Source organism: Rhodococcus sp. 1163, from assembly GCF_002091985.1.
Lineage (GTDB): Bacteria > Actinomycetota > Actinomycetes > Mycobacteriales > Mycobacteriaceae > Rhodococcoides.
In genome coordinates this window covers 1-230,686 of sequence record NZ_MKKX01000038.1, presented here as the reverse complement: position 1 = coordinate 230,686, position 230,686 = coordinate 1, and the positions used below count along the sequence as shown (strand labels likewise).

The 230,686-nt window shown below is 62.3% G+C and carries 214 protein-coding genes, 2 tRNA genes, 4 pseudogenes and 1 riboswitch (1 of these 221 cut by a window edge); of the genes and pseudogenes, 73 read left to right on the top strand and 147 right to left on the bottom strand.

Annotation, left to right across the window (positions count from 1 at the left end; genetic code table 11):
• Nucleotides 1-473, bottom strand: partial view of a 4-hydroxy-tetrahydrodipicolinate synthase gene (gene dapA / locus BJD99_RS18780; RefSeq protein ID WP_084348960.1) — the 5' portion only. 436 nt of this gene lie to the left of the window's left edge; the window shows 473 of its 909 coding nt (coding positions 1-473); the start codon lies at nucleotides 471-473; its stop codon lies off the left edge, out of view.
• 34 nt (nucleotides 474-507) lie between these two features.
• Nucleotides 508-1,260, bottom strand: coding sequence for an FAD-dependent thymidylate synthase (thyX, locus tag BJD99_RS18775; protein ID WP_084348682.1), 753 nt, complete (start codon nucleotides 1,258-1,260; stop codon nucleotides 508-510).
• A 99-nt stretch (nucleotides 1,261-1,359) separates the two neighbouring features.
• On the opposite strand from thyX, the gene BJD99_RS18770 reads away from it, so the two are divergent.
• The gene (locus BJD99_RS18770; RefSeq protein WP_084348681.1) at nucleotides 1,360-1,833 is read left to right on the top strand and encodes a hypothetical protein; all 474 of its coding nucleotides are present in this window, start codon (nucleotides 1,360-1,362) and stop codon (nucleotides 1,831-1,833) included.
• 2 nt (nucleotides 1,834-1,835) lie between these two features.
• Here the strand turns inward: BJD99_RS18770 and zwf are convergent, their stop codons facing one another.
• The 3 genes and pseudogenes from zwf to BJD99_RS21550 all read right to left on the bottom strand — a co-directional run bounded on the left by zwf (nucleotide 1,836) and on the right by BJD99_RS21550 (nucleotide 5,517).
• A complete protein-coding gene (gene zwf / locus BJD99_RS18765) occupies nucleotides 1,836-3,290 on the bottom strand; it encodes a glucose-6-phosphate dehydrogenase (protein WP_084348959.1) in 1,455 nt (484 codons plus the stop codon).
• Between the two features lie 53 nt (nucleotides 3,291-3,343).
• On the bottom strand, nucleotides 3,344-4,564 hold the full coding sequence (locus tag BJD99_RS18760) for a winged helix-turn-helix domain-containing protein (protein ID WP_084348680.1): 1,221 nt from the start codon (nucleotides 4,562-4,564) through the stop codon (nucleotides 3,344-3,346).
• 36 nt (nucleotides 4,565-4,600) lie between these two features.
• A pseudogene (locus tag BJD99_RS21550) lies at nucleotides 4,601-5,517 on the bottom strand (alpha/beta hydrolase).
• Between the two features lie 128 nt (nucleotides 5,518-5,645).
• Here BJD99_RS21550 and BJD99_RS18750 point away from each other — a divergent pair.
• The gene (locus BJD99_RS18750) at nucleotides 5,646-7,487 is read left to right on the top strand and encodes an HNH endonuclease signature motif containing protein (protein WP_247596128.1); all 1,842 of its coding nucleotides are present in this window, start codon (nucleotides 5,646-5,648) and stop codon (nucleotides 7,485-7,487) included.
• 12 nt (nucleotides 7,488-7,499) lie between these two features.
• Here the strand turns inward: BJD99_RS18750 and BJD99_RS18745 are convergent, their stop codons facing one another.
• From BJD99_RS18745 to dapB, 3 genes are read right to left on the bottom strand one after another with little or no spacing between them, the layout of a single operon-like run.
• The gene (locus BJD99_RS18745) at nucleotides 7,500-7,952 is read right to left on the bottom strand and encodes a flavodoxin family protein (RefSeq protein WP_084348679.1); all 453 of its coding nucleotides are present in this window, start codon (nucleotides 7,950-7,952) and stop codon (nucleotides 7,500-7,502) included.
• Nucleotides 7,949-8,416, bottom strand: a complete 468-nt coding sequence (locus BJD99_RS18740) for a tetratricopeptide repeat protein (protein ID WP_084348678.1) — start codon at nucleotides 8,414-8,416, stop codon at nucleotides 7,949-7,951. Before BJD99_RS18740 ends, BJD99_RS18745 begins: the two co-directional genes overlap by 4 nt.
• Before the next feature lie 10 nt (nucleotides 8,417-8,426).
• Nucleotides 8,427-9,185: a 4-hydroxy-tetrahydrodipicolinate reductase gene (gene dapB, locus BJD99_RS18735; RefSeq protein WP_084348957.1), complete on the bottom strand. Its 759-nt coding sequence runs from the start codon at nucleotides 9,183-9,185 to the stop codon at nucleotides 8,427-8,429.
• Between the two features lie 156 nt (nucleotides 9,186-9,341).
• Here dapB and BJD99_RS18730 point away from each other — a divergent pair, with 156 nt between their 5' ends.
• Complete coding sequence (locus tag BJD99_RS18730; protein WP_084348677.1) at nucleotides 9,342-10,133, top strand: ABC transporter ATP-binding protein; 792 nt, start codon at nucleotides 9,342-9,344, stop codon at nucleotides 10,131-10,133.
• Here BJD99_RS18730 and BJD99_RS18725 read toward each other — a convergent pair.
• Together BJD99_RS18725 and BJD99_RS18720 are read right to left on the bottom strand one after the other, a co-directional pair.
• Nucleotides 10,114-11,226: a zinc-binding dehydrogenase gene (locus BJD99_RS18725; RefSeq protein WP_084348676.1), complete on the bottom strand. Its 1,113-nt coding sequence runs from the start codon at nucleotides 11,224-11,226 to the stop codon at nucleotides 10,114-10,116. The genes BJD99_RS18730 and BJD99_RS18725 overlap by 20 nt on opposite strands.
• 25 nt (nucleotides 11,227-11,251) lie before the next feature.
• Complete coding sequence (locus tag BJD99_RS18720) at nucleotides 11,252-13,930, bottom strand: glucosidase (protein WP_084348675.1); 2,679 nt, start codon at nucleotides 13,928-13,930, stop codon at nucleotides 11,252-11,254.
• Nucleotides 13,931-14,034: 104 nt separating this feature from the next.
• Between BJD99_RS18720 and BJD99_RS18715 the strand changes: the two genes are divergently transcribed.
• Nucleotides 14,035-14,580, top strand: coding sequence for a dihydrofolate reductase family protein (locus tag BJD99_RS18715; RefSeq protein WP_084348674.1), 546 nt, complete (start codon nucleotides 14,035-14,037; stop codon nucleotides 14,578-14,580).
• Nucleotides 14,581-14,583: 3 nt separating this feature from the next.
• Here the strand turns inward: BJD99_RS18715 and BJD99_RS18710 are convergent, their stop codons facing one another.
• A complete protein-coding gene (locus BJD99_RS18710) occupies nucleotides 14,584-14,769 on the bottom strand; it encodes a hypothetical protein (protein ID WP_084348673.1) in 186 nt (61 codons plus the stop codon).
• A 157-nt stretch (nucleotides 14,770-14,926) separates the two neighbouring features.
• Between BJD99_RS18710 and BJD99_RS18705 the strand changes: the two genes are divergently transcribed.
• The 18 genes from BJD99_RS18705 to BJD99_RS18620 all read left to right on the top strand — a co-directional run bounded on the left by BJD99_RS18705 (nucleotide 14,927) and on the right by BJD99_RS18620 (nucleotide 32,932).
• Nucleotides 14,927-15,346, top strand: coding sequence for a response regulator transcription factor (locus BJD99_RS18705; RefSeq protein WP_084348672.1), 420 nt, complete (start codon nucleotides 14,927-14,929; stop codon nucleotides 15,344-15,346).
• Between the two features lie 124 nt (nucleotides 15,347-15,470).
• Nucleotides 15,471-15,830 (top strand): NADH-quinone oxidoreductase subunit A, encoded by a 360-nt coding sequence (locus BJD99_RS18700; RefSeq protein ID WP_084348671.1) that lies wholly within the window; start codon nucleotides 15,471-15,473, stop codon nucleotides 15,828-15,830.
• Between the two features lie 61 nt (nucleotides 15,831-15,891).
• Nucleotides 15,892-16,446 carry an NADH-quinone oxidoreductase subunit B family protein gene (locus BJD99_RS18695; protein WP_084348670.1) on the top strand — a complete coding sequence of 185 codons (555 nt, stop codon included), beginning with the start codon at nucleotides 15,892-15,894 and terminating at the stop codon, nucleotides 16,444-16,446.
• 17 nt (nucleotides 16,447-16,463) lie between these two features.
• Nucleotides 16,464-17,096 (top strand): NADH-quinone oxidoreductase subunit C, encoded by a 633-nt coding sequence (locus BJD99_RS18690; protein ID WP_256895951.1) that lies wholly within the window; start codon nucleotides 16,464-16,466, stop codon nucleotides 17,094-17,096.
• Nucleotides 17,096-18,397, top strand: coding sequence for an NADH dehydrogenase (quinone) subunit D (nuoD, locus tag BJD99_RS18685; RefSeq protein ID WP_084348668.1), 1,302 nt, complete (start codon nucleotides 17,096-17,098; stop codon nucleotides 18,395-18,397). Before BJD99_RS18690 ends, nuoD begins: the two co-directional genes overlap by 1 nt.
• A complete protein-coding gene (gene nuoE / locus BJD99_RS18680) occupies nucleotides 18,394-19,221 on the top strand; it encodes an NADH-quinone oxidoreductase subunit NuoE (protein ID WP_084348667.1) in 828 nt (275 codons plus the stop codon). The genes nuoD and nuoE overlap by 4 nt, the downstream gene beginning before the upstream one ends.
• A 1-nt stretch (nucleotide 19,222) precedes the next feature.
• Nucleotides 19,223-20,521 carry an NADH-quinone oxidoreductase subunit NuoF gene (nuoF, locus tag BJD99_RS18675; RefSeq protein WP_179142410.1) on the top strand — a complete coding sequence of 433 codons (1,299 nt, stop codon included), beginning with the start codon at nucleotides 19,223-19,225 and terminating at the stop codon, nucleotides 20,519-20,521.
• A complete protein-coding gene (locus tag BJD99_RS18670; protein WP_084348665.1) occupies nucleotides 20,518-22,908 on the top strand; it encodes an NADH-quinone oxidoreductase subunit G in 2,391 nt (796 codons plus the stop codon). Before nuoF ends, BJD99_RS18670 begins: the two co-directional genes overlap by 4 nt.
• Nucleotides 22,909-24,162, top strand: a complete 1,254-nt coding sequence (gene nuoH, locus BJD99_RS18665) for an NADH-quinone oxidoreductase subunit NuoH (protein WP_084348664.1) — start codon at nucleotides 22,909-22,911, stop codon at nucleotides 24,160-24,162.
• Nucleotides 24,155-24,658: an NADH-quinone oxidoreductase subunit NuoI gene (nuoI, locus tag BJD99_RS18660; RefSeq protein ID WP_084348663.1), complete on the top strand. Its 504-nt coding sequence runs from the start codon at nucleotides 24,155-24,157 to the stop codon at nucleotides 24,656-24,658. The genes nuoH and nuoI overlap by 8 nt, the downstream gene beginning before the upstream one ends.
• Complete coding sequence (locus tag BJD99_RS18655; RefSeq protein ID WP_084348662.1) at nucleotides 24,655-25,374, top strand: NADH-quinone oxidoreductase subunit J; 720 nt, start codon at nucleotides 24,655-24,657, stop codon at nucleotides 25,372-25,374. The genes nuoI and BJD99_RS18655 overlap by 4 nt, the downstream gene beginning before the upstream one ends.
• A complete protein-coding gene (nuoK, locus tag BJD99_RS18650) occupies nucleotides 25,371-25,670 on the top strand; it encodes an NADH-quinone oxidoreductase subunit NuoK (protein ID WP_084348661.1) in 300 nt (99 codons plus the stop codon). The genes BJD99_RS18655 and nuoK overlap by 4 nt, the downstream gene beginning before the upstream one ends.
• 1 nt (nucleotide 25,671) lies before the next feature.
• On the top strand, nucleotides 25,672-27,543 hold the full coding sequence (nuoL, locus tag BJD99_RS18645) for an NADH-quinone oxidoreductase subunit L (protein WP_084348660.1): 1,872 nt from the start codon (nucleotides 25,672-25,674) through the stop codon (nucleotides 27,541-27,543).
• Nucleotides 27,540-29,105: an NADH-quinone oxidoreductase subunit M gene (locus BJD99_RS18640; protein WP_084348956.1), complete on the top strand. Its 1,566-nt coding sequence runs from the start codon at nucleotides 27,540-27,542 to the stop codon at nucleotides 29,103-29,105. Before nuoL ends, BJD99_RS18640 begins: the two co-directional genes overlap by 4 nt.
• Complete coding sequence (nuoN, locus tag BJD99_RS18635) at nucleotides 29,102-30,709, top strand: NADH-quinone oxidoreductase subunit NuoN (RefSeq protein WP_084348659.1); 1,608 nt, start codon at nucleotides 29,102-29,104, stop codon at nucleotides 30,707-30,709. The genes BJD99_RS18640 and nuoN overlap by 4 nt, the downstream gene beginning before the upstream one ends.
• 39 nt (nucleotides 30,710-30,748) lie before the next feature.
• Nucleotides 30,749-31,711 (top strand): endonuclease/exonuclease/phosphatase family protein, encoded by a 963-nt coding sequence (locus BJD99_RS18630; RefSeq protein WP_084348658.1) that lies wholly within the window; start codon nucleotides 30,749-30,751, stop codon nucleotides 31,709-31,711.
• A 64-nt stretch (nucleotides 31,712-31,775) separates the two neighbouring features.
• Nucleotides 31,776-31,973 carry a hypothetical protein gene (locus BJD99_RS18625; protein ID WP_084348657.1) on the top strand — a complete coding sequence of 66 codons (198 nt, stop codon included), beginning with the start codon at nucleotides 31,776-31,778 and terminating at the stop codon, nucleotides 31,971-31,973.
• A gap of 215 nt (nucleotides 31,974-32,188) precedes the next feature.
• Nucleotides 32,189-32,932: a polyprenol monophosphomannose synthase gene (locus tag BJD99_RS18620; protein WP_084348955.1), complete on the top strand. Its 744-nt coding sequence runs from the start codon at nucleotides 32,189-32,191 to the stop codon at nucleotides 32,930-32,932.
• Here the strand turns inward: BJD99_RS18620 and BJD99_RS18615 are convergent.
• From BJD99_RS18615 to BJD99_RS18590, 6 genes are all read right to left on the bottom strand, one after another.
• On the bottom strand, nucleotides 32,906-33,391 hold the full coding sequence (locus BJD99_RS18615) for a hypothetical protein (protein ID WP_084348656.1): 486 nt from the start codon (nucleotides 33,389-33,391) through the stop codon (nucleotides 32,906-32,908). The two genes, BJD99_RS18620 and BJD99_RS18615, sit on opposite strands and share 27 nt — an antisense overlap.
• A 100-nt stretch (nucleotides 33,392-33,491) precedes the next feature.
• The gene (locus BJD99_RS18610; protein ID WP_084348954.1) at nucleotides 33,492-34,163 is read right to left on the bottom strand and encodes a 1-acyl-sn-glycerol-3-phosphate acyltransferase; all 672 of its coding nucleotides are present in this window, start codon (nucleotides 34,161-34,163) and stop codon (nucleotides 33,492-33,494) included.
• A gap of 101 nt (nucleotides 34,164-34,264) precedes the next feature.
• Nucleotides 34,265-35,665, bottom strand: coding sequence for a pitrilysin family protein (locus tag BJD99_RS18605; protein WP_179142409.1), 1,401 nt, complete (start codon nucleotides 35,663-35,665; stop codon nucleotides 34,265-34,267).
• The gene (locus BJD99_RS18600) at nucleotides 35,619-37,871 is read right to left on the bottom strand and encodes a polyribonucleotide nucleotidyltransferase (RefSeq protein WP_084348952.1); all 2,253 of its coding nucleotides are present in this window, start codon (nucleotides 37,869-37,871) and stop codon (nucleotides 35,619-35,621) included. The genes BJD99_RS18605 and BJD99_RS18600 overlap by 47 nt, the downstream gene beginning before the upstream one ends.
• Before the next feature lie 355 nt (nucleotides 37,872-38,226).
• A complete protein-coding gene (rpsO, locus tag BJD99_RS18595) occupies nucleotides 38,227-38,496 on the bottom strand; it encodes a 30S ribosomal protein S15 (RefSeq protein WP_084348655.1) in 270 nt (89 codons plus the stop codon).
• Between the two features lie 115 nt (nucleotides 38,497-38,611).
• Complete coding sequence (locus BJD99_RS18590) at nucleotides 38,612-39,583, bottom strand: bifunctional riboflavin kinase/FAD synthetase (protein ID WP_084348654.1); 972 nt, start codon at nucleotides 39,581-39,583, stop codon at nucleotides 38,612-38,614.
• Between the two features lie 142 nt (nucleotides 39,584-39,725).
• Here BJD99_RS18590 and BJD99_RS18585 point away from each other — a divergent pair, with 142 nt between their 5' ends.
• The 4 genes from BJD99_RS18585 to BJD99_RS18570 all read left to right on the top strand — a co-directional run bounded on the left by BJD99_RS18585 (nucleotide 39,726) and on the right by BJD99_RS18570 (nucleotide 43,098).
• On the top strand, nucleotides 39,726-40,652 hold the full coding sequence (locus BJD99_RS18585) for a metal ABC transporter substrate-binding protein (RefSeq protein ID WP_084348653.1): 927 nt from the start codon (nucleotides 39,726-39,728) through the stop codon (nucleotides 40,650-40,652).
• The gene (locus tag BJD99_RS18580) at nucleotides 40,649-41,413 is read left to right on the top strand and encodes a metal ABC transporter ATP-binding protein (RefSeq protein ID WP_084348652.1); all 765 of its coding nucleotides are present in this window, start codon (nucleotides 40,649-40,651) and stop codon (nucleotides 41,411-41,413) included. The genes BJD99_RS18585 and BJD99_RS18580 overlap by 4 nt, the downstream gene beginning before the upstream one ends.
• Before the next feature lie 2 nt (nucleotides 41,414-41,415).
• Nucleotides 41,416-42,294: a metal ABC transporter permease gene (locus BJD99_RS18575; protein WP_084348651.1), complete on the top strand. Its 879-nt coding sequence runs from the start codon at nucleotides 41,416-41,418 to the stop codon at nucleotides 42,292-42,294.
• Between the two features lie 126 nt (nucleotides 42,295-42,420).
• Nucleotides 42,421-43,098 (top strand): metal-dependent transcriptional regulator, encoded by a 678-nt coding sequence (locus BJD99_RS18570; RefSeq protein ID WP_179142438.1) that lies wholly within the window; start codon nucleotides 42,421-42,423, stop codon nucleotides 43,096-43,098.
• Here the strand turns inward: BJD99_RS18570 and truB are convergent.
• Genes truB through BJD99_RS18555 form a run of 3 tightly spaced genes read right to left on the bottom strand, consistent with a single transcriptional unit; the run spans nucleotide 43,095 to nucleotide 45,652 of the window.
• Complete coding sequence (truB, locus tag BJD99_RS18565; protein ID WP_084348650.1) at nucleotides 43,095-44,021, bottom strand: tRNA pseudouridine(55) synthase TruB; 927 nt, start codon at nucleotides 44,019-44,021, stop codon at nucleotides 43,095-43,097. The genes BJD99_RS18570 and truB overlap by 4 nt on opposite strands.
• A gap of 42 nt (nucleotides 44,022-44,063) precedes the next feature.
• The gene (gene npt / locus BJD99_RS18560) at nucleotides 44,064-44,732 is read right to left on the bottom strand and encodes a 4'-phosphopantetheinyl transferase Npt (protein ID WP_084348649.1); all 669 of its coding nucleotides are present in this window, start codon (nucleotides 44,730-44,732) and stop codon (nucleotides 44,064-44,066) included.
• Nucleotides 44,729-45,652 (bottom strand): metallophosphoesterase, encoded by a 924-nt coding sequence (locus tag BJD99_RS18555; protein ID WP_084348648.1) that lies wholly within the window; start codon nucleotides 45,650-45,652, stop codon nucleotides 44,729-44,731. The genes npt and BJD99_RS18555 overlap by 4 nt, the downstream gene beginning before the upstream one ends.
• Before the next feature lie 128 nt (nucleotides 45,653-45,780).
• Here BJD99_RS18555 and BJD99_RS18550 point away from each other — a divergent pair, with 128 nt between their 5' ends.
• The 4 genes from BJD99_RS18550 to BJD99_RS18535 are packed head-to-tail and all read left to right on the top strand — an operon-like array spanning nucleotide 45,781 to nucleotide 48,336.
• Nucleotides 45,781-45,975 (top strand): hypothetical protein, encoded by a 195-nt coding sequence (locus BJD99_RS18550; protein ID WP_084348647.1) that lies wholly within the window; start codon nucleotides 45,781-45,783, stop codon nucleotides 45,973-45,975.
• Nucleotides 45,976-46,019: 44 nt separating this feature from the next.
• Entirely contained in the window at nucleotides 46,020-46,430 is a 411-nt protein-coding gene (locus BJD99_RS18545) for a molybdopterin-binding protein (protein WP_084348646.1), read from the top strand.
• Complete coding sequence (locus tag BJD99_RS18540; protein ID WP_084348645.1) at nucleotides 46,427-47,272, top strand: ABC transporter permease; 846 nt, start codon at nucleotides 46,427-46,429, stop codon at nucleotides 47,270-47,272. Before BJD99_RS18545 ends, BJD99_RS18540 begins: the two co-directional genes overlap by 4 nt.
• Nucleotides 47,269-48,336: a sulfate/molybdate ABC transporter ATP-binding protein gene (locus BJD99_RS18535; protein WP_084348644.1), complete on the top strand. Its 1,068-nt coding sequence runs from the start codon at nucleotides 47,269-47,271 to the stop codon at nucleotides 48,334-48,336. Before BJD99_RS18540 ends, BJD99_RS18535 begins: the two co-directional genes overlap by 4 nt.
• On the opposite strand, the gene BJD99_RS18530 is transcribed toward BJD99_RS18535, so the two are convergent.
• From BJD99_RS18530 to rimP, 8 genes are all read right to left on the bottom strand, one after another.
• Nucleotides 48,318-49,640 carry an MATE family efflux transporter gene (locus tag BJD99_RS18530; RefSeq protein ID WP_306294121.1) on the bottom strand — a complete coding sequence of 441 codons (1,323 nt, stop codon included), beginning with the start codon at nucleotides 49,638-49,640 and terminating at the stop codon, nucleotides 48,318-48,320. The two genes, BJD99_RS18535 and BJD99_RS18530, sit on opposite strands and share 19 nt — an antisense overlap.
• 27 nt (nucleotides 49,641-49,667) lie before the next feature.
• Nucleotides 49,668-50,663 carry a bifunctional oligoribonuclease/PAP phosphatase NrnA gene (locus BJD99_RS18525; RefSeq protein WP_084348642.1) on the bottom strand — a complete coding sequence of 332 codons (996 nt, stop codon included), beginning with the start codon at nucleotides 50,661-50,663 and terminating at the stop codon, nucleotides 49,668-49,670.
• 5 nt (nucleotides 50,664-50,668) lie between these two features.
• Nucleotides 50,669-51,136 (bottom strand): 30S ribosome-binding factor RbfA, encoded by a 468-nt coding sequence (gene rbfA, locus BJD99_RS18520; protein ID WP_084348641.1) that lies wholly within the window; start codon nucleotides 51,134-51,136, stop codon nucleotides 50,669-50,671.
• 29 nt (nucleotides 51,137-51,165) lie between these two features.
• The gene (locus BJD99_RS18515; protein WP_084348950.1) at nucleotides 51,166-51,456 is read right to left on the bottom strand and encodes a DUF503 domain-containing protein; all 291 of its coding nucleotides are present in this window, start codon (nucleotides 51,454-51,456) and stop codon (nucleotides 51,166-51,168) included.
• A 125-nt stretch (nucleotides 51,457-51,581) separates the two neighbouring features.
• Complete coding sequence (gene infB / locus BJD99_RS18510; RefSeq protein ID WP_084348640.1) at nucleotides 51,582-54,500, bottom strand: translation initiation factor IF-2; 2,919 nt, start codon at nucleotides 54,498-54,500, stop codon at nucleotides 51,582-51,584.
• 97 nt (nucleotides 54,501-54,597) lie between these two features.
• The gene (locus tag BJD99_RS18505; protein WP_179142408.1) at nucleotides 54,598-54,960 is read right to left on the bottom strand and encodes a YlxR family protein; all 363 of its coding nucleotides are present in this window, start codon (nucleotides 54,958-54,960) and stop codon (nucleotides 54,598-54,600) included.
• 44 nt (nucleotides 54,961-55,004) lie between these two features.
• Nucleotides 55,005-56,015: a transcription termination factor NusA gene (nusA, locus tag BJD99_RS18500; RefSeq protein ID WP_084348639.1), complete on the bottom strand. Its 1,011-nt coding sequence runs from the start codon at nucleotides 56,013-56,015 to the stop codon at nucleotides 55,005-55,007.
• Nucleotides 56,012-56,587 (bottom strand): ribosome maturation factor RimP, encoded by a 576-nt coding sequence (gene rimP, locus BJD99_RS18495; RefSeq protein ID WP_084348638.1) that lies wholly within the window; start codon nucleotides 56,585-56,587, stop codon nucleotides 56,012-56,014. The genes nusA and rimP overlap by 4 nt, the downstream gene beginning before the upstream one ends.
• A gap of 101 nt (nucleotides 56,588-56,688) precedes the next feature.
• On the opposite strand from rimP, the gene BJD99_RS18490 reads away from it, so the two are divergent.
• The gene (locus BJD99_RS18490) at nucleotides 56,689-57,243 is read left to right on the top strand and encodes a hypothetical protein (protein WP_256895914.1); all 555 of its coding nucleotides are present in this window, start codon (nucleotides 56,689-56,691) and stop codon (nucleotides 57,241-57,243) included.
• A complete protein-coding gene (locus tag BJD99_RS18485) occupies nucleotides 57,240-57,680 on the top strand; it encodes a ferritin-like domain-containing protein (protein WP_084348637.1) in 441 nt (146 codons plus the stop codon). Before BJD99_RS18490 ends, BJD99_RS18485 begins: the two co-directional genes overlap by 4 nt.
• 21 nt (nucleotides 57,681-57,701) lie before the next feature.
• Here the strand turns inward: BJD99_RS18485 and BJD99_RS18480 are convergent, their stop codons facing one another.
• The gene (locus BJD99_RS18480) at nucleotides 57,702-59,423 is read right to left on the bottom strand and encodes an acyl-CoA dehydrogenase family protein (RefSeq protein WP_084348636.1); all 1,722 of its coding nucleotides are present in this window, start codon (nucleotides 59,421-59,423) and stop codon (nucleotides 57,702-57,704) included.
• A 72-nt stretch (nucleotides 59,424-59,495) separates the two neighbouring features.
• Nucleotides 59,496-61,247 (bottom strand): proline--tRNA ligase, encoded by a 1,752-nt coding sequence (locus BJD99_RS18475; protein ID WP_084348635.1) that lies wholly within the window; start codon nucleotides 61,245-61,247, stop codon nucleotides 59,496-59,498.
• 48 nt (nucleotides 61,248-61,295) lie between these two features.
• Here BJD99_RS18475 and yaaA point away from each other — a divergent pair, with 48 nt between their 5' ends.
• The 3 genes from yaaA to mgtE all read left to right on the top strand — a co-directional run bounded on the left by yaaA (nucleotide 61,296) and on the right by mgtE (nucleotide 64,710).
• Nucleotides 61,296-62,039 (top strand): peroxide stress protein YaaA, encoded by a 744-nt coding sequence (gene yaaA, locus BJD99_RS18470; protein WP_084348634.1) that lies wholly within the window; start codon nucleotides 61,296-61,298, stop codon nucleotides 62,037-62,039.
• Nucleotides 62,036-63,259: a DUF2786 domain-containing protein gene (locus tag BJD99_RS18465; protein ID WP_084348633.1), complete on the top strand. Its 1,224-nt coding sequence runs from the start codon at nucleotides 62,036-62,038 to the stop codon at nucleotides 63,257-63,259. The genes yaaA and BJD99_RS18465 overlap by 4 nt, the downstream gene beginning before the upstream one ends.
• A gap of 104 nt (nucleotides 63,260-63,363) precedes the next feature.
• Nucleotides 63,364-64,710, top strand: coding sequence for a magnesium transporter (gene mgtE, locus BJD99_RS18460; RefSeq protein WP_256895913.1), 1,347 nt, complete (start codon nucleotides 63,364-63,366; stop codon nucleotides 64,708-64,710).
• Between the two features lie 20 nt (nucleotides 64,711-64,730).
• Here the strand turns inward: mgtE and BJD99_RS18455 are convergent, their stop codons facing one another.
• The 11 genes from BJD99_RS18455 to mqo form a co-directional block, all read right to left on the bottom strand.
• On the bottom strand, nucleotides 64,731-66,233 hold the full coding sequence (locus tag BJD99_RS18455) for an MFS transporter (protein ID WP_084348631.1): 1,503 nt from the start codon (nucleotides 66,231-66,233) through the stop codon (nucleotides 64,731-64,733).
• A gap of 11 nt (nucleotides 66,234-66,244) precedes the next feature.
• Nucleotides 66,245-67,462: a uroporphyrinogen-III C-methyltransferase gene (gene cobA / locus BJD99_RS18450; RefSeq protein WP_373270561.1), complete on the bottom strand. Its 1,218-nt coding sequence runs from the start codon at nucleotides 67,460-67,462 to the stop codon at nucleotides 66,245-66,247.
• An 11-nt stretch (nucleotides 67,463-67,473) separates the two neighbouring features.
• Nucleotides 67,474-69,156, bottom strand: coding sequence for an ABC-F family ATP-binding cassette domain-containing protein (locus BJD99_RS18445; protein WP_084348629.1), 1,683 nt, complete (start codon nucleotides 69,154-69,156; stop codon nucleotides 67,474-67,476).
• Nucleotides 69,157-69,172: 16 nt separating this feature from the next.
• Nucleotides 69,173-70,840 (bottom strand): alkaline phosphatase D family protein, encoded by a 1,668-nt coding sequence (locus tag BJD99_RS18440; protein WP_084348628.1) that lies wholly within the window; start codon nucleotides 70,838-70,840, stop codon nucleotides 69,173-69,175.
• A gap of 80 nt (nucleotides 70,841-70,920) precedes the next feature.
• Nucleotides 70,921-71,787 carry an LLM class F420-dependent oxidoreductase gene (locus tag BJD99_RS18435; protein ID WP_084348627.1) on the bottom strand — a complete coding sequence of 289 codons (867 nt, stop codon included), beginning with the start codon at nucleotides 71,785-71,787 and terminating at the stop codon, nucleotides 70,921-70,923.
• A 39-nt stretch (nucleotides 71,788-71,826) separates the two neighbouring features.
• The gene (locus tag BJD99_RS18430) at nucleotides 71,827-72,228 is read right to left on the bottom strand and encodes a cobalamin biosynthesis protein (protein WP_143542229.1); all 402 of its coding nucleotides are present in this window, start codon (nucleotides 72,226-72,228) and stop codon (nucleotides 71,827-71,829) included.
• A complete protein-coding gene (locus BJD99_RS18425; protein ID WP_179142407.1) occupies nucleotides 72,221-73,627 on the bottom strand; it encodes a cobyrinate a,c-diamide synthase in 1,407 nt (468 codons plus the stop codon). The genes BJD99_RS18430 and BJD99_RS18425 overlap by 8 nt, the downstream gene beginning before the upstream one ends.
• Entirely contained in the window at nucleotides 73,621-74,241 is a 621-nt protein-coding gene (gene cobO, locus BJD99_RS18420; RefSeq protein ID WP_084348624.1) for a cob(I)yrinic acid a,c-diamide adenosyltransferase, read from the bottom strand. The genes BJD99_RS18425 and cobO overlap by 7 nt, the downstream gene beginning before the upstream one ends.
• Nucleotides 74,242-74,252: 11 nt before the next feature.
• The gene (locus tag BJD99_RS18415) at nucleotides 74,253-76,217 is read right to left on the bottom strand and encodes a magnesium chelatase subunit D family protein (protein WP_084348623.1); all 1,965 of its coding nucleotides are present in this window, start codon (nucleotides 76,215-76,217) and stop codon (nucleotides 74,253-74,255) included.
• 64 nt (nucleotides 76,218-76,281) lie between these two features.
• Nucleotides 76,282-76,429, bottom strand: a riboswitch (cobalamin riboswitch).
• Nucleotides 76,411-76,914 carry a GNAT family N-acetyltransferase gene (locus tag BJD99_RS18410; RefSeq protein WP_179142406.1) on the bottom strand — a complete coding sequence of 168 codons (504 nt, stop codon included), beginning with the start codon at nucleotides 76,912-76,914 and terminating at the stop codon, nucleotides 76,411-76,413. Its footprint overlaps the riboswitch before it by 19 nt.
• Before the next feature lie 13 nt (nucleotides 76,915-76,927).
• The gene (mqo, locus tag BJD99_RS18405) at nucleotides 76,928-78,463 is read right to left on the bottom strand and encodes a malate dehydrogenase (quinone) (protein ID WP_084348622.1); all 1,536 of its coding nucleotides are present in this window, start codon (nucleotides 78,461-78,463) and stop codon (nucleotides 76,928-76,930) included.
• A 162-nt stretch (nucleotides 78,464-78,625) separates the two neighbouring features.
• On the opposite strand from mqo, the gene BJD99_RS18400 reads away from it, so the two are divergent.
• Both BJD99_RS18400 and mtr read left to right on the top strand, forming a co-directional pair.
• Entirely contained in the window at nucleotides 78,626-79,666 is a 1,041-nt protein-coding gene (locus tag BJD99_RS18400; protein WP_084348621.1) for an alpha/beta hydrolase, read from the top strand.
• Entirely contained in the window at nucleotides 79,663-81,060 is a 1,398-nt protein-coding gene (gene mtr / locus BJD99_RS18395; RefSeq protein ID WP_084348620.1) for a mycothione reductase, read from the top strand. The genes BJD99_RS18400 and mtr overlap by 4 nt, the downstream gene beginning before the upstream one ends.
• Before the next feature lie 18 nt (nucleotides 81,061-81,078).
• On the opposite strand, the gene BJD99_RS18390 is transcribed toward mtr, so the two are convergent.
• Genes BJD99_RS18390 through map form a run of 3 tightly spaced genes read right to left on the bottom strand, consistent with a single transcriptional unit; the run spans nucleotide 81,079 to nucleotide 84,108 of the window.
• The gene (locus BJD99_RS18390; protein ID WP_084348619.1) at nucleotides 81,079-81,645 is read right to left on the bottom strand and encodes an alpha/beta fold hydrolase; all 567 of its coding nucleotides are present in this window, start codon (nucleotides 81,643-81,645) and stop codon (nucleotides 81,079-81,081) included.
• Nucleotides 81,646-81,685: 40 nt separating this feature from the next.
• Nucleotides 81,686-83,218, bottom strand: a complete 1,533-nt coding sequence (locus tag BJD99_RS18385; RefSeq protein ID WP_084348947.1) for a cobyric acid synthase — start codon at nucleotides 83,216-83,218, stop codon at nucleotides 81,686-81,688.
• A gap of 14 nt (nucleotides 83,219-83,232) precedes the next feature.
• On the bottom strand, nucleotides 83,233-84,108 hold the full coding sequence (gene map / locus BJD99_RS18380) for a type I methionyl aminopeptidase (protein ID WP_084348618.1): 876 nt from the start codon (nucleotides 84,106-84,108) through the stop codon (nucleotides 83,233-83,235).
• 141 nt (nucleotides 84,109-84,249) lie between these two features.
• Between map and BJD99_RS18375 the strand changes: the two genes are divergently transcribed.
• A complete protein-coding gene (locus tag BJD99_RS18375; RefSeq protein WP_084348617.1) occupies nucleotides 84,250-85,119 on the top strand; it encodes a LuxR C-terminal-related transcriptional regulator in 870 nt (289 codons plus the stop codon).
• Here BJD99_RS18375 and BJD99_RS18370 read toward each other — a convergent pair.
• The 5 genes from BJD99_RS18370 to dxr all read right to left on the bottom strand — a co-directional run bounded on the left by BJD99_RS18370 (nucleotide 85,116) and on the right by dxr (nucleotide 91,494).
• Entirely contained in the window at nucleotides 85,116-86,927 is a 1,812-nt protein-coding gene (locus BJD99_RS18370; RefSeq protein WP_084348616.1) for a penicillin-binding transpeptidase domain-containing protein, read from the bottom strand. The two genes, BJD99_RS18375 and BJD99_RS18370, sit on opposite strands and share 4 nt — an antisense overlap.
• 51 nt (nucleotides 86,928-86,978) lie before the next feature.
• Entirely contained in the window at nucleotides 86,979-87,815 is an 837-nt protein-coding gene (locus BJD99_RS18365; protein WP_084348615.1) for a GNAT family N-acetyltransferase, read from the bottom strand.
• Nucleotides 87,816-87,892: 77 nt separating this feature from the next.
• On the bottom strand, nucleotides 87,893-89,032 hold the full coding sequence (gene ispG, locus BJD99_RS18360) for a flavodoxin-dependent (E)-4-hydroxy-3-methylbut-2-enyl-diphosphate synthase (RefSeq protein WP_084348946.1): 1,140 nt from the start codon (nucleotides 89,030-89,032) through the stop codon (nucleotides 87,893-87,895).
• Nucleotides 89,033-89,094: 62 nt separating this feature from the next.
• Nucleotides 89,095-90,309 (bottom strand): RIP metalloprotease, encoded by a 1,215-nt coding sequence (locus BJD99_RS18355; RefSeq protein WP_084348614.1) that lies wholly within the window; start codon nucleotides 90,307-90,309, stop codon nucleotides 89,095-89,097.
• Between the two features lie 6 nt (nucleotides 90,310-90,315).
• A complete protein-coding gene (gene dxr / locus BJD99_RS18350; protein WP_306294120.1) occupies nucleotides 90,316-91,494 on the bottom strand; it encodes a 1-deoxy-D-xylulose-5-phosphate reductoisomerase in 1,179 nt (392 codons plus the stop codon).
• 69 nt (nucleotides 91,495-91,563) lie between these two features.
• Here dxr and BJD99_RS18345 point away from each other — a divergent pair, with 69 nt between their 5' ends.
• Nucleotides 91,564-92,052: a DUF1990 family protein gene (locus BJD99_RS18345; protein WP_084348945.1), complete on the top strand. Its 489-nt coding sequence runs from the start codon at nucleotides 91,564-91,566 to the stop codon at nucleotides 92,050-92,052.
• A gap of 120 nt (nucleotides 92,053-92,172) precedes the next feature.
• Entirely contained in the window at nucleotides 92,173-92,442 is a 270-nt protein-coding gene (locus tag BJD99_RS18340; protein WP_084348612.1) for a DUF2631 domain-containing protein, read from the top strand.
• A gap of 65 nt (nucleotides 92,443-92,507) precedes the next feature.
• On the opposite strand, the gene rlmN is transcribed toward BJD99_RS18340, so the two are convergent.
• The gene (rlmN, locus tag BJD99_RS18335) at nucleotides 92,508-93,659 is read right to left on the bottom strand and encodes a 23S rRNA (adenine(2503)-C(2))-methyltransferase RlmN (protein WP_084348611.1); all 1,152 of its coding nucleotides are present in this window, start codon (nucleotides 93,657-93,659) and stop codon (nucleotides 92,508-92,510) included.
• A gap of 307 nt (nucleotides 93,660-93,966) precedes the next feature.
• Here rlmN and BJD99_RS18330 point away from each other — a divergent pair, with 307 nt between their 5' ends.
• A complete protein-coding gene (locus BJD99_RS18330) occupies nucleotides 93,967-94,818 on the top strand; it encodes a CoA ester lyase (protein WP_084348610.1) in 852 nt (283 codons plus the stop codon).
• Here BJD99_RS18330 and BJD99_RS18325 read toward each other — a convergent pair.
• The 6 genes from BJD99_RS18325 to rpsB form a co-directional block, all read right to left on the bottom strand.
• Nucleotides 94,815-95,531: a class I SAM-dependent methyltransferase gene (locus BJD99_RS18325; protein WP_084348609.1), complete on the bottom strand. Its 717-nt coding sequence runs from the start codon at nucleotides 95,529-95,531 to the stop codon at nucleotides 94,815-94,817. The genes BJD99_RS18330 and BJD99_RS18325 overlap by 4 nt on opposite strands.
• Nucleotides 95,532-95,560: 29 nt before the next feature.
• Nucleotides 95,561-96,520 (bottom strand): phosphatidate cytidylyltransferase, encoded by a 960-nt coding sequence (locus BJD99_RS18320; RefSeq protein WP_084348608.1) that lies wholly within the window; start codon nucleotides 96,518-96,520, stop codon nucleotides 95,561-95,563.
• Between the two features lie 24 nt (nucleotides 96,521-96,544).
• Nucleotides 96,545-97,102, bottom strand: a complete 558-nt coding sequence (gene frr / locus BJD99_RS18315) for a ribosome recycling factor (RefSeq protein ID WP_084348607.1) — start codon at nucleotides 97,100-97,102, stop codon at nucleotides 96,545-96,547.
• Between the two features lie 61 nt (nucleotides 97,103-97,163).
• Entirely contained in the window at nucleotides 97,164-97,892 is a 729-nt protein-coding gene (gene pyrH, locus BJD99_RS18310) for a UMP kinase (protein WP_084348606.1), read from the bottom strand.
• Nucleotides 97,893-98,105: 213 nt separating this feature from the next.
• A complete protein-coding gene (gene tsf / locus BJD99_RS18305) occupies nucleotides 98,106-98,930 on the bottom strand; it encodes a translation elongation factor Ts (RefSeq protein ID WP_084348605.1) in 825 nt (274 codons plus the stop codon).
• A 108-nt stretch (nucleotides 98,931-99,038) separates the two neighbouring features.
• Nucleotides 99,039-99,938: a 30S ribosomal protein S2 gene (gene rpsB / locus BJD99_RS18300; RefSeq protein ID WP_084348944.1), complete on the bottom strand. Its 900-nt coding sequence runs from the start codon at nucleotides 99,936-99,938 to the stop codon at nucleotides 99,039-99,041.
• A gap of 334 nt (nucleotides 99,939-100,272) precedes the next feature.
• Here rpsB and BJD99_RS18295 point away from each other — a divergent pair, with 334 nt between their 5' ends.
• Nucleotides 100,273-100,785 carry a M23 family metallopeptidase gene (locus BJD99_RS18295; protein WP_084348604.1) on the top strand — a complete coding sequence of 171 codons (513 nt, stop codon included), beginning with the start codon at nucleotides 100,273-100,275 and terminating at the stop codon, nucleotides 100,783-100,785.
• Between the two features lie 82 nt (nucleotides 100,786-100,867).
• Here BJD99_RS18295 and BJD99_RS18290 read toward each other — a convergent pair whose 3' ends face one another.
• From BJD99_RS18290 to BJD99_RS18230, 14 genes are all read right to left on the bottom strand, one after another.
• Nucleotides 100,868-102,034, bottom strand: coding sequence for a MinD/ParA family protein (locus BJD99_RS18290; protein ID WP_373270560.1), 1,167 nt, complete (start codon nucleotides 102,032-102,034; stop codon nucleotides 100,868-100,870).
• Nucleotides 102,035-102,414: 380 nt separating this feature from the next.
• Complete coding sequence (locus BJD99_RS18285) at nucleotides 102,415-103,344, bottom strand: tyrosine recombinase XerC (protein WP_084348602.1); 930 nt, start codon at nucleotides 103,342-103,344, stop codon at nucleotides 102,415-102,417.
• A 97-nt stretch (nucleotides 103,345-103,441) separates the two neighbouring features.
• Nucleotides 103,442-104,212 (bottom strand): siderophore-interacting protein, encoded by a 771-nt coding sequence (locus BJD99_RS18280; protein ID WP_084348601.1) that lies wholly within the window; start codon nucleotides 104,210-104,212, stop codon nucleotides 103,442-103,444.
• Nucleotides 104,213-104,306: 94 nt separating this feature from the next.
• A complete protein-coding gene (gene dprA / locus BJD99_RS18275) occupies nucleotides 104,307-105,431 on the bottom strand; it encodes a DNA-processing protein DprA (protein WP_084348600.1) in 1,125 nt (374 codons plus the stop codon).
• Complete coding sequence (locus BJD99_RS18270) at nucleotides 105,428-106,936, bottom strand: YifB family Mg chelatase-like AAA ATPase (RefSeq protein ID WP_084348599.1); 1,509 nt, start codon at nucleotides 106,934-106,936, stop codon at nucleotides 105,428-105,430. Before BJD99_RS18270 ends, dprA begins: the two co-directional genes overlap by 4 nt.
• Nucleotides 106,936-107,289, bottom strand: coding sequence for a YraN family protein (locus BJD99_RS18265; RefSeq protein ID WP_084348943.1), 354 nt, complete (start codon nucleotides 107,287-107,289; stop codon nucleotides 106,936-106,938). The genes BJD99_RS18270 and BJD99_RS18265 overlap by 1 nt, the downstream gene beginning before the upstream one ends.
• Nucleotides 107,290-107,596: 307 nt before the next feature.
• Entirely contained in the window at nucleotides 107,597-107,935 is a 339-nt protein-coding gene (locus BJD99_RS18260) for an Lsr2 family protein (RefSeq protein ID WP_084348598.1), read from the bottom strand.
• 242 nt (nucleotides 107,936-108,177) lie between these two features.
• Nucleotides 108,178-108,336, bottom strand: coding sequence for a hypothetical protein (locus BJD99_RS21060; protein ID WP_168708264.1), 159 nt, complete (start codon nucleotides 108,334-108,336; stop codon nucleotides 108,178-108,180).
• A gap of 10 nt (nucleotides 108,337-108,346) precedes the next feature.
• Complete coding sequence (locus tag BJD99_RS18255) at nucleotides 108,347-108,652, bottom strand: DUF2469 domain-containing protein (protein ID WP_084348597.1); 306 nt, start codon at nucleotides 108,650-108,652, stop codon at nucleotides 108,347-108,349.
• 40 nt (nucleotides 108,653-108,692) lie between these two features.
• The gene (locus BJD99_RS18250) at nucleotides 108,693-109,433 is read right to left on the bottom strand and encodes a ribonuclease HII (protein ID WP_084348596.1); all 741 of its coding nucleotides are present in this window, start codon (nucleotides 109,431-109,433) and stop codon (nucleotides 108,693-108,695) included.
• A 14-nt stretch (nucleotides 109,434-109,447) separates the two neighbouring features.
• Nucleotides 109,448-110,230, bottom strand: coding sequence for a signal peptidase I (lepB, locus tag BJD99_RS18245; RefSeq protein WP_084348595.1), 783 nt, complete (start codon nucleotides 110,228-110,230; stop codon nucleotides 109,448-109,450).
• Nucleotides 110,231-110,403: 173 nt separating this feature from the next.
• On the bottom strand, nucleotides 110,404-110,745 hold the full coding sequence (rplS, locus tag BJD99_RS18240; protein WP_084348942.1) for a 50S ribosomal protein L19: 342 nt from the start codon (nucleotides 110,743-110,745) through the stop codon (nucleotides 110,404-110,406).
• 151 nt (nucleotides 110,746-110,896) lie between these two features.
• Entirely contained in the window at nucleotides 110,897-111,742 is an 846-nt protein-coding gene (locus tag BJD99_RS18235; RefSeq protein ID WP_179142405.1) for a hypothetical protein, read from the bottom strand.
• Nucleotides 111,743-111,822: 80 nt separating this feature from the next.
• Nucleotides 111,823-114,201: a Tex family protein gene (locus BJD99_RS18230; RefSeq protein WP_179142404.1), complete on the bottom strand. Its 2,379-nt coding sequence runs from the start codon at nucleotides 114,199-114,201 to the stop codon at nucleotides 111,823-111,825.
• Nucleotides 114,202-114,265: 64 nt separating this feature from the next.
• Between BJD99_RS18230 and BJD99_RS18225 the strand changes: the two genes are divergently transcribed.
• Complete coding sequence (locus tag BJD99_RS18225) at nucleotides 114,266-115,225, top strand: serine hydrolase (protein ID WP_084348594.1); 960 nt, start codon at nucleotides 114,266-114,268, stop codon at nucleotides 115,223-115,225.
• Between the two features lie 22 nt (nucleotides 115,226-115,247).
• Here BJD99_RS18225 and trmD read toward each other — a convergent pair whose 3' ends face one another.
• The 25 genes and pseudogenes from trmD to BJD99_RS18100 form a co-directional block, all read right to left on the bottom strand.
• Entirely contained in the window at nucleotides 115,248-115,928 is a 681-nt protein-coding gene (trmD, locus tag BJD99_RS18220; protein WP_084348593.1) for a tRNA (guanosine(37)-N1)-methyltransferase TrmD, read from the bottom strand.
• A gap of 4 nt (nucleotides 115,929-115,932) precedes the next feature.
• Nucleotides 115,933-116,466, bottom strand: a complete 534-nt coding sequence (gene rimM, locus BJD99_RS18215) for a ribosome maturation factor RimM (RefSeq protein WP_084348592.1) — start codon at nucleotides 116,464-116,466, stop codon at nucleotides 115,933-115,935.
• Nucleotides 116,467-116,477: 11 nt separating this feature from the next.
• Nucleotides 116,478-116,720, bottom strand: coding sequence for an RNA-binding protein (locus BJD99_RS18210; RefSeq protein ID WP_003939023.1), 243 nt, complete (start codon nucleotides 116,718-116,720; stop codon nucleotides 116,478-116,480).
• Nucleotides 116,717-117,208 carry a 30S ribosomal protein S16 gene (gene rpsP, locus BJD99_RS18205; RefSeq protein WP_084348591.1) on the bottom strand — a complete coding sequence of 164 codons (492 nt, stop codon included), beginning with the start codon at nucleotides 117,206-117,208 and terminating at the stop codon, nucleotides 116,717-116,719. The genes BJD99_RS18210 and rpsP overlap by 4 nt, the downstream gene beginning before the upstream one ends.
• Before the next feature lie 128 nt (nucleotides 117,209-117,336).
• A complete protein-coding gene (locus tag BJD99_RS18200; RefSeq protein ID WP_084348590.1) occupies nucleotides 117,337-118,167 on the bottom strand; it encodes a CPBP family intramembrane glutamic endopeptidase in 831 nt (276 codons plus the stop codon).
• A complete protein-coding gene (locus BJD99_RS18195; protein ID WP_084348589.1) occupies nucleotides 118,164-119,246 on the bottom strand; it encodes an amidohydrolase family protein in 1,083 nt (360 codons plus the stop codon). The genes BJD99_RS18200 and BJD99_RS18195 overlap by 4 nt, the downstream gene beginning before the upstream one ends.
• Before the next feature lie 6 nt (nucleotides 119,247-119,252).
• Complete coding sequence (gene ffh / locus BJD99_RS18190; protein ID WP_084348939.1) at nucleotides 119,253-120,809, bottom strand: signal recognition particle protein; 1,557 nt, start codon at nucleotides 120,807-120,809, stop codon at nucleotides 119,253-119,255.
• Between the two features lie 136 nt (nucleotides 120,810-120,945).
• Nucleotides 120,946-121,761, bottom strand: a complete 816-nt coding sequence (locus BJD99_RS18185) for a M23 family metallopeptidase (protein WP_084348588.1) — start codon at nucleotides 121,759-121,761, stop codon at nucleotides 120,946-120,948.
• Between the two features lie 183 nt (nucleotides 121,762-121,944).
• The gene (locus BJD99_RS18180; RefSeq protein WP_084348938.1) at nucleotides 121,945-124,521 is read right to left on the bottom strand and encodes a [protein-PII] uridylyltransferase; all 2,577 of its coding nucleotides are present in this window, start codon (nucleotides 124,519-124,521) and stop codon (nucleotides 121,945-121,947) included.
• Nucleotides 124,511-124,849, bottom strand: coding sequence for a P-II family nitrogen regulator (locus BJD99_RS18175; RefSeq protein WP_019664269.1), 339 nt, complete (start codon nucleotides 124,847-124,849; stop codon nucleotides 124,511-124,513). Before BJD99_RS18175 ends, BJD99_RS18180 begins: the two co-directional genes overlap by 11 nt.
• A 74-nt stretch (nucleotides 124,850-124,923) precedes the next feature.
• Nucleotides 124,924-126,183: an ammonium transporter gene (locus tag BJD99_RS18170; RefSeq protein ID WP_179142436.1), complete on the bottom strand. Its 1,260-nt coding sequence runs from the start codon at nucleotides 126,181-126,183 to the stop codon at nucleotides 124,924-124,926.
• Between the two features lie 282 nt (nucleotides 126,184-126,465).
• A complete protein-coding gene (gene ftsY, locus BJD99_RS18165) occupies nucleotides 126,466-127,884 on the bottom strand; it encodes a signal recognition particle-docking protein FtsY (protein ID WP_084348586.1) in 1,419 nt (472 codons plus the stop codon).
• 232 nt (nucleotides 127,885-128,116) lie between these two features.
• Nucleotides 128,117-131,689 (bottom strand): annotated as a pseudogene (smc, locus tag BJD99_RS18160) (chromosome segregation protein SMC); the annotation flags it as partial.
• A gap of 76 nt (nucleotides 131,690-131,765) precedes the next feature.
• On the bottom strand, nucleotides 131,766-132,050 hold the full coding sequence (locus BJD99_RS18155) for an acylphosphatase (protein WP_084348584.1): 285 nt from the start codon (nucleotides 132,048-132,050) through the stop codon (nucleotides 131,766-131,768).
• A gap of 76 nt (nucleotides 132,051-132,126) precedes the next feature.
• Nucleotides 132,127-132,555 (bottom strand): OsmC family protein, encoded by a 429-nt coding sequence (locus BJD99_RS18150; protein WP_084348583.1) that lies wholly within the window; start codon nucleotides 132,553-132,555, stop codon nucleotides 132,127-132,129.
• Between the two features lie 38 nt (nucleotides 132,556-132,593).
• On the bottom strand, nucleotides 132,594-133,460 hold the full coding sequence (gene mutM / locus BJD99_RS18145; RefSeq protein ID WP_084348582.1) for a bifunctional DNA-formamidopyrimidine glycosylase/DNA-(apurinic or apyrimidinic site) lyase: 867 nt from the start codon (nucleotides 133,458-133,460) through the stop codon (nucleotides 132,594-132,596).
• Between the two features lie 10 nt (nucleotides 133,461-133,470).
• A complete protein-coding gene (rnc, locus tag BJD99_RS18140; protein WP_084348581.1) occupies nucleotides 133,471-134,313 on the bottom strand; it encodes a ribonuclease III in 843 nt (280 codons plus the stop codon).
• Nucleotides 134,314-134,323: 10 nt separating this feature from the next.
• Nucleotides 134,324-134,506: a 50S ribosomal protein L32 gene (rpmF, locus tag BJD99_RS18135; protein ID WP_084348580.1), complete on the bottom strand. Its 183-nt coding sequence runs from the start codon at nucleotides 134,504-134,506 to the stop codon at nucleotides 134,324-134,326.
• A 2-nt stretch (nucleotides 134,507-134,508) separates the two neighbouring features.
• Nucleotides 134,509-135,117, bottom strand: a complete 609-nt coding sequence (locus BJD99_RS18130) for a DUF177 domain-containing protein (protein WP_373270559.1) — start codon at nucleotides 135,115-135,117, stop codon at nucleotides 134,509-134,511.
• Between the two features lie 144 nt (nucleotides 135,118-135,261).
• Complete coding sequence (locus BJD99_RS18125; RefSeq protein ID WP_084348579.1) at nucleotides 135,262-136,029, bottom strand: DivIVA domain-containing protein; 768 nt, start codon at nucleotides 136,027-136,029, stop codon at nucleotides 135,262-135,264.
• Between the two features lie 109 nt (nucleotides 136,030-136,138).
• Nucleotides 136,139-136,627, bottom strand: a complete 489-nt coding sequence (gene coaD, locus BJD99_RS18120) for a pantetheine-phosphate adenylyltransferase (RefSeq protein WP_084348578.1) — start codon at nucleotides 136,625-136,627, stop codon at nucleotides 136,139-136,141.
• Between the two features lie 13 nt (nucleotides 136,628-136,640).
• Nucleotides 136,641-137,198 carry a 16S rRNA (guanine(966)-N(2))-methyltransferase RsmD gene (rsmD, locus tag BJD99_RS18115; RefSeq protein ID WP_084348577.1) on the bottom strand — a complete coding sequence of 186 codons (558 nt, stop codon included), beginning with the start codon at nucleotides 137,196-137,198 and terminating at the stop codon, nucleotides 136,641-136,643.
• Nucleotides 137,199-137,270: 72 nt separating this feature from the next.
• On the bottom strand, nucleotides 137,271-140,681 hold the full coding sequence (locus BJD99_RS18110; protein WP_084348576.1) for a pyruvate carboxylase: 3,411 nt from the start codon (nucleotides 140,679-140,681) through the stop codon (nucleotides 137,271-137,273).
• Nucleotides 140,682-140,771: 90 nt separating this feature from the next.
• The gene (recG, locus tag BJD99_RS18105; protein WP_084348575.1) at nucleotides 140,772-143,051 is read right to left on the bottom strand and encodes an ATP-dependent DNA helicase RecG; all 2,280 of its coding nucleotides are present in this window, start codon (nucleotides 143,049-143,051) and stop codon (nucleotides 140,772-140,774) included.
• A gap of 48 nt (nucleotides 143,052-143,099) precedes the next feature.
• Entirely contained in the window at nucleotides 143,100-144,761 is a 1,662-nt protein-coding gene (locus BJD99_RS18100) for a DAK2 domain-containing protein (protein ID WP_084348936.1), read from the bottom strand.
• A 347-nt stretch (nucleotides 144,762-145,108) separates the two neighbouring features.
• On the opposite strand from BJD99_RS18100, the gene rpmB reads away from it, so the two are divergent.
• Together rpmB and BJD99_RS18090 are read left to right on the top strand one after the other, a co-directional pair.
• Nucleotides 145,109-145,300 (top strand): 50S ribosomal protein L28, encoded by a 192-nt coding sequence (gene rpmB / locus BJD99_RS18095; RefSeq protein ID WP_084348574.1) that lies wholly within the window; start codon nucleotides 145,109-145,111, stop codon nucleotides 145,298-145,300.
• Nucleotides 145,301-145,428: 128 nt separating this feature from the next.
• A complete protein-coding gene (locus BJD99_RS18090) occupies nucleotides 145,429-146,250 on the top strand; it encodes an enoyl-CoA hydratase-related protein (RefSeq protein ID WP_084348573.1) in 822 nt (273 codons plus the stop codon).
• An 11-nt stretch (nucleotides 146,251-146,261) separates the two neighbouring features.
• Here BJD99_RS18090 and BJD99_RS18085 read toward each other — a convergent pair whose 3' ends face one another.
• The 3 genes from BJD99_RS18085 to BJD99_RS18075 all read right to left on the bottom strand — a co-directional run bounded on the left by BJD99_RS18085 (nucleotide 146,262) and on the right by BJD99_RS18075 (nucleotide 148,480).
• A complete protein-coding gene (locus BJD99_RS18085) occupies nucleotides 146,262-146,954 on the bottom strand; it encodes a uracil-DNA glycosylase (protein WP_084348572.1) in 693 nt (230 codons plus the stop codon).
• Nucleotides 146,951-147,475, bottom strand: coding sequence for a gamma carbonic anhydrase family protein (locus BJD99_RS18080; RefSeq protein WP_084348571.1), 525 nt, complete (start codon nucleotides 147,473-147,475; stop codon nucleotides 146,951-146,953). Before BJD99_RS18080 ends, BJD99_RS18085 begins: the two co-directional genes overlap by 4 nt.
• Before the next feature lie 78 nt (nucleotides 147,476-147,553).
• Nucleotides 147,554-148,480, bottom strand: coding sequence for a thiamine-phosphate kinase (locus BJD99_RS18075; protein WP_373270568.1), 927 nt, complete (start codon nucleotides 148,478-148,480; stop codon nucleotides 147,554-147,556).
• Between the two features lie 244 nt (nucleotides 148,481-148,724).
• Here BJD99_RS18075 and BJD99_RS18070 point away from each other — a divergent pair, with 244 nt between their 5' ends.
• Complete coding sequence (locus BJD99_RS18070) at nucleotides 148,725-149,324, top strand: DUF3515 domain-containing protein (RefSeq protein ID WP_373270558.1); 600 nt, start codon at nucleotides 148,725-148,727, stop codon at nucleotides 149,322-149,324.
• A gap of 9 nt (nucleotides 149,325-149,333) precedes the next feature.
• On the opposite strand, the gene BJD99_RS18065 is transcribed toward BJD99_RS18070, so the two are convergent.
• Both BJD99_RS18065 and BJD99_RS18060 read right to left on the bottom strand, forming a co-directional pair.
• Nucleotides 149,334-150,440, bottom strand: a complete 1,107-nt coding sequence (locus tag BJD99_RS18065) for a D-alanine--D-alanine ligase family protein (RefSeq protein WP_084348568.1) — start codon at nucleotides 150,438-150,440, stop codon at nucleotides 149,334-149,336.
• 52 nt (nucleotides 150,441-150,492) lie between these two features.
• The gene (locus BJD99_RS18060) at nucleotides 150,493-151,491 is read right to left on the bottom strand and encodes an NAD(P)H-dependent glycerol-3-phosphate dehydrogenase (RefSeq protein WP_084348567.1); all 999 of its coding nucleotides are present in this window, start codon (nucleotides 151,489-151,491) and stop codon (nucleotides 150,493-150,495) included.
• Nucleotides 151,492-151,613: 122 nt separating this feature from the next.
• Between BJD99_RS18060 and cofC the strand changes: the two genes are divergently transcribed.
• Genes cofC through BJD99_RS18045 form a run of 3 tightly spaced genes read left to right on the top strand, consistent with a single transcriptional unit; the run spans nucleotide 151,614 to nucleotide 155,497 of the window.
• Nucleotides 151,614-152,264, top strand: a complete 651-nt coding sequence (gene cofC, locus BJD99_RS18055) for a 2-phospho-L-lactate guanylyltransferase (RefSeq protein ID WP_256895912.1) — start codon at nucleotides 151,614-151,616, stop codon at nucleotides 152,262-152,264.
• A 60-nt stretch (nucleotides 152,265-152,324) separates the two neighbouring features.
• Nucleotides 152,325-154,562: an RNA degradosome polyphosphate kinase gene (locus BJD99_RS18050; RefSeq protein ID WP_084348566.1), complete on the top strand. Its 2,238-nt coding sequence runs from the start codon at nucleotides 152,325-152,327 to the stop codon at nucleotides 154,560-154,562.
• Nucleotides 154,562-155,497 (top strand): bifunctional NUDIX hydrolase/histidine phosphatase family protein, encoded by a 936-nt coding sequence (locus tag BJD99_RS18045; RefSeq protein WP_084348565.1) that lies wholly within the window; start codon nucleotides 154,562-154,564, stop codon nucleotides 155,495-155,497. Before BJD99_RS18050 ends, BJD99_RS18045 begins: the two co-directional genes overlap by 1 nt.
• A 91-nt stretch (nucleotides 155,498-155,588) precedes the next feature.
• Here BJD99_RS18045 and BJD99_RS18040 read toward each other — a convergent pair whose 3' ends face one another.
• The 3 genes from BJD99_RS18040 to leuC all read right to left on the bottom strand — a co-directional run bounded on the left by BJD99_RS18040 (nucleotide 155,589) and on the right by leuC (nucleotide 158,534).
• Nucleotides 155,589-156,293, bottom strand: coding sequence for an HU family DNA-binding protein (locus BJD99_RS18040; protein WP_084348564.1), 705 nt, complete (start codon nucleotides 156,291-156,293; stop codon nucleotides 155,589-155,591).
• Nucleotides 156,294-156,441: 148 nt separating this feature from the next.
• A complete protein-coding gene (gene leuD / locus BJD99_RS18035; RefSeq protein WP_084348563.1) occupies nucleotides 156,442-157,059 on the bottom strand; it encodes a 3-isopropylmalate dehydratase small subunit in 618 nt (205 codons plus the stop codon).
• Between the two features lie 50 nt (nucleotides 157,060-157,109).
• The gene (gene leuC, locus BJD99_RS18030) at nucleotides 157,110-158,534 is read right to left on the bottom strand and encodes a 3-isopropylmalate dehydratase large subunit (RefSeq protein ID WP_084348934.1); all 1,425 of its coding nucleotides are present in this window, start codon (nucleotides 158,532-158,534) and stop codon (nucleotides 157,110-157,112) included.
• Nucleotides 158,535-158,686: 152 nt separating this feature from the next.
• Here leuC and BJD99_RS18025 point away from each other — a divergent pair, with 152 nt between their 5' ends.
• From BJD99_RS18025 to BJD99_RS21055, 3 genes are all read left to right on the top strand, one after another.
• Nucleotides 158,687-159,388: an IclR family transcriptional regulator gene (locus BJD99_RS18025; RefSeq protein ID WP_084348562.1), complete on the top strand. Its 702-nt coding sequence runs from the start codon at nucleotides 158,687-158,689 to the stop codon at nucleotides 159,386-159,388.
• Nucleotides 159,389-159,446: 58 nt separating this feature from the next.
• Nucleotides 159,447-159,944, top strand: coding sequence for a PPOX class F420-dependent oxidoreductase (locus BJD99_RS18020; protein ID WP_084348933.1), 498 nt, complete (start codon nucleotides 159,447-159,449; stop codon nucleotides 159,942-159,944).
• 84 nt (nucleotides 159,945-160,028) lie between these two features.
• Nucleotides 160,029-160,196, top strand: a complete 168-nt coding sequence (locus BJD99_RS21055) for a DUF5302 domain-containing protein (protein ID WP_168708266.1) — start codon at nucleotides 160,029-160,031, stop codon at nucleotides 160,194-160,196.
• A 77-nt stretch (nucleotides 160,197-160,273) separates the two neighbouring features.
• Here the strand turns inward: BJD99_RS21055 and BJD99_RS18010 are convergent.
• Together BJD99_RS18010 and BJD99_RS18005 are read right to left on the bottom strand one after the other, a co-directional pair.
• Nucleotides 160,274-160,346: transfer RNA gene (locus BJD99_RS18010), tRNA-Glu, on the bottom strand.
• Between the two features lie 123 nt (nucleotides 160,347-160,469).
• Nucleotides 160,470-160,541, bottom strand: a tRNA-Gln gene (locus BJD99_RS18005).
• Between the two features lie 195 nt (nucleotides 160,542-160,736).
• On the opposite strand from BJD99_RS18005, the gene BJD99_RS18000 reads away from it, so the two are divergent.
• On the top strand, nucleotides 160,737-162,278 hold the full coding sequence (locus BJD99_RS18000) for a bifunctional 3'-5' exonuclease/DNA polymerase (RefSeq protein WP_084348560.1): 1,542 nt from the start codon (nucleotides 160,737-160,739) through the stop codon (nucleotides 162,276-162,278).
• Here BJD99_RS18000 and BJD99_RS17995 read toward each other — a convergent pair.
• From BJD99_RS17995 to BJD99_RS17985, 3 genes are read right to left on the bottom strand one after another with little or no spacing between them, the layout of a single operon-like run.
• Complete coding sequence (locus tag BJD99_RS17995; RefSeq protein ID WP_179142401.1) at nucleotides 162,257-163,249, bottom strand: YihY/virulence factor BrkB family protein; 993 nt, start codon at nucleotides 163,247-163,249, stop codon at nucleotides 162,257-162,259. The genes BJD99_RS18000 and BJD99_RS17995 overlap by 22 nt on opposite strands.
• A gap of 16 nt (nucleotides 163,250-163,265) precedes the next feature.
• Entirely contained in the window at nucleotides 163,266-164,738 is a 1,473-nt protein-coding gene (gene gltX, locus BJD99_RS17990; RefSeq protein WP_084348558.1) for a glutamate--tRNA ligase, read from the bottom strand.
• Between the two features lie 36 nt (nucleotides 164,739-164,774).
• Complete coding sequence (locus tag BJD99_RS17985) at nucleotides 164,775-165,548, bottom strand: fumarylacetoacetate hydrolase family protein (protein WP_084348557.1); 774 nt, start codon at nucleotides 165,546-165,548, stop codon at nucleotides 164,775-164,777.
• 133 nt (nucleotides 165,549-165,681) lie between these two features.
• On the opposite strand from BJD99_RS17985, the gene BJD99_RS17980 reads away from it, so the two are divergent.
• Nucleotides 165,682-166,878, top strand: coding sequence for an MFS transporter (locus tag BJD99_RS17980; RefSeq protein ID WP_084348556.1), 1,197 nt, complete (start codon nucleotides 165,682-165,684; stop codon nucleotides 166,876-166,878).
• A 77-nt stretch (nucleotides 166,879-166,955) separates the two neighbouring features.
• Here the strand turns inward: BJD99_RS17980 and BJD99_RS17975 are convergent, their stop codons facing one another.
• The 5 genes from BJD99_RS17975 to BJD99_RS17955 all read right to left on the bottom strand — a co-directional run bounded on the left by BJD99_RS17975 (nucleotide 166,956) and on the right by BJD99_RS17955 (nucleotide 173,320).
• Nucleotides 166,956-167,966, bottom strand: a complete 1,011-nt coding sequence (locus BJD99_RS17975; RefSeq protein ID WP_084348555.1) for a 3-isopropylmalate dehydrogenase — start codon at nucleotides 167,964-167,966, stop codon at nucleotides 166,956-166,958.
• Nucleotides 167,967-168,009: 43 nt separating this feature from the next.
• Complete coding sequence (serA, locus tag BJD99_RS17970; protein WP_084348554.1) at nucleotides 168,010-169,605, bottom strand: phosphoglycerate dehydrogenase; 1,596 nt, start codon at nucleotides 169,603-169,605, stop codon at nucleotides 168,010-168,012.
• A gap of 201 nt (nucleotides 169,606-169,806) precedes the next feature.
• A complete protein-coding gene (ilvC, locus tag BJD99_RS17965; RefSeq protein ID WP_179142434.1) occupies nucleotides 169,807-170,808 on the bottom strand; it encodes a ketol-acid reductoisomerase in 1,002 nt (333 codons plus the stop codon).
• Between the two features lie 62 nt (nucleotides 170,809-170,870).
• On the bottom strand, nucleotides 170,871-171,374 hold the full coding sequence (gene ilvN, locus BJD99_RS17960; RefSeq protein ID WP_084348552.1) for an acetolactate synthase small subunit: 504 nt from the start codon (nucleotides 171,372-171,374) through the stop codon (nucleotides 170,871-170,873).
• Nucleotides 171,371-173,320: an acetolactate synthase large subunit gene (locus BJD99_RS17955; RefSeq protein WP_084348551.1), complete on the bottom strand. Its 1,950-nt coding sequence runs from the start codon at nucleotides 173,318-173,320 to the stop codon at nucleotides 171,371-171,373. Before BJD99_RS17955 ends, ilvN begins: the two co-directional genes overlap by 4 nt.
• Nucleotides 173,321-173,575: 255 nt before the next feature.
• Here BJD99_RS17955 and BJD99_RS17950 point away from each other — a divergent pair, with 255 nt between their 5' ends.
• Nucleotides 173,576-174,079, top strand: a complete 504-nt coding sequence (locus BJD99_RS17950) for a PH domain-containing protein (protein WP_084348550.1) — start codon at nucleotides 173,576-173,578, stop codon at nucleotides 174,077-174,079.
• A gap of 56 nt (nucleotides 174,080-174,135) precedes the next feature.
• On the top strand, nucleotides 174,136-175,977 hold the full coding sequence (gene ilvD, locus BJD99_RS17945; RefSeq protein ID WP_084348549.1) for a dihydroxy-acid dehydratase: 1,842 nt from the start codon (nucleotides 174,136-174,138) through the stop codon (nucleotides 175,975-175,977).
• A gap of 66 nt (nucleotides 175,978-176,043) precedes the next feature.
• Here ilvD and BJD99_RS17940 read toward each other — a convergent pair whose 3' ends face one another.
• A complete protein-coding gene (locus BJD99_RS17940; protein ID WP_084348548.1) occupies nucleotides 176,044-176,997 on the bottom strand; it encodes a DoxX family protein in 954 nt (317 codons plus the stop codon).
• Between the two features lie 112 nt (nucleotides 176,998-177,109).
• On the opposite strand from BJD99_RS17940, the gene BJD99_RS17935 reads away from it, so the two are divergent.
• The 3 genes and pseudogenes from BJD99_RS17935 to BJD99_RS17925 all read left to right on the top strand — a co-directional run bounded on the left by BJD99_RS17935 (nucleotide 177,110) and on the right by BJD99_RS17925 (nucleotide 179,363).
• Nucleotides 177,110-178,234: a sorbosone dehydrogenase family protein gene (locus tag BJD99_RS17935; RefSeq protein ID WP_084348932.1), complete on the top strand. Its 1,125-nt coding sequence runs from the start codon at nucleotides 177,110-177,112 to the stop codon at nucleotides 178,232-178,234.
• Between the two features lie 153 nt (nucleotides 178,235-178,387).
• Nucleotides 178,388-179,134 (top strand): annotated as a pseudogene (locus tag BJD99_RS17930) (3-ketosteroid-9-alpha-hydroxylase); the annotation flags it as partial.
• A 4-nt stretch (nucleotides 179,135-179,138) separates the two neighbouring features.
• Entirely contained in the window at nucleotides 179,139-179,363 is a 225-nt protein-coding gene (locus BJD99_RS17925) for a hypothetical protein (protein ID WP_084348546.1), read from the top strand.
• Between the two features lie 108 nt (nucleotides 179,364-179,471).
• On the opposite strand, the gene BJD99_RS17920 is transcribed toward BJD99_RS17925, so the two are convergent.
• On the bottom strand, nucleotides 179,472-180,242 hold the full coding sequence (locus BJD99_RS17920) for an IclR family transcriptional regulator (RefSeq protein WP_084348545.1): 771 nt from the start codon (nucleotides 180,240-180,242) through the stop codon (nucleotides 179,472-179,474).
• A gap of 153 nt (nucleotides 180,243-180,395) precedes the next feature.
• On the opposite strand from BJD99_RS17920, the gene BJD99_RS17915 reads away from it, so the two are divergent.
• Both BJD99_RS17915 and BJD99_RS17910 read left to right on the top strand, forming a co-directional pair.
• Nucleotides 180,396-180,776, top strand: a complete 381-nt coding sequence (locus tag BJD99_RS17915; RefSeq protein WP_084348544.1) for an SDR family NAD(P)-dependent oxidoreductase — start codon at nucleotides 180,396-180,398, stop codon at nucleotides 180,774-180,776.
• Between the two features lie 569 nt (nucleotides 180,777-181,345).
• Nucleotides 181,346-182,164, top strand: coding sequence for a hypothetical protein (locus BJD99_RS17910; RefSeq protein WP_084348543.1), 819 nt, complete (start codon nucleotides 181,346-181,348; stop codon nucleotides 182,162-182,164).
• A 50-nt stretch (nucleotides 182,165-182,214) separates the two neighbouring features.
• Here BJD99_RS17910 and BJD99_RS17905 read toward each other — a convergent pair whose 3' ends face one another.
• The 6 genes from BJD99_RS17905 to BJD99_RS17880 form a co-directional block, all read right to left on the bottom strand.
• The gene (locus BJD99_RS17905) at nucleotides 182,215-182,991 is read right to left on the bottom strand and encodes a hypothetical protein (RefSeq protein ID WP_084348542.1); all 777 of its coding nucleotides are present in this window, start codon (nucleotides 182,989-182,991) and stop codon (nucleotides 182,215-182,217) included.
• A gap of 47 nt (nucleotides 182,992-183,038) precedes the next feature.
• The gene (locus tag BJD99_RS17900; RefSeq protein WP_176224748.1) at nucleotides 183,039-183,827 is read right to left on the bottom strand and encodes a NucA/NucB deoxyribonuclease domain-containing protein; all 789 of its coding nucleotides are present in this window, start codon (nucleotides 183,825-183,827) and stop codon (nucleotides 183,039-183,041) included.
• A gap of 608 nt (nucleotides 183,828-184,435) precedes the next feature.
• Nucleotides 184,436-185,470 carry a GAF domain-containing protein gene (locus tag BJD99_RS21545; RefSeq protein ID WP_373270567.1) on the bottom strand — a complete coding sequence of 345 codons (1,035 nt, stop codon included), beginning with the start codon at nucleotides 185,468-185,470 and terminating at the stop codon, nucleotides 184,436-184,438.
• Between the two features lie 200 nt (nucleotides 185,471-185,670).
• Nucleotides 185,671-186,078 carry a DUF6262 family protein gene (locus tag BJD99_RS17890; protein WP_084348539.1) on the bottom strand — a complete coding sequence of 136 codons (408 nt, stop codon included), beginning with the start codon at nucleotides 186,076-186,078 and terminating at the stop codon, nucleotides 185,671-185,673.
• On the bottom strand, nucleotides 186,075-188,324 hold the full coding sequence (locus tag BJD99_RS17885) for a tyrosine-type recombinase/integrase (RefSeq protein ID WP_179142398.1): 2,250 nt from the start codon (nucleotides 188,322-188,324) through the stop codon (nucleotides 186,075-186,077). Before BJD99_RS17885 ends, BJD99_RS17890 begins: the two co-directional genes overlap by 4 nt.
• On the bottom strand, nucleotides 188,321-189,535 hold the full coding sequence (locus tag BJD99_RS17880) for a tyrosine-type recombinase/integrase (RefSeq protein WP_084348931.1): 1,215 nt from the start codon (nucleotides 189,533-189,535) through the stop codon (nucleotides 188,321-188,323). The genes BJD99_RS17885 and BJD99_RS17880 overlap by 4 nt, the downstream gene beginning before the upstream one ends.
• 110 nt (nucleotides 189,536-189,645) lie before the next feature.
• On the opposite strand from BJD99_RS17880, the pseudogene BJD99_RS17875 reads away from it, so the two are divergent.
• The 4 genes and pseudogenes from BJD99_RS17875 to BJD99_RS17865 form a co-directional block, all read left to right on the top strand.
• Nucleotides 189,646-190,119 (top strand): annotated as a pseudogene (locus BJD99_RS17875) (SDR family NAD(P)-dependent oxidoreductase); the annotation flags it as partial.
• 27 nt (nucleotides 190,120-190,146) lie between these two features.
• The gene (locus tag BJD99_RS17870; RefSeq protein WP_084348537.1) at nucleotides 190,147-191,058 is read left to right on the top strand and encodes an NAD(P)-dependent oxidoreductase; all 912 of its coding nucleotides are present in this window, start codon (nucleotides 190,147-190,149) and stop codon (nucleotides 191,056-191,058) included.
• Nucleotides 191,059-191,393: 335 nt separating this feature from the next.
• Nucleotides 191,394-191,525, top strand: a complete 132-nt coding sequence (locus BJD99_RS21355; protein WP_256895910.1) for a hypothetical protein — start codon at nucleotides 191,394-191,396, stop codon at nucleotides 191,523-191,525.
• 248 nt (nucleotides 191,526-191,773) lie between these two features.
• Nucleotides 191,774-192,271, top strand: coding sequence for a hypothetical protein (locus BJD99_RS17865; RefSeq protein ID WP_143542226.1), 498 nt, complete (start codon nucleotides 191,774-191,776; stop codon nucleotides 192,269-192,271).
• Nucleotides 192,272-192,338: 67 nt separating this feature from the next.
• On the opposite strand, the gene BJD99_RS17860 is transcribed toward BJD99_RS17865, so the two are convergent.
• The 5 genes from BJD99_RS17860 to BJD99_RS17840 form a co-directional block, all read right to left on the bottom strand.
• Complete coding sequence (locus BJD99_RS17860) at nucleotides 192,339-193,553, bottom strand: cation:proton antiporter (protein WP_084348535.1); 1,215 nt, start codon at nucleotides 193,551-193,553, stop codon at nucleotides 192,339-192,341.
• Nucleotides 193,554-193,567: 14 nt separating this feature from the next.
• Nucleotides 193,568-195,073, bottom strand: a complete 1,506-nt coding sequence (gene gatB / locus BJD99_RS17855; protein WP_084348534.1) for an Asp-tRNA(Asn)/Glu-tRNA(Gln) amidotransferase subunit GatB — start codon at nucleotides 195,071-195,073, stop codon at nucleotides 193,568-193,570.
• Nucleotides 195,074-195,166: 93 nt separating this feature from the next.
• The gene (locus tag BJD99_RS17850) at nucleotides 195,167-196,198 is read right to left on the bottom strand and encodes an ATP-dependent 6-phosphofructokinase (protein ID WP_084348930.1); all 1,032 of its coding nucleotides are present in this window, start codon (nucleotides 196,196-196,198) and stop codon (nucleotides 195,167-195,169) included.
• Between the two features lie 83 nt (nucleotides 196,199-196,281).
• Nucleotides 196,282-196,944, bottom strand: coding sequence for a response regulator transcription factor (locus BJD99_RS17845; RefSeq protein ID WP_084348533.1), 663 nt, complete (start codon nucleotides 196,942-196,944; stop codon nucleotides 196,282-196,284).
• Nucleotides 196,945-196,954: 10 nt separating this feature from the next.
• Complete coding sequence (locus tag BJD99_RS17840) at nucleotides 196,955-198,115, bottom strand: sensor histidine kinase (RefSeq protein ID WP_256895946.1); 1,161 nt, start codon at nucleotides 198,113-198,115, stop codon at nucleotides 196,955-196,957.
• Between the two features lie 245 nt (nucleotides 198,116-198,360).
• On the opposite strand from BJD99_RS17840, the gene BJD99_RS17830 reads away from it, so the two are divergent.
• Together BJD99_RS17830 and BJD99_RS17825 are read left to right on the top strand one after the other, a co-directional pair.
• Nucleotides 198,361-199,041, top strand: a complete 681-nt coding sequence (locus BJD99_RS17830; RefSeq protein ID WP_143542225.1) for a phospholipase A2 — start codon at nucleotides 198,361-198,363, stop codon at nucleotides 199,039-199,041.
• Nucleotides 199,038-200,435 carry an alpha/beta-hydrolase family protein gene (locus BJD99_RS17825; protein WP_084348530.1) on the top strand — a complete coding sequence of 466 codons (1,398 nt, stop codon included), beginning with the start codon at nucleotides 199,038-199,040 and terminating at the stop codon, nucleotides 200,433-200,435. Before BJD99_RS17830 ends, BJD99_RS17825 begins: the two co-directional genes overlap by 4 nt.
• Here the strand turns inward: BJD99_RS17825 and BJD99_RS17820 are convergent.
• Genes BJD99_RS17820 through gatC form a run of 3 tightly spaced genes read right to left on the bottom strand, consistent with a single transcriptional unit; the run spans nucleotide 200,432 to nucleotide 203,413 of the window.
• Nucleotides 200,432-201,637: an alpha/beta hydrolase family protein gene (locus BJD99_RS17820; RefSeq protein ID WP_256895907.1), complete on the bottom strand. Its 1,206-nt coding sequence runs from the start codon at nucleotides 201,635-201,637 to the stop codon at nucleotides 200,432-200,434. The genes BJD99_RS17825 and BJD99_RS17820 overlap by 4 nt on opposite strands.
• Before the next feature lie 7 nt (nucleotides 201,638-201,644).
• Nucleotides 201,645-203,117 (bottom strand): Asp-tRNA(Asn)/Glu-tRNA(Gln) amidotransferase subunit GatA, encoded by a 1,473-nt coding sequence (gene gatA / locus BJD99_RS17815; protein WP_084348529.1) that lies wholly within the window; start codon nucleotides 203,115-203,117, stop codon nucleotides 201,645-201,647.
• Nucleotides 203,114-203,413: an Asp-tRNA(Asn)/Glu-tRNA(Gln) amidotransferase subunit GatC gene (gatC, locus tag BJD99_RS17810; protein ID WP_084348927.1), complete on the bottom strand. Its 300-nt coding sequence runs from the start codon at nucleotides 203,411-203,413 to the stop codon at nucleotides 203,114-203,116. Before gatC ends, gatA begins: the two co-directional genes overlap by 4 nt.
• 285 nt (nucleotides 203,414-203,698) lie before the next feature.
• On the opposite strand from gatC, the gene BJD99_RS17805 reads away from it, so the two are divergent.
• Nucleotides 203,699-204,349 (top strand): amino acid-binding protein, encoded by a 651-nt coding sequence (locus tag BJD99_RS17805; RefSeq protein WP_084348528.1) that lies wholly within the window; start codon nucleotides 203,699-203,701, stop codon nucleotides 204,347-204,349.
• A gap of 10 nt (nucleotides 204,350-204,359) precedes the next feature.
• Here the strand turns inward: BJD99_RS17805 and ligA are convergent, their stop codons facing one another.
• The 8 genes from ligA to BJD99_RS17765 all read right to left on the bottom strand — a co-directional run bounded on the left by ligA (nucleotide 204,360) and on the right by BJD99_RS17765 (nucleotide 213,633).
• Nucleotides 204,360-206,459: an NAD-dependent DNA ligase LigA gene (gene ligA / locus BJD99_RS17800; RefSeq protein ID WP_256895945.1), complete on the bottom strand. Its 2,100-nt coding sequence runs from the start codon at nucleotides 206,457-206,459 to the stop codon at nucleotides 204,360-204,362.
• A 102-nt stretch (nucleotides 206,460-206,561) separates the two neighbouring features.
• A complete protein-coding gene (locus BJD99_RS17795) occupies nucleotides 206,562-207,581 on the bottom strand; it encodes a methionine synthase (protein ID WP_084348526.1) in 1,020 nt (339 codons plus the stop codon).
• On the bottom strand, nucleotides 207,578-208,669 hold the full coding sequence (gene mnmA, locus BJD99_RS17790) for a tRNA 2-thiouridine(34) synthase MnmA (RefSeq protein ID WP_084348525.1): 1,092 nt from the start codon (nucleotides 208,667-208,669) through the stop codon (nucleotides 207,578-207,580). Before mnmA ends, BJD99_RS17795 begins: the two co-directional genes overlap by 4 nt.
• Nucleotides 208,669-209,907, bottom strand: a complete 1,239-nt coding sequence (locus BJD99_RS17785) for a cysteine desulfurase family protein (RefSeq protein WP_084348524.1) — start codon at nucleotides 209,905-209,907, stop codon at nucleotides 208,669-208,671. Before BJD99_RS17785 ends, mnmA begins: the two co-directional genes overlap by 1 nt.
• Nucleotides 209,908-209,972: 65 nt before the next feature.
• Nucleotides 209,973-210,854, bottom strand: a complete 882-nt coding sequence (locus BJD99_RS17780; RefSeq protein WP_256895906.1) for a 1-acyl-sn-glycerol-3-phosphate acyltransferase — start codon at nucleotides 210,852-210,854, stop codon at nucleotides 209,973-209,975.
• The gene (locus tag BJD99_RS17775; protein WP_143542224.1) at nucleotides 210,851-211,672 is read right to left on the bottom strand and encodes a GNAT family N-acetyltransferase; all 822 of its coding nucleotides are present in this window, start codon (nucleotides 211,670-211,672) and stop codon (nucleotides 210,851-210,853) included. The genes BJD99_RS17780 and BJD99_RS17775 overlap by 4 nt, the downstream gene beginning before the upstream one ends.
• A gap of 160 nt (nucleotides 211,673-211,832) precedes the next feature.
• Nucleotides 211,833-212,789, bottom strand: coding sequence for an electron transfer flavoprotein subunit alpha/FixB family protein (locus BJD99_RS17770; RefSeq protein WP_084348523.1), 957 nt, complete (start codon nucleotides 212,787-212,789; stop codon nucleotides 211,833-211,835).
• 43 nt (nucleotides 212,790-212,832) lie between these two features.
• The gene (locus BJD99_RS17765) at nucleotides 212,833-213,633 is read right to left on the bottom strand and encodes an electron transfer flavoprotein subunit beta/FixA family protein (RefSeq protein ID WP_084348522.1); all 801 of its coding nucleotides are present in this window, start codon (nucleotides 213,631-213,633) and stop codon (nucleotides 212,833-212,835) included.
• Nucleotides 213,634-213,915: 282 nt separating this feature from the next.
• On the opposite strand from BJD99_RS17765, the gene BJD99_RS17760 reads away from it, so the two are divergent.
• From BJD99_RS17760 to BJD99_RS17750, 3 genes are read left to right on the top strand one after another with little or no spacing between them, the layout of a single operon-like run.
• Nucleotides 213,916-214,707 carry a methyltransferase domain-containing protein gene (locus BJD99_RS17760; RefSeq protein ID WP_143542239.1) on the top strand — a complete coding sequence of 264 codons (792 nt, stop codon included), beginning with the start codon at nucleotides 213,916-213,918 and terminating at the stop codon, nucleotides 214,705-214,707.
• A gap of 11 nt (nucleotides 214,708-214,718) precedes the next feature.
• Complete coding sequence (locus BJD99_RS17755) at nucleotides 214,719-216,218, top strand: glycoside hydrolase family 57 protein (RefSeq protein WP_084348521.1); 1,500 nt, start codon at nucleotides 214,719-214,721, stop codon at nucleotides 216,216-216,218.
• Between the two features lie 47 nt (nucleotides 216,219-216,265).
• Nucleotides 216,266-217,513: a glycosyltransferase family 4 protein gene (locus BJD99_RS17750; protein WP_084348520.1), complete on the top strand. Its 1,248-nt coding sequence runs from the start codon at nucleotides 216,266-216,268 to the stop codon at nucleotides 217,511-217,513.
• On the opposite strand, the gene BJD99_RS17745 is transcribed toward BJD99_RS17750, so the two are convergent.
• Nucleotides 217,496-218,272, bottom strand: a complete 777-nt coding sequence (locus BJD99_RS17745) for an acyltransferase (protein ID WP_084348519.1) — start codon at nucleotides 218,270-218,272, stop codon at nucleotides 217,496-217,498. The genes BJD99_RS17750 and BJD99_RS17745 overlap by 18 nt on opposite strands.
• Nucleotides 218,273-218,278: 6 nt before the next feature.
• A complete protein-coding gene (locus BJD99_RS17740; RefSeq protein WP_084348518.1) occupies nucleotides 218,279-218,458 on the bottom strand; it encodes a hypothetical protein in 180 nt (59 codons plus the stop codon).
• A gap of 32 nt (nucleotides 218,459-218,490) precedes the next feature.
• Here BJD99_RS17740 and BJD99_RS17735 point away from each other — a divergent pair, with 32 nt between their 5' ends.
• A complete protein-coding gene (locus BJD99_RS17735; RefSeq protein WP_256895905.1) occupies nucleotides 218,491-219,801 on the top strand; it encodes a PQQ-binding-like beta-propeller repeat protein in 1,311 nt (436 codons plus the stop codon).
• Here BJD99_RS17735 and BJD99_RS17730 read toward each other — a convergent pair.
• From BJD99_RS17730 to BJD99_RS17710, 5 genes are read right to left on the bottom strand one after another with little or no spacing between them, the layout of a single operon-like run.
• The gene (locus tag BJD99_RS17730) at nucleotides 219,785-220,972 is read right to left on the bottom strand and encodes an SAM-dependent methyltransferase (protein ID WP_084348517.1); all 1,188 of its coding nucleotides are present in this window, start codon (nucleotides 220,970-220,972) and stop codon (nucleotides 219,785-219,787) included. The two genes, BJD99_RS17735 and BJD99_RS17730, sit on opposite strands and share 17 nt — an antisense overlap.
• A 25-nt stretch (nucleotides 220,973-220,997) precedes the next feature.
• Entirely contained in the window at nucleotides 220,998-222,044 is a 1,047-nt protein-coding gene (locus BJD99_RS17725) for a class I SAM-dependent methyltransferase (protein WP_084348516.1), read from the bottom strand.
• Between the two features lie 55 nt (nucleotides 222,045-222,099).
• Nucleotides 222,100-222,879: an enoyl-CoA hydratase/isomerase family protein gene (locus BJD99_RS17720; protein WP_084348515.1), complete on the bottom strand. Its 780-nt coding sequence runs from the start codon at nucleotides 222,877-222,879 to the stop codon at nucleotides 222,100-222,102.
• Between the two features lie 60 nt (nucleotides 222,880-222,939).
• Nucleotides 222,940-223,761: an NUDIX hydrolase gene (locus BJD99_RS17715; protein ID WP_179142397.1), complete on the bottom strand. Its 822-nt coding sequence runs from the start codon at nucleotides 223,759-223,761 to the stop codon at nucleotides 222,940-222,942.
• A 35-nt stretch (nucleotides 223,762-223,796) separates the two neighbouring features.
• Nucleotides 223,797-224,618, bottom strand: coding sequence for an ABC transporter ATP-binding protein (locus BJD99_RS17710; RefSeq protein ID WP_084348513.1), 822 nt, complete (start codon nucleotides 224,616-224,618; stop codon nucleotides 223,797-223,799).
• Between the two features lie 51 nt (nucleotides 224,619-224,669).
• On the opposite strand from BJD99_RS17710, the gene glgX reads away from it, so the two are divergent.
• Nucleotides 224,670-226,808: a glycogen debranching protein GlgX gene (glgX, locus tag BJD99_RS17705; RefSeq protein ID WP_084348922.1), complete on the top strand. Its 2,139-nt coding sequence runs from the start codon at nucleotides 224,670-224,672 to the stop codon at nucleotides 226,806-226,808.
• 669 nt (nucleotides 226,809-227,477) lie between these two features.
• On the opposite strand, the gene BJD99_RS17695 is transcribed toward glgX, so the two are convergent.
• From BJD99_RS17695 to BJD99_RS17685, 3 genes are all read right to left on the bottom strand, one after another.
• A complete protein-coding gene (locus tag BJD99_RS17695; protein WP_084348512.1) occupies nucleotides 227,478-228,254 on the bottom strand; it encodes a peptidyl-tRNA hydrolase in 777 nt (258 codons plus the stop codon).
• A complete protein-coding gene (gene serB / locus BJD99_RS17690) occupies nucleotides 228,251-229,477 on the bottom strand; it encodes a phosphoserine phosphatase SerB (RefSeq protein ID WP_084348921.1) in 1,227 nt (408 codons plus the stop codon). Before serB ends, BJD99_RS17695 begins: the two co-directional genes overlap by 4 nt.
• A gap of 126 nt (nucleotides 229,478-229,603) precedes the next feature.
• Nucleotides 229,604-230,686, bottom strand: a 1,083-nt coding sequence (locus tag BJD99_RS17685; protein ID WP_179142396.1) for a cbb3-type cytochrome c oxidase subunit I, incomplete at its 5' end; no start/stop codon positions are given.

Genomic DNA, 230,686 nt, shown 5'->3' with positions numbered 1-230,686 from the left:
TCGGTCTCGATCGGGACGACCGAGCGCGGCGGAATGTCGTACAACATGACAGGCAGATCGGTTGCGTCGGCAACGGCGGTGAAATGCGCATACAGACCGGCCTGCGGTGGACGGGAGTAGTACGGCGTCACGACCAGAAGCCCGTGTGCGCCTGCCCGCGCGGCGTCACGAGCGAGTTCGACACTGTGTGCTGTGTCGTTGCTGCCCGCACCGGCAATGATCCGCGCGCGATGTCCGACAGCTGCGATGACCGCCCGCATCAACTCGAGCTTCTCGTTCTCGGTGGTGGTCGGTGACTCTCCGGTCGTTCCAGCCAGAACCAGGCCGTCGTTTCCCTGCTCCACCAGGTGATGAGCGAGACGCACTCCCGAATCTATGTCCAACTTCCCGTCGGCAGTGAATGGCGTCACCATAGCGGTGAGCACCGTGCCGAACGGTGGCTGGATGGGAGGAGCGGCGTCACCGTATGTCATGGTCAGCAAGGTTACCCGGTGCTACCGGCGGTCCTCACAACTCGGTCACGAATGGACTGTGCGCCACCTCGGAACCATCGGCCAACGCCGATATCTCGAAATCGCCGAAGACATCCGGTGCTACCTCTGCCAACTGACGCAGACATTCCACGGCGAGTCGCCGGATTTCGACATCCGCGTGCTCGGAAGCTCGCATCGAGACGAAGTGACGCCACGCCCGGTAGTTGCCGGTGACGAGCAGGCGTGTCTCGGTCGCGTTCGGCAACACCGACCGGGCAGCCTGACGAGCTTGCTTACCCCGCAACGCCGAGTTGGTGACGCCTTCGAGCTTGTGGTCGAGAGCATCCAGCAGTTCGACGTAGGCGGCCCGACTGGCGTCGGTAGCTCGTTCGAAGAGTGCCTCCAGATGCGGGTCACCCTCGATAGCAGGGGGAATGATGACCTTGGCGTCGTTCTCGGGGACGAATCGCTGCGAGAGCTGCGAGTACGAGAAATGCCGGTGTCGGATCAGCTCGTGGGTGCACGACCGAGAGATGCCGGTGATGTAGAAGCTGACGCTCGCATGTTCGAGCACCGACAGGTGCCCGACATCGAGAAGGTGCCGCAGATACGACGCATTGGTCGCAGTCCGCGGATTGGGCTTGGACCAACTCTGATAGCAGGCGCGACCAGCGAACTCGACCAGGGCCTGTCCGCCATCGGCATCGGTCTCCCATGGGATGTCGGGTGGCCCCGAGAATTCGGTCTTGGCAACCAATTGCACGTTCAGTGACACCGTATTCGGCACCGCAGTTCCTCCACTCGAGCTGGCCCGTCCGTCGGTGCAGCCTATCCATGTACACCGTGACACCTTGCGTGACGTCACTAATGGCGTCACACTGACGTCATGGAACTGAACAAGCACACCGCCTCGCTGCGCGCCGATCTACTCGCTGCCGCTGCGCTGGGTGACGAACACACGAGACAGACTGCGGAAGCACTCGGCTCAGCCGCCGAAGCGTCGGCCAAACTCATGCTGATGAGCGCGCTGTCGGAATTCGCCGGCGAACTGAACGAGCAACTCGGCGACCGCTCGGTCCACGTCCGCCTCGACGGCGGCGACGTCTTCGGCGAGATCCGAATGTCTCCTACGGCCGCTGAGTCAGCATCATCGGATAGTGGCACCTCGTCCGAGAACTATCCGACGATGGACGAGGTCACCGGCGAAATGCGTCGAGTGACCCTTCGCATGGTCGAACACATGAAGGAGCGCGCCGAGGAAGCAGCCTCCACCAATGGGGTGTCGCTCAATTCATGGCTCTCACAAGCAGTCCAAGGGGCACTGCGCGATCAGATACGCAAGGACCGCAGCGGCTTCTGACGTCACTTCTTCTCGCGCCACGCACGTTCGAACGGCAACCGCCACGCGTGCGGGGCGACGAGTTGATGAATGGCATTGGGCCCCCACGAGCCAGGTGAATACAGCCGTACTGGCGGCGGATCGGCAAGGAGAGGCGCCGACACCTCCCACAGTCGCTCGATACCCTCTGCCGTCGTGAAGAGTGTGTGGTCTCCGTGCATGGCGTCGAGAATCAAGCGCTCGTACGCTTCGAGGACGTCGCCGACCCGTTCGGTGTCCTGGATGGAAAACTGCATGGACAATTTATCGAGCCGCATCCCTGGGCCCGGCCGTTTGCCGTAGAACGACAGCGACACCTTCGACGCGTCTGCTAGGTCGAACGTCAGGTGGTCCGGCCCCTGCGCGCCGACGCCCGATCCTGCCGGGAACATCGATTTGGGTGGCTCACGGAAAGCAATCGAAATGATCCGTTGTCCTTCGGCCAACCGCTTACCGGTCCGTAGGTAGAACGGAACCCCTGCCCACCGCCAGTTGTCGATTTCGCATTGGAGTGCGACGAACGTGTCGGTGTCGGAATCGTCAGCCACCCCGGACTCCGACCGATAGCCGGAATATTGTCCGCGCACAACCTTTTTCGGGTCCAGAGGGATCATCGAGCGGAAGACCTTGTTCTTCTCCTCGCCGATCGCACCGGGTTCGAGGGCGGTCGGTGGCTCCATCGCCATGAACGCGAGAACTTGAAACAGGTGGGTGACCACCATGTCCTTGAAAGCTCCGGTGGATTCGTAGAAGTTCGCGCGACCGTCCAGTCCCAACTTCTCGGGAATGTCGATCTGAATGTGGTCGATGAAGTTTCGGTTCCAGATCGGCTCGAACAGGCCGTTGGCGAATCGGAAAGCAAGGATGTTCTGTGCAGGCTCTTTTCCGAGGAAGTGATCTATCCGGAAGATCTGATCTTCCTCGAACGTCTCGTGCAGTGTGGCGTTGAGGGCTATCGCACTGTCGAGGTCGGTACCGAACGGCTTCTCCATGATGATGCGCGATCGTTCGACCAGGTCGGCGGCACCGAGCATCTCGACTACGGCAAGAGCTGCTTTCGGCGGCACACTGAGGTAGTGCAGGCGTCTGGTTCCCGGACCCAACTCCATCTCGGCGTGCGCAACAGCGTCGGCGAGCGCGGCAGGCCCGGCTTTCTGCGATACATAGGTCAGCTTGCGTGCGAACTCGCTCCAATGCTCGTCGGAGACCGTGCGGGTGGAGAATTCGACGACCGATTCCAGGGCCATCTGACGAAACTCGTCACTTGTCATCTCTTCCAGCGAAGTTCCAACGACACGTATTCGCGGAGCGAGGTCCGACAATGCCAGGTGCATCATCCCCGATAGAAGTTTGCGGCGTGCCAGGTCACCTGTTGCTCCGAAGAGCACCACGACCTGTGGGGGCAGTTCACTGTCGGAGACGGACACTCGTGAAGTCACACTTGCGATGTTCGCACCATCGAGTACATCCCGCTGCCCGAACAGACGATTGGTCACACGGCGCGTGCGAGGGCGGGCGCGAGGTCGCCGCGTTCACCGACCACGATGGTGTCGAGCCCCAGCCAGTCCGCCATTTCCCGCAGGGCCTGCGCCAGCGCAACGGCGATGGGACCGACGGCGCGTTCACCTTCGACGAACGCGCCGAGCACCTGCAGTTCCGAACGCGCCCGGTCACCCTTGAGATCGAGCCGCGCGACCAACTCCTCCCCCATCAGAAACGGGAAGACGTAGTAACCGTGCACCCGCTTGTGTTGTGGGGTGTAGATCTCGATGCGATAGCGAAAACCGAAGATGCGCTCGACGCGCGGACGGTAGAAGATCATCGGGTCGAATGGACACAGCAGCGCACTCCCCCGGACGGACCGGGGTACACGAGCATCGACATGCAGATACGCGGGCACGTCCCAACCGCGTACTTCGACGGGTTCGAGGACCCCGTCCTCCACCAGTTCGGCGACAGCGGCTTTCGATTGTTTCTGCGAAAGTCTGTAGTAGTCACGAAGATCGGGTTCGCTTGCGATACCGAGCGCCACCGCAGACTTGTTGACCAATTCCCTCACTGCATCGGCCTCGTTCACCGTGCGAGAGAGGATACCGGGCGGAATCACCCGCTCCGTCAGGTCGTAATGCCGAACGAAACCGGATCGAGTGGCAACCGAAACCATGCCCGCCGCGAACAATTGCTCGCACATGACCTTGACGTCACTGCGGTCCCACCACGGGCCCTTGCGTCCAGGACGTTCGACCTCGAGCGCACGCTCGATGTCACCGGCACTCGACGGCCCGAAATCTCCGATGACAGCAAGAACATCGTCGGCGAGCGACGGGTTCCGCTCCAGAACTTTGGCAGCTCCTCCCCAACGCCCTTGCTCGTACAACTTTGTGCGCCAACCCATCAGCGGCCAATCCTCGACCGGTATCAGCGCGGCTTCGTGCCCCCAATACTCGACAAGCTTCCGAGGGCGTCGCGCAGTATCGGTCCACGCAGCCTGATCGATCACAGTTCGGTCGTATTTGCCGATTCGACTGAACACCGGCGCATAGTGGGCGCGCACGAGCACCGACACCGAGTCGATCTGGAGCAACTGCGTTTGTGCAATCACCTTGTGCACTGCGCGGGTGGACGCCAGCCCCTCTTTCACAACACGCGCAGACGCCAACCCCTGCGCGGCCAGGGCGGTGCGGCGTGCCATCGATGCACTCATCTCACGCATGACGTCACTGTGCCACGAGGGTCCGACGACTCTTCGCTACGGAGCCCAACCGTGGGAGCGGGCGATGTCCTCCATCGTGGACGCCAGCTGAGACAATCCAGGTTCCTCGATCGGAAAGTGACCGCACCCGTCCAGCATTATTAGCGATGTAGGCGCGGCGATCCTGTCAAGAAATCGAATGCTCAATTCCACCGGGGTCCACGTGTCTTCTGCAGGATGCGTCAAGGTCACCTTCGGGCCTTGATATTGCTCGGGGGCCACGTGTTCGAATGACATGAAACTGCTGAGAAATCCGAGCGGTAGGGACACTCCACCGCCGAGTGGATCGGTCGCGCATGCCTGCGACAGCTCTCGATTTGCACTCATGTTATCGATATCCATCAACCACCGCACCGGCACACGGACGCTGCCGAGCACCGCCGCCGCTGCCTTCAGCAGTCGCGGGGCTATTGGGCCGAGAACACCGAAACGTGCAGCGGCTGAGCGAGCATCGGCATCCGATGGATCCAGAAGACAAGTAGCAATGACGTCGGCAACCTGACCGGTTCGAGCAGCAACTTCATACGCCAATATTCCGCCCATGCTTGCACCGAACAGAACTAAGGGACGCGGATCGCCACGCCGCTCCGCTCCGCTACTACAAGATCGCACAGCATCTCGACCCAGTCCTCGTATCTCACCGCCCCTCCGTTCGCCACAACGGTCCTGCCGTACAGCGGCATATCGGGAAACAACACATCGGCTCCACGCGTCGCAGCGAATGCCGCGAATGGCCACAGTGCGCCTGAATGCCCACCTGCACCATGAATCGCCAGAACTTTGACAGCCGCATCGCTGTTGCGCGCCCGGGCAATATGAACTGAGGTGTCACGCCACTGCCAGGTCGTCGAGACCGGTTGGAGGAAAGTTTGGTACCCAGCAGGAAGGAACCGCGCATATGCGTCTGACGTCATGGGAGCGAGACTAGACAGAGATCACCGTCGCTGCCGAGCCGAGACGTGAAGAAGATTCCGCCTTGGCAAGTGGGCGTGTGGCTGTGGACCGTCAAAACGTGTCGGTAGGGGGGCTTACACTCGCAAGTATGTTCGAATCGGGGGATTTCGGAGCTGGCATCATCGACGGCAACAGCTGTGTGGCAGGGCTGCTCGCTGTTGCCGGCCGAGATCGCCATCAAGAGAATTTGTGCCGAGTTCGTGTGGTGGAATCGGTCTGCAACGTCGTAGAGATCCGCCTCGCCGATGCCGATGACCGCGGCGGCGATCCCTCCGACGCGTTGCGCGATGCGGTGTGCGAGGCAGCAGGAGCACTACGCATGTCGTGGCGCCAGATCCGGGCGTTCACCGACACCGGCTTCGAATTGGACCGATTGCCTTTGACCGCCATTCGATTCAGTTGCGGAATGCTCGACTGGTCCCACGTCACGGTAATGACCTCGGTTCTCGGTTATGCCAGTGATGAGACGATCAAGGCCATCGAGTCCGATGCCGTTGCTGCAGCCGCACGCCTCAACGCACCGTCACTCCGCAAAAAGCTGTGGCGACTGTGGATGACGCACAACCCCGACGAGGCCGCGGTAGCTCGGGCACTGTCCGCTCGCACCGGCAGAGAGGTGTCGGTCCGGCAGGAAGGAGATGGAACAGCGATTTTGCACGCGCAGTTGACCGACCTCGAAGGTGCCGAAGCCGACGCGCTGATCGAGGAGATCGCCGGGACCGTGTGCAAGTCCGATCCGAGGTCGCTACGACAACTGCGTGTCGACGGACTGTTGGCCCTTCTACACAGCGAAGAAGCTCTCGAATGCCACTGTGACCGCGGTGAACAGTGCCCGGTGTTCGGCATCACCGACGCACCGCCTCCGCGACGTGGACATCTCGTCCAGATCCTTGTCGATGTGCAAACCCTGTTGGGTCTGACCTCGAGCCCGGCTGTCCTGGCGGATGGGACACCCCTCGACGCAGACCTAGCCCGGCTGGTCGCCAAGGATGCTCAGTGGCAAGCGCTGTTGACCGAACTCATAACCGTCATGACGTCCTCGGGTGTCACTATTCCATCCAGCGTCACAGCACCACCCAGCACCACTGCAGCAGCCAGCGTCACTCCCCCAGGTGGTGGGGATATTCGACACCCTGCTGCTCTGTTATCGAATTCGACTGTCGGTCAACCCCTCTCGGAGCATCTGATCGGACGCGGTCGGGTGCGCCGAGGTGGCATTGTCCCCCGCACATTTCCCCGAACGTTCGGCCCTGCACGATCGGAAATCAGCGAATCGGTCCGAGCAAAGTTCTCCGCCGAACTACTCGCCACCATCGAGAACGACCCGACACAGGCCGCGGGAATGTTTCCCGACGGACACGGTGGTCTTACGTGCCCACCGCCGGGCGCGCTGACGTACAAGCCCTCGACCGAGACCGCAGCACGTGTACGGATGAGCCACCGGACGTGCACCTTCGAACACTGCGATGTCTCCTCCACGAAGTGCGAACTCGACCACATCGTCCCGTTCGACCACAACAACCCCGAGCGCGGGGGGTGGACTATCGAGACGAACCTGCACCCCGTCTGCACCCGCCACCACCAGGCCAAGACATCGCGCAGCTGGACCGTCGCCCTCCTGCAGGGCTGCGCGATCCTGTGGACGAGCCGCTCCGGATACCGGCGGATCTCGCTCCCGGATCCGGGAGGGCTGGGCTTACCCAGAGCCCGCCGACGCGGAAAACGAGGTTCGGAACCCGAGCCCGATCCGGTCACGGTGACCTGGTGGGAAAAGAACCAATCGCCCGGCACGCAACCACCTACGACCAAGGACCTCCGAGACGCCGCGACCGATGTTGCACGGGCGCGAATCCAAAATCTGCGACGCCGATTCCGCGAACACAGCGCAGTCGTTCGACTACGCGAACGCGCCGAACCCCCACCGTTCTGAAGACACAGCGGTTCAGCTCATGAGAGTTGCTGCCAACGTGCCGCCGAGTTCGTAGCAAGAATCCTTGGCGGCCTTGTCCGCGGTCGTCAGTTCCAGTGCAGCGGACACATTTTCCAGCGCCCACCCGGTGGCGATCTTCGCTATCGCCGATACTGCGCCGACGGTGTCGTTGTTGCCGTGAACCCACATGCCGTACGGGCGGGACGCGACTGCGTCAAGACACGGATAGTAGGTGGTGTCGAAGAAATGCTTGAGAGCACCGCTCATATAGCCGAAATTCGCCGGTGTTCCGAACAGATATCCGTCGGCGCCCAGGACATCGGAGATCGTCGCACCCAGCGCGGGAACGCTCCGAACGGTCACGCCGTCGATGTCGGGATCATTCGCACCCGCCAGCACCGCTTCGAGAAGCTCACGCGTCGCCGGCGACGGTGTGTGGTGGACGACGAGCAGAGTGGCGGTCATCGGTCCGCGGATTCCTGCCGTTCGAGTTCTACTGCCCGCTTCATCGTCTCGCGGGCTCTGCCTCGGTCACCTGCATAGTCGTAGGCTCGCGCCAATCGGTAGGAGTTGCGCCAATTGTCCGGATCTTTCTCCCACTCACCCTTGATCTGTTGGAAGAGTTCGTCGGCCGCGTCGCGGGCGATCCGACCCGACGGCATCGTCGGCAGATCGGAGACGTCCAGTTCGAGGTTCTCCTCGCGCATCCGGCTGGCCAGATGCTGATGATCGAACCCTGCTTTGAGGGTGGCGCCGACAATCCACACCCCGAGGATGGGCAACAGAATGACGCCTATTCCGAGACCGATGTTGACCGGGCCGCCGGTCTGAATCAGCGACAGTCCCCGACTTCCGAGAAGGTAGAAATAGAAGCCCAGAACCAGCACCATGACGCCGATGATGAGTACAACTTTGGTGGCCTTGTTCATCGCAACCTCGCTACAGATCCAAGAAGGGGTCGAGTCCGACCGTCAACCCGGGTCGTCCGGAAATTTCACGCACACCGAGTAGAACCCCGGGCGCGAAGGACGAGCGATCCATCGAGTCGTGCCGGATGGTGAGCGTCTCCCCCTGCGTTCCCAGCAGAACTTCCTGGTGGGCAATCAGTCCGGCGAGCCGAACGGAGTGGATGCGAACGCCGTCGACTTCAGCGCCTCGGGCACCGTCCAACTCCGTGGTCGTGGCATCCGGACTCGGGCCTACGCCGGCCTTCTTCCTGGCGTCGGCGATGACCTGGGCCGTGCGGTACGCGGTACCGGACGGCGCGTCGGCCTTGTTCGGGTGATGTAGTTCGATTACCTCGACCGACTCGAAGAATCGTGCGGCTTGCTCGGCGAAGCGCATCGTCAGTACGGCGCCGATAGCGAAGTTCGGCGCGATCAGGACACCGGTCCGGGGCGAGTTCGCCAGCCATGACCGGACGGTGTCGAGGCGTCCCTCGTCGAAGCCCGTAGTTCCGACGACGGCATGAATACCGTTCTTCACGAGGAACTTCAGGTTGTCCATCACCACGTCCGGATGCGTGAAGTCGACGACGACCTCGGTGGCTGCGTCGACGAAGGTCGAAATCGGGTCGCCGTGATCGACCGTGGCAACCAATTCGAGCCCGTCTGCAGCCGTGACGGCGTCACAGATGGCTTGCCCCACCTTGCCGCGGGCCCCGAGGACGCCGACTCGAATAGGCGCTTGTGCACTCACGACTGTTTCCACTCTCTTTCGCTGACACTGCTTTCGCTGACACTGACGGCTTCGGCAAGCCTACTGACTTGCGAGGTACCCGTACTACGCCGGTTGGAAATCGGAAGTCGTCGGGCAGGCCGCAAACCGGACTCGGTGTCAAGATACTGTCGACCGGTGAATACGGAAAGTGTCGTGCGCGCCCACAACGTCGACCTGGTCAGAGGCGGACGACATCTACTGCGCGGCGCATCGGTGCAGGTCGAGCAGGGGCAGCACTGGGTGCTGCTGGGTGCCAACGGAGCAGGTAAGAGCACGTTGCTGAGCCTGCTCGGCGCGTTCGTGCACCCAACCAATGGCACCGTGCATGTCCTCGGTCACCAACTGGGCCGTGTCGACATGCGCGAGCTGCGCACCCACATCGGTCACGTCGATCCTCGACTGCGTATCGAAGCTCCTTTGACGCTGTTCGAGACCGTGCTCACCGGGCTCACCAACACTCCTGATCTGATTCCGCGATGGTCGGCCACTTCCGAGCAGAAAGACCGGGCCCGATCGCTCATCGCCTCCCTCGGTATCGAGGATCGCAGCGACTCGCCTTGGCGCACCCTTTCGCAGGGTGAACGTGGCCGCGCGCTGATCGCGCGGGCACTCCTGTCCGACCCTGCGCTTCTGCTTCTGGACGAACCCGCCACCGGACTCGACCTCGCTGCTCGCGAGCAACTTCTCTCCGCACTCGACAATCTCCGCACAGAGCACGAATCATTGTCGAGCATCCTCGTGACGCATCATCTGGAGGAAATTCCTACATCCACGACGCATGCCGTACTCATCCGCGACGGCATGATCATGGTCGACGGCCTCGTCGAAGACGTACTCACGACCGAGAACATCAGCGCATGCTTCGACCATCCAATCGAAATCGGACGCCGCAACGACCGCTGGGTCGCTACTGCTCGTCGAACGTGATGACCTGACGGATCGCTCTGCCGTCGGCGAGTTCGTCCATGCCGTAGTTGATGTCCTCGAGCCGGATTCGCGAGGAGATCAGCTTCTCGACAGGTAGCCGGCCCTCGCGCCAGAGCTGCGCATACTTCGGAATGTCACGCTCTGGCACTGCAGAACCGAGATAGCTGCCGATGATCGTGCGCGCTTCGGCGACGAGTCCGAGAGGCGATATCGAGGACCTGGCGTCGGGAGCGGGAAGGCCGACGGTGACGGTCCTGCCGCCGGGTGCCGTCGCGGCGACGGCCGCTTCGAAGGCGCGCGCGTTTCCTGCAGCCTCGATCACGATGTCTGCTTTGATACCCAGCTCATGAAGCTCGGCAGGCGAATACGTCCGAGTCGCACCGAGTTCGCGAGCGGTTGCCAGCTTCTCAGCCACTGCATCGACGCCGATGACCTCACCGGCGCCCACGGATACAGCCGTCAGTACAGCGGCCATTCCGACGCCACCGAGACCGACCACCATGATGGACTGGCCAGGTTTGGGCGCACCGGCGTTGAGAACTGCGCCACCGCCGGTCAAGACTGCACATCCGAGCACCGCCGCGATGTCGGCCGGAATATCGTCGTCGACGGCTACAACCGATTTCCGGCTCACTACCGCGTGTGTTGCGAATCCGGAGACCCCGAGGTGATGTTTGATTTCCTGGCCCGCGCGCGCCAATTTGCCACCGCCACCGAGTAGTTCACCGGCATTGTTCGCCGCACTGCCTGGCACGCAAGGCATCTGTCCGTCGGTCCGGCAGCCGGCACATTCTCCGCATCGAGGTAAGAAGGTCATCACCACGCGGGTGCCGAGTGCGATGTCCTCGACCCCGGACCCGAACGCCTCGACGCGACCGGCTGCCTCGTGTCCGAGCAACATCGGAACTGGTCGTACGCGATTGCCGTCGACCACGGACAGATCGGAATGACACAGGCCGGCCGCCTCGATTCGGACGAGCAATTCGCCCTCGCCGGGCGGATCGAGATCGAGTTCCGAGATCGTGATCGGCCGAGATTGGGCGAACGGCCGAGACCGTCCGATTTCCTCGAGCACTGCGCCGCGAATCTTCATTTCCCCACTCTAGGACGCGCTGCCACTACAACGGCAGACGCGGCCTCAGCAGATGCGCCACCAGTCCCGTCCATCCGGTTTGGTGGGATGCTCCCAGGCCTTCCCCGGTGTCACCGTCGAAATACTCGTTGAAGGTGGGGTGCACGCTCCACAACGGGTCCTCGCTCGCCTCGATTCGCGCGCCATCCGCGGGACGCTTGCCGTTCACGGGCCGAAACAGCGACGCCAACCCGCTGTCGATCAAATCTGCTGCCTGCGTCAAGGTGCGGTGATTGCCGGACCCGGTGGGAATCTCGATGGTGAACGATTCGCCGTAGTGACGTCCGTATGCGCGCAACTTATCGGCCAACAACACGTTGACCGGGAACCAGATCGGGCCACGCCAGTTCGAGTTGCCACCGAACATGCCGGTGCGTGATTCGCCGGGTTCGTACTCGATGGACAGACTGCGGCCGTCGACATCGAACGTGACACCGTCCCGGTACGACGCCGACAGCGACCTGATTCCGTACTGCGACAGGAACTCTTCCGAATCGAACATCCTGGCCAGCACACGCTTGAGTCGTTCCGGTTCGACGAGGGTCAGCAGCACTCGAATTTCGTCGCCGTCCTTCCGCGCAAGCAGCGGACTGACCATGTCAGGTCGACGATGCTGCACCCACCGCAGCCGTGCGGTCAGATCAGGGCATTCCTTCTCGACCCACGACGGAATCTCGGTAGCACCGAGAATCGGGAGCAGGCCGACCATCGAACGTACCCGCATCGGTACCGCGTCGCCCTCTGGCGGAACGAGAACGTCGTAGAAGAACCCGTCCTCTTCGTGCCATAGTGAAATATGTTGCGATCCAAATGATTTGACAGCTTTCGCGATCGACAGAAAGTGCGAGAAGAACTTCGTCGCGACGTCGTCCCAGGCATTGTCGTGACGCGCGAGCTCGAGCGAAATCTTGAACATCTGTTGGCAGTAGAACGCCATCCAACTCGTGGCGTCGGATTGTTCGAGCCGAAATCCAGGAGGCAAGGGCGCAGAGCGGTTGAACAAGCCGATATTGTCCATTCCGAGGAAGCCACCCTCGAAGATGTTCGAACCCGCCGAGTCCTTTCGATTCACCCACCACGAGAAATTCAACAGCAGCTTGGTGAATACACGCACCAGAAATTCTCGGTCGCGGTAGCCGTCGATGCGGTAGACGTGCCACGCCGCCCACGCATGGACAGGTGGATTGACGTCACCGAACTCCCACTCGTAAGCGGGAAGCTGACCGTTGGGATGCATCGCCCACTCCCGGCACATCAACACCAGCTGCTCTTTCGCGAAATCCGGATCGACGTGTGCGAGCGGAATGGTATGAAATGCCAAGTCCCAAGCGGCAAACCACGGATACTCCCATTCGTCGGGCATCGAGATCACGTCCGCGAGAGCTAGATGACGCCAGTGGGTGTTGCGCGCCGTCGCATCGAGCCGTGACGACGGTGCGGGCTCCCCCACCGGGTCGCCTTCGAGCCATTGCTCGACGTCGTAACGGTAGAGCTGTTTCGTCCACAACAGCCCCGCGTACGCACGCCGAGCAATATGGCGATCGTTGGAGTCCAGATCGGATCCGACCACGACGCCATAGAAGTCGTCGGCTTCCGAACGTCGGTCGGCGACAATGGCGTCGAATCCACGTCCGAAGGTCTGCGCGTCCGGCTCGGTGTGGGACAGTCGCAGCTTGACCTCGACGGTAGCGCCGGGTGCGATGTCGTCGAATCGAAACCAGAACGCCGACTTCGTACCCGTCCGTTCAGGATTTACCGCGCCGGTGTCTCCCTCGACGACGCGTCGGCCGATTCCGTCCTTGCAATACGCGCTGACATTCTCCTGACCCCAGAGCTGCGCCGAGTTCGTTTCGTTGTCGCAGAAGAGGACCTCGGGTTCTCCTTCGGCGCTCAGATAGTACTTTCCGAGAAAGCCATGTTCGGCCGCTACTGCGCGCACCCGCCCGGACTGCAATTCGAGAGCAGTCACTTCCGAAAGCGAGCCCCCACGGTCGTCGCGACCCCACGCCCAGGTGTTGCGCAACCAGAGATGCGGCAGCAGATCCACCGACGCGGCCTCTGGGCCATGATTGGTGATCGAGATGACGATGGCGATGTCGTCCGGGGCGGCCTTGGCGTAGGTGACCTGCACGTCGAAGAATCGGTTCTCGTCGAGAATTCCGGTATCGGAGAGTTCGTACTCCCGCTCGTCTCGTCCTCGTTGCGCGTTCTCCTCACGAAGCTGCCGATACGGGTACTCGGCGTGCGGATAGCGGTAGAGCCATTGCATCCAGCTGTGGCTGGGTGTGCCGTCGACGACCCACCAGTACTCCTTGACGTCCTCGCCGTGGTTGCCTTCACCGTTGGTGAGACCGAAGAGTCGTTCCTTGAGGACGGGGTCCTTGCGATTCCACAGCGCGAAAGCGAAGTTGAGAAACCCGAAACGATCGCAGATGCCACCCAATCCGTCTTCTCCCCACCGATAGGCCCGTGCATGCGCCTGGTCGAAGGGAAAGGACTGCCAGGCGTCCCCATCGGTCGAGTAGTCCTCACGGACCGTGCCCCACTGGCGGCCGGCAAGATAAGGACCCCACTGACGCCATGGCCCGGACACACCGGGCGACTCGGCGAGCCGCGAATGCTCTGCGGTCCTCGGCTTGGGCGGTGGTTCGGTGGCATCGGTCACGGCACCAGTCTGCTACCTCGAAGTCACGCTCGCGCACCGATGAGTTTCACCGAGCCCACAGGTCGAACGAGAAGAGCCCGGACAACCACGAAAAGAGAGCACCCATGCGCATGCTGACAGCAGGTCTGTTTCATTCTGTCGACGGAGTGGTCGAGTCCCCCGATCAATGGCAGTTCGATAGTTTCGACGAAGAAATGGGAGGTTTGCTGGGGGCGATGATCGAACGAGTGGACACCGTGATTCTCGGACGAGTCGGCTACGAGCAGTGGTCGGGTTCTTGGCCGACCGCAGGGGACGAGGACGGCTTCGGAGGCTTCATCAACTCGGTCCCCAAGCATGTCGCTTCCAGGACGCTCACCGGTCCGCTCGACTGGAAGAATGCCTCACTCATCGACGGGGATCTCGATGACTTCGTGCGCGATCTGAAGGCATCGGAAGGAGGAGAGATCGCCGTGGTCGGCGGCATTTCGATCGTGCGCCACCTGTTCTTCGCTGGACTCCTCGACTCCCTGACGTTGATGACGCACCCCGTGATCGCCGGTTCGGGTCGAAAGATGTTCGAACCCGGTGACCCGCTCACCAAGCTCGAGTTGCGGAGCTTGCGCAGGACATCCAAGGGCAACGCGATTCTGGAGTATGCGAGAGCCTGATCCTCAGGCCCGACAGACTCTCAGCAGTGCAGCGACATCCGTGCGATCGAGGCCCTTGGGGGGTGGATCCTGCAGGAGAATCTCTCGCAATCGGGCCATGAAGCTCTGCCGACTCACACCGAACTCGGTCAGCACGTCCTCGGTCGGACCGAAGACGTGCGGAGATTGTGGAACGTGCTGATCCTGCATCGAAGTTCCTTTCGGCCGCCTGTCGCTCAGTGGCGACTCTGTTCGACGGTCTATCCCTCGACAAGCGAGGAACGTTACACTTCCATCCCAAGTGGAACGCTGTCGGAACCGTGAATCGCCCACGGCTCCTGCGTGCCCGGTCGTAGCATCAGATCCCGTGACCCCTGCTCTCCGCATTCTCGTGTACAGCAGCAACTCCGACACGCGCACGTATGTGACGACGGCTATCGGCACACACCCGAAAGCGACGCTCGGAGCCTTCGACTATCTCGAAGTCGCATCGGCCCCGATGGTGATCCACTATCTGGACGCCGGGGGCATCGACCTCGCCATCCTCGACGGGGAGTCAGCGCCGGCCGGGGGAATGGGAGTGGCGAAGCAACTGCGGGACGAGCTCGCGCACTGTCCACCGTTGGTGGTTCTGACCGGCCGACCGGACGACAGATGGTTGGCAGATTGGTCCGGTGCCGACGCCGCAGTGTCACATCCACTGGACCCGTTCGTCTTGACGGAAACGGTCGTGAAACTACTCGAAAACCTACCGAAAGTGCCACCGTCCCAAACTTTTCCCGCGTAGTGGACCCGACACCCTTTCCGCACAGTCCGAAACCGAGACACGTCGGGGCATCACACCGGTAGGCTGTGTTTCAGCTCACATTCCTACAGGCTGCCCACAAGGCATGCACGGAGGCGCGAACAGCATGAACGAGTACATTCCCATCCTTGTCCTCGGCGCTGTCGCCGTCGCCTTCGCTCTCGTCTCCGTCGTCATCGCCGCGGTAGTCGGCCCGAAGCGGTACAACAGGGCGAAGATGGATGCCTACGAATGCGGTATCGAGCCGACAGCGCAACCGATGGGCGCAGGTCGCTACCCCGTCAAGTTCTATCTGACAGCAATGCTGTTCATCATTTTCGACATCGAAATCGTCTTTCTCTATCCCTGGGCCGTGCATTTCGACGCACTCGGCGTATTCGGGCTTGCCGCAATGGGACTGTTCGTCGTCAGCGCTGCAGTCGCCTACGCCTACGAATGGCGTCGCGGCGGGCTCAGCTGGGATTAGGTTCGCCACTTTCAGAAACGTTTCGCCACTTTCAGAAACCTTTGGATCGGAAGGGTCAGATATGGGTCTCGAAGAGAAGCTACCGAGTGGCTTCCTGCTGAGTACGGTCGAAGGCCTCGCCGGATACGTCAGGAAAGGCTCACTCTGGCCCGCGACATTCGGTCTCGCCTGCTGCGCAATCGAAATGATGGCCACCAGTTCCGGCCGATTCGATATCGCCCGATTCGGTATGGAGGCATTTCGTGCCTCCCCGCGGCAGGCAGACCTGATGATCGTCGCCGGCCGCGTCAGCCAGAAGATGGCGCCCGTGCTGCGGCAGATCTACGATCAGATGGCTGAGCCGAAATGGGTTCTGGCCATGGGAGTATGCGCGTCCTCGGGCGGGATGTTCAACAACTACGCGATCGTCCAAGGCGTCGACCATGTGGTTCCGGTGGACATCTACCTGCCCGGGTGCCCACCCAGACCGGAAATGTTGCTCGATGCAATCCTCGAACTGCACAAGAAAATACAGGAGATGCCGCTCGGGGTGAACCGCGAAACGGTCGCCCGCGCAGCGGAAGCCGCCGCATTGGCGTCGACACCTACTTTCGAACTCAAGGGGTTGCTGCGGTGACGTCCGATCGACGTGGAATGTTCGGGGCGAAGGGTACCGGTGACACATCCGGGTATGGGAGGTTGGTGCCGCCTACGCTGCTGCGGGAGAGCACATCCCGTCCCTACGGCGGGTATTTCGATGCGATTGCCGATGAATTGGAGCGCGCACTCCCCCGGCTGGACACGACGTTCGACGAAGCAGTGGAAGCGGTCGTGGTCTTCCGCGGCCAGCTCACCCTGCACATTCGACGCGAACACCTTCTCGCGGTGGCGACCACCCTTCGGAACGAGCCGGAACTTCGATTCGAACTGTGCCTGGGCGTCAGTGGCGTCCACTATCCCCAGCAGGTCGACCGAGAACTGCACGCGGTATTTCCGCTGATGTCGATAACCCACAATCGTCGAATTCGACTCGAAGTAACGGTCTCGGATGTCGATCCGCACCTGCCGTCGCTGGTCGAGATCTATCCGACCGACGACTGGCACGAACGCGAAACCTACGACTTCTTCGGAATCGAATTCGACGGTCACCCTTCGTTGACTCGAATTCAGATGCCCGACGACTGGGAAGGCCATCCGCAACGCAAGGACTATCCACTCGGAGGAATCCCGGTCGAGTACAAGGGTGCGAACATTCCTCCGCCGGACCAACGACGGGGGTACAAGTGATGAGCGAACGATCGTTGACCGTCTCTGGGCAGGACTGGGACGACATAGTCGCTGCTGCAGCAGAATCGGCCGCAGGCGCCTCCGAGGAACGCATCGTCGTCAACATGGGGCCACAGCACCCCTCGACGCACGGGGTGCTTCGCTTGATTCTCGAGATCGAAGCCGAAACCGTGACCGAAGCGCGATGCGGAATCGGCTACCTGCACACCGGAATCGAAAAGAATCTCGAATTTCGAAATTGGACGCAGGGCGTCACCTTCGTGACCAGGATGGACTATTTGTCCCCCTTCTTCAACGAAACTGCGTACTGTCTCGGTGTCGAAAAGCTTCTCGATATCACCGAGGAAATACCCGAACGTGCGACCGTCGTCCGGGTTCTGTTGATGGAACTCAATCGCATCTCTTCTCACCTCGTCGCTCTGGCCACTGGCGGAATGGAATTGGGTGCAGTTACGGCGATGCTGTTCGGGTTTCGTGAGCGCGAGTTGATTCTCGACGTATTCGAGATGATCACCGGATTGCGGATGAACCACGCGTTCATTCGACCCGGTGGACTCGCCCAGGATCTACCCGAAGACGCGGTGGCGAAAGTGCGAGAGTTGCTGAAAACTCTGCCTGTTCGCCTCCGTGACATGTCGAATCTGCTCAACGAGAATTCGATCTGGAAGGCCAGGACCAAAGGGATCGGTTATCTCGACCTGACGGGCTGTATGGCTCTCGGAATCACCGGTCCGATGCTTCGCTCCACCGGCCTCCCTCATGACCTCCGCGTCTCCGAACCCTATTGCGGATATGAGAACTACGAATTCGAGGTGTGCACGGACACCGGTTGCGATGCCTACGGTCGATACCTCGTGCGTATCGACGAGATGAAGGAATCGCTCAAGATTGCCGAACAGTGCCTCGACCGGCTTCGACCAGGGCCGATCATGGTGGATGACAAGAAAATAGCGTGGCCTGCCGATCTTTCCGTCGGACCGGACGGCCTAGGCAATTCTGCCGAACACGTCCGCGAGATCATGGATACCTCGATGGAATCGTTGATCCACCATTTCAAACTCGTCACCGAGGGCTTTCGGGTCCCACCGGGTCAGGTGTATGTCGCAGTCGAATCGCCGCGCGGTGAGCTCGGCGTCCACATGGTCAGCGACGGTGGTACGAGACCGTTTCGGGTGCACTACCGAGATCCGTCCTTCACCAACCTGCAAGCGGTTGCAGCCACCTGCGAGGGCGGCATGGTCGCCGATGTCATCGCTGCTGTGGCAAGTATCGACCCGGTGATGGGGGGTGTGGACCGATGAGCGAACCCGTCTACGTGCAACTGACCACCCGCGCGGCCCAGTACCCACCGGACACAGCGGCTCGGTTGTCGCTGGATGCGGACAGGATCGTCGCGAGGTACACCCCGCCCGGGGATGTCGACCCGGAGATGGCCCGGTCGGCACTTCTTCCGCTTCTGCATCTGGTCCAGGCCGAGGACGGGTACGTCACTCCGACGGGTATCGAGTTCTGCGCACATCGGCTTGGCCTGACCGGCGCCGAAGTCACCGCAGTAGCGACTTTCTACTCCATGTATCGGCGCGAACCGACCGGTGACTATCTGGTGGGAGTGTGTACCAACACGTTGTGCGCGGTGATGGGCGGCGATGCCATCCTCGAAGCTCTGGAGGACCACCCCGGAGGCGTCGACGACCCCATCACGTTGACTCACATAGAATGCAACGCTGCCTGCGACTACGCACCGGTAGTGATGGTCAACTGGGAATTCTTCGACAATCAGACTCCCGAATCTGCGCGCACCCTTCTCGACGACTTGCGTTCGGGCCGCGAGGTCGTTCCGAGCCGAGGTGCATCGCTCTGCACGTTCCGGGAGACCGAGCGAATCCTTGCGGGTTTTCCCGACGAACGCCCCGGTGCAGTAGAGGCCGGTGGTACTGCGGGCGGCCCGACCCTCGCCGGCCTGCGGGTCGCACGCGCACTGTCGATGACCGCCCCGACGGCGCACGAACCCTCGGACGAGGGTGCGGCGCCCCTCGGGTCGACGGATGCTGCCGCAGCGGAAACGACCAAGAACAAGCCCGCGCCTGCACCTGGCGAATCAGTACCTCCCGAGAAGGGAAAGTGACGTGCCTCTCACTCCGGTTCTGAGCGACTACTGGGACGATCAGCAATCGTGGACCCTGGAAACTTATCTGCGCCACGGCGGCTACGAGGGTCTGCGTAGAGCGCTGTCGATGCCCGAGGACGACGTCATCGCCACGGTCAAGGATTCCGGTCTTCGAGGTCGCGGCGGTGCAGGCTTTCCGACGGGAATGAAGTGGAGTTTCATACCGCAGGAGGACGGTAAGGCGCACTACCTGGTGGTCAACGCGGACGAGTCGGAGCCCGGGACTTGTAAGGACATGCCGCTGCTCTTGGCGACACCGCAGGTGTTGCTCGAGGGAATCGTCATCGCTTCCTACGCAATTCGGGCGCATCGTGCGTACATCTACGTTCGCGGCGAGGTGGTTCCGGTACTGCGGAGACTGCATGCCGCCGTTGCCGAGGCCTACGCGGCGGGATATCTGGGACGCGACATCTTGGGAAGCGGTTTCGATCTCGAGGTGATCGTGCACGCCGGCGCCGGCGCCTATATCTGCGGCGAGGAGACTGCTCAATTGGATTCGCTCGAAGGCAAACGCGGGCAGCCGCGCCTCCGACCACCGTTTCCTGCCGTCGCCGGTCTCTACGCGCGTCCGACTGTGGTGAACAACGTCGAGTCGATCGCCAGCGTTCCCGCCGTCCTACGCAACGGCGTCGACTGGTTTAGGTCGATGGGGACCGAAAAGTCGCCGGGTTTCACCCTGTACTCGTTGTCGGGCCACGTCACCCAACCCGGCCAGTACGAGGCTCCGCTCGGAATCACCTTGCGCGAGTTGCTCGGTTACGCGGGCGGAGTCCGCGCGGGGCACACGCTGAAGTTCTGGACACCGGGTGGGTCCTCGACACCGATATTCACCGACGAACACCTCGACGTCGCCTTGGACTACGAAGGTGTGGGCGCCGCCGGTTCGATGCTCGGAACCAAAGCGCTGCAGATCTTCGACGAAACCACCTGTGTGGTCCGAGCGGTGAGACGATGGACGGAGTTCTATGCGCACGAGTCCTGCGGCAAGTGCACGCCATGCAGGGAGGGCACCTACTGGCTGGTCGGGATCTACGCGCGGCTCGAGACCGGGCAGGGCACACTCGCCGACCTCGACACCCTGCTCGACGTCTCCGACAGCATCCTCGGCAAGGCGTTCTGCGCGCTCGGCGACGGCGCAGTCAGTCCGATCACGTCCTCGCTGAAGTACTTTCGCGACGAATACCTCGAACACCTGGGTAAGCCGTGCCCGTTCGACCCACATCGTTCGACCCTGATGGCGGGAGCGCTCACCTCATGACCACCGCAACGGAGACTGTGACGGTCAGCATCGACGGTATCGAGGTCCGTGTGCCTGCAGGCACGTTGGTCATTCGAGCTGCTGAACTGAGCGGAATCCAGATCCCCCGATTTTGCGATCACCCGCTGCTCGAGCCGGTAGGCGCGTGCCGTCAGTGTCTCGTCGAGGTGGAAGGTCAACGTAAGTTGCTCACCTCGTGCACCACCACGGTGACCGAGGGCATGGTGATCCATACCCAGCAGAGCTCTCCCGTAGCAGCCAAGGCGCAGCGAGGTGTCATGGAGCTACTGCTCATCAACCACCCGCTCGATTGCCCGGTCTGCGACAAGGGCGGTGAGTGTCCGCTACAGAACCAGGCGATGTCCGCCGGCCGTTCCGAGTCCAGATTCATCGAGGTCAAACGCACTTTCCAGAAGCCGATACCGCTGTCCTCGCAAGTGCTGCTCGATCGTGAACGGTGTGTGCTGTGCGCACGGTGTACTCGCTTCTCTCAGCAGATAGCCGGGGACCCCTTCATCGAGTTACTCGAGCGCGGCGCGCTGGAACAGGTCGGAATCTACGAGAACGAACCGTTCGAATCCTATTTTTCGGGCAACACCGTTCAGGTGTGTCCCGTCGGTGCGCTCACCGGCGCTGCATATCGCTTCCGAGCACGCCCCTACGACCTGGTCTCCACGCCCAGCACCTGCGAGCATTGCGCGAGCGGGTGCGCCCAGCGCACCGACCACCGTCGCGGAAAAGTGCTGCGCCGCTTGGCCGGTGACGATCCGGCAGTGAACGAGGAATGGAACTGCGACAAGGGCCGCTGGGCATTCGCGTACGCAACCGAACGCGACCGACTCACCACTCCCCTGGTTCGAGATATCAACGGCGCGTTGGAACCGGCGTCGTGGTCGGAGGCTCTGGCAGTGGCTGCTCGTGGCCTGGCCACGGCCGGACGTGACGTAGGAGTTCTCGTCGGCGGTAGGGTGACCCACGAAGACGCGTACGCATACTCGAAGTTCACTCGAATCGTGCTGGACAACAACAACATCGACTTCCGAGCGCGGGCCCATTCGGTGGAGGAAAGCGAATTCCTTGCTGCATGCGTCGCCGGGCAGTCGTTGGCGGTGACGTACGAAAACCTCGAGCATGCGCCCGCAGTTCTCCTGCTCGCATTCGAGCCGGAAGAGGAATCACCGATCGTATTCCTGCGTTTGCGCAAAGCCGTGCGAACCCGTGGCCAACAAGTGGTCTCGATCGCGCCGTATGCGTCCGCAGGCGTGAAAAAGCTTGGCGCCCAGCTATTACAGTGCGTTCCGGCCGACGAGGTCGGGGTACTCGAGGCACTGTCGAACAGCAAAGAGGGCGACCTCTTCCGTCAGGCCGGCGCAGTCGTGATCGTCGGCGAACGACTCGCGAGTACACCCGGCGGACTGTCGGCAGCTCTCCGTTTCGCGGAGTCGACGGGCGCGAAACTGGCCTGGATTCCCCGTCGAGCGGGTGATCGCGGCGCTGTCGAGGCCGGCGCGCTGCCGAATATGTTGCCGGGCGGGCGACCAGTGATCGATCAGGCGGCTCGGGCAGAGATGGCCGACATGTGGGGTGCGAGCGGGCTACCCGCTGCCGTCGGACTCGGCTCGAGCGAGCTACTCGACGCAGTATCCACTCGGTCCCTTCGTGCGCTCGTGATCGGCGGCGTCGAACTGGCAGATCTGCCCGACCCTGCCGCAGCTGCCGTAGCGGTCGACAATGCGTCGTTCGTCGTCAGTCTCGAAATTCGAGCCAGCGACGTCACCGAGCGGGCCGATGTCGTATTCCCCGTCGCGACGGTGGCAGAGAAGGCCGGGACATTCCTCGATTGGGAGGGACGGGCACGGCCGTTCGAGGCGGCACTGACCGACGTTCGGGCTCTGCCGGACAGTCGGGTTCTCCATGCTCTGGCCGCCGAAATGGGAATCGACCTCGGCACCCCCGATGTCGCGACCATCAGAGCCGAGATTGCGGCCTTGTCGACGTGGAAGGGTGAGCCGGCGTCGCCGCCGGACCATCATGCCGCTCTCGATGAGCCCCGTATTGCGGGCATCGGCGAAGCGGTCCTGACGACCTGGCGGATGCTCCTCGATTCGGGACGAATGCAGGACGGGGAACCGCACCTGGCCGGTACCGCACGTCGACCCGTCGTGCGGCTTTCGGTCGGGACTGCGCGGGAGATTTCGGTCGTCGACGGCGATCTCGTCACAGTCCGATCGGGGAGGGGCACGGTGACACTTCCGTTGACGATCACCGATATGCCCGATCGGGTGGTGTGGGTCCCGATGCGTTCTGCCGGATCCCACGTGTACACCCAGTTGGGATCCGGCACCGGAACCGTCGTGCGTATCGAAGCAGCGAACGAGGTGATGTAGGTGATTCCCGGAATCGGACTCGACCCCTGGTGGCTCGTGATCGCCAAAGCGTTGGCCATCTTCGTCTTCCTCATCCTGACACCGTTGATGGCAATTCTCATCGAACGGAAGGTGATGGCGCGCATGCAGATGCGCGTCGGACCGAACCGGGTCGGACCTGGCGGCATACTGCAGAGTTTGGCCGACGGCGTGAAGCTGGCCCTCAAGGAAGGGATCGTCCCCAAGGGCGTCGACAAACCGATCTACCTGCTGGCGCCGGTCATTGCCGCCGTCCCGGCATTCATGGCATTCGCGGTCATACCGTTCGGCCCCGAAGTCTCGATCTTCGGCCGCACAACACCGCTCCAGCTCACCGACCTACCCGTCGGGGTGCTGTACATCCTGGCTGTCACGTCGGTGGGTGTGTACGGAATCGTGCTGGCCGGATGGTCGTCCGGCTCCACGTACCCTCTCCTCGGCGGACTTCGGTCCACCGCTCAGGTCATTTCGTACGAGATTGCGATGGGGTTGTCTTTCACCGCCGTGTTCCTCCATGCGGGCACCATGTCGACGTCGGGAATCGTGGCAGCACAATCGAACACGTGGTACATCTTCCTGCTGTTCCCATCGTTTCTCATCTATCTGACATCGATGGTCGGCGAAACCAACCGTGCCCCTTTCGATCTTCCCGAAGCCGAAGGTGAGCTGGTGGGCGGCTTCCACACCGAATACTCCTCGCTCAACTTCGCGATGTTCATGCTCGCCGAATACGTCAACATGGTCACTGTGTCGGCTCTCGCGACGACCTTGTTCCTCGGCGGTTGGCATGCACCCTTCCCCCTGAACCTGTGGGACGGCGCGAATTCCGGTTGGTGGCCCGTGCTGTGGTTCACCCTCAAGGTGTGGGGATTCCTGTTCTTGTTCATCTGGCTCCGCGCGACCCTTCCGCGACTTCGATACGACCAGTTCATGAATCTCGGTTGGAAGGTCCTGATTCCGGTGTCCCTGGTATGGATCATGCTCGTCGCGACGGTCCGCGCTTTGCGAATCGAAGGCTACCGATCGTGGACGGTCGCATTGTTCGTCGCAGGCGCAGTAGTTGCCGCCCTCGCCGTCGTCGCTCTTGTGCGGCGGCGGCGACGCAAGCCGTCACCGCCGCCACCGACCGAGGCCGCTAGTCCTCCACCGTTCGATCCGATGGCCGGCGGCTTCCCGGTACCACCGATGCCAGGACAGCATCTTCCGACCGATGACAAGGAGCGAAGCGATGCCTGAATTTCTAGGTCCCGTAGCCGGATTCGGCGTGACGTTTGCGACGATGTTCAAAAAGCCGGTCACCGAGTTCTACCCGGAGGAAAAGGTTCCGACCGCGCGTCGCTACCACGGTCGGCATCAACTCAATCGGTACGCCGACGGGCTCGAGAAGTGCATCGGTTGCGAACTGTGTGCCTGGGCGTGCCCGGCCGATGCGATCTACGTCGAAGGCGCCGACAACACCGAGGAGGAGCGATTCTCTCCTGGTGAGCGGTACGGCCAGGTGTATCAAATCAACTATCTGCGCTGCATCGGATGCGGGTTGTGCATCGAAGCGTGTCCGACGAGGGCATTGACGATGACCAACGAATACGAACTCGCGGACGACAACAGAGCGGATCTGATCTACGAGAAGGACCGCCTGTTGGCACCATTGGAGCCTGGGATGGAACCGGCCCCTCACCCTATGGCCGACAATGCAACGGCCGCGGACTACTACCGCGGCACGATCCAGTGACCACATCGACCGCCGAGGCCGTCCAATTCTGGCTGCTCGGTGGGCTTGCCATTCTCGGGGCACTCGCGATGGTGTGCGCCTCCAAAGCAGTGTATTCGGCTCTTTTTCTGGCCGTGACGATGATCATCCTTGCCATCTTCTATATCGCTCAGGGAGCGCTCTTCCTCGGTGTCGTCCAAATAGTCGTCTACACCGGCGCAGTGATGATGCTGTTCTTGTTCGTCCTGATGCTCGTCGGTGTCGATTCCGCAGACTCGTTGGTCGAGACATTGACCGGGCAGCGCCCTGCCGCCATCGCGGCGGGAATCGGGTTCGGCCTCGTACTGATCGGCGCTATCGGCAACGCATCGGTGGAGTCGGGCAGACCCGACTTTCTCGGACTCGACGAAGCGAATTCGGGTGGCAATGTCGAGGGCCTGGCCGAGCTCATCTTCATCCGCTACCTCTGGGCTTTCGAATTGACTGGCGCACTACTGATCATCGCGACGGTCGGTGCAATGGTGCTGGCCCATCGAGAGCACTTTCACCCCCGCAAGGGCCAACGGGCGTTGTCCGAGCAGCGATTCCGCGACGGCACACACGTCACGCCCATGCCCAGCCCCGGCGTGTATGCCAGGCACAATGCCGTCGATTGGCCGGCGCGGTTGCCGGACGGATCACCGTCGGAGCTCTCGATCAACCCGATGCACCGTGGACACCGAGGTGAGGCGCCATGAATCCGGAGAACTATCTGTACCTCGCCGTGTTGCTCTTCACGATCGGCGCTGCGGGAGTACTGCTTCGGCGCAACGCAATCGTGGTCTTCATGTGTATCGAGTTGATGCTCAACGCTGCCAATCTCGCGTTCGTGACCTTCGCCCGCATGCACGGCAATCTCGACGGTCAGGTGTTCGCGTTCTTCACCATGGTCGTTGCCGCTGCAGAAGTCGTCGTGGGGCTCGCGATCATCATGACGATTTTTCGTACTCGCCGATCTGCCTCTGTCGACGACGCGAATCTGCTGAAGTACTGATATGTGGCTACTACCGACCCTCCCGTTACTGGGCGCGGCCATCCTGCTGCTGTGCGGGCGGCGCGCAGACCGATGGGGACATATCTTCGGCACGGCCGTGGCGTCGGCGTCGTTCGTCGTCGGGGTCATCTTCTTCGTGGAGATGCTCGGCCGAAGCGCCGAGGACCGCGCCGTGAGCCAGACCTTGTTCAGGTGGATTCCCGTTGCCGACCTGCAGGTCGATTTCGGTCTGCAACTCGATCAGTTGTCGATGTGTTTCGTATTGCTCATCACGGGGGTGGGTTCACTCATCCATATCTACGCGATCGGTTACATGCGCGAAGACCCCGATCGTCGACGATTCTTCGCATACCTCAATCTCTTCCTGGCCGCGATGCTCTTGCTCGTCATGGCCGACAACTTCCTCGGCTTGTACGTCGGGTGGGAGGGTGTGGGCCTCGCGTCGTATCTACTCATCGGATTCTGGCAGTACAAGCCCTCGGCTGCAGCAGCAGCGAAAAAGGCGTTCGTCGTCAATCGCGTCGGTGACATCGGATTGATGATCGCGTTGATGATCATGTTCTCCACGTTCGGTGGCGTGTCCTTTTCCGAGGTCCTGACGGGGACAGATGCGGCGAGCGAGTCGACGCTGACCGCACTCGGTTTGGTACTGCTCCTTGCGGCGTGTGGAAAGTCGGCCCAGGTGCCGCTTCAATCCTGGCTCGGCGACGCCATGGAAGGGCCGACCCCGGTGTCGGCACTCATCCACGCGGCCACGATGGTGACAGCAGGTGTGTACCTGATCATTCGGTCGGGGCCGATCTTCACCGCAGCCCCGACCGCTCAGACCGCGGTCGTCATCGTAGGCGCGGTGACGCTTGTGTTCGGTGCGATCATCGGGTGCGCCAAGGACGACATCAAGAAGGCGTTGGCCGCATCGACGATGAGCCAGATCGGGTACATGGTGCTCGCCGCCGGACTCGGCCCGGCCGGATACACGTTCGCGATCATGCTCCTACTGGCACACGGTTTCTTCAAGGCCGGTCTCTTCCTCGGTGCCGGGTCCGTCATGCACGGTATGAACGACGAGGTCGACATGCGCCGATACGGGGCGCTGCGGAAGTCGATGCCGATCACCTTCGTGACGTTCGGCCTCGGCTACCTCGCCATCATCGGTGTTCCACCTTTCTCCGGCTTCTTCGCCAAGGACAAGATCATCGAGGTCGCCTTCGGTGCGGGTGGTGCGGCCGGCGTCGTGCTCGGCGTCGTCACCCTGTTCGGAGCTGGTCTGACGGCGTTCTACATGACGCGGGTGATGCTGATGACTTTCTTCGGCACTGCGCGGTGGTCCCCCGACGCACACCCGCACGAGTCGCCTTCGGTGATGACCGGTCCGATGGTCGTTCTCGCGATAGGGTCGGTCGGCGCGGGGGCGCTGTTGACCCTCGGAGGATCGTTGACGTCATGGTTGGAGCCGGTCTTCGGCGAAGTCGAAGAGTCACACACACTTCCGGCCTGGCTGGTGACGTCCATGGCGCTTGCTGTCGTCGCGGTCGGAGTACTCGTGGCGTACGTCCGCTATGCACGATCGCCGATACCGACCACAGCGCCTGAATCGGTCTCGATGGTGACGACGGCGGCACGACGGGATCTGTACGGCGACGCCTTCAACGAGGCCGCTCTGATGCGTCCCGGCCAGAGGATCACCCAGGCCACGAAGGTATTCGACGACACCGCAATCGACGGCGCCACCGTCGCTCTCGGGTCCATCATCGGAGCGGTATCGACCCGAATCCGCCGCGTGCAAACCGGTTTCGTACGTACCTACGCGCTCACGATGTTGCTCGGCACGGCTGTGTTTCTCGCGATGATGGTGGCGGTGATGGTGTGGTGAATTCCTTTCCTTGGTTGACGACATTGTGGGTGTTGCCGATCATCGGTGCGGCAGCTGCGCTTGCCATGCCGAAAGCACGGGCAGGGTGGGCGAAAGTAGTGGCGCTCGTGGCGTCGCTGCTCACACTCTTCGTCGCCGTAGTCGTGGCGGTTCGGTTCGAGCCTGGAGGCGCAAGGTACCAGTTCGTCGAATCCCATTCGTGGATCGAGGCATTCGGTGCCCGCTACGAGCTGGGGGTCGATGGTATTGCCGTGGTGCTGATCCTCCTGACCGCTGTTCTGCTGCCACTGCTTCTGGTTGCCGGGTGGAACGACCCACGGATCGGACGGTCGGCACACCTTTACGTTGCGCTGATTCTCGCTGTCGAATCGATGGTGTTGATGTCGTTCAGTGCCCTCGACATTTTGCTGTTCTACGTATTCTTCGAGGCGATGCTCATTCCGATGTACTTCCTCATCGGTGGGTTCGGCGGCAAGCACCGAGCATCCGCAGCAGTGAAATTCCTGTTGTACAACCTCCTGGGTGGACTCGTCATGCTCGCGGCCGTCGTCGGGTTGTACGTCGGTACAGGCACATTCGGCTTTCGAGAGATAGCTGCTTCCGCGGCAGCCGGCGATCTCGGAATGTCGCCTGGACTGCTCAATGCACTGTTCCTCGGCTTCATGTTCGCCTTCGCTGTGAAAGCCCCACTGTGGCCGTTCCATTCGTGGCTGCCGGGAGCCGCAGTCGAATCGACACCTGCAACGGCGGTGTTGATGATGGCCGTCGTGGACAAAGTCGGAACATTCGGCATGCTCCGATACTGTCTACAACTCTTTCCCGATGCGTCGACGTATTTCGCACCGTTCGTCGTGACGCTGGCAGTGATCGGAATCGTCTACGGCGCAATCCTTGCCATCGCTTCGACGGATGTCATGCGGTTGATCGCCTACACCTCGATCTCGCACTTCGGCTTCATCATCCTCGGGATCTTCGCTATGACCAGTCAGGGCCAGACCGGTTCGACGCTCTACATGGTCAATCACGGAATCTCCACGGCCGCATTGTTCCTCGTCGCCGGATTTCTGGTGTCGCGACGCGGCACTCGCGCGATCGACAGCTACGGCGGAATCCAGAAAGTCGCACCCGTCCTCGCCGGCACCTTTCTCATTGCCGGTCTGGCGACTCTTTCGCTCCCCGGGCTGGCGCCCTTCGTCAGCGAATTCCTGGTACTGATCGGAACGTTCACCCGCTACCAGGTTGCGGCAGTCGTCGCGACGTCAGCGCTCGTTCTGTCTGCCGTCTACATTCTGTGGCTCTATCAACGGGTCATGACCGGTCCACTCGAAAAGAAGAACGCCGATGTGCACGACCTGGTTCCACGCGAGCTGGCCGTGATGGTGCCCTTGATAACGCTTCTGATCGTGTTGGGGCTGTACCCGAAACCGATCCTCGACATAATCTCGCCCGCGGTAGCGACGACGGTGACCTCGGTCGAGTCCGACGATCTCACCGCTGACGGACAGGGTCTCACCGCTGACCAACAGGGTTTCATCGCTGACGAACAGGCAGGAATCAGATGACCGGTGACGCAGTTGTGGTGGCCCCGAGTATCGAATACAGCCAGCTTGCGCCGATGCTCATCATCTTCGGTGTCGCGGTTCTCGGAGTCCTCGTGGAAGCATTTCTTCCCAGGTCCGCCCGATATCCGGCGCATGTCGCGCTCGCTATCGGTGGTATCGGCGCGGCTCTGGTAGCGGTTGTCGTGCTTGCGTTGTCCTTGGACGGAAGCGATTCCGCCGGCAGCCTTGCCATGATGGGTTCGGTAGTCATCGACCGCCCGGCATTGTTCTTGCAGGGAACCCTGCTGTTGATCGCGATCCCTTCGGTATTACTGATCGCCGAGCGAAGGGTCGAACCGAGCCTGGGCACCGCGCCCAAGAATGCGCCACCACGTGCGGATTCCTTTGCGCCACAAGCCTCGACTGTTCCAGGGTCACTTGCCGAGCGCCAAGCAACGCAAGCCGGCGTCGCCCAGACCGAAGTGTTCCCGCTGACGATGTTCGCGTTGGGGGGCATGCTACTGTTCCCAGCTTCGAACGATCTGTTGACCATGTTCGTTGCCCTCGAGGTCTTGTCGCTTCCGCTCTATCTTCTCTGCGGCCTCGCCCGGCGAAGGCGTTTACTGTCACAGGAAGCGGCCTTGAAGTACTTTCTTCTGGGCGCATTCTCTTCGGCCTTCTTCCTGTTCGGATCGGCGTTGCTGTACGGGTACGCAGGCTCCGTCACACTGGGTGATATCGGTGATGCTGTATCCGCAGGCACCGGGAACGACGCCCTGGCGGTACTCGGTACCGCACTGGTGGGGGTCGGTCTCCTGTTCAAGATCGGTGCGATTCCTTTTCATTCGTGGATCCCCGACGTCTATCAGGGCGCGCCGACGCCGATCACTGCATTCATGGCGGCAGCGACGAAGGTCGCCGCGTTCGGCGCTATGACCAGAGTCTTCTACGTAGCGCTACCGGATCTCCGTTCCGAGTGGCGACCCGCGCTATGGGCTGTGGCAATCGCAACGATGCTGATCGGTGCCATCCTGGCGGTGACACAGACCGACATCAAACGCATGCTTGCGTATTCGTCGATTACGCACGCCGGCTTCATTCTGACCGGACTCGTCGCCGTCGACGCCGCCGGACTGTCCTCGACGCTGTTCTACCTGTTCGTCTACGGATTCAGCACTGTCGCGGCATTTGCAGTGGTCACGGTTGTTCGTGACGAGTCCGGTGAGGTCGGCGACATCTCACGCTGGGCGGGCTTGGGCAAACAGTCACCGTTGCTCGCCGGTGTCTTCGCACTGTTGTTACTTGCGTTCGCCGGCATTCCATTGACCAGTGGATTTTTCGGAAAGTTCGCTGTCTTTCAGGCAGCTGCGCAGGGTGGCGCAGCGCCACTCGTCGTGGTTGGGGTCGTGAGCAGCGCCATTGCTGCGGTGTTCTATATCCGGGTGATCGTGCTGATGTTCTTCTCCGAGCCGGATTCCACCGATAGCAGCCGAGCGACTGTAGTGACTCCGAGTGTTGCTACCACCTTGACGATCGGAATCGGTGTGGGCGCCACTGTCGTCTTCGGTATTCTTCCCGGCCCGCTGCTCGACCTGGCAGACCGAGCAGCGGTCTTCCTGAGCTAGGGCGGTGTACGCGCACACGGTGCGGTTAGGATCCGCACAATGCGGACAATAGTTACAAGATTGGTGGCAGGGCTCTGCCTGTCGATCTCGGTGTTGGGGTTACTTGCCTACTTTTCACGGGTCGACAACCGATATGTCGTGGCCCTCGCATCGTTCACACCATTCCTTCTCTCCGTGTCGGTGATCGGCGCTGTGGTTGCCGCATTCGGACGACGATGGATCCTCTTCGCAGCGTCGGCGGCTGCTCTCGCGACGGGAGTCGCGCTTTTCGCTCCCTTGTACGTCCCCGGTTCGACCGCCGCAGCATCGGAGGATTCCACTGGCCCGGCACTGCGAGTCATGCAGTCGAACCTCATGCTCGGGCTGGCCGATCCCGATCAGATCGTCCGTGAAGTGATCGATCGTGATATCGACATCCTTACCGTCCAAGAACTCACGAGCAACGCCCTGAGTGGCCTCGACGCCGCGGGTCTGGAAGATCTGCTGCCCTACAAGTTCACCCGACCCACCCCCGAAGGTGGAGGCGGCGCCGGCATCTACAGCCGCTTCCCACTCGAGAACGAACGAGAACTACCTACATTCCTGCTGTGGAACCTGTCCACCGACATCGACGTCGGCACCGGCCCACCCATCCGGGTGTACTCGGTGCACCCGGTACCGCCATACCCGTCCCCCACACCGGTATGGGCCTCGGAAATGCAACTGCTGAAGCAAGAGGTGACGGCGTCCGCGGAGCTACCGCGAGTGATAGTGAGCGGCGACTTCAACTCGACCTGGTCGCACAGCAGGTTTCGAGACATCGTAGATGTGGGCTACACCGACGCAGCAGAAAGCACCGGCGGCGGTGTGATCCCTACGTATCCCACAGACAAGGCCTACCCTGCACTCGTCGGAATCGATCACATCCTCAGCCGCGGCATGCAGGCGACATCTCTCGAACGGATCACTGTCGACGGCACCGACCATCACGGAATCGTCGCCGAACTGAAAACGACCGGTTAGCCCCGACCCCTGAAGAAGCACTTGCGATTGTTGTCGACGGCACCGTTGAGTGCATGATGAACCCATGAGTTCGAATGATCTCTTCGGAGGACCCAAACGGCTGCTGATCGTCGTCGCAGTGGTTGTCGCGGTGACAGTTCTCGCTGCGATCGTCACCTTGATCGTGCGGCAGATACTCGGCCCACCCGAAGGGCCTTCCCCATACGACACCCCCGAATCTATGTCGTATGTACTGCAGATCACCTCACCTTCCCCGCTGTGACCTGAGCCGGTGAAAACTGCACCGCCAACTTTCTTGATACGTCCGATTCGACCGGGGAGTACGAGGCAGCGACGCGATAGCTAGCGAATGGCAGTCCGCGAGGGTGAAAGAGATCGACACCGACTACGCCGCTCCTGCTCTCCGATCCGGCGTGTTCACCGACGTTGGACGACTGTGATTTGGTTCTTGCTACCCCGATCACGGATCATACGAGCGTGACTTATCCAAGCGTCGCCCCGAAGACAACCGTTGTCGTACCCACGTACAACGAGCGCGAGAACCTTCCCAAGCTGGTGGGACTGCTCGCGGATCTGGGCATAGAGAATCTGCACGTTCTCGTCGTGGACGACAACTCACCGGATGGGACCGGCAAGGTTGCCGACGAACTGGCCGAGAACGGCCCGCTCCCCCTTGCTGTTCTGCATCGCACCGAGAAGAACGGGCTCGGCCGCGCCTACGTCGCAGGTATGTCCAAAGCGTTGGACGACGGGGCGGACATCGTCATACAGATGGATGCCGATCTGTCCCATCCGACCGAAGTGATACCGGCAATGATCGAGACACTGACCACCACAGACGCTGCGGTGGTGCTCGGGTCGCGATATGTGCCAGGCGGTGAAGTGGCGAGCGACTGGCCCTGGCACCGGAAGGCTCTCTCGGCTTGGGCGAACTTCTACGTCAACACAATTCTGCGCCTGAAAGTCAAAGACGCGACGGCAGGCTTCAAGGCTTGGCATGCGAAGACACTTCGGGCAATCGACGTCTCCTCGGTCGAAAGCAACGGTTATGCCTTCCAGGTGGAGATGAACTACCGCACCGTCCGACGCGGACTGAAAATCGCCGAGGTGCCGATCAAGTTCGAGGAGCGCAGCGACGGCGAATCGAAGATGAGCCTGGCAGTACAACTCGAATCGGCACTGGTGCCGTGGAAGCTACTCGCCGGCCGGGCACGCCGCTGACGTAAGCCCAGCAAGTCCGACCAGTGCGCAGGCATTGTCGCGGCTGAGCTTCCACACCCCGTTCTCGGCCACGAAGATCATCGTCGTCGGGTTCGGCTGGCCACCGATAGTCAATGTTGCCCCAGCATTGAGTGTTCCATCGCCTAGATCGTCGACGCCGGTAATTTCTACGGTTGCATCGTTCGTGACTGCTGCAGAGACGACTTGGTCGATCAATGAGGGATCCTCTTCCGCACCCTGAATGAAGACAGCCTTCTCTGCCGATGGAACCGCTGGATCGAAGCCCCGCTTCAGTTCCTCGTTCAGATCTGCCGCCGACGGAACCGGCGGATACGCGGACGCTGTGGGAATGACCACGGATGGAGCCGAAGGGCTCTTGTCGTCACCGCCATCACTACATCCGCAGACGAGAGCGGTCACGGCTGCAACAAGAACGAAAGGCCCAATGGTGAGTTTCATTCACCGAAACTAGCGCAGCAATGGTCGAATGTACTGATAGGCAGCATGATTCACAGAGTCGTCACCGAGGATTCTCACCAGCGTCTTACATACTGTTCGATCAGGTAGCCTTCGCGGCGGCAGCGTAGATGTCCACGTACTCCTGCCCGGACATCTTCATGAGCGAGTACATGACCTCGTCTGTCGCGGATCGAACTACCGCTCGATGTGTTGCATGCTCGCTGTACCGCGAGAAATCCAACGGTTCGCCGAACCGCACGACAATCTTCGATGGGTGCCACCGCCTTGTTCCGACCGGATTGAACTTCTCGGTTCCGAACATCACGACAGGAATCACGGGCGCACCGAGCTCGAGGGCAACCCGCGCCATTCCAGTCTTGCCCTTGTACAGCCGGCCGTCCGGCGAGCGGGTCCCCTCGGGATAGATGGCCCAGATGCCGTTGTCGGACAATATCTTCCGCGCGGCTTCGAGTGCAGGCTCTCCCGCACCGCTCCCCGACCGATCGATGGGAACCTGTCCGGCGCTGGTATAGAACCAGCGAATGAGGCGACCCTTGATCCCATGACCCGAGAAGTATTCACTCTTGGCGACGAATTTGATCCGACGAGGCACGACGAGAACCAGAAAGAACGAATCCACCACGGTGAGGTGATTCCCGGCCAGAATCACCGGACCAGTGGAAGGTAGGTTGTGGCCGCCCTCGATCCGAGGTCGCCCGAGGACCCTCAATACCGGCCCGATCAGAACGTACTTGAAGATCCAATACCACACGAGATCCACTCACCTTCCGTCGGGCAGGTCCCTGGCCAGGGGAATTGATGCAGTCGCCGCCGTTTTCTACTGTGACATCGTCTCTCGGCGGCGACTACACCTCAACGTACGAGTGACTTGACCGAGGCCGGTAGTTGGCGAACGCTCTTGTACGGTCCGACGACGGCTGCCCCGAACGGCCTCGACAGAAGCACCCGAGCAACCTCGCGAACCTCGTCGTTGGTGACCTGATCGATCCGTGCGAGTGTGTCGGTGATGTCGTGATGGTTGCCGTAGTTGAGTTCGCTTCGTCCGATGCGGTTCATTCGCGATCCAGAATCTTCCAGTCCTAAAACCAAACCGCCACGCAAAGAGCCTTTCGCCCTGGCGCACTCGTCGTCACTGATTCCGTCGGAGGCAACGCTTGCGAGGACTTCACGCACAACCGTCGTCACTTCCGCAAGATTCTCCGGTTGGCATCCCGCATATACCGAGAACGCGCCCGAGTCCGAGAAAGTATCGACCGAGGAGTACACCGAATACGCCAACCCTCGTTCCTCGCGAATCTCCTGAAACAAACGCGAGGACAAACCGCCGCCGACAGCGGTGTTCAGGACCGACAGTGCCCACCGATGACCCTCGTGTCGACCGAACGCCCGAACTCCGAGCGACAGGTGCGCTTGCTCACTGTCCCGAGCGATGAATCTCAATTCGGGCCGAGTACGCAACCGCATTCCGCCTTCACGCCGAGGCACCGAGGTGACTCCCGACTCGAGGTGCCCGGCGAATGCGCGCTTGGCCATGGCGACGGTTCGGCGATGATCGACATTTCCCGCCACCGCGACGACCATGCGCTCCGGTGTGTAACGACGCGTATGAAACGACCGCAGCTGAGATCTAGTCATCGCCTCGATCGACTCGACGGTTCCGATCACCGGTCGCCCGACGGGATGATCGCCGAACATGGCTTCGAGGAACAGATCTCCCAGCAGGTCTTCGGGATCGTCGTCGCGCATCGATATCTCCTCGAGCACCACTTGACGCTCCACATCGACATCGGCTGTGCGACAACGCCCCCGCAGGACCACGTCGCTGACCAAGTCGATGGCCATGCCGAGGTCCTCATCGAGCACGTGCGCATAGAAGCACGTACTTTCCTTCGAGGTGAACGCGTTGAGTTCGCCGCCCACGCCATCCATCACTTGAGCGATCTCGAGTGCTGATCGTGTGGGCGTCGACTTGAACAACAGGTGTTCGAGAAAGTGCGCTGCACCGGCAACGCTGGGCTGTTCGTCGCGCGAACCGACACCGACCCAGACACCGACGGACGCCGAACGTACGCCGGGAACGAATTCGGTGACTACGCGAAGACCACCGGGCAGCGTTGTTCGCCGAACGCCCTGCGACTGCTCGGTGTGATCCGAAACGGCCGAACGGTACGTCCCGAGGGGACGTACCGTTCGGTCCTGAGTCTTCTTACTCAGCGGGTGGCTCCGTCGGGACGTCGACTGCCACAGCGGCATTGTCGTCCTCGACCGGCACGAGGCTGATCTTGCCGCGGTTGTCGATGTCGGCGATCTCGACGCGAAGCTTCGACCCGACGCTGACGACATCTTCGACCTTGTTGATCCGCTTGCCGCTACCCAGCTTGGAGATGTGAACCAGGCCGTCGCGACCCGGGAGCAACGAGACGAATGCACCGAAAGCTGTTGTCTTGACAACAGTTCCGAGGAAACGCTCGCCGACCTTCGGCAGCTGCGGATTGGCAATGGCGTTGATCATATCGATCGCAGCCTGCGCGGACGGGCCGTCCGCTGCACCGACGTAGACAGTGCCGTCATCTTCGATGGAGATGTTGGCACCGGTCTGCTCGGTGATCGAGTTGATCATCTTGCCCTTGGGTCCGATGACCTCGCCGATCTTGTCGACGGGGACCTTGATCGCCGTGACACGAGGCGCGAAGGGACTCATCTCGTCGGGGGTGTCGATGGCTTCCGCCATGACCTCGAGGATCGTCGTACGAGCATCCTTGGCCTGCGACAGTGCGCCGGCGAGGACCTTCGACGGAATCCCGTCGAGCTTCGTGTCGAGCTGGAGCGCCGTGACGAAGTCCTTGGTTCCGGCGACCTTGAAGTCCATGTCGCCGAAAGCATCTTCGGCACCGAGGATGTCGGTGAGCGCAACGTAGCGAGTCTCTCCGTCGACCTCGTCGGATACGAGACCCATGGCGATACCGGCAACCGGTGCACGCAACGGCACACCGGCGTTGAGCAGCGACAGAGTCGCGGCACATACCGAGCCCATCGACGTCGAGCCGTTGGAGCTCAGTGCCTCGGATACCTGACGGATTGCATACGGGAACTCTGCCTGGCTCGGGAGCACCGGCAACAGTGCACGCTCGGCGAGCGCTCCGTGTCCGATCTCGCGACGCTTCGGCGAACCGACGCGTCCCGTTTCACCGGTCGAGTACGGCGGGAAGTTGTAATGATGCATGTAACGCTTGCTGGTCTCGGGCCCGAGGGAGTCGATCTGCTGGGCCATCTTGACCATGTCCAGCGTCGTGATGCCCAAGATCTGGGTCTCGCCACGCTCGAACAGTGCGCTGCCGTGTGTGCGCGGAACGATCGCGACCTCTGCCGACAACGAACGGATGTCGGTGACACCGCGGCCGTCGATACGGAAGTGATCGGTCAGGATCCGCTGGCGGACAGACTTCTTGGTGAGGGCGCGGAACGCGGCGCCGATCTCCTTCTCGCGGCCTTCGAACTTGTCGGAAACCTGCGCGAGGATCTGAGCCTTGACCTCGTCGAGCTTGGCCTCACGCTCAGCCTTGCCTGCGATGGTCAATGCCTCGTTCAGCGGAATCTTCGCAGCGGACTCGACGGCCTCGAAGACGTCCGACTGGTACGGCGGGAACACCGGGTAGTCGCCGGTCGGCTTGGAAGCATTGGCTGCCAGTTCCTGCTGCGCGGTGCACAGAGCAGCGATGAACGGCTTGGATGCTTCGATGCCCTCGGCAACGACTGCCTCGTTGGGGGCGGTGGCGCCACCTTCGATGAGTTCGATGACGTTCTCGGTTGCTTCTGCCTCGACCATCATGATCGCAACATCGGCGTCAGCACCCGAGCCCGAGACGATGCGGCCGGCGACGACCATGTTGAACACGGCCTTCTCGAGCTGCTCGTTGGTGGGGAATGCAACCCACTGCTTCCCGATCAGAGCGACGCGGACGCCACCGATCGGGCCGGAGAACGGCAGGCCGGCGATCTGTGTGGACGCAGACGCAGCGTTGATCGCGACGACGTCGTAGAGGTCCGCGGGATTGAGGCTCAGGACCGTGATGACGACCTGGATCTCGTTGCGGAGTCCGTCGACGAACGTCGGACGCAGTGGGCGGTCGATGAGGCGGCAGGTCAGGATCGCGTCCGTCGACGGGCGACCTTCGCGCCGGAAGAACGATCCGGGAATGCGTCCTGCTGCGTACATGCGCTCTTCGACATCCACCGTCAGTGGGAAGAAGTCGAATCCTTCGCGGGGGTGCTTGCCTGCCGTGGTGGCCGACAGCAACATCGTGTCTTCGTCGAGGTACGCCGCGACAGCGCCTGCTGCCTGCTGCGCGAGCCGACCGGTCTCGAATCGGATCGTTCGCTTGCCGAATGTACCGTTGTCGATGATGGCGGTAGCTTCGAAGATGCCTTCTTCGGCATCCAACGTTGTGGTTTCGGTCATTCTTTTCTTCTCGTCCTCTCGTCTTTGCCGTGTCCACTGAACCTTCTGTCGGCTCCTCGGGAACCTCGTGTTCCTTCGAACTCCGACAGCGGTGCGAGCGGAGGCGGCCATCGATCGAAGCCGGCCGGACACTTGCCCGACAGGCCACTACCGAAGACCGACGCCACGTCGTCTCAGGCACACACGGCGGTATGCGAATACCCATGCACTCGCAGTGTTGCTGGTCTATCTGTACTTCGGGTCATACAACTTCGGGTCATACACAGATAGCCAACGAGGACAGTCTAAGCACTGCCTCGTTGGCTTCTGCACTATTGCGGTGACCGCGCACTCGAGCGGGCACGTCGACGTCGAACTAGCGACGCAGACCCAAACGCTCGATCAGCGAGCGGTAACGGGTGACGTCCACCTTGGCGATGTACTTGAGCAGGCGACGACGACGTCCGACCAGCAGCAACAGGCCGCGGCGGGAGTGGTGGTCATGCTTGTGCATCTTCAGGTGCTCGGTGAGATCGACGATGCGCTTGGTGAGCATCGCGACCTGAGCCTCGGGTGAACCCGTATCGGTCGGGTGCAAGCCGTACTCGCCGAGAACGGTCTTCTTCTGTTCGGTGGTCAATGCCACTGGTACTACTCCTGATCACTGACGTCCGCGTGAAAGGGAATTCGAGTGATCTCGCATGCGAGATACCGAATCGGGTGCAGCCACCACGGACCGCAGCATGCACCAACGTAGAAGACTACCAGGACTGCAGTTGCGACAGAATCGACCGGGCCCGATCGGAGTCTCGTCCCATTTCCGCGATCAAATCGTCGACCGAATCGAACTTCTCCATCCCTCGGAGTCTTTCGACGAAATCCACTGCCACATGCTGGCCGTACAGGTCCGCGTTGCTGTCGAGAACGAAGGCTTCCACGGTGCGCGTCCGCCCCGAGAACGTGGGGTTGGTCCCGACGGACACCGCTGCCGGTTGCCGTTTGCCCGGCGTCACGGTCCCGATCATCTCGCCAGGACCGAGGACGGTGAACCAGGCTGCGTACACGCCATCGGCGGGAATCGCCGAATGCATGGGGGGTGCCACGTTCGCGGTTGGGTAGCCCAGCTGGCGACCTCTGCCGTCGCCGTGCACGACGACACCTTCCACCCGATGCGAACGACCGAGTGCCAGCGCAGCCGCAGCGACATCGCCGGCATCGACGCACGAGCGAATGTAGGTGGACGAGAACGTGACCGCATGCTCTGCGAGAAGGCTGACGCCGTCGACCGCGAAACCGAATCGCTCGCCGACTGCACGAAGCAGATCCACATTGCCCAACGCCTTCTTGCCGAACGTGAAGTTGTCCCCCACGACCACCTCGGCGACGTGAAGTCGCTCGACCAGAATCTCGTGGACGTAGCGCTCCGGGGTGAGCTTCATCAGCTCGGGCGTGAACGGCATGACGAAAAACACGTCGACACCGAGTTCCTCGGCCAGCTCTGCCCGTCGGGTAAGCGTCGTCAGTTGCGCCGGATGCGTTCCAGGCCGGACCACTTCCATGGGGTGCGGATCGAATGTCATGAGCACACTGGGAATGCCGCGCTCCCGCGCAGACTTCACCGCACGGCTGATCAATTGCGCGTGCCCCCTGTGCACGCCATCGAAAACTCCGATCGTGAGAACACAACGGCCCCAGTCGGCAGGTACATCGTCGAGACCTCGCCATCTCTGCACGAGGGGAAGCCTACGGGCCGTCGAGTTCGGGGTCACTTCCGGATCGGTGTGTCGCTCGACTCAGGTGTAGACAAATGTCTCGGGGTTCTGTCAATATTTCGGTGTGCCGAACTTATTTCTTCGCCATGGAAGATTTTCGACGATGTCCGCGTTGAGCCTTGTCACGGCCGTGTTCATGTCGGTCGGCGCGCTCGCAGGGTGCGCTAGAACTGTCGGTGACGAGAACTCTGCCATCACAGAGGACACCCGACCGTTGGTCCTCACGACATTCACCGTTCTCGCCGACATGGCGCGCAACGTGGCAGGCGAGCATCTCCTCATCGAGTCGATCACCAAGGTGGGCGCGGAAATTCACGGTTACGAACCGACCCCCGGCGATCTCCGTACCGCCGAACAAGCCGAACTGATCCTCGACAATGGTCTGGGACTCGAAGCGTGGTTCGAGAAGTTCATCGAGCGCGTCCCCGCCCCACATGCCGTGGTGAGCGACGGCGTGGAACCTGTCTACATCCGTGCCGATGCCTATGCGGGGAAGTCCAATCCACACGCGTGGATGTCACCGAAGGTCGCGGAGGTCTATGTCGACAACATCGCGTCCGCATTCGAAGATCTCGATCCACTGCACGCCGCGGACTATCGCGCCAACGCCGAGTCCTACAAAGCTCAGCTTCGAAAGGTCGGCGACCGACTCCGGGCCGACCTCGACACACTGCCCCCCAACGAACGAGCAGTGGTCTCGTGCGAGGGCGCATTCAGCTACCTTGCACGCGACTTCGACCTCCAAGAGGCATATCTATGGCCGGTCAATGCCGAACAGGAAGGCACCCCGAAGCAGGTCGTCGCCACCATCGACTTCGTTCGAGACAACGACGTACCGGCGGTGTTCTGCGAATCGACGGTGTCCGACAAAGCTCAGCGACAGGTCGCCGAGGACACCGGTGCGCGCTTCGGCGGCACCCTCTTCGTCGATTCGCTGAGCGAGGAGGGCGGACCCGTTCCCACCTATCTGGACCTACTGACCTACGACGCCCGCACCATCACCGATGCGCTATTGGGGACACGACGATGAACACGAAGCCTGCCGCACTGACAGTCACCGGGGTCGGCGTCCGATATCGAGACATCACCGCACTTGTCGACGCATCCTTGACGCTCGAGGCCGGTCGCGTCTGCGGCCTAGTGGGGATGAACGGGTCGGGAAAGTCGACACTGTTCAAGGCCATCATGGGTGTAGTTCGACCGGACACCGGCACCATCTCCATCTTCGGCGGAGCCCCTGCCGACGCCCGCAAGGCCGGCACGGTCAGCTACGTACCGCAGAGCGAGACAGTGGACTGGTCCTTCCCGATCAGCGTCCGCGACGTCGTCATGATGGGCCGCTACGGGAAACAGAACTGGATGCGAAACCCGCGCAGACGCGATCGCTCGGCGGTGGAGAACGCAATCGATCGAGTCGACCTGACCGAACTCGCCGACCGCCAGATCGGACAGCTGTCGGGTGGCCAGCGCAAACGGGCCTTCGTTGCCAGAGCCATCGCCCAGGAAGCCTCGCTGCTGCTCCTCGACGAGCCTTTCGCCGGGGTCGACAAGCGAACCGAAGCCACGATCACCCGATTGCTGCGTGAGCTCACCGCGGCAGGCGCTTCGGTACTCGTATCCACGCACGATCTCCACGCGCTGCCGGACCTGTGCGACGAGGCGGTCCTGCTGCAGCAACGAGTGTTGATGCACGGAAGACCGGAGGAGGTGTTGAAACCGGAGAACCTCGCATTGGCCTTCGGTGTCGATCCACTTTCACGCACTACCTCCCACACCTCGGACGTGAGCTGACCATGGACCTCGTCGACTTCTTCGTCGAACCTTTGCAGTACACATTCATGCAACGCGCCATGCTCGTGACGGTCACCGCGTCCATCGTCTGTGCCGTACTCAGTTGCTGGTTGGTCCTCATCGGCTGGTCGTTGATGGGCGACGCGGTCTCGCACGCGGTACTGCCTGGCGTCGCGCTCTCGTATCTGCTCGGCGCCCCCTTCGCGATCGGGGCACTGCTGTTCGCGCTAGTCGCCGTCGGCGCTATCGGGCTCGTCCGCAACACCACTCTGGTCAAGGAAGACGCGGCCATCGGCGTCGTATTCACGACGTTGTTCGCGCTCGGAGTCGTGCTGATCTCGAAGTTCCCGAGCCAGATCGACCTGAACCACATCCTCTTCGGCAATCTCCTCGGAGTATCGCAATCGGACATGCTGCAAGTGTTCATCCTCGGCGGTCTCGCGCTGCTGGTGATGGTCCTCAAGCGTCGCGACTTCACGCTGTTCGCCTTCGATCGCACGCAAGCGCGTGCGGTAGGTATCTCGCCCACGGTCATCTCGGCGACGATGCTGACATTGCTCGCGTTGACGACGGTGGTCGCACTCCAAGCAGTCGGCGTCATTCTCGTCGTCGCGATGCTGATCACGCCAGGAGCGACGGCCTATCTGTTGACCAATCGTTTCCGGCGGATGCTCGTTCTCGCCCCGAGCATCGCCGTCGGCTGCGCGATAGTCGGCATCTATGTGAGCTTCTATCTCGACGTGTCCTCGGGCGGCACGGTTGTGTTGTCGCAGGGCTTCGTGTTCATCCTCGCCTATCTGTTCAGCCCGTCGCAGGGGTTGATCACCCGCTATTTCCGACGCTCCGACGACGTGGCGGCGCGCCAACCGGCGGGAAGCTAAACTCGTCGCGTGGTGGAGCAAACGGTCAGTCCGGACACCGGCGGCAAAAACACTGCAGGTAACAAAATTACTGCAGGTAACAAGGCTGCAGGTAACAAGGCTGCAGCAGTCAACCTCGCGGAAGAATTGCAGCTGTCGGCTGTCGCGCAGGACTATCTCAAAGTGATCTGGACCGCCGGCGAGTGGACCGAAGACGCTGTCAGTACCAAGATGCTCTCCGAACGCATCGGCGTCTCCGCTTCGACGGTGTCCGAGGCGATTCGCAAGCTGGCCGATCAAGGCATGGTCGACCACGCTCGTTACGGGGCTATCTCTCTCACCGCCAGAGGACGCACCGCGGCCATTGCCATGGTTCGACGGCACCGACTGATCGAGACCTACCTCGTGCAAGAACTCGGCTACGGCTGGGACGAAGTGCACGACGAGGCAGAAATACTCGAACATGCGGTCTCGGACCTGATGATGTCGCGAATCGACGCGAAACTCGGCTTCCCGGAACGTGATCCACACGGCGACCCGATTCCGTCGGTGGACGGCGAAATCGCGTCACCTGAAGCCACCCGCCTGAGCGACTACGCAGACGGCCAACGCGGGCTGGTCGCCCGGATTTCCGATGCCGATCCGGCGATGCTGCGCTACTTCGACTCGGTGGGCATCACGCTCGATCTGCCGATCGCCGTCCTCGAACGACGCGACTACGCAGGAACGGTGGAAATCGAATTGGACCATCACGGTGCCGACAAGGGCGTCATCGATCTCGGTCAACGCGCAGCCGAAGCGATCTGGATGATCCCGACCCGCTAGTGACCGCGCAAGGTTGCGGGGCGAACGACCAGCACCGAGCTTGCACGCTTGCCCTTTTCTTGCAGCAGGGCGATGGTGTGCCCCGATGGATCGATCGCTGCATACACGCCATCTATCCCCACTGGATCCAACCATCTCCCCTGGCTGACCGATTCCGCTTCCTCGGCGTCGAGTTGCCGGTGCGGAAAAGCTGTGCGCGCGGCCTCGTCGATGTCGAGGCTGACTCCAGGGTTCTCCGCGAGCTCCTCGAGCGTGCGAGCATGCTCGAGCGTGAACGGTCCCACTCGCGTGCGCCGCAGCACGGTCAGATGGCCGCCGACACCGAGAGCGGCACCGAGGTCACGCGCGAGCGCGCGAATGTAGGTTCCCGAAGAGCATTCGACGTCGACATCGAGATCGACGAAACCGGTATCGGGTACGTCTCGCCGGGCAAGTAGGTCGAATTTCGTCACGCTGACCTTTCGAGCAGGCAGGGTGAACTCCTCACCTGCACGTATCAGCTTGTGGGCGCGTTGCCCGTCGACCTTGATCGCACTGACGCTCGCCGGAATCTGCTCGATGTCCCCGGATAGAAGTGCGATCTGCTCTCGAAGCGCCGAATCGCTCACCGAGTGCGCCGACGCATCCGCGATGGTCTCACCCTCGGCATCGTCGGTGGTGGTGCTGCGCCCGAGTCGGATCGTTGCCGTGTAGGCCTTGGTGGTCAACGCGAGAAGCCCCAGCATCTTCGTGGCGCGTTCGATCCCGAGGACGAGCACACCGGTTGCCATCGGGTCCAGCGTGCCCGCGTGCCCCACCTTCCGAGTGTGCAGAAGTTTGCGACAGGAGGCGACTACGTCATGGCTGGTGACCCCTGGCCCCTTGTCCACGATCAACAACCCGGCACCGACGAGACCGGAGGACAACTTTCCGCGTGAAGACACGAGAGTTCATTGTGCCAGGCGGCTTCTGCTCCGGGTGGATCGCTACGTCACTGCGATCGCGGTGACGATCAGACCGTCGGCGACGAGCCATCTGCCGTCGAACGATGTCAGTGGCGGGCCGTCGATGGTTTCACCGGACACGAGGAGGCGCGAGTGGAAGGTTCCGGAGACGTCGCCGCCGGAACCGGTGCGCTCGAACGTGATGTGCGCATCCTCGAAACCCAACCATCGACCGGTCAAAGGTTCCCACGCCTTGTACGTCGCTTCCTTGGCGCAGAACAGCAAACGATCCCAGTGCACCTCCGTATCACCGGACGCGGTGCGTAGCCATGTTCGTTCGGCCTCGAGACTGACGGCATCGAGAACTCCGTCGGGTAGTGCATCGTGTGGTTCGGCATCGATTCCGACGGAACGAACCTGCATCGAATACCCCACGACTGCACCGCGATATCCGTCGCAATGCGTCAGGCTCCCGACCACTCCCCTCGGCCATTGCGGTGCGCCCGAACTTCCTCGCATGATCGGCGCTGGATCCACACCCAGCTTGCCCATCGCCAGGCGGGCGCAGTGGCGCGCAGAGCTGAACTCACGCTTGCGCTTGTCCACGGCCTTGGCGACCAGGTGAGCTTCGAGCGGATGCGGCTCCAACCCCGGCGGGTCGGCGAACAACTCGGCGGCGACGACGCCATTGGGAAGGATCGACTCGATCACTGCTCAGACCTCATCTTCTCGACTTCGGCTTCCATCTCGGGTGTCACCTTGAAGTGTCCGCCCCACTTGTTCAAAGTTCCCTCGGGATACTCCGGCACGGGAAGTATCTGTCTGAGCACGTTGTCGGGCAGCCCGCGACGCTGCCATTCGCGTGGATATCCAACCGAGACTTCCTCGAATCGCACCCCGTCGTAGTACGTCGTGCGAGGGATGTGGAGGTGTCCGTACACCGCACACAGGGCGTTGTAGCGGGTGTGCCAGTCGGCGGTCAGAGTGGAACCGCACCACAGCGCGAACTCCGGATAGAAAAGCACCTCGGTGGGCTGTCGCACCAACGGAAAATGGTTGATCAACACCGTGGGGATCGACGGATCGAGCGCGTCGAGTCTGATCCTGGTGCTCTCGATGCGGGCTCGACACCATGCGTCTCGGCTGGCGTAGGGCTCGTACGAGAGCAAGAACTCGTCGGTTGCGACGACATTCTTTTCTCGCGCGATCGCAAGCCCGTGTTCCTTGTCCACGGCCCCACGAGGGAGAAACGAGTAGTCGTACAGCAAGAACATCGGCACCAATCTCGCCGGTCCGCCTTCGCCCTCCCACAACAAATAGGGATCCTCGGGCGTGACGACGTCGATCTCACGGCACAGATTCACCAGGTACTCGTAGCGCGCGGCACCGTGAATCTGCACTGGATCTTTGACCGTCGTCCACAACTCGTGGTTGCCGGGTACCCAGATGACCTTGGCGAATCGACTTCGGAGCAACTCGAGTGCCCACTTGATGTCGTCGGTTTTCTCCGAAACGTCTCCCGCGACGATCAACCAATCTTCCGGTGATTCGGGGTGAATATCCTCGGTGACCGGACGATTTCCTCGGTGACCGATGTGGATGTCACTCACTGCCCAGAGCTTTGCTGTCACAGGCCGTGTTCCTTCCCGATGAATGGTCTTCTGATCTGGTTGTCGATTCGGTCGACACCAACACCCCATCTTCCCTTCGGATTCCCGAGCGGTATCGAACAGGGTGCCGGATGAGACACTGTCGACCTATGAACAACTTTTCCGCATCCGAGAAATCCGGCCTCACAGCAGGACTGGTCCTCACTGTCATGGCCTCCGTTCTGGCGGGGATCGCCTCGGACAACTTCGTCTCCGGTTTTGTGATCACCGCAATCGTGTGCGCGATCGCACTGCTTGCGGCAACGTTCCTCGCTCGCTTCGTCAATACCCGTCGACGTCGATAGCTCGCCTCGATCCTTTACGCGCCTGCTGCTCTAGAGTTCTGTTCATGCCGCATTCACGGATTCGAATCAAAGACGCGGCCGCGCTCCTCGGCGTCAGCGACGACACCGTGCGTAGATGGATCGACAGCGGAACACTTCTCGCATACAAGGACAACTCTGGTCGAAAAGTAGTCGACGGTGCAGCCTTGGCAGCATTCGCCCGCGAGCAGGCAACGCCTCCCCCGGATCCGACGGGCTCGGGAAGTTCGGCCCGCAATCGATTGGTCGGGCTGGTGACCGCCGTGACGTCCGACACCGTGATGAGCGAGGTCGAGATGCAATGCGGACCGTTCACCGTCGTCTCGCTCATGAGCACCGAATCGGTCCGCACCCTGGGCCTCGAGCCGGGCAGAATCGCTGTGGCCGTGGTCAAGGCGACAACGGTCATCGTCGAAGCAGGACTCGAAGAACAATGAGCGCGACTATCGAGGTGAAACCGACTCGCTCTGGAAGAGGAATACGCGGCGGCAACGAGGTCCGAGTCGGTCTACCCAGGTGGATCTTCGTACCCGCAGCGTTGGGTGCGCTGTTCGTCGTCACCCCGTTGCTGGCCATTCTGTTGAAGATCGATTGGCCGAACTTCATCTCCCTCGTCTCCTCGGAGTCATCGCGAACGGCATTACTTCTCAGTCTCCGGACGGCAGCTACGAGCACCGCCGTGTGCATCGTCATCGGTATACCGATGGCACTGGTGTTGGCCCGATCGAAGTTTCCTGGTCAGTCCATTCTCCGAGCGTTGGTGCTGCTTCCACTCGTCCTTCCACCCGTCGTCGGCGGAATTGCATTGCTGTACACCTTCGGTCGACTCGGCCTACTCGGCGAGCAACTGGAGGCGTGGGGCATCGGCATCGCATTCTCGACGACGGCGGTGGTGCTGGCCCAGACGTTCGTCTCGCTCCCCTTTCTGGTCGTCAGCCTCGAGGGAGCACTGCGCAGCACGGGACGTGGATACGAGACGGTCGCCGCCACCTTGGGGGCTCGTCCGACGACGGTGCTGCGAAGGGTGACGCTCCCGCTGGTACTGCCGGGTCTGGTGTCGGGTGCCGTTCTTGCATTCGCCCGCGCCCTCGGCGAATTCGGTGCGACGTTGACGTTCGCGGGCTCGCTCGAGGGAGTCACGCGAACCTTGCCATTGGAGATCTACCTGCAGCGTGAAACCGATCCCGACGCCGCCGTGGCGCTGTCGCTCCTCCTGATCGTGGTGGCGGCAGTAATCGTCGTCGCCGCCCGTGGGCGCCGGTTGGCCGGGGCGCTGTGAGCTCCATTCGCCTCGTCGCCGAGGTCGACGACCGCAACCTCGACTTCACCCTCGATGTCGAGGACGGCGAGGTCATCGCGATTCTCGGACCGAACGGGGCCGGAAAGTCCTCTTTGCTCTCGCTCGTGGCAGGTCTGCTCCGGCCCGACTCCGGACGGATCACCATCGGTGACGACGTAGTGACCGACACCGCCGAACGCACATTCGTTCCAGCGCATGCGCGTGGCGTGGCCACGCTGTCACAGAACGCCCTCCTGTTTCCTCATCTCGACGCCGAGGCCAACGTTGCGTTTTCGCCCCGCAGTCGGGGGGTCGGTCGTCGCAAAGGAAGAGAGATTGCACGAACCTGGCTCGACGCAGTCGATGCACTCGATCTTGCGGACCGACGGCCGTCGCAACTCTCGGGTGGGCAAGCACAACGCATCGCTCTCGCGCGCGCACTCGCAGCGCAGCCACGAGTACTACTCCTCGACGAGCCGATGGCCGCATTGGACATAGCCACCGCACCCGTGCTGCGCCGACTGCTTCGAACCGTCCTGCGAGAGCAACGACGCACCGCACTCATCGTCACTCACGACCTCCTCGATGCGCTCGCATTGGCCGACACGATTGTCGTCGTGCAGGCCGGCCGAATCGTCGAGCGTGGACCGACCACAGACATTCTCACCGCACCTCGCAGCGAATTCGCCGCTCGGATCGCCGGGGTCAACTTGGTTCTCGGCGCTGCTGATTCTTCAGGTTCGTCGATTACCGCGCAGGGCCTGACGGTTCACGGACACAGTAAGACGCCATCGGGTGCCGAGGCAGTGGCTGTCTTCAGCCCGTCCGCAGTGGCAGTGCATCTCACCGAACCGCATGCTAGCCCTCGCAACGTACTCCCCGTCACGATCGCCGCAATGGACGTACACGGCGCAACGGTTCGTGTTCGGGGTACCCACGGCCGCCAGAGTCTCGTCGCGGACGTCACAGCGGCGGCGGTCTCGGAATTGGATCTATCACCGGGCATGGAGGTCTACTTCGTCGTCAAGAGCCAGGAAGTTGCTATTCATCCGGCGTCGCGTTGAATGTCGGCGCCCGCGAGCGCCCACCGACCCGAGAGTGTCCGCAGCACCACCGCGATCGCCCGCAGCGACACGAAAACTCCGAGACCGACCCAGATTCCGGTCAATCCCCAGTCCAGCGCCAGCGACAACCAGATGAAGGGCAGAAACCCCAGCAGGGCGCATACCAGTGTGGCGGTCCGCAGGAAGGCTGCGTCGCCGCTACCCAACAGAACTCCGTCGAGGGCGAACACGATTCCGGCGATCGGAATGATGGCCACGAATATCCACCAAATCGAGTGCATCTGATCCACCACGGCTGGGTCTGTGGTGAACAGCTCGGGAATCACCGGCATACCGGCCGCGAACACCGCCGCCAGGACGATCGCAAATATGGTGGACCACGCGGTCAATCGCCAACCCAGCTTGGTGGCGCCACGGACGTCGCCTTTGCCCAGAGCAGCACCGACGAGTGTTTGAGCCGCGATGGCCAAAGAATCGAGAGTCAACGACACGAGATTCCACAGCAGCAGAACAACCTGATTGGCAGCGACAGCAGCGGCTCCGAACCGGGATGCCACTGCCGCAGCCGACAAGAAGCACGCTTGGAACGCCAGGCTACGCAGGACAAGATCGCGACCGAGAATCAACTGCACTCGCATCACCGACCACCTGGGCCGAAGCGGAACTCCTGCACGCGAAATCGCGGCGATGAACAGACACCCTGCGATCGACTGGCCCACCAGATTCGCTACCGCCGACCCGAGAAGTTCCAGTCGCGGAAACCCGAGCAGACCGTGTACCAACATCGGGCACAGCACGCCCGAGACCAACAGCCCGAAAACTACGAAACGAAGCGGCCTCCTGGTGTTCTGAACACCTCTCATCCACCCGTTGCCCGCCAGCGAAATCAGGATGAAAGGAACACCGATGACAGCGACCCGGAACCACGCGGTAGCTTCCTCGGCGATCTCACCGCCGCCGCCGATGACAGAGAGAATCGGAGCTGCCAGCAACTGCATCACGGCAACGATCGCCACACCCAGCGCAACGGCGAGCCACGTCGCCTGGACGCCCTCACCGACCGCATCCTTCTCGCGTCCTGCACCGTGCATTCGAGCGGCACGCGCAGTTGTGCCGTACGACAGGAACGTCAGCTGCGTGCTGACCTGAGTCAGAACCAGACCGCCGACGGCCAGTCCAGCGAGCGGAAGTGCACCCAGCCTGCCCACCACTGCCGCGTCGAAAAGCAAGTACAGCGGCTCAGCGGCAAGGACACCGAGTGCGGGGAGGGCCAAACCGAGAATTCTGCGTGGAGATGCCTCCACTGGCGCAGTAGATTCAACCAAGATCGATCAACCGAGTGCGGCGATCAGGGACGCGACGACGTCGGACTTGGAACCAGTAGCGGTATAGCCCGACGCTTTACGATGACCTCCCCCACCGAGAGACGTTGCCACAAGGGAAACGTCGACCTGTGTCTTCGCGCGCAACGACACCGTCCAGTCATCACCACTCTGCTGTTTGAAAACCGCCGCTACCTCGGCTTCGCTCGCGGTGCGGACGATGTCTATGACACTCTCGATCTCTTCCGAGCGAAGGCCCGCGGAGTCTTCGCGCAGAATCGCGGTGTAGACGAGCCCCCGTCCGCCCGCCGCGTCCGAGACCAGCTCTGCCGCTCCGAGAACCGATCCCAGCATCGGCAACCACGCGAACGGATGCGTATCGAGCAACTTCTGCGTCAGCGCAGCGCCGTCGATACCGGTCGCAAGAAGGCGTTCGGCAAGGGTATGAGAACCAGGCTGCACCCACCGAAACGACCCGGTGTCGGTGACGAGTCCGGCAAACAGGCATTCGGCCAGATCCCGATCGATGTCGACATTCCATGCGTCGAACAGTCGAGCTATCACCTCAGTGGTCGACACTGCATTCTCGTCGACCACGTTCCAGGTGCCGAACCGAGTATTGGACCGATGATGATCGATGACGAGAGTGGCATGTGCAGCATCGATTCGGTCGGACAGCGCCCCGAGGCGACCCTTGCTCCCGGCATCGACAGTGACCACGAGATCGACGTCGACCCGGACGTCGCCGGCCGGAACCAAAAGCTCGCGGCCCGGTAGCGCGTCCATCGACCCCGGCAGCTCGGCAGGCGCCGCAAACGACACCTGCACGTCCACTCCGCGACGCGCCAGAACCAAACCCAACGCGAGACCGCTACCGATGGTGTCGGCATCCGGATGGATGTGACACAGCACGGTGACGGATTCGGCTGCCTCCAACAGATCTATCGCATGAGCGAATTCGTCCTGCCCCTCGGCCTCAGGCCGGGCCCCCGGAGTCGTCGTCACCTCTATCAGTCCACGTCGGTCGACTCGGAACCGTCGACCGTCTCCCGCGGCGCCTTGTACGGATCTGCCTCACCGGCAGGCTTGGCCGATGCTGCCGCTCTGGCGACTTCGCTGTCGGCGAGGCGTGCGCGCTCGAGGAGACCTTCCATGTGCCGAGCAGTGTCCGGAACGGTATCGGTCACGAACGTCAACGACGGCGTGAAGCGAACACCGGTCCCTGCACCGACTTTCGACCGAAGTACACCTTTGGCCTTCTCCAACCCCGCAGATGCAGCCTGCAGATCCGGGGCAGTATCCAAGTCTTCGCCCATCACCGTGTAATACACGGTTGCGTCGTGCAGATCCGCTGTCACCTTGCAGTCGGTGACGGTCACGAACGCCAGACGGGGATCTTTGATCTCATGATCGATCGCCGTGGCGACGATGGCGGCAATTCGCTTGGCGAGCTTGCGAGCTCTCGCTGGATCCACCATGTCAATCACGCTCCTCATATGGTTCCGAGTCAGTCCTCGGGACCGAAAATTCTTCTTCTGACCGCCAACAATTCCAGATCTTGCCGCTCCGCGATATGCCGTTCGCATTCGTCGAGCTTGTCGTGCAATCCGTCGATATCCGAACCGGCAGCTGCAATTCCGAACAACGACCGGCGAAAACGCCCTAGCTCACCCGTCTCCTCAGCCGAAACCCCGAAGCGGTGTAACTCCGTGAGAACAGGATCGACCTTCGAACGCTTCTCAGCGAGCGAACGAACGTCGCCCAATAACACGTCCAACTCGAGCGCCCCCAGATACACGCGGCCATCCTTACTCAGGTTCGAGCGAAGAGCCGGCGGCGGTACTGACATACCGCCGCCGGCCCCTCGATCTAGTGCAGTGTTACTCCCCAATGCTCCACTACGGCACTACTGCTGCGAATCGACTAGTCGCGAGCCTTTTCACGGAGCTCGTACGCCTCGACGACATCGCCCACCTTGATGTCCGAGTACGTCACCGTAAGACCGCATTCGTAGCCCTCGCGCACCTCGACCACGTCCTCCTTTTCCCGCCGGAGCGAGGAAATGGTGACGGTCTCGGCAACCACCTTGTTGTCACGCAGCAGTCGTGCTTTCGCATTGCGACGGATGGTACCCGAGGTGACGAGACAACCGGCAATACTTCCGACCTTCGAAGAACGGAACATTGCACGAATCTCGGCTTGGCCGAGCGCAACCTCTTCGTAGACCGGCTTGAGCATGCCCTTGAGCGCGCTTTCGATCTCGTCGATGGCCTGGTAGATCACCGAGTAGTACCGGATGTCGACGCCTTCACGGTTGGCCAGCTCGGTGGCCTTGCCCTCCGCTCGAACGTTGAATCCGATGATGATCGCGTTCGATGCCGACGCCAGGTTGACGTTGGTCTCCGTGACGCCGCCGACGCCGCGGTCGATGACGCGCAGTTCGACCTCGTCGTCGATCTGAATACCGACCAGTGCCTCTTCGAGCGCCTCGACGGTTCCCGAGTTGTCACCCTTGAGGATCAAGTTCAGCTGGGAAGTCTCCCTCAACGCTGCATCGAGATCGTCCAGGCTGATGCGCTTACGAGACTTCGCGGCGAGCGCATTGCGCTTGCGAGCGTTGCGTCGATCGGCGATCTGACGGGCAATGCGATCCTCGTCGACGACCAACAGGTTGTCGCCTGCGCCGGGCACCGACGTGAAGCCGATGACCTGTACCGGACGGGACGGCAGTGCTTCGATGACATCTTCGCCGTGCTCGTCGACCATTCGACGGACGCGACCGTAGGCGTCACCGGCGACGATCGAGTCACCGACACGCAAGGTTCCGCGGGCGATGAGCACGGTGGCAACCGGTCCACGACCACGGTCGAGGTGCGCCTCGATGGCGACACCCTGAGCGTCCATGTCCGGGTTGGCACGCAGATCCAGTGAGGCATCTGCTGTCAGCAACACAGCTTCGAGAAGTGCGTCGATGTTGGTGCCCTGCTTCGCCGAAATCTCGACGAACATCGTGTCGCCGCCGTATTCCTCGGCCACAAGCCCGTACTCGGTCAGCTGCTGCCGGATCTTGTCCGGGTTCGCGCCTTCCTTGTCGATCTTGTTGATCGCCACCACGATCGGGACATCTGCAGCTTGCGCGTGGTTGATCGCTTCGACCGTCTGCGGCATGACACCGTCGTCGGCTGCAACAACCAGGATCGCGAGGTCGGTTGCCTTGGCACCACGAGCACGCATGGCCGTGAAGGCCTCGTGACCCGGTGTATCGATGAAGGTGACCAGACGCTCGTTGCCTTCGAGTTCGGTAAGCACCTGGTAAGCACCGATGTGCTGGGTGATGCCACCGGACTCGCCTTCGCGGACCGTGGTGTTTCGGATCGAGTCCAGCAGTCGCGTCTTGCCGTGGTCGACGTGACCCATGACCGTGACGACGGGAGGCCGCTGTTCCAAGTCCTCTTCACCGCCGGCGTCCTCGCCATAGGTGAGGTCGAACGCGTTGAGCAGTTCGCGATCTTCGTCCTCGGGGCTGACGACCTGAACGACGTAGTTCATCTCGCCGCCGAGCAGTTCGAGGGTTTCGTCGTTCACGGACTGAGTGGCAGTGACCATCTCGCCGAGGTTGAACAATGCCTGTACGAGTGCTGCTGGGTTCGCATCGATCTTGTCTGCGAAATCCGACAGCGACGCGCCGCGGGCGAGACGGATGGTCTCACCGTTGCCGCGTGGCAACCTGACGCCACCGACAGCGGGTGCCTGCATGCTCTCGTACTCGGCGCGTTTTGCCCGCTTCGACTTGCGGCCACGACGAACTGCTCCGCCGGGACGACCGAAAGCACCTGCAGCTGCGCCGCGCTGACCTGGACGGCCACCGCCGCCGGGACGACCGCGGAAGCCACCTGCGGGAGCACCACCAGCGGGAGCTCCACCTGGAGCACCCGGTGCGCCGCCACCGCGGTAACCGCCGGCGCCTGCGCCACCGGGACGACCACCTGGAGCACCACCGGGACGGCCGCCGGGGCGACCTGCCGCTGGGCTCGGACGTGCCGAACGGGTCGGCATTGCGCCGGGGTTGGGACGAGGGGGCATAGAACCCGGGCTCGGACGAGGCCCGCCGGGGCCTGCTGGGCGAGGTGCGCCCTGACCAGCGGCCGGACGTGCACCACCCGCTGCTGCCGGACGAGGTCCACCCTGACCCGGAGCGGGTCGACTGCTACCACCCGGGCGTGGTGCGCCCGGCGCGGGGCGCGGGGCAGGACGCTCGGCGGGAGCGGACGAATACGGGTTGTTACCGACACGCGGAGCCTTGGGGCCCGGCTTGGGGCCGGGTGCGCCTGGCTTGGGACCTGCCGGGGCAGACGCCGCTGCGGCCTCTGGAGCTACGACGGCCGATGCTGCGGGAGCTTGTTCTGCCGGAGCAGCGGGCGCCGGGACGGATGGTGCCGGAGCGGCGGGTGCGGGCGCCGGAGTCGAGGCCGGCGCTACGGGAGCCTCGGCTGCGACTGGAGCCACTGGTTCCTGCGCCACGGGAGCAGCAGGAGTCGGGCGCGGGGTCGGTTTCGGTCCCGGACGGGGTCCGCCGGGCTTGGCGCCCGAAGCAGGCTTCGGTGCGCTGCCAGAAACCGGTGCGCTGCCACTGGCCTGTTCGCCATTGGAAGCACCGGTGGCCGGAGCGGAATCCGGCTTGCCGGCCGGGAAGGATTCACGGACACGACGCGCTACTGGCGCCTCTACCGTGGATGATGCGGATTTGACGAACTCGCCTTGCTCTTTGAGCCGTGCGAGTAGTTCTTTACTGGTGACACCGAGTTCTTTAGCCAACTCGTGTACGCGGGCCTTACCTGGCACTGCTCTCCTCACTGAGAGGCCGAGCGAGGATTGGTGCCCGCACGACCTCGGGTTATCTCCGATGGACGTTCATCGTTGGTGCTTCACGGTGTGCTCATCAGTGCTGTTGCCTGTTCTTCTCGAGGGGTGAATCTCTGTCGTCGACTCCTTCGAGAAAGGAGACGACCGCTGACGAGTCGATAGATCCCGACACGCGTAGCGCTCTACCGAATGCACGGCGCCGCTCTGCATTCTCCAGACATCTCGGGTCGAGATGCAACCATGCACCTCTACCGGGAAGCCGGTGGTCGACATCGGGCACGATCGCCGATCCCGAAGAATCTCGATCGCGAACCACAACTCTCAGCAGACCGGCGGCCGGAGCTCGCTCCTTGCACCCGACACATGTTCTCACCGGCTGACGAACTGCCGCCGAACCGATGCTCTCATGACTCAGGGCAGAGAGTTCATTCCGAACCATCGACCACTCTACCGCTGTATTGCCTCGAACTCCGCATTCCACCCTTACGCGCTGGTGGACTCGGGTGCCGTGGCCGCGTCGCTGCGGATATCGATGCGCCAGCCAGTCAGCCTAGCTGCCAGCCGGGCGTTCTGTCCCTCTTTGCCGATGGCGAGCGACAGCTGATATTCCGGCACGACCACACGTGCGGCACGAGCCTCGGCATCCACGACCGTGACCGACACAACCTTCGACGGAGACAGCGCATTCCCGACGAAGGTAGCGGGATCCTCGTCGAAGTCGATGATGTCGATCTTCTCGCCGGCCAGTTCGCTCATCACGTTGCGCACACGCTGACCTATCGGCCCGATGCATGCGCCCTTGGCGTTGAGACCCGACACCGTGGACTTGACCGCGATCTTCGACCGGTGACCGGACTCGCGCGCAACGGCGACGATCTCGACCGACCCGTCGGCGATCTCCGGCACCTCGAGTGCGAACAGCTTGCGTACGAGGTTGGGGTGGGTACGCGAGAGGGTGATCTGCGGTCCGCGCTGGCCCCGGGCGACTCCGACTACGTAGCACTTGATTCGCTCGCCGTGCTCGTAACTCTCACCCGGCACCTGCTCGGCAGGCGGCAGCACGCCGTCTGCGCCGTTCGCATCGCTGCCGATCCTCACGATGACCGTGCCCTTGGCATTTGCTCTGGTATCCCGCTGAATGACCCCGCCCACGATCTCACCCTCGTGCGTCGCATACTCGCCGTACGAGCGCTCGTGCTCGGCATCACGCAGACGCTGCAGGATCACCTGCCGGGCGGTTGTCGCAGCAATTCGGCCGAACCCTCGAGGGGTGTCGTCCCACTCCGAAATGGTGTTGCCGTCACCGTCGATCTCTTTTGCCATCACACGCACCGAACCGGTCTTACGGTTGACGTCGATCCACGCGTGGGGCTGATGGCCCTCGGTGTGCCGGTAAGCGGTCAACAGGGCGGACTGAATCGTCGAGATGACAGTCTCGATCGACACTCCCTTGTCCGCTTCGATGGCGCGCAACGCCGCGATGTCGATATTCACTTGTCGGACCCTTCTTCCGGTGTTTCCACGTTCACTATCTCGTCGTTGTCAGCAGGAGCAGGCCTACCGTCGACAACGCCGCCCGTCAGCTCCATCTCGTCTGCCTTCGGCTTCGAGAATTCTACTTGCACAACAGCCTTCACAACGTCATCGAGTTCCACCACTCGGGTCGCGAGAACACCCTTGTCACGAGTGACCACCGTGAGCGATCGGCCATCGAGGTGACCGACACGTGCGTCGAACTTTTCGTCGTCGAGCTTGAATCGGACCATCCGCCCGCGTGCGCGCCGCCAATGGCGATCCTCGGTAAGCGGACGATCGACTCCAGGAGTGGTTACCTCGAGGGTGTAAGGAGCATCACCGAAGTCCGACACCGCGTCGAATATGTCGGAGATCTCACGGCTGAGCGACGGCAACGTGTCGAGGTCGATGCCTTCTTCGCGATCGACCATGATGCGTACGGCACTGTGCTTACCTGCCGAGACCACGTTGACATCTTCCAAATCGAACCCACGGCTGGTCACCAGGTCGGACAGGAGTGCGATGACCCTCTCCTTGGACGGAACAGGCATCGTTGCGAAAACTCCTCGTTCAGTTGTGGTCGGACCCGACCAGAAGTGTGATCGAATCCGTAAGTGGCGAACGCACAGCCTAACGCCAACGGGAAGCGTTCGTGACCAGCCTGGGTGCACAAGATGCAGAATGCACCTGGCACGATGTTCCCGTGTCGACGTTCGCTCTCCCCCGCACCCTCAGCCGCCGTGGCGCCCTGCGCTTGACCGGTGGCGCCGCTCTCACCGCAGTCGGGCTCGCCACAACTGCCGGATGTTCGTCCGACACAGCCCCTGGGCCGCAACTCGACACCCTCACCGGCCACCTCCGGCTTGCGCGTCGCGACGCGGCCGCCGCAGGCGCCCTGATCGCGTTGAGCCCGACGCTGGCCGGGCCCCTCAGTGTGGTGCAGACCGAACGAACGGCACACGCCGACGCCCTGGCCGCAGAGATCGACCGCGTCGCAGGTCACACCGAGGAGGAGAGCGCAGCTACCTCGACCACAGCGACACCGGTTGCGGTGCCGCCGCCGACCATGGAGGAACTCAAGGCCGATCTCAGTGAATCTCAGCGTGGTGCCGCGGACTCGGCGAAAAGCGAATCCGGTTATCGCGCAGGCCTGTTGGGATCGATCAGCGCCGCCTGCGCCGTCGAACTGGCGGTGGTGTTGCCATGAGCGATCTCGGCATCGAACAACAAGCACTCGTCGACGCGTTGAACGCCGAGTACGCCGCGATCTTTGCGTACGGCGTCGTCGGCGCATTCTCGAATCCGGCTCGTGGGGGCCTCATCGCCGCGGACGCTGCAGCGCACCGCGCACGTCGAGACGCAACCCTCGATGCGTTGCGCGCCGCGAGCGTGACCCCGCCGCTTGCCGGCCCGGCATATTCCATCCCGTTTCCGGTCGGCGATCCCGTCACGTCGGCGCAGCTTGCCGCCCAGGCAGAGATCGACACCTCGATCGCGTGGAGGTCGGTCATCGAGCGCAGCGAGTCCGGCCCCACGCGGGAGACCGGAGTCACTGCGCTCACAGAAGCCGCGTTACGACTGGCGAACTGGCGTAAAATCCTTGGTGTAGCTCCGCCGACCGTCCCGTTCCCAGGTCAACCGTGAACGACCGCCGACTCCGCTGAGTCAGGCCCTCATCTCGTATGCGCCGTCGTAGGACACTACTTCGGACCACACTGCGTCGAAGCGATCGAGATCGGCAACCGGCTTGCGGATCGCCGCAAGTGCCCACGCCTGCTGCGCCTCGGTAGAGGACGGCTTTCCGTGCAGAGCAACTGCGTAACCGGAGAAGTCACGAATCTGAAAGTCGAAGATCTGATCGAGCAACTCGGTGGAGACCTTCTCGGCCGATTCCAGAATCAGCTGACCGTAGACGACCAACGAGAACAGGTGCCCTACGTTGAGTAGGAAGTCCAGATCCTTCTGCTGTGCTTCATCCGGTGCGGTGTCGGTCAGGAACGTCTTGAAGGCCGAAGCCTGCTCGTAGAACCGCGCGACGTTGGGAACATGCGAAAACTTTTCGTACGTCGACTCCCAGTCGTGGAATCGCACTTTCCCCGCTCCGCGTGCGGGGCCCTGAGCGAAGAAGAACGCGTCGTCGGAAGCGTCGTCACGTGTCACGACGTCGGGGTAGTCCATCGGGGCGAACATGTACGCCGGCATGAACTTGAGCATGAGGGCGACGTTGACGTGCACTGTGCCTTCGAGCTTGGGCAGGGTTCCGATCATCTGCGCGGCCTCACGAAAGTACGTGTTCTTCTCGTACCCCTTCGCTGCGATCACATCGTGCAGCAACCGAACCACGGTCTCGCCTTCGGAGGTCACCTTGGCCTTGGTCATCGGATTGAACAGCAGGTAGCGCCGATCCTCGAGGCTTGCGGACCTGAAGTAGTCGACTGCCCGCCCACTGAAGAGCTTCATCGCGATCAGTCGCGAATAGGCGTCGACGAAACTTGCACGCACATGCGGAAATTCGGTGACCCGGTTGCCATAGAGAATCCTGTTGTGCGCGTGCGTGATCGACTCGTAGAACGCATGCTCGGTGATTCCGATCGAACCCGTGCAGAGGTTGAACTTACCGACGTTGACGGTGTTGAGTGCGGCGGAAAACGCGTCTGCACCAGTGTGCAGAATGTCCTCGGCTCGGACCGGGTAGTCCTCGAGGGTGAACGTACTGACGAACATCTGGCCGTGAATCACGTTGTCACGTAGCACATATCGGGGATGACTACTGTCGGCGACGAAGAACACGTAGGCATCCGTCCCATCGCGGTCGGTGCGGCGACCGAACACCGAGACCATGCCCGCGACGTTGCCGTTGCCGATGTAGTACTTCTCCCCCGACGCCAGAAACTCGACGCCCTCTTCCTCGGACGGCCGGAGCAACATATCCGTCGAGTAGACGTCGGCACCATGGGCGCGCTCGGACAGCCCGAACGCCATCACGGACCCGCCGTTCAGCGCCCGCGCTGCACGGCGCTTGGCCTCCTCGTTCTCGCTCATCCAGATCGGCCCGAGTCCGAGTACGGTGACCTGCCAGGCGTACCAGTAGGACAGTCCGTAAAAGCCGAGGATCTCGCTCAGAGCAGCATTGCGGGACGCATCCCAGCGCTTGTCGGCGTCGCCATCGGCATAGGCTGCCGGTGTCGAAAACGTCGCGAACAGCTTCTCCTTGGCAACGAAGTCGAGAAAGTCGCTGGTCCAGACTGCTTCGAGGTCGTCGGCGAGCAATCTGGCCTTGCCTCGATCCTCGAACCAGTCGATCAGCGATCGCAACTGGCGCCGCGTTTCGTCGTCGAACTGGGTCGGATCGTACGTCGCGGGATCGAACAACGTGAGGTGGGCCATGTTGTCACCTTTCCTAGTCGGCTGCCCCGAAGCTACCAGTGGGTAACCGACCCGAACCGCCGAACCACGCGATCACACTTTCCCACGTACCGTTTCGACGATGTCGGCGACAGCGGTCTCGGTATCGAGGTCACGGCTCTCACCGGTGAAGCGGTCACGGAGTTCGACCTTGCCCTCGGCCCATCCCCTACCGACGACGACGACGACCGGCACTCCGATGAGTTCGGAGTCCTTGAACTTGACGCCCGGCGACGCCTTCCGATCGTCGAACAGCACGTCGAGACCCTGCGAGTCGAGTGCTGCCGCAATGGACTCGGCGCCGGCACGTGCAGCTTCGTCTTTGTTGGCGATGACCAGGTGTACATCTGCAGGCGATACTTCACTCGGCCAACGCAGACCCTTGTCGTCGTGCATCTGCTCGGCGACGACGGCGACCAGGCGAGAGACACCGACGCCGTACGAACCCTGCACGAGGCGCACGGGTTTTCCGCTTTCACCGAGCACGTCGACACTGAACGCGTCCGTGTACTTGTAACCGAGTTGGAAGATGTGACCGATCTCGATACCGCGCGCGCTGACGAGCGCGCCGCGACCGTCCGGGGAGAGATCGCCGTCCCGTACCTGGGCAGCTTCGATGGTGCCATCAGGAGTGAAATCGCGGCCGGCTACCAGGTTCACCACATGCTTGCCGGTGACGTCTGCTCCGGTGATCCACGACGTCCCCTCGACGACACGAGGGTCGACGAGGTAGCGAACTCCGTTGGCCTGCAGCGCACGTGGTCCGATGTAGCCCTTCACCAGGAACGGGTAGGCCTCGAAGTCGGCGTCGGTGAGCAGCGCGAATTCGGCCGGCTCGAGAGACGCTTCGAGGCGCTTCTCGTCGACCTCACGGTCGCCGGGCAGACCTACAGCGAGCAACTCCCACTCCCCGTCTGCGTTGCGCACCTTGAGCAGAAGGTTCTTCAACGTGTCCGCGGCGGTGACGGTGCGGCCCAGGTCGATCGAATTGGCCCACTCGACCAACGTGGCAATGGTGGGTGTGTCGCCCGTCTCGTGATCGACGGCAGCAGGCTGCCCCTCGATCGGCAACGACGGCGGCGCGGGAGTCGTGACGGCTTCGACGTTCGCCGCGTATCCCGATTCGATGCACCGCACGTAGGTGTCCTCCCCGATGTCGCTCTCGGCAAGGAATTCCTCGGACGCACTTCCACCCATCGCGCCGGACGTCGCCGCCACGATGACGTACTTGACCCCGAGCCGAGCAAAGATCTTCTGGTAGGCCTCACGGTGTGCCGCATAGGACCGCTTCAGCCCGTCCTCGTCCATGTCGAACGAGTAGGAGTCCTTCATGACGAACTCGCGTCCGCGCAGAATGCCCGCGCGCGGGCGTTCCTCGTCGCGATACTTGGTCTGGATCTGATAGAGCGTGACCGGCAGGTCCTTGTACGAGTTGTACTCACCCTTCACCGTCAGTGCGAACAGTTCCTCGTGGGTGGGACCGAGCAACATGTCGTTGCCCTTGCGGTCCTTCAGCTTGAACAGCGCGTCGCCGTAATCGGTCCATCGATTGGTGGTCTCGTACGGCTCGCGGGGCAGCAACGCCGGTAGCGAGATCTCCTGCGCACCGATCGCGTTCATCTCTTCACGAACGACTCGTTCGATCTGGCGCAGCACTCTCAGGCCGAGCGGCAGCCAGGAGTACACACCCGGCGCGATACGACGAACGTAACCCGCACGAACCAACAGCTTGTGGCTGTCGACTTCGGCGTCGGCGGGGTCGTCACGAAGAGTGCGGAGGAAGAGCTGCGAAAGACGGGTGATCACGGGGTACAAGCGTAGTCGGTGCTCTGCGGGTGGGTAACGTTGCTCCCCGTGCTGATTCTGCTGCCCCCATCCGAGACGAAGTCGGGCGGCGGCGACGGCTCTCCCCTGGATCTGGAAGTTCTGTCCCTCCCCGAGCTCAATCCCCTCCGACACAAGCTGGCGGACGCGCTCGTGGAGCTGGCCGGCGATCGCGAGGCATCGGCGACCGCGCTGGGTCTCGGACCGACCCAGACCGAAGAAGTCGAACGCAACGCCGCCCTGTGGAGTTCACCCACGACACCCGCGCTGAGCCGCTACACCGGGGTTCTCTACGACGCTCTCGACGCGCGTTCGTTCACGAAGGCCGGTCGAGCACGGGCGGCGGCGAGGTTATGGATCGGATCTGCATTGTTCGGAGCAGTACGTGCATACGATCCGATTCCGTACTACCGGCTGTCCGGTGGATCGACGATCCCTGGCTTCGGCACCCTACGTTCGCATTGGAAGCCCGAGTTGGCGGACGCCGTGGCTGCGCAGTCCGATGAACTGGTCGTCGACCTGCGCTCGGGGACGTACCAGCAACTCGGCCCGGTCCCCGGCGCCGTCACGGCAACGGTGCTGACCGAGAAACCCGATGGCAGCAGATCGGTCGTGAGCCACTTCAACAAGCATCACAAGGGCGTGCTGGCGCGTGCGCTGACCCTGACGACCGCCGAGCCGAAGGACGTGCGTGCGGTGGCCCGAGTCGCATCGCGAGCCGGCTTGAGCGTGGAAGTCGCCTCGGCGACCGAACTGATCGTCCTCACCAAGTGAACCCGGTCCCGGATCTACTCCGGCAAGGCGCCGACGTGTCCTATGGCAAGAGTCGGGATCTGCGGCGCGTGGACGAAGTCGTCGATCGGCTGATCGCGTTGGAAGACCACGACGCCTCGGCACTGGCATCGTTGGCGCTGACGAACATGATCGAGACGATGTACGAGGCGGGCTGGCAACCGTTCGACCTTCTGCATATCGTCAAGCGTCAGCAGACGCTCGCGGTAACCTCGCTCGCCGCTGCGGTCCTGCTTCATCAATCGGATCTGACGAGCGCACACGAACGGGCGCCCGAGAACTGGGTCGACCAGCTCTCCGACATCTGTGCCGCATACCCGAAAGCTGCAGGGCCACTGACAGCCTCACCGAATTTTCTTGCTGCACTGCTGAAGTCGAGTGGCAAAACGGATTACATCGCCTCCAACGATCAGTGGATTGCGGTACTTGCGTTGCTGGGCCAATGGCAGACGCTTCCGCGGTGGCCCCGGATCGGACCCTTTCCGTCGCAGTGGCCGGTTCGGCGGGCCGGCCGAACTGCGAAGTCCGGGCCGGTGAGCGGATCTCCGAACACCAAGATGCTCGGTAAGATTCGTGGCCTGCTCGCCAAGGCCGACGCTACCGATTTCGAGGAAGAGGCGGAGACACTCACCGCCAAGGCGCAGGAGTTGATGACCAGATATTCCATCGATTCGCTGTTGCTGACCGAAGGAAATGTCGATGTGATCAGCAGACGTCTGCATGTCGACAACCCCCACGCTCCGCCCAAAGCCCAACTGCTGCATGCGGTGAGCACGGTCAACCGAGTCAAGAGTATCTGGGATCCGGAGTACGCGATCGCAACGCTCGTCGGTTCACCCGTCGACATCGAGCAGACGGAGATCATGTTCACCTCGTTGCTGATCCAGGCGACGCGCTCACTGTCGCACTCCCCCACAGCCAAGCGACGTAAGGGTTCTGCTTCGGCGGCATTCGGCAAGGCGTTCCTCTATGCGTACGCAGTCAGGATCGGCGAACGGCTCGGCGAGGCCGATGCCCACGCGGTGGAGGAAGCGTCGGAACAGTCCGGCAACCTACTACCGATGTTGGCGGCTCAGACCGTAGCTGTGGAGCAAGAATTCGACCGACTCTTCCCACGAGTGCGGACCATGCGGGGTCCGAGGTTGGATGCCGAAGGATGGGAATCGGGGCACGCGGCAGCGGACGACGCGAAACTGTCGTAGCGGCCCGATGTTTCATCTCACGAGTCTCGTGGAAAAACCGGTTGTGCCGAGCAGCGTGTACCGCCTCGGCTCGGTTGGCAGGTTCCGGCAGGCAGAATGGCCTGGTGCTCTCGAACTTCGACCATACGATCAACCGCGCATCCGAACTGCTTCGACACAAGGATCTTGCCGGGATGTCCGCACTGGTGTCGGGGTTGTCGCCTTCGGATGCCACACGAATACTCGAACGAGCAGATCCAGCCGAACGAGCAGTGCTGTATCGATTGCTTCCGAAGGATCTGGCGCTCGACGTATTCGACCGATTCGATGCCTCGGTTCGCGGAGAGCTCTTCGGCGGTCTACGCGAAAACGATGTGATCACCCTGTTCGAGGAACTCGGCCCCGAGAACCGAGTCGAACTGGTCGACGAACTGCCATCCAATGTCGCACGAAGACTCATGCAAGGGTTGTCTGCCGGCGAACGAGACTTGACCGCACCCATGCTCGGGTACGCGAAGGGCTCAACCGGCAGGCGGATGAGTCCGGAATACATCCGCGTTCACGCAACGACCACCGCTGGTGAAGCGCTGGCGCAGGTTCGAGAAACCGGATCCGAAGCCGAGTCGGTGTATCTGCTACCGATCACCGACGGGAGTCGACGTCTCATCGGTGTCGTCACCCTGGCCGATATTGCCACCGCCGATCCGGCAGATCGAGTCCAGGATCTCGCGTCGGCGCAGCCCGTGGTCACTGCCGATGTGCCCGCGGAGGACGCCGCGCGCATGTGCCTGGAGTATCGGAGCCCGGCTGTCGTCGTGGTCGATTCCGAAAATCGACTGATCGGGATTCTCACCATCGAGCAGGCAGCTCGCGTCATCGAAGAGGCAGAGGACGAGGATGCCGCGAGGGCAGGCGGATCCGAACCACTCCGCAGGCCGTATCTCGGTACGCCGGTCATGTCGATCGTGCGATCTCGCATTGTCTGGCTGTTGGTTCTCGCACTGTCGGCAATCCTGACCGTACAAGTACTCGAGGTGTTCGAGGATGCGCTGGCCGCGGTGGTGACCTTGGCCTTGTTCATTCCGCTGTTGACGGGTACCGGCGGCAACACCGGGGCGCAGGCGGCAACGACGGTGACACGCTCACTGGCCGTCGGCGATGTGCGCCCACGTGACATTGCCGCAGTGCTGTTTCGGGAGGTACGCGTGGGCGCCACGATGGGAGGAATGCTCGGGTTGCTCGGATTCACCATCGCGGGGCTGGTCTACGACTGGAATCTGGGGTTCGTCATCGGGTCGACCCTGTTTGCGATCTGCACACTTGCTGCGACCGTCGGCGGTGCGATGCCGCTGCTCGCGAAGAAGATCGGCGTCGATCCAGCGGTCTTCTCGACGCCGTTCATTTCGACGTTCTGCGACTCCACCGGACTCGTCATCTACTTTCTCATCGCCAAGAGCGTTCTCGGCGTCTGACCGTGGACCGCCTTTGACCGCTACGTTGCGAGCACGTCTTCCTGCGCAGCCTGGGCCTGAGCGACCTGCTGCGGGGTGAACTTGATGAAGAACGCGGCGAGTCCGGCGACCACTGCAGCGACTGCGCAGCAGAACAGGGCGAACATGTAGCCGGAGCTCAGTGCAGTGAGTTGGTTCTCGTTCATCAGAGTTGCGGGGCCGGTGGTTCCACCGAGTGAGATCGTTCGCGAGGTGGCCAAAGCACCCACCACTGCCAGCGCAACGGGACCACCCAAGGTCTGAGCCACCAGAGCGATTGCTGTCAGTGGGCCGATCTCGGTTGCTCGGACGCCGGCGATGGCACACAGCGGCAGCGGTATCGACGCCATACCGACGCCGAAGCCGATCCCGATGACCGGGAAGAAGATGCCAGGGAAGTACGACGAGTCCGCGTTCATCGTCGCGACCGAGAACAACAACCAACCCACCATGATGGCGCTGCCGGACATGACCAACCATCGCGGCTGTATTCGAACTACGAGCTTCGAGGTGATGAACGCTGCAGCACCCAAGCCGAATGCGAACGGAACGAACGCCAGACCCGCATTGAGTGGGCTGTAGCCGAGGATGTCCTGCACGAACAGCGCAACGAACGCGGCGAGGCAGAACATCACTCCGCCTGCGAAGAAGATCGCGACGAACGTGGCCACGCGGTTCTTGTTCGCGAACAGAGAAAACGGCAACAGCGGATTTTCGGCCCTTCGCTCGACAGCAAGGAACAGTCCGAGCAGTATCAGGCCGCCGAGCAGCGAGCCGATGACGAGCGGGCTCGACCACCCCAGTTCGGTTCCCTCGCTCAAGGCGAGCACGACACCTGTACAGCCGAGTGTGCCGAGGATAGCGCCGGGGAAATCGAGGGCAAGCCGTACGCCCGCAGTTTCCTTCAGCGACACCATGGCCAGAATTGCGATGGCGATGCCGATGGGCACGTTGATGAGAAAGATCCAACGCCACGAAACCTGGGTCAAGGCACCGCCGATGATGAGGCCTGCGATGGATCCGACGCCTGTCATCGCCGCATAGATCGCAATTGCCTGATTCCGAACCGGTCCGGGCGCAAAGGTCGTCGCGACCAAGGCGAACGCCGTCGGCGACGCTACCGCCGCTCCAACGCCCTGAAGGGCACGCGCAGCCACCAACGTCGCCTCGTTGATGGCCAACCCACAGAGCAGAGATGCCACGGTGAACAGTACGACGCCACCGAGGAACATCTTTTTTCGTCCGAACGCATCACCGAGCCTTCCACCGAGAAGCATCAGTCCGCCGAAGGCCAATGCGTACGAGGTGAGAACCCAGTTGCGGCCGGCGTCGCTCAAACCCAGATCCGCCTGCAGCGGCGCCAACGCCAGGTTTGCCACCGTCCCGTCGAGAACCACCATCAACTGAAGGCCGCTGAGCACGATGATTGCCAGGCCGAAAGCCCTGGTCGTCACCGGGTACACGATGTCCGTCGTGGGCGCTGCGGGCTGCGATTGGTCAGACACGGAAGTCAACGTTACCGAGGGTCCACGGAGAAACCCGCAACGGTTCCAATTACGACGATTGCCGGTGGGCGAATTCCCTCTTCTTTCACGCGCAGGCCCACCGTGGCGAGATCGGCTCTGACCTCACGCTGAGTACGCATCGTCCCCTCCTGCACCACCAACACCGGCGTCGAGGCGGGCCGTCCACCTTCGATGAGCACCGCGGCAAATTTGTCGATGCGTTCGACCGCCATCAGGAGCACGATGGTGCCCTTCAAGCGTGCGAGCGCGCCCCAATCGACCAGTGAGTCGGGATGTTCCGGGGCGAGGTGGCCGCTCACGACCACGAATTCGTGGGTGACGCCTCGGTGCGTCACTGGAACTCCTGCCGCCGACGGCACCGAAATCGCACTCGTGATGCCGGGGACCACCGTCACCGGTATCCCGGCCTCGGCGAGAGCCTCGAGTTCTTCGTATCCACGACCGAACACGTACGGGTCGCCGCCCTTGAGGCGGACGACGAACTTGCCGGCCCTGGCTCCGTCGATCAATGCTTGATTGATCGCCTCCTGTGCCATTGCGCGGCCGTACGGAATCTTCGACGCATCGATGACTTCGACGTGTGGGCCTAGTTCGGCGAGCAGCTCCGGTGGCGCCAGACGATCGGCGACGACGACGTCGGCGTACGCCAGGAGTCGGCGGCCGCGGACGGTGATCAGATCCGGATCTCCCGGGCCGCCGCCGACGAGGGCCACCCCGCTCAGCGGGGCGTGCGCCGAATCGGTGATGAGGCCCGACTGGAGAGCTTCGAGAACAGCATTGCGCACCGCTGCCGAGCGCCGGTGCTCACCGCCCGCCAAAACGCCGAGAGTGAGTCCGTCGTAGTCCGCAGATGCTGGGGTGACCGCAGTTCCGTCACGAGCGATGTCGGCGCGAACGCAGAAAATTCTCGACTTCTCGGCCTCGGCCACGATCGCGGCATTCGTCTCGGCCTCGTCGGTGCAGGCAATGGCGTACCAGGCATCGTCGATGTCACCGGCGGCGAAGTCACGCAGCTCCATCGTCACCTGACCAGCAGTTGCCATCGCTTCGACGGCCGGAGTCGCAACCCGGGTGATGACGTGCACTTCGGCGCCGGAAGAGATCAACAGGGGCAGTCGCCGCTGCGCGACGGTCCCGCCGCCGACCACAACGACGCGTTTGCCTGACAGATTCAGGCCGACGAGGTAAGGAGAATCAGTCGCATCCACGAGTGCAAACGCTACCGCGCCCGCGCGACTCGGGTTTCGTCCCATACTGGCTCGTTGGATTCGTAGACGTTGCCGTCGGATCCGAAGACCAAGAACCGCTCGAAGCTGCGGGCGAACCAACGGTCGTGGGTGACCGCGATGACGGTCCCCTCGAATGCCGCGATGGCGTCTTGGAGGGAGTCCGCCGACATCAGGTCGAGGTTGTCGGTGGGCTCGTCGAGAAGCAAGAGCGTCGCACCGGACAACTCGAGCAGCAGAATCTGAACGCGCGCTTGTTGGCCACCAGACAGGTTGTCGTAGAGCTGTTCGGCAGCGCGGGCGAGTCCGTAGCGATCGAGTGCCCGACTCGCCGCCTCGCGGCCCATGCCGTCACGGTGCTCGTTGCCCAGGTGCAGGATGTCGAGCAAGGTGTTGCCGTTCAGGTCGGGCCGGGTGTGGGTCTGAGCGAACAACCCGGGGCGCACGCGAGCTCCCAGTACTGCTGTGCCGGTGTGCGGGACTGGATCGAGGACGAGTTCGGTGACCGGCTCGTGCTCCCGTTCGGGATCGGTGCCGCCCGCGGCCAGTAACCGGAGGAAGTGTGACTTGCCCGATCCGTTGGACCCGAGGACCGCGACTCGGTCACCGAACCAGACTTCGGCGTCGAACGGTTTCATGAGCGAGGTCAGCTCCAGATCGGTACATACCAGCGCGCGTTTCGCCGTTCGGCCGCCGTGCAGTCGTACTGTGACCTTCTGCTTGACCGGCACTGCCTCCGGTGGTCCGACGTCTTCGAACCGCGCAAGCCGCGTCTGTGCAGCGTGATAGCGAGCAGCAATGCCGTCGTTGAACTTCGCCTTCTCCCGAAGCCGCAGGACGAGCGCACGGAGTTTGACGCGCTCTTCGTCCCAACGACGACGAAGCTCGTCGAGTCGGGCATTTCGATCCTCGCGAGCGTCGTAATACGTCTCGAACCCGGCACCGTGCACCCACGAGGTCGCGCCGTTGATTCCCGGCTCGAGCGTAATGATTCGGGTCGCGGCGTTGGCGATGAGCTCACGATCGTGGCTGATGAAGAGGACCGACTTGTCGGACTCGCGAATCGTCTTCTCCAGCCACCTTTTGCCCGGTACGTCCAGATAGTTGTCCGGTTCGTCGAGCAGCAGCAGCTGATCCGGTCCCCCGAACAGGGCTTCCAGAACGAGGCGCTTCTGTTCGCCGCCACTGAGAGTCGAAGCCGCACGCCACTTCGCCCGGTCGAACGACATCCCGAGCGCAGCCATTGTCGCTTTGTCCCAGAACGGCTCCAGGTCGTACCCGCCGACGTCACCCCAATCCGACAGCGCGTTCGCGTATTTGAGTTGAGTCTTCTCGTTGTCGACGTCGATCATCGCGTTCTCGGCATCATCGAGTGCTTTCGCTGCGGCACGTACCCCCGGCTGTGAAACGGACAACAGTAGGTCCTGCACAGTCGAGTCGTCGCGCAACTGCCCGACGAACTGGCGCATCACTCCGAGCGATCCCGAGCTGGCGACGTTTCCGTCATCTGGTGCGAGGTCGCCGGCCACGATCCGTGTCAGCGTGGTTTTTCCGGTGCCGTTCGGACCGATGAGAGCGGCCTTCGCGCCGTCTCCGACTCGAAACCCGACCCCGCTGAGCAGTTGTCTGCCGTCGGGAAGAAAGTAGTCGATGTCGGTGAGTTCGAGGTGAGCCACGGAGACAAATTCTATGTCACGGCGCCAATACGATCTTTGCAGTCGTCGTCAGGATCTGCTTTCGGGCCGAATCGAGCTGCGCATGCTCGACGCGGAGCCGCGCTGAGTCTCCTTCCGTGGTGAGCAACATGACGCCGTTGTCGAACCATGGGCCTGCCTCGGCTTCCCAGTGGACGTCGTCCGGCCCCACGTGGGCAGCGCGGGCGAGTTTCTCCATCAGGGTTGCAACTGGCCGTTTGATTGCCAACCGGTTGACCGCCCGAATCGGCAGATTCAACGGGTTCCGAAACGGCGACATCGTGAGTTGGTAGGTGGCCGGGATTCCCTTTCCCCCGACACCGAAGTCTGCATTCGCTACATAGGAGCAGTGCACGTCACCCGACAACCACAGGATGCTGGCCGGTGGATTTTTCGACCTGGACAGCTCGCGCGTCAGAGTTGCCATATCCGAGAACGACTTTCCGAATGCTGCCCAGTGTTCGAGATCGAGCGCGATACGCAGTTTCTCTGCCACGCGGGCCGCCTTCTTGCCCCAACTCCCCTGCGCTACAGCCTCGTTCCATTGTTCCAGGTGATGCAACGCGGGCAACATCAAGAACGGCAGGGAAGATCCGAAGAGGAGGTGTTTGGGTGAGCCCTCCAGAGCGCGCTCTCGGACCCAGGCCCATTCCGCGTCGTCCACCATTGCCCGATCGTTCGGGTCGAGATTGCGCGAACAACGAGAATCGATCATGAGCAGTCGAGTGTCACCGAAGTCGCGATAGAAGCTCCACCTGCCAGCCGCCGGATCCCGATCGACCAATAATGAGAAGTCCGCAAGAAGGCGTTCACGCGCCGTGTCGTCGGCGGCTGTGCGGACCGCCTCGTACAACTCGTCGCGAGCGAGCTCTTCGGGTGAAAGATTACCCAGATGCTGATAAACCCAGTACGAGGAGAAGGCGCCGACCACGCGATCGTTCCACCACGGCCGGGTCTCTATGTCCTTTCGCCAGGACGCGGACGAGTTCCAGTCGTCGCGCAGATCGTGGTCGTCGAGAATCATGCACGACGGGACGCTGGCCAACAACGTGCGCACCGGCTCGGCACCCCACGATTCGTGGTAGAGCCAGGAGTACTCCTCGAAGTCGCAGATCTCGTTCTCGGCGTCGGTACCCCGTGCACTGCCGGGCCCTTGCCCGCCTTCCCGTCGCGCGTGGAGTCTTTCCAAGATTTCGGGTGACGGGTCGTCTGCGTACACCTGGTCACCGAGTAACAGCAGCGCTTGCGGCCATTCCGACGGATCTTGGGTGGACATTCGATTGCCCAGACCGGCAAGTGCGTCGGCACCGATTCGTCGGAGTGAGTCTTCACCGTAGTTGTCACCTCGCCGGCATGATCCGAATGCGAAGGTCACGGGGCCGACAGGATCTCCGGTGTGAACAGCCGAGGTCGCGCCAGGTTCGGGCCAGATCCTCGTGTCGTCGAATGTCACGTCGTAGGTGATCGCGGTGTTCGCCGGCAGACCCGTCAGTGCGACCAATGCGTAGTGGTGTCCGTGCAGGCCCCAGGTGTGCGCTTCTCCCACCACGCCGACGGCGGTACGCACAGCCACCGTTCCGGGCACATCGAATTCGAACCAGAACGTCGCCGAGTCGACGCCGACGTAACGGACGAGTGGGCCGAGTACGAGCGAAGAGGACTTCATTGTGCCTACAGTGCCTGTACTCGGACGCAGACGCCACCGTTGCCGGTCATCACGGGCGTCTCAGCTGCTCACGGGGCTTCTCAACTGCCGGCGAATGACAATCGACCGGTCAACTTCACAGCGAGACGCTCGAGATATGCGAGGACCTCGGGTTCGGATCTGTCGGGCATTCCGTAGACCACTTCACTCACGCCCATTTCTTCCCATCTCGCCAGCTTCTCTGCATCGGGCTTGAAGTCGAGCACGACGATGTGTGGCGCACCGTCCCTACCGCCGTCGCGCCACAACTGCTGGAGTCGAACGACCCGCGACTCGATGTCCTGCTCGCCCGGTGTGGTGATCCAACCGTCCGCCGATCGAACTATCCAGGCAAAATTTTTGTCTGTACCCGCAGCACCGACGAGCGTCGGGATATGGCGTCCCGCAGCAGGTTTCGGCCACGCCCAGCTGGGACCGAACTCGACGAACTCACCCGAGAACTCCGCCTGTTCCTGTGACCACAGTGCACGCATCGCCTCCAGGTATTCACGGAGCATGGTCCGTCTCCTGGCCGGAGGTACTCCATGATCGACCAATTCGTCGACGTTCCAACCGAACCCGACTCCCAAAACCACACGACCATTACTGAGGTGGTCGAGTGAGGCAATGGTTTTGGCGAGCGTAATCGGATCGTGCTCCACCGGTATCGCGACTGCGGTGCCCAATGCGATTCGTTTCGTCACCGCGGACGCTGCGGCCAGCGCCACCCACGGATCGAGAGTTCGGGAGTATCGATCGTCCGGTAACGAAGAATCACCCGTCTGCGGATGAGCCGCTTCACGCTTGACGGGGATGTGCGTGTGCTCCGGTACGTAGAACGAGTCGAATCCCAATCGCTCGCCCGCTGCTGCCGCTGCCGCAGGCGTTATTCCACGATCGGAGGTGAACAGAACGAGACCGAAGCGCATGCAACATTAGAACGTGTTGCAGTCGGGCGCGCAAGGCTTCTATTCCGCGGGCACCGGTGCTATCGCCACCGCAATGGTCACCGGACCCACCTTCGTCTTGCCCAGAATCAGCGTGCCTCCGCCGCTCCCCAATACTGCTGCGGCCTCTGCCACGCTCGGAGTCCCGACGGCGTCGTCGACCAGTAAGGACGGGGCCGGCACGACGACGCAGGCCAATTGGGCAGCCGTCCACTTGCTCAGCGGCACTGAAAGCGAACGAGCAAAAGACTCCACCGCGGAATGCTTTCGATCCAGGGTCGCAACTGCGACCACGGTCCAGTGCGGCCTGGCGACCGAAGCGAACCCGGCCGCGATATCGGAGTCCGTCGCAGCCGCCGTCGCGCCCACTCCTACGACGATCGATTCAGCGTGGTCAGGTTCAGCGCGGTCAGGTTCAGACATCGACAGGCGCGAACCGGTCACACGCCTCGACGAATTTCAGAACCGACCGAGGGCTGCCTGCCGCGTGCGTATGCAAGTACGAAGCATGGACACGGCCGTGGACGAACCCCTCCCGGACGATGCGTTTGCCGGCAGCTGCGCTCGGGTTCTGCCAACCCCATGCCGGTGCGAGTTCGGCGGCGAAGTCGACGAGCGCAGTGCGGTGAAACTCGTGGCCCGTCACCCGAGTCCCCGCCTCGAACAACACCGAATCACCCAGTGCGACCGCATCGCGATAGCCGAGTGTCAGCTTCGATCCGAATTGCGCTTCCGCGTCGATGACACCGGCCATCGCGTGGCCGTCGAGGGATCGCGCCAGGTACAGCAGACCGGCGCATTCTGCGTGGATCGGCAATCCGGCTGCCGAGGCCCTGCGGATATCTGACAGCAGAGGCTCATTCGACGCCAACTGCTCGGCATGTTCCTCCGGAAACCCGCCCGGCAGAACGACACCCGCCGTGCGCTCGGGCAATCCGTCGGTGAGGGGATCGAACACCACCACCTCAGCGCCCGCAGCGCGCAGCAGTTCCACATGCTCGGCGTAACCGAATGTGAAGGCGGGACCCCCGGCCACGGCGACGACTGCCCCCGCGCCGCTCGGCTCACCCACTTCGTCGTTCGGGTTCCAGGCGGTACCGGTGACCGACGACCTCGCCAGCGCTCGGACGGCCGCAAGGTCGACGTGACGTGTCACCAGTTCGGCCATTGCGTCCACTGCCGCGCCGGCTCGGCTCCCGTGTTCGAGTGCCGTGATCAGTCCCAGGTGCCGCGAGGGGACCGCCAGTTCCGACATCCGCGGTAACGACCCGAGAACGGGGACACCGACACGCTCACAGGCCTGACGCAGAACCTCTTCGTGCCTCGGGCTACCGACCCGATTCAATATGACGCCACCGATCCGCACCGACGGGTCGAACGTCGAGAACCCGTGCAGTACAGCGGCAAGACTCTGACTGTGGCCGCGAGCGTCGACGACGAGAACGACCGGTGCGCCGAGCATCGCGGCCACCGCTGCCGTCGATCCCTCCGCGGAGGCCTGTCCGGCCCCCGTCATGTCGATCTTGCCGTCGAAGAGCCCCATGACTCCCTCGACGATCGCGATGTCGCATCCGGCACTGCCATGTAGGAAGAGCGGGCCTATGCGCTCTCGCCCCACCATCACTGCATCGAGGTTGCGGCCCGGCAACCCCGTTGCGAGAGAGTGGTATCCAGGATCGATATAGTCCGGTCCCACCTTGAACGGCGCTACCCGGTCCCCCATGGCGCGGAGAGCAGCCATCATCCCGGTGGCTACCGTCGTTTTTCCGCTCCCCGATGCGGGCGCAGCGATGACGACGGCGGGAGCGGGACGGCTCACCATTCGATACCGCGCTGACCCTTTCGGCCCGCATCCATCGGATGTTTGACCTTGGTCATTTCGGTGACGAGATCGGCGGCATCTATCAGCGCCTGCGGTGCGTCACGTCCGGTGACGACGACGTGTTGATTACCCGGCCGGTTCACGAGCACCTCGACCACCTCGTCGATATTCACCCACCCCCACTTGAGTGGGTAGGTGAATTCGTCCAACACGTAGAAGCGGTGCGTCTCCTCGCTCAATCTTCGAGAGATTTCGGCCCAGCCTTCAGCAGCTGCGGCGGCGTGGTCGACGTCCGAACCCTTCTTGCGCGTCCAGGACCACCCCTCGCCCATCTTGTGCCACTCGACGGCCCCGCCGGTGCCCTGAGTCTCGTGCAGTTCGCCGAGTAGTTTGAATGTCGATTCCTCGCCGACCTTCCATTTCGCACTCTTCACGAACTGGAACACTCCGACGTCGAATCCTTGATTCCACGCCCGCAGTGCCATCCCGAAGGCCGCCGTAGACTTGCCCTTGCCCGGCCCGGTGTGCACTGCGAGAAGTGCTTGATTGCGGCGCTGACGCGTAGTCAGGCCGTCGTCGGGAACGGTTCCCGCAAGTGGTACTCCCTGTGGCATTGCTCGTCCTCTCAGGCCGCTGCGCGAACGACGGCGGCCACATGCTCTGCCGAAAGGTCGGCAAGCCGCACGTAGCCACCCTGTAGATGCCGGGCGAAATCGGCGGCCAGTCCGAGACGGACCATGCCCGATTCGCAGTCCACGACAACCGACGCAGTCCCGTCGGCTGCCAGACGCGACGCAGCGATACGTGCGCGCCCGACCGGATCGACACCGCCCGTCGCTCGCCCATCGGTCATCGCGACGACGAGCGCACGGCGCAGCGGATCTCTGACCTTCTCTCGAAGGACGACCTCACGTGCCCGCAGGAAGCCCTGTGCCAGTGGCGATTTCCCACCGGTCTTCATTCTGCGCAAGCGGGTGACAGCGACGTCGACGCTCGACGTCGGCGGGAGAACCAACTCGGCCTCGCGCCCTCGAACAGTGATGACCGCAACCTTGTCGCGCCGTTGGTATGCATCGCGCAGTAGCGACAGCACTGCTCCCGTCACGGCGGACAACCGATCACGTGCAGCCATCGATCCGGATGCGTCGACAACGAACACGATGAGGTTGCCTTCGCGACCTTCACGAATCGCCCCGCGTAGGTCCGCGGGCTCGAGTCGGAACTTTCCGGATGTTCGTCCGCGCGCGACTTGATCCTCGGCCGCGGCGAACAATGTCCCGATGAGGTGAAGTCCCTTGCCGCGCTCGGTGGTCGGGCGCACCACCCGCCCCTGCGCAGCACGCGACCGGGAGCGACGGCCGGGCGCTCCCTCGCCGACACCGGGAACTTCCATCAACCGCGCGCGAAACTGCGATCCGGGAGCTGCTGCATCACGGTCACGAGATCCGTTGCCGGACGGTGGATCCGACTGGTCCGGTCTGGGTGCACCACCGCCGTCGTCATCCGGATCAGGTCCTGAATCCGTAGGTTCGGGATCCGTAGGTTCGGGATCGGTAGGTTCGGGATCGGTCGGTTCGGGATCGGTCGGTTCGTCGGACTTCTGGCCGGATTCCGGCTTCGCGGAGTCGGCCTGTTCTGCGGCCTCGCGCATGGCATCGTCGAGTGCACTCTCGTCGATCCCCGGCTCGTCGAACGGGTCACGCCTGCGGCGATGCGGCAATGCCAATTCCGCAGCGACCCGCACGTCGGACTCCTCGACCTTCGGCGAGCCTCGCCATGCCGCGTGCGCCGAAGCGGTCCTTGCGACTACGAGGTCCGCTCGCATCCCGTCGACGTCGAACGACGCACACAATGCCGCAATTCGACGAAGTTCGGTGTCGTCGAGTTCCACTTGATCCAATACGAGTCGAGCCGCGACGATATGTGCGGCGATGTCCGCGTCCTCGTCGGCATAGCGTGCAGCAAACGTAAAGGGGTCGCGCTCGTAGTTCAGACGCCTTCGCACGACGTCCATTCGGATGTCCACGTCGCGAGAGGCAGTGACCTCCACGGCGAGCCCGAAGCGATCCAACAGCTGTGGTCTAAGCTCGCCCTCTTCGGGATTCATCGTTCCCACGAGGACGAACTGCGCGGGATGCGAATGTGAAACCCCGTCGCGTTCGATGTGGACACGCCCCATCGCAGCGGCGTCGAGCAGAACATCGACCAGGTGATCATGCAGAAGGTTCACCTCGTCCACGTACAGCACTCCCCGATGGGCTGCGGCCAACAATCCCGGCTGGAATGCACGTTCGCCGTCTCGCAGCACCTTCTCGAGATCGAGCGAACCGACCACGCGGTCCTCGGTCGCGCCGACCGGAAGCTCTACCAACCGGGCTGGTCGGCTCTCGCCATCGTCCTCGATGTTCGGAAGCAGCGTCGCGAGTGCGCGTACGACAGTGGACTTCGCCGTCCCCTTCTCACCGCGGACGAGGACACCACCGATTCCTGGGTGCACCGCACACAGGATCAATGACAATCGAAGCTGGTCTTGGCCGACTATCGCGCTGAACGGATAACCGGGTTCTGAAGATCCAACGGCCTGCTGCACTTTCGATCCCCTTCATTCCTCGGTTTCCGCGCCGAGGACTTTCGATGCCCACCGAAGAAGTGGACAAAGTAATTTCGATGCTGTGCGGTGATCTGGCTTACGAGGCTGCCGACAATCGGCCTACTCGTACACAGTGGCGGGACCGCGCCTGAATCACACAGGACTTCCCCGCATCAGCTCCGTTGATCGAACCCTACCGTCGTTCGACCTTACTGCCGCCCGACGCCTCTCCCCACGGGGTTCCGCCGCCCCGACGCATGGGCGTGTGCGGAATCCCGTCTTCGAGAACTTCCTCACCATCGGGAAGAAAGCCGTGTTTCGCGTACATGTCCACCAGGTAGCTCTGTGCGTTGATACGACAAGGAGAGGACCCGACCTCGGCAAGGGCAGCACGCAAGATACGCGTGGTGTGCCCCTGCCCCCGCGCCGAGCGCTGCGTGCACAGACGGCCGATGCGGAAGGCCTTCTCGCCGTTGTCGTGCTCCTCGAGCAGACGCAGCGTGCACACCACTTCGCCGTCACGTTCGAGCCAGAAGTGCCTCGTCTCGGTGAGCAGATCTCGACCGTCGAGTTCGGGGTAGGCACACGCCTGCTCGACGACGAAAACCTCGACACGCAGCTTCAGCAGGTCGTACAGGGTCTTGTTGGACAGGTCCAATGCCCAGGAGCGCTTGAGGGCAGCAGCTTGCGTTGTCATAGGCCTGTTGCTATCACACGCCGGTGTGCTGTGCGAGTTGGGACGACTCGTCCAGCTCGAGCGCACGCGAGGTCCAGTCGAATATTTCGCGGAACAGCGAACGATCCTCTGCCAATTTGACCCCGAGCGAAGGCACCATTTCCTTGAGCTTGGGCTGCCACGCCTCGTAGCGGTCGCCGAAGCAACGCTGCAACACATCGAGCATCGCCGGTACCGCGGTGGAAGCACCCGGCGACGCACCGAGCAGGCCCGCGATCGTTCCGTCTGCAGCGTTGATCACCGCAGTGCCGAATTCGAGAACTCCGCCGCGGCCCTTCTTTCGAATCACCTGGACTCGCTGCCCGGCGGTGACGATCTCCCAGTCCTTGTCGAGAACCTTGGGTGCGAATTCACGAAGCGTGTCCACGCGATCGGCCTGCGACTGCGACAGTTCGCTCAGCAGGTACTTCACGAGTCCGAGCTCGGTGACGCCCACGCCGAGCATCGACATCAAGTTCCCCGGCTTGACCGACGAAGGAAGATCGGTCAACTTTCCTTCCTTGAGGAACTTCGGCGACCATCCTGCGTACGGACCGAAGAGCAAACCGGGCTTCCCGCCGATGACACGTGTGTCGAGGTGGGGCACCGACATCGGGGGCGCACCTACCGACGCCTTGCCATACACCTTGGCCGAGTGCTGATCGATGAGCTCGGGGTTGGTGCAGCGCAGCCATTCACCGCTGACCGGGAACCCTCCGAAGCCCTTGATCTCGCTGATGCCCGATTTCTGGAGCAGATGCAAAGCACCGCCACCCGCGCCGACGAACACGAACTTGGCGTTGACCGTCTTCTTGGAACCGGTGCGAAGGTTTGCCACCTTGACGTCCCACGTTCCGTCCGACTGCTTCGAGATGTTGCGCACGTCGTTTCCGAAGTGCACGGTGGCGCCGGCGCCGGAGAGGTAGTTCAGAAGTTGGCGGGTGAGCGCGCCGAAGTCGACGTCCGTTCCGTTGTCGCTCCAGTTGAGGGCGACGGGATCGGAGAAGTCGCGGCCCGCGCCCATGAGGGGAAGTCGACGCGTGAACTCGTCCGGACTGTCGATGTACTCCATACCTTCGAACAGCGGATTCGAAGCCAGGGCGTCGTATCGAGCCTTCAGGTACTTGGTGTTGTCCTTACCATGCACGAAGCTCACGTGCGGGATCGGATTGATGAAGTTCTTCGCGTCGCTCAGAATGCCCGTTTCCAGGCTGTGCGCCCAGAACTGACGGGAAACCTGGAACTGCTCGTTGACGTTGAGCGCCTTGGCGATGTCGACGGAACCGTCTTTGTTCTGCGGCGTGTAATTGAGCTCACACAGCGCGGAATGGCCGGTGCCGGCGTTGTTCCATGCGTCACTGCTTTCGGCGGCAGCGGCGTCGAGACGCTCGTACACATCGATCGACCAATCGGGCTCCAACTGTCGAAGCAGTGCCCCGAGAGTTGCGCTCATGATTCCGGCGCCGACGAGGACCACATCGGTTTTCACTCGCTTGACCTGCTCTTGATTGGAGCGCTGTTCATTTGACACTGGAGATTCGACTTCCTTGTTCGTGAGTACTCGCGTGAGGAAACTCTGCTCAGGTGGCGGCTACATTACCCGGCCGTAGATACCCGACTCGAAGCGCTTTCAAGCTCTTCTTCGATTGTGCTCTCGAAGTGCACTTTGCACCTGCTACTACAGTTGTGATCTGTGACTACCTGGGTACCCGATGTCCTCGGCGACGGCTACGAGCAGACGACCATTCCCCTCGGCGCAGATCCGGATGGTGAAGGCCAGGTCGAGGCGACTCTCGTTCGGTACCAACCGGCAGATACACCGTCTTTCGACCGGGCGGTGATCTACGTTCACGGCTTCACCGACTACTTCTTCCAACAGCATCTGGCAGAACATTTCGCAGCCAAAGGCTATGCGTTCTACGCGCTGGACCTGCGTAAGTGCGGAAGGTCTCTGCGTGAAGGCCAGACACCGCACTTCGTGACCGATCTGGCGTTCTACGACGACGAGTTGAACGAAGCGCTCTCGCTGGTTCGCCGGGAGCCGAGCGGTAAGTCGGTGTTGCTCCTCGCTCATTCCACGGGCGGGCTGATTCTTCCGCTGTGGCTCGATCGCCTCAACCGTCAGGACGGCGGCACTACCGGACTCGGCATCGACGGTGTCATCCTGAACAGTCCTTGGTTCGACCTGCAGGGCCCCGCAGCGGTTCGTAGCGTCGGCACCACCGCGATCGGCGTCATCGGCAAGGTCAAGGCCAAGACGGCGTTGCCAGGGATGGGTCTGGACACCTATGGTCTCTCGCTTGCTGCGTCCGAGCACGGCGAGTGGGACTACAACCTCGACTGGAAGCCGCTGTCCGGCTTCCCCATCACCTTCGGTTGGATCCGCGCGATCCGACATGGACATGCAAAGCTGCATCGAGGTCTCGACATCGGTATTCCTTCGCTGATTCTGCGGTCCAAAGTGACGCACTTCTCCCGTAAGTACAGTTCCGCGATCGACGCTGCCGATGCGGTGCTCGATGTTCGTCAAATCGCGCGCTGGGCAGGCTGCCTGGGCGATCGTACGACGATCGTTCCCATCGAGGGCGCCCGCCACGACGTCTTTCTCTCACAGGACGTACCGCGGGCACGGGCATTCGACGAGGTCGACGAGTGGCTCGAGTGGTTACATCGAAGTGAGCACATCGAACGAGATTCCGGCCGAAACCACAACGAACTAGGGACCATTTCGTGAGCAGTCAAACAAGCGGTCGTCATTTCGACATCGCGATCATCGGATCAGGTTCGGGCAACTCCATCGCGAACGAGCAGTTCTCGGACAAGACGGTGGCAATTTTCGAAGAGCATTCACCGTTCGGGGGCACCTGTCTCAACGTCGGTTGCATTCCCACGAAGATGTTCGTCTACGCCGCCGAGGTCGCGAGGACGATCCGCGAATCGTCGCGCTACGGAATCGACTCCTCGATCGAGCGAGTCCGCTGGTCCGATATCGTGAGCCGAGTATTCGGCCGTATCGATCCCATCTCAGCGGGCGGCAAGCACTACCGCGAGAGCGGCAGCCCCAACGTCACCCTGTTTTCGAGCCACGCGTCGTTCGTCGGTCCCCGGACCATCGACACCGGCGCCGGTGAGGTGATCACCGCTGACCAGGTCGTCATCGCAGCCGGATCCAGACCGGTGATTCCTCGACAGATACTCGACAGCGGTGTGCCGTTTCATACCAACGACGACCTCATGAGATTGCCCGAACTGCCCGAACATCTCGTCATCCTTGGATCCGGCTACATAGCAGCAGAGTTTGCGCATGTATTCGGCGCGCTCGGATCGAAGGTATCGATCGTCGCACGCAAGAGCACGCTGCTCCGCGGTCTCGACAGTGACATTTCGGCTCGCTTCACCGAACTTGCACAGAAAAACTGGGACGTCCACCTCGAGTGCGGGGAGGCGAACGCGATCTCCGAAGGCACCAGCGTCGGTCTCGAACTCGGTGACGGTACCCGGATCCTCGGTGACGCACTCCTCGTCGCTGTCGGACGCCGGCCCAACGGTGATCGCCTCTACGCCGACAAGGCCGGAGTCGAACTCGACGCGGAAGGTCGCATTCGAGTAGACGAATACGGTCGTACGAGCGCCGAGGGAGTCTTTGCACTCGGTGATGTGTCGTCGCCGTTCCAACTCAAGCACGTGGCCAACCACGAAGCGCGAGTAGTGCAGCACAACTTGTCGAACAATGCTTGGCAGGATACGACGAATCTGTGGAAGTACGATCACCGCTTCGTGCCGGCGGCCGTGTTCACCCACCCCCAGATCGCCGAGGTCGGACTCACCGAGGCACAGGCCCGCAGCGCAGGCCTCGACATCACGGTCAAGATCCAGAACTACGGCGACGTCGCGTACGGCTGGGCAATGGAGGACCAAGACGGCTTCTGCAAAATCATTGCGGAAAAGAAGACCGGTCGCATCTTGGGAGCCCACGTCATCGGCGCTCAGGCACCGACGGTCATACAACCGCTCATCCAGGCCATGAGCTTCGGAACCTCCGCCCTCGACATGGCCCGCGGGCAGTACTGGATTCACCCCGGCCTGCCCGAAGTGGTCGAGAACGCACTGCTCGGTCTCGACGTGTAACTGCGAGAGTGCTCCGCATCACCAAGGGTTGGTGCGGAGCGCGATCTCGGTAGCAAGTTCGGCTGTTGCATCGCTCGGGATGTTGTCCACGCCGTCGAGTTGAACGACCCGGAAGTCCGAATAGACCAGCCGCCCGCTACCGTCCGCACTCGCTCGTTTCAGCGAACTGCCGATCACGATCGTGGTCGGCAGTTCGACGGGCGAGCAGTCAGAAGCGAGGATGTCCCCATCCTGATCTGCGACGGCCGGATGACCGCGGTCGCATGCGACAAGGCTCGCGAATCGACCGAACGTTCGGGCTGCCAGTGTCCATGCCAGCTCAGCGCCTTCGCGATTGCCGACGAGGTGCACCCAGGGCAACGACAGTTCGTCGAGGATTGCCACCATGGAATCGCCGTCGAGTCCTCGCACATCCTCCACTGCAACGGTTTTCAGGTCCGAATTGTGCAACCGCTCGGATACGCCGTCGAATACGTCGGGGCTATCCCCCAGACCCGGAAGCAACAGCACGACATGTCTGGATTCCGGTCCGGCGATACGCACCGTGCGAGTCCCGCCGCCCGTCGATACCTGCTTGTACTCCATGGGATATCACGCTACTGCACTCCTCGTAGGGCTCGACCCGCTACTGCGCGTCGACGCCGCCTTCGATCACTGCCAGCACGGCGTCGACGTCGACGTTGTTCTCGACCAGATCCGCCAACAGGTCGAGTTGCTCCTCACGCAACCCGACCACCGAGGTGTCCGGTGCTACGACAAAATCATTGCGTCCAGCACGAGCGGCTGCCCATCGGAGGAATTCTCTACGGAAACAATCGGATTCGAGTACACCGTGCCAATGCGTACCCATCACTGCCTCCCGCACACTCCCCTCCGGCCGGCCGTCACGATATCGAAACAGTGGCGTATCGCCGCTGTGCACGACGCGTCCGTGATGAATCTCGTAACCCGTGACATCACCGACGCCGAAAAACGGTGATTCCCCGCCCACGCCCGCAAGAACCTTGTCGGCCTCGAACTCGATATCGAGATCGAGCAATCCAAGTCCCGAAGCCCGAACATCCGCGGATTCGATTCCGTCCGTGATCGTTCGACCGAGCATCTGATACCCACCGCAAATTCCGAGAACCGGGCGCCGAGCCTCCACCCGGTCCTGGATGGCTTCGGCCAGACCAGTTTTCCGCAACCAATGCAAATCCGACAGTGTCGCTTTGCTGCCGGGAACGATGACCAGATCGGCGTCGGTCAATCGAGACGGCTCGGTCACCCAATTGACCGAAACCCCCGGCTCACACGCGAGGGCCTCGACATCGGTCGTGTTGGAGATTCGAGGCAACCGCACCGCAGCGACACGCAACCACTGCGACCCCGCAGGCGGACGTGGCCTGCCCACCGGAGCGTCCGCGACGACACCGAGCGAATCCTCGGCATCCATCCATAGATCGTCGGCGTACGGAACCACCCCATACGTGGGCCTACCCGTCAAAGCTTCGAGCTGGACGAGTCCAGGAGCCAGCAACGACGGATCGCCGCGAAACTTGTTGATCACGAAGCCTGCAATCAACGCCTGATCAGCCTCATCGAGTATCGCCACCGTGCCGTAGAGGTGGGCCAACACTCCCCCACGGTCGATATCCCCCACCACGATGACCGGAAGCCTTGCAGCCGTGGCCAACCCCATATTCGCAAGATCCGTCTCACGCAGATTGATCTCCGCCGGTGATCCAGCCCCCTCACAGATCACGAAATCGAAATCCCTGCGAAGCGAATCCAACTCGGCGGCGACGACAGTACGAAGCGACTGACGATGCTCGACGTAACTCGACGCCGACACATTCGCGACAGCTCGACCCCGAACCACCAACTGCGACGTCCGATCACTCCCCGGCTTCAGCAACACCGGATTGAAACGCACACTCGGCTCCAGACCACAGGCCCGCGCCTGAAACGCCTGCGCCCGCCCGATCTCACCACCATCGAGCGTCACCACCGAATTGTTCGACATGTTCTGGGCCTTGAACGGTGCAACCGACATACCTCTGCGTGCCAACAAACGACACAGACCGGCCACCAGAACACTCTTACCCGCATCCGACGTCGTCCCAGCCACCAACAACGCGCCCCCGCGCCCCGAACCACTCACGGCCCGTCGGTTCATTCCGCAGGCTCCACTCACGGCAACGTGAGGATCTCACTACCGGTCTCGGTGACCACCAGGGTGTGCTCGAACTGCGCAGTCCACTTCCGGTCGTGGGTGACCACCGTCCAGCCGTCGTCCCACATCTCGGCGTTGATTCCGCCGAGATTGATCATCGGCTCGATGGTGAAGGTCATCCCGGGCTCGATGATCGTCTCGACCGAAGGCTGGTCGTAGTGCAGAACGACGAGACCGCTGTGAAACGTGGTGCCGATGCCGTGGCCGGTGAAGTCCTCCACGACGCCGTATCCGAAACGATGCGCGTACGACTCGATGACTCGGCCGATCACATTGAGCGCCCGACCCGGCTTGACTGCCTTGATGGCCCGCATCGTCGCCTCATGAGTGCGCTCCACCAGCAGGCGTGCCTCCTCCGACACGTCGCCAGCGAGGAAGGTCGCGTTGGTATCGCCGTGCACTCCGTCGATGTATGCCGTGACGTCGATGTTCACGATGTCGCCATCCTGAATCACCGTCGAGTCCGGGATGCCGTGGCAGATGACCTCGTTGAGAGAGGTGCAGCACGACTTGGGAAAACCCTTGTAACCCAACGTCGACGGGTAGGCACCGTGGTCGATCATGTACTCGTGAGCGATCCGGTCGAGTTCGTCGGTCGTGACCCCGGGCGCAACCGCCTTGCCCGCCTCCTGCAGTGCTCGCGCAGCGATCTTGCTGGCGACACGCATCTTTTCGATGACCTCGGGCGTCTGAACCCAAGGCTCGTTTCCCTCGTTCGCCGTCGGCTTCCAGGCGTACTCGGGGCGTTCGATCGAATTCGGCACGGGCAGTGTGGGCGACACGACGCCTGGCACGAGTGGCTGACGGGGCTTGCTCTCGGCTGTCACAGACATGACTCCAGCGTATGCGCTGTGCATCGGTGTATGCGTAGTCGGTCCCCGGACCGACCGCGCATGTACCGACGTCGATGCGCCATCTATGATTCAGATCACTGAAGTTCGGAAAATGAACTGACGTTTGCGAAAGAGGTGACCATGCCGACCACCGACGTGTTGCGCCCGCGAGACGGTGATGCGCTTCGCGCGGAACTGCGGCAGATCGTGGCATCGTCCGGAGTGCCGGTTGTCTTCGGCGGTGAAGTATCCGCCGGCAACACCTTGTACCTGAGCGAATTCCACGGCACCCGCACAAAGGGACTGGACGGACTGTTGATCCCGAGTAGATCCGGCCTCGGCGGCCGCGTCCTCGACCAGCAACAACCTGCGGCGGTCAGCGACTACGGAAGCTCGCTATACATCACGCACGACTACGACCGACCCGTTCTCGGCGAGGGCCTGCGCTCGATCCTCGCTGTTCCGGTCGTCGTCGCAGGCGCCTCACGCGCGGTGATGTACGCGGCTGTCCGCGAGCGCGGCCCCATCGGCGACCGAATTGCCGAGATGATGGTGAAGGCGTCTCGACGGCTGAGTCACGAGATCGCCATTCGAGACGAGGTGGACATGCGCCTCAGATTGCTCGATTCCAGCACCGGCACCGAAGCCGGTTTCGCCGGGCACGCGGCGGCCACCGCGGAATTGCGCGACATCTACGCCGAACTGAGGACACTCGCGAGTACGACGTCCGATGCCTCCACGCGGGCCGAGCTGAGAATGCTGTCGGACCGAATGTCGGCGTCTCTTCTATCGGCGGACCGGCAGCCCGACACCGAGGTCCGACTCTCGGTTCGCGAGATCGACGTCCTGGCTCAGATCGCCCTCGGATGTACCAATGCCGAAGCAGCGCAACGCTTGTCACTCGGTCAGGAGACAGTCAAGTCGTACCTGCGCACCGCCATGAACAAGACGGGCGCCAAGACGAGGTACGAAGCAGTGGTCACCGCGCGGCGTCGCGGGCTACTGCCCTAGTAGTCCAGGGGCAACTGCTCGAACATTTCCCTGGTGACCGCCACCGCGTTGTCGGAGCTTCCGCCGCGAACGACGAGCGTCGCGAATGCCAGATCGCCGCGGTAGCCGACGAACCACGCATGCGAACCGCCCTCGACCTCGGCCTCCCCCGTCTTGCCGTACACCTCGCCCTGATCGGCGATCCGCTCGGCGGTACCGCTGGTGACGACCGAGCGCATCATTCCTCGAAGCCCGTCGACCATCAGCGGCGAGATCGGTGGATGGTCACCCTCGATCCGAGTTTCCCGTCCCACGATCAGATTCGGTTCCGGTGTCGATCCGTGTGCCACGGTGGCAGCCGCAAGCGCCATTCCGAACGTCGAGACCACGACCTTGCCTTGCCCGAATCCGTCCTCGGTCCGCTGGACCAAGTCTTCGGCCGGTGGCACCGACCCGGAATCGGTGGGCAATCCCACGACGTCGTAGTCCGGACCGACCCCGAACTGCGAGGCTGCCACGGTGAGCGCATCCGGTTGCATCTCGCTGGCGAGCTTGGCGAAGGACGTATTGCAGGAGCGAGTGAACGCGGTTCCCATCGATACGTTCCCGAGCGAAAATTCGTTGTAGTTCGGGATGCTGCGTTCACCGATCACGATGCGCCCCGGGCACGGCACCGTCGTGTCCGGCGTCGCGAGTCCCGACGATATGGCTGCGCCGGCCGTGATGATCTTGAAGGTAGACCCGGGCGGGTACAGCCCGGCGGATGCAACAGGACCGTCGCGATCGGCTTCCTTGTTCTGGGCAACTGCAAGAATCGCACCCGTGGACGGCTGAATTACCACCATCATGGCTTGCTCGATCCGCGCGTTCACCGCATTCTGTGCTGCCACCTGAATGTTGCGATCGAGGCTGATGGACACCGAGGGCGCGGGCTGTGAAGCAGTGTCGGTCAGTACATCGACGTCGACCCCGTTCCGGTTCACCGTGACCACGCTCCACCCGGCTTTACCGTCGACCTCGTCGATGACGGTTTTCTTCACCTGAGAGATCAAATCGGGGGCGAACGTCGGATCGGTCGTGAGCAGATCGGACTCGCCGGAGACGGTCACTCCCGGCAGTGCAGCCAGCGACGCCGCGACGGGCTCGTAGTCCTCGGCGCGGAGCAGGGCAACTGGATAGTCACCCTTGGTCGATGTCGCCGACTCGACGATGCTTTGCGCCGAGATATCCGAATCGAACGGCGCGAGAATGGATGCCAGTCCGGTCGCAGACGAGACGATGTTGCCGGATTCTTCAGCGTTCACCTTGACGCGGTGCACCACACCGGGCACCAGGACGTCCGACCCCGACCGCTCGTTGACGCGTGCCCGCGGTGGCGACGTCGAGCGCAATTCCATGGTCTGGGTGTCACCGAGACCAGGGTGAATATCGGTCGACGTCCACCGCACTCCCCAGTTGCCGTCGGCACGGCCCATTTGCAGTTCTCCGTCGTAGGACCAGACTCGGCCCTTGGGAAGGTGCCACTGGTAGGTGTAGCCGACCAGCGCAGTGTCACCATCGACGCGCACCGATGTTGTTCGGGCCTCCATGGATTCCGCTTGCAGGTTCTGCCAGGTATCGGCCAGCGCTGCTGCCGCCGATTCGGGAATATCGGTCTTCGCCGAGGCTGCCTCGATGTCGTTCGAGGCGAAGGCCGAGAGAAATTCCTGAGCTGCAGGTTCGGGACCATCCGGCGCGGGGGTACACCCGACGGCAGTGCCGACGACGAAGACACATACCAGCGCTGCCACCGCGGGTCGTCGAACGCGCCGCATATCCGAGAACCTCATCGCGCTCATCGTAGTTCGGCGACAGTGCACGCGAGCGCAGCGAATCGCGGTCTAGTCCAGAAGGACTGTGGTGAACGTGGCGACCTGCTCGAGGCCGATACGGCTGTACGCGCGGCGCGCAGGCCAATTGAAGCTGTTGACGTACAGGCTGGCGATACGACCGCTCCGCACCACGGAGTCGACGACGGTAGCTGTACCCGCCGATCCGAGACCCTGTCCACGGTAGAGCGGGTGAACCCACACACCTTGAATCTGGCCGACCGATGCGGACTGTGATCCGACTTCGGCCTTGTAGATGACTTGTCCGTCCTCGAATCGCGCCCATGCCCGGCCAGCGGCGATGAGACTGGCGATCCGACGGCGGTAACCCCTTCCGCCGTCGTTTGCCTGTGGATCGACACCGACTTCCTCGATGAACATGGCTACGGCGGCACTGAGGTAGACGTCGAGCTCGTCGGCGTGCACGAGTCTGACCAGAGGGTCGGGAGGAAATACCGAATACGTCGATGTCGCCAACAGTGGTTGCTCGCTGCGCAGCTCGCGCGGCGCACCCCAATCGGGTTCGAGCATCTCCCACAACGGCAATGTCAGTTCGGCGCGGCCGACAAGCGAAGAACACATCCGCGGACCACGACAAGCGCGGTCGGCGAACGAGCGGAGATCATCGACCGAACCGAGGAGCGGAACGAGGTTGGCACCGTAGAAGCACAAGGACTCGTCCGGGCCACCTCGGCTCCACATCTCGCCGTGGAACGACCGAGGGTCGAGCCCCGAATCCTGCACTCGAGCCGCGATCATGCACGAGGCAACCGGGTCGGCGTCGAGGACACGGAGAACATGCGCCGTGTCCTTCCCGCTCAGCGGCTTCGCGCCCAAGAGCTTGAGCACCTACGCCACCTCCTCGACCAACACATCCACTGACATCGAAGACCAGATTGCCAGACTTACGGGCGCAAGTGTGCCAATCAGCTGACGGTCACAACCGGCGCACCGGCCTCAGCGTCCGTATCATCGCCGAATTCCTCGGCGATTCGCATTGCTTCCTCGATCAAGGTCTCGACGATCTGTGCTTCGGGGACCGTCTTGATGACCTTCCCCTTGACGAAGATCTGTCCTTTGCCGTTGCCCGACGCGACTCCGATGTCTGCATCGCGAGCCTCGCCCGGTCCGTTGACGACGCATCCCATGACCGCTACGCGCAGCGGGATGTCCATGCCCTCGAGGCCTGCGGTCACCTGGTCTGCGAGTGAGTAGACATCGACCTGCGCGCGCCCACAGGACGGGCACGAGACGATCTCCAGCTTGCGTGGGCGAAGGTTGAGCGACTGAAGTATCTGGTTGCCGACCTTGATCTCCTCGGCCGGCGGTGCCGACAGTGACACGCGAATGGTGTCCCCGATCCCCCGCGCGAGAAGAGACCCGAACGCCACCGCTGACTTGATCGTCCCCTGGAATGCGGGTCCGGCCTCCGTGACTCCGAGGTGCAGCGGATAGTCGCATTGCGCCGCAAGTTGCTCGTAGGCAGCGACCATGATGACGGGGTCGTTGTGCTTGACCGAGATCTTGATGTCTCCGAAGCCGTGCTCCTCGAACAGTCCTGCTTCCCACAGCGCCGATTCCACGAGCGCTTCGGGTGTGGCCTTGCCGTACTTGTCCATCATCCGTTTGTCGAGCGAACCAGCATTGACGCCGATCCGGATGGGGATGTTGGCCTCGCGGGCCGCCTTCGCGACCTCTTTGACACGCCCGTCGAATTCCTTGATGTTGCCAGGATTGACTCGGACGGCCGCGCACCCGGCATCGATCGCCGCGAAGATGTACTTGGGCTGGAAGTGGATATCGGCAATGACCGGTATCTGGCTCTTCCTGGCAATGATGGATAGCGCGTCGGCGTCCTCTTGTGTGGGGCATGCCACCCGCACGATGTCGCATCCCGACGCCGTCAACTCTGCGATCTGCTGCAGTGTCGCGTTGATGTCGTGGGTCTTGGTGGTGGTCATCGACTGCACCGAGATCGGGTGGTCGCTGCCGACACCGACGGTGCCGACCTGCAGTTGACGAGTCTTACGTCGAGGAGCGAGTACGGGAACCGGCGGCGCCGGCATTCCCAATCCGACTGACACAGTCACTTCGTTGCCTTCTTCCCTAGCTATGAGCACGAGTGTATCTAGAACAATCGGATCGGGTTCACGATGTCCGCTGTGAGAGTGAGCAACATGTACGCACCACCGATCACGATCACCACATACGTGACGGGCATCAACTTCATGTAGTCGACGGGTCCACCGTCTGCCAGACCACGACGCTTGCGGAAGAAATTGCGGATCCGCTCGTAGATGGTGACGGCCATGTGTCCGCCGTCGAGGGGAAGCAGCGGCAGCAGGTTGAAAATGCCGAGGAAGAAGTTCAGGCTCGCGAGCAGCAGGACGAATACCGGCCACAACGACCTCTCCACCAGTTGCCCGCCGATCACGCTGGCACCGACCACGCTGATCGGTGTTTCCGGGTCTCTTTCCCCTCCGGTGACCGAGGTCCACAAGTCCGCGACCTTGCTCGGCATCTGCACCAGCCGATGTGCGGTTTCGACGAACATGTCGCCGGTGAACGCGAACGATGCAGGTATCGCCGCGAGCGGGTTGTACTGGGTCGGATAGAAATACGCGAGCTGAATGCCCACCGCACCCACGGTTGTCGACTTACGCCCGGTCTCGGTGCCGTCGCGTACCCAACGCTGGACCTGCTGGATCGATACGGGGAAGGTCAGCTCACGCCCGTCACGTTCGACCACGAAGTCTGCGGTTCCGGACAGTGGCTGGGTGGCCGCGACAACATCGGCGAAGTCTGCAGTAGGAGTGCCGTTCACCGAGACGATGACGTCCCCCTCACGGATACCCGCGGAATAGGCCGGACTGGGTCCACTGCATTCCGGGTAAGTGAGATCTTCGTTCTGTGTCGCTGTCACACAGGGCATCTCGCCCACCATCGCGTTGCTCGGCTGATTGAGATTCGGCAGTCCCCAGCCCACAGCGAGCGTGAAGATGAGTAAGAAACCGAGAACGAAGTTCATCGCTATTCCGCCGAGCATGACGACGAGACGCTTCCACGTCTTCTGTCGATACATCGCACGCTCGATTTCGTCGGGCGCAAGCTCGTCGATCGCGGTCATCCCGGCGATGTCGCAGAACCCACCTGCCGGTATCGCCTTGAGTCCGTACTCCGTCTCACCGCGCCGAAAAGAGAACACCTTCGGACCGAAGCCGATGAAAAAGCGTCGAACCTTCATGCCCGTGGCGCGGGCGGTCAACATGTGACCTGCCTCGTGCAGGGCGATGGATACCGTGATTCCCAGGGCGAACAGAATGACGCCGAATGCGAACACCATCTTCGATCAATCCTTCTGTTTCAAAAGTGCGCGGGCGTGACGACGAGCCCAGGAATCGGCTTCGAGTACCTCGTCCACGGTAGTGGGAGTGGCAGTCCACTCGCCGCTGCCGGCCCCGAGGACCTCCCTGACGGTGTCGACGATCCGGGGGAATTCGATACGGCCTGCGAGGAACGCCTCGGCCGCGACCTCGTTCGCGGCGTTGTAGACCGCCGTCATGCAACCCCCGAGAATTCCCGCCTCACGCGCCAGTTGGACAGCCGGAAACACTCGATCGTCGAGCGGTTCGAAATCCCAGGAGAACGCGGTCGTGAAATCGAGGGGTCGGGCAGCATTCGCGACCCGGTTCGGCCATCCCAATGCGAGCGCGATGGGAAGACGCATATCGGGCGGACTGGCCTGCGCGATGGTCGATCCATCGAAGAAGGTGACCATCGAATGCACGATCGATTGCCGATGAACCGTGACATCGATCCGCTCGTACGGGATACCGAACAGCAGATGGGTTTCGATCAGTTCGAGCCCTTTGTTCACCATCGTCGCGGAGTTCAGCGTGTTCATCTGTCCCATCGACCAGGTCGGATGCGCCGCTGCCTGCTCAGGAGTGACAGTTTTCAACTCCTCCTCCGACCAACCGCGAAACGGGCCACCCGACGCTGTCAACACCAGGCGCTCCACCTCCTCGGCTCGGCCACTTCGAAGACACTGTGCAAGAGCAGAATGTTCGGAGTCCACTGGCACGATCTGCCCGGGAGCAGCAGCCCTGAGGACGAGCTCCCCGCCCGCGACCAAGGATTCCTTGTTCGCCAGGGCCAGCGTTGCTCCGGATTTCAACGCCGCGAGTGTCGGCTCGAGCCCACGCGAGCCGACCAAAGCGTTCAACACGACGTCGGCCTCGACCGACTCGACGAGTTCGGTGACGGCCCGATCGCCGGTCAGGACGTTCGCCAGTTCCACTTCGGCACCCGTATTCGGGTCTGCGACCGCGACGGACGAGACCCCGGTATTGCGGATCTGACGTCCGAGCAGGTCGATATTGCGACCGCCCGCAGCGAGCCCGACCACCTCGAACAATTCGGGATTGGCAGCGATCACCTCGAGGGCTTGAGTTCCGATGGAACCGGTGCTGCCCAGGAGCAACACCCGGACAGGACGCGATACTGGAGGTGTTCGATGCTCGGGCACTCGTTCATTGTTCCTGATCGACTCTGAGAGTCACCTGTGCGGCCGCCATCCGTGGCACGCTGGGCTCTCATGGAGCTCACCTATCCCGAGATCGGCGGCACCAAGGGCCCGTTGCCCGCCGGCTACCACCACCTCGATCGTCGAGTGCACATCGGCACCGGACGCGATGCATTCGAAACAGCAGCCGACGCGCTGTCGGGATGGCAGATGCATCGAAAGTCGGGACTCGGTGTCGACGCATCGACCCCGACAGCCGAGGTGGACACCGTCGTAGTGCTGAGGCTGGGTCCGATTCGGATTCCCTGCCGCGTCGTGTACCTCATCGACTCGCCCGATCGACGGGGGTTCGCGTACGGCACCTTGACTGGACACCCAGAGCAGGGCGAGGAGTGTTTCGCTGTCGAATTCGATCCGACGAACGGCGATGTCTTCGCGCACATCCGCGCGTTCTCACGACCCGGTCGCTGGTTCACTGCACTCGGCGGGCCTGTCGGAAGATGGGTCCAAAGACTCTTCACCGACAGGTATCTGGCCGCTTTGCGTGCTTACGCGGTGTGACTTCGCGCCGTCGTCCGCTACTTGCGCCCCTACTCGCTACTACTGCCGGTCGTATGCCAAACTGAGTGCGCACACGCATGCCGGACTTTCGGCTGCACCCTGACCCGAGAGGATCGACCGGTGGCACAAACCGAACTGGACCCCGCTTCGTACGACCCGGTCGAGTACACCCACGAGGACATAGCAGAGGTACCTTCGGCCGATTGGGGCTGGAGCGGTGAGTCGAACAAGGCGATGCGGATCGCCGCTATCGCCGTCGCGGTCTTCCTGCTGCTCATGATCCACGGAAACCACACAGGCGGAATCGAAGACCTGTACCTCATCGGCTTCGCCATTGCGCTCGTCGGCATCGTGGTTCGCGACATCATCGTCCGCCGGAAGCCTCGATAGCACGCAGAACCAAAAGAACCCGATAGCTGCACGGAGCAGATATCGGGTTCTTTTTGCGCTGTTCGTCAGTTCTCAGCGGCGAGCTGACCGCAAGCGGCAGCGATTTCCTGACCGCGAGTATCACGAACGGTGCACGAAACACCCTGTGCAATAACCCTTCTCACAAATTCACGTTCGACAGGCTTCGGGCTGGCGTCCCACTCGCTTCCCGGGGTCGGGTTGAGCGGAATGAGGTTGACATGCACTCTCGAACCGAGCGCCTTGTGCAACTTCTTACCCAGCAGGTCCGCACGCCACGGCTGATCGTTCACATCTCTGATCATCGCGTACTCGATCGACACTCGACGGCCTGTCTGATCTGCGTAGTATCTCGCCGCCGACAGCACCTCGGCCACCGACCACCGGTTGTTCACCGGCACCAAGGTGTCGCGCAACTCGTCGTCCGGAGTATGCAGCGATACTGCAAGCGTGACGGACAAGCCCTCGTCGGCGAGTTTGCGGATAGCAGGGGCCAAACCCACGGTCGATACGGTCACCGACCGCTGCGACAGTCCGAGTCCATCGGGTGCCGGCGAGACGATCTTGCGCACAGCGGAGACGACACGCTTGTAGTTGGCCAAAGGCTCACCCATGCCCATGAACACAACGTTCGACAGGCGTCCCTCGCCTCCTGGCACGACGCCGTCGCGTAGATCCGCTGCCGCCGATCGAACCTGGTCGACGATCTCGGCAGTGGAAAGGTTGCGATCCAGTCCCCCCTGCCCGGTGGCGCAGAATGGGCAGGCCATCCCGCAGCCGGCCTGACTCGAGATACACAGAGTCGCCCGATCCGGATACCGCATCAGAACGCTTTCCAGCAGCGTGCCGTCGTTGGCCTTCCACAGCGTCTTTCGGGTGTCGCCATCATCACACGACAAGTGCTTGATTGCCGTGAGCAGCGGCGGGAACAGGTCCGCTCCGACCTTTTCCCGGATCGCTTCAGGAAGGTCGGTCATTTTGGTCGTATCCGCTTCGAGCCTGCCGTAGTAGTGGCGCGCAAGTTGGTCGGCACGAAAGGCAGGAAGCCCCAGATCCTTGACTGCCGATTTCAGTCCTTCGCGATCCAGGTCGGCGAGGTGTCGTGACGGCATCCCGCGACGGCGATCCGCGAACACCAACGGCAGTGTCGGCCTCGTTCGCGGGCGGGCGCTCTCGGCTGTGGATTCGTCGGCGGTCATAGCAGAATCACTCATAATAAATCCAGTGTCCCACTACTGGGCACTTCTCTCCTATTCAGCGCGCAATTTCCAGCCCCACGGCGAGGGGTAGCCGAACGGCGTCGTTCTGCTCCGAATCTTCCCTCGCGAGGGCTTCGATCATCGCTCTCGTACGAAGGGTTCGCATCCTCCAGGTCAGGCGAGCCGCCAAACGCAAGTAAACTAACCCGCGGTGAACAGAATGCACAGAAGAATGGCAACGCCGTACTGAATCGATAATGTCGGTCGTGCCCGATCTCACCGCAAGGAGCCCGACGTGACCACTTTCATGGAGACCCCAGTGACATTTGGCGTAGCACCGGAGCGAGCACGCTCGTGGTTGCTGGTACCCGCTACCCAGCCCGAAGCATTCGCGACCGCAGCCGCATCGGAAGTGGACGCGGTAATCCTCGACATCGAGGACGCTGTGGCACCGCATGCAAAGCCTGCGGCACGCGGCGCCGTCGTCGCGTGGCTCGAAGCGGGCAACTCGGCATGGGTCCGCATCAACGATGCGACGACGCCGTACTGGGCCGACGACCTCGAAGCGCTCTCCGGCCTTCGCGGCCTGGCAGGCATCATGCTCGCGAAAACCGAGAGCGGCGGCCAGGTCGATGCCACAGCGGCACGAGTGACAGCTGGGACACGCATTCTCGCTCTGGTCGAGTCCGCAGTCGGCCTCGAGGCGACACCGGAGATCGCTCGCGCGGACTCCACCTTCCGGTTGGCTTTCGGCAGCGGCGACTTCCGTCGAGACACCGGGATGAGCGACGAACCACTCGCCATGGCGTACCCACGCTCACGGCTGGTGGTGTCGAGTCGCGCTGCACGCCTTCCCGGACCCATCGACGGCCCGACTCTGACCGCCAACGACAGCATCCTGGCGCGCGATTCGGCCCTTACCGTCTCGATGGGCATGACCGGAAAACTGTGTATGCATGCGGAACAGGCTCCCGTCGTCAACCGTGTACTCGCTCCAGCCCCAGGAGATGTCACCTGGGCCGACGAGGTCATCGACACACTGGGCGTCGATGGCGTGCACGTGAAGGACGGCAGCGACCTGCCACGACTCGCCAAGGCAATCAAAATTCGCGAAGCGGCTGGAATATTCGGCATCACGGCCGAGAACAACCCCGCTTAGATTCGTTCGAGTCCAACGGGCTTGCGTCGCGAGTGAACTCGATATCGCACATCGACACCCAGGCCGGGGATGCTCCGTGCAGCCCTGGCCGCTGTGCGCGCCGTGAATTCGATACCCAGAACCGCATCCAGGGTCGCTCTATCGGCGAACTCCCAGCGCGTATCGACCCGGGTCAGATCGAAACCCTGGGCTGCAAAGAACGATTCGACGGCCGCACAGTCGTATTTCGGTAGGTCCGCCCGCATCCAGTCACCGTAGGGCGATGCCCCGACGTCGAGGTCCACCACGACGAGCGTTCCACCCGGCCTGAGCACACGCATCGCTTCCGATACACCGCGGCCGCATCCTGGCCCGAAGAAATACGCTGTCCGCGCGTGCACGATATCCACCGAGGCGTCGTCGAGCGGCAACGCCTCGGCGCTGCCCGACACGACCTCGACGTTCTCGAGCCCGACAACTCGGGTCCTCGCCGCGTCCACTAGAGGGCCATGCGGCTCGACACCCACGACTCGGTGAGCCCGCGAGGCGAACAGCGGCAGATGGAAGCCGGTGCCACATCCCACATCGACGATGGTCCGGCCGTCCCAGGGCGCGATCCTTTGCAGTTCTGCAGGTATACGCCCGTCGACGTCCTGTGCACGATTCTCCGACTCGTAAACCTCGGGCCAATGCCAGATGTTAGGACTCGGAATCGAACGAAACGGCGGCGACATCGTCGGTATGTCAGAGAAGGGTCGGTATCTCAGAGAAGGACTGTGAAGATCAACCACGCGACGAACGCCGACGGCAGGAGCGAGTCGAGGCGATCCATGATGCCGCCGTGGCCCGGCAACAAGGTCCCCATGTCCTTGATCCGAAGATCGCGCTTGACCTGAGATTCGATGAGGTCGCCCAGCGTGCCGGTCACAACGAGGACGACGCCGAGCAGAACACCGATCATCGAGTTCGCATCGAGAATGAGTGTGACAGTGAGCAGGCTGCCGATGACACAGAAAAGGAGCGACCCAGCGAGTCCTTCCCACGACTTCTTAGGACTGATCGCAGGCGCCATCGGATGCTTACCGAACAGCACCCCGGCGACGTAACCGCCGACATCCGAACACACGACGGCGATGAGAAACACCAGAACGCGGCCTGCTCCGTCCTCCTGCAGAACCATCAGAACCGCGAAGGATGCCAGCAGGGGCAGCCAACATGCCACCAGGATGGTGACCGCAAGTTCGCGGAGATAGTTTTTCGGTGCCGAACCGAGGCCCTGCTGTAACAGCAGCCAGACCATGCACACCAGAACAGTGCCTGCGGTAGCGCTCAGCACTCCGGTGGTTCCCCATGGCCAGCCGAGCCAGATTATCGCTTGACCGCCCACGATCAACGGAATCCGCGGAACGAGCACTCCGGCTTCACGAAGGCGCCTGGCCACCTCATAGGTAGCGATGGCGAGCGCGACCGCAACAACGCCGATCCAGACCAGCGGCGCGAACACCATGATCAGAATCAGCGAAATACCCAAGCCACCGCCCACCGCAATTGCCGCCGGCAGATTGCGACCCGCTTTGCCCGTCGCTTTCGGCACCGGATCCCCTATCGACTTCGGCTCGACGTGGGTAGCGTCGACCGACTCCCCTGGCGTCGAGGGGTCGGGTACGGCAGAGCCCAGTGGCCGTTCCGATCCCACCACGACGCCATCTCCTTGCTTCATCATCTATGTCCGATTCTTTCGGGAGAATCAGACCTCCATCAAGTCCGCTTCTTTACGCTTGACCAATTCGTCGATCGACACGGTGTACTTCGAGGTGGTCTTGTCGAGCTCGTTCTCGGCCCGTAGGACCTCGTCTTCGCCCGCCTCGCCATCTTTCTGAATACGCTTGAGCTCTTCCATCGTCTTTCGACGCACGTTGCGGATCGCCACCTTGGCGTCTTCGCCCTTGCCCTTGGCCTGCTTGGCGAACTCGCGGCGGCGCTCCTCCGTCAGCTGAGGAATGCTGATACGAATGAGGTTGCCATCGTTCGTCGGGTTCACACCGAGATCGGAGTTGCGAATCGCAGTCTCGATCGGCCCGAGCTGTGCAGGCTCGTACGGCTTGATCACTACCATCCGGGCCTCGGGGACACTGATACTCGCCAGCTGGGTGATCGGCGTCGGGGAACCGTAGTACTCGATCACAATACGGTTGAACATGCCTGGATTGGCCCTGCCGGTTCGGATGGACGACAGGTCGTCGCGTGCAACGGTGACCGCCTTCTCCATCCTTTCCTCGGCATCGAAAAGCGCTTCGTCTATCACGGCTTGACCTCCATCGTCTTTGCTGATGATCCAGCATGTTCGAGTACGTGATCGGAAACGATCACGATGTGACCAGTGTCCCGATCTTCTCACCCGCGACAGCGCGGGCAATATTCCCCTGGATGAGCAGGTTGAACACCATGATCGGCATTTGATTGTCCATGCAGAGACTGAAGGCGGTGGCGTCGGCGACCTGTAAGCCCTTCTCGATGACCTCACGATGTGTGATCGATTCGAACATCGTTGCGTCCGGGTCGAGCCTCGGGTCGGCCGAGTAGACGCCGTCGACGGCCTTCGCCATCAGAAGCACCTCTGCCCCGATCTCGAGAGCACGCTGCGCAGCCGTCGTGTCGGTCGAAAAATACGGCATACCCATTCCGGCACCGAAGATGACGACTCGGCCCTTCTCCAGATGGCGACGCGCGCGAAGCGGCAGATAAGGCTCGGCGACCTGCCCCATCGTTATCGCGGTCTGCACACGGGTGGCCACACCCTGCTTTTCCAGAAAGTCCTGCAGAGCAAGACAGTTCATCACAGTTCCGAGCATGCCCATGTAGTCGGAGCGGGAACGGTCCATCCCCCGCTGCTGCAGTTCGGCACCCCGAAAAAAGTTGCCTCCGCCGATGACGACAGCAACCTGAACTCCGGTGGCTACGACCTCGGCAATCTGCTCGGCAACGTTGGTGACGACGTCAGGGTCGAGACCTACTTGGCCTCCTCCGAACATCTCTCCACCCAGTTTGAGCATCACTCGCTTGAATCCGGGCCTGTCGGTGGCGGGATCGGTCATAACTCTCCTCGGTTCTCGCCGGTCGATTGCGCACGGTGAATCAAGGGCACTCCAAAGGCACCCACTACCCATATCCTGCCTTATCGAAGCCGCCACGGACTAAACACCCGCCTGACGCGACACATCCTGGCGTGGCAGCAAACAAAAAGTTGCCGTCCGCTCGACCGGAGTCGAGCGAACGGCAACCTCAAAAAATTTGCTCGGTATCCGCGATCAGCTTGCGCCGACCTCGAACCGTGCGAAACGCGTGATCTTGACGCCGGCATCGTCGAGGATCGCCTTCACGGACTTCTTGGAATCCTGAACCGAGGACTGCTCGGTGAGCACGACATCCTTGAAGAATCCGTTGACACGGCCTTCGATGATCTTCGGGAGTGCCTGCTCTGGCTTACCCTCTTCGCGAGCGGTTTCCTCGGCGATACGACGCTCGGAAGCGACGATGTCCTCAGGAACCTCGTCGCGCGTGACGTACTTGGCCTTGAGCGCGGCAACCTGCATCGCAGCACTGCGAGCAGCCTCAGCAGCAGCCTCGCCCTCACCTGTGTATTCGACGATCACGCCGACAGCCGGCGGCAGATCCGCGCTGCGCTTGTGCAGGTAGATCGCAACCGGGCCCTCGAACGAAGCGACTCGTCGGAGTTCGAGCTTCTCGCCGATCTTGGCCGACAGCTCGCCCAGCGCCGCGTCCACGGTCTTTCCGTCGAGGTTCAGTGCCTTCAAGGCCTCGACGTCGGCGGGCTTGCCTTCGGCGGCAACAGCGGCGACGGAGTTCGCGAACGTCTGGAACTCTTCGTTCTTGGCGACGAAGTCGGTCTCGGAGTTGATCTCGAGTAGCACGCCGCCCTTGGCGACCACGAGACCTTCGGCGGTGGACCGCTCGGCACGCTTGCCGACGTCCTTGGCGCCCTTGATGCGTAGTTGCTCGACAGCCTTGTCGAAGTCTCCCTCGGCCTCGGCTAGAGCGTTCTTGCAGTCCATCATTCCGGAGCCGGTGAGCTCACGGAGCCGCTTGACGTCAGCGGCGGTGTAGTTCGCCATGTTGAGCGAGCCTCCTCGAATGCTGTGGGTGGGCAGAGCATAAAAGTTCTCGAATACTGCAGAAAAGGTCCTGATAGGCGTGGTTCACGCCTATCAGGACCCCATCGATCAAGCCTGCGTTGCCGGTGCTTCTGCGGCAGGCGCATCAGCGGCGGGTGCTTCCGCGGCAGGCGCCTCAGCATCGGCAACGGGTGCCTCTGCTGCAGCTTCCTGCGTCTCAGCCGCTGCGGGCGATGCCTGTGCAAGCTGCTCGAGCTCCCACTCTGCAAGTGGCTCGCCTGCGCCGACCTCGGGCTTCGCGTCGGTAGCAGTGTTGAGACCCGCACGAGCCTGTACACCCTCGGCCACTGCAGATGCAACGACCTTGGTCAGCAGTGCTGCGGAGCGGATTGCATCATCGTTGCCCGGGATCGGGTAGTCGACGACGTCAGGGTCGCAGTTGGTGTCCAGGATCGCGATGACCGGGATCTTCAGCTTGCGAGCCTCGCCGACGGCGATGTGCTCTTTGTTGGTGTCGACGATCCAGATGGCCGAGGGAACCTTGGCCATGTCACGGATTCCGCCGAGGGTGCGGTCCAGCTTGGTCATCTCACGCGTCAGCATGAGGATTTCCTTCTTGGTGCGTCCCTCGAAGCCACCGGTCTGCTCCATTGCCTCGAGCTCCTTGAGGCGGATGAGACGCTTGTGGACCGTCTGGAAGTTGGTGAGCATGCCACCGAGCCAGCGCTGATTCACGTAGGGCATTCCCACGCGAGTTGCCTCAGCGGCGATGGACTCCTGAGCCTGCTTCTTGGTGCCGACGAACAGAACCGTGCCACCGTGGGCGACGGTTTCCTTGACGAACTCGTAGGCCTGATCGATGAAGGTCAGAGTCTGCTGCAAGTCGATGATGTAGATGCCGTTGCGGTCGGTGAAGATGAATCGCTTCATCTTCGGGTTCCAACGACGGGTCTGATGTCCGAAGTGAGTGCCGCTGTCGAGCAGCTGCCTCATAGTTACTACAGCCATGGCTGAATAACTCGCTTTCATTTGCCGGTTGACGCAGAGTGTCGTTCGACCCCTGCCCTGGCGACCGCTGGTTGCCGAACCCACTCGAAATAAAGTGGGACCGCCGACAACCGGGTATGTGACTTCCATTAACGAAATGGCTGCCTCAAGACGCGGACGCGCGAAGTCGACCCGTGCGGGCACAGGTCGCTCCGACAGTGTACGGCCTGAAAGCCGCAGCTCATAACCAGGGCGGAGGTCAAGGGACGACGAGATATGTGGACAAACTTTCCGTCTGTCCACAGGCAGTACAACTGCACCCTGAAGAATTGCCTGAACCGACATTCTGAATACCATGAAAGTCCTGGCAGCAGCCCTCGTCATCACGCTGATCTCGGCCGCCGCCGGCCCGGCCGACGCCTCCCCGTCCGGAGCTTCCCCTCCGAGCCCGTCGCAGGCATTTCACTGGCCGTTGTCGCCGCGACCCGCAGTGATCACCGTTTTCGACCCTCCCGAGCATGACTGGCTCCCCGGCCATCGCGGCGCCGACCTGGCAGGGAGCTCCAATCAGGCAGTCCGCGCAGCAGGGCCTGGCACAGTCGTGTTCGCGGGCCGAGTAGCAGGAAAACCCGTGGTCTCGATCGACCACCCAGGCGGACTTCGCACCACTTACGAACCGGTGACCGCCTCGGTCCACGCCGGGATGCGGGTCAGAGCCTCAGAGATCGTCGGCAAGCTCGAACCGGGTCATCCCAGCTGCACGGAAGTGTGTCTGCACTGGGGTGTGCGACGAGGCCGGGAGTACCTCGACCCGTTGGCGCTGGTCCACTTCACACCGATTCGACTCAAGCCTCTTCACGCGAGCTAGCTCGAACGAGGTTCGAGTACAACCGAATTCGAATGGGCCCACGAATCGAGGGACAAATCCGCGTGAGCCAGACGCACCCGATTCAGCGCCAACTCGGGCCCGAATGCCGTCCGGATGCTGCCGGAAAATCATCGGCCACCATCGCCGCAAGCTCGACGAACGCCGAGCGCGTCTGCGGACGAAGAAGGTCCAGATCGACCACGGCACCCTCGGCCAAATGCTCGTCGAACGGTACGACGAGCACTGCGCGGCACCGTTCCAAGAAATGCTGAGTCAGCAAGTTCATATCGACCGCCGACGAACCGGGCCGAACCGAACTGATCACGACCACCGTGCGCTCGACCAAGTGCCCATAACCGTGCAGCTGAAGCCAATCGAGCGTGGCCGCTGCGCTACGCGCGCCATCGACAGCGGGTGAGGAGACGAGCACGAGTGCGTTTGCCAGTTGCAGCACGCCGTTCATCGCCGAGTGCATGATGCCCGTGCCGCAGTCGGTCAATATCAAGTTGTAATAGACCTGGAGCATATCGATGACGGAACGATAGTCCTCTTCGCCGAACATTTCCGATGCCGCGGGATCGCGTTCCCCGGCAAGAACTTCCAATCGACTCGGCGCTTGCGAGGTATGCGCACGGATGTCGGAATAGCGTCGAACGTTGGGAGCATCCGCCAGCAGGTCGCGCACCGTCGACGACGTCTGACGCGGGACCCGTTCACCCAGGGTTCCGAAATCGGGATTCGCATCTACCGCGATTACGCAGTCACCGCGCAGCGACGCGAAAGTCGAACCGAGGCCCAGGGTCGTCGTGGTCTTGCCGACACCACCTTTGAGCGAGAGAAACGCGATGCGATAGTCACCCAGAACAGGTTGCCTTATGCGCTCCACTTGGTTGCGGTAGCGCTCCTCAGCAGTCGATTCACCAGGATTGATCACCCCACCGGTAAGTCGATGTACCCCCTTACGCCAGCCCGACGAGGAAGTGCGCCGCGGACGCTTGAGGAGTGTGTCGGGAGCGAGATCCTGGCTGGTCGGCTGGTACTGCGCTCCGAACGGCTGATTCGGTCCCGGTGTTGCACCGGAGGCCGGATCGCTGGGCGGATAGCCGTTGGGGGTTCGACTACTAGGAGTTCGACTACTGGGGGCTCGACCGCTGACGGGCTGAATCTGCTGGGAACGGACGGCAGAAGGACCCGACCACGGTGGGGTCCAGTCATCGACGCGATCGTTGCGAGCAGGGTCGGGAACCACTTGCGAGGGTGGAGCGTAGCGCGGTGGCGCCTGGCGATCGGTCGACCGACTCGATTGCCACGGGGCCACTTGCCGGTCGCCGGTCGCGGGTTCGTCGCTACGCGAACCCGAGTCTGCGGACGATGCCTGTGTCCACACCGGCTCGATCGGCGACGAGTTCGATCGAAAAGGATGACCAGAACTCGCCTGGGCACGGATCGACCACGCGGCGCTAGCGCCTTGTGGTTGTTCGCGGTCCACGGTCCCCCCGTATCCGGATTTCGACTTCAGCTTTGGACTCCATTGCAGTTTTCGAACTGAGCAGCAGTTACGCAACACAATACTTTGCGTACGGTTTGTTTCGCCACGACGCTACCAAACTCGCCCGCGACAAGGGTGGTTCACGCTCGCGGATGCGCTTGGTCGTGCACCGCCCGCAATCGCTCCACCGACACGTGAGTGTAGATCTGAGTGGTTGCAAGGGAAGCATGCCCGAGCAACTCCTGTACCACCCGAAGATCGGCACCGCCCTCGAGAAGGTGGGTGGCCGCGGAGTGCCTCAACCCGTGCGGCCCTATGTCGGGTGCACCGGGTACCGCCGACACGACCTCGTGCACAGCCGTCCGGGCCTGGCGGGGATCTATACGGGCGCCTCTGCGACCCAGCAGCAGCGCGCGTCCCGAACGATCGTTGCTCAACGCCGGACGCCCGTGCAACGACCAGGCCTCGAGGGCGTGCGCCGCTGGAACTCCGTACGGTGCCGAACGTTCTTTGTCACCCTTTCCGATCACGCGGACCACTCGTCGATCGGCATCGATGTCGTCGAGGTCGAGTCCGCACAGCTCGCCGACTCGGATTCCGGTGGCGTACAACATTTCCACTATCAAGCGATCTCTCAGTGCAAGTGGATCGAGTTCTGCCGCGCCGGATTGGGCCTGGGTCAGCGCCTCGGAGGCTTGACTCTGCTTGAGAACCGAAGGCAGTGAGCGCCGGACCGCCGGTGTTGCCAAACGCAACGCTGGATCTGAGGTCATGCGGGCACTACGAGTGAGCCATGCGGTGAAGGCACGGGCCGAAGACGTGCGTCTGGCCATCGACGTTCTAGCGGATCCGTGCCGAGCCTGATCCGCCAGCCAGGACCGGAGTACCCGCAGATCGAGGTCGGCCAGCGTTGCCGACGCGTCACGCCGGATGAGATGACGGAGCAACGACTCTGCATCGGCCACGTATGCACGCACGGTGTTGACCGATCGGTTGCGTCCGATCTCGAGATGCTCGGCATACTCCTCGAGGTGTACGCGCAGCGTCGGTGGGAGCTCGTCTTCGGCCATTCACACAGCCTTACCGCTGCACTGCCGGGGAGCAACCAGCCGCGCCGGACCTCTCACCTTGTTCATGCGCCGAGACAGGACGTCCGTCGCTAGCCGGTCACGCTTCGGCCTCGGCCAACTCACGCTTCCACACCCGGAAGGTCTCCTCGGTGCGTCCGCGTCTCCAGTAGCCGGAGATCGAAGCCCACTCAGCAGGAACACCTCGGTCTTTACGCACGTAGCCGCGCAGGTTGTGCATCACGGCCTGTGCTTCGCCATGAATGAACACCTGGGCCTGGCCCGGTAGCCATTCGGTATTTCGAACGGCCTCGATCAGCGGTGAGTTGTCCCCGGCCTTGTCGTCACCGACCTCGCCGGAACCGGCCCCGCGGTGAATCCACGTGACGTCCACGAGCGCAAGCGTCTCCATATAGATTTCGTCCTTGCGGTCCGACACCTCGACGAACACCTTCGCAATCGCGTCTTCCGGCAGTGCCTCGACCGCAGCGGAGATGGCTGGGATAGCAGATTCGTCGCCGGCGAAGAGATGCCAATCCGCCTCTGGACGCGGCTTGTAAGCGCCGTTGGGGCCATAGAGGCCGATGCGGTCGCCTGCCTTCGCGTTGGCCGCCCAAGGCCCGGCAATGCCCTCGTCACCGTGGACGACGAAGTCGATCGCAATCTCGCGAGCGTCGACATCGACAGAGCGCACCGTGTAGGTGCGCTTGACTTCCGCGTCCTCCGAGCCGAATGCGAGCTTTACGTACGAGTCGGTGAAGTCGACCGGTTGGAAGTCCTCGAATCCTGGATCGCCGAGATACACCCGTTGCATGTGCGGTGTCAGTGATTCCGTACGGAGGACGGTCAGGACGGTTTTGCGTCGTGCCACTTTTCAGCCTTTCCGAGCTGTTGACATAGTTTTGCTGCCTAGAGGAGTAAGTGTTACCTAACACCCTACCGTTCCCGGTGGTTCCCCAGGTTGCTCACGTGCGAACCACCCGGGACCACCCGGTCTCGTCACTTGCTACGAACCCGTCCAGTTCCAACAGAGGCAATACCGATCGAACAGTAGTCAGAGGCAACGACGACACATCGGAAAGCTCACGCGGCGAAAGAGTTCCGGTCGCAGGTAGCGCCTCGTACACCAACAACGCCGACTCTGACAATGCATCGATATCGCGGAACATCGAGGGCCTACCCTCGTCGGTCTCCCCCGCCATTCCTGCTTCGGCGACCACATCGTGGGCATCGGCAACCAAACGCGCTTCGCCTTCACGAATCATCCGGTGGCAACCCTTCGATGCCGCCGACGTCACTGGACCCGGAACTGCAAGTACCGGGCGTCCGAGTTTGCGAGCCCACCCAGCTGTGTTGCGTGCACCGCTGCGCCAACCAGCCTCCACGATGACCACAGCCGACCCGAGGCCTGCGACCAATCGATTGCGAGCGAGAAAGCGGTGTTTGGCCGGCGTCGTGCCGGGGGCGTACTCACTGATAACGGCCCCCGTTTGTGCTATTCGGTGAAGCAACCGGGAGTGTCCCGAGGGATATGCTCGGTCGACTCCGCACGCGAGTACCGCCACGGTCGAACCGCCCACGCCCAATGCAGCTCGATGGGCGGCCGCATCGATCCCGAATGCCGCCCCCGATAAAACCGTCCAGCCGTCGACTGCCAAATCTCCGGCAATCTCGGCAGTCACGTGCTCGCCGTACGCCGTGGCGGCACGTGTACCGACGATCGACACGGCTCGCTCGGTCAACTCCGCCACGGAAGCTGCGCCGAGAACCCACAAGGACAACGGCGCACATTGATCGGTGCCCACCGGCATCCCAGCACCGTCGAACGCGAGAAGTTTCCACATCGGCCACTCGTCATCATCGGGGGTGATGAGCCGACCACCCAGAGATGCAACAAGATCGAGGTCCGCGCGTGCAGTGTCGATATGCGAGCGGACCTGCAATCGCTCACCGAGTGCCCCACGGGAGACGGCATCGGCGGCACCTTCGGGACCTGCCTCGGCTGCGAAGTCGCGAAGTACCCGATGTGGCCCCTGAGCAACACGAGAGAGGTACGCCCAGGCCAGGCGCCGTGGATCGTGCGTCGTCACCTCGTCCCCCTGTCTCGAAAGTCCAAAGCGGCTCCCACCTCGCCGATGCCTGGCATGTCTCCCCCCGCCAGATCGTTCAAAGTCCAGGAAACGCGAAGAGCACGATCGGCACCTCGGGCGGTCAGCGAACCATTACGAAGCGCTCTCTCGACCGGAACCAAGGCTTCACGCGAGAGTGTGAACTTCTGCCGCAGCGCAGGTCCAGGAACCTCGGCGTTTGTCCGCCACCCGTATTCGCGCCAACGTTCGGCTGCCTGCTCGCGTGCCGCGATGACGCGGGCACGCACGTGCTCGGTGGTCTCTCCGAGCTCGTCCGTCAATGCACCGGTAGCCACTCCCATCATGGCGATACGCAGATCGACGCGGTCGAGAAGCGGACCGGACAGCTTGCCGAGGTACTTTCGCCGAACCATCGGCGCACAAACACAATCGGCATTTCTGGCCGGCGCACACGGGCACGGATTCGCAGCCAACACCAATTGAAAACGTGCCGGATACCGAGCCACGCCATCGCGGCGCGCAATCCTGATCTCGCCGTCCTCCAACGGAGTTCTCAACGCCTCCAGTACTTTCAGACCCATCTCGGCACATTCGTCGAGGAAGAGGACGCCCCGGTGCGCTCGACTGACTGCACCTGGCTTCGCCATGCCGGTTCCACCGCCCACGAGCGCGCTCACCGACGTCGAATGGTGAGGCGCGATGAAAGGTGGCGAGGAAATCAACGGCCGCTCTGTGGTCAACAGGCCTGCAACCGAATGAATTGCGGTCACCTCCAATGCCTCCGATTCGGTCAGGGGTGGGAGAATTCCTGGAAGTCGTTGTGCCAACATCGTCTTGCCGATTCCCGGAGGTCCGGTCAGCATGACGTGATGCGCACCGGCCGCAGCGACTTCCAAGGCCCACCTCGCCTCGGACTGGCCGACTACCTCGCTCATATCCGGATATTCCACGTCTTGCCCGAATTGCCCGGGAATCGGCCGGCTCAATTCGACTTCCCCCCGGAGCCATTCGACGACTTCCTTCAACGACCCTGCCCCGAGCACTTCGATACCGTCGACAAGACCTGCTTCTGCCAGTGCCGCGATCGGCACCACCACTCGTGACCACCTCGCCCGTTTGACTGCCAACACACCTGGCAGAACGCCGCGCACCGGACGAAGGCGTCCATCCAATGCCAATTCGCCTAGGAAAACGGTCTTTTCGAGCGATCGCCGCGGGATCTGTCTGGCTGCATCCAGAACCGCCAACGCAAGGCCGAGGTCGTAGACGGAGCCTACTTTCGGCAAAGTAGCTGGGGATAGTGCCAGAATTACACGAGAATCCGGCCAACTATTGCCAGAGTTCGTTACGGCCGCCTTTACTCGGTCTCGTGACTCGTTCAACGCTGTGTCCGGGAGTCCTACCAAATGAATTCCCGGCAATCCGCGGCCGATATCTGCTTCGATCTCCACTACTTGGCCATCCACACCGGACACGGCCACCGAGAAAGCGCGGCCCAGTGCCATCAGAACACCCCACGCAAATGCGTCACGACCGGATCGGCACCTCGTGCCATCACGATAGCGACCACGTCGAAACGCATTCTCACCCAGGGGCTGTCACGGTTCTCCAGCCAGGCCAGCGCGAGCTTACGTATCCGCTGCTGTTTCGCGTACGTCACCGACTCTGCCGGAGTTCCGTAGCCGGTCCCCGAACGGGTTTTCACCTCGACGAAGACGAGAACCTCGCCCTCACGCGCGACTATGTCGAGTTCCCCGTACCGGCATCGCCAATTTCTCTCGACTATTTCCATTCCGCTATCGACCAGACGCAGAGCGGCCAAAGCCTCCCCGCGCGCCCCCAAGTCCGAATTGGACATCGCACTCCCCACGGTCGTCGGTTCGCCGATCTGCCGAACCCACAACCGACGATGCGCCAAGGAAGGACCGAGGATCCGCATCCTCGCAGCTCGAGAATCACCCTGTGGACAAGCGAATCGCCTGTGGATTACCACTGAAATTCAACTCGTCGGGGGGCATACGTGACGTACCCATGTGCATGGCACCACACCCCCGAAGGCACCACAAACAAAGCAATGCCCCAACCTTCTTGGTCGGGGCATTGCTCGAAGTCCAGCTACGTGGATGAAATCCCTACGCGAGATTAACTCCCTGCGTGAAATGAACTCAATGCGCTGCTTCGTACGCTGCTTGCACGTCCTGGCTGATTCGACCGCGTGCGCTCACGTCATAACCATTTTCCCGCGCCCATGCGCGAATGTCCTGCAGGTCGACCTTGCCACGGGCGGAGGCCGGTGAAGTCTTGCGTGCTCGACGACCCGATACTTTCTCTGAATGCTCGATCCAGAATGCCAACTGCTCGTGCAGTTCGTTTGCATGCTTCAGGTTCAGGTCGATGCTGTACTGATTGCCACCGATACTGAATTCGATGGTCTCACCCTGTCCGTCCTTGATGACCGAACCGTCGACATCATCGATCATTTGGACGAGTGTCTTGCGTGCCATGTCCGAACCTCTAACAGTCGAGGGAAGTGCTTATAGAGCCGTTTCTACCACCAATTGGCTCATTCTCCCAACATTGGACAGAAATCCACAGCAACGTTTCAGCTTTCATATTGAGCAAAGACAGCCGATTTCGAGACATCCGCAAAACAGGCGAGCAGCCAATTCCCTTGTCCTGCACTCAATATGGAATTGACTCTCACGCTATTCGATCACCGATTGCGGCGATTCACTGAGCTGAAAAGTTACTGCTGCACAATCGACCACAAAACCTGACCCAGTACGAAGCATAGCGCGGCTGCACCGATCAATTGAGCACACATGACGAGCGTCTTGCGCGAGCGTCGCCGGCCCACGAGATAGGTGCCGGCCGCAATCAACAGCAGCCACAGTGTTACCGACACGGGAAATGGTCTACTCGGGCAAACGCAGGTCGGTTTTCTCGAGTTCCTCGATGTTGACGTCCTTGAACGTGATCACCCGAACATGCTTGACGAAACGTGCCGGTCGGTACATATCCCACACCCAGGAATCGGACATTCGCAGCTCGAAATAGATCTCGCCGTCCGCGTTGTGGGGAATGAGTTCGACGGAGTTGGCGAGATAGAACCGGCGCTCAGTCTCGACCACATAGTTGAACTGACCGACGATGTCCCGGTACTCCCGATACAACGAGAGCTCCATCTCGGTTTCGTACTTTTCGAGATCCTCGGCACTCATCGGTTAGTTCTCATCCTCCGTCGGCTGGCATGAAGTTCAATCATCGCGCATTGCGTTCATCGCAGTCCATTCGGCCCAGGACCGACGCTACTTCGTCGGTCCTGCCTGCCGCGGCAGCCGCAACGTTGGCGTACGACATTCGGTGTTGCGAGCACGGCCCGAGTTCCGACATCGCTACCGCATGAGCTTTGGTGCTGTAACCCTTGTGAACCGCGAAGCCGTAACCAGGGATTTCTGCATCCATCTCGACCATCACTCGGTCTCGCGATACCTTGGCGAGAACACTGGCCGCAGCAATGCACGCGGCCGTCGCGTCGCCGCCGATCACCGGGAGCGACGGAACCGGCAGTCCAGGCACCCGAAATCCGTCGGTGAGAACATATCCGGGCATCATCGAAAGACCTGCCACAGCTCTTCGCATTCCCTCGATGTTGGCGACATGGACACCGATTCGATCGATCTCATCGGCATCGATGAACACCACACTCCAGGCGAGCGCCAGCCGTTGGATCTTCGGAAACAGTTCCTCACGACGCTTCTCGGTCAACTTCTTCGAATCATTCAGATCTGCCAGCGCGGGGTGTGCTTTCCCGCCGAGCACACAGGCGGCGACGGTCAGCGGTCCGGCACATGCACCCCGCCCTGCTTCGTCGACGCCTGCCACCGGCCCCAGTCCATTGCGTTCGAGTGCGGACTCCATCGTCCGCAGCCCCGAAGAGCGACGAATGACAGGACGCGGTGGCCACGGTGGACGACCTCGTGATCGACTCGAACTACTCATTGCCCGTGTTCAGCTCACTGTCCCTGGATGTCGGGCGAGTCGAGGGTGCCGAACCGCGATGGCGGCAGTGCGATGAGGAACGCCTTGCCGATCACATTGTCGATCGGCACGGTCCCCATCAGCTCGTCCGAGACATGGAACCGCGAATCGGCCGAATTGCTTCGATTGTCACCCATGACCCAGACGTTGCCCTCGGGCACGGTCACGGGCGCAAAGCAACGACCGGACTTCAGCTCGGTATCGCAGGTCATGACGTCAGGCGTAAACGGGAAGTCCATCTGAATATAGGGTTCGTCGAGCGGCTTACCGTCCACGAGAACACGCCCCTGAGCGTCGCAGCACTCTACGGTCTGTCCCCCGGTGGCGATCACACGTTTGACGAGATCGTTTTCGTCCGGTGCGACGACACCGATCAGCGAGCCGACTTCCTCGGCGCCACGGATTATCGCGTTCGACGACCTGTGGGAGGTGAATTCGCTGTTCCACGAGTCAGGGCCACGGAAGACGATGACGTCACCCGGCTTGGGGTCTCCGAAGCGATAGCCGATCTTCTCCACGACGATGCGATCTCCGGTGCACCCGGCGCAGCCATGCAGCGTCGGTTCCATCGATTCGGACGGAATCAGATACACGCGGGCAACGAATGTCTGGAGCAGGAAGCTCAGAACCAACGCGACGAGTATCAGTATCGGCAGTTCACGCCAGAAGGATCGAGGCTTTTTCTCACGACGCGTCTCTTCCGACTTCTCACTGTGCGAATCGGACGGCCGGTTCGGATCCTGCTGGGAATCTGTCACGGCACTAGATTAGCCCCAGTCTTCGTGTGTTTATTAGCCGCAGTCTCTCCGAGCTTCGAACGGTGCATCGACGCGTGGCGACCAAACGAGCAGCGGTGATGAGAACAAGAAAGCGCCACACCGACCCGAGGGGCGATGCGGCGCTTTTCAAAGCTGGGCGGAAGTGACCGCAATCAGCGCTTTTCCTTGATCTTGGCAGCCTTGCCACGAAGGTCACGGAGGTAGTAGAGCTTCGCGCGACGAACATCTCCACGAGTCAGAACCTCGAACTCGGCGATGTTCGGGCTGTGAACCGGGAAGGTGCGCTCGACACCGACACCGAACGAAACCTTACGGACGGTGAACGTCTCACGAACGCCACCACCCTGGCGACGAATCACGACGCCCTTGAAGATCTGAATGCGCTCTTTCGAGCCTTCGATAACCTTGACGTGCACGTTCAACGTGTCGCCTGGGCGGAAGGCAGGAATGTCGCTGCGAAGCGACTTGTTGTCCAAGAAGTCCAGAGTGTTCATCGGTAGGTCCATCCTTGCGTTCTTCGCATGAGCAGAGGAACCGAGCGGCCCCGCGAACGGGGCTCGGCTGGTTCGTACTCCGATTAGGGTTGTGCCTTGCACAGGCAACCCGCCTATTGTGCCAGAGAGAGACCCTGGTTGCGAAATCGAATCACTCTGCAGAGGCCACCGGCACTGGAGGTGGCGCCGCCGGACGAACGGTCCTGTCCAGTTCGCATTCGGTCGCTTCGACGGCGTGGCCAATACTCGGTTTCCCGGCAATCAGGTCCTGAAGGTAGACCTTGGCCCTGATCGTCGGACGTCTGATGGTGCGCTCGCGCCGAAGTGCTCGCTCCATCCGCTTGGGCCTGCTCGTGTAGTACCAGCGCGCCCAGGGCGCTCCGGGCCTGCTCAGCCGGATCGCACCGACGTAAAGAATCGGCGCTACGAACAAACCGATCAATCCCGTCCAGATCTTCCCCTTGAGCACAACGACTGCGCAGACAGCGAGGTGAAATAGGGCAAGCGCTGTGTACCCCGCCCTGACCCAGGGGTTGGGGTCGCGGCGAATGTCGGTGACGTTCAGAAGTTCGAGTGGGTGAAATCCCAGCAGAAGCAACCCTGTTGCCGCCGTCGCGACGAACACCGCATCGATCGACGTTCTGCCTTGTTCGGACCAGTAGACATCCTCGAGATAGAAGATCAACGCGAACTCGTCGAGAACAAGCGCCGAACCGACCCCGAACAACGAAGCGAGTGCGGCACCTGTCTCGGTCGTTCCGTCCTCGTACACCGTGATAAGTGCAACGCCGGCGACGAGCATCAGCACGATCCCGAACACAACGTGATGGATGTGCCGACCACCGGGAGTGATGTTTCCCGGCCACCACTTCACCTGCGCCCGGATCAATCGAACGCTGAGTCGAATGACAGCGAACCCGACCAAGAAACCGATGAGGAAGCACAGGAGAGGGAGTCGGCCATGCTCGATGATCTCCCGATCCAGCCACTCACTCACCGTGACCCACCCTTCTCACAGTCGGTTCGACATCTGTCGAATGCGCACGATTCTGAGCTCGCTGACTACTACGCCGAACTCTATTTGCCGAATCCTGCGTTCCGGAGCGCGTCTGCCATGGAGCCACCTGCGGGAGTACTGACTTGGGGCCCAGACCCTCCACGGTTGTCACCTCCGCGCCCTCCACGGTTGTCACCTCCGCGCCCTCCACGGTTGTCACCTCCGCGATTATCGTTGCCGCGGTCTTCCTTGCGTGGCGCTTGGCGCCGCTCCGACTGGCCGCCACGAGACTTGTCCTTCGATCCGGCACCAGGCTCGTCGTCGAGGCGCAAGCTCAGGCCGATGCGCTGACGGGCGATGTCGACCTCCATGACCTTGACCTTGACCACCTGGCCCGACTTGACCACCTCACGTGGATCCTTGACAAAGTTGTGCGATAACGCCGAAACGTGCACCAACCCGTCCTGGTGAACGCCGACATCGACGAAGGCGCCGAATGCCGCAACGTTCGTCACGACGCCTTCGAGCGTCATCCCCGGCTTCAGATCTGCGATCTTCTCGATACCAGCCGCGAAGGTTGCGGTCTTGAACTCCGGACGCGGATCCCTACCGGGCTTTTCGAGTTCGGCGATGATGTCCGTGACGGTCGGTAGGCCGAATCGATCGTCGGCGAACTTTCGTGGATCGAGCGCGCGCAGCAATGTGCTGTTGCCGATCACCTCGCGTACCCCCACACCGGCCGTGTCGACGATGCGCCGAACTACCGGGTATGCCTCAGGGTGGACGCTCGACCGATCGAGCGGATCGTCCCCGTCGACGATGCGCAGGAATCCTGCACACTGCTCGAACGCCTTCGGACCGAGCCGTGCGACATCTTTGAGCTTGGAGCGGCTAGCGAAAGGACCGTGTTGATCACGATGCGCAACGATGCTTTCGGCGAGTGAACCAGCAATTCCCGACACCCTGGACAACAGCGGAACGGAGGCTGTATTGACGTCGACCCCGACAGCGTTCACGGCATCCTCCACGACGGCACCGAGGGACCTGGCCAACAATGCCTCGGAAATATCGTGCTGGTACTGACCGACCCCGATGGATTTCGGATCGATCTTCACCAGTTCCGCCAACGGATCTTGGAGCCGTCGCGCAATGGAAACTGCGCCGCGAATAGTCACGTCCAGCTCGGGCAACTCGCTCGAGGCGTATGCCGATGCGGAGTACACCGATGCGCCCGCTTCGGAAACAACGATCTTGGTCAATCCTGCCGCTGGGTATTTGGCGATGAGCTCCGCCGCGAGCGCGTCGGTTTCGCGTGAGGCCGTGCCGTTTCCGATTGCGATCAACTGAACCGAGTGCTTCGAGGCCAACGCCGCCAGGGTCGCGAGCGCCTGGTCCCATTTTCCTTGAGGCTTGTGAGGATAGATCGTGTCGTAGTCGACGACCTTGCCCGTCGAGTCCACCACTGCAACTTTGGTGCCTGTCCGAAATCCCGGATCGAGACCCATCGTCGAACGGTTACCTGCAGGGGCGGCAAGCAACAAGTCCTTCAGATTGGACGCGAACACATCCACCGCGTCCTTTTCGGCGGACTGCCGAAGACGCATCCGAACATCGATCGCCATGGTCACCAGAAGCTTGGTCCGCCACGCCCAACGCACGGTGTCGAGGAGCCAGCGGTCAGCGGCGCGGCCACGATCGGCGATGTCGAACTTCCTCGCGATGCGCCCTTCGTAGACCGTGGGAACTCCAGGCTGCGTTTCCTCCTGCTCCGGTTCGAGGCCCAGGGAGAGAATCTCCTCCTTCTCTCCGCGCAATGCAGCGAGAATCCGGTGCGAAGGCAATCTGGTGAAGGGTTCGGAGAATTCGAAGTAGTCCGCAAATTTGGAGCCTTCATCCTCTTTGCCCTTACGGACCGATGCCGTCAACTTGCCGCGGGTCCACATGAGCTCACGAAGTTCGCCCACCAGATCCGGATCCTCTGCGAAACGTTCGACAAGGATTGCGCGTGCACCGTCGAGTTGTTCGGTGTCGTACTGCGCCGGGTCGGTACTCGGATCGGAGATGAGTGCATCGGCGACAGGCTCGTGCCCGGCCTCCCGCGCGATCTGAGCCTTCGTTCTGCGCTTCGGCTTGAACGGCAGGTAGATGTCCTCGACTCGGGCTTTCGTCTCGGCCGACATCAGAGACTGCTCGAGTGTCTCATCGAGCTTGCCTTGGGATCGAATCGATTCGATGACCGCATCACGTCGCTCGTCGAGTTCGCGGAGGTACCGCAGACGCTCGTCGAGCTGCCGGAGCTGGGCGTCGTCGAGGCTGCCGGTAACCTCCTTCCGATACCGAGCGATGAACGGAACGGTCGAACCGCCGTCCAACAGATCCACGGCCGCGCGGACCTGCTCCTCGCGGACGTCGAGTTCTTCGGCTATGCGCTTGTTCACAGATTTCAGAGCAGTCGTCACGGCGTTGGACCCTACCGCTACTGTATGACGAGATCATCAGTGACCATCGTGGGAGATTGCCGACATGTCCAGGCCGTTGCAAGTCCTGGCGGTGTCGGTCACGGCACTTGTCGCCGCGGTATCGATTCTTTCCACTGGATGCAGCGCCCCCGACGACACTCCGGCCGCGCTCGCGATCGATACCTCCGAATCACCTTTTCCCGACACGGCCACCGTCGATGACATGTCCATCGACTCGCGTATCCCCGAAGCCGTGGCGTCGGCCCTCGGGCGTGGCGCGGAGGTCGATTTTGCTTTCCTCGATCGCGAGACCGGTGCGTACTTTGCCAGCGGCGATGCCGAACCGATCGAAACAGCGTCGGTATCCAAGCTGTTCATCGCCGACGACGTTCTGCACGGGGCGGATGTGAGCCAGGTCCCGGTTGCCGAAGAAGACCTGGAGTCGTTGACGACGATGCTCGAGTCTTCGGACGACTTTGCCGCAAACTACTTGTGGGACAGGTACGGTGGGTCCGAGATCATCACGCGCGTGACCGAGCGCTACGGATTGACCGCGACCACACCGCCGTGGGATGACCTGTGGTGGAACACGATGTCGACCGCTGCCGACCTCGTTGCCTACTACACACGACTGCTCGACGGCATCGGCGGACTCTCACCCGCATCGACCGCAACGATGATCGGGCTTCTCCGACAGTCGGCTCCGGTGGCCACCGATGGGTATCACCAGCATTTCGGAATTGTCGACGGCCTACCGGCCGAGCCGGTCTACGCGGTCAAACAGGGGTGGATGTGCTGCATCGCCGACCGATGGATTCATCTGTCGACGGGCACCATAGGCATCGACAATCGCTACGTGTTGGCATTAGTTTCTCGCGAGGAGATTCATTACGAGGACGATATGGAGCACTATCCTGACACCGCGGTTGTAGACGTCACCGACGACAGTAGCGCTCAGCACGCTCGCGACACGCTCACCGGCGTCGTGACGATGCTGTTTCCGGACGGAACGATCGGCAGCTAGCCTCTCCCCTGAACCGAACAGTTCAGTCCGACAACAGATCCGGTCGACGCTCGGCGGTACGCCGGAGGGACTGCTCGGCGCGCCACGCTGCGATCCGCGCATGGTCGCCGGAGAGAAGTACGTCGGGGACCTCGAGTCCACGCCAACTCACCGGCCTGGTGTAGCTGGGGCCCTCGAGCAATCCATCGGAGAACGAATCTTGTTGGTGCGATTGCTGATTGCCGAGCACACCCGGCAGGAGCCGTACCACGGCCTCACTCATCACCAGGACTGCGGCCTCGCCGCCGATGAGGACGTAATCACCGATACTCACTTCTTCGACGCGCACACGTCGTGCTGCGTCGTCGAAGACTCGCTGATCGATGCCTTCGTACCGGCCACAAGCAAACACCAGATGGCGTTCGCCCGCCCACCGCTCGGCGGTTCGCTGCGTGAAGGGCACGCCAGCAGGCGTCGGAACTACGAGTAGTGAGTCTTCTGCGAGTACGTCATCGAGTGCGTCACCCCAGACAGTGGATTTCATGACCATTCCTGGTCCACCACCGTAGGGCGAATCGTCGACGGCTTTGTGCACGTCATTGGTCCACGACCTCAGATCGTGAACCCCTACCGAGACGAGCCCCTTGTCGATTGCCTTGCCCAGCAAAGCAGTTCGAAGGGGTGTCAGGTACTCGGGAAATATCGTTACGATATCGAGCTGCACTGCGCTACTCCGGATCCAGTAGACCCTCGGGCGGATCGATCACGACGACACCGCCGGCAAGCGACACCGACGTCACGATCGCGGCAACGAACGGGACGAGTAACTCTGCGCGGCTGCCGTCGGCGGGGCGGATGGACAACAACTCCCCCGCCGCCGAGTGCAGCACCTCTCGGATCGTACCGACGACAGTACCGTCGGACAGACGGACCGACAGGCCCTCGAGCTCATGATCGTAGAATTCGTCGTCATCGTCCGACGAGGTCGGCAGATCCTTGGAATCGATCACGAACAGTGTGCCGCGAAGAGCGTCGGACACGCTGCGGTCGTCGACGCCTTTCAAGCGCAGCAAAAGCCGCCCGGAGTGGTCCCGGGCGGCCTCCACCGTGTATTCGGTTGTATCGGTCGATACTCGCGGCTTGCGCCCGTGCAGCACCGTTCCTACAGCAAAGCGTTCGTCCGGTTCGTCGGTGCGAACATCGACTACCACTTCACCTTTGATGCCGTGCGACTTGGCGACACGACCGATTACGAGCTCCATTGCGAGATTACCTACTGATCGGTATCGACGACGTCGACGCGAATGCCGCGACCGCCGATTCCGGAGACCAAGGTACGCAACGCAGTTGCCGTCCGACCGCCGCGTCCGATGACCTTTCCCAGATCGTCTGGGTGCACGTGAACTTCCACGGTGCGCCCACGACGTCCGGTGATCAGTTCGACGCGAACGTCGTCAGGATTGGCGACGATGCCACGAACGAGATGTTCGACGGCGTCGGCGACAACGGCACTCACTTCTCAGCAGCCTCGGCGGCCGGAGCTTCTGCGGTCTCGGCCGCAGCTGAATCATCGGCCTTGGCCGTCTCATCGGCCTTTGCAGCCTCGTCGGCCTTCGGAGCCTTCTTCTTCTTGGCGGTCGTAGCGTCGCCGAGCGGCTCGGCGTCGGCCTGAGCCAGTGCAGCGTTGAAGAGGTCCAGCTTGGAAGGCTTGGCCTCTGCGAAGCGAAGCGTGCCCTCGGTGCCCGGAAGGCCCTTGAACTTCTGCCAATCACCGGTGATCTTCAGCAGTGCTTCGACCGGCTCGGTCGGGATAGCGCCGACTCCGAGCCAGTACTGCGCGCGCTCGGAATCGATGTCGATGATGCTGGGGTCCTGCTTGGGCTCGTACTTGCCGATGGTCTCGATCGCACGGCCGTTGCGGCGAGTGCGAGAGTCAGCGATGACGACGCGGTAGTGCGGGGTGCGGATCTTGCCGATACGCATGAGCTTGATCTTGACAGCCATGAAAAATAGAGCCTTTCGAGTTGGTCACGCCGCAATTCTGCGGTGCGCTTGGGATGCGCACCCGGTTTTGCGATGGAGGTGTTGTGACCGCCGTGCGGTACGTAACCGTTGGACGGGCGAACAGCTGCTTATTCTGCCAGAGAGAGAATCGCCAGCGCCGGCAGGGTGTTGTTCACCGAGTGAGCGGTGGTGGATGCCACTACCGAACCGGTCCGCATTCGGGCGATGCCGATAGCGAATCCGCCCCACACCAATACTAGGAAACGCCATCCTTCGCGATGCCACAGCGCGAACACGACTGCCGTGACCACCAGAACCACCCATCTGTTTCCCAACCAAGACATCCTCATCGGCGCTGCACGCCGTTCGAGCGCACCCCACAGCATCCCCCGGAACATCACTTCCTCGCAGAACGGGGCGCCGATCCAGATCCACGCCACCAACGCGACTTTCCAGGGTGTGGGTATGGCGACCAGGTTTCCGAGCGGTGATCCACTCTCGAGATCGGTACGAGCCAAGACAAGCAGCGCGAGTAACAGACCGCCCGCCAAGGCAGCGGCTCCCCAGGCGATTCCGGATCGAACCTGAACTCCCCATTCGGACAGCGAGGTCGGCAGGCCGAAGTCCACGACGGGGCCGTTCCCTCGGCGCGCGGTGATCACGAATGCAAGGCTCGCAGCCAGGACACTGGGAAGCATGATCGCCAGCACGTACGCGGGCGAGGAGTCGGTGTCGATCAACCACGGCAAAGCGAGAAAGCCCGCGAGGTTGAGGGCAAGCACGGCCGCCGCTGCTGGAATCCCCCATCTCTGACCGCTTCGCCGTTTCGCAGCCAGCAACTCGGCCCGCCAGTAGCGATCCGAGTACCCGGTGCTCTGGTGATGAACAGCGTTCATCGGGGCCATCCCGGCCCAACTCGGCGGAAGGTTCTCGGGTTCACTCGGACCCGGTCGGGTCATTTTCGTTCGATCGGGACACCACGAAGCATTACGACGTCGGGCGCCGACAGCACATCCGGCCCCTTGCGTGGATCCGCCGTGTAGATCAGCAGATCGGCGGACGCTCCGTGCTCGAGTCCGGGATGACCGAGCCACGATCTGGCGTCCCAGCACGCTGCTCCCAGGGCTTCGGTCGCGGTCATTCCCACGCGTTCGAGTGCCTGCACCTCCTCGGCAATCCGTCCATGCCGAATGGATCCGCCTGCATCGGTCCCCGCAAAGATCGGTATACCGGCATCGTGTGCTCGTCCGATGGTCGACGCCACTCGACCGTGAAGTTCCCGCATGTGTCGCGCGTAGACCGGATACTTGCCGGCCGAAGCCGCTATATCGGGAAACGTCTCGATATTGATCAGCGTCGGTACAAGGGCGGTCCCGTGCTCGACCATTTGCTCTATCGTCGCGTCCGTCAGCCCGGTGCCGTGCTCGATGCAGTCGATCCCGGCCCCGATCAAGCCTGGGAGCGCGTCCTCACCGAACACGTGCGCGGTAACCCGAGCACCTTCGGCGTGCGCTGCATCGATTGCCTTCTTCAGGATCGCCTCGTCCCACAGTGGGCTGAGGTCCCCGACGCTTCTGTCAATCCAGTCACCGACCAGCTTGACCCAACCGTCACCCGATCGCGCCTGCTGCGCAACAGCTTCCGGCAGTTGCGATTCGTCCTCGATATCGACGGCCAACCCCGGGATGTACCGCTTGGGCATGGCGATGTGCCGTCCAGCGCGAATTATCCGCGGCAGATCTTCGTACTCGTCGAGTTCTCTGGTGTCGATGGGCGATCCTGCATCGCGAAGCAGCAGTGCTCCGACATCACGCTCGGTCTTCGCCTGCTCGACTGCGCCGGGAAGGTCCTCATGGCCGCCGCCGTACTTGATACCGACGTGACAGTGCGCGTCGACGAGTCCGGGGAGAATCCAGCCGTCCTCGCACAGAGTCTGCGCACCCACCACCGGTTCGACCGAGACGAGGCCATCCACGATCCACAGTTCGACGAGTTCCTCGGACGGCAGCACCCGGCCCCGAACTCTGAATCCGACCATTCCGGTCTACTTCTTGGGCAGCTTCAGCTGGGACAGGTCGAGGCCTTCGAGGCCCGGCGGCATCTGATCGAGCCCCTTGGGCATACCGGATAGATCGGGCATACCGGCGGGCATGCCACCCGGCATCCCCGGGAAGCCACCACGGATCTTCGGCTGGGTTGGGCCACGAGCGCCCTTCTTACCTTTTTTGCCCTTCTTGCTGCGGACCTGCTTGCGTGCGCCCGGCATCCCCATGCGACCTGCCATGGCCGACATCATCTTGCGCGCTTCGAAGAAGCGGTCGACGAGTTGGTTGACGTCGGAAACCTTGACACCGGATCCGTTCGCGATACGCAGCCTGCGGGAGGCATTGATGATCTTCGGGTCGGTGCGCTCGAGTGGCGTCATGCCACGAATAATCGCTTGCACGCGATCGAGTTGCTTCTCGTCCACATTGGCCAGTTCCTTCATCTGGCCCGCACCGGGAAGCATGCCGAGCAAATTGCCGATCGGGCCCATTTTGCGAACGGCCATCATCTGTTCGAGGAAGTCGTCCAGCGTCAGCTGCCCCGACCCGATCTTGTTCGCGGTCGCTTCGGCCTGTTCCGCGTCGAAATGCTGCTCTGCCTGCTCGATGAGGCTGAGAACGTCACCCATTCCGAGAATCCGACTGGCCATCCGGTCGGGGTGGAACACGTCGAAGTCTTCGAGCTTCTCACCCGTTGAAGCGAACATGATCGGGGCGCCGGTCACCTCGCGCACACTCAGTGCAGCGCCGCCACGTGCATCACCGTCGAGCTTGGTCAGCACGACACCGGTGAAACCGACACCGTCACGGAAAGCTTGCGCCGTGCTCACGGCGTCCTGGCCGACCATCGCATCGAGGACGAACAGGGTTTCGTCCGGCTGGACCGCATCTCGGATGCCTGCGGCCTGATTCATCAGTTCGGTATCGATGCCGAGGCGGCCCGCCGTATCGACGATGACGATGTCGTACTGCTTGTTCCTGGCCTCGGCAACACCGGCGCGAGCAACCTCGACAGGATCGGCCGCCGAGACTCCCAGCGCGTTATCCCCGCCTCCGATGGACGTGCCAGGGTGCGGGGCGAACACTGCCGCGCCCGCGCGTTCTCCGACGATCTGAAGCTGACTGACGGCACCCGGCCGCTGCAGATCGCAGGCAACCAGAAGGGGCGTGTGCCCCTGATCCTTCAACCACTTGGCGAGCTTGCCGGCAAGTGTGGTCTTACCGGAGCCCTGCAGTCCTGCCAGCATGACGACGGTCGGAGGTGTCTTCGCGAAAGTCAGTCGGCGGGTCTCACCGCCGAGAATCCCGACGAGTTCTTCGTTGACGATCTTGACGACCTGCTGGGCAGGATTGAGCGCACCCGAAACCTCGGCACCCTTGGCTCGCGTCTTGATTCGCGTGATGAACTCGCGCACCACTGGAAGCGCCACGTCGGCTTCGAGCAGGGCAAGTCGAATTTCGCGGGCGGTGGCATCGATATCGGCAGGCGACAGACGCCCCTTGCCACGCAGGTCTTTGAGGGTCCCGGTCAACCTGTCGGAAAGGGATTCGAACACCGATTGCACTCCTGAGCCGATTGCGAATGGGGCCTGAACGTCGTGTAGAGCAGGCTCCACACTAGCGCCCGCTACTACCTCACGTTCTCGGCGAGGGTTCTACAGCGCTGCGCGCGCCGGAAAACGACCTTCGAGATCAGGCGTTGAGCGCCGGGTCGGTCCATGTGACCGCGACTCCACGCATGGAGAGCCACTCGGCGGGATCGACCTTCACGCCACTCGGATCGTGGACCTCGAAATGTAGGTGCGGGCCGCTGGATTCGCCGCGGTTACCCACCGTGGCGATCTGCTGACCTGCCGTCACATGCTGTCCGGGTGTCACCGAATAATCGTTGATGTGCCCGTAGACGGTCTCGGTACCGTCCTCGTGCAGCACCTTTACCCACAGGCCGAATCCGGAGGCCGGGCCCGCTGCGGTCACCTGGCCGTCGGTCGCGGCCAAAATCGGTGTTCCGATCGGAGCAGCGATATCGAGACCACCGTGGTGCGCGCCCCAACGTGACCCGAATTTCGATGTGAGAACACCTGATACAGGCTGGACGGCCCGCTCTTTGATGGGCTGGAGACCCCTGATCAAATCTTGGGCTGCGGCTCCGACGTCAGGAATTCCGAAGCCCTGCAGGTTGGACGTGTCCGGAAGCTGAAGACCTTGTGGGAGCGCAATGTTCTCCGGGAGCTCGATACCCGCCGGCAACTCGAAGCCTCCGGGGAGAAGATTCTGCGGAATCTCGAACGGCAACCCTGCCGTCGGAGCCTCCGGTGCAGGGGCAGCGGCGGCGGTACCCGCCCCCAATTGTGCAGCTCCCGCGACGATCGCGCCGGTAGCCAGAACGATCGTCGCGGCCCGCAGTCCGGCTTCGTTCTTCTCTACGTGTGCCCTGTGACGCCCGCGCGGTGCATCGATGTCCATCTCGATCGGAACGTACATGTTCGACCGCCGGTGGGATCCCACAGTTAATACCTCATCAGTCGTCGGCGTGCATGAATCTCGAGCGTCGTGAAACGACCGGAAGTCGTACTTTCGTTCGATGGCGTGAACATAACAAATTGATCTCGCCCGCACAGACCGTAACCGAATCTTTATGAAATATCACTACTCTCTGGAGGATTCGTCTCTGACCACCCGAACCAGCGTTCAGGTGCCCTCCGGCTTCACCGTCGGTTTCGGCGGTTCGGGGGCCGGAACGACCGCGAGTACCGCTCGCTCGATTTCTTCGCGAGTATCACGGCTGTCCGACCCTGCCAGATCGATGCAGAACGCATCGATGACCGACGTTCCCAGGGTCGTCACTCTCGCCCAGCGGACGTGTGCACCGCAGCGTTCGAGCGCGCTGGCCAGTCGACAAAGCAAGCCCAGCCGATCCTCGGCGCGCAATTCGAGGACCACCTGACCAGGCTCGGTTCCGTCGAACCACAGGACTCTCGGGGGTGCCTGCGCATACAGAACCGGAACTGCCGCATCGACTTCGCCGTCCAGGTTCACCGGCCGAGCATCACGTTCCTTCGCGTCGAGCATGCCGAGCAGATCGAGCTCACCGGACTGCGCGCGAATAATTTCTTGACGCAGCAGACCGGCCTGAGGCGGTGAGCCGAACAGTGGTGCGACCGCAAAAGAATTCACGGCAGTCCCCTCATGACTACCGAGCGAAGCCGACAGCACTCGCAAGGATTGCAGTGCCAAAACGCCGGCTGCGTCGGACAGCAAACCAGGATTGTCCGGAGCGATCACGGTGACCACGAACGTGTGCGAACCCTCGGTCGGCTGCAGATCGACGTGAACTCCTCCCTTCTCCGCCAAAGCGATGTGGGCGGGATCGAGCGGGTCAGCAGTCGGCAAGCTCTCCCCTGCCATGACCAAGCGACATCGCCGAACCAGTTCGCGGATGAGTGAGGCCTTCCAATCACCCCACACGCCAGGGCCGGTCGCCAACGAATCTGCTTCGGCGAGAGCGTGCAGCAGCTCCAGAAGGACAGTGTCCGATCCGAGGGTCTGCACCACCTTCTCCACGGTGGCTGGGTCGTCGAGGTCGCGACGAGTCGCTGTGTCCGGAAGCAGCAGGTGGTGGAGCACCATTTTCGACAGCAACGTGACGTCGGAAGGCCACAGCCCCAGCCGGTTCCCGATCTGTGTCGCGAGTTCAGCGCCGACCACACTGTGGTCTCCGCCCCTCCCCTTCCCGATGTCGTGGATCAAAGCTCCGAGGACGAGCAGGTCCGGTCGGGCCACACGTGTCGTCAAAGCACTTGCGTACGCAGCAGTTTCCACGAGATGCCGGTCGACCGTCCACGTGTGCACCGCATCGCGCGGCGGCAGATCACGAACGGCTCCCCATTCCGGAATCAGCCGACCCCACAGGCCGGTCCGATCCAGCGCCTCGATCGCGGCGATAGCTCGGCGTCCTGACCCCAGCAGCACCAACAGGTCGTTGAACGCTTCCTTCGGCCACGGTTCGCGTAACTCGGGTGCGCTTTCGGACAAGCGATTCAACGTCGAGGCCGACATCGGCATTGCCGTCTGCGCGGAGGCAGCGGCAACCCGCATTATCAGCCCGGGATCCTTGTTCGGACGAGCGTCACGCGCAAGTACTACTTCACCGCCATGTTCGACGACACCCTCGTCGAGCGGGCGCCGAACCGGAACCCGCCGGAGGCGTGACAATCCGCGCCGAGGCAGGGAATTGCCGGCGGTGCGAAGGCCGACATCCACCGAGTAGCTGATGGTGCGAGCCGAATCGCTGAGTACGCGAGCGAGATCGAATCTGTCGCCGATACGCAATGCCGCGCCGATCTCGTCGGCGTCCTGCGCACGAAGCTGATCGCGTGCTCGGCCTGCAACTCGGTGCAGTTCGGTCCGGACATCGAGCAAACGGCCATGTGCGAAGGCAAGTCCGCCGCCCGGCGACTCCGGCCCGAGCCCCGGCATACCGTCGGTGAGTTGTGCAATGGACAGCGCATCGAGTAGCTGAACGTCGCGCAACCCTCCACGGCCACTCTTCAGTTCGGGCTCGGCACGATGGGCGATCTCTCCGCTTCGGGCCCAACGAGACCGAGTTTGAATGATCAACTCTTCGAAGCGAGAACGGATATTCGTCCGCCACTCTCGTCGAACACCACCGATCAGCAAATTGCTCAATTCGACATCACCGGCAATGTGCCGCGCTTCGAGCATTCCGAGAGCAGCAGTCAGGTCCGACGCTGCAACCTGCAGAGCCTGCGGAACGGTACGGACGCTGTGATCGAGCTTGATGTGTGCGTCCCACAACGGATACCAGAGCTTGTCCGCCACATCGGCGACGAGTCCGGCCGGCATGTCGTCATGAAGAAGAATCAGATCGAGATCGGAATAGGGCAACATTTCGCGACGCGCCAGTCCACCCACCGCAACGATTGCGAATCCGGAATCCGGTTTGATACCGAGCTCGGCGCCCTTGGTGGTCAACCAGAACTCGTGCAGATCGACCAAAGCTTGTCGAAGCGAGGGCGCGTCGAGGCGACGGTTCCGGCTTCCGTCGTCGAGCAGCTGCTTTCTCGCTCGCGCCAGATCTGCGGCTGCGTCACTGGTGCTCTTGGACACGGTTCCGTTCGAGGCCATGCCCTTCGAGACCATGCCCTTCGAGACCATCGGGCCCTTCGAGACCGAAGGCCCCGACCCTGTAGCTTTCGCTCCAGAATCGGGGCCCCCTGCCCGCGACCCGTTGGGGTCAGAGCGCATCGGCGCCACGTTCACCGGTACGAACTCGGATGACCGAGTCGACCGGCGAAACCCATACCTTGCCGTCACCGATCTTGCCGGTACGTGCAGCTTCGACGATTACCTCCACGACCTTCTCCACTGCGGCGTCGTCGACGACGACCTCCACGCGTACCTTCGGAACGAAGTCGACGGAGTACTCGGCACCACGGTAGACCTCGGTGTGGCCCTTCTGACGTCCATAACCCTGGACTTCACTGACCGTCATGCCTAGCACGCCGGCTTGTTCGAGGCCTGTCTTGACGTCCTCCAAGGTGAACGGTTTGACGATTGCCGTGATCAGCTTCATTTGTGCTTCCCTTCACAAGCTCACGAATGCTCGGTTGTATTCGGAGCGACTTCTCGCCCCCTATCTTTACCCTGTCAAGCGAAGTCGTACGCAGTCTCAGCGTGCTCAGCTTCGTCGATACCCTTGGCTTCGCCTTCTTCCGACACGCGCCAGCCGAGTGGCTTGAGCGCAAACGCGATGATCGCGGTGATGACACCGGTGAAGATCACGGCAGAAAGAGCGATGACCGTCTGGACGACCAACTGCTTGTAGTCGCCACCGTAGAACAGCCCGGTCTCGGACGCGAAGAAGCCGATTCCGATGGTGCCCCACAGACCTGATACGAGGTGGACACCGACGACGTCGAGCGAGTCGTCGTAGCCGAACTTGAATTTGAGGCCGACGGCCAGAGCGGAGAGTACTCCGGCGATGACGCCGAGGAAGATCGATCCGATCGGGGTCAGGGCGCCCGCAGCGGGTGTGATGGCAACCAAGCCTGCGACGATGCCCGAAGCAGCACCGAGGCTGGTGGCATGGCCGTCACGGATACGTTCCACGACGAGCCAGCCGGCGATCGCGGCTGCCGCAGCAGTAGTGGTATTGACCCAGGCCAGACCCGCGAACCCGTCAGCAGCGAAAGCGGAGCCTGCGTTGAATCCGAACCAACCGAACCACAGCAGAGCCGCACCGAGCATGACGAACGGGAGATTGTGCGGCCGAAACGCAACTCGACCGAATCCTGCGCGCTTGCCGATGATGAGCGCCAGAATCAGACCGGCGATTCCCGCGTTGATGTGGACCACGGTGCCACCAGCGAAGTCGATCGGCGGGACAGCCGCAACGAGTCCGCCGTCGCCGTCGTCGGTCGTGCCGAAGATTTTCGCCGCGAAGCCGTCCTCCGAACCGGAGAGCAATCCGCCGCCCCACACCATGTGTGCGAGGGGGAAGTAAGCCAAGGTGACCCAGACGCCGGCGAACACCAGCCAGGTGCCGTACTTGACGCGTCCAGCGAGCGAACCGCTGATGAGTGCGACCGTGATGATCGCGAACGTCACCTGGAAGGCAATATCGATGACGTTCGGGTAGCCCCAGGCGCCGGCGAGGAAGTTTCCGTCCGCATCGGTGATCGAATCCTTCAAACCGAAGAACTCGAAGGGGTTCGCGAACACCCCGCCGATGTTCTCGGTTCCGTACGACATCGACCATCCCCATAGGACGTAGACGAGTGCGACGACGAACATTGCCCCGAAAGACATCATCATCATGTTGAGTACGGACTTCTGCTGCGACATACCACCATAGAAAAACGCCAGACCTGGCGTCATCAGCAGCACCAACGATGCTGCTGTCAGCATCCAGGCAGCATTGCCGGAGTTGGCCAACAATTCCTCGGGACTCACGTACACCCTCCTTCTCGTGCGCACCGGATGGTGCACCGTCTGAGAGAAGAGTGGTTTCACGAAGTTTCATCCATGACACTCTGGTGTTTCACTCGTGTGAACGGATGGACCAGAATTGTTGCAATAACATTTCGTGCAGGCGTTTCGTAGTTTTCATCGAATTCCGAGAAACCGAAAATTCGGCCGACTACTTACCGCCCGACGCACTCCGGACTCAGATCGACCGAGCCGATCCGGTCAGCCGAGCAACGCGTCGACGAAGGCCTCGGGCTCGAAAGGTGCCAAATCGTCGGCGCCCTCCCCGAGTCCGACGAGCTTGACCGGCACTCCGAGTTCACGCTGCACCTGGAAGACGATGCCACCTTTGGCAGTACCGTCGAGCTTGGTCAATACCACCCCGGTGATGTTCACTACCTCGGCGAATACGCGTGCCTGCATCAGACCGTTCTGCCCCACGGTCGCATCCAGCACCAGCAACACGTCGTCGACGTGCGCTCGCTTCTCGATTACCCGCTTGACCTTGCCGAGTTCGTCCATCAATCCGGACTTCGTATGGAGACGTCCGGCGGTGTCGACAAGAACGACATCGACCCCCTGTTCGATACCTCGACTCACTGCGTCGAAGGCAACGGCAGCCGGATCGGCGCCGTCTTTGCCGCGAACGACGTCGGCACCCACACGCTCGCCCCACGTCTGCAATTGGTCCGCCGCAGCGGCGCGGAACGTATCCGCGGCACCCAACAGGACCCGACGCCCGTCCGCAACGAGCACGCGGGCCAACTTGCCTGTCGTGGTCGTCTTGCCGGTCCCGTTCACACCGACGACAAGTAGAACAGCGGGAGTGCCCTCATGCGGCAGCGCTCTGATCGACCGATCGAACTCCGGGTGCAACTGCTTGATGAGGATTTCGCGCAGCAACGCTCTGGCGTCGGCCTCGGTGCGGATGCTGCGCGACGCCATCTGCTCGCGCAGCGAGGTCATGATCTCGTTGGTCGTGGACGAACCGAGGTCAGCGATCAGCAGTGTGTCCTCGACTTCTTCCCACGAATCCTCATCGAGGTCGCCACCGCCGAGGATGCCCAACAAGCTCTTACCGATCGCGGACTGCGAACGAGAGAGTCGACCGCGGAGGCGATCCAGCCGCCCATCGGTAGGAGCAATCTCGTCGAGAATCGGCGCGGCGGATTCCGAATCGGAATCCAGAGCAGGCGCCGGCTCGGGCTCCGGGGACGGCTCAGGTTCCGGAGACGGCTGAGGCTCCAAAGACGGCTCGGGCTCTGCCGACGGCTCAGGTTCCAGAAAAGGCTCTGGCTCCAGAGAAGGCTCAGGTTCCAGAGAAGGCTGGGGCTCCAGAGAAGGCTGGGGCTCCGGGGAAGGCTGAGGCTCCGGCGCGGCCACAGGCTTGGGCTCGGGTAGAGGCTCAGGCAGGGGTTTCGGCGCAAGATCCGGCTCTGCAACCGCGCTTCCCTGGCTGAACGAGAATCCGCCACCGGCCTTGTATCCACCCGACTTGTCTTTCTCGCCCTCCTCGATCTTCGGTGTCTCCGAAGAGGTAAGCGATATTCGCCGACGACGCGACACCACGAGCCCGACTACGAGCCCCACGGCCAGGATGGCCAGAACGGCCGCGACGATGATCCATGCTTCGCTACTCACGCGTCCATCCTGTCAGGAGCGTCTTCGCCACCCAACCGGCACCCTGGCGGGCAAGTGCACAGCACATCACTCGAACTCAGTTCGAGGACTCAGAGCCTTCCGGCACAGAAACTTCGGCTGCAGGCACGGAATTTTCACGGACACGGTCATCTGGGACCGGTGCCCCGAGGAGATCCGACTCGCTGACATCGGGGGCCGTCACGCTGCCGATCGTCTCGACTCGGTTGCGGTTGAGGCGTTGCGAAATCACCGTCGTGATGCCGTCGCCGCGCATCGATACTCCGTACAGTGCGTCGGCAACCTCCATCGTCGGCTTCTGGTGGGTGATGACGATCAGCTGCGACTTCTCGCGAAGTTGCTCGAACAAGCCGATCAGACGTCGGAGGTTCGTGTCGTCCAGTGCCGCTTCGACCTCGTCCATCACGTAGAACGGAGACGGTCGCGCTCGAAAAATAGCCACCAGCATCGCTACGGCGGTCAAGGACTTCTCGCCGCCGGACAGCAGGGACAGTCGCTTGACCTTCTTTCCTGGTGGGCGTGCTTCGACCTCGATACCTGTGGTGAGCATGTTCCCTGGTTCGGTGAGGATCAGTCTTCCCTCTCCCCCTGGGAACAACTTGGCGAACACCTGGGTGAACTCACGTTCGACGTCGTACCACGCTTCGGTGAAGACCTGCAGGATTCTCTCGTCGACATCGGCGACCACCTCGAGCAGATCCTTGCGGGCGGACTTGACGTCCTCCAGTTGTGTGGAGAGGAAGTTGTATCGCTCTTCGAGCGCAGCGAATTCTTCGAGTGCGAGGGGATTCACCTTTCCGAGGGTCGCCAAGTCCCGTTCGGCACGCTTCGCCCGCTTTTCCTGAGACCCCCGGTCGAACGGTATCGGGGCGGGTGCCACCACCTGTTCTCCACGTTCCTTGGCGGCCTCGTACTCACTCATCTCGAGTTCCGTCGGTGGCAGGCTCACCTCCGGTCCATATTCGGCGATCAGGTCGTCGAGTCCGATGCCGTGCTGTTCGAGGATAGTCGCCTCGAGCTGCTCGATTCTGAGTGCAGCCTGCGCGCGAGCAATTTCATCGCGGTGGACTGCGTCGGTGATCGACGCGAGCTGGGCTTGGAGAGCTCGAACCTGTTCTTTGACCCGGTCCAATTCAGTTGCAGCGGTGGCACGCTGGGCAGCAAGCTCGTCACGACGAGCGGCAGCGGCAGCGACGACGCCGGCGAGCCGTTCGGCTACGCGATCACCGGCGGACGCAACCGCTTGCGCGACCGCTGCAGCGTGTCGACGCCCTATCAACTCCCGTTCGGCCCGTGCTCGAGCCTCACGTTCGGCGCGGGCAGCTCGACGCATCGAGTCCGCGCGACCCCGGACGGACTGCGCCCGCTCCTCGGCTGTCCGGACATTCAGACGTGCGTCGACCTCGACCGATCGAACCTCGGACAATGCGGCGGCAGCCATCTCACGCGCCATGATCGATTCACCCGAATCGGATCCACTGTCGGTCCCGGCCTGCTCGTCCTCGGCCAACCGGAGCCGCTCCTCGAGCTCCGCCAACGCAGTCAGAGCCTCTTCCCGACCGGTTTCTGCTCGATTTCGTTGCTCGGTCAAGCGCGAGGATTCTGCGTGTGCCGATCGCGCCAGCTGACCGAGGCGACCTAGCTGCTCGTACACCGCTGCAATCGCAGCATCGGACTCGTTGAGCGCGGCCAGCGCTTGTTCGGCGGATTCACGGCGATCGGATTGCTCGGCGAGAGCTCCGGACAGTGCAGCCTCGAGCTCGGCCGAATGTCGTTCTGCGGCAGCAAGTTCGACTGTCGAGGTATCGATCGCCGACTGCACCTCGATGGTGCTCGGCCGCCTGTCCGAGCCGCCCGTCACCCATCCTGTGTCGAGAAGATCCCCGGCCTTCGTCACTGCCCTGAGTCCAGGTGACGACTGCACCAATGCCGCGGCGTCGTCGAGAGATTCGACTACTACGATGCCGTCGAGCAACGCACTCATCGAACCGGAAAGCGCATCGGGGAACTGAATCACATCGAGCGCCCACCACGCGCCATGCGGCAACTGGACGGTGCGAAGATTCGCGGAAGGCGTGACATCACCGAAGACGACAGCTGCACGTCCACCGTCCGCATCGCGCAGTGCCAGAACGGCATCGAGTGCGCTCGTCAACGATTCGGCGTGAGCGGCATCGGCTACGGGGCCCAATGCCACCGCCACCGCCACCTCGAAGCCCGTTTCCACGCTGATGCGGTCGGAAAGTAAACCGGACAGTCCAGGCTGAGAGTTCTCGATGAGCCAACTGGCTCCGTCCTTGCGTTCGAGTCCCATCTTCAACGCTTCTATTCGAGCCTGATACGAGGCAACCTTTTTCCCCGCAACACGGTCCTCGTTCTGCAGTTCGGTCACGCGCGCGTCCGCACTTCGGAGCGCCATCACGGCTCGTTCGTACTGCGTGTCGAGACTCAATTCACTGGCGTCGAGCCCGCTTATCTGGTCCTGGACGCTCTCGAACTCCATCTGCGCAATGTCTCCGCGCTCACGAGCCTCGTCGATCGCCACGGACAGCCGAGCAACCTCTGCATCGGTGGAATCGGCCTTGGTTCGGTAGGTGTCGACCTGCCCGGAAAGCCGGGCGAATCCTTCTCGGCGATCGGCGACCGCACGCACCGCAGCCATATGAGCGCGTTCGGCCTCGGACGCCGCAGCCTCACGTTCGGCCAGCTGTTCGCGTGCAGCCTCGAGAGACTCGCGTGCGATCTCGACGGCCTCGACGAGTTCCAATTCTTCTTCGGCGACACGATCCGCCTGAGCTTCGAGTTCGTCCGGGTCCTGACCACGGCCCGTCGACGAAGCCGAATCGAGATGACGTGCACGCTCTTTCGCGATTCGGATGGTGGCGTTGACTCGTTCGGCGAGTGCGGACAACTGAAACCAGATTTGCCCGGCGGCCTCCGCGCTCGGAGTCAACCGTGCAACCGACTGTTCGAGCTCTCCGAGTGCGACATTGCCTGCCTCGAGCGTGTCCTGAACAGTCGCGTACTGTTCGCGGGCGGCAGCTTCGTCCTGAGTCTGGTTGGCAAACTCTGCACGTCGGCCGACCAAGTCGTCGGCCGCGATACGCAGCCGGGCGTCGCGAAGATCCGCTTGGACCGTCTGCGCGCGACGAGCGACTTCGGCTTGACGACCGAGAGGCTTGAGTTGACGTCGAAGCTCGGTGGTCAGGTCGGTCAGTCGAGCCAGGTTCGCCTGCATGGCGTCGAGCTTGCGGACCGCCTTCTCTCTGCGTTTACGGTGTTTGAGAACGCCCGCAGCCTCTTCGATGAACGCCCGTCGATCTTCCGGCCTGGATTCGAGGATCGCAGCGAGCCGCCCCTGCCCGACGATGACGTGCATTTCGCGTCCGATGCCGGAGTCGCTCAGCAATTCCTGAACGTCCATCAGTCGACACGAGGCTCCGTTGATCTCGTATTCGCCTGCCCCATCACGAAACATTCGCCTGGTGATCGACACCTCGGAGTAGTCGATGGGCAACGCTCCGTCGGAGTTGTCGATCGTGAGCGTCACTTCCGCACGCCCCAGCGGTGCACGTCCCGACGTGCCCGCAAAGATGACATCTTCCATCTTGCCGCCACGTAGAGCCTTCGCTCCCTGCTCCCCCATCACCCAGGTGAGAGCGTCCACGACGTTGGACTTCCCCGACCCATTGGGCCCGACGACGCAGGTAATACCTGGCTCGAAACGAAGAGTCGTCGCCGAAGCAAAGGACTTGAAGCCCTTGAGCGTCAGACTCTTGAGATGCATGGCGCTTCAGAGTACCGGGTGTACCTCACCTGCGCGTACGAGATCTGGAGCGTCACGGTCCGAATACGTCCCTTCATCACCGCTCGACGAAGCCGTTGAGCCCACCACGCGGCCGATCCCAGCTCTCCACGACGAGGGTCACCACGCCCGGCGTATCTCCTCCACGAAGCAATGCGAGGAGGCGCTCGGCGCTTTCTCGTGCACCCTCGGCAATGACGAGCACTCGACCGTCCGCGCTGTTCGTCGCGTGGCCGCTCAGTCCGAGTTCGAGGGCGCGCGAACGGGTCCACCATCGAAACCCGACGCCTTGCACCGAACCGTGCACCCAAGCGGTCAACCGGATCTCACACGTAGAGGTCAACTTTCGGACCGTTCTGTCGGAACCGTGCAGTAGAGGACGAGCGAGTCGATCGCCATCGACGTCGGAATCCCCATCGTCAGCCGTCCACGTCGATTTCGAGAGATACTTCAGCGCCTGCTTTCAACGTGCGTCCGACGGTGCACACCTTGTCGATGGCGCGCTCGACGACGACCAGCAATCGCTGCTGCGCATCGGGGTCGAGCTCGCTGAGATCGACCGCGAGTACCTCACGCAACTCCGGGTAGCGTTCGTTCTCGCGATCGGCAGAGCCAGACACCGTCACCTTCGAGTCGTAATTGTCACCGAGGCGGCGCGACAATGGGAGATCCGAACTCATCCCGGTGCATGCCGCGAGCGCGATCTTGAGCAACTCGCCAGGGGTGAAAACCCCGTCGACCGATTCCGAACCGATCAACACCTCGGCTCCTCGCGAGCTCATTCCGGTGTATCGACGCGTCCCCGTCCGTTCGACCCACAGTGCCGTCGGTGTGCTCTCATCAGCCATGAGAGTCGATTCTAGGGTGAACGGCAGTCAGGGCAGCGTCAGGTCCGAGTATTTCGAGGTCGCGGCTGGCAGGTGGGACAACTGTACGACGATCTGTTCATGAATTTCTCACGCCGTATCGGGGTACCACAACGCGAACATGGCAGCCCCTCTTGGCCGTACGCATCCAACGACCGATCGAAGTATCCCGATTCGCCGTTGACATTGACATACAGCGCGTCGAAGGATGTGCCGCCTTGCGCGAGAGCCTCACCCATCACCGCGTGAACCGAGGTCAACAGTGTGCGTAGAACTGGCCTCGACAAGGTCTCTGCAATTCGGTTGCCGTGAATCTTGGCGCGCCACAGTGCCTCGTCGGCGTAGATGTTGCCCACGCCCGACAGCACCGTTTGGTCGAGTACGGCGCGCTTGATCTCGGTGTGTTTGCCCCGCAACACGTTCACGACGGATTCCGCATCGAACAACGGATCCACCGGGTCTCGTGCGATGTGTGCCACGGTCTCTGGAACCACGGACCCGTCGACAGATTCGAGGTGCGCGATGGCCCAACCACCGAAAGTTCGTTGATCGACGAATCGGAGTTCGGCTCCGTTGTCCAGCCCCACACGGATGCGGAGGTGCTTCTCGGCAGGCACCGACGGTGGCTGCACGAGCATTTGGCCGCTCATTCCCAAGTGCACGACTATCGCGTCGTCATGCGCATCGAGTGGAAGCCACAGATACTTGCCGCGACGCTCCGCCGACACGATACGGCGGCCGTGTAGCTGAGCCTCCAGATCCCGCGCACCAGCAAAGTGACGCCGGACCGCGCGAGGGTGCAGTACCTCCACCGATTCGATGGTTGTGTTGACTACGTGCGATTCGAGACCGAGGCGCACTACTTCGACCTCGGGTAACTCGGGCATCGGGTATCCGCTACTCCGCGTGCGGGGCGGTAGCGACGTCGGTGGCGGGCGAATCGAGTGCGCCGGCGGAGGGCTTTACGGAGGGGGGCTCGACGGCGGCAGAGCTCCCGTTTCCGTCGGAGATGTCCTTCCAGGCAGTACTCGCTGCCTTCTGCTCGGCTTCCTTCTTGGATCGGCCCACACCTACGCCGAGTGGCTTACCGCCGACGACGACGGTCGCGGTGAATTCTTTGTCGTGGTCTGGTCCCGTGGAGGAGATTTCGTATACGGGCACGCCAAGCGATTCCACAGCAGTCAGCTCCTGAAGACTGGTCTTCCAGTCCAGGCCGGCGCCCAAGCGTGGTGCTCGGTCCAGTAAACGTGCGAACAGGGTCAGAACGACACGACGTGCGACCTCTATCCCATGCTGGAGGTGAATCGCGCCCAACAGGGACTCCATGCCATCGGCCAGAATGCTGGGCTTGTCACGACCACCGGTCTGTTCCTCGCCTTTGCCGAGCAGGAGATGACGGCCGAGGCCGCCTTCACCGAGTTCGCGTGCCACCTCGGCCAAAGCATGCATGTTCACGACGCTGGCACGAATCTTGGCCAACTCGCCTTCGGATTTCTCCGGATGAGCAGTGTAGAGCTCCTCGGTCACGGTCAAGCCGAGAACCGAATCACCCAGGAATTCCAGCCGCTCGTTGGTAGGCAGACCACCACGCTCGTACGCGTACGACCGGTGGGTCAATGCCAGAGTCAACAGGGGTTCAGCAAGTACGACGCCAAGAGCGGCGAGGAGCGACTCTCGGTCGTCCCCGCCGCTGTCAGCTGTCGAGCCGTTCAGGTGAGTAGAACTGCTCTTCGATGTCATGTGCTGAAGATCAGACAGCTGCTGCTACCTGTCGGCCCTTGTAGGTGCCACACGAGGGGCACGCAATGTGGGGCAGTGTCTTCTCGCCGCATCCACGGTTGGGGCACGTGACAAGCGTAGGCACTGTGGCCTTCCACTGTGCACGACGCGACCTCGTGTTGGAACGCGACATTTTACGCTTCGGGACAGCCACTTCTACTTCTCCTCGGCTTCGTTGTTCACAAGTTCGGTGCTCGATACTGGATCCACGCCAAATTTGGCTGCAAGTCCAGCCCAGCGAGGATCAACTATCTCATGATTATGTCCAGATTCCGCAATCGCCAGGTTGATGCCGCATTCCGAGCACAATCCCTGACAGTTTTCACGGCAGAGAGGATGCAATGGAAGCTCCAATCCGACCGCATCCACGACGACTGGCTGTAGGTCTATCTGATCATCGACTACGCGATGAATCTCCTCCTCGTCGGTCGTGTCCTCAGTGACGCTGGACGGGTAAGCGAACAGATCGGTGAGGTACACATCCACCGCCCCCGAAACAGGCTCCAGGCACCGCGAGCACTCGCCCGCAGTGTCTGCGCGGACGGTGCCGGTAACGAGCACACCCTCCGATACAGCTTCGAGGCGAAGATCGAGATCGACCGGCGACCCCTTTTCGATGGCGATCGCATCGAGGCCGATTCGCGTGGGCGCGACAATCGTCCGCTGGATCTCCGTCATGGACCCGGGCCGACGGCTCAGGTTGTCGATATCCAGCACGAATCCCGTGCCTGCTTCGGCACGAGGGGTATTACGACGGGTAGACACAGTAATCTTCCTGCTCAGACGATTGATTCGATCACCTTGGAGCTGTTGGACCAACCGCACCGACATGGCGCGCCGGACCAGGACAACCTTTGGGCAACCACACAACGGTACGCACAGACTCAGGCATGAGCAAATCTGGACGATCTACCTGCGCGGACGACGCCCCTCGCCGGACGGATCCGGGCCGTAGTCCGGGACACCCGATCCGGTTCGCAACTGCTGGCGGCCACGCCCCACAGAGCGAATAGTGCCACTGAGGAACTCCTCGAACTCCGCCAGCTTGGTATCGACATAGACGTCGCATTCACTGCGCATTCGGTCTGATTCGGCATGCGCAGTGTCGATGATGCGCGCGGATTCTGTACGTGCGGCCTGCACGACCTCGGTTTGATCGACCAACCGCGCCTGCTCCTCGGCTCCGTCTGCGACCGAACGATCGTACGAAGCCTGACCCGACTCGATGAGACGCTCCGACTCCGACCGCGCTCGCGTCGTCAGCGTCTCGTACTCACGCCTTCCTGCTTCGACCGAACGCTCTGCGGTGTCGTTCGCATCGTCGACGAGTTGCTCAGCGTGAGCCTTCGCCTCGGCAACCATGCGATCGGCCTGCGATTTCGCATCCGCCAATATTCGGTCAGCGGAATCGCGCGCATTCTCGACGGTGTCCTGGGCTTCGTCGTTGGCCGAGGTGACAGTTTTCTCTGCCGTCGCCCGAGCGTCCGTGACCAGTTTGTCCTTGTGATCGAGAACGTCTTGCGCGTCGTCGAGTTCACCGGGAATCGAGTCGCGCACATCATCGAGAAGTTCAAGGACGTCGCCGCGAGGAACAACGCAGCCGGCCGTCATAGGGACACCGCGCGCCTCCTCGACAATGGCGACGAGTTCGTCGAGTGCCTCGAATACGCGGTACACCGGTAACCCCAATCGATAGAAACTACGAAGAAACGTGCGGTAAGTGCACTTCCAGTTTGCCTGGTGATTGCTGCCTGCGCGTCGCACTCGCCTCGGTGTGTCGCCCGATCTATTCGGCGGCGCGCTCGGCGATGCGGCTCAGTAGTCTGGAGTGAACATTCTCGGGGACCATTCCTGCGACGTCTCCACCGAAGGTAGCAACCTCTTTGACCAGCGAACTGGACAGGAAGCTGAACGATGGATTCGCGGGGATGAAAAGGGTGTCCACACCTGTCAATCGCTGATTCATCTGGGCCATCTGAAGTTCGTAGTCGAAATCGTTTGCTCCACGCAGACCCTTCACGATCGCAGTGAAGCCCTCCTGCTTCGCATAGTCCACGAGCAGTCCGTGCCACGAGGAGATCCGGACGTTCTTCAGATGGGCCGTCGCTTCGCCGAGAAGCTCGATGCGCTCGTCGACAGAGAACAGGCCGCGCTTGCTCTTGTTGATCATGACGGTGACAATGATCTCATCGAACTGCGCCGCAGCCCTGGTGATCACATCGATATGGCCATTGGTCACCGGGTCGAAGGATCCAGGACACACTGCTCCAGTCATGGCGCTCACGCTATCACCGTGCCAGTCCGGCGATTTCGATTCGCGTCTCGCCGTACTTCTTGACCTTCTCCGCCACCAAGCCTTCGGGCCAGGCGGTTTCCGCCGATCTGGACGAGCGTTCCAACACCACAAGACTTTCCGGTGCCAACCAACCGTTCGTGAGAAGTTCGACGAGCATCTGCGCAACCGCGGAATCGGCGATGGCATAGGGAGGGTCGGCCAACACGAGGTCGTAACGACGGTCGGCCTGGCTTGCCAACACTGCGGAGACAGGAGCACATCGAACGGACGCCCCGGGCAACCCGATGCCGGCGGCGTTACCCCGAATCACCTCTGCCGCTCGCGGATCGGACTCCACCATCACGACAGTCGACGCACCGCGTGAAAGTGCTTCCAATCCAAGGGCGCCCGACCCGGCATAGAGATCGAGCACGGCAGCGCCGTCGAGATCCAGACGCGAGTCCAACGAGCTGAACAACGCCTCGCGGACACGGTCCGATGTTGGACGCGTGCCGCGAGGCGGGACTTTCAGGGTTCGGCCTCCTGCGATGCCTGCCACGATCCGGGTCATCTACAGAAGGTTACTCAGTTACAGAAGGCTACTCGGTGTCGAGTTCCTTTTGGCCGCCGTGTCCACACCCCGTCAGTCGTTCACCGAAGTGCCTTCGCCGCTGCCTATCACGACGAGCAGATCCCCGCCCTCGACTTGCTGGACACCGCCGATGGCCAGGCGGCTGACCTTCCCACCCTTGGATGCCGTGATCGCGGCTTCCATCTTCATCGCTTCGATCGTGGCAACCGTCTCTCCCGCTGAGATCTCGTCGCCCACGGCTACTGCCAACGTCACCACACCAGCAAACGGTGCCGGAACATGACCGGAATTGGACCGATCCGCTTTCTCGATCGTCGGCGCCTCACTGGAAATCGAACGATCACGCACCGACACCGGACGCAACTGACCGTTCAGAATGCACATCACCGTGCGCATCCCTCGCTCATCGGCATCGGAAATGGCCTCCAGCCCGATCAGCAACTCCACGCCCTTCTCGAGCCGAACACGATGCTCATCTCCCTGACGCAAACCGTAGAAAAACTGATTCGCCGACAACCGCGAGGTATCGCCGTACTTTTCCCGATGCTCCGCCAACTCCGCACTAGGACCCGGAAAGAGCAACCGATTCAACATCTCCCGACGCGTCGCCGACGTCCCATCGAGACTCCGTTCCTCCTCGACGGTCAGCTCGGTCTCGGGCTTGCCCTCACTTCGCCCCTCCAAAGCCTTCGAACGCAACGGTTCCGGCCATCCGCCCGCAGGCATTCCGAGATCGCCACGCAGAAAACCGATCACCGAATCAGGGATATCGAACTTTCCGGGATTCTCCGCGAACTCCTCTGCCGACGCATCGGCGCCGACCAAAGCGAGCGCGAGATCGCCGACCACCTTCGAGCTGGGCGTCACCTTGACCAAACGCCCCAACATCCGATCCGCAGCAGCGTAATTCGCTTCCACAGTCTCGAACTTGTCACCCAAACCCAATGCGATCGCCTGCTGACGCAAATTCGAGAGCTGCCCACCCGGAATCTCGTGGGTGTACACCCGCCCCGTCGGAGCCATCAAACCCGACTCGAAGGGCGCATATACTTTCCGCAACGCCTCCCAGTACGGCTCCAAATCGCATACTGCGGCCAGATTCAGGCCCGTATCTCGCTCGGTGTGCGCAGCAGCAGCCACGATCGCAGACAACGCGGGCTGCGAAGTTGCACCTGCCATCGAAGCACTCGCACCGTCGACGGCATCGGCGCCTGCTTCCCAGGCCGCCAGGTACGTCGCCAACTGACCACCGGGAGTGTCGTGGGTGTGCACGTGCACCGGAAGATCGAAATTGCTCCGCAACGCCGTCACCAACGTCCGTGCGGCAGGGGCACGCAGCAAACCGGCCATGTCCTTGATCGCCAGCACATGGGCACCCGCGTCGACTATCTGCTCCGCCAGCTTCAGGTAGTAGTCCAGCGTGTACAGCGTCTCGTTCGGATTCGACAGGTCACCGGTATAGCTCAAGGCAACCTCGGCCAGCGCGGTACCCGTCTCACGGACCGCGTCGATCGCCGGACGCATCTGGTCGACGTTGTTCAACGCATCGAAGATGCGAAAGATGTCGATACCTGTGTCCGTCGCCTCCGCGACGAAGCTGCGCGTCACTTTCTCCGGATACGGGGTGTAACCCACCGTATTACGGCCCCGTAGCAACATCTGCAACGCAACGTTGGGCACCGCCTCACGCAACGCCGCCAGACGCTCCCACGGATCCTCGTGCAGGAAACGCAGTGCCACATCGTATGTCGCGCCACCCCAACATTCGATCGAGAGCAACTCCGGCGTCGTGCGGGCTACGTACGGCGCGACCATCAACAACCCGGACGTGCGTACCCTGGTTGCGAGCAACGACTGATGGGCATCCCGGAATGTCGTGTCGGTGACCGCGAGTGCTTTCTGATTGCGCAGATCGCGAGCGAAACCGTCTGGGCCCAAAGCCAACAGGCGCTGCCTACTACCGTCGGGTATCGGCGCCGAGAAATCGACGTGGGGAAGTTTGTCGTGCGGGTACACCGGCGACGGGCGCTCCCCGTGCGGCTTGTTGACGGTCACATCCGCCAGATACGTCAGAATCTTCGTTCCGCGGTCACCGGAGGTACGCGAGGTCAGCAGTTGCGGACGTTCCTCGATGAACGAGGTTGTCACTCTCCCCGCAGTGAAGTCCGGATCGACCAGAACTGCCTGCAGAAAAGGGATATTCGTTGCTACGCCGCGAATACGGAACTCCGCCACCGCGCGACGCGCACGCGCAATCGCGGTATCGAAATCTCTGCCTCGACACGTCAACTTGACGAGCATGGAATCGAAGTAGGCGCCGACTTCGGCACCGAGTGTCGTGCCGCCGTCCAATCGCACACCGGCACCACCCGGGGTGCGGTACGCGGTGATACGGCCGGTATCGGGTCGGAAACCGTTCGACGGGTCCTCGGTGGTAATTCGGCATTGCAGTGCCGCCCCACGCAACACGATGTTCTCTTGGGCCAATCCCAGATCGGCGAGGGTCTCCCCCGAGGCAATGCGCAACTGTGCCTGTACCAAATCGACGTCGGTGACCTCTTCGGTCACCGTATGCTCCACCTGGATACGCGGATTCATCTCGATGAACACATGGTTGCCCCGAGTGTCGAGGAGGAACTCCACCGTGCCCGCGCACGAGTACCCGATCTCCTTAGCGAAAGCGACCGCGTCGGCGCACATCCGATCACGAAGCTCCCCAGGGAGATTCGGCGCAGGTGCCATCTCGATAACCTTCTGATGACGCCGCTGCAGAGAACAATCCCGCTCGAACAGGTGCACCACGTTGCCCTGCCCATCCGCCAGGATCTGCACCTCGATGTGACGCGGATCGATAACCGCCTGCTCCAAGAACACAGTCGCGTCACCGAACGCCGACTCCGCCTCACGCGCCGCCGCTTCGATCGACTCACGCAACTGCGCAGGCTCGGCTACCCGGCGCATACCCCTACCGCCGCCGCCGGCCACTGCCTTCACGAACAAGGGGAAGGTCATCGTTTCCGAGGCCGCTACCAATTCTTCGATGTCGGAAGACGGCTCGGACGAGGCCAGGACCGGGAGACCAGCGCGTTTGGCCGCGGCAATCGCGCGGGCCTTGTTGCCCGTCAACTCGAGCACCTCGGCCGAAGGCCCGACGAACGTGATGCCCGCCGCCGCGCACGCAGCAGCGAGATCAGGATTTTCCGACAGGAACCCATACCCCGGATACACCGCATCGGCACCGCTGCGCTGTGCTGCAGCGACGATTTCCTTCACCGACAGATAGGCACGGACGGGATGGCCCTTCTCCCCGATCTCGTACGCCTCGTCCGCCTTCGTCCGGTGAACCGAATTGCGGTCCTCGAACGGGAAGACAGCCACAGTAGCGGCACCCAACTCGTACGACGCGCGAAATGCACGGATAGCAATCTCGCCACGATTGGCAACCAACACTTTGGAGAACATGCGCTAAACCTACCGCCGACAAGTCCACCAACAGCGTCCGCCATCTCGAGATATGAGACATTCCGGCGTCTTAAACGGTGCAGAGACCCGTCAGGACTTCTCCAGATAGTCGATTCGGTCCGACCGCCACGCGGATTTCATCATCGACGCGACGCCAGGATGATCCGCCATCGTCGGATCCGACTCGAACAGCGACCTTGCGCACGCATGGGCGTCGGCGATCACGTCTTCGTCGTCGATGAGTGAGAGCAGGCGAAGGCTGGTCACGGTCCCCGATTGTGCTGCACCGAGCACATCGCCCTCTCGGCGCGTAGTCAGATCGAGCTTGGCCAACTCGAATCCGTCATTGGTCGCAGCCACCGCTGTCAAACGCGAGAACGAAGCACCCATCGGACTGAGTTGGCTGATCATGATGCACAGACCCTGGTGACCGCCACGGCCGATGCGACCCCGTAACTGATGTAACTGGCTGATTCCGAACCGATCTGCGTCGACGATCACCATGACCGTGGCATTCGGTACGTCGACGCCGACCTCGACCACAGTCGTGCACACCAACACATCGATCTCGCCTGCTGTGAAGTCCTGCATCGAGGCGTCCTTCTCCTCCGCGGGCATCCGGCCGTGCAGCATTCCGACACGGAGATCGGCGAACGGGCCACCGGTGAGCATGTCGTACATCTCGAGGGCAGATTTGGTCTCGTGAAGTGCGCGATCGTCGTCGGGGCCGGCTGCACGTGTTCGCGGACGCTTCCCAGTACCCTCCGCGTCGTCGTCACCGATCCGAGAGCAGACGACGTACGCCTGTCGGCCCGCGCCGACTTCCTCACGAATACGTTCCCACGCACGATCGACCCAACTCGGCTTCTGCGATGCCGGAACCACGCTGGTCTTGATCGGTGCGCGTCCGCGCGGGAGCTCGGCCAGAACGGACGTCTCGAGATCACCCAGAGAGGCCATGGCGATGGTCCGCGGAATCGGCGTTGCCGTCATCACGAGCAGGTGGGGACTTCTGTTGTTTCGCGCCTTGGATCTGAGCGCATCCCGCTGTTCTACGCCGAACCTGTGCTGTTCGTCGATGACGACCATGCCGAGGTCCATGAACTCGACACGATCTTGGATGAGCGCGTGCGTCCCGATCACGATTCCGGCGTCTCCGGTAATTGCATCCAGCAGCGCTGTCCGCTTGGCCGCCGTCGACATGGAACCGGTCAGCAGTGCGACCTTGGTGGCGAGCTCGTGGGATCCGAGTTCGCCGGCAGCCGCCAACGAGCCCAGCATCGCCGAGATGGATCGTGCGTGCTGCGACGCCAGGACCTCGGTGGGGGCCAACAGGGCACATTGATGACCTGAATCGATCACCTGCAGCATTGCCCGCAGGGCAACCACTGTCTTACCCGATCCCACTTCACCCTGTAGCAATCGCGACATCGGATGTCCCTGAGACAAGTCAGCAGAGATTTCCGCCGCCACCGTCAACTGCCCTGCAGTCAACGTGAACGGAAGTCGACGCTCGAACTCCGCCGCAATCCCGTCCACACGTGGCGCACATTCGGGCGCAATCCTGCTCGACGCATCCTGTCTGCGTGCTGCCAAAACGAGCTGCACTGCGAGTGCTTCATCGAACTTCAGACGGGCTCGGGCCTGGTCCTTTTCTTCTGCTGATTCCGGAAAGTGGATCCAACGCAGTGCGGTGTCGAGGTCCACCAGACCCCGCTCCGAACGCACCTCCGGCGGAAGTGGGTCCTCGACGGTGTCCAACTGGTCTAGAACTTGACGGACGCAGCGCATGAACGTCCAACTCTCCACGTCCTTCGCCGCGGGATAGATCGGAACGAATGTGCGCTCGAACACCGACATGTCGACACTGCCGGACGAATCGAGCGAGCCACGCGCCAAACCTGCCAAAGATCCACCACCCACGACTCGACCTTGGGTGAGCACCGCACCGTCATCCTCGTCCCCGCCGAGAATCACGTAACTCGGGTGGGTCAGATTCCATCGCCTGCCGAAATACTTGACCTTGCCCGAGAACATTCCGCGTCTTCCCGGGGTGAGGACATGCTTGAGTTTGTGGGGGCTGAAGAACGTCGCATCGATCTGCTGGTCTTCCGCGGCGAGAGAGACTGCAAGAAACTGCCCTTTGCGCGCCTTCATCGTTCGCAACGTTGCCGATGCGATCGTCGCGACGATGGTGATGTGCTCGCCCTCCGGCGGTTCCTTTTCGCTCAGTTCGGCGCCCTGCGTCATGTAACGGTGTGGGTAGTACCGCAAGAGATCCTCGACGGTCTCGAGCGCGAACAATTCTTCCAAGGGCCCGGCCACCTTGTCGCCGAGGACCCCGTCGAGCCGATCCGAGAGTGCCACCATTCTCGCTTGTCGTCCTTACCTTCTCGATCCGGTTCTCGTGCGAAGTTCTCATTCCACGCCGAGTTGAGCCATGTCTCCTGGCTGCCCTCCGCGATAGGTGACGAACTCCACGACGGGATGATGCTCGGCGACGTACGCGGCCAACCGCTGACCGAATTCGGCATCTGCGGACTCCCCCAGCAGCATGGTCACCATCTCACCACCCGCCGACAACAATTGATCGAGCAGGCTACATCCGGCCGTGATCGCGTCGGACCCGATAACCACCACTTCCCGCCCGACCAAACCGAGGCCGTCACCGGGTTCACATGTCCCGACCCACGTCAAGGCGCGTCCCTCGGCGATTCGGACCGAAGCCCACCGGGTCCCGGCCGCCGCTTCGGACATCGTGAATGCGTCGTCCACTCCCTCTTTGGTCGGGTCGTGGACGGCGAGTGCCGCCAGGCCTTGAACCATCGACGACGACGGAAGCATCAAAACGTCCTTGCCGGCGTTGCGTGAAGCGACGCTGACGGCCACCAACTCCTGGGCGGACAATGCCCCGTTCGGCAGAACGAGGACCTCCGTGTGCCTGGATCCGACGATCGCCGCGCACAACTGTGTGGGTCCTATCTCTGTTGTGTCGCAACGAAGTACGTGTGCGCCCTCGGCGAGGTACAGCTGCTCGGCACCCTCACCTGCGACCACCGCCAATATCTCTCGACCGATGACTTCCCCACCGTCGTCCGGAGTCGAAGCCGCCGTGCCACAGCCCTCCCCTGTACCGAAGGCTGCAATGCGCACACCGTGTATCCGCCCGGCACCTATGCCTATATCGACGGCCAGACCAGCATTGGCCGTGTGAACATGAGCGGACCACGAACCGTTGCCGTCACCGGCGACGACCACCGAATCACCGATCTCTGTCAGCGCTCGCCGCAACTCGATCGCAGCGTCGTCGTCGATATCGGAAAGCTGATAGAGGACCTCGTATCCGACGATCGCCTCTCCCACCTGCACCGAATCGAGGCGATTGTTCGATCTCGGCATCACGGCGCGACTGGTCTCGGTCGTCACTTGCCGGTGGTAGCGCTGTCTCGGCGGCGGCTCGCTTCCGGTCACGACACCGCAGAGCGCGTCGAGCATCACGAGAAGACCGAGTGCGCCTGCATCGACGACCCCTGCTGCTCGAAGAGCCGGCAGTTGGTGGCGCGTGCGGTCGAGTGCCACGGCTGCCGATTCGGCCGCGCAGCGCGCCACTGCTGCGATATCGCACGGCTGATCGAGGTTTGCGACCGCGCGTGCCGAACTGTCGAGCACGCTGACGATCGTCCCGTCCACCGGAACGCTCACGACGTCGACGACGAGGTCGGCCGCCCGAACCAGTGCACGGGTGAGCGCGGCTCCATCGAACTCACCGTCGGCCGCAACCTCTGCAACGGCACGCAGCAATTGAGACACGATCACCCCGGAATTCCCCCGCGCACCGGCTATGGAGCCTTGTGCCAGCGCTGCCGAAACGGCAGCGATATCGGCGTCCGCGCCTGCGGTCCGCATCGACTCCACCGCTGCACGAATGGTGAACACGAGATTGGTCCCGGTATCGGAGTCCGCGATCGGGAAGACATTCAGTTCGTTGATCTCGTCGCACCGAGCAGTGAGGCCGTCGACACATCTATAGGCCCACAGCCGAATGCCCTCGACCCCCAGAGAGGACATGGGCGGGGACATGGGACTGCCGACGGCCATGGACTTCTCACCGTGCTCGACCACGTCAACCACCTGTTCGCCCCCAGTTCTCGCTGAAAGAACCCACATTCGTTTCGGCTGCGCCACCGACCTTCCATGACCCAGCATCTTTCGACGAGTCAGCCTAGACTCGAGCTACTGCAGGCACTGGTCGGCACTCCGTCGAGCGTCTCTCACGACGTGGAGTCTGGACGCGGTTTGGTTAATTCCCGCTACGCCCGCTATTCTTGCAGGGTTGCCCGGTGTGGTTCGGCGTACTGTCTGCTGAAGTTATTCGGAGCAATCGCCCGCACGTTAATGATCAATCATCTATCAAGGAGTTCGCGACTATGGCTGCCGTCTGCGACGTATGCGCCAAAGGGCCCGGCTTCGGTAAGTCGGTCTCGCACTCGCACCGACGGACCAACCGTCGTTGGAACCCGAACATCCAGACCGTTCATGCACAGGTTGCCCCCGGCAACAACAAGCGTATGAACGTCTGCACGTCCTGCCTCAAGGCAGGCAAGGTGGTTCGGGGCTGACTTTCGCCCACGAGACTCGACTATGGCCTCACTGCTCTCGGAGCAGTGAGGCCATAGTTGTCTTGTCTGCCACGGCAGTTCAGCAAGAATGTCCTCGCGATCGCTTCTCGATCGTCAGGGCACCGTCGATGCCGACCGATGCGGCCGGATACAGTGCGATTGTGACGAACTTCGAAAGCACGAATCATGTCGAACTGGTTGACGGCGTCCTGAAGATCATCGTGTCGACCGATGCTGCAGGCACCTCGCTCAGTGGCGATGCCATGACCGAAGGGGCTGCGGCACTTCGGTCGGTGAACGCAGGTGATCTTCGCGACGGATGCGTTCTTCTCGTCGGTACCGGCCCCAATTTCTGCGCGGGCGGCAACGTGCGAGCTTTCGCTTCAGCGGACGATCGCGGAAGTTACGTCCGCGCCGTGGCCGACGGCTTCCATGCCTTCGTCCTGGAACTGGCGGCCACGACAGTTCCCGTCGTCGCCGGTGTGCACGGATGGGCAGCAGGTGCCGGGATGAGTTTGGTCTGTCACGCCGATGTCGCCATCGGCGGGCGGGCAACCAAGATGCGTCCGGCTTACCCAGGAATCGGTTTCACCCCGGATGGCGGGATGACCTGGACTTTGCCGCGCATCGTGGGCTCGGTCAGAGCGCGTGACATTCTCCTGAACGACTCGATCCTCAACGGCGAAGAGGCCGTGCGACTCGGATTACTGAGCCGGCTCGTCGGCGACGACATCATCGTGAGCGAGGCCGAGCGGTTGGCTCGAACGTTCGCCGCCGGGCCGACATCGGCTTACCGCGGCGCGAAAGAGTTGCTGGCGCACTCGGAGCACCGGACTCTGGCCGAGCAATTGGAGGCCGAGGCCGTGTCGATCTCCGCGGCGGCGGTTGGACACACAGGCCGCGAAGGTGTCGATGCTTTCGTCGAGAAGCGTCGACCCGATTTTTCCTGACTCGCACACAGTCAGGAAAGCCGCCAGTCGATAGGCTCGTATCCGCCGGCGATCAGTAGCTCATTGGTGCGACTGAACGGCTTGGTGCCGAAGAATCCTCGCGATGCCGACAACGGTGAAGGATGCACGGACTCGATGATGGGAGTCCGTCCCAGCATGGGTTTGAGTGTGGCCGCGTCGCGACCCCACAAGATAGCGACGAGTCCCGACGGCCTTTCTGCTTCCTCGCGCGCTACGAGTGCTCGAATCGCCTGCTCGGTCACCGCTTCCCACCCCTTCTTGCGGTGCGACGCGGCGACCCCTGGTTCGACGGTGAGGACTCTGTTGAGGAGGAGAACCCCCTGATCCGCCCATGGCGTCAGGTCTCCGCTCGATGGCGTCGGAAATCCGAGATCGTTCGAATACTCCTTGAAGATGTTGGCGAGGCTCCGCGGGACGGGGCGAACGTCGGGAGCAACCGAGAAGCTCAGTCCGACAGCGTGGCCGAGTGTCGGGTACGGATCCTGGCCGACGACGAGAACACGGACGTTGGCGAAAGGCCTTGTGAACGCGCGCAGCACGTTCTCACCGGACGGTAAATAGGTGCGTCCCTCGGTGATTTCGTTTCGAAGAAAGTCCCCCATTGCCGAGATCCGGTCCTCCACCGGTGCAAGCGCTGTGGCCCAACCGCTTTCGACGATGTCGGTGAGTGTCCTACCGCTCATACGTCCAACCGCCGAAGCGAGTCGCGGTAGTAGGTGGCATTGGCCGCATACATTTTCACGTTGATGTCGAGGTGACCGAGCGGAACCTCGTATCCCTCGCGGACTTTCGCGGGTACCCCCAGAGCCATCCGTCGCTCTGGAACTACGAATCCGAACGGAACCACCGCGCCGGCGCCGACGATCGAACCAGCACCGATCGTCGAGCCGTTGAGGACCACCGAGCCGGAAGCGATCAGGCAATCGTCACCGATAATTGCCCCTTCCACATGAGCGTTGTGTCCGAGGACGCAGTTCGATCCGATGACGGTCGGATGGATCGGCGTGCAGTGCAAGACCGTTCCGTCCTGCACATTGGTGTGAGAGCCGACCGAAATAGTTCCGTAGTCACCGCGAAGGACTGCTCCCGGCCAGACAGACGAGCCTGCGGCCAGTGTCACAGCTCCGATGATCACAGCGTCAGGATGCACGTAGGCGTCGGGATGTATCTGCGGTTCACGGTCGCCGAGCGCGTAGATTGCCATGTCCTGCAACTTACAGGTCCAAAAAACTTGGCCGACCCAGGTGAAGCCGCCGACGGCAGCGCAGTCGACCCTCGACTGTCAGGTCGAGAAACTCGACCACCCGTTCCCGCCCGAGAACTTCCGACCGTCGACGGTGACCCCGGCACCCTCGCGGACCCAGCCGATCCGAATCCACCCGGCGGGGAGCGAGGCATCCGCCGGGAAGGTGCCTACGAACGAGTGATCCTCTCCACCGTTGAGAGCCCAGTCGAGCGCGGATGACCCGAGATCGTGTGCGGCGTCGACGATCTCCTCGTCCAGGGTGATCGATTCACTGTGGAGATCGATGGCGACCGAGGATGCCTGGGCGATATGGCCGAGATCGGCGATCAACCCGTCGGACACATCGGTCAAAGATGTCGCACCACCGACCGCGGCGGAGATCCCCTGAAGATAGTCGGGTTGCGGAGCGCGATGGAATTCCACGAGGCTGCGATGCCGCGTCGATCCCGCGAGAAGCACAGCGAGACCGCCTGCTGACCACCCCAACCGTCCGCTGACGGCAACGACGTTGCCCGATTCCGCCCCGGACCGCAGGATTGGAGATCTTCCGCCGAGGTCACCGAGCGCGGTGATCGAAATCACCAAGCTGTCACTCTGCACGAGGTCACCACCGACGATTCCGGCGCCTGCTCGGCTCGCCTCCCGCCACAGCCCTTCGGTCACGCCATCTGTGACGTCGATGGACGTGTCGGCCGGGCACCCCAGAGCAACGAGAAATCCGGTGCACCGCGCTCCCATCGCAGCGATGTCCGCACCGTTCTGTGCGATTGCCTTCCGGCCGATATCGACCGGGCTGGACCAGTCCAGACGAAAGTGCCTGCCCTGCACCAACATATCCGTGGTCACGACGACCCTGCCATCCGGTGCGGCGACAACGGCAGCGTCGTCGCCCGGACCCAGGATCGAGTCCGCGGTCTGCACGCGCCCGCGAGTGGCGCGTTCGATAACCGCGAATTCGCCGATCTCGGCAACGGTTCGCTGCCGGACTTCGACACGATCTTCGTCGTCGATGATCTTCCTCCTACATCTGGTGCGGCAGGCTTGCCGCCGACCCTGCGGTACCTCTCAGCTGCGGCCGAGCAGAGACCCGACTACTTTCGACGCGCGCGAGAAACCACCGCGACACTACCTGGGTGTCACGGTGGCGGATTTCGGACGGGCCGATCACCAGTAGGCTGAGCTGTCGAATGTCCGACAACGACTCCTGATGACACCGAGGACGATGAATACCGACGATCACGCGCCCGAGCCCACCCCCGAGCCCGCGCCCGACAAGCGCCATCCCGCGGTAATCGCGACCGCGATCGCACTTCCCGTTGCCCTGATGGTCGGGTTCATCGTGGCTGCGGTATCGATATCCGGAACCTCGACGCGGGCACCCGAGGCCCTTGGGCCGGTCGACGCTCCTGCTGCAGACAGTGCCGACTGCAGCGCACTCGTCGATGCCTTACCAGCATCACTCGGCGACTATGCGACCGTCGAGCTCGCCGATCCGGCACCGCTCGCAACCCGAGCCTGGGCGCTCGACGACGACACATCCGAGCCCGTGGTCTTGCGGTGCGGCCTGAACCGCCCCGACGGATTCGATGTCGCAGCGCCTTTACAGGTGATCAACGGCGTTCAGTGGTTCGAAGTCTCCGGCGCCGACTCGGGCATCGAGGCGAGCACGTGGTTTGCAGTAGATCGCCCGGTGTACGTGGCGCTGACCGTGCCGAACGGGTCCGGACCCACGCCGCTGCAAGATGCCTCTACTGCGATTTCGGACTCACTCGCGCAGACACCTCTCGATCCAGCCCCACTTCGGTAGGTAACCGAACTATCTCAACCCGGTGCCGCGCGCGAGTGCGGTCTGGATGAGGGTGTCGATCAGCGTTCCATAATCGACGCCGGTTGCGTTCCACATCTTCGGGAACATCGAGATCGAGGTGAATCCCGGCATCGTGTTGATCTCGTTGATCACCGGTCCGTCATCTGTGACGAAGAAGTCGACGCGGGCCAGACCTTGGCAGTCCAAGGCACGGAATGCGTCGACTGCTGCAGCCCGGATGGATGCGCTGATGTCCTCGGTCAGAAGTGCCGGAACGTCGAATTCACACACGTTGTCCAGATACTTGCTGTCGAAGTCGTAGAACGTGTGATCGTCGGCTAGGGCGTCGGGCATTCTGATCTCCGCCACTACGCTTGCTCGGATGGATCCATCCGGAAACTCGAGGACTCCGCACTCGACTTCACGTCCGTGAATTGCGGCCTCCACGATCACCTTCGGATCATGTCGGCGAGCCTCTGCCACCGCTGCCGGAAGCTGGTCCCATGCGACGATTCTCGTGATACCGATCGACGATCCCCCACGCGCCGGCTTGACGAACGCGGGCAGGCCCAGCGACTCCTGTTGGTCGGCCGTCAGTGCGTCGGTGCCTCGTCTGAGCACGATCTGCTTGCCGACCGGCAACCCCTCCGATGCCAGAAGCTTCTTGGTGAACTCCTTGTCCATGCCTGCGGCGCTGGCGAAGACTCCAGGCCCGACGTAGGGAATGGTGGCGAGCTCGAGGAGACCCTGCAGCGTGCCATCCTCGCCGTACGGGCCGTGCAGAATGGGAAACACGACGTCCACCGACGCCAAGATCTTTCCTGCGTCCTCGTCACCCAGACCGATGATGGCGCCGCGCCGGGTGGGGTCCGCTGTCAACGCCAGAGCCGTACCGTTCTTGTCCACCGACGGCAGGGACCGTCCGTGGATGGCAAGTTCGTCGACGTCGGTGGCACCGAGAACCCATGCACCATCGGTGGTGATACCGATGGGAATCACGTCGTATCGTTCACGGTCGATGTTGTCGAGCACGCTACCTGCGGATACGCAGGAAACGGCGTGCTCGTTGCTCCGACCACCGAAGATCAGGGCGACTCTGGTACGAGGATTGCTCACGGCGAAACCGTACCGTCACCCCGAAGAGGGGCCTAGACGTGGCCCGCCGACGCTACTCGGGCTTGATCCGACGGCCGAGCAGATGACCCACTGCATCAGGGACCGACAGTCCGCTGTGGCACACGCGGTGCACCGCGTCGGTCAACGGCATCTCGACGTCGTAACTCTCCGCCAGAGCCCGCACCGAGGTGCACGACTTGACGCCTTCGGCGACCTGACCGTTCGCTGCCGCCTGGGCACTCTCCATCGACCCACCGACGCCCAGCCGTTCCCCGAAGGATCGATTTCGTGACAGCGATGACGAACAGGTCGCCACCAGATCACCGACGCCTGCCAAGCCTGCAAGGGTGGCGGGTTTCGCCCCGAGCGCCGAACCGAGCCTGATGATCTCGGCGAGACCACGAGTCATGATCGAGGCGAGCGTGTTTTCGCCGTACCCGACTCCGCTGGCCATGCCGCACGCCAACGCGATCACGTTCTTGCACGCACCACCGATCTCGACCCCGATGACGTCCGAATTAGTGTACGGCCTGAAATATCCAGTGGCACAGGACTTTTGAACCTCTAGAGCACGTCTGGAGTCCGAGCATGCAATAACCGTGGCGGCCGGCTGTCCCTCGGCGATGGGCCGAGCGAGATTCGGGCCGGACAACGCTGCGATTCGGCTCGGATCGGCTCCGGTCACCTGACTGATGACCTGACTCATACGTAGCAATGTCCCGGTCTCGATCCCCTTGGCGAGGCTGAGCAAGGTTGCATCGGCTGGAATCGAGTCGGTCCACACGGCGAGGTTGTCCCGAAGCGACTGTGACGGTACGGCGAGAACGACGATATCCGCACCGTCCAGTGCACGGCCTGGATCACTCGTCGCCGAGATCGAAGACGGCAGTGTGATTCCCGCAAGATAGTCCGTGTTCTCGTGACTATCGTTGATCGACTCGGCCAACTCCGGACGTCTGGCCCACATCGTGACGTCGGTGCCTGCGTCCGCGAGCACCTTCGCGAATGCGGTTCCCCACGATCCAGAACCGAGTACCGCTGCTTTGGTCATCGAACGCCACCTTCTTTGGTTGCCAAGAAATCATGTGGACCACGCCGGACCACAGTATCTGTCCGAGGCGTTGCCGAGGCCGAACTCCACTGATACTCGAGTCGCTGACAGAATGGACCGTCATGGGAAGAGCGCACGTGGTGATTGCCGTCAGGGACCTGGTTAGCGCCAAGTCTCGGTTGGCCGACTCGTTCACCGCTGCCGATCGTGCACGGCTCGTCGTGGCGATGCTTCGCGATACGGCCGAGGCCGCTCGGGCCGTCGACTCGGTCGTCGGGATCACGGTGGTCACTCCCGATCCCGCGGTCGCAAAGATCGCCGAAAGCATGGGCGCGCGCGTTGCGCGGGAGCCGTCGAGCGATCCTTCGGAGGACTCGTCCACACGGCTCAACTCTGCGTTCTCCACTGCTGCATCGGCAATCCGGGCGCAGGATGGACTCGACATCGTTGCACTCCAAGCCGATTTGCCCGCACTGCGCAGCGAGGAATTGGCGCAGGCGTACGCGCGTGCTCGACCGAATGGCCGATCCATAGTCAGCGACCATCATGGAACCGGCACAGCAGCGTTGATCCTCAAGGGCAGTTCGGGTCGTTTCGACCCGCTGTTCGGCCCGGCATCGGCGCAACGTCATCAGGATTCCGGTGCGCTCGACCTCGACGGCCACTGGCCAGGACTGCGTCTGGACGTCGATACGATCTCCGACGTTCGGCTCGCTTTCGAACTGGGTGTGGGTCGCAAAACGACGGAAGTGCTGCACTCGCTCGGTTGGTGAGGTATCGCCGACCAAGTAGACCCGGACAATTCACCGATCCGAGTTTCACAGTCCACCCGAATGGGGGATGATCGGACGGTGAGCAACAGTGAAGGACCAGCCGCCGCCGCCGGATCGTCAGAGTCGGACGGCAGCACCGACACAGTGCAGTCGAGTGCACCGCCGACGAACCCGACGCCAGGTAATCCGACGTCGCTTCCTGCGACTACTGCGCTCGATTCTCTGGACGCCGCGGACGCACTGCCCGAGAACCGGTACCTGAACCGGGAATTGAGCTGGCTCGACTTCAACTCCCGCGTCCTCGCTCTCGCGGAGGATTCATCTCTACCGCTTCTGGAGCGAGCGAAGTTCCTCGCCATCTTCGCGTCCAATTTGGACGAGTTCTACATGGTGCGAGTGGCAGGCCTGAAGCGCCGCGACGAGACAGGGTTGTCGGTCCGCTCCGCGGACGGTCTCACACCGCGTGAACAATTGGCTCTGATCGGTGAGCGCACTCAACAGCTTGCACACCGCCATGCTCGCGTCCTCCTCGACGCCATACTCCCCGAGCTGACTTCCGAGGGCATCGCGATCATCCGCTGGTCCGATCTCGATGCGGATGAGAGGGAGCGTCTGTCCGGTTATTTCCACGAACAAGTGTTTCCGGTCCTCACCCCGCTCGCCGTCGACCCGGCTCACCCGTTCCCCTACATCAGCGGGTTGAGCCTCAATCTTGCTGTGACAGTGAAGGACTACGCCACCTCGGGTGAGCACTTCGCACGCGTCAAGGTGCCGGACAACGTCGATCGTTTCGTCCGAGTACGACGCGGCGACGGCAGCCATCGCATCGATGCGTTTCTGTCGATGGAGGAAGTGATCTCCGCACATCTCGATGTGCTGTTCCCTGGTATGGACGTAGTGGAAAGCCACGCCTTCCGCATCACTCGCAACGCCGACTTCGAGGTAGAGGAAGATCGAGACGAGGATCTCCTCCAAGCATTGGAGCGCGAACTCGCGCGTCGCAGATTCGGCTCTCCCGTTCGACTCGAGATCGCAGACGACATGACCGAGCACATGCTCGAATTGCTGCTGCGAGAGTTGGATGTCGACCCCGGTGACGTGATTCAGGTGCCCGGCTTGCTCGACCTCTCATGCCTGTGGCAGGTGTACGGCGTGGACCGGCCGAACCTTAAGGATGCGCCTTTCGTACCTGCAACGCATCCGGCATTCGGGGAACGTGAAACTCCCAAAAGTGTCTTCTCCACCCTTCGCGACGGGGACGTACTGGTACATCACCCCTACGACTCTTTCTCCACCAGCATTCAGCGCTTCATCGAGCAAGCTGCGGCCGACCCCCAGGTTCTCGCCATCAAGCAAACTCTGTATCGAACGTCCGGCGACTCCCCCATCGTCAACGCTCTCGTCGATGCCGCAGGTGCGGGCAAGCAGGTGGTGGCACTCGTGGAGATCAAGGCAAGATTCGATGAGCAAGCCAACATCGAATGGGCGCGCAAGCTCGAAAAGGCAGGGGTCCATGTCGTCTATGGACTCGTAGGACTGAAAACGCACTGCAAGACGTGCTTGGTGGTTCGCCGCGAAGGCTCTGTGATCAGACGGTACTGCCACATCGGAACCGGCAACTACAACCCGAAGACCGCTCGAATCTACGAGGACGTGGGCTTGTTGACCTCCTCGCCCGAGATCGGCGCCGATCTCACGGATCTGTTCAACTCTTTGACGGGGTACTCGCGAAAGACCAGTTATCGCAACCTCCTCGTAGCTCCCTACGGGGTGCGCCGGGGCATCGTGGAACGTATCGAAGGCGAGATCGAGCGCAAGCTGGCGGGCGGCGAGGCGGGAATTCGGCTCAAGGCCAACGCCCTCGTCGACGAGCAAGTGATCGATGCGCTCTATCGCGCATCGGCGGCCGGTGTCTCGGTTCAGGTCGTCGTACGCGGAATCTGCGCACTGAAGCCGGGTGTACCCGGCCTGAGTGAGAACATCGAAGTACGTTCCATTCTCGGTAGATTCCTCGAGCACTCGCGTGTACTGAATTTTCGGGGTGCCGATGAGTTCTGGATCGGAAGCGCGGACATGATGCACCGAAATCTCGACCGTAGAGTCGAAGTCATGGCGCAGGTGAAGGATCCACGCCTCACTCATCAGCTGGACGAAATTTTCGAGTCTGCTTTGGATCCGACGACTCGTTGCTGGGAACTGAGAGCGGACGGAGGCTGGGCAGCGTCCCCCGCCCATGGCGAGAAGGTCCGTGAACACCAACAGGAATTGATGCGTAGTCGTCGAAACCAGGCTTCGTAATGGCAAACCGCAGCACGCCACTGCCTGCCAACATCTTTGCCGCCGGGGCGGTTCTGTGGCAAAAATCTCAGAGCGTGAACGGAGAGATCAGCGTCGCACTCGTTCACCGGCCGAAGTACGACGACTGGTCTTTTCCGAAAGGGAAGATCGATCCAGGAGAGACTGCGGTGGTGGCGGCCGTCCGAGAGGTCGAGGAGGAGACCGGGTTCGCCGCACGCTTCGGGCGATACCTGTCGAAGGTCACGTATCCCGTTCCCGGGCATAGACGGATAAAGAAGGTCGACTACTGGGCGGCAGAAGCATACGACGGCAAGTTCGAACCGAACGACGAAGTCGACGAGCTCCGCTGGGTCTCACCGACCGAGGCATCGGAGGAGTTGTCGTACCCGATGGATCGGAAGATCCTCCGTAGATTTCTCGAGAAGCCGCCCGACACCGACACCGTCCTTCTCGTCAGACATGGGCGCGCCGGGCGACGCTCACGATACAAAGGCGACGACACGTTGCGGCCGCTGGACAAGGTCGGACAATCTCAGGCCGACGCACTGGTCGCTCAGCTCTTGGCATTCGGAGCCGACGGCGTCCACTCCGCCGACAGGCGACGTTGTGTTCAAACAGTGCAACCTTTGGCCGATCGGCTCGGCGAAGAGATCACCTTGGAGCCGCTCCTCTCCGAGGAAGGCTACTGGGAGGATCCCGCGGGTGCGCGCGAGCGTGCACGTGCGATCGCGTCGGCGGGTGGTGTCCGAGCAATTTGCAGCCAGGGGAAAGTCATCCCGGATCTGTTGCAGTCGTGGGCCGATGAGGACGGCGTGAAACTCCCGCCGAACCGGAACCGCAAGGGCAGCGTCTGGGTACTTTCACTCCACGGTGGTCGGTTGATTGCAGCAGACCACCTTGCCAGTCCATTGCCGGTGATTCCGGCCGGGGATTGAACCAGTAGATCCTCACACACGAAAACAGGGCCCAGGCAGTATCTGCTTGGGCCCTGCTCTCTGTCCGTTCGTCGATTACTGAATCGACGAACTACTTGCGAGCTGCGCGCTTTGCCGGGGCCTTCTTTGCCGCGGTCTTCTTCGCTGCAGTCTTGGCCGGAGCCTTCTTCGCTGCAGCAGTGGCCGGAGCCTTCTTCGCTGCAGTCTTGGCCGGAGCCTTCTTCGCTGCCGCAGTGGTCGTGGCCTTCTTGACAGGCGCCTTCGCGGGAGCCTTCTTGGCCACTGTCTTACGTGCCACCGTCTTGGCGGGAGCTGCCTTCTTCGCGACGGTCTTGGCCGGCGCTGTCTTCTTTGCGACGGTCTTGACCGGTGCAGCCTTCTTGGCCGCGGCAGTGGTCTTGCGTGCCGTGGTCTTGACTGCGGCCTTCTTGGCGGCCGTCTTCTTCGCTGCAGCAGTCTTCTTGACTGGCGCCGAAGCGGATCCACGCTTTACTGCGGGTCCGGTTGCGGGAAGCTTCTGTCCGCCGGCGATCACTGCCTTGAACTGAGCGCCCGGACGGAATGCGGGGACATTGGTCGGCTTTACCCGAACCGTCTCACCGGTGCGCGGGTTGCGGGCGACACGCGCCGCACGACGACGCTGCTCGAAGACGCCGAAACCAGTGATGGTTACGCTCTCGCCGCGATGGACCGCACGCACGATGGTGTCGACGATGTTCTCGACAGCCTCTGTGGCGCTCCGCCTATCCGACCCCAACTTCTCGGTCAGGGCGTCAATCAGCTCTGCCTTGTTCATGGAATTCCTCCGCAATATTGTGGTCCATCGTCGGACCGACTACTACAACGGTAAACCCCAAGTCGTCAAGAGTCTATGCGCCACGCCATTTCTCATCACGTGTCGCGCAATGTGACAGGGCCACACAGCGTGTCGGAGCGCTCCCTCGTCACCCTTCCAAAGGTTCCTCGATACGTGCCGGAAGCGTCGCAGGTTTCCATGAAGGCCTTGACTTTTCGTACTCGGAGATCGCCTCTACCTGGCGTAATGTCAGTCCGATGTCGTCCAGACCTTCCAGCAGACGCCATCTCGTGTAGTCGTCAATGGCAAAGCGCACCACCAAGGTTCCGGCCGTTATGGTCTTCGATTCGAGGTCGACAAGAATTTCCAGACCGGGCTGTTCCTCGAGGACTTTCCAGATCAATTCGACGTCGCTCTGCTCGACTTCTGCCGCGAGAAGCCCCGCCTTTCCAGCGTTCCCACGAAAGATGTCGGCGAAACGAGATGCGATGACGACCCGAAATCCGAAGTCCGATAGCGCCCACACTGCATGCTCGCGGGAAGATCCAGTTCCGAAGTCGGGGCCGGCAACCAGAACCGAGCCTCGGTCGTAAGGGCTCACATTGAGAATGAATTCCGGGTCGTTACGCCATGCTGCGAAGAGTCCGTCTTCGAAACCGGTGCGCGTCACCCGCTTCAGGTACTCCGCAGGAATGATCTGGTCGGTGTCGACGTTCGAACGGCGCAGAGGCACGCCGATTCCTTGGTGGCGGATAAAGGCTTCCATCGAAAAATCTCCTACGTTTGACGAACGATCAGGCGGCTCGAGCGAAAGAACTAATCAAGATCGGCAGGGGACGACAGTGTCCCTCTGACCGCGGTGGCGGCCGCGACCAATGGCGAGACAAGGTGCGTACGGCTGCCTTTGCCTTGCCGACCCTCGAAATTTCGATTGGAAGTCGACGCCGATCGCTCCCCTACAGCCAATTGATCGGGGTTCATTCCCAGGCACATCGAACATCCCGCTTGGCGCCACTCGGCTCCTGCGGCAGTGAAGATGTCGCCGAGACCTTCCTTTTCGGCCTGGGCGCGAACCCGCATCGATCCGGGCACCACCAGCATGCGCACCCCCTTCGCCACCGTCCGCCCTTCCAGGACTCCCGCGACGGCACGCAGATCTTCGATTCGTCCGTTCGTGCACGAACCGACGAACACTGTGTCGATCGACACCTCTCGAAGTGGCGTCCCCGCTTCGAGACCCATGTACGCCAACGCCTTCTCGGCCGAGAGCTTTTCTCCCTCGTCGGTCATGTCGGCCGGGTTCGGCACCCGATCTGCCAGTGGCGCACCCTGACCGGGGTTCGTACCCCACGTGACGAACGGAGTCAGACTGGAAGCATCGATGTGAACTTCGTTGTCGAAGACTGCGTCCGCGTCCGTTGCGAGTTCCTCCCACGCCGAAACAGCGGCGTCCCAGTCGCTTCCCTGCGGGGCATGCGGCCGGCCTTTGATGTACTCGTACGTGATCTCGTCGGGTGCGATCATCCCGGCACGCGCACCTGCCTCGATCGACATGTTGCAGATGGTCATTCGAGCTTCCATCGAAAGGTTTCGAATGGCTTCGCCGCGGTATTCGAGTATGTATCCCTGCCCGCCACCCGTCCCAATCTTGGCGATGACGGCCAGAATCAAATCCTTACTCGTCACCCCGGGCGCCAATTCTCCGTCCACGGTTATCGCCATCGTCTTGAACGGCCTCAGCGACAGAGTCTGAGTGGCCATCACATGCTCGACCTCGCTGGTTCCGATTCCCATCGCTATCGCCCCGAATGCACCGTGGGTAGAGGTATGACTGTCTCCGCAGACAACTGTCATACCCGGCTGCGTCAGACCGAGTTGAGGTCCGATGATGTGCACGATTCCTTGATCGAGATCGCCCATGGGGTACAGGCGAACTCCGAATTCTTCACAGTTCCTACGAAGAGTGTCGACCTGGGTGCGCGAGACGAGATCCGCGATCGGCGCAAAGATATCGGCCGTCGGGACGTTGTGATCCTCGGTTGCGATGGTGAGATCCGGTCGACGCAGCGGGCGGTCGGCCAGACGAAGACCGTCGAACGCTTGCGGACTCGTCACCTCGTGAACGAGGTGGAGATCGATGAAGATGAGATCGGGTTCCCGGGAGCCCCCTTCGCCGCCGCCTCGAACGACGACGTGCTGGTCCCATACCTTCTCTGCCAGAGTGCGTGCTGTGCCGGCCATCAATGCCACCAACCTTTTCCTGATGTATGTCGCGCCGGTGGACTACGGGCTGGCCCACGTCGCGCTATCGCACCGACATTGCGTATCTCCCGCCGCGAGCGAGCACATTCCACAATGTGCATTCCCACGATGCGAGACGCTAGTATCGGTCTATGAGACAGCATAGCGGCATCGGCGTTCTGGACAAAGCGATGGGGGTTCTCCATGCGGTTGCCGCGGAACCCTGCACGCTCAGTGATCTCTGCATCAGAACCGGGCTCCCCCGCGCCACCGCACATCGCCTGGCCGTCGGTCTCGAAGTCCACAGGCTCGTTGCGCGTGACGCGCACGGGCTCTTCCGGCCCGGGCCGGGACTGGCCGAACTTGCGGCGACTGCCACCGACACCTTGCTCGACGCAGCAGCGTCCGTCCTTCCGCGCTTGCGCGAAATCACGGGCGAAAGCGTGCAAATCTACCGGCGCGAGGGCACCGTACGGGTCTGCGTTGCCTCGATGGAACCGCCGACAGGTCTGCGCGACACGGTTCTCGTCGGTGCCCGCCTTCCCATGTCGGCAGGCTCCGGCGCGAAAGTTCTACTCGCTTGGGCCGATCCGCAGACCCAACGCACCGTTCTGCCGGATGCCGAATTCGGGGAACGTGTGCTGATCGAAGTCCGCAGGCGGGGTTGGGCTCAGAGTGCCGGGGAACGTGAGCCTGGAGTCGCCAGCGTCGCAGCACCGGTTCGAGATGCGGCAGGAAATGTCATCGCCGCTGTATCGGTCTCAGGGCCCATCGACCGAATCGGCCGTAGACCCGGCGCGCGTTGGGCCGCAGATCTACTCGCTGCTGCCGAGGCGATACACAAACGGCTCTGACACGAACATATTCGGAATCTACGATCCTCGATGCCCCGTTCTCTGATAAGCAATGAGCGTGGGAACTAATCAGCGCGCGCAGATAACAATGACCGACGTCGAAATCGCGACGTTCATCGACAGAAGTCGAGTTGCGACTCTCGCCACCATCGGAGCCGATGGACAGCCTCACCTCGTAGCAATGTGGTACGGCGTCATCGACGGCGAGGTGTGGTTCGAGACCAAGGCAAAGTCTCAGAAGGCCGTCAACATACGTCGTGACTCACGGATCACGGTGCTCGTCGAGGACGGCAACACCTATGACACTCTCCGCGGCGTCTCCTTCGAAGGGACAGCGGAGATACTCGACGACCCCGAATCGATCTCTGCAGTAGGCATAAGCGTGTGGGAACGGTACACCGGGCCGTATTCGGAACAGGTGCGTCCGATGGTGGAGCAGATGATGAAGAAGCGGATTGCAGTCAGGGTCGTGGTCGACCGCACCCGCTCGTGGGATCACCGCAAGCTCGGCCTACCCGCTATTCCACTGGGTGGATCCACGGCCGAACACGTATAGCGGGTGAGAGTGGAGACAGAGACGTCAATCTCCGCTCCGATTCTGCGGTACCTTTTTCTCGTCACCGACGTGCAAGGAGCGATCATGACAGAACCCAGCAAAGAAGACACGAAGAAGAAGTTTCGCGAGGCCCTGGAAAAGAAGAATCACAAGTCGGCTACCGCGGTCGAGCACAAGGATGGCGGACCGAAGGTGAACAACGCCCACGGCCCCGCCGATCATCAGCGGATGTTCCGACGCAAGAGCGTCTAGGTTCGTAGACGTAGACCCACTCGCACAGAACGAAAAGACCCTCTCACCGAACCGGTGAGAGGGTCTTTTGTTCGTTGTAGCCCCGACGGGATTCGAACCCGCGCTACCGCCTTGAGAGGGCGGCGTCCTAGGCCGCTAGACGACGGGGCCAGGAACTTCTTCGAATGCAACCAGACTTCGGTTGCAAGCACAATCAACTGTGTACGACCAGATGAGAGCTTAGCCAGCTTAACCGGCTGACGTTCGGTAACAAAATCACCACCGAAACGCTTGCTGGGGTACCAGGACTCGAACCTAGAATGGCGGTACCAGAAACCGCTGTGTTGCCAATTACACCATACCCCAATGACCTTCTACGACGTCCACACAACCAACATGTGCACTGCGTTCTGGGCCGGAATAGAGACTATCAAAGGACACCCGGGTTTCTCCAAATCGGCTGGTCAGAGTCTCGAACTACGCACCAGAGCGTCCTCTGGACCCGCGGGAACGACCTCGAACGTCCTAGCGGACACTCGATCTTGTGATCAACGACGGTAGATGCGAGTGAAAGTTGTCGTAGTGCCGACGGGCACCGTTCATCACCTCTTCCCCACCGACGACGACGGGCGCCTGTCCGGGCAGCGAGAAGAATGCACCGACCTCGCTGCAGCCGTGTACCGAATCGAGACCGCAGATCGTCCCAGGTGGATTTGGGAGTCCACTGCGCGTACCTATGGCCCCCTGCTGGAGGCAGGGGTACACGTCGACCGCTGTCACGATCTTTCCCTCGTGGAAGGGATCCTCGCCGTCCGCCGCGGCGAGGTCCCCCCACCCACGACTGCGCCCGAAGACGACCGCCCGGGGTTGTTCGACGCATACGCATATCCGAGCTCCGAATCGATCCTCGACTTGCATCGCCGGCACGTAGCGGAAAGCGCGACATCGACCGGCCTCCGACTCTTGTTCGCTGCAGAATCCGCGGGGGCACTCGCCGCTGCGGAGATGAGCCACGCCGGTTTGCCATTCTCTGCCGACGCACACGATCGATACCTCGAGACGATGCTCGGCCGACGCCCTCGCGACGGAGACTTGCCGCCCGCGATCATCGAGCTCGAATCCGAGATCAGCGCTGTGTTCGGTCGCCGAGTCAATCCGAGTTCACACCTGGAAGTAATCGCCGCTTTTGCCCGGGACGATATCGAACTGACCTCGACGCGTGCCCACGTTCTCAGCGCCGTCGATCACCCGGCAGTTCCCCTGTTGCTTCGCCACCGGGATCTGTCGAAGTTGTTCGGTACCAACGGATGGGCATGGTCGAAGGCATGGGTTCGGCAGGACCGATTTCGCCCAGTCTATGTGCCCGGTGCGGTGGTGTCCGGTCGCTGGGCCAGCCGCGGTGGTGGTGGACTTCAACTTCCGAAACCCCTGCGCACCAGCGTGATAGCGGAGCCTGGCCACGATTTCGTCATCGCCGACGCCGGACAGCTCGAGCCACGGATATTGGCTGCGATGTCGGCCGATCCCGCAATGACCGAGGCTGCCGGTACCGAAGATCTGTACGCCCCCGTCGCACAGGCGGCCTTCGGCGGCGACCGAAACAAAGCGAAAGTTGCCATCCTCGGGGTCTTGTACGGCGCCACCTCAGGTGAGTCGCGGTCCCTTCTTGCCTTGCTACGCCGCAGGTTCCCCGAGGCCGTGGAGTACCTCGAGCGGGCCGCTCGGAGCGGTGAACGCGGGGAGGTCGTCCATTCATGGCTCGGGCGCGCGTGTCCGCGACCGTCGGCCGAGTGGTGGGCACACGGCGATGCACACGCGCGCGGGCGATTCACCCGAAACTTTCTCGTGCAGGCGACCGCGTCGGAATGGGCAGTATGCCTGTTGGCCGAGTTACGAAAGAGGCTGGCAGCCGAACCGGGGTCCGGCGAACTCGTCTTCTTTCAACACGACGAGGTAGTCGTGCACAGTCGCGACTGCGTCACAGCTCGTCGGCACATCGAAGACGCCGCACTCAGTGCCACACGGCTCCTCTTCGGCGACACCGCAGTTCGATTTCCGATGGATATCGCAGTGAGAGCTTGCTACGCCGATCCGGAGGACTGAGCTTCTTCCTCGGATCCATGCCCGTCGAAGGTCACCTCGATCTCCTCGAACCCCTTGCTGCGTTGTGCTTCCGCCTGCCCGGTGTAGGTGAGACGGTCACCCTCGGTAAGGATCACGTCGTCGGTGAACGGCGTCAGAAGTGAACGGGGGTAGAGCTTTTCCACCCGAACTACATCGATCTCGACGGCGAAGACGATGAGCACCGAAGCGATGTACATGAACGCCAGAAGTCCGATCACTACCGCGAATACCCCGTTGGTGATCGACGCTCGGCCCACGACATATCTGATGTACACGCCGCCGAATGTCTGCAGAATCTGCCAGAGAACCCCGGCCACGATAGCCCCCGGAAGCACGTTCGAGATCGACAAGTCGCGGGCCGTCGCCAGCCGGAAAGCGACGGTGAAGACGATGATGTTGAGAAGAATGGACGCAATCAGCACCACACTGCCGTTGATGCGGCCGAAGACACCGGCAGAGCTGGCAACGTTGACGGCAGTGATAGCCAGGACGGCGACCCCGACCGTGCTGAGTAGCGCAAGCCCGCGCACTCGTGAACGAATCGGGTTCGGGCGAAGGTTCTTCGGTACTGCCCACGCAACATTCATCGCATTCTGAACGGCTACGGCGACCCCGAGCCCACCGTAGAGCGAACCCAGGACACCGATGATCAGACCGAGATTTCCGCCGCCGATCTTGTCCGGTTCACCGACCTCGTCACCGATGATAGGAATCTGACTCAGCGCCGAATCCAGAATCTGTTGCTGCAACCGCGGATCACCGGCCAACACGATTCCTAGGATGGTCGATCCGAGCAACAGCAATGGAAAGAGCGACAGAAACGCATAATAGGCGATCAGGGCAGCGAGATAGCCGCCCTGATCGTCCACGAACTTGTAGATCACCGCCAGCGGAAAGCCGAGGACCGGGTGGCGACGCTGGACTCGGTCCACCCGTGCGGCGATAGACACCCGGTTACCGCGCCGATCAGCCGATGGAGGCGCGCGCAGCGCCGAGTCGCGCGAGCGTCTTCTCGCGCCCGAGGAGTTCCATCGACTCGTACAGTGGCGGAGAGATGTGCGATCCGGTCACCGCGACGCGGACCGGTGCAAAAGCCTTGCGCGGCTTGAGTTCCAAGCCGTCGATCAGTGCCGCTTTGAGCGTCGCCTCCAGATCTGCCGTGCGCCAGGAAGACAACTCGGTCAATGCCGTGATGGTCGCGTCGAGAACGGGTCCGGCATCGGCATTCAGATTCTTCGCCGCCGCCGCTGGGTCCACCCCGAAGTCACTGTCGGCGACGTACAGGAACTTCAGCAGTCCCCAGGCGTCCGACAACACCACGATGCGTGTCTGCACGAGATCGGCGGCCACGGCAAACTGCTCTTCGTCGACCTGCTCGGGCAAATGCCCCTGCTCGGTCAGGAACGTGCGCAGTCGCGCTGCGAAATCCGCAGGCTCGAGCAGCCGAATGTGCTCGGCGTTGATGGCATCGGCCTTCTTCTGGTCGAATCGAGCCGGGTTCGAGTTCACCGTGGAGATGTCGAACGCCGCCACCATCTCCTCGAGAGAGAAGACGTCATGGTCGTCGGAAATGCCCCAGCCGAGAAGCGCCAAGTAGTTCAGCAGTCCCTCGGGCACGAATCCGCGGTCACGGTGGATGAAGAGATTGGATTCAGGATCGCGCTTGGACAGCTTCTTGTTCCCCGGGCCCATCACGAACGGTAGGTGGCCGAATTCGGGTGTGCTGTCCGCGACACCGATCCGGATGAGCGCCTCGTACAACGCCAACTGTCTCGGGGTCGAGGACAGCAGGTCCTCACCGCGAAGCACGTGTGTGATCTTCATCAGCGCGTCGTCCACCGGATTCACCAACGTGTACAACGGAATCCCGTTACCGCGGGTGAGCGCGAAGTCCGGGACGGTCCCTGCTTTGAATGTCGTCTCCCCACGGACGAGGTCCGTCCACGACAGGTCGTGATCGGGCATACGCAACCGAACGACGGGGCTGCGGCCTTCGTCGAGGAACTTCTGGCGCTGCTCGTCGGTCAAATCCCGATCGAAATTGTCGTAACCCAACTTGGGGTCCCGCCCAGCGGCCTTGTGGCGGGTCTCGACCTCCTCGGGGGTCGAGAAGGAGTGGTACGCCTCCCCAGCTTCGAGCAACTGCCGGACTACATCGAGATGCTGATCACGCCGGAGCGACTGCCGATACGGTTCGTACGGCCCACCGACCTCCGGGCCCTCGTCCCAGGTGAGTCCGAGCCATCGCAGTGCGTCGAGAATCGCCGCGTACGACTCTTCGGAATCACGCGCTGCATCGGTGTCTTCGATGCGGAAGACGAAAGCACCACCATGATGGCGCGCGAACGCCCAGTTGAACAGTGCCGTGCGGATCAAGCCCACGTGCGGGGTTCCGGTCGGTGACGGACAGAATCGGACTCGTACTTCGTTGGAGGTCATAGCTCGCTCGCGTTCGAGGGGAAGGTGAAAGGATCGTCAGTTCTTGGCGGCGACGGGGTTGGTCAGCGTGCCGATGCCCTCGACCGTGACCGACACGGACTGTCCCGCGGTGATCGGACCGACGCCCTCGGGGGTACCGGTGAGGATCACGTCGCCGGGCAGCAGAGTCATGACGGCCGAGACCCACTCGATGATCTCAGGGATATCGTGCAGCAGCAACGACGTCCTACTGCGCTGTTTCACTTCGCCGTCGACCTCGGTCGTGATTTCGAGGTCGGAGGCGTCGAGCGAGGTCTCGATCCAAGGCCCGAGCGGGCAGAACGTGTCGTGCCCCTTGGCCCTGGTCCATTGACCGTCGTGCCGTTGATGGTCGCGAGCAGATACGTCGTTCGCGACGGTATAACCCAGGATCACATCGAGAGCTTTCGCTGCAGGCACGTCCTTGCACGGACGCCCGATCACGATGGCCAGCTCGCCTTCGTAGTGAACCTCGTTCGAGGTAGCCGGCAACATGATGGGCGCTCCCGGCCCGACGATCGAGGTGTTCGGCTTGATGAAGATAACGGGATCCTTGGGAGCCTCCCCGCCCATCTCGGCTACATGTGCAGCGTAGTTCTTTCCGACCGCTATGACTTTGCTGGCAAGGATCGGCGCGAGCAGACGAACGTCGGCCAGTGGCCACGACCGGCCTGTGAAAGTCGGTGTGCCGAAGGGATGTTCGGCAATCTCCTTGGCGGTGCGTTCATCACCCTCTCCCTCGATACTCACGAATGCCACACCATCAGGACTTGCAATTCGACCCAGACGCATGTCGAAAGTCTATCGACCTTCCATTACGCGGCGTCCATGCCGTCCGATGCAGCATGCGATACGGGTGTAACGTCGCACCTGCATTTCAGATACCAAGATTCAAAGTTCACATAGTGGGATAGGAAATGAGGCCATGACTACAACGGATCACGTGCTGGACACCGACAGCGCGAGAAAGTGGTTCATGCTCGCGCTCGGAATGCTTGCGCAGACTTCAGGCGCGGTGTTCATCAACGGTGCTGCATTTCTCATTCCGGCTCTGCACGAGGATCGCGGGTTGAGCCTGCCCAGTGCTGGACTGCTCGTCGCGATGCCGACGGTGGGCATCATGCTCACGCTGATCGCGTGGGGCATGCTCGTCGACCGCATCGGCGAACGCCTCGTACTCACTCTTGGGCTCAGCCTCACTGCGGCTGCCAGCTTCGCGGCGTACTTCACCAGCTCGTTCGAGATGCTCGGCCTGTGCCTGCTGATCGGCGGAATGTCCGCAGCCAGCGCAAACAGTGCATCCGGACGCGTCGTCGTGGGATGGTTCCCGCCCCAACGACGCGGCCTCGCCATGGGAATCCGCCAGATGTCGGTACCACTGGGCGTCGCCATCGCTGCGCTGTCGATACCGCCCATCGCGCGAGACCACGGCGTCGCGGCGGCACTGTTGGTCCCCGCAGTCATCTGCGCACTGGCAGCCGTGCTGTGCCTGGCCGTCGTCGATCCCCCACGCCCGACGCGAGCCGATGCAGCCGAACGGGGACTACTTGAAAACCCGTACAGGGCCAGTTCTCAACTCTGGCGGATTCATTCCACCTCGATCCTGCTCGTGGTGCCTCAGTACGTCGTGTGGACCTATGCGCTCGTCTGGCTCATGACCGATCGCGAATGGTCGGCAGCCTCGGCAGGCATCTTGGTGACCGTCACCCAAGTCCTCGGAGCGTTCGGCCGAATGGGAGTCGGCGCACTGTCGGACCGAGTCGGAAGCCGAATGCGTCCGTTGCGATGGGTCGCGATCTCGACGACCGTGAGCATGCTCGCGCTCGCCGTCACCGACTGGCTGGACTCCCCGATCTCCATCGCACTGTTGGTCGTGGCTTCGATCGTCACCGTTGCACCCAACGGGTTGGCCTTTACTGCCGTTGCCGAGTTCTCGGGATCCTATTGGAGCGGGCGCGCCCTCGGCGTCCAGAACACCGGGCAGTACATCGCGGCGTCTCTCGTACCGCCGGCGTTCGGCGCCCTCGCCGCAGTGAGCTTTCCGCTGGCATTCCTGGTCTCGGCCGTCTTCCCTGCCTTGTCCGTCCCCGTCATCCCCGAAGATCACGAGAGCAACGAGTAGAGACCGAGAACGAACGAATGCCTCTCACCGCACCCAGAAGGTGCACGTGAGAGACATTCGACTCGAAGCTATGAAATTTACAACTTGCCGGCGATCCGGTCGCCGATCTCCTGGGTACTCGCGACGACCGCCCCACGTGAGGCGAGATCCGCTGCGACCGCAGCTTCCACCCGCTCGGAGTTTGCGGTATCGCCCAGGTGTGCCAGCAGCAACGAGACGGACAGAATTGCCGCAGTCGGGTCGGCCTTGCCCTGGCCCGCGATATCGGGCGCACTGCCGTGGACCGGCTCGAACATCGACGGATTGGTGCCGGTGGCATCGATGTTTCCGCTGGCCGCAAGGCCGATGCCGCCACCGACAGCAGCGGACAGGTCCGTCACGATGTCACCGAAGAGGTTGTCGGTCACGATGACGTCGAACCGGCCCGGGTCGGTGACCAGGTGAATCATCGCGGCATCGATGTGCTGATAGGCAACCTCGACGTCGGGAAATTCCGAAGAGACCTCTTCGACGGTGCGTGCCCACAGGCTGCCGGCGAAGGCCAACACGTTGGTCTTGTGCAGCAACGTCAAGTGCTTGCGACGTCCGAGCGCACGGGCGAACCCGTCGCGAACGACCCGCTCGACACCGTAGCGAGTGTTGACACTGACCTCGGTGGCAACCTCGTGCGGTGTGCCGACACGTAGGGCACCACCGTTTCCGGTGTAGGGGCCTTCGGTGCCCTCACGCACGACGACGACGTCGATACTCTTGTTTCCCGCAAGTGGTCCGACCACGCCGGGGTACAACTTGGACGGCCGCAGGTTGATGTGGTGATCGAGCGCGAACCGTGCATTGAGCAACAGGCCGCGTTCGAGGATTCCGCTGGGAACCGATGGGTCGCCGATGGCACCCAGGAGAATTGCGTCATGTCCGCGAATCTCTTCCAGGACCGAGTCCGGAAGAAGTTCGCCGGTCGCGTTGTAGCGGCGGGCACCGAGGTCGTATTCGGTCTTCTCGACACCGGGCACGACGATGTCCAGCACCTTCAATGCCTGTTCGACGACCTCAGGGCCGATTCCATCTCCAGCGATGACGGCGAGCTTCATTGAACTCCTCGTTCTGTGTAATGCGTTCGGGATGAGACGGTGCTCAGGAAAGGTCGACGAGTTCGATCGTCGATGCGCCGACTGCGGTGGCAATGCTTGCACTCAGCTCCGACGGCACGTCCTTGTCGACGCGGAGCAGGATCGTGGCACCTTCGCCCTCGGTGTCCTGGCTGAGCGCTGCGGCCTGGATGTCGATTCCGGCATCACCGAGCAGTGTGCCGATACGGCCGAGGCTGCCGGGCTGATCTGCGTAGTTGACGATCAGGTTCTTGCCTTCGGCGCGAAGGTCGAAGTTGCGGCCGTTGATGTTGACGATCTTCTCGACCTGCTTGGTGCCGGTGAGAGTGCCTGCGACGTTGAGGACGGTTCCGTCGCCGTATACGGCGCGAATGTCGACGACGCTGCGATGGTTCTCACTCTCGGGCGCCTTGGTGACCTCGGCGGTGACCCCGCGCTCCTCGGCGAGTGACGGAGCGTTGACGAAGGTGACCGAGTCCTCGATGACAGCGGAGAACAGGCCGCGCAGTGCCGACAGCTTGAGGATCTCGACGTCTTCGGCAGCGAGCTCGCCGCGCACATCGACCGACAACGAGGAGGGAAGTTCTTCGGAGAGTGCGCCGAGAAGCACGCCCTGCTTGCGGACGATCTCGAGCCAAGGCGATACCTCTTCGCCGACTGCGCCGCCCTTGACGTTGACTGCGTCGGGAACGAATTCACCTGCGAGAGCGAGCAATACAGACTTCGCGACGTCGGTGCCCGCACGGTCCTGAGCTTCGGTGGTCGATGCTCCGAGGTGAGGGGTGACGACGGCCTGCGGCAGCTCGAACAGCGGGCTGTCGGTGCACGGCTCGGACGCATAGACGTCGATTCCGGCAGCGAACACGTGTCCGCTGGTGATGGCGTCGGCGAGCGCCTGCTCGTCGACGAGACCGCCGCGGGCGGCGTTGACGACGATGACACCCGGCTTGGTCTTCGCGAGGGCTTCCTTGCCGATGATGCCCTTGGTCTCAGGTGTCTTCGGAAGGTGCACGGAGAACATGTCGGCGCGTGTCAGCAACTCGTCGAGGCTGACGAGTTCGATTCCGAGCTGGGCTGCGCGAGCAGCGGAGACGTAGGGGTCGTACGCGATGACATGCGTCTCGAAAGCAGCCATGCGCTGAGCGAACAGCTGGCCGATACGGCCGAGTCCGACGACTCCCACTGTCTTGCCGAAGATTTCGACACCGTTGAACTTGCTGCGCTTCCACTCGTGCTGACGCAGCGTGGCGTCGGCAGCGGGGATCTGGCGAGCAGCGGACAGCAACAGCGTCACAGCGTGCTCGGCAGCGGTGTGGATATTCGACGTCGGGGCATTGACCACGAGGACGCCACGCTCGGTGGCGGCAGGCACGTCGACGTTGTCGAGGCCGACACCCGCGCGAGCAACGATCTTGAGTTTCGTGCCGGCGGCGAGAACCTCGGCGTCGACCGTGGTTGCGGACCGGACGAGGATGGCGTCGGCTTCGGGGACTGCCGCGAGAAGTGCGGGGCGATCCGGGCCGTCGACCCAACGGACCTCTACGCCGTCGCCGAGTGCCTCGACTGTGGACTGCGCAAGTTTATCGGCGATCAGAACGACAGGACGGCCTGGCTGACTCACGTGAAGTACTCCCTATGTCATCGGAAAATGATGCTGTCGATCGGAATGAAGAATGGCGTGGTGCGGCACAAGTTTAGATGCCGAGGTGGGGCGCATCGGTGTCGCCCTCACGACCCGGGAAGAAGGGCGCCCTCATGCACTGGTCAGTGCGTGGGGCGCCCCTCTTGTCAAGCAGGTACTACCGAACGAATTCGGCTGCGATCAGGCTGTTTCCGTGATCGGACGATCGACCCAGCTCATCAGACCACGCAGTTTCTTGCCGGTGACCTCGATGGGGTGCTCGGCGTTGGCCTTGCGCAGCCCTTCGAGTTCGGTGTTGCCGTTCTCGACGTTGGCGACGAGACGACGGGTGAACTCACCGGACTGGATGTCGGCCAGAATTGCCTTCATGCGCTCCTTGGTGCCGGCGTCGATGACGCGCGGTCCGGACAGGTAGCCACCGAACTCAGCGGTGTCGGACACCGAGTAGTTCATCCGAGCGATGCCGCCCTCGTACATGAGGTCGACGATGAGCTTGAGCTCGTGGAGCACCTCGAAGTACGCCATCTCCGGCGCGTAACCGGCTTCGACCATGACCTCGAAACCGACCTTGACCAGTTCCTCGGTGCCACCGCACAGCACGGCCTGCTCGCCGAAGAGATCGGTCTCGGTCTCTTCTTTGAACGTGGTCTTGATGACTCCGGCGCGCGTGCCGCCGATGCCCTTGGCCCAGGACAGTGCGAGCGCCTGGCCCTCACCCTTGGGATCCTGATCGATGGCGATGAGCGCCGGGACACCCTTGCCGTCGACGAACTGACGACGCACGAGGTGGCCGGGGCCCTTCGGGGCGACCATGCCGACGGTGACGAAGTCGGGAGCTTCGATCAGATCGAAGTGGATGTTGAGTCCGTGTCCGAAGAACAGCGCGTCGCCGTCCTTCAGGTTCGGCTCGATCTCTTCCTTGTAGATCGATGCCTGAGCCGTATCCGGTGCGAGCACCATGATCACGTCGGCCCATGCGGAGACCTCGGCGGGAGTGCCGACCTCGAGGCCCTGCTCCTCGGCCTTGGCGCGAGACTTCGAGCCTTCCTTGAGGCCGATGCGCACATCGACTCCGGAATCGCGCAGGCTCAGCGAGTGCGCATGGCCCTGGCTTCCGTAGCCGATAACAGCGACCTTGCGGCCCTGAATGATCGACAGATCAGCATCGTCGTCGTAGAACATCTCGACTGCCACTGGTTACTACCTTTCCTCTTGGGTTTTACGCTAGTTCGTCACTGCGGTCGCTAGCGCGACGCGGTGATCGATTTCGGTCCACGTCCGACGGCAACGACTCCCGACTGGACTATTTCTCGAATTCCATAGGGGTCCAACATCTTGAGCAACGCATCGAGTTTCGACCTCGTTCCCGTTGCTTCGACCGTGACCGCCTCGGGCGACACGTCGATAACCTTGGCGCGGAACAGGTTCACGGTCTCGATGACCTCGCTACGCACGCTCGAGTCGGCTCGCACCTTGATCAGGACCAGTTCGCGGGCCACCGAAGAATCGTCGTCCTGCTCGACGATCTTGATGACGTTGATGAGCTTGTTCAGCTGCTTGGTCACCTGTTCCAGCGGGAACTCGTCGACAGTGACCACGATCGTCATCCGCGAGATCTCGGGGATCTCGGTCCCGCCCACGGCGAGTGAGGAGATGTTGAATCCGCGTCGCGAGAACAATGCCGCGACTCGGGCGAGGACGCCTGGCTTGTCCTCGACGAGAACGCTGAGGGTATGGCTCGTGCTCACTTGTCGGTGCCTTTCGCTTCGCCGTGCGCCTGCTCGCGTGCCATGGCTTCTTCGATCACGGCAGGCTCGGCGCCCGTAGCCTCGTCATCGTCGAACAGTGGCCGGATGCCGCGGGCAGCCATGATCTCGTCGTTTCCGGTGCCTGCTGCGACCATCGGCCACACCTGCGCGTCGGCACCGACGATGAAGTCGATGACCACCGGACGGTCGTTGATCGCACGGGCCTGTGCGATCACATCCTCGACATCCTCTTCCCGCTCGCACCGCAGTCCGACACACCCGAGCGCTTCGGCGAGCATGACGAAGTCCGGGATGCGCTTGGCGCCGTGCGTACCCAGGTTCGTGTTGGAGTACCGCTCTTCGTAGAACAGGGTCTGCCACTGGCGCACCATGCCCAGGTTGCCGTTGTTGATCACGGCGACCTTGATGGGGATGCCTTCGACTGCGCAGGTAGCAAGCTCCTGATTGGTCATCTGGAAGCAGCCGTCACCGTCGATCGCCCACACCTCGGCGTCGGGCAATCCCATCTTTGCGCCCATCGCTGCGGGAACCGCGTAACCCATGGTTCCGAGTCCACCCGAGTTCAGCCATGTGCGCGGCTTCTCGTACTTGATGAACTGGGCGGCCCACATCTGATGCTGGCCCACTCCCGCGCAGTAGATCGCATCCGGTCCGGCGAACTTACCGACCGAGGAGATGACGAACTCCGGCGACATCGCACCGTCGGTCGGACGGTCGTAGCTCAACGGGTAAGTCTTGCGGATGTCGTCGAGATAGACCCACCAGTCGGCGAGCTCGAGCGTCGTTCCGGTCGCCCGGTCCGCGCGGATGGCCTCGATGAGTTCGGTGATGACCTCTTTGCAGTCGCCCACGATCGGGACGTCCGCGTAGCGGTTCTTACCGATCTCGGCCGGATCGATGTCGGCGTGGATGACCTTGGCATTGGTGGCGAACGTGGACAACTGACCGGTGACGCGGTCGTCGAAGCGCGCGCCGAGAGTGATGAGCAGATCGCTGCGCTGCAGCGCAGCGACGGCAGCGACTGTCCCGTGCATTCCAGGCATGCCGAGATTGAGCTGATGGCTGTCCGGGAACGCTCCCCTGGCCATGAGCGTCGTGACGACCGGGATCCCGGTCAGCTCGGCGAGCTCGAGCAGTTCGGCGGAGCTGTTGGACTTGATGACGCCGCCGCCGACGTAGAGGACCGGCTGCTTGGCATCGGCGATGTAGCGCGCGGCCTCGCGGACCTGCTTTCCGTGCGGCTTGGTGACAGGCCGGTAGCCGGGCAGACGCATCTCCGGCGGCCACGAGAAGGTGGTCTGCGCCTGGAGCACATCTTTCGGGATATCGACCAGCACAGCACCGGGACGCCCCGAGGCAGCGAGGTAGAACGCCTCGGCCATGATGCGCGGGATGTCGGCGCCGTCGGTGATCAAGAAGTTGTGCTTGGTCACCGGCATCGTGATGCCCGAGATGTCGGCTTCCTGGAAACCATCGGTACCGATGAGCGACCGGGCGACCTGACCGGTGATCGCAACGATCGGAACCGAGTCCATCTGAGCGTCGGCGAGCGGAGTGACAAGGTTGGTCGCTCCGGGGCCGGAGGTCGCCATGCACACGCCGACACGGCCGGTGGCTTGCGCATAACCGGTCGCGGCATGTCCGGCGCCTTGCTCATGGCGAACCAGGACGTGTCGAACCTTCTTCGAATCGAAGAGCGGGTCGTACACCGGAAGTACTGCCCCTCCCGGAATGCCGAAGACAGTGTCGACATCGAGTTCTTCGAGCGCTCGGACGACGGACTGTGCGCCGGTCACCTTCTCGGGCGCGACGTGACGACGCGATCCGTCGATGGATCCGGCCGTCGGCGTTTCGGACGTCGACGAGCTGTTGACTGTGCCCGACTTACGAGTCGTGGGCCCTGGGCGTGCGGTTGGTGCGCTCACTGCTGCTTCCTCAGGAATTTCGAGTTCTGGGCGATCTCTGGGCAAGAAAAAACCCCCGTCAGCAGTAGCTGTACGAGGGTGGCGCGTCGATGCGAGTTTGAACAACCGGCTCAGGCGTTGACGCGCCGGCCGATTACGAGTATCCAATTCCGCTTCACGTGCTCGACGGTAGGCGCGCGCATAGGGAAGAGTCAAACTCGTCACGACGCAATCCCATTATGTGAGATCGCGCAGTTGCAATGCGAAGATGAAGGGGTGTCATCCTCACAGCAGTCCGAACCACCGGACTCATCATCCCACACCCCCGATCCGTCTCCGCAGGTCATCCGACTCCCCAAGCTCGCGTTGGTGGGCGTTGTCCTTCTTCTGTTCGGCGTGTCGTTCCCGGCAGCGAGTTGGCCCGCCGCGTTCGGCTGGCTGTTCCTCGTTCCCGTGGCGGTCGCCATCTGGGTCCTCCGAGTCCGCACGACCGTCAGCGAGCAGGGCCTCGCGGTGCGTCGGATCGTGGGTTCGGAGTTCATCGAATGGGACCGAGTTCGAGGAATTCACTTCCCCGACCGTCGCTGGGCCCGCGTTGTCCTGACCGACAAGACCGAGAAGTCACTACCCCTCGTCCGGTTCGATCGACTACCCCAGTTGGCGGCTGCAAGCGGTGGACGAATCACCGATCCCTACGCCTCGGCCCGAGCCGACGCCGAGCGAGATACCGAACATCCAGAACAGGCCCCGGAGATCGCGCCAGAGACGGACACTTCCTAGCGCGGGAGTAATCTCGACGGCGCGATAATCCGCTCCGAGATTGAGGAATCGAAGACATGCCCCCGCTACGGTCACGAGTAACCACTGTCGGACGCAACGCTGCGGGCGCTCGCTCGCTGTGGCGCGCAACAGGAATGACGGACTCCGACTTCGGCAAACCGATCGTGGCAATCGCCAATTCCTATACCCAGTTCGTGCCCGGCCACGTACATCTGAAGAATGTCGGCGAGATCGTCGCGGACGCCGTCCGTGCCGCAGGCGGAGTGCCTCGCGAATTTCACACCATCGCCGTCGACGACGGAATCGCGATGGGTCACGGCGGCATGTTGTATTCGCTGCCCAGCCGCGAGATCATCGCCGATTCCGTCGAATACATGGCCAACGCGCACACCGCCGACGCACTCGTCTGCATCTCGAATTGCGACAAGATCACCCCGGGCATGCTCAATGCCGCCATGCGCCTCAACATTCCGGCAGTCTTCGTCTCCGGGGGGCCGATGGAGGCAGGCAAGGCCGTCGTCGTCGATGGCGTCGCGCAAGCTCCGACGGACCTGATCACCGCCATCTCGGCATCGGCCAACGATGCCGTGTCCGAGGACGGACTCGACGAGATCGAGCGCAGCGCCTGCCCGACCTGTGGATCCTGCTCGGGAATGTTCACCGCCAATTCGATGAATTGCCTCACCGAGGCACTCGGGCTCGCATTGCCGGGAAACGGCTCGACGCTGGCCACGCATTCGGCGCGGCGCGCACTGTTCACCCGTGCCGGAACCACCATTGTCGAAGCGGCACTCAAGTATTACCGCGACGAGGACTCCTCCGTTCTGCCCCGCAATATCGCCACTCCGGCGGCATTCAGAAACGCGATGGCTCTCGACGTCGCGATGGGGGGATCGACCAACACCGTTCTGCATACGCTCGCTGCTGCGCAGGAAGGCGAGGTCGACTTCGATCTGGACACCATCGATGACATCAGCCGCAAGGTGCCGTGTCTGTCCAAGGTCTCCCCCAACTCGGACTACCACATGGAAGACGTACACCGTGCGGGCGGAATTCCGGCGTTACTCGGCGAACTGCGACGTGCAGGACTTCTCGAAACCGACGTATCCACCGTCCACACCAATAGCTTCGAAGAGTGGCTCGACACCTGGGACATACGTTCGGGTACCGCCTCGGACGAGGCGATCGAGTTGTTCCACGCCGCACCGGGCGGAGTGCGCACCGTCGAACCGTTCTCGACCGACAACCGATGGTCTTCGCTCGATACCGACGCGGCCGGAGGATGCATTCGTGACAAGGAACACGCTTACACCGTCGAGGGCGGCCTGGTCGTTTTACGCGGAAATGTCGCACTCGACGGCGCAATCCTGAAAACGGCAGGGATCGAGGAAGAGCTGTTCACCTTCCAGGGCCCCGCGCTGGTCGTCGAGTCGCAAGAAGAGGCGGTCTCGGCGATCCTGCAGAAGAAGATCAAGGCAGGAGATGTCCTGGTCGTACGCTACGAAGGCCCCAAGGGCGGCCCGGGAATGCAGGAGATGCTGCACCCGACCGCATTCCTGAAGGGAGCCGGACTCGGCAAGGTCTGCGCACTGATCACCGACGGAAGATTCTCCGGCGGAACATCCGGATTGTCCATCGGCCACATCTCTCCGGAGGCAGCGGCAGGAGGCGCCATCGGTCTCGTTCAGGATGGGGACCAGGTACGCATCGACGTCGCCACGCGCACACTGGAAATACTCGTCGACGCCGAGATTCTCGACGAGCGACGAGCGAAAATGAATGCGTCCGAACGGCCGTGGCAGCCGGTGGACCGGCAGCGAACGGTCACCACGGCATTGCGCGCCTACGCGGCTCTGGCCACTTCCGCCGACAAAGGCGCTGTTCGATACGTCCCCTGAGTAGTGAAAACAGCGAAGGGCCCGGTTGCGCTCGATGCGCATCCGGGCCCTTCACTGTTGGAAGACCTACTGCACCAGCGGGTTGGCACCGTTCAGGAAAATCCACAAGCACACGCCGCCTGCGATGCCGAGTACGAGCGCGATGAACGAGCCGAAGCGCGGTCGCGTTGCCCAGCCTCGACGACCGTCGAAGGCAATCTTGCCCGGGCCGGTCAAAATGATCGCCGCCGCTGCAACACCGAGCAAAGTTTCGTATTCCACGCCGTCCGGCGCGAAGAATGCAAGGCCGGGCTCGGCAGCCTGCTTGAAGCACCACGCGTTGATGGCGACAGCGAGAACCGCAGCCCCGGCTAACGGCGTCGCCAAGCCGAGGATCAGTAGCGCACCACCGGCCGTCTCACCGACTGCACCGGCGATGGCCAACAGATTGGCCTGCTCGTAGCCGGAGTCCTCGAGAAGTGTGCGAAATCCGTCGAGACCCGGACCGTTCCACAGGCCGATGAGCTTCTGCAGCCCGTGGACCAGGAAAATTCCGCCCACAGCCAGCCTGAGTAGGAGCAAACCGAGATCCGTCGTTCCTCTTCGCGCAGGGATCTCGACGGTTTCAGTCCGGGTGATCGGCTCGGGGACCGGTGCGGCCACCTCGGCGGCACCACTCCCACGAGTGTTGGCCGCTGGTGTTTCGATGAACTCTGTCGGCTGCTCCGAGTAGGAACCGGAGCCGTATCGCGAATCCGGGGCGATCGGCTCGTCGTACTTGGACGGCCGAAAAGACGGTATCTGCTCGGTCGGATACGACCCGGAGCCGCGCTCGCCGAAGTCCAGATCCTCATCGGTACGCGGCATCCGATCCGATCCACTGCGGTCCGATCCACTGCTACCGGGACCAGCGGATGTCACGGGCGGGGTCGGTGTCGACCGAGTCGTCGGCGTCAGCTGTTCGGTCGGTTGGTCGTACGGGCTCGGCGCCGGTTCGTAGCCGGAGTCGGATGCGTCGGAGTCACGAGGCTTGTCGGTCACGCGCTCAACACTAGATCGCCGCGTCGCCGATCCAGGCTCATTCGCCTCCGCGCGGCGGCACAAATGCGGCCGCCGCGCGATGGCCCTCTCGCTTTTGAGTACCCTTCAGACGATGAGGCCGACCCGAACTGCAGCAGCCATCCTCGCGGTGACGGCAGTAATCGCGACCGGATGTGCGCGGTTCGACGAGTCGGCGTCGACACCCTTCAGCCCGGAACCGTCGTTCGGTGCCGCGGAGATAAACCCGGTGGATCCCGATGCACCGCCGACCTCGACGCAACCCGGCGGACAGGCGCCGCCAGCGGGGCCTTGTGTGGACCCAGACCCCAACGTCGTCGCCACCTGCTTGGACTCGACCGGCGGTCTCGTGGTGTTGCCGGGCGGGGTGTCCGCCTTGGTGCCCGAGCGTCGCACAGGACGCATCATGCAAGTGACTGCGGGGCAGTCTCCGATCCAGATCGCACAGATCGACGTCGACGCCCAAGGCGACGGAGGACTTCTCGACCTCGCCCTATCCCCCACCTATACCGAAGACGGGCTGATCTACGCCTACATCACTTCCGATTCGGACAACCGCGTCGTACGAATCGCAGTCGGCGACACACCCAAGGCGGTCCTCACCGGCATTCCCAAAGGGAGCCAAGGCAATCGCGGCGCCCTCGACTTCTACAGCCCGAACCAACTGCTCGTCCTGACCGGAGATGCGGGAAACCCTTCTGCGGCAACGAATCCCGCGTCATTGGCCGGAAAGCTCCTACGTGTCGAGTCCCTCACACCGTCGGCGACGCAGCCCCCGCCTCAGGTCGCGCTCAGCGGAATCGGAACAGCAGGAGACGTGTGCCTGGATCCGACAGGCAGCATCTGGGTCACCGATCGCACAGCCATCGAGGATCGACTGCAGCGCATCGATCCTCTCGGTACGGTGATCTCGCCGGTCTGGACGTGGCCCGACCGCCCCGGCGTCGCGGGATGCGCGGCCGGACCCGGCACCGTCGCGGTATCACTGACCACTGCTCGCGCGATGGCAGTGCTCGCCACCGATCAGGACACCGGCTCGGTCACCGCGGCCCCGACACTGCTCGTCCAGGATCGTTACGGCCAACTCAACGGTGCGGCAATGGCCCCTGACGGTCAGATCTGGGCCGGCACCGTCAACAAGAACGGTGACGCTCCCGGCCCCAACGACGATCGGGTAGTCAAGATTCCCATTCCGGCCGGCGGCGGCGGGTTCGACTAGGACTCCGAGGCGCAGCGGTGGGTGCGGCAGATCCCAGTCACGTTTTCAGATCCTCGAGTGGTGTGACGAATGGCGCCCTCAACAGTCCTACCAACATGACGACGATCTGTTCTGGGCGTGTACCACCAGCATCGCCTGACTCATCGACTTTCCGACCCGCCACCGGCTGAAGTGCAGCCACCGCGCATCCCCGGTGTGCTGGCCGACGACTGGACGGACTGGAAGGGCTTCAAACAGACGATCGTGCATACGAACGTCCGCGAACTCATCGACAACAACGTCGACATGGCGCACTTCTTCTACGTCCACGGATCCTTCCCGACGTTCTTCCGCAACGTCTTCGAGGGCCATGCCGCTGCTCAATACATGAACGGTGTTGCGCGCCAGGATGTCCGACGCCCCGCTCAGCCTGGCGAACCACAGGTGCTCGGCAACTCGTCTGCTGCCGCCTACTACGGCCCAGCCTTCATGATCACCGAGTTGACCTACCACTACGAGGGTTTCGACGTGGACGCTGTCCTGCTCAATTGCCACTACCCGATCGACGCCAACTCCTTCGTGCTGACTTACGGGGTGATCGTCGAGTCTTCCCAACATCTAGCGGTGGACGCCGCGGAGAAACTTGCCGATGGGATGAGCATGTTCATCAGCAAAGGTTTCGAGCAGGATGTCGAGATCTGGCGAACCAAAACGCGCATAGACAACCCACTGTTGTGCGAGCAGGACGGCCCGGTCTACCAATTGCGTCGCTGGTACGAACAGTTCTACGTCGATGTCGCAGACATCACCCCGGACATGACCGACCGGTTCGAGTTCGAGCTCGACACCACCAGGCCGGTGGAGTCATGGAAACAGGAGGTCGAGGAGAACCTCGCCCGCCGCGCGGCAGTGCAGGGCTGAGTCGATGCAATCCATACAGTGCAGCGAGTGTGGGGTCTGCGTGCTCGCGGAGAAGTTCAGCTGGGAACACACCTCGGTGCAATGGACCGCGGACGCGGTGGCGAGCTGCCCGGTATTGGCGCCGTTCGCGGATCGAGACGATGTCGCGTCGCTCACTCGCGGGTGCGATTCCATGCGTGCGTCGATCAGAGCGGCCACCGTAGAGGGGCGTTTCGGCGATCTCGTCTGAGCGGAGCCACATCCGGAAAATGCGGCATCGTTGGTCCGCGCCCACCAGATCGTGCCGCAACCTATGGCAGTTCGATCTGGTGGGCTGGACCGACTCTGCGCGCACTGCTCAACGCGGCAGTCCACATCGAGGTGCGCGGGCATCGAGGACGCTCGCTTTCATCGGCGATCTCTGCGTATTCAATCGGCGCCAGATGTCGGCAGCAGCCGCCTGCAACGACATTCGTAGTTGTTCATCGGTGTCGACCCGTGCTGTCGCGCCGAAAACCGAGATCGCGGCCGCGTCACCCCACCTCTGCGGACCGATCGGCGCCGCAACACAGCTGAACCCCTTTATGCATCGTTCCCGTGCGTAGGCGATGCGCGACTCGCGCACCTGGTCGATCTCCGATCTCTCCGCATCGACCGTCCTGTCGAGCGCCAACAGCGCCTTTCCGATCGTAGAAGAATGTGCGGGCATTCGGCTTCCCACCCGTGACTGGATGTCCGGAATCGATTCTCCACCGATCTTCTCCAGATAGACCACGTCCGTGCCATCGAGTACGCCCAGGTGGACGACGAATCCGGTGTTGTGGTGCAGCCACCGCAGACTTGGCAGCGCAGCTTGTCGAAGCGCATCGGCATCCGCCGCCGCGGAGCCGAGTTCGGTCAGACGCATGCCGAGGCGATACTCCATGCCCTGACGATGCAGCCACCGAAGGGACACCATCTGCTCCAATGCCCGGTGGACCGAGGAAACCGGCAGCCCGGTGGCCGCAACAACCTGTGTCAGGTTCAGTCCGCCCGCCAACCCACCTGCCTGAGCTTCGAAGGTGTCGAGGATTCGCGCTGCGCGTCGTAGGACACCAGTCGGAGGCTCATCCGAGCCGTGGGGTTGCATGCGCTCTCCGTTTCGTTGTGCGCGAACAGCGAAAGACGCTCATAACTGCCGCAGCCTTCAGTGATAGCACCCTGAGCGACTGCGAATGCGGATTCTTCCATCGAGCGGGAATTCACCTGGTACTCCTAGAGGCGATCCCTTGTAATCAGAGTTATGCCAAATCCGCAGCCATTCCCCTCCAGCACGATGCTGGCCGGCCGTCGCGCCGTGGTCACCGGTGGAGCAGGAGGTATCGGAGCCGCGATCGCACGCACCTTCGCTTCCCACGGCGCCGATGTCCTTGTCGTGGACAACACTCAGCTCGGGTCGCTCGAATTCGATGCAGAGGCAGGGGGCTCCCTCACCGCACTCGACTGGGACGTTCGCGAGTCCTCCGTCCTTCCCGACGTTTGCCGATTCAACCCCGACGTGCTGGTGAACAATGTCGGCCATTTTCTGCAACCACAGGGCTCGTTCGTCGAGAACGCGCCGTCGTTGTGGGACGAACTGCACGAGGAAGACCTATCTACACCAGCCTGTCGTTTTGGGGGATGAAGACGCACCTTACGTCCTGACAGGCATCTCTGTGACGACTACGTACTGCGGGTTCTCAGATCGAGGAGCGTCGGTGACAACGCTACTCAATTCCGGGCTGGGTTCATGAGTGCGAGCTCGCCCCATCCCCTTCCTTGTGGGAGGACATGGCGGCAGAGTTGCGTGAACGAGCCGGGCTTTTACCTGCTCCATGTGATCGCCCGGCCTTGACCTCGCTGGCATCGGTAGCGATTCACGGGTCAGACGACGACGACTACCGCGCCTGCGTGAATGCACGCTTCGCAGCGTCGAGACCGCGGGCCCGCCGATACACACTCGACAACATGCCCGCGACCTCCGCGGCCCCTGCTCACGCCGCCATATTCGGTTCGGTAAACCGCACCGATATTAAGAAATCGAGCGTCGGCCCCGGCCAGGCTCCCTCCGACCTCGGCCTTTCTCGCTGTCCTATCGCCCGATTTGGTCTTGGCAGCAGCGCGGACGGTAGGTCCGCAAGAGGTCAGAAGTCATGTCGGATCGACGGTTACATTCCCTGCATCGATTGGAGTGAGTCTTGTAACGTAGAGGCCATGGTCGAAATAGCGCACGAGGGCGAATCATTATTGATCAGAACCTATTTCGGTGATCAGGGGTCATGGGACGACATCGTTGCCGCAGCGTCGAAAAGCCACACGCAATCAGACGCTACTGAGGTTCAGGCGACGTTGACGTTGATCGACGATACGTCGTTCGAAAACGCGTCCCCGGCCGAGGTGATCAGCCTCCTGCAAGCACCCCCGCCGACCTATGCGTTCATCGCCGACCGCCAAACATTCGAAAGCTCCGAAATGCCCATTCTGGCAATCGAATTCCGCAACAGCGGAGGCAGTGAGCCGATGCCGGCGTTTCGAGTAATGCCGGCAGTGTTGGCAGACGTCGAGAACAACTTGTCCATCGCCAATCTCGATTTCGCCGACTACCAGAACGCCGCGGACAGCGATGGCATCTTCCGCGGTTTCGGTTCACCACAGACCACCACCCGCATAGTGACAAAACAGCGCCTCCTCGAGGCGGCCGCAGACGGCAACCTGACAGAGACGATTCTTGCGCGGTACCGCAGCGACCTCGAAAAAGAGTCACGCAGCGAGTGGGAGGCAAAGCTGGCACCGGATCTTCGTGCGACGCATGAGTACTACGCTTCCGGACGAGACAACTATTGGATGTTTGAGGAAGTTCTAGGACTCGACGAGACAATCGACGCCACCCGCGATGGGGGATCGGCCCTGGTCTTCGGTCTGCCGATTTCGTACGGCAGGTGGGGTGTGTACTTGGACCCGGACACTCTGGCCCCCATAACAGCCCTCATGACACGTATGCCTACCCCAGAACAGCAGCAGGCAAGTAAGTAAGACAACGACTCCTGCCGAGTGCACGCGCACACTCGGCAGGAGTCGATTCTTCAGGAGATCGTGAAGTCACTGATCTTCGTCATGCCGTCCTCGGCGAAGACCGGCACCGTCCTGGGCGCAGAGCCGTAGACGTCCACGCCGCCGATGGTCTGCCGTTCTAGCGCTGTCGCTTCCGCCGGCGACGCTACCGCGCTTTGAAGCGCAGACTTCTCGATATAGCCAGCGGTACCATCATCTCCGAACGCCGCGACGAGGTCGGGCAACTCAGCGTCGCTGGCGGCATCACCTTGTCCGTACGTCTGGCCCTGATCGTTCGTGCCGGATTCTGCGACGGTATCGCCGCTATCGGTCGAGGGTTCTGCCGATCGGGCGGCCGGAGCTGTCCAGTCGAGAGGGTTGCTGGGGAACGTCAGGGCCTCCCGGTAGGCACTGGTGCCGTTCCACACGGCGGTGAATCCGTGGCTGTTGTACGAACCGGTACCACAGGTCTTCGTCGTGCCGACTGTTAGCTCTGGCGCTGGGAATGCGTTGTACTTATAGTCGATCGCCTCGCACAAGACCCCGCTCTTGAACAGGCGGGCGCGGACGCCGATGTCTCCTGGAGGGGCTGTCTGGCCAAAGACTGAGTAGATCTTCGACTGTGCGGTCAGGTTGGGTGAGTTGATGATGGTAGAGGTGTTCAAAAACTGGATGCCGCCGCCGTTGCTTCCCGCGGGACCGACCCACCCGGTCACTGCGGCTGCATTTGCGGTACCTGGTGCGAGGATTACAGCTGCACTCAAGAGTGCGCCGACTGCCAGGGCCTTACGTGCTGAACGTACTTTCATGATGACTCTGCTTTCTGGTCGGGAGGGAATGAACTGAAACTGGGCGGTCAGTTGAAGGCATTGACGTAGAAGTTGTCACCGACCATCACGCGGTTTCCTTTATAGAATTGGGACATCGTTCCGCCTTGAGAATTGTTTTCTTTCAACGGAACCCATCGAACAGATGCCCCGGACCCGCCCTGATCGGAGGAAGCGAGCGGGTACTCATCGCACGAGGGATTCTCCATCTCGTCCGGTCCCGGCTTTTCTCCCAACAGTTCGAGCCGTCGAAGTTGTGAGGCCGGGCACGATATGTCGCGGTTTAGGTCGATTCCGTCTTTGTTCGTCCGTGTGAGAGACGACCCGAACGGGCGGCCCTCACCGGTTATGGCTTGACGGTCGAGAACGTGTTGCGTAATAGTCGGGATAACAGCCTTGTTGTAGTAGACCGTGGGATAGTTTGTCGGATTGACGCATCCGGCTGCGCCGAACGCTGCCGTACTGTCGCAGCGGATCCGCTGCTCCGTGTAGAACGTTCCAGGCGGCGGACCTTCCTGAATGGTGCCTGCGATGACGGAGGTCCAGGCGAACGTGTACGTCGACCAGCCGATGCTGCTCGTCGTGAGCTTGGAGAACTCGGGGTATTGCTCGTACGAAATCACCCCAGGTGGATTCAGATTGAACGTACGCATCTCGGCGATAGGAGCTTGGATTCCATCAGGTCCCACTTTCGAAGGAGTGAAGGTGAAAGTACCTGTTGTTATCGGTGTTCCCCATTCGATCTCGCTCTCGAAGTACGCGAAGATATTGGATTGGCGGTTGTTGACCGACGACGACATGACGAGGGTGATGTTCACATTCAACGTTCCAAAAGGAACCGCGACGCCGTCCGTCCCCCTCCGGTACTGCAGGATTGGAGCGATGTACACCCCACACGATTTGAAGCGGGTGTTGTTGCACCCCTGGATAGGGGTCGCAGATCGTTGTTGTTGCGCAGATTCCTGAATCGCTGAATCGCCGATCCGTTGAATCTCAGCAGGATCGGTGACCTGGACAATCGGTAGACTGCGAACGAAGATTTCGGAATCGGGAGTCGGAAGCTGTTCCGGAGCTGGCGCGGGACCCGGCAACTGCTCCCCAGGCACAGTGGGCGAATCGGGTACCTCAAGTGGGGCTGGTGTATCGACAGGTTGGGCGAACGCATTTGCGCTACTCAGGACCTGCATGGTCAACACCAGGGCAATAATCGCCCCGAATGGTCGGCGTTGGGACATGAAACCTCTTCGGCATCGACGTACACATGAAAGGTGGTCGCAACCGGGACAGCAGACAACCGGCTGTGTGGCATAGGCGCAAATAGCAACGACGCGTTACTAGGCGGTCAAGGCCATCCCGATCTCCACAAGAATGACCCGGGTATTTCGGTAAGTGCGAGAGATCTCGAACAGTAGCCGATACCGATCCGCTACGCCACGGATCTGCGAACTACGGTAAATGTTGCGAGAGAAGCATTTTCGACGTCAGGGATTGGCTTCAATTCACAGTGAAACGCTTGATACTGCCCATTCTGATGTAGAAGCCGCACCGTTCCACGTCGCATAGCCGTCTCGGGGCGGGTTTCAGATGGGAGTGACGTCATATCGATCGGATTGAACAAGCTCTTACCTTTTCGGTCCCGGTACCGCCAAGCGGTCCCGGTGGGCGGTTCGTCGTACCAATGCAGCAGTTCCAGATCTTGCGACCTGACCACAGCACGGTGGACGCCGACTCTGGAACTCGCTTGCGCAACCAAACCGTCGAGACTTTCTCGCCCGTCAATTGGCCCGTCGACATGTTCAGGCAGGGGAATTGAAAGTCCGGAGAGGAACCGGTCAGTGCTCCCACTGCCACTGCTGACGTGTCCGCTGACCACCGCGTCGTCGATGCGTGCACGAACACGAAACCTCTGGTGTGGGATCTCCTTACGGTCGAGCACTACCGAGTCGAACCCTGTCGCATACCGCGGTGCCGCAAGGACGCTGAGAATTGCACCCGCATCGGTTCCGTAGTCGACCATGTGGAGACGTTCGGCAACTCCAATCTCACTTTCCGTCAGGCCTTTCGTGACGTTCCACCGAAAAGCGAGCACAGGTCCCCGATCGGGGAGCGGCACCCTCTGTCCGAAGATGCCAAGCCACACCCCTGGGACGTGTCCGTCCTCGGCGACAATCGGCTCGGCGCGTAACACCAGATCCTGAGGCAGCTGCTCCTCCGACGCACCCGTTCGCAGATTAGCGACGTTCGAGACTGCATCCAATGCACGCTTGCAGTTAGGGCCCCGAAGGACCGCGGTGAGCGCCTTTGCTGAACGTTGAGACTGACCCACGGCGAGCACACAGGGCTGTTCCGGATCCATTGCATCGATGAGTAGCCAGGAACGACGTTGGTCCTTCACACAGAATATTCTGCCACTAAAACCGACCGTTGTGTTTTTGGCTAAAGGTCTAACTGCTGCCACCATACCCAGCCAAGTTCCCTGTCGACGGTCGGCAAAACAGCCTTCCGTCAGCAACGAGGTGTGCACTGCATACACAACTCATCTGCGCCCTGGGTGAGATTTGTTCGTACGCCTGGTCGAGATCGGTTACGTCCATATGTGAGCGGGGGTCGCGGAGCAGCATGAGAAGTGAAGAGTCACAACAGCAAAGGGAGGCGCACCAATCACGTCGCAGGCTCGTACCGGGGCGTGGTCGTGGTTCGGCGTAGTGCGAGGTTCTCGCCGTGCGCCGCGGCGAGCGCGGCATGCAGCCGGGTTATTTCGGCTTTCGCTTCACCTAGCTGGCGGGTGAGGCTGAGCACGATCGTGCTGTGCGTGTCCGGGGAGACCGGCGTGGCTGGTGCTGGTTGATTGCGGGTGCGCAGGCGGGTGATCGTCTCTCGGAGTTCGGTGTTGCGGTAGAGAAAGTCGAGGCTGACGTTGCCTTCGCGTGCCACCTTCCGGAAATTCACCGCTTCCCCGCGTTTGTTCAGTGCGGCAATTGCTTTCGATGCCTTCTCGAACGCGGCGGCAGTACGGGCTTCGGCGGATCGACGGAGCAATTGGCTGCGTTGTTCGGCGTCGAGTGTCATAGTCGATGTCCTTTCCGGCTCGGTCCCAGTGGCAGGTCGACCGGCGTCCGCGGCTCTGATGCTCGGCGGATCGCATCTCGGCCGCCGACTCCGGCTCCCTGTACTGTGGTCGATTCGTCGCCGTCGCCGTCAGCGTCGGTGAGGTTGGCGATGATCAGGGTTAGTGCGGCGACTTCGCTGTGGCGGGTGCTGAGCCAGATGTTGTCGTCGGTCATGTGCTTGCCGGTGCGCTGGAAGTGTTGTGTGCGTCGGGTTTCGATCAGTTGCAGTGTCGAGTGCCGTTGATCTTCGAGTTCGGTCTGGTAGGTGGCGTTGGTGGCGAATTCGCCGCAGGTGAGGCATGCGTTGCCCCGTTCGCAGGTTTTCGGGCGCGGCAGCAGACAGTAGCCGTTGGGCAGGATCCGGTCGGTGCGTTGATCGAGTTGCAGGACGTCGAGTAGTGCGTGTTGGTCGATGTCGTGGTCACGCCCGTCGGTGCCGATCAATGTCAGTCTCAGGAATTCTTCCTCGTGAGTGCTGGCGAGTGTTTTCGCGTAGCGCAGCGTCATCTCCGGTGAGACGTGACCGAGATAGCGTTGCACGACGTGCAGTGGTGTGCCTGCATTGAGCATCTGAGTGGCTTTGGTATGTCGCAGCCGGTGGGTGCGCTGGAAATCGACGGGCCGTCCGTGTTTGTCGCGGAGCTCGATCAGTGCGGCGAGGTCGGTCAGTCGCTGCCTGATGCCGCCGAGGGGGCGTTGGCCACGTTGGTTGCTTTTGCGGGCGAGGAAGAGGTACTTCGGTTCCGCGCCATCGGTCAACGTCGGGAGGATGGTGTCGCGAACCCAGTCCTCTTGCTCGCGAATGATGTTCACTACGGCCTGCTCGACCGGGATCGTGTTCGGGGCCCCATCGATCTTGGTTTGCTGGTAGCGCAGCCGTGCCACGAAGAACTCCGACACTGGGGCTTCGGATTCGGTGTTCTGCGGATCGGAGTGTCGACCGGGTGTCGTGAGTAGGGAGCTCAGCGGCTGCGGATCGAGCATCAGGATCTCGTTGACGCGCCGCCCGGTGAGGATCAGCAGCAGATAGGCGCGCATGACCTGCGGATCGCCGAGCCCGAACACTTCTCTCTCGCGCCCGTCGACCACAATGGTGCGGCTTTCCGATACCGGTAAACCGATCAAATCCAGGTGTGCGGTGACGCGGCTGAGGTCGTGTTCGTCGAGGTATTCGGGTGCGTCGTCGGAGCGCCTGACCGAGATCGTTTCTCCCCGCGGCCACATCACGAGGTGGCGTTCGGTCAACTCACGCCACCGCGGGTCGCCGAGCACGAACGCTGCTTCGTCGCGGTGTTCGACGAAGAAGGCGTACATCGAGTTCACCGCCGTCTGGGTGAGGGAGATCGTCTTGTTGGACAACGGCTGACCCTTGTTGGGTCCATTGGCGGCGCGGCGGGTGCGTAGCCATCCGAGGAAGTCGTTCGCGAACGGGCGCAGCATCGTCGCCGGGTCAGTGACCAGTACAGGACTGTTGATGCCGCGTTCGATCAGAAACGGCCCGAAATGAGCAGTCAACGAGGTCCGGTATCGGCCTACGCTGCCCCACCGAATCCGGTCGGCGTTGATGAGGGTTCCGAGCCACCATTGCCCGGCCGCGCGCAGCCAGTCCGGTTCCACACTCGACCAGTCGACGGTGGCTTGACCGCGCGGTTCGTGTCGACGCGCCGGTATTCGGGGGTCATGGAAGGGGTCCCACAGCTCGGCCTGCCACCATGCTTGTTCGTGGTAGGCGATGCCGACCGCCCGCCGCAGGCGGCGCATGATCTGCAGGTGGTTTTGGCTGAACCGTGCGCCCGGAAGCCGCTGGTGGCGGGCGGTGAACGCTGATCGGGCTTCGGCGATCCACGTGTCGAGGTCCAGATCGAGGACAGAGGCGATCGGTGGCTGGCCTTGCTGGACCCGCGAGGTGCTGATCTGCGCGATCTGATGCATCCACGCCGAGACTGCGGCTGGCGCGACCCGTTCACCGGTGACATGCAGTGACCACAGCCACCAGATGAATTCATGACGGATCGGGTCGGGAACATCGAGTGCGACGTACCGGTGAGTTCGGCTTCCGTAGTGGTAGATCACCTCGTGCCACGGCCAGGCCAGCATGTCGAGCGTCGCTCCCGGCCTGAGATGTTCAGGTACGAGTTCCCACAGGTCCTGGTCGGTCACCCCGGCCGGTGTGTGTTCGGGCAGCGGCAGCGCAGCAGACTTCATCGAACCTCCGGTTCCGTTGCATAGCCGGGCACCGCTGGCAGTGCCCATCCTTGCGCGTACTTGCGCCACTCCGCCACGCTGCGCAGCTCGGCTTCTTCGGTCACCCACCCGTAGAGGTCCAGGGTGGTCTGGACCTGGGCATGACCGAGTCGGCGCATGACGACATGTTCGGGGACACCGCTCAGAAGTAGCGCGGTGGCGTGGGTATGCCGGAACCAGTGCGGAGTCCAGCCTGTGGGGACGCTGTTCCCGAGGCGGCGGTGCAGCCTCTCGACGACCCGGTAGACACCGCTCGGTGTCATCGCCGACAGCAGTTGCCCGCCACCGGTATTGACCAGCACGGGATCGGTGTCACGAAGCGGTAAGCCGCGGCGGTCGGCGAGATCGCCGACCTCGTAGAGGAAATCCCCGTACAGCCGCTCGAGCCGGTCGGATACGAACACACGCCGACCTTTCAGGTTCTTCACCCGGGCACCGTTGGAATTGTCGTCGCGAGGTACGACCTCGATGTAGGGCGTGGACCCGCGACCGACTATCCAGTCCTCGTGGCGCAGCCCCAACGCTTCTCCGAGACGAAGACCGGTCTCTGCGAGTATTTCGAACAGTAAACGGTCACGCAGATTCCCGGTCCACGACCGGTTGGCCGGATCGAATGTCGCTGCGGTATCGAAGATCCGTTGCACATGCACCGGCAGGAACACCGGTGTCGGACCGGTGTGCCAGCGGCGGCGCGGAACGAGTACGGCGGGTCGATCGCGACGCCTGTTCCGCAGGTGCGCCAAGAACGATTGGAACTCCGGCTCGCGTCTCGCACGTCCCAATCGTGGTGCCACCGTGCCGTATTGGCGTTCGGACCATTCGTAGAACGAGGCCAGTGCCGCTAAGCGTAGTGACACTGTGCGCGGTCCGCAGGTGGTGGGCTTGGCCGGAGATAGGCGAGTGGTGGGGAGATTCCCGCCGGCGAGCCAGCCGATGAATCCGCTCAGAGCGGTCAGTCCAGGATCGCGCCAGTCGACGCCGGTCTGCTCGAGGTAGTGCCACCACAACGCGAGCCCGCGGGAGTATGCCTTCACAGTGTTGGGGCTGAAAGCGCACGCGACGCGAAGCCACTCCAGCCATTCCTCGACAGGGTCCACCACTGCGTAATCATGGTCGAGGACAGTCCAGGTCACCCCGCCGTCCGGCAGTACCACCTTCTGCGTCCGAGCCATGACACCCACCTCCCGTACGGGTGTAGGCAACCATTCGTTCACGACCAAACCAAGCCGACACGCCGACGCTCCTGCGACGTGACAGACTCCTGCGGTGGGGGTGAAGATAAATCAACTTCGCGCACATCCTCCGCCTCACGCACGCGCTGCTTCCCGGCATGATCGAAGGCGGGGGCGGCTCGATAATCAACGTCACGACGGTCGAATCCCACCGAGCGATTCCGGGTCAGACCGTCTACTCCGCGTACAAGGCCGCGCTCACGCAGTTCACTCGGTCGTTGGCCGCGGAAGTCGGGCCGTCCGGGATCAGAGTCAACGCGATCGCTCCGGATCTCATCGAGTCGATCCAGGTTCCCTACGCGACGCTCGTGCCCGAAGAAGACCAGTCGCTCTGGCCCACCTGGTCACCGCTCGGCGGTCCCGGTCGGCCGGACGACGTCGCGGGTGTGGCCCTGTTCCTCGCCTCCTCACTGTCCCGTTTCGTCACCGGCGGCACTGTGCACGTCGACGGCGGCACCCACGCTGCAGGCGGCTGGGTGCCGCGTCATTCCGGCGGGTGGACCAACCGTCCGCGTAATCCCTGAACCCACCCCTTCGAAAGGCACCTCACGATGAAGATCCTGGTTATCGGCGGCACCGGCATGATCGGCGCGCACACCGCCCTCCACCTACGCCGAAGCGGTAACGACGTCACAGTGGCGGCCCGTGGGCCGCTATCGGAAAACTCGCCCGCGGCTGAGTTCCCGCTCCTCGCGGGTGATTACACAGTCCCCACCTTCACCGCAGATCAGCTCTCGGTCTTCGACGGCATCGTCTTCGCCGCGGGTCAAGACGTGCGGCACAAACCGGCGAACAGCGACGACCGACGCTTCTGGGAGGAGACTCAAAGCGTCGGCGTCCCACGCTTCGCCGCGCTCGCAAAGCAAGCTGGTGTCAAACGGTTCGTCCAAGTGGGTAGCTACTATCACCATCTTCGACCCGAGCTTGCCGCGGACAACCCCTACATCGCCGCCCGAAAGGCTGCCGACGAAGGGGCCCGCGCTCTTGCGGACGAATCATTCGTCGTCTCCACCCTCAACCCGCCATCGATCATCGGTGTCATGCCGGGCGCATCGACAGCGCGGTACCGACGGATGGTGTCGTGGGCAGCCGGAAATGAACCGGACATCCCGGACTTCGCCCCTACCGGCGGCACGAACTACATGTCTGTCGACTCTTTGGCCGAGGCGATTTGGGGAGCTCTACGCAATGCCGTTCCTGGCGCGGCATACCTGATAGGCGACCAGAATCTCTCCTATCAGCAGTTCTTCCAGATGCTCGTCGACGCTGCCGGCAGCACACGCATCATCGCCGAACGCGACGAGGCGCACCCGCTGCTACCGGACGCCGCCATCATCCAGGGACGCGGAAATACACTCGCATACGAACCCGGAGCCGAAGACATGCGCCTACTGGACTACACCCGCAACGACTGCACCCGGGCAGCTGAGAAACTGGTGGAAACGGTGCTGGCGAACTCCTAGAATCCCGCTGTCGGACGGAGTACGTCCCCATCGACCCCACCGTGCCGCTGGCGTTCGACTTGGCCTGGACTGCAACGGTATTGGCTTGGGTTCTGTTTGCAGGAACGGCATGCGACAGCGGAAACAATTCGTCTCGAGGCCGATATCGACCGCGATCGACCAGCGAGTACTTACGAAAGCTACGACCGCACAAGGTCAGTGGGACGATGGCCTACCACTGCGGGTGTCCTCGAGTCTGTTGAGACACTTCGTTGATGTTGTGCTGGGATGACCAAGGGGGTTGGGATGTCGAAGCTCGTGCGGTTGCTCGACAGTGAGATCGGTCAGCGATGGGCATGGAGTCTGCGATCGAATCGACAACGAACCGGACCTCGGCGATCGAGGCGTTGCGCGAACCGCATCGGGGTCTCGAGTTGAAGGCCGCTGCGGATCTCGGCGACGCAGCTCTCGATGAACGAAGAAAATGACCGAAGCCGCACTCGGTAGCTGCCCGAAAAGCGGATCCGTCCCAGATTCGTCTGGTTCTGAGGCGGTGCTTCGGTGAGACACCGAAAGAAGATCCCTGACCGGACGGTGTCGGCCACGAACCGAGTAATCTCGAGGGCAAGGTAATCCCGTGCCCGACGGCTTCGTCCGTCGGCTCCTCCGAGTGCACGGGACACAATCGATGCATCGCTTCACCGACCCAACACCGGTCGAATCAATGGTCGATGTCTTGACCGTTGACATCGACAACCTGGACATCGAAGACGGAGCAACCCCGCCGCCAGTTGTCGGCCTAAAAGCCGCTTTGAAGTTGAGCTTTCGCACCGCAGACGAGCCCTACGCTCGGCCTTTCCCTCGAAATCCGACTTGGGCACCCGACCGCCGGACTCTCGAATCCGGAGGGACTGTCGTGTACTGGATAAACGCCCCACAGGATCCTGAAGTACTTCTGACCGGTGACATACGCGGTGTGCTGTCAGGAACACTGCTCGGGGGCTCAACTCCGAACGAAATTCCCTTGACCATCGGCCTCGTCATCGGAATCAAGATCCGATCGCAGACATACCAGGAAGTCGAAGGCCAAGGCTGGGAGCCAATCGAGGGTTCGGACATTCTGCGGGCCGTGACGCGAAGTCCGAGGTGGTTCTACCGCGGTGAAATGCGCAGTGGGTACACCCATCGGATGGATGTCGGACTGGTATTGGATATCGCAGTTGACCGTCAATGAATGAAGGCCTCGGCAGACATTCTGGATCCGGCCTCGCTGTCCGCCGACGCCGCCCGCGTCGATGGCGTCAGGAGGGTTCTCCTGGGTGTACCTCGTGAGGTGACTGGTCGAGCTTCGGAGGATCCGAGGCGAGGAGGGTTGCGACCAGTGGGAGCACCAACACTGTAATCGCGCCTGCAGCAACGAGTATCGAGGCACTGGCCGTGGACATCTCCCCCGCGTCGACCGCTACACCGGTGACCGCGACGATGAGTGGGAGGCCGGTTGTCGCGTAGAGCGCGACGCGGAACTGCTCGCGGGTGGTGAACTTTTCCTGTCGATCCAACCTGGTTGCGATGAATACCGGAACACCCCGAATCAGGACGAGAAGAGCCAGAAACGCAAGGAGAATTCCAGGCTCCGCGAGCACAGCACCGATGTCGATCGACATCCCTGAGGTCACGAAGAAGACCGGGATCAGGAACCCGAACGCCAAGCCCTCGAGTTTGGTCTCGAGTTGTTCATCGCCGCTCGGTACGACCCGCCGCAGAATGAACCCGGCGGCAAAGGCACCGAGAATGATGTCGAGCCCGAAGATCGTAGCGATGGCGATCAGCGTGATCAGCAGCAACATCGTAAGGCGGACCGTCGTCTGTGCGGTGGTGCCGGCACCTCGACGAATCACCGCCAATAGATCGGAGCCTTCGCGAAGCAATCGCGCTGGGACGAAGCCGACGGCGACGGCTGCAGCGACGAACAGCGCGAGAATCACGATCGACTTCACGTCTCCGCGTGAACCGAGCAGGACGGCCATCGCGATCACCGGACCGAGCTCGCCGATCGCTCCGTGATTGATCACAGTGCGTCCGAGCGGTGTGTTCTGTAGACCACTGTCCTTGAGGATCGGCAGCAAGGTTCCGAGAGCCGTCGAGGTCAATGCGATGGCCACCGCGATCTCCGCGGTGGCCATACCGGATTGCCCGAGCAGAAATACCGCTCCGAATGCTGCCGCCAGACTGACCAGCCATGTGACCAGCGCTCGACGGCCCCCGCGCCCGGTGATTTCCGAGACGTCGATCTCGAAACCTGCGAGGAGAAAAAGCATGCCGAGGCCGAGCTCGCGCAGTAAGTCCACTTCGGCGCCGTCGACTGCGAGACCGAGAACGTTCGGCCCCACCAGCATTCCGAACACCAACAGAAGAACGACTTCCGGCAGTAACCGACGCGGCACGAACCCTGCCACGAGCGGCGCGAGCACCGCGATCAGTGAGATCCAGAAAAGGGATGCTCCCGCCGACGGCATGAACCGACTCTAACTCAGCTACAAGCTTGAAGTACCAGTTCCTTCACCCGAGCCGCATCGGCTTGTCCGCGAGTAGCTTTCATGACAGCACCGACGATTGCACCAGCGGCCTGCACCTTTCCGCTGCGGATCTTCTCCGCGACACCGGGATTCGCTGCCAGAGCCTCATCCACCGCGGCCTGGAGCTTCCCCTCGTCCTTCTCCACGACGAGGCCGCGGGCAGCCATGACTGCCGCGGGTTCACCTTCACCGGCGAGGACACCGTCGACGATCTGACGAGCACCGTTGTTGTTGACCTTGCCGTCTTCGACCAGTGCGGCAACCTCGGCCACCTGAGCGGGTGTGATCGCGAGTGCGCCCAATTCGATGCCGGCGATGTTGGCCTGTTGGCTCAGGTATGAGACCCACCACGAGCGCGCTGCCTGCGGTGGTGCACCAGCGTCGACCGTCGCAGCCACAAGTTCGAGTGCGCCGGAGTTGACGAGGTCTCGCATCTCTTCGTCGGAGACGCCCCAGTCGGCCTGGATCCGTGCTCGGCGCAACCACGGCAACTCTGGAAGTGTGCCGCGCAGTTCCTCGATCCACGCAGCGTCGGGCGCAACGGGCGCCAAGTCCGGCTCCGGGAAATACCGGTAGTCCTCGGCGGTCTCCTTCTTGCGACCCTTGGTCGTCGTGCCGTCCACTTCCTGGAAGTGACGCGTTTCCTGGGTGATCTCGCCGCCAGCGACAAGCACGGCGGCCTGACGGCGCATCTCGTAGCGGACCGCCACCTCCACGCTCTTGAGGGAGTTGACGTTCTTGGTCTCGGTACGCGTACCGAACTCGGTTGCTGTCTTCTCCATCAAAGACACGTTGGCATCACAACGTAGTGAGCCCTGATCCATCCGGACGTCCGACACCTCGAGCGACTTCAGCAGATCGCGCAGCGCAGTCACGTACGCGCGAGCGACCTCTGGTGCACGGGCGCCGGTGCCGGTGATGGTCTTGGTGACTATTTCGACCAGCGGAACTCCGGCACGGTTGTAATCGAGCAGCGAGTGACTCGCCCCTTCGATCCGGCCGGTGGCGCCGCCGACGTGAGTTGACTTTCCGGTGTCCTCTTCCATATGAGCACGCTCGATCTCGACGCGGAAGGTGCTGCCGTCGTCGAGCAACACGTCGAGGTAGCCCTCGGTCGCGATCGGCTCGTCGTACTGGGAGATCTGATAGTTCTTGGGCTGATCGGGGTAGAAGTAGTTCTTGCGCGCGAATCTTCCCCACGGCGTGATCGAACAGTTCAAGGCCAGCCCGATGCGGATCGCAGATTCCACGGCCGCCTCGTTCACGACGGGTAACGCGCCCGGAAGACTCAGGCACACCGGGCACACCTGAGTGTTCGGCTCGGCGCCGAACGCCGTCGGGCATCCACAGAACATCTTGGTGGCTGTGCCCAACTCGACGTGAACCTCCATACCCAGTACGGGGTCGAAACGGGTCAGCACGTCGTCGTAATCGATCAGATCGACCATGGCAGCAGTCATGGACAGGAGTTTATGCGCTCGGAACATCGTGCGAGTAACCACGGGTGCCGATCGGGATCGGACGGTGAGGTATGAACACGAACAGGCGGTGCTCTATCCGAAGAACGCCGCTGCATCGATGTACCGACTCTCGGGCACTCGTTTGAGTTGCTTGACCGCCTCGGCAAGCGATACCAGACCGATTTCGGTGCCACGCGCCGATACCATCTGACCGAAATCGCCCGCATGAGCAGCGTCGACTGCATTGACCCCGAATCTTGTCGCCAGCACCCGGTCATATGGAGTGGGTGTGCCGCCGCGCTGGACATGACCCAGGACCGTGGTGCGCACTTCCTTGTTGATCCGACGCTCGATCTCCTGGCCCAGTTGGTGGGCAACTCCGGTGAACTTGACGTGTCCGAACTCGTCGATGCCGCCGTCGAGCAACGACATCGATCCTTCTTTCGGCTTGGCGCCCTCGGCGACGACGCAGATGAAATGAGAATCACCGCGCTGAAAGCGCTTACGCACCAAATCGCAGACCTCGTCAACATCGAAGGGATGCTCCGGGATCAGCGTCATGTGAGATCCCGACGCGAGACCTGCATGCAGCGCGATCCAGCCGGCGTGACGGCCCATTACTTCCACGAGCATGACCCGCTGATGGGACTCCGCGGTGCTGTGCAGACGGTCGATGGCGTCGGTGGCGATCGTCAGAGCAGTGTCGAACCCGAATGTGACATCGGTGCAGTCGATGTCGTTGTCGATGGTCTTCGGCACCCCGACGACGGGTACCCCTTCCTCCGACAACCAGTGTGCGGCAGTCAAAGTGCCCTCACCACCGATCGGGATGAGGACATCGATTCCGTTGTCCTCGAGCGTTTCCTTGATTCTGTCGAGCCCGGCCCGAAGCACATCGGGATTGGTACGCGCCGTTCCGAGCATCGTGCCGCCCTTGGTCAGCAGCCGATCGTTGCGGTCGTCGTTGCGAAGCTGGACACGCCGATTCTCGAGCAGGCCGCGCCATCCGTCCTGAAATCCCACGACGGTCGATCCGTATCGCGCATCTGCAGTGCGCACCACTGCTCTGATCACCGCATTGAGACCTGGGCAATCACCACCGCCGGTCAGAACTCCGATGCGCATAGCATTCTCGCCTCTCCTCGAATCCATACCGTCCACCGTAATCTTGCCGGTTCGTTTCCGCTTCGGCAGCACGATGGGCAACATCAGCCGGGTGTGACGACTCCAGTTTCGTAGGCGAGCACAACCGCTTGGGCTCGATCGCGCAAGTGAAGTTTGCCGAGAACTTTGCCGACGTGCGTTTTGACGGTCTGTTCCGCTACGAAGAGTGCCTCGGCGATTTCGCCGTTCGACAGGCCCTGTGCGATCAGTTCGAGGACCTCGCGTTCGCGGGGTGTGAGGACGGCCAACTTCGCCGGCTGCGATCGCAGCGAACCACGTCTCTTGGTCACGTCTGCGATGAGCCGCCTCGTCACCGACGGCGCCAACAGAGCCTGACCGGCCGCGACGACGCGAACGCCGCGAATCAACTCCTCGGCAGGCGCATCCTTGAGCATGAACCCGCTCGCACCGACAGCCAGTGCCTCGTACACGTAATCGTCGATATCGAACGTCGTCAACATCAAGACACGTACCGGTGGGTCATGCGAGCCGCGCAGGATCGCCCGGGCGGCCTCCAGTCCGTTCATCTGCGGCATCCGCACATCCATCAATACGACGTCGGGTCTCAGACGTTCGACTTCGGTCACCGCGGTAGCGCCGTTGTCTGCGTCGCCAACGACGCTGATGTCGGACTGCGCGGCTAGAAGTGCGCCGAATCCTTGCCGAACCATGGCCTGATCGTCGGCGATGAAAACGGTGATGGCCACAGGCGACACCCTATGCCGACCTGTCTGCCGCTGGGGCGGTGACGCGTGGCGGCAACCGCGCGACTACCTCGAATCCGCCGTCGGGAAGAATCCTTGCATCCAGCCACCCCGATGCGGCCATCGCGCGATCGCGCATACCGCGCACACCATGTCCGCCGGTGCCCGATTCGATCACCGCAGTTCCGTTGCCAGGTGCAGGTCCGTTGACGACCTCCATCGATACCGGGTCTCGGTCGTAGGTAAGCCGCACTCGAACTTCCGCCCCAGGGGCATGCCTGGCCACATTGGACAGCGATTCTTGCACGATGCGGTACAGCGCGAGACCTGCTGCATCCGACATGACCGCCGGATCTCCGGTCGATGTCCAGCTCAATCGGACCCCTGCGCGGAGGCTGCCTTCGAGCAGTGACTCGACGTCGGCCGCTCCGGGTTGCGGCGCATCCGCCGCTTGTTCCCCATCGCTTCGAAGTACCCCGAGCATTCCACGTATTTCGTTGAGCGCCTCGCGTGCGGTGGCGCCGATCGCATCGAATTCAGCTGCAGCCGAGGGTGATACATCGTCGAGACGAAAAGGTGCGGTCTGGGCTTGAACAACGACCAGCGACATGTGGTGGGCAACCACGTCGTGCAGGTCGCGTGCAATCTTGGCTTTCTCTTCCAACACTGTGCGCCGTGTCCGCTCGAGATCGTTTACTTCCTCTTGCTTCGCCAGTTGTCGACGCGAGAGGATCAGCCAGCGGATCAGCAGGCCGAAGATCGTGATCGCCGTCAGGCCCACCGCCCAGCCGATCCCGTCGGATCCGGGCATGTCGGCAACGAAAAGCAACACGGTCGACACCCAGGCGACCGCAACGATCGGCACTGCACATCGCAAGCTCACCGCGAACAGAAGAGTCAGCAAAACGATGATATGCACGACCTGCCAGGGATACTCCCACCCCGGCTGCAGCGAAAACGCGACCGGGATGATCAATCCAGAGCCTGCCGAAACAGCCCATCCCAGTGCTGGATTGGTGCGGACCGCGACAAACGGAAACGCAGCGAGCGCAGCGATGATCGGCATGATCGGGGCTGGAACCTGATGGGTGAGAGCGAGCGTCGGCCACGCCACCGCATAGAGAACGGCAGTGATCACCACGATCGCGATATCCACCAGCCGAATCGGACCGATATAGGAAACGACGCGCGCAACGGCGCCCGTCCGTGCGCCGTTCGTCCGGCGCGTTCTGAAGAGTATTCTTCTGCCCACAGGTGTGAACACTAGGAACCCTGACCCGAAAAGTCATCGTACTGAGGAGTGAGAGAGCACCAACCCCTAGGTATCAGCGCAGCGTCGACGTTCAGGTGTCGGTGTCGGGCAGAACCAGCACCGCAGGGCGAGGACGCCTGGCGCAACCCGTTCATAGCGTTCTGACTATGAAGCAAACGGCCGGGACGCCCAGCGAAACAAGACGAACGAACCACCTGGTCACGGTGGCGGCGGTGTGCGCAGCACTGGCTGCGAACGTGGCGTTCTCGGTACCAAAGGCGAGTGCCGACGCTTCATCCGGATCGACGGTGCGTACCGAAACCACGATTGCTATCGAGGCACTGACCATGCACGACGCAGCCGACGCGGCATCGAAAGTGCCGCCCGCCTTCGTCGGCGACTTCGGTTACTCCCCTACCATCGAACATGACTTGCTGGTGAATCCCGGTGGGAGCTGCTCGTCGCCGATACCGCTGCCCGATGAGTTCGAATCTGCCTGCGCAGCACATGATCTCGGCTACGATCTGCTACGCCACGGCGCGATTCACGGCAACAGGCTTCCCTCCTCTGCCCGACGAAGCCTCGATTCGAAGCTTGCAGCAGATATGCACGCCGCGTGTGCGCAGCGGACCGAAGTTCTTTCTCGGGCAGTGTGCGACGGCATGGCCGAGGTTGCCGCATCCTCGGTTCGTTTGAACTCATGGCGTCAGCACGACGGGACACCCATTCCGGAACCTGCACTACCGTTCCTGCTTGCCGGCGCTGTCGTTACCGCACTGTCGGCCGCGACGCTGGGCGCCTTGTCGCCCTGTCCTTCTCGTCGCGCCCGCCAGGCAGTGTCATCATGACCACGTCCGTCCGCCTGCGCCCCACTGCTGCACTTCGGACTGCTCCCGAGCCCCGACTCGCTGTTCCTCGCGTCGCGACATCGCTGATCGTCGGAGGCATGGTTGCAGCATCGCTTGCCCCGGGACTTCTGCCCAGGTCTTCGCTGACACAAGCACTGGTCACTGGAGTCATGGCGGCCCTCGGCCTCGGACTGTCGGCTGGACTCCACCGACTTCTCCGCCGACTCGTGCCGGTCGCCCCGCAGTGCGGAGCCCGACGTGTGGCGGCTGCGGCAAGTGTTGTCTCGGTAGCTCTCGCAGGAGTTGCCGCAGCGAGGTGGCAGAGCTCCCTGCGCTCGTCCATGGGCATGCCTGCAGCAAGCCGGTTGCATTGGGTCGAAGTACTGTGCGGTTCGGTCTCCGTCTCGGCGATTCTGATCGTGCTCTTTCTCGCGACCACTCGCGGATATCTACGCCTTGGACGAGTGAAGGCGATTGTCATGCTGACAGTCCTCCTGATCGGCTCCTACTTCATCGCGGTACCGATGGCCTTCTCCAGCCTTGCCGAACGGTCCGCTGTAGCGAATTCGCTCGTCGACATTTCCCTGCCGATTCCGAATTCGCGTTCTCGGTCCGGCAGTGCTGCATCGCTTATCACCTGGAACGATCTGGGCCGTGAAGGCCGCATTTTCGCCGCGGGCGGTACTGATATTTCGACCGTACGCGCCTACATCGGAGTCCAAGCGTCCACCGACGTCGAGGCACGCGCCGAGTTGGCAGTACGCGAGCTCGACCGCGCAGGTGGATTCGACCGCTCGCACATCGTCGTCGCTGTACCGACCGGTTCCGGGTGGATCGACGAGAATGCCGTCACCGGACTAGAAACACGGTTCGACGGTGATGTCGCCACCGTTGCGGCCCAGTATTCATATGAACCCAGTTGGGCCACTTTCCTTTTCGCACAACCGCTGGCCGAGGCGTCAGCGACGGCATTGCTCGAGGCGATATCGCGCCGTGTAAGCGAGGTACCGCTCGAGGCGCGGCCGAACCTCTATCTCTACGGCCAAAGTCTCGGGGCCATCGGAGGCAGTTCGGCCGCAGCCGTACTCCGGAGAACTACTGTGCCGACGACACTGTGTGGAGCGCTGTGGGCAGGCCCACCTGCGCACGAGGTTGCCCCCGGAAACGCGGTGATGTTGGCGAACGCATCGGACCCAGTCGTCTGGTGGTCCACCGAACTCGTCGGATCGAAACCAGATCTGAGCTTCGCCCGTCGCGACGCGCCGATACCGCGATGGATACCGGTCGTCAGCTTCGTCCAGACGACAGTGGACCTGTTCTCCGCACTCGGCGTCCCTGCTGGGCACGGCCACCGATACGGCACCGACCAGGGAACCTCGATGCCCGGATGCTAAGAGGTCAGCCCCATACGTGCTGCGAGCCAGTCCATTTCCGCTTCCAAAGCTGGTGCCCACACATACATCGAGTGCCCACCGGGAAGCTCGCGAAGATGCGCGTCGACTCCGGCTACCTTCGCGGCGGCGAAGGCACGTTCGGTCTGCGGTCGAAACTCGGTATCGTCGGTCCCCACCACGAATGCCCCGGCGCTGGAGCCGAAACAACGCTCGTCGAGAACCGTCAGCGGCGCCACGGAATCGAAGCGGCGCACCGATTCCTCACTGTTGTCGCCGAAAGCGGCCGCGATCGACTCCTCTCGCGTCCCTCGCCGCGGTTCGTCCTCACCCGAGATGTCGAGAAACGTCGGATACACGGCCGGTGCGAGGACCGCAGTCTGCAACGCGCAGGTTCCACCGTAGGAGTAACCGCCTATCGCCCAATCCCGCGGATCGGATGCCACCTGAAGATGTCCACGCACCCACGTCGGCAGGTCGACGGACAGGTACGTGAACGCGTTCCCGAGATCGGAATCCATGCACATGGGGTTGGCCTCGGTGTCACCGAGAGCGTCCGCCACCACCACGACCGGGGCGAGTCCGTTGTGGGCGGCGGCAAACGTATCCATCGTGCGCGCGAGGTGGCCGCCGGCCAGCCAGTCCACTACGTGTCCCGGCTGGCCGGTCAGCAGTACCAGGACCGGCAGATCGGCGCGGGGGTCCGACAAGTAAGCGGGAGGGAAGTAGATCGACGCTGGGCGTGCGGAGAAACCCGATGCGGTGCCGGGAATATCCGCTTCGATGACATTGCCGTGATCGGGCAGGGCGTCGGACCCTCGCCAAGTAATGGACTGTTGCCACGCATCCTCGAGTGGTCGGCTCTCGACCACCGAGGATGCCGGCTTCTCCAGCGCGGATAACTCAGCCGCGACTACCGGTGGATGGCCCAGCGCCGCCGCCAGTGTGGGGTACTCGAAGGTGTGCACGTTCAATTGAGCTGCAGTAGCCAGGACGACGAGGACTGCAGCAGCGAGTCCGGCCGCACCGATCGCGGTATCTCCGGTGCGAACGAAACCGCCCCCTCCGCGACCGAGGCGAACCCACAGCACGACCGCCACCATCATCACGGCCGCTATCGCCGCGACCGTCGCTATCGAGACGAACTGACCCTCGATACGTAGATGAACCACGTTATGTGCGAAACCACGCGGCCACGACCTCATGATCGCGTTACTTCAGTGGGCCGCGAGCAATCTCGTATGCCGCACCGATCCGGTAGAGGCGATCGTCGGCGAATGCCGGTGCCATGATCTGCAAGCCGACAGGCAACCCGTCCTCGGCCGCCAGACCCGAAGGCACGGACATTGCGCAGTGGCCGGCAAGGTTGGTCGGCAACGTGCACAGGTCGTTGAGGTACATCGCGATCGGATCGTTCACCTTGTCCCCCAACGGGAACGCTGTCGTCGGTGTCGTCGGCGACAGCAGCACGTCCACCTTCTCGTAAGCGGCGTCGAAGTCCCGCGCGATGAGAGTGCGGACCTTGAGTGCCTGACCGTAGTACTCGTCGTAGTACCCGGCGGACAACGCGTAGGTACCGATCATGATGCGACGCTTGACTTCTGCGCCGAATCCTTCGGCGCGCGTGATGGCCATGACCTGATCGGCGCTGTTACTTCCGTCGTCACCAGCGCGGGCGCCATATCGCATACCGTCGAAACGGGCAAGGTTCGAGGACACCTCGGAAGGCAGAATCAGGTAGTACGCGGCGAGGGCATGCACGAAACTGGGGCACGACACCTCGACCACCTCGGCACCGAGACCGGTCAAAGTCGCCACGGCGGCATCGAAGGAGGAGATGACACCGGATTGATAACTGTCGGAGTGCAATTCCTTCACGACGCCGACACGAACACCGGAAAGGTCCCCTCGGGCACCTTCGCGTGCTGCCGCAACGACCGACGGCACAACGGTGTCGACCGAGGTGGAATCGCGTGGGTCGTGCCCAGCGATGACCTCGTGCAGCAATGCGGTGTCCAGAACTGTGCGCCCGCAGGGGCCGCCCTGATCGAGCGAGGACGCGCAGGCGATGAGCCCGTAGCGAGACACCGTGCCGTACGTCGGCTTGGTGCCGACCGTGCCGGTAAGGGCAGCGGGCTGACGAATCGAACCGCCGGTGTCCGTGCCGATGGCGAGCGGGGCTTGGTACGAGGCCAGCGCTGCCGCACTTCCGCCTCCGGAGCCACCCGGGATGCGTGTGGTGTCCCACGGGTTCTTGGTCGGTCCGTAGGCCGAGTTCTCGGTGGACGAGCCCATCGCGAATTCGTCCATGTTGGTCTTGCCCAACAATGGGATACCCGCGGCCCGAAGCTTGGAGGTGACCGTCGAATCGTAGGGAGAGATCCATCCCTCGAGAATTTTCGACGCAGCCGTCGTCGGCATATCGGTCGTGGTGAAGACGTCCTTGAGCGCAAGCGGCACCCCGGCGAGCGCGGATGCGGGCGCATCCCCGGCAGCGAGCGAAGCATCGACCTCTTTGGCGGACACCAAGGCACCGGCTCCGGCGACATGAAGGAATGCGTGGAACTCGCCGTCGACCTTGTCGATACGGTCCAGGTGAGCCTGCGTCACCTCCACTGCCGAGACTTCACGAGAGTGAATACGCGACGCCAGTTCGGAGGCGTCGAGAGCAGTCAGATCGGTCATTCGTTCTCTCCCAGAATCTGCGGGACGGCGAACCGATTCCCCTCTGCGTTGGGCGCACTCGACAACGCTTGCTCGGGGGTAAGACCCGGCACGATCACGTCCGGTCGCGTCACGTTGGTGATAGCACTGGGATTGGCCGTCGGTGGGACGTCGTCCGCCGCAACCTCCGCGACCGTCTTCACGTAGTGAAGAATCGAATCCAGCTGGCCGGCGAACTCGTCCAATTCGGCTTCGCTGAGAGCCAGCCGGGACAGCCGGGCGAGGTGAGCCACCTCGTCGCGGGAGATATCAGGCACCGCGTAGACCCCTTTCACACAAGTCGAGAGCAAGCCGCACAGGTACGCGACCGTGTGCAAGCGTAGTAGCTGACCATCCAGTCGTCGCATTCAGCGTTCACTCTCCTCGGTCGACACCGCGGTATATGTCGCCCCGGTTACGTGCGGGGCTGCAGTTCGACCTCAGATCCAAGACAGTGCGAGGATTGCGCGCGGCGCTGTACAGATGCGGCGCATCGGGTCGGTTAAGTTCCGATAGCTGACGGCACCGAACTCTTCCGCCACACGCCACCGAAAGGCTGCGACATGTCGTACCTGCTCCGCGTCCAACTGCCCGATCGACCAGGCAGTCTCGGTGCACTCGCAGTCGCGTTGGGTTCCGTCGGCGCGGACATCCTGTCCCTCGACGTGATCGAACGGGGCGACGGCTACGCGGTGGACGACCTCGTCGTGGAGGTGGCGCCCGGATCTCTGCCGGACACGTTGATCACTGCTTCGGAGAATGTGACCGATGTCCGAGTCGACTCCATCAGGCCGTACACCGGAGTGCTGGACACCCACCGTGAACTGGAACTCATCGACCGCGTCGCAGCGGCGTCCGACGATCGACTTCAGGTACTCGTCGACGGCGCACCACGAGTATTGCGCGTCGGGTGGAGCGTCGTGGTGGCGACGAACAAACACGGATCGTTTCGAGTCGTCGGCAGCTCGGGCGCCCCCGAAACCCACGCCACCGAGATGCCCTGGATGCCGCTCACACGTCCGGCAAGCCTCGACGGCGATGCCGATTGGGTCCCCAAGGTGTGGCGAGACATGGACACGACACTGGCTGCCGCGCCGCTGGGCTCGACCGGAACAGTATTGATGCTCGGACGCCCCGGCGGTCCAGAGTTCAGGCCGTCGGAAGTAGCCCGCCTCGGATATTTGGCCGGCATCGTCGCCACTGTTCTGAACTAGATCGTCCGTCCTACTCCGGTTCGGCCGGCCGGACAGCGTCGGGCCCCTCGGTGAGCAGCGTCGTGAACCCCGCTTCGTCCAACACCGGCACCCCCAGCTCGACGGCTTTGTCGTGCTTGGTTCCAGGTGCCTCTCCGACAACGACGAATGCAGTCTTCTTCGACACCGAGCCGGCTGCCTTGCCGCCGCGAACGAGGATCGCTTCCTTTGCCTCGTCGCGCGAGTACTTCTCGAGCGATCCGGTCACGACGATCGAGAGTCCTTCGAGGTTGCGCACTATCGAGGAATCTCGTTCGTCTTCCATCCGCACACCTGCCGCACGCCATTTGTCGACGATCTCGCGATGCCAGGGCACCGAGAACCATTCCGACACCGCCGTCGCGATCGTGTTACCGACGCCGTCGACAGCGGCCAATTCCTCTTGGGAGGCGGCCTCTATTCGGTCGAGGCTGCCGAACTCACCTGCGAGCGCTCGAGCGGCCGACGGGCCTACGTGTCGGATCGACAGGCTGACCAGTACCCGCCACAGCGGACGATCTTTCGCGGAATCGAGATTGTCCAACAACCGGCGTCCATTGGCGGACAACAGGCCCGCCTTGGTTCGGAAGATCGAGGTCTTCAACAGATCCTCTTCCGTCAACGAGAAGATATCTCCCTCGTCGAGAACCACCTCCGCCGCGAGCAAATCCGACGCGGCCTCGTATCCCAGACCTTCGATGTCGAAACGGCCACGCTCGGCGACGAAGAACAACCGTTCGCGTCGTTGGCCGGGGCAGAACTGCGAGTTGGGACACCGCAGATCGGCATCGCCCTCCTTGGCGGGTGCCAGAAGCGTGCCGCACTCGGGGCAATGCGTCGGCATGACGAACTCGGTTTCCTCACCGGTACGGGCATCCACCACCGGGCCGAGCACCTCGGGAATGACCTCGCCCGCCTTACGGATCACGACGGTATCCCCGATCAAGATGCCTTTGCGCTTGACCTCGGAACCGTTGTGCAAGGTCGCCAACGACACGGTCGATCCGGCGACCAGCACCGGTTTCATGTAGGCGAACGGAGTGACCCGGCCGGTTCGACCGATGCTCACCCTGATGTCGAGGAGCGTCGTGGTGACCTCCTCGGGCGGATACTTGAACGCAATCGCCCATCTCGGCGCACGTGAAGTAGTACCGAGTCGGCGGTGCAGACCCATGTCGTCGATCTTGACCACGAGCCCGTCGACTTCGTGTTCGACGTCGTGCCGGTGCTCGTCCCAGTAGGCCACTCGCTCCACGACAGCGTCGATCCCCTGAACGCGTGTCGTATGAACGGAGACGGGCAACCCCCAGGCCTTCAACGCCTCGTACGCGTGCAATTGCGAATCGGGCGAGAACCCTTCAATTCGTCCGAGGCCGTGGCAGATCATCCCCAGCCGACGTTTGGAAGTGATAGCCGGATTCTTCTGTCGTAAGGAGCCGGCAGCGGAATTCCGAGGATTGGCGAAGGGCGGCTTACCTTCCTCGACCAGTGATGCATTGAGCGCCCGGAAATCCTCGAGACGGAAGAAGACTTCGCCGCGGACCTCGAGGAACGCCGGGATCGGGTGGTCCGCGGTGGCCACGAGAGTCTCCGGTATGTCCTCGATCGTTCGAGCATTGAGGGTGACGTCCTCACCGGTACGACCATCACCGCGGGTAGCGCCGCGAACCAGTTTTCCGTTCTCGTACACGAGATCGAGCGCGACGCCGTCGATCTTTACTTCGGTCAGGTAATGGAGATTCGGGCCGGCTTCCGCTTCGACTCTCTTCGCCCAGGTGCGAAGCTCTTCGTAGTCGAATACATTGTCCAGACTCAACATTCGCTCGGGATGATCGACTGCCGTGAAGTCGGTGGCGAATCCTCCGCCGACCAGTTGCGTCGGCGAATCAGGGGTCCGAAGATCTGGATGCGCTTGCTCGAGTTCGGTCAGTTCCCGCAGCAGAACATCGAACTCACCGTCGGAGATGATCGGCGAATCGCGGACGTAGTACCGAAACTGGTGGCCTCGAACTTCCTCGGCCAGGGCCTGCCACCGTTCACGATCGGCGCCCGAGGCAGGAGTGCCCGCCGACTCCCCCGCCGGATTGTCGATCGAACGCTCGGCAGCAGAACGCGGTACAGCAGTCGTTTCGTCCACCCCGAAAGATTAACGGACCCGACCGACACCGTTGACGACGTCGGCGCACCGAAAGCGCTACAGGGAGTCGGGCGCATCCTGAAAGGCGTCTGCGACGTCCTTCGCCAGAGCCAGCGCAGTGCGAGCCCACTCGGGCGTCGCCTCCGCAAGTCCGCACGCAGGTACTACCGACATCTGCGTCGCGAGCACGGACCGCGGAAACCCGAGCCGGTCGACGAGCGTCACCGCAGGTGTCGCCACCTCACGCCATTTCGGTGTCCGATCCGGGGCGACAGCGGGCACCAACCCCAACATCAACGTTTTTCCGGCCTGCAGGAACTCACCCACAGAATCGAGATCGCGTGATCGCAGCAAGGAGACGTCGACTGCCGCGGCCTGCGCAGCACTCCGACGAATCAACTCGAGCGGAGCGGCAGGAGCGCAACAATGGACGGCAACCGGGAGGCCGATACCAGCTATGACGGTGTCGAGCAGATCCAGCGCGTCGGGCTCCGGCATAGCGCGCACCGAATCCAGCATCGTCACCCCACTCAGTGAACCTTCCAGCACCGCAGGAAGACTCGGCTCGTCGAGTTGGACGACCACCTCGACGCCGAGGCGCGAGGATATCTCCGCACAGTGTTGCCGGATCCCCTCTGCCAGCGATCCAGCGAAGTCGCGCACCGCACCACGGTCGGTCAGCACGCGATGGGCCGACCGAAGCTCCACCTGCGCAGCCATGGTGAACGGGCCGGCGACCTGAATTTTCAACCGGCGGTCCGAGGACGCGAAACCACCCGTCTCCCAAAGCTCTTCGAGAACATCGAGATCCTCGCGCAGTAGGTCCGCAGCACGCCGTCCGGTGAGCGACTTACGCTGAGCGACACGGTAACCCGAAGTTCGGACATCCAGTTCGATGTCCGCCATGATGGCACCGGTACGACCGATCATGTCGGCTCCGATGCCGCGGGCTGGGAGTTCTACGAGATGAGGCAGAACCGGTAGCTCCCCGAGCACGACGACGCAGGCTTCACGAACGTCGACACCGGGCCACGATCCGATACCGGTCGAGAGGGAGCTGAAAACGCCCGCGGTCACACGTTCTCGGAACGAGTACCGGAGATCGTGGAGCTCCCGATCACGATGTCTCCCTCCATATCCCGGCGATACAGAACGGCAGCCTGTCCCCGCGCAACGCCAGTGAGCGGTGCACGAAGAGTAATGTCCATGCCTCCGTCGGCGGTGGCCTCGGCTACGGCGTCGGTCAGGCCGCCGTGCGCACGAACCTGCACGACGCACTCGATCGGCCCGATCGGCGCGGTTCCCTGCGTCCATACCGCGCGCTCTCCGGTGATGCCCCAGACATCCAGCCGCGTCGCCGATCCTACGATCACGTTGCCACTCTCGGCTTCGATCGCCGTCACGTAGCGCGGCTTCCCGTCTGCTGCAGGTCCCTCGACACCCAGGCCCTTGCGCTGCCCGATGGTGAATCCATGTATTCCGTCGTGGTCGGCCAGCTCGGCGCCGGTGTCGGCGTCGACGACCTTGCCCGGCCTGATTCCGATCGTGGCACCGAGGAATGCTCGGGTGTCACCCGAGGGAATGAAGCAGATGTCGTGGCTGTCCGGCTTGTCGGCGACAGCGAGTCCCCGCTCGGCCGCTTCGGCGCGGATCTCCGATTTCGGTGTGTCGCCGATCGGGAACATCGCGCGAGAGAGTTGGCTCTCGGTGAGAACGGCAAGTACATACGACTGGTCTTTGTCGGCATCGACCGCTCGACGCAGGACACCATCGTGCAGTTGCGCATAGTGACCGGTTGCGACGGCGTCGAAGCCGAGTGCCAGTGCGCGGTCGGCCAGCGCAGAGAACTTGATCTTCTCGTTGCAGCGCAAGCACGGATTGGGAGTCTCGCCTGCGGCATAGGATTCGATGAAGTCGTCGATGACGTCTTCTTTGAATCGGTCGGCGAAATCCCAGACGTAGAACGGGATTCCGAGGACGTCAGCAGCGCGGCGTGCATCACCGGCGTCCTCCTTCGAGCAGCACCCACGTGAGCCCGTGCGAAGCGTCCCGGGCTCGCTGGACAATGCCAGATGTACACCGACGACATCGTGTCCGTCGTCGACGGCCCGAGCCGCCGCCACCGCCGAATCGACTCCGCCGCTCATTGCTGCCAAAATACGCATCAGCGATGTCCTCCCCGAGCTCCTACGCTCGCAAGTCCCGCAGCGCGGGCACGTTCGATTACCTGAGGCAAAGCCGCCAGGAGGGCGTCGATGTCACTGTCGGAAGACCCGGCTCCCAACGAGAACCGCAACGACCCCCGCGCAGTCGACGGGTCCGCCCCCATCGCTATCAATACATGACTGGCGCTTGCAACGCCTGCCGTGCACGCAGACCCCGTCGAGCATTCGATCCCGGCGGCATCGAGCAGCATCAACAGCGAATCGCCCTCGCAACCAGGAAATGTGAAATGTGCAATACCTGCCAGGCCACCTTCGCCTGCGGCGCCGTTGACGATCACATCGGGATCGAATGCGCGGACCCCGGCGATCATGCGATCGCGCAGCCGGGACAGTTCTTCGTGCTGCCGCTCACGATTGTCGACGGCCTCCCTCAGCGCTGCAGCCATGGCGACGATAGAGGCTGTGTCGTGGGTGCCCGATCGAACGTCACGTTCGTGGCCGCCACCGTGCAACAGCGGAACGCAGGGGACGGTCCGGCCGAGCAGCAACGCTCCGACGCCCTGCGGGCCACCGAATTTATGCGCCGCGATACTGAGCGCGGACAGCCCGCTGTCAGCGAAGTCGACCTGCAGATGTGGAACTGCCTGAATGGCGTCACTGTGCATCGGCACATCGAATTCGCGAGCAACACGTGCGAGAGCTCGGATCGGCATGATGGTGCCGACTTCGTTGTTCGCCCACATGACGGTGACCAGCGCCGTCTCACTCGCGCTTACATCGAGTTCGGCGCGAAGTACGTCGGGATGCACGCATCCCGACTCGTCGACCGGCAGCCACGTCACCTGAGCGCCCTCGTGCGCAACGAGCCACTCCACCGCGTCGAGCACGGCGTGGTGCTCCACGGATGAGGCGATGATCCTGGTACGACGGGAGTCTTCGTCGCGTCGGGCAGTGAAGATTCCCTTCACAGCGAGGTTGTCGCTCTCGGTGCCACCTGAGGTGAAGATCACTTCCGAAGGCCGCGCGCCGAGGTCTGCAGCGATCGATTCACGAGACTCCTCGACACGGCGTCTGGCCGCACGGCCCGAGCCATGCAAGGACGACGCGTTGCCGACGGTAGCGAAAGCAGCAGTCATCGCCTCGATCGCGGCGGCGGACATCGGTGTCGTCGCTGCGTGATCGAGGTAGACGGGAGGACTCGTCGAGTCGATAGCAGCCGAACTGCGGGCAGAAGGCATAACGATTACCAGGATAGCGGGTCCTCGCCATTGCCCTTTGCACGCGATACCGGGACCGGAGTGCGTCACCTGCGCGTGAACGTGGCCTTCGGATCGATGTCCACGCGCTCATTTATTGGATGAAGGCGCCGGTCGTGCACGTCATCGGCCCTGACCGAGTCCTCACATCGACGCGCGAGGTCGCGTCGGTCGTGTCCTGGGGCCTGCGGGGCGACCAATGCGACCTCCGCCACTATGCCCCTCAACCGAAAAATACGTCCGATCGACCGACCGATGGTCTCGTCCCCGACGAAGCACGTCGACGTCGTCGTCCGATCGCGAAAGCTGTCGACATATCGCAGCCGAACCGGCTGCACCCAGGTCTCGGTATCGATCGCGGCTTGGAACATGGCGGGCCGGAACGATCCGTAGGCGAGACCGCACCACGTCGTCCCCTCGGGAAAAACGATGACCGAGCCACCGTCGCGCAGCGTGGCCGATACCTGATCGACTGTCCCGGGAAGCGCGCGAAGCCTTCCTCGATCGATGGGAATCACCTTCATCGACCGCGCCAGGAGTCCGAGGACGGGCCACTCGACCAGATCTCCCCGAGCGACGAATCTGGCGGGGCGAATCGCGGTCAACACCAGGATGTCGGTCCAGGAGACATGGCCTGCGACCACCAGCGAACCGTTCCGCGTGCGCGAGGCCTCTCGGTCGGATCGAAGATCCTCCACTCGGAGACCGATGCCGACCGCCGCCAACAACACTCTCGCGCCGATTATCGCTGCGCCGCTTCGGACACGTGGCCAGAACAGACCGATCAGAATCAACAGTGGCACCAATCCGATGGCGAACAATGCCGATGCGGCGCGCACCACCACTCCGATCCGCCGGATGGACTCCGCGCTGCGCGGAATGCAGCGGTCTCCGCACGGACTCGACGGCATCCACGAGTGCTCGCTCACGCGCTCGACTTCCTCTCGAACGATTCCGCAGCGCTACGAAGCCGGTCCAGGTAGCGCGTATTCGCTTGCTGCAGACCGAGGAGCGCAACAAAATCGGCAACTGCGAATGCCGGATCATGAGCGGGTTCCCCGCATATCGTGGCGCCGAGCCTCAGGTAGCCCTTCAACAGCGGCGGAATCGAGATCCGGACAGGGCTCGCTATGTCGTCGAGCGATCTTCCCTCGACGACCACGGGGTTGTATGGCACAGCCCGCCGATCGAGCGGGGATCCATGCCGATCGAGGAGGAAGTCACGCACCCCACGAATGTTCGCACCGGGCAGTTCCGCATCCCCGCACTGCATGGGTACCGACACACAACCCATCACCGACTCCAGCCCGGTGACCTCGAGATAGTGCAGAATTCCGGCCCACATCAAACCCAGAACGGATCCCGATCTGTGGTCGGGATGCACGACGGCTCGGCCCATTTCGACAACCCTGGCGCCCACCGGGTCCAGCGCGGTGATGTCGAACTCGGTCGCGGTGTAGTACCCACCAGCCCGGATCGCAGCGTCGGGAGGGAGCATTCGATAGCACCCGACGAAGGAGTCGCTCCGATTGTCGCGGACGAGTATGTGGTCGCAGTGTTCATCGAATCGGTCGAAGTCGCGTCCATCGGAATTACTCGGCATTCGAAAGCCCGGTTCGGAGGCAAACACGTCGTAGCGAAGGCGCTGCGCGGCTTCGCGGTGGTCTTTGTCGGTTTCCATCACCACCGTGTATCGGTCGGTGACGGGAGCGGTCGAGAGGTGCAAATTCATGACTGAGGTGGCCATGATGCTGTGTCTAACGACTGGGTGCGGCGTCAGCGCATCCAGCGGGTAACGCGTCCGAAGCCGTTGTGTGAACTGCTTCTTCTGTGAACAGGTCGTCATAGAAGAATGTCCCCGCAGTCGCGAGGACGGCGGGGACATTCTTCGGCAATTACAGAGCCTGTCAGCCCTTGTGCTTCTTCACTGCGTCCTTGAGCTGCGGTGCAACGTTGAACAGGTCGCCCACGATGCCGTAGTCGGCAATCTCGAAGATCGGTGCCTCTTCGTCCTTGTTGATCGCGACGATCGTCTTCGAAGTCTGCATGCCCGCGCGGTGCTGGATGGCACCGGAAATTCCGAGAGCGATGTAGAGCTGCGGTGAGACGGTCTTGCCCGTCTGGCCGACCTGGAACTGGCCCGGGTAGTAGCCGGAGTCGACCGCTGCGCGCGATGCGCCGACGGCGGCACCGAGCGAATCGGCCAGTTCTTCGATGACGCTGAACTTGTCGGCGCTACCGACGCCACGGCCACCGGAGACGACAACCTTCGCCTCGGTCAGTTCCGGACGGTCGCCGCCGACGATCGGGTCACGCGAGGTGACCTTGGTCACGCCCTCTTCCTGAGCTGGTACCTCGACGGCCTCGCGGGTGCCTGCGCCGGCCTTCGGCTCGGCTTCGATTGCACCCGGGCGAACCGAGATGACGGGAACGTCGCCGTTGGCCTTGGCCTCGACGGTGAACGCGCCACCGAAGATGGAGTACACGGCGCTGCCGTCACCGTTCACGGCGACGACGTCGGAGTGCAGCCCGGATCCCAGGCGTGCAGCCAGGCGGCCTGCAACCTCTTTGCCCTCGGCACTGGCCGCAGTGATGATCGCTGCCGGGCTCACGGACTCCGCGAGGCTCGACAGGACATCGATCTTCGGTGTGAGAAGGAAGCCGTCGATGTCCTCGGACTCGGCGGCGTAGATCTTCTCGGCACCGGCCTCTGCCAGTGCGTCGGCCAGCTTGTCGGTAGTGCCGGCCGGACCGGTTACGACTGCCGACGGCTCACCGAGTGCGCGTGCCGCGGTGATGAGCTCGAGACTGACCTTCTTGAGCGTTCCCTCTGCGTGCTCGACGAGCACAAGTACTTCTGCCATTTCTTGCTCTCCTCTTGTGGTCTGCGTTGCTTCGGGTGTGTGCTCAGATGATTTTCTGGCCCACGAGGTACGCCGCGATCTTGTCGCCGCCGTCGCCCTCGTCGGTGACCCGCTCGCCCGCAGTCTTGGGAGGCTTCGGAGTGGACGAAGTCACAGTGGTGCCGGCGTTCTCGACGCCGACGGTCTCGGGATCGACACCGATCTCGGCCAGCGTGAGCGTCTGCACAGTCTTCTTCTTCGCTGCCATGATTCCCTTGAAGGACGGGAATCTCGGCTCGTTGATCTTCTCGGTGACACTGACGATCGCAGGCAAGGTGGCCTCGAGGCCGAAGATGCCCTCGTCGGTCTCGCGCTCACCGGAGACGGTGTCACCGTCGATCGTCAGCTTGCGGAGCTGCGTCAGCTGAGGAATCCCGAGGTACTCGGCGATGATCGCCGGAACTGCGCCGGTACGACCGTCGGTTGCCTCGTTGCCCGCGATGATGAGCTCTGTCGGCTCACCGTTTTCGAACTCGATCTGACCGAGCGCAGCCGCGAGGGCCCAGCCCGTCTGGATCGCGTCCGAGCCGTGGAGGGCCGGGTCGTTGAGGTGGACAGCGCTATCGACACCCATGGAGAGTGCTTTGCGGATTGCGTCGGTCGCGCGGTCGGGGCCTGCGGACAGGACCTTCACCTCGCCGCCCTTGGACTCCTTGATGAGCAAAGCTTCCTCGACTGCGCGCTCGTTGATCTCGTCGAGCACTGCGTCGGCTGCTTCACGATCCAGAGTGAAGTCGCCGTCCGTCAGCTTGCGCTCGGACCACGTGTCGGGAACCTGCTTGATCAAAACAACGATGTTCGTCATGGGTCTGCGTCGACCTCCTGGTCATGTTCCGCTGTATCGAATGTTCGTTCGGTGTTAATGCGATGCCGCTTCGGTGCAGCACCGCAGTGCAGTTCTTACGACTCTGCCGAAGATTACCCCATGCCAAGTTACTGGCGGGTAACTTACGACGTTTCCCGATTGACCATACATCCGACCGCACCGGACCAAGTGACCACTCTCCGCCGAACCGATCCCGTAGGCACTAACCTCTCGTCGGTGAGCGATTCTTCGAACGCAGCCTCGGCAGCGACACCCACGGTGATGAACCCGGCAACCGATGCGGCTCAGCCGCTCCCTCTCACCGGGGAACGGACGGTCCCCGGCATAGCGGAGGAAAACTACTGGTTCCGTAGACACGAAATCGTGTACGAGCGCCTGGCGAGCCACTGCGTCGACCGCACGGTCCTGGAAGCCGGCTCGGGAGAAGGCTACGGCGCCAACATGATTGCCGCGCTCGCGAAGACGGTCATCGGGCTGGACTACGACGCATCCGCAGCAGCGCACGTGGCTGCTCGCTATCCCCGAATCGCAATGCTGCGCGGCAACCTCGCACAGTTGCCCATCGAAGATTCCTCCGTCGACGTCGTCGTCAACTTTCAGGTCATCGAACATCTCTGGGACCAAGCGCAGTTTCTCGACGAGTGCTTCCGCGTGCTGGCTCCCGGCGGCCTGCTGCTGATCTCCACGCCCAACCGCATCACGTTCTCCCCCGGCCGCGACACGCCGCTCAATCCGTTTCACACCCGCGAACTGAACGCGGCCGAACTCACCGAACTCCTCGAAGATGCTCGTTTCGGCGTCGAGGTGATGACCGGGGTCCACCACGGCGCGGGCCTGCGCGCGCTGGACGTCAAGCACGGCGGTTCGTTCATCGATGCGCAGATCGAACGCGCTCTCGCAGGCCAGCCATGGCCTGCGGAACTTACTGCGGACGTCGCTGCCGTGACGACAGCTGATTTCGATCTCACTCCGGACGATATCGACGCCAGTCTCGACCTCGTTGCGATCGCGGTGAAACCCGACTCGGCACACATGAGTTCGGTAAGCGGGTGAAAGAACCCGGGATGTTCTCCCTGGTACTTCATTCCCATCTCCCCTGGCTCGCCAACCACGGCCGGTGGCCCGTCGGCGAGGAATGGCTGTATCAGTCATGGGCCGCGTCGTATCTGCCCTTGACCGAGATGCTGACGCGCCTGGCAGGTGAGGGACGTCACAACTTGCTGTCCTTGGGCATCACCCCGGTGCTCGCTGCGCAACTGGACGATCCGCACAGTCTCGCCGGAATGCACCACTGGCTCGGCAATTGGCAACTGCGCGCCCACGAGTCGACCGATCGGATGCTGGCGATCCGCGAACATCGCGCTGCCGCATCGGCGTTGGACACTTTCGAAACGCACTGGCGTCACGGCGGTTCCGCGGTCGTTCGTCGACTCGTCGATGCGGGCACCATCGAACTTCTCGGTGGTCCACTCGCCCATCCCTTCACTCCGCTGCTGGATCCACGCCTGCGCCAGTTCTCACTGGAGGAGGGGCTCTCGGATGCGCAGACACGCTGGGGCACGAGACCGAACGGGCTCTGGGCACCGGAGTGCGCATACACACCTGGCATGGAAGTCGAATACGACGCGGCAGGGGTCACCCACTTCATGGTCGACGGGCCGGCGTTGCGCGGCGACACGACCGTGGGCCGGCCCGTCCGAGACTCCGACGTCGTCGCATTCGGGCGGGATCTTCAGGTGAGCTATCGGGTGTGGTCGCCCAAATCCGGATACCCGGGGCACAGCGCCTATCGCGATTTCCACACCTACGACCACGCGACCGGACTCAAATCTTCGCGGGTGACGGGTCGAAACGTGGACTCGGCGGACAAGGCGCCGTACGACCCGGAGCTCGCATCCGCAGCCATCGATCGTCACGTGGTGGATTTCGTCGATGCGATACGACAACGCCTACGCGCCGAAACCGCTCGTGCCGGAAGACCGGCCCTCGTGGTGGCCGCGTTCGACACCGAACTGTTCGGCCATTGGTGGTTCGAGGGTCCGGTCTGGCTCGAACGGGTTCTGCGAGCACTACCCGAAGCCGGCATCGACGTCGGCACCCTCGACGATGCCCGATCGAGGGGCTACGTCGGGTCCTCGGTCGAGCTGGAGGACTCGTCGTGGGGCTCGGGCAAGGACTGGCGGGTCTGGGCAGGAAATGCCGTCGAAGACTTGGTCACGCTCAACGCCGAGGTCGTGGCGGCCGCGCTCGATACCGTCGACAGCTCTCGCGACAACGCATCGATTCCAGGACAACCCGAATTGCGTAACCGAATCAACGACCAGATGCTGCGTGAGACACTGATGGCGGTAGCGAGCGACTGGGCCTTCATGGTCAGCAAGGACACCGCCGCCGGTTATGCCCGCGAACGAGCGCACGTACACGCGCACGCTCTCCGGGAAATCGCCGACGCGGTGAACCAGGGGCACGACGCGGCAGCAGAGCGGCTCGCTGCGCAGTGGAACCGAGCAGACGGACTGTTTCCTGCGCTCGATGCCCGCCGCCTACCGGGTGGTCGTCGGTAGGCCACTTGCACACTTTCACACGCGGTCGTACGGAGGGGAACGTCGAAGTGAAGATTCTGATGGTGTCGTGGGAGTATCCACCGGTCGTTGTCGGGGGGCTCGGTCGACACGTCCACCATCTCGCCACCGAACTTGTGCGCGCAGGCCACGAGGTCGTCGTTCTCTCACGCCGTCCAACCGGCACCGACGCATCCACACATCCGACCTCGCACCACATCGAGGACGGCGTTCTCGTGGTCGCGGTCGCCGAGGATCCTGCCCACTTCGTCTTCGGTGAAGACATGCTGGCATGGACGCTGGCGATGGGGCACGCCATGGTTCGGGCAGGAATCGCGTTGGGTAAACCAGGGCTCGGTGAGGGCTGGCAACCCGACGTCGTCCACGCACACGACTGGCTCGTCGCTCACCCCTCCATCACCCTCGCCGAGCACTACGACGTCCCTCTGGTGTCCACCATCCACGCCACCGAGGCAGGACGGCACAGCGGCTGGATCTCCGGTCCTGTCAATCGGCAGGTGCACTCGATCGAATGGTGGCTCGCCAACGACTCCGACGCCGTCATCGCCTGCTCTGCGTCCATGAAGGACGAGGTGACCCGACTTTTCGACATTCCAGACGCCGCGGTCACCGTCATCAGGAACGGTATCGACATTCGTGCGTGGAACTTCCGGCTACGGGAGCCGCGGTCGACACCGGCGACACTGCTCTACGTCGGTCGACTCGAGTACGAGAAGGGCATTCAGGATGCCATCGCCGCACTCCCCCGCATCAGACGCTCTCACCCCGGCACCACGTTGCACATTGCCGGGGAGGGAACCCAATTCACCTGGTTGGCACAGCTGGCACGGACCCACCGCGTCGCTCGTGCGGTCTCTTTCCTCGGCACCCTCGGTCACGCAGATCTACTCGGTGCCCTCCACAGTGCCGACGCCATCGTGCTCCCGAGCCGATACGAACCTTTCGGGATAATCGCGCTCGAGGCTGCGGCAGCAGGCACACCGCTGGTCGCATCGACCGCGGGTGGGCTGGGCGAGGCGATCGTGGACGGGCAGACCGGCTTGTCGTTCGAACCGGCGGATGTCGCCGGGCTGACGGCCGCCGTCCGGAACGTGCTCGACAACGCCGATGCAGCCCAGACACGTGCTTCGGCGGCGCGAGAACGCCTCACCGTCGATTTCGACTGGAAACACGTGGCCGAATCGACAGCGCAGGTCTATCTTTCGGCAAAGCGCAAGGTTCGGTTCCCGCTTGCACGGCCGAATATCGTCGAGCGTGCGCTACCCGAACGTGGTTGAGTCGTCCCGAGCCGCCTCGGCCGCAGTGAGCGCCTTCTTGCGGGCAATGTCCTCGAGAGCGGCGATGTACTCGGCACGCTTGGCCGCACCCGCTTCCCAGTCCACTTTCCGATTGCGCACGACCTTGACGGGCGCACCCACAGCAATGCTGTAGTCGGGTATATCGCCCTTGACGACGGCGTGTGCACCGAGAACGCAGCCTCGCCCGACGCGCGTCTCCCGCAGCACTGTCACCTTGGCCGCGATCCAGGTGTCCGGGCCGATTCGGACCGGCCCCTTGACGATTCCCTGATCCTTGATGGGCATCGTGACGTCGTCCATCCGATGATCGAAGTCGCAGATGTAGCACCAGTCCGCGACCAGTGTCGACGCACCGATCTCGATGTCGAGGTAGGCGTTGACGACGTTGTCCTTGCCGAAGACCACTTTGTCACCGATCCGCAGCGATCCCTCGTGGCTCCGAATGGCGTTGCCATCGCCGATGTGGACCCATCGACCGATCTCGAGCCGCGACAGCTCTGGAGTCGAGTGGATTTCCACGTTCTTACCGAGGAACACCATGCCCCGCAGAATCACGTGCGGGTTCGCCATCTTGAACCGGGCGAGACGGTAGTACCGGACGAGGTACCACGGCGTGTATGCCTTGTTTCGGCGGATCCATCGCAGTGAGTCGAGCGTGAGGAACTGTGCCTGGTCGGGGTCGCGTCGTCTCGAACCACGCCACCGCGTACGCAGCGGTGCGTTCCACATGCTCGTCATAACGCCTCACCCTAGTTTCGGTGCTCTCGCAATCCAACTTGGCCGTCCGAGCTTTCCGACGGCCGTCGATACGTCGGACACCACGGGATCGCCAGAGAGGCCGCGACGCGAGATCGACACCTCGGCCGCGATAGTCTCTGTCCCGACGAGTGCGGCGCCTCCCCCGGCCCCTCCCGCGAAGATCATGAGCAGAGACCGGACACGAAGGAGATCACAAGGTGCTTGGCGGCAGAGCGGACCGCGTGCGAATCGCGACCCTTGCGATTGTCGGCATCTTGACCGTCGGTGCCTGCTCGAGCGGGACCGGGACCATCGACGCGTTCGCGCCGGGGAGTTGGCCCGTCGCACACGGCGACGCACGAAACAGCAACACCACCGAACACACCGACTTGTCCGCGGTGTCGTTCGCGTGGTCGCGTCCGCTCGGTGGCGCTGTGGTGTCGCCGGTTTCGATTGCCGCAAGCGGTCAGATGTTCGTCTCGACCTACACCGACGCTGGGTGCAACCTTTTCTCGTTCGATATCGATTCCGGTCGCAAGCGCTGGTGCAACCGACTCGCGCCTTCCGTAGCCGTGTCCACCCCGCTCGTGGACTCGGTAGCGAACGTGTACGTCGGCGAAGACGGTGCTTTTTCCTCCTTCAACGATCACGGTCAGTTGCGCTGGCGCACACCGGTCTACGGCGTCCCGCGCACCGCCCAATTCCTCGGCGACGGAAGCGTGCTCGCGGTGACACAGCTGGGTCAGGTCAACGTTCTGAACACACAGACGGGACAGTTGACCGTTCCTATCCACGACTTGATCGATACCCCCGATTTCCTCGAATCCCCCAACACGAACTTCCTCCCACCGGACTCCGGACTTGCCGACTGCGCAACCGGATCGGCGTCCTGCCCCGTCGGCGCAGCCCCCGCGGTGGACCTCGAATCGTCCTCGATCTACCTCGTCCTGTGGCGGCCCGGTGCCATTGCGCCACAGCTGGTCTCACTCCAGTACGACGCCAACGCCACCCCCGCTCTGACCGAGCGATGGTCTTCGGAGTTGCTCCCCGCAGGGGTGACCTCGAGCCCGGTCCTGTCGCAGGACGGCTCCACCGTGTACATCGCCGACGTCGACGGCCGAGTCGGCGCCTACAACGCCTCGGACGGCACCGTGAAGTGGACGCAGGGCGCAGCCTTCGGCGCTTCGGGATCGCCGTCGGTCTCCTCCACCGGCTTGATAGTTCCGACGGGCGGAGACAGCGGCATGCAAGCCTTACAGGACGACGGAGACCACGCCACTCTCGTGTGGTCGCGAAATGACCTGCAGCAAGCCGGGATTCCAGTCCAGAGCGCGGACGGTACCGTACAGACGGTAGTCCGCCGCGGCGAGGAATTGGCACTCACCAACCTCGATGCTCAATCCGGGACTACCAACTCCGAGCAGATCCTTCCGGACGCAACAGGTTTCACCGTAGGTACCTCGATCGGACCGGACGGTGAGGTCGTCACCTCGACCTACCTGGGCGAGATCTTCACCTACGCGTCCTGACCGGCGCGCCCGGTCGGCGTGCTTCGCAGATGAACGCGACTCCCGCACGCTCGATTCGGGTGATGATCACCGACAAGGCGGTCTCACCTCGCAGCTTGAGTTTGGGACGCAGCAGGGCCGGGTCGACGTCGACGCCGCGCACGAGAATCTCGACAGCTCCACATCCTTGAGCAGTCAAAGCTTGGCGCAGCGTCTTCTCCGAGTACTTGATTCGCTCCAGGATGCGAAATCCATTGACCCCGTCCGGCACCGAGTCTCCGGTGAGGTACGCAATCCGGGGATCGAGTTGCCACAGTCCGTGTCTGGCCGCATAGTGTCGCACCAAACCTGCGCGGACGACCGCGCCGTCGGGGTCGACGATCCATGCCCCTGGAGCTTTGACCTCGATGTCATCGGGCTCCGCGTCGGTGATCTCGTAGGACGATCCCGTCGAGGAGAGCACCGATGCACGTCTACGTACGTCGGGCCGTGTGAGACCGGGCGACCACAGACAAGCCTCTCGGACCCCGGAATCCAGTGATGTCACCTCGATCTCACCGGCGAAGTCGAGTCGGTCGAAATCCAAGCCGGGTGCACATTTGACGACCAGATCGCGCCCGCCATACGCGTCGAGAAGCGCCGGGAGCGGAGGTTCGAGTGCCGCGGGATCGAGTGTTCGTCTCCCACCGCTACGGCGTCCTGGATCGGCAAGGATCACCGTGCCCCTCGTGGTCGGGGTCAGGGCGTCCGCGCGCAGCAGGGCCGCGCCAGGCACGTTGTGCGCGGCCATCCGCAGCCGCGTCGGATCCAGATCGCTGCCGATCACAGTGTCGTTGCCTGCACCGGTCAGGGAGGCCAATTCGGTGCCGATGGAACACGTCACATCGTGCACTGCTCTTCCTGCCAAACGGCGAGCCCTACGATCGGCGACTAGTGACGGTGTCGCCTGTTGAACGGCATCGTCGGTCAACAGCCATCGTTCGGCGTCGGTCAACTTCACGCGAGCGCGACGACGAAGCGTGACCGTTTCCACGAGAGCTGCGACATGATCGGAGTGCGCCGACCTGATCGCCCCGATGTCGGCCAACATCGACTTCGGCGTCAACGCATAGCGATCGACATCTGCCAGCGCAGCGACGCCGACATCGCTGACGAGATAGTCGATGTCGGCGTCGCCGAAAAGATAAGCCATGTGCAGTACCGGGGTGAACGCTGGATCAGTCCGACTTCACTCCGGTAATCATCACGTTGTAGAAGTATCCACGCGGAACGACGTGCGTGAGCACCTTCTCATCGAGCCAGCTCAGCGTCTTCCAGCTACCGAACGCGAACTTGGCCCAGTTCCATCCGAGCTTGTCTGCAGGCACGGCGGCCTCGAAAGTGCGGACCGGCCAACCGAGCAGAGCTGCTGCAAATTCTTCGGTCCGAGCCTGGACGTGGACGGCCCCTGCCGACACGGCAATGTTCTCGAGATCCGTTGGATCGAACGTATGCAGATCGACAACTGCCTCGAGCGCCGCTGCGCGGGACGACTCGTCGAGCTCCTCCTGCGGCTTGCGCCAGCTGCTCAGGAAAGGCAGCTTGGTCGTGCGAGTGGTCGCCTCCCACGTCAGCCGGCCGAGCCAGCGGGCGTAGAAGTTGCCGACGGTTGTGGGTTCACCGGCGAACACGAAACGCCCACCGGGCTTGAGCACTCTCAGCACCTCACGAAGAGACTGCTCGACGTCGGGGATGTGGTGCAGCACCGCATGTCCTACGACCAGATCGAACGTGTTGTCTTCGTACGGAATCGTCTCGGCATCGGCGACCCGGCCATCTACGTCGAGATTCAAATGGCCTGCGTTGCGCAATGCAACCTTGACCATTCCGGGCGACAGGTCCGTGACCGAGCCCTTCTCGGCCACACCGGCCTGCATGAGGTTGAGAAGGAAGAAACCGGTGCCACACCCGAGTTCGAGTGCTCGTCCGTACGGCAGCGCTTCCTGGGCGCCTGCTTGCCCACTGACAGCCTGATCGAATCGACCACGCGCGTAGTCGATGCAACGCTCGTCGTACGAGATCGACCATTTGTCGTCGTACGTTTCGGCTTCCCAGTCGTGGTAGAGCACCTGGGCGAGCTTGGTATCGGACCGTGCCGCCTCCACCTGCTCGGCGGTGGCATGTGGGTTGGGCGTCGGGTCGCTCGAAGCGTCGGGGACAGCTCGCAGGCTGGTGTCAGCGCTGCCGGTCGACGAATCTTTGCCGTCGTGGGGGCTTGCAGTCATGAGGGCAGCCTACTATCCGGTAGGAAATGAACAAGTTCTAGTTTCTTGTATCTTTTCACTCGCCGGTGAACTCGGCTTTGCCAGGTCCGTTCGCGATGAAAGATTCCATCCCGATGGTGCGATCGGCCGTGGCGAAGAGCGATGCGAACTGGCCGGCCTCGATCTTCAGGCCAGTGTTCAAGTCGGCGTCGAGCCCCTGGTCGATCGATGCTTTGGCGGCTGCCAACGCCCTGGACGCGCCTCCGACGAATTGGGAAGCCCACTTTCGCGCCGCGTTGTACACCTCGTCCGGGGCCACGACCTCGTCGACGAGACCGATGCGCAGTGCTTCCTCCGCACCGACGAAACGGCCCGTGAACACGAGATCCTTGGCCTTGCTCGGCCCGATCAGGCGAGCGAGACGCTGTGTGCCGCCGCCGCCGGGGATGACGCCGAGCAGCACTTCCGGCACACCCAGTTTGACGTTGTCTCCGATGACTCGGCGGTCCGCGCTCAGCGCTACTTCGAGTCCGCCACCGAGTGCGTATCCGGTGACTGCGGCGACGACAGGTTTGGGAATGTCGGCCAAGGACCCGATCGCCGACTGCAGCTCACCGGCGATGTCGCTCATCTGACCGAAGGTGAGCGTTGCCATCTCCTTGATGTCGGCACCGGCCGCGAAGACCTTCTCGCCGCCGTACACGATGACCGCCTTGACCGAAGAATCGACGGTCGCCGCGCGGGCTGCTGCCCGCAGTTCCTCCTGGACCTGCCGATTCAACGCATTCATGGGTGGACGAGCCAACCGAATTGTTCCGATACCGTCTTCGACCTCTAAAGTTACGAACTCAGCCATGGGAACACACGCTACCTGTGCTCGCGGTCTGCGAACTCAGGGGTAGGCGCCACGACCGACCTAGAGTTTTCTATCCGACCACGGATGCGCACTGTCCGCGTAGTACCCATCCTGGCCTGGGAAATCGACCCGAATCTTTCCGTCGACCCGATGCAAATCGGGTTGGATCGGCAAAATATCGGGCGACGAGTCGAGAATATCGGCGATCGAGTCGAAGCCTTCGAGTCCTGATAGCTGGCTCCACGTCGGGGGCAACAAGATCGTCTCTCCGCGACGCCAGTCCGCCAATGCCGCCGTCGACGAACGCCATCCCACCGATGCCGCTTCACTGGTCGCTCCGTCTGCCTCCTGACCGTCCGGAAGCACTGCCACGAAGAATCTCGTGTCGTAACGACGCTTCTCTCCGATCGGAGTGATCCAGTTCGACCACGGCCGCAGCAGATCGGCCCGCAGCACGAGCCCGTTGCGGGTGAGAAACTGGCCGAAGGTCTGCTCCCGCCGCTCCAACTTGCCGCGATCCTCTGCGAAACAACTGGTATCGGCGACGGTCGAGTCCGGCGTGGGGCCTGCGAGAAGAACTCCGCATTCCTCGAAAGTTTCGCGAGCTGCGGCGCACACGAGCGCTGTCGCTTTGCGCTCGTCGACACCGAACCTGTCCGCCCACCACGCCGGCCCGGGGCCGGACCACGCCACGTCGGCGTCCGCGTCGGACAAGTCGACGCCACCACCCGGAAAGACGGTCATACCGCCGGCGAACGCCATTCCACCGACGCGTTCGAGCAGAAACACCTCGATACCGAGCGCACCATCTCGAACCAAGATGACGGTCGACGCGTCGCGGACGGGGACTTGCTCGGGCACCGACACACCAGTTGATGTCATGTTCGAGAACCTACCCGGCACCGGGTCTGCCGCGTTCAGCGGCGATGCTGACCGGGCGTGCGGGTTCGACGAGCGAAGAATCGCCCGTCGACACGATCGAGCGCAATCGACTGGCTGAACGCTTCGGTCAGATTCTCCGCGGTGATGACGTCATCGAGAAGTCCCTGAGCAACGACCCCACCTTCCTTGAGCAGCAGTGCGTGAGAGAAGCCAGGTGGTATTTCCTCGACATGGTGGGTGATGAGGACCGTTGCCGGAGCGTCAGGATCGGCAGCCAGGTCTGCCAACCGTGCGACGAGTTCTTCGCGGCCGCCCAGATCGAGCCCAGCAGCAGGCTCGTCGAGTAGCAGCAGTTCCGGATCGGTCATCAGCGCTCGCGCGATCAGCACCCGCTTGCGTTCGCCCTCGGACAGCGTTCCGTAAGTGCGATCGGCCAGATGCTCGGCGCCGAGGCTTTCCAACATCTCCACTGCCCGCTCGGTGTCCATCTCGTCGTAGCGCTCACGCCAGCGGCCGAGCACGCTGTAGCCGGCGGAGACCACGAGATCGCTCACGATCTCGTCCGGGGGTATGCGGTGTGCCAACGCGGACGACGAGAGGCCGATTCGAGTTTTCAGTTCGGCGACATCGACCTTGCCGATCACTTCACCGAGAACGTGAGCCGTTCCCGAGGTCGGGTGCACTTCGGCGGCTGCAATGCGCAGCAGCGAGGTCTTGCCGGCCCCGTTGGGCCCGAGTACGACCCAGCGTTCGTCGAGTTCTACCTGCCAGGTGACGGGACCGACGAGTGTTACCCCGCCCCGCCTGACGAGAACGTTGTTGAAATCGATGAGCAAATCGGGATCCGGTTCAGACACGTGTCTATCTTGTCCCACATTCGTCGGGCTTTCACGGCAGGATCTGCAGGCGTGTCGCCCAACCTTCATCTCGCCTGGCGCGAAGAGACTCCGCCGCCAGGATCGCCGCTCCCCCTCGGTGCAACCGTCCACGCCGGTGGTACGCAATTTGCGGTCCACTCCCCCGAATCGGACGGCATCGAGGTATGCCTGATCGATCCGGACGGAGCCGAGCGAAGGGTCGAACTCCGCAGCCGCACCTACGGGATCTGGCATGGCATCGTCCCCGACGTCGGACCGGGACAGAGGTATGGATACCGGGTGCACGGGCGCTGGGATCCCTCCACCGGCCGCCGATTCAATGCGCACAAGATCCTGATCGATCCCGCCGCCCGCAAGATCACCGGAAGCCTCGGTTCGGCCCAGGCCCTACTCCCCTACGACGAGGATCCGTTCGGACACCCGAGCACAATCGATTCCCTGGGCTCGATCCCACTTTCCGTCGTCACCGGCCGATCCACTGTCGACACCGGTTCTGCTCCGGACGTCCCCTGGGATCGGACAGTGATCTACGAGATGCACGTCGGTTCATACACAGCAACGAACCCGGCCGTTCCCGCCGCACATCGCGGAACGTATCTCGGACTGACCGCACCCGCTGTGCTCGAACATCTGACCCGACTCGGTGTGACCACCATCGAACTGCTCCCGGTTCAGGCGATGCTCACCGAACCAGGTGTACGCGCCCGCGGCAAGCGCAACCATTGGGGCTACTCGACCGGCGCCTACTTCGCACCCGACCCCCGTTTCGCAGCGGTACCGGGAGCCGAGATCGACGAGTTCAGGGCAATGGTGCGAGCATTTCATTCCGTCGGAATCGAAGTCGTCCTCGACGTCGTCTACAACCACACCTGCGAGTCCGGGGTCGACGGACCCTCGATCAGCTGGCGTGGGCTCGATGCCCCCGGCTACTACTTGCTGGACGGACGTGGCTACGACGTCGACCTCACCGGGTGCGGCAACACGCTCGACTCGGCGTCCCCTGCCGTGGTTCGGATGGTGTGCGACAGCCTTCGATATTGGGTTACCGAGATGGGCGTCGACGGATTCAGATTCGACCTTGCCAGCACCCTCGGCCGGCCAGGAGGCTGGCGATTCGATCCCCGCGCTCCGCTATTGACCGCGATCACGACCGATCCGGTTCTCTCGCGTACGAAGCTGATCGCCGAGCCGTGGGACGCGACCGGTGCCGGGTACCAAGTCGGCAATTTCGGAAGTCTGTGGTCCGAATGGAACGATCGATACCGCGACACCGTGCGCCGATTCTGGGCCGGCCACACCGGTGTTCGCGAACTCGCCTCCCGAATGGCAGGTTCGGAAGATATCTACGGCGGTGGTTCCCGCAAGCCTTGGGCATCGATCAACTTCGTGACCGCACACGACGGCTTCACCATTGCCGATCTCGTCTCTTACTCAACCAAACACAACGAGGCGAACGGCGAAGACAATCGCGACGGGACCGACAACAACTACTCTCTCGATCACGGAACGGAGGGTCCCACCGACGACACTGTCATCCTCGCCGAACGCGGCCGTCATGTCCGCGCACTCCTCGCCACGCTGATGCTCTCGACCGGCACTCCGATGCTCCTCGCAGGTGACGAGCTCGGCCACACCCAGTTCGGCAACAACAATGCCTACTGCGTTCCCACCGACGCACCCGCTGCACAATCGTGGGCACTCGACTGGTCCGACGTCGACGACGACCTGATCGCCTTCGTCGCCAGACTCCTCCGAATCCGGCGCAGCGCTCCATCACTGCGCCAACAGGAATTCTTCACAGGCCGTGACACTCCATCGGGCAGGCCGGATCTGGTCTGGTTCGGTGCCGATGGCGCCGAGCTGACCTCGCACTCGTGGAACGACGACTCGGTGCGCACGTTGCAAGCATGGGTGGACGGCGCAGACGTTCGGTCCTACGATCCCGACGGGCAGCCCGTCCTGGATGCAAGTTCATTGTTGATCGTGCATTCGGGTGGACCGACCGACATCGAACTGGCCTGTCCTTCCTGGGCCGCAAGCAGATTCGTTCCCGTGTTCGACTCCTCCACCGCCACCGGGGTTCCCGCCGATACGACGTCGTTGCCCGCCGGATCGGCCATCTCCCTTACTGGTTCGACGGTCCTCGTACTGCGCAGCGACGGCAGGTAGTGCATGAACAGTTGAACGAGTGGCCCGATCCCCAAGGCGTACAGCACGGTTCCGATACCTACGGTTCCTCCGAGCATCCAGCCGGTTGCGACGACGGTCAGCTCGATACACGTCCGGACGAGGCGAACCGAGAGCCCCGTTCGTGCGACCAATCCGGTCATCAGGCCGTCTCGTGGACCGGGGCCCATTCCTGCGCCGATGTACAGGGCCGTCGCGAACGCATTGACGACGATGCCGGTCGCCATCATGGCCGCTCGGACAACGATCGCGTCGAATGTCGGGAGCCATCGAATCGACAGGTCGACTGCTACCGCGATCACCACCACATTGCTGATGGTTCCCAGTCCTGGCTTCTGCCGCAATGGAATCCAGGCAAGCAACACAGCAACTCCGGTCGCTGCGGTGATCGCTCCGAAACTCAGTGGCACGTGCACGCTCAGGCCCTGATGTAGTACATCCCACGGATCGAGTCCGAGACCGGCGGTGATCATCAGCGCCATCGAGAACCCGTACAGACACAAACCCACGTAGAGCGCTACGAGTCTTCGCCCGAGGTGGATCAGGCGAGCACGGGCGAGCACAGAGACGATCCAAGACATCTATCGAGTGTCCGCCAGACTGGTAGCGGCACAAACATCCAGTCGCGAGCCAGTGGACCCTCTACCGGTGTCAGGGTGATGCGAGTGCGATGACGGTCATCGAACCGGGGGCCACTTCGGTGAAGCCTGCATCGCGTACTGCGACCGCGCCTCCACCATCTCCATCGACGAGCGCACGAGCCTTCGCCCATTGCTTTGGATCGGCGTCTCGGACCGAACACTCGAAACCCTGCCCTGCCCACGCCTGAGCTTGCTCGACACTCATCGCTGCCGCCAACAACATCGATGCATGCGCTACCTGTGCAGCGGCCTTTCCCACCGTCATCTCCAACGACCGGTCGATCCACAACACCGGCACAGCTGGCCGAGGCGGCCCCGGATCGTCGTGCTCGAGATCGGTCCCGCCGATCTGCAACTTCTTGATTCGGGAGTCGAGATCGCCGACGCGCCCGGGGACCAACGCGCGGGCCTGGGCTGCACCGACTTCGGCGGTGACACCGTCGACTGCGAGAGCGGCTTCCCATTGGGCGCCGCGGGCGCGACGAGCCACCTTTCTGATGCGTGCCGAAGTCCACGCCCGAAACTGCTCGTCCCATTCGCCGCCCGGACCGGCGCGTTCATCGAGACAGATCCGCACCGTTGCGATCGCCGCTGCCGCCAACAGATCGCTGCGCATCGGCGGATCCGCTTTGGAAATATGAAGCACGATCGGCATCGCGAGAACATCCGCCGGGTCGGGCGGGTCTTGAATGCCCCCGTATCCGAGGGCCAGCACAGCGTGACGCTCGGCGAAAGAGCTTCGCGGCGGGACTGGCGCGTCCACCGGTTCGGTCACGGGTTCGGTCATGGGATCGGGACGCGCCGCACGCCACCGTCGATGGCGTCCGCAGCCTCGATTTCTCCACGCGTCACACCGAGCATGAAGAGCACCGCATCGAGATAGGGGTGCGAGATCGCGGTATCGGCGATCTCGCGCAGCGCGGGCTTGGCATTGAACGCCACGCCCAACCCAGCTGCGGTGAGCATGTCGATGTCGTTCGCGCCGTCACCGACAGCTACCGTTTGCTCCATCGGAACACCGCATTGCGCGGCAAAATCCCGCAATGCCGTCGCCTTCGCGGCCCGGTCGATGACCTCGCCGATCACCCGACCGGTCAACTTTCCATCGATTATCTCGAGCGTATTGGCTTTGACGAAATCGAGTTCGAGTTCATGTGCGAGACCGTCGATGACCTGACGGAATCCACCCGAGACAACGCCACAGTGATATCCGAGTCGGCGCAGGGTGCGGATGGTGGTCCGAGCGCCCGGGGTCAACTCGAGCGCGTCTCCTACCTCCTCGATGACCGAGGCATCCAGGCCTGCCAGGGCCTCCACCCGCTGAGTGAGGGACTCCGCGAAGTCGATCTCGCCACGCATTGCTGCTTCGGTGACGGCGCGGACCTCCTCTTCACGGCCGGCCTTCGCCGCCAGCATTTCGATGACCTCCCCCTGCACGAGGGTGGAGTCGACGTCGAAGACGATGAGGCGTTTGGACCGCCGAGAAATCCCGCTGCGTTCCACCGCGACGTCGCATCCGACTCCGGCAGCGATCTCGGACAGACCGGTCCGAAGTCGGCGGTCTGCATCGGGAGTCGTGTCGGTCGCCGTCACCTGGAGTTCCAGTCCCGTGACCGGGTAGTCGGCGATGCCACGGATCGAGTCGATGTTGGCGCCTTGGCGTGCCAGTTCACGAGAAATTGTGCTGAACGCCCGCGCTGTGACGGGGCGACCTAGAACGACCACCACGTGGGTCGCCAACGAGTGCTTGCCGACAGGGTCCGCGTCGATCTCGACATCGACGTGAACACCCACCGTCGACATGGCTTCTTCGAGTTCTTCCTGCAGGTCCTCGGGATCGTTCGGGCAGGTCAACAACACGCCCAGCGTGAGCCGTCCACGGATGACGACCTGCTCGACGTCGAGGAGGCTGACGTCGTGCCGTGAGAGCGCAGCGAACAGGACCGAGGTGACACCCGGCTTGTCCGGGCCTGTCACCGTCACGAGTACAGCGGTGTCCGATGACGCCACCGATTCTCCCTTCACACGACCCCGCTCTGCAGAGGAGCCGAAAGTTTGATTGGTCTGCCCGATGATTGTTGCAAGCGAAGAGCCCCACCCGGATACCGGGAGGGGCTCTTCAGATCGATCGGGTACTTACTTGGGATCCGTGTCGCCTGAGTGCTCGTGGTCGCTGGTAGCGAGAGGAGCTCGACGCGCCTGCTCGAGAACCTCGGTGGTCTGTCCACCGTGATTGCCCGGGCCGACATGAGCCTCGGCACGCAACCGATCCACCATGTGCGGGTAGTGGAGTTCGAACGCCGGACGCTCGGAACGGATTCGCGGAAGTTCCGTGAAGTTGTGCCGCGGCGGTGGGCATGATGTGGCCCATTCCAGCGAGTTGCCGTAGCCCCAAGGATCGTCCACGGTGACCACCTCGCCGTAGCGATAGGACTTGAAGACGTTCCATACGAACGGCAGTGTCGAAGCACCGAGCACGAACGCACCGATGGTGGAGATGATGTTCAGCGTGGTGAATCCATCGGAGGCCAGGTAGTCGGCGTAGCGACGCGGCATGCCCTCGTTACCGAGCCAGTGCTGGACCAGGAAAGTGCCATGGAAGCCGAGGAACGTGAGCCAGAAGTGCCACTTGCCCAGCGTCTCGTCCATCATCCGGCCGGTCATCTTCGGGAACCAGAAGTAGATGCCCGAGAACGTTGCGAACACCACCGTGCCGAAGACCACGTAGTGGAAGTGCGCCACCAGGAAATAGGTGTCGGTGACGTGGAAGTCGATCGGCGGGCTGGCGAGCAGGACACCGGAGAGACCGCCGAAGAGGAACGTGATCAAGAAGCCGAATGCGAACAGCATCGGGGTTTCCAGTGTCACCTGACCTCGCCACAAAGTGCCGATCCAGTTGAAGATCTTCACACCGGTCGGAATCGCGATCAAGAACGTCATGAACGAGAAGAACGGCAACAGCACCGCACCCGTGGCGTACATGTGGTGGGCCCACACCGCGATCGAGAGAGCAGCGATGGCAATCGTTGCGTAGATCAAGGTGGTGTATCCGAACATCGGCTTACGCGAGAAGACCGGGAACACCTCGGACACGATCCCGAAGAACGGCAACGCGATGATGTACACCTCGGGGTGGCCGAAGAACCAGAACAAGTGCTGCCACAACAACACTCCACCGGTCGCCGGGTCGAACAGATGCGCACCGAGATGTCGATCGGC

Coding starts and splice junctions, on each gene's coding strand:
- cofC (WP_256895912.1), top strand. CDS start 151,614: ATGGGAAGAGCGCACGTGGTGATTGCCGTCAGGGACCTGGTTAGCGCC.
- BJD99_RS17985 (WP_084348557.1), bottom strand. CDS start 165,548: ATGCGTCTGGGTCGAATTGCAAGTCCTGATGGTGTGGCATTCGTGAGT.
- gatA (WP_084348529.1), bottom strand. CDS start 203,117: ATGACCGATCTGACTGCTCTCGACGCCTCCGAACTGGCGTCGCGTATT.
- BJD99_RS17975 (WP_084348555.1), bottom strand. CDS start 167,966: ATGAAGCTCGCCGTCATCGCTGGAGATGGAATCGGCCCTGAGGTCGTC.
- map (WP_084348618.1), bottom strand. CDS start 84,108: ATGTCTGTGACAGCCGAGAGCAAGCCCCGTCAGCCACTCGTGCCAGGC.
- BJD99_RS17785 (WP_084348524.1), bottom strand. CDS start 209,907: ATGCCTTCTGCCCGCAGTTCGGCTGCTATCGACTCGACGAGTCCTCCC.
- BJD99_RS18325 (WP_084348609.1), bottom strand. CDS start 95,531: ATGTCGCCGCCGTTTCGTTCGATTCCGAGTCCTAACATCTGGCATTGG.
- nuoE (WP_084348667.1), top strand. CDS start 18,394: ATGAGCGAACCCGTCTACGTGCAACTGACCACCCGCGCGGCCCAGTAC.
- BJD99_RS17730 (WP_084348517.1), bottom strand. CDS start 220,972: ATGGCTTATCTTTTCGGCGACGCCGACATCGACTATCTCGTCAGCGAT.
- BJD99_RS17770 (WP_084348523.1), bottom strand. CDS start 212,789: ATGGCAGAAGTACTTGTGCTCGTCGAGCACGCAGAGGGAACGCTCAAG.
- BJD99_RS17860 (WP_084348535.1), bottom strand. CDS start 193,553: ATGCCGTCGGCGGGAGCATCCCTTTTCTGGATCTCACTGATCGCGGTG.
- mutM (WP_084348582.1), bottom strand. CDS start 133,460: ATGCCCGAGTTACCCGAGGTCGAAGTAGTGCGCCTCGGTCTCGAATCG.
- BJD99_RS18550 (WP_084348647.1), top strand. CDS start 45,781: ATGAACAACTTTTCCGCATCCGAGAAATCCGGCCTCACAGCAGGACTG.
- BJD99_RS18180 (WP_084348938.1), bottom strand. CDS start 124,521: ATGCGCTCTGACCCCAACGGGTCGCGGGCAGGGGGCCCCGATTCTGGA.
- BJD99_RS18410 (WP_179142406.1), bottom strand. CDS start 76,914: ATGACAACGCAAGCTGCTGCCCTCAAGCGCTCCTGGGCATTGGACCTG.
- BJD99_RS18430 (WP_143542229.1), bottom strand. CDS start 72,228: ATGTCTGAACCTGACCGCGCTGAACCTGACCACGCTGAATCGATCGTC.
- BJD99_RS17925 (WP_084348546.1), top strand. CDS start 179,139: ATGCAATCCATACAGTGCAGCGAGTGTGGGGTCTGCGTGCTCGCGGAG.
- BJD99_RS18225 (WP_084348594.1), top strand. CDS start 114,266: ATGTCCAGGCCGTTGCAAGTCCTGGCGGTGTCGGTCACGGCACTTGTC.
- BJD99_RS17915 (WP_084348544.1), top strand. CDS start 180,396: ATGCCAAATCCGCAGCCATTCCCCTCCAGCACGATGCTGGCCGGCCGT.
- BJD99_RS17715 (WP_179142397.1), bottom strand. CDS start 223,761: ATGACATCAACTGGTGTGTCGGTGCCCGAGCAAGTCCCCGTCCGCGAC.
- rsmD (WP_084348577.1), bottom strand. CDS start 137,198: ATGACCCGGATCGTGGCAGGCATCGCAGGAGGCCGAACCCTGAAAGTC.
- BJD99_RS17880 (WP_084348931.1), bottom strand. CDS start 189,535: ATGGCTCGGACGCAGAAGGTGGTACTGCCGGACGGCGGGGTGACCTGG.
- BJD99_RS18390 (WP_084348619.1), bottom strand. CDS start 81,645: ATGGAGTACAAGCAGGTATCGACGGGCGGCGGGACTCGCACGGTGCGT.
- recG (WP_084348575.1), bottom strand. CDS start 143,051: ATGGTGGCACTCTCGGATCGGCTCGACGGGGTCCTCGGCGACAAGGTG.
- BJD99_RS18725 (WP_084348676.1), bottom strand. CDS start 11,226: ATGAAGATTCGCGGCGCAGTGCTCGAGGAAATCGGACGGTCTCGGCCG.
- BJD99_RS18710 (WP_084348673.1), bottom strand. CDS start 14,769: ATGCAGGATCAGCACGTTCCACAATCTCCGCACGTCTTCGGTCCGACC.
- BJD99_RS18505 (WP_179142408.1), bottom strand. CDS start 54,960: ATGGTTCGGAATGAACTCTCTGCCCTGAGTCATGAGAGCATCGGTTCG.
- BJD99_RS18195 (WP_084348589.1), bottom strand. CDS start 119,246: ATGGTCGGATTCAGAGTTCGGGGCCGGGTGCTGCCGTCCGAGGAACTC.
- BJD99_RS18700 (WP_084348671.1), top strand. CDS start 15,471: ATGAACGAGTACATTCCCATCCTTGTCCTCGGCGCTGTCGCCGTCGCC.
- BJD99_RS18750 (WP_247596128.1), top strand. CDS start 5,646: ATGTTCGAATCGGGGGATTTCGGAGCTGGCATCATCGACGGCAACAGC.
- BJD99_RS18060 (WP_084348567.1), bottom strand. CDS start 151,491: ATGACCAAAGCAGCGGTACTCGGTTCTGGATCGTGGGGAACCGCATTC.
- nuoI (WP_084348663.1), top strand. CDS start 24,155: ATGCCTGAATTTCTAGGTCCCGTAGCCGGATTCGGCGTGACGTTTGCG.
- BJD99_RS17830 (WP_143542225.1), top strand. CDS start 198,361: ATGAAGCAAACGGCCGGGACGCCCAGCGAAACAAGACGAACGAACCAC.
- BJD99_RS18250 (WP_084348596.1), bottom strand. CDS start 109,433: ATGAGTAGTTCGAGTCGATCACGAGGTCGTCCACCGTGGCCACCGCGT.
- BJD99_RS17720 (WP_084348515.1), bottom strand. CDS start 222,879: ATGGCTGAGTTCGTAACTTTAGAGGTCGAAGACGGTATCGGAACAATT.
- BJD99_RS18690 (WP_256895951.1), top strand. CDS start 16,464: ATGTTCGGGGCGAAGGGTACCGGTGACACATCCGGGTATGGGAGGTTG.
- BJD99_RS17740 (WP_084348518.1), bottom strand. CDS start 218,458: ATGATCTTCGCGGGAGGGGCCGGGGGAGGCGCCGCACTCGTCGGGACA.
- BJD99_RS21545 (WP_373270567.1), bottom strand. CDS start 185,470: ATGGTGGCAGCAGTTAGACCTTTAGCCAAAAACACAACGGTCGGTTTT.
- BJD99_RS17890 (WP_084348539.1), bottom strand. CDS start 186,078: ATGACACTCGACGCCGAACAACGCAGCCAATTGCTCCGTCGATCCGCC.
- rplS (WP_084348942.1), bottom strand. CDS start 110,745: ATGAACACTCTGGACTTCTTGGACAACAAGTCGCTTCGCAGCGACATT.
- BJD99_RS18625 (WP_084348657.1), top strand. CDS start 31,776: ATGAGTTCGAATGATCTCTTCGGAGGACCCAAACGGCTGCTGATCGTC.
- BJD99_RS17775 (WP_143542224.1), bottom strand. CDS start 211,672: ATGGCCACCTCAGTCATGAATTTGCACCTCTCGACCGCTCCCGTCACC.
- BJD99_RS18270 (WP_084348599.1), bottom strand. CDS start 106,936: ATGGCACTGGGCCGCGCTTTCTCGGTGGCCGTGTCCGGTGTGGATGGC.
- BJD99_RS18440 (WP_084348628.1), bottom strand. CDS start 70,840: ATGAAGTCCTCTTCGCTCGTACTCGGCCCACTCGTCCGTTACGTCGGC.
- BJD99_RS18585 (WP_084348653.1), top strand. CDS start 39,726: ATGTCCGCGTTGAGCCTTGTCACGGCCGTGTTCATGTCGGTCGGCGCG.
- cobO (WP_084348624.1), bottom strand. CDS start 74,241: ATGCCACAGGGAGTACCACTTGCGGGAACCGTTCCCGACGACGGCCTG.
- BJD99_RS18150 (WP_084348583.1), bottom strand. CDS start 132,555: ATGGCTGATGAGAGCACACCGACGGCACTGTGGGTCGAACGGACGGGG.
- BJD99_RS18715 (WP_084348674.1), top strand. CDS start 14,035: ATGCGCATGCTGACAGCAGGTCTGTTTCATTCTGTCGACGGAGTGGTC.
- BJD99_RS18040 (WP_084348564.1), bottom strand. CDS start 156,293: ATGAACAAGGCAGAGCTGATTGACGCCCTGACCGAGAAGTTGGGGTCG.
- nuoN (WP_084348659.1), top strand. CDS start 29,102: ATGACCGGTGACGCAGTTGTGGTGGCCCCGAGTATCGAATACAGCCAG.
- pyrH (WP_084348606.1), bottom strand. CDS start 97,892: ATGACCGATCCCGCCACCGACAGGCCCGGATTCAAGCGAGTGATGCTC.
- rlmN (WP_084348611.1), bottom strand. CDS start 93,659: ATGACCGCCGACGAATCCACAGCCGAGAGCGCCCGCCCGCGAACGAGG.
- BJD99_RS17755 (WP_084348521.1), top strand. CDS start 214,719: ATGTTCTCCCTGGTACTTCATTCCCATCTCCCCTGGCTCGCCAACCAC.
- rpsB (WP_084348944.1), bottom strand. CDS start 99,938: ATGGCTGTAGTAACTATGAGGCAGCTGCTCGACAGCGGCACTCACTTC.
- BJD99_RS18260 (WP_084348598.1), bottom strand. CDS start 107,935: ATGGCACGCAAGACACTCGTCCAAATGATCGATGATGTCGACGGTTCG.
- nuoK (WP_084348661.1), top strand. CDS start 25,371: ATGAATCCGGAGAACTATCTGTACCTCGCCGTGTTGCTCTTCACGATC.
- BJD99_RS18100 (WP_084348936.1), bottom strand. CDS start 144,761: ATGTCCCCGCCCATGTCCTCTCTGGGGGTCGAGGGCATTCGGCTGTGG.
- BJD99_RS18045 (WP_084348565.1), top strand. CDS start 154,562: ATGGCAAACCGCAGCACGCCACTGCCTGCCAACATCTTTGCCGCCGGG.
- rimP (WP_084348638.1), bottom strand. CDS start 56,587: ATGCCTGTTCCGTCCAAGGAGAGGGTCATCGCACTCCTGTCCGACCTG.
- BJD99_RS17760 (WP_143542239.1), top strand. CDS start 213,916: ATGAACCCGGCAACCGATGCGGCTCAGCCGCTCCCTCTCACCGGGGAA.
- BJD99_RS18175 (WP_019664269.1), bottom strand. CDS start 124,849: ATGAAGCTGATCACGGCAATCGTCAAACCGTTCACCTTGGAGGACGTC.
- BJD99_RS18695 (WP_084348670.1), top strand. CDS start 15,892: ATGGGTCTCGAAGAGAAGCTACCGAGTGGCTTCCTGCTGAGTACGGTC.
- BJD99_RS17850 (WP_084348930.1), bottom strand. CDS start 196,198: ATGCGCATCGGAGTTCTGACCGGCGGTGGTGATTGCCCAGGTCTCAAT.
- nuoL (WP_084348660.1), top strand. CDS start 25,672: ATGTGGCTACTACCGACCCTCCCGTTACTGGGCGCGGCCATCCTGCTG.
- BJD99_RS18295 (WP_084348604.1), top strand. CDS start 100,273: ATGAAAGTCCTGGCAGCAGCCCTCGTCATCACGCTGATCTCGGCCGCC.
- BJD99_RS17765 (WP_084348522.1), bottom strand. CDS start 213,633: ATGACGAACATCGTTGTTTTGATCAAGCAGGTTCCCGACACGTGGTCC.
- BJD99_RS18080 (WP_084348571.1), bottom strand. CDS start 147,475: ATGGCAATCTACGCGCTCGGCGACCGTGAACCGCAGATACATCCCGAC.
- BJD99_RS18370 (WP_084348616.1), bottom strand. CDS start 86,927: ATGAGGTTCTCGGATATGCGGCGCGTTCGACGACCCGCGGTGGCAGCG.
- BJD99_RS18345 (WP_084348945.1), top strand. CDS start 91,564: ATGGAGCTCACCTATCCCGAGATCGGCGGCACCAAGGGCCCGTTGCCC.
- nuoD (WP_084348668.1), top strand. CDS start 17,096: ATGAGCGAACGATCGTTGACCGTCTCTGGGCAGGACTGGGACGACATA.
- BJD99_RS18255 (WP_084348597.1), bottom strand. CDS start 108,652: ATGAGTGCCGAGGATCTCGAAAAGTACGAAACCGAGATGGAGCTCTCG.
- BJD99_RS18760 (WP_084348680.1), bottom strand. CDS start 4,564: ATGCGTGAGATGAGTGCATCGATGGCACGCCGCACCGCCCTGGCCGCG.
- rpsP (WP_084348591.1), bottom strand. CDS start 117,208: ATGGCTGTCAAGATCAAGCTCATGCGTATCGGCAAGATCCGCACCCCG.
- ispG (WP_084348946.1), bottom strand. CDS start 89,032: ATGCCGGCGCCGCCGGTTCCCGTACTCGCTCCTCGACGTAAGACTCGT.
- gatB (WP_084348534.1), bottom strand. CDS start 195,073: ATGACTGCTGCCATGGTCGATCTGATCGATTACGACGACGTGCTGACC.
- BJD99_RS18385 (WP_084348947.1), bottom strand. CDS start 83,218: ATGAACCGACGGGCCGTGAGTGGTTCGGGGCGCGGGGGCGCGTTGTTG.
- BJD99_RS18000 (WP_084348560.1), top strand. CDS start 160,737: ATGCGAGTGAAAGTTGTCGTAGTGCCGACGGGCACCGTTCATCACCTC.
- BJD99_RS18090 (WP_084348573.1), top strand. CDS start 145,429: ATGCCGACCGATGCGGCCGGATACAGTGCGATTGTGACGAACTTCGAA.
- BJD99_RS18375 (WP_084348617.1), top strand. CDS start 84,250: ATGCCGACCACCGACGTGTTGCGCCCGCGAGACGGTGATGCGCTTCGC.
- BJD99_RS18480 (WP_084348636.1), bottom strand. CDS start 59,423: ATGGCCCACCTCACGTTGTTCGATCCCGCGACGTACGATCCGACCCAG.
- BJD99_RS18110 (WP_084348576.1), bottom strand. CDS start 140,681: ATGTTCTCCAAAGTGTTGGTTGCCAATCGTGGCGAGATTGCTATCCGT.
- leuD (WP_084348563.1), bottom strand. CDS start 157,059: ATGGAAGCCTTTATCCGCCACCAAGGAATCGGCGTGCCTCTGCGCCGT.
- BJD99_RS18605 (WP_179142409.1), bottom strand. CDS start 35,665: ATGCCGCTGTGGCAGTCGACGTCCCGACGGAGCCACCCGCTGAGTAAG.
- rpmB (WP_084348574.1), top strand. CDS start 145,109: ATGGCTGCCGTCTGCGACGTATGCGCCAAAGGGCCCGGCTTCGGTAAG.
- BJD99_RS18745 (WP_084348679.1), bottom strand. CDS start 7,952: ATGACCGCCACTCTGCTCGTCGTCCACCACACACCGTCGCCGGCGACG.
- BJD99_RS17905 (WP_084348542.1), bottom strand. CDS start 182,991: ATGAAAGTACGTTCAGCACGTAAGGCCCTGGCAGTCGGCGCACTCTTG.
- BJD99_RS17910 (WP_084348543.1), top strand. CDS start 181,346: ATGGTCGAAATAGCGCACGAGGGCGAATCATTATTGATCAGAACCTAT.
- BJD99_RS18330 (WP_084348610.1), top strand. CDS start 93,967: ATGGAGACCCCAGTGACATTTGGCGTAGCACCGGAGCGAGCACGCTCG.
- BJD99_RS18770 (WP_084348681.1), top strand. CDS start 1,360: ATGGAACTGAACAAGCACACCGCCTCGCTGCGCGCCGATCTACTCGCT.
- BJD99_RS18025 (WP_084348562.1), top strand. CDS start 158,687: ATGAGACAGCATAGCGGCATCGGCGTTCTGGACAAAGCGATGGGGGTT.
- BJD99_RS17695 (WP_084348512.1), bottom strand. CDS start 228,254: ATGACCGAACCCGTGACCGAACCGGTGGACGCGCCAGTCCCGCCGCGA.
- BJD99_RS18575 (WP_084348651.1), top strand. CDS start 41,416: ATGGACCTCGTCGACTTCTTCGTCGAACCTTTGCAGTACACATTCATG.
- BJD99_RS17870 (WP_084348537.1), top strand. CDS start 190,147: ATGAAGATCCTGGTTATCGGCGGCACCGGCATGATCGGCGCGCACACC.
- rimM (WP_084348592.1), bottom strand. CDS start 116,466: ATGGAGCTCGTAATCGGTCGTGTCGCCAAGTCGCACGGCATCAAAGGT.
- BJD99_RS18545 (WP_084348646.1), top strand. CDS start 46,020: ATGCCGCATTCACGGATTCGAATCAAAGACGCGGCCGCGCTCCTCGGC.
- BJD99_RS18580 (WP_084348652.1), top strand. CDS start 40,649: ATGAACACGAAGCCTGCCGCACTGACAGTCACCGGGGTCGGCGTCCGA.
- BJD99_RS17820 (WP_256895907.1), bottom strand. CDS start 201,637: ATGAGGTCGTGGCCGCGTGGTTTCGCACATAACGTGGTTCATCTACGT.
- BJD99_RS18355 (WP_084348614.1), bottom strand. CDS start 90,309: ATGGTGTTCGCATTCGGCGTCATTCTGTTCGCCCTGGGAATCACGGTA.
- BJD99_RS18170 (WP_179142436.1), bottom strand. CDS start 126,183: ATGCTGACAGCAGCATCGTTGGTGCTGCTGATGACGCCAGGTCTGGCG.
- BJD99_RS18050 (WP_084348566.1), top strand. CDS start 152,325: ATGGGGGATGATCGGACGGTGAGCAACAGTGAAGGACCAGCCGCCGCC.
- BJD99_RS17805 (WP_084348528.1), top strand. CDS start 203,699: ATGTCGTACCTGCTCCGCGTCCAACTGCCCGATCGACCAGGCAGTCTC.
- BJD99_RS17745 (WP_084348519.1), bottom strand. CDS start 218,272: ATGACGAGCATGTGGAACGCACCGCTGCGTACGCGGTGGCGTGGTTCG.
- ilvC (WP_179142434.1), bottom strand. CDS start 170,808: ATGTTCTACGACGACGATGCTGATCTGTCGATCATTCAGGGCCGCAAG.
- BJD99_RS21055 (WP_168708266.1), top strand. CDS start 160,029: ATGACAGAACCCAGCAAAGAAGACACGAAGAAGAAGTTTCGCGAGGCC.
- BJD99_RS17920 (WP_084348545.1), bottom strand. CDS start 180,242: ATGCAACCCCACGGCTCGGATGAGCCTCCGACTGGTGTCCTACGACGC.
- BJD99_RS17935 (WP_084348932.1), top strand. CDS start 177,110: ATGAGGCCGACCCGAACTGCAGCAGCCATCCTCGCGGTGACGGCAGTA.
- BJD99_RS17825 (WP_084348530.1), top strand. CDS start 199,038: ATGACCACGTCCGTCCGCCTGCGCCCCACTGCTGCACTTCGGACTGCT.
- gltX (WP_084348558.1), bottom strand. CDS start 164,738: ATGACCTCCAACGAAGTACGAGTCCGATTCTGTCCGTCACCGACCGGA.
- BJD99_RS18070 (WP_373270558.1), top strand. CDS start 148,725: ATGACACCGAGGACGATGAATACCGACGATCACGCGCCCGAGCCCACC.
- BJD99_RS21355 (WP_256895910.1), top strand. CDS start 191,394: ATGGAGTCTGCGATCGAATCGACAACGAACCGGACCTCGGCGATCGAG.
- ilvD (WP_084348549.1), top strand. CDS start 174,136: ATGCCCCCGCTACGGTCACGAGTAACCACTGTCGGACGCAACGCTGCG.
- coaD (WP_084348578.1), bottom strand. CDS start 136,627: ATGACTGGAGCAGTGTGTCCTGGATCCTTCGACCCGGTGACCAATGGC.
- BJD99_RS18600 (WP_084348952.1), bottom strand. CDS start 37,871: ATGACCGAAACCACAACGTTGGATGCCGAAGAAGGCATCTTCGAAGCT.
- BJD99_RS18200 (WP_084348590.1), bottom strand. CDS start 118,167: ATGACCCGACCGGGTCCGAGTGAACCCGAGAACCTTCCGCCGAGTTGG.
- leuC (WP_084348934.1), bottom strand. CDS start 158,534: ATGGCCGGCACAGCACGCACTCTGGCAGAGAAGGTATGGGACCAGCAC.
- BJD99_RS18425 (WP_179142407.1), bottom strand. CDS start 73,627: ATGGTGAGCCGTCCCGCTCCCGCCGTCGTCATCGCTGCGCCCGCATCG.
- rnc (WP_084348581.1), bottom strand. CDS start 134,313: ATGACATCGAAGAGCAGTTCTACTCACCTGAACGGCTCGACAGCTGAC.
- BJD99_RS18485 (WP_084348637.1), top strand. CDS start 57,240: ATGAGCGATCTCGGCATCGAACAACAAGCACTCGTCGACGCGTTGAAC.
- mnmA (WP_084348525.1), bottom strand. CDS start 208,669: ATGCGTATTTTGGCAGCAATGAGCGGCGGAGTCGATTCGGCGGTGGCG.
- BJD99_RS17725 (WP_084348516.1), bottom strand. CDS start 222,044: ATGACTGCAAGCCCCCACGACGGCAAAGATTCGTCGACCGGCAGCGCT.
- BJD99_RS18540 (WP_084348645.1), top strand. CDS start 46,427: ATGAGCGCGACTATCGAGGTGAAACCGACTCGCTCTGGAAGAGGAATA.
- BJD99_RS17885 (WP_179142398.1), bottom strand. CDS start 188,324: ATGAAGTCTGCTGCGCTGCCGCTGCCCGAACACACACCGGCCGGGGTG.
- BJD99_RS18285 (WP_084348602.1), bottom strand. CDS start 103,344: ATGGCCGAAGACGAGCTCCCACCGACGCTGCGCGTACACCTCGAGGAG.
- BJD99_RS18670 (WP_084348665.1), top strand. CDS start 20,518: ATGACCACCGCAACGGAGACTGTGACGGTCAGCATCGACGGTATCGAG.
- BJD99_RS18435 (WP_084348627.1), bottom strand. CDS start 71,787: ATGCGCTTCGGTCTCGTTCTGTTCACCTCCGATCGTGGAATAACGCCT.
- rbfA (WP_084348641.1), bottom strand. CDS start 51,136: ATGGTGGATCCAGCGAGAGCTCGCAAGCTCGCCAAGCGAATTGCCGCC.
- BJD99_RS18085 (WP_084348572.1), bottom strand. CDS start 146,954: ATGAGCGGTAGGACACTCACCGACATCGTCGAAAGCGGTTGGGCCACA.
- BJD99_RS18630 (WP_084348658.1), top strand. CDS start 30,749: ATGCGGACAATAGTTACAAGATTGGTGGCAGGGCTCTGCCTGTCGATC.
- tsf (WP_084348605.1), bottom strand. CDS start 98,930: ATGGCGAACTACACCGCCGCTGACGTCAAGCGGCTCCGTGAGCTCACC.
- BJD99_RS17980 (WP_084348556.1), top strand. CDS start 165,682: ATGACTACAACGGATCACGTGCTGGACACCGACAGCGCGAGAAAGTGG.
- BJD99_RS18265 (WP_084348943.1), bottom strand. CDS start 107,289: ATGTCCAATTCGGACTTGGGGGCGCGCGGGGAGGCTTTGGCCGCTCTG.
- BJD99_RS18320 (WP_084348608.1), bottom strand. CDS start 96,520: ATGATGAAGCAAGGAGATGGCGTCGTGGTGGGATCGGAACGGCCACTG.
- BJD99_RS18740 (WP_084348678.1), bottom strand. CDS start 8,416: ATGAACAAGGCCACCAAAGTTGTACTCATCATCGGCGTCATGGTGCTG.
- BJD99_RS18615 (WP_084348656.1), bottom strand. CDS start 33,391: ATGAAACTCACCATTGGGCCTTTCGTTCTTGTTGCAGCCGTGACCGCT.